Origin of the sequence: Nocardiopsis codii, from assembly GCF_036327455.1 — a bacterium.
GTDB lineage: Bacteria > Actinomycetota > Actinomycetes > Streptosporangiales > Streptosporangiaceae > Nocardiopsis > Nocardiopsis codii.
Genome location: NZ_JAUZMY010000001.1, coordinates 173,015 through 403,700 on the forward strand (window position 1 = coordinate 173,015; position 230,686 = coordinate 403,700).

The 230,686-nt window shown below is 71.3% G+C and carries 169 protein-coding genes, 3 tRNA genes, 1 pseudogene and 1 riboswitch (1 of these 174 only partly in view); of the genes and pseudogenes, 86 read left to right on the plus strand and 87 right to left on the minus strand.

Translation table 11 applies throughout. The features are described 5' to 3' along the window. From Q8791_RS00685 to thiD, 4 genes are all read left to right on the plus strand, one after another. Window positions 1-1,256: the 3' portion of an acyl-CoA synthetase gene (locus Q8791_RS00685; protein ID WP_330089567.1), read on the plus strand. The gene continues 448 nt to the left of window position 1, outside the view; 1,256 of the gene's 1,704 nt are visible here — the last part of the coding sequence; the start codon falls outside the window, past its left edge; the stop codon is at window positions 1,254-1,256. A gap of 413 nt (window positions 1,257-1,669) precedes the next feature. Next, the gene (locus Q8791_RS00690) at window positions 1,670-2,590 is read left to right on the plus strand and encodes a DUF368 domain-containing protein (protein WP_330089568.1); all 921 of its coding nucleotides are present in this window, start codon (window positions 1,670-1,672) and stop codon (window positions 2,588-2,590) included. A 25-nt stretch (window positions 2,591-2,615) separates the two neighbouring features. After that, window positions 2,616-3,314 (plus strand): DedA family protein, encoded by a 699-nt coding sequence (locus Q8791_RS00695; RefSeq protein ID WP_330089569.1) that lies wholly within the window; start codon window positions 2,616-2,618, stop codon window positions 3,312-3,314. 105 nt (window positions 3,315-3,419) lie between these two features. After that, window positions 3,420-3,519, plus strand: a riboswitch (TPP riboswitch). Further along, complete coding sequence (thiD, locus tag Q8791_RS00700) at window positions 3,508-4,314, plus strand: bifunctional hydroxymethylpyrimidine kinase/phosphomethylpyrimidine kinase (protein ID WP_330089570.1); 807 nt, start codon at window positions 3,508-3,510, stop codon at window positions 4,312-4,314. It overlaps the preceding riboswitch by 12 nt. A gap of 114 nt (window positions 4,315-4,428) precedes the next feature. On the opposite strand, the gene Q8791_RS00705 is transcribed toward thiD, so the two are convergent. Together Q8791_RS00705 and Q8791_RS00710 are read right to left on the minus strand one after the other, a co-directional pair. Next, window positions 4,429-4,674 carry a DUF6457 domain-containing protein gene (locus Q8791_RS00705; RefSeq protein ID WP_330089571.1) on the minus strand — a complete coding sequence of 82 codons (246 nt, stop codon included), beginning with the start codon at window positions 4,672-4,674 and terminating at the stop codon, window positions 4,429-4,431. A 397-nt stretch (window positions 4,675-5,071) separates the two neighbouring features. Further along, complete coding sequence (locus Q8791_RS00710; protein ID WP_330089572.1) at window positions 5,072-6,397, minus strand: pyridoxal phosphate-dependent aminotransferase; 1,326 nt, start codon at window positions 6,395-6,397, stop codon at window positions 5,072-5,074. A gap of 132 nt (window positions 6,398-6,529) precedes the next feature. Between Q8791_RS00710 and Q8791_RS00715 the strand changes: the two genes are divergently transcribed. Beyond that, window positions 6,530-7,468: a LysR family transcriptional regulator gene (locus Q8791_RS00715; protein WP_330089573.1), complete on the plus strand. Its 939-nt coding sequence runs from the start codon at window positions 6,530-6,532 to the stop codon at window positions 7,466-7,468. 141 nt (window positions 7,469-7,609) lie between these two features. Here the strand turns inward: Q8791_RS00715 and Q8791_RS00720 are convergent, their stop codons facing one another. The 3 genes from Q8791_RS00720 to Q8791_RS00730 all read right to left on the minus strand — a co-directional run bounded on the left by Q8791_RS00720 (window position 7,610) and on the right by Q8791_RS00730 (window position 10,215). Next, complete coding sequence (locus Q8791_RS00720; RefSeq protein WP_330089574.1) at window positions 7,610-7,939, minus strand: hypothetical protein; 330 nt, start codon at window positions 7,937-7,939, stop codon at window positions 7,610-7,612. 109 nt (window positions 7,940-8,048) lie between these two features. Continuing rightward, on the minus strand, window positions 8,049-9,293 hold the full coding sequence (locus Q8791_RS00725; RefSeq protein ID WP_330089575.1) for a glycosyltransferase: 1,245 nt from the start codon (window positions 9,291-9,293) through the stop codon (window positions 8,049-8,051). A gap of 16 nt (window positions 9,294-9,309) precedes the next feature. Beyond that, window positions 9,310-10,215 carry a DMT family transporter gene (locus Q8791_RS00730; RefSeq protein WP_330089787.1) on the minus strand — a complete coding sequence of 302 codons (906 nt, stop codon included), beginning with the start codon at window positions 10,213-10,215 and terminating at the stop codon, window positions 9,310-9,312. A gap of 413 nt (window positions 10,216-10,628) precedes the next feature. Here Q8791_RS00730 and Q8791_RS00735 point away from each other — a divergent pair, with 413 nt between their 5' ends. Beyond that, complete coding sequence (locus Q8791_RS00735) at window positions 10,629-12,230, plus strand: beta-N-acetylhexosaminidase (RefSeq protein ID WP_330089576.1); 1,602 nt, start codon at window positions 10,629-10,631, stop codon at window positions 12,228-12,230. Window positions 12,231-12,297: 67 nt separating this feature from the next. On the opposite strand, the gene Q8791_RS00740 is transcribed toward Q8791_RS00735, so the two are convergent. Both Q8791_RS00740 and Q8791_RS00745 read right to left on the minus strand, forming a co-directional pair. Beyond that, complete coding sequence (locus Q8791_RS00740; protein ID WP_330089577.1) at window positions 12,298-13,539, minus strand: alanine racemase; 1,242 nt, start codon at window positions 13,537-13,539, stop codon at window positions 12,298-12,300. A 126-nt stretch (window positions 13,540-13,665) separates the two neighbouring features. Further along, window positions 13,666-14,634, minus strand: a complete 969-nt coding sequence (locus Q8791_RS00745) for a glycerophosphodiester phosphodiesterase (protein WP_330089578.1) — start codon at window positions 14,632-14,634, stop codon at window positions 13,666-13,668. A gap of 256 nt (window positions 14,635-14,890) precedes the next feature. On the opposite strand from Q8791_RS00745, the gene Q8791_RS00750 reads away from it, so the two are divergent. Then, complete coding sequence (locus Q8791_RS00750) at window positions 14,891-16,369, plus strand: hypothetical protein (protein WP_330089579.1); 1,479 nt, start codon at window positions 14,891-14,893, stop codon at window positions 16,367-16,369. A gap of 385 nt (window positions 16,370-16,754) precedes the next feature. After that, a complete protein-coding gene (locus tag Q8791_RS00755) occupies window positions 16,755-18,557 on the plus strand; it encodes a gamma-glutamyltransferase family protein (RefSeq protein WP_330089788.1) in 1,803 nt (600 codons plus the stop codon). A gap of 425 nt (window positions 18,558-18,982) precedes the next feature. Here Q8791_RS00755 and Q8791_RS00760 read toward each other — a convergent pair whose 3' ends face one another. The 5 genes from Q8791_RS00760 to Q8791_RS00780 all read right to left on the minus strand — a co-directional run bounded on the left by Q8791_RS00760 (window position 18,983) and on the right by Q8791_RS00780 (window position 24,751). Beyond that, complete coding sequence (locus tag Q8791_RS00760; protein WP_330089580.1) at window positions 18,983-20,161, minus strand: C40 family peptidase; 1,179 nt, start codon at window positions 20,159-20,161, stop codon at window positions 18,983-18,985. A gap of 173 nt (window positions 20,162-20,334) precedes the next feature. After that, window positions 20,335-22,005 carry a bifunctional 3'-5' exonuclease/DNA polymerase gene (locus tag Q8791_RS00765; protein WP_330089581.1) on the minus strand — a complete coding sequence of 557 codons (1,671 nt, stop codon included), beginning with the start codon at window positions 22,003-22,005 and terminating at the stop codon, window positions 20,335-20,337. 158 nt (window positions 22,006-22,163) lie between these two features. Beyond that, entirely contained in the window at window positions 22,164-23,093 is a 930-nt protein-coding gene (locus tag Q8791_RS00770) for a 2-hydroxyacid dehydrogenase (RefSeq protein ID WP_330089582.1), read from the minus strand. Between the two features lie 171 nt (window positions 23,094-23,264). Then, window positions 23,265-24,086, minus strand: coding sequence for a TrmH family RNA methyltransferase (locus Q8791_RS00775; protein WP_330089583.1), 822 nt, complete (start codon window positions 24,084-24,086; stop codon window positions 23,265-23,267). A gap of 101 nt (window positions 24,087-24,187) precedes the next feature. Further along, entirely contained in the window at window positions 24,188-24,751 is a 564-nt protein-coding gene (locus tag Q8791_RS00780; RefSeq protein WP_330089584.1) for a hypothetical protein, read from the minus strand. A 460-nt stretch (window positions 24,752-25,211) separates the two neighbouring features. Here Q8791_RS00780 and Q8791_RS00785 point away from each other — a divergent pair, with 460 nt between their 5' ends. The 8 genes from Q8791_RS00785 to Q8791_RS00820 all read left to right on the plus strand — a co-directional run bounded on the left by Q8791_RS00785 (window position 25,212) and on the right by Q8791_RS00820 (window position 34,637). After that, on the plus strand, window positions 25,212-26,954 hold the full coding sequence (locus Q8791_RS00785) for a substrate-binding domain-containing protein (RefSeq protein ID WP_407941936.1): 1,743 nt from the start codon (window positions 25,212-25,214) through the stop codon (window positions 26,952-26,954). A 390-nt stretch (window positions 26,955-27,344) separates the two neighbouring features. Continuing rightward, window positions 27,345-29,105, plus strand: a complete 1,761-nt coding sequence (locus Q8791_RS00790) for a substrate-binding domain-containing protein (protein ID WP_330089586.1) — start codon at window positions 27,345-27,347, stop codon at window positions 29,103-29,105. A gap of 293 nt (window positions 29,106-29,398) precedes the next feature. Beyond that, window positions 29,399-30,055 carry a hypothetical protein gene (locus Q8791_RS00795; protein WP_330089587.1) on the plus strand — a complete coding sequence of 219 codons (657 nt, stop codon included), beginning with the start codon at window positions 29,399-29,401 and terminating at the stop codon, window positions 30,053-30,055. A gap of 99 nt (window positions 30,056-30,154) precedes the next feature. Beyond that, window positions 30,155-31,915 (plus strand): DUF2510 domain-containing protein, encoded by a 1,761-nt coding sequence (locus tag Q8791_RS00800; protein WP_330089588.1) that lies wholly within the window; start codon window positions 30,155-30,157, stop codon window positions 31,913-31,915. A gap of 84 nt (window positions 31,916-31,999) precedes the next feature. After that, the gene (gene orn, locus Q8791_RS00805; RefSeq protein WP_330089589.1) at window positions 32,000-32,650 is read left to right on the plus strand and encodes an oligoribonuclease; all 651 of its coding nucleotides are present in this window, start codon (window positions 32,000-32,002) and stop codon (window positions 32,648-32,650) included. Between the two features lie 67 nt (window positions 32,651-32,717). After that, a tRNA-His gene (locus tag Q8791_RS00810) sits at window positions 32,718-32,793 on the plus strand. Between the two features lie 402 nt (window positions 32,794-33,195). Continuing rightward, the gene (locus Q8791_RS00815) at window positions 33,196-33,753 is read left to right on the plus strand and encodes a type IV toxin-antitoxin system AbiEi family antitoxin domain-containing protein (RefSeq protein WP_330089590.1); all 558 of its coding nucleotides are present in this window, start codon (window positions 33,196-33,198) and stop codon (window positions 33,751-33,753) included. Beyond that, window positions 33,750-34,637 carry a nucleotidyl transferase AbiEii/AbiGii toxin family protein gene (locus Q8791_RS00820; protein ID WP_330089591.1) on the plus strand — a complete coding sequence of 296 codons (888 nt, stop codon included), beginning with the start codon at window positions 33,750-33,752 and terminating at the stop codon, window positions 34,635-34,637. The genes Q8791_RS00815 and Q8791_RS00820 overlap by 4 nt, the downstream gene beginning before the upstream one ends. A 1,168-nt stretch (window positions 34,638-35,805) precedes the next feature. Here Q8791_RS00820 and Q8791_RS00825 read toward each other — a convergent pair. Then, entirely contained in the window at window positions 35,806-36,303 is a 498-nt protein-coding gene (locus Q8791_RS00825; protein ID WP_330089592.1) for an ATP-binding protein, read from the minus strand. Between the two features lie 180 nt (window positions 36,304-36,483). Between Q8791_RS00825 and Q8791_RS00830 the strand changes: the two genes are divergently transcribed. Together Q8791_RS00830 and Q8791_RS00835 are read left to right on the plus strand one after the other, a co-directional pair. Further along, the gene (locus Q8791_RS00830) at window positions 36,484-37,311 is read left to right on the plus strand and encodes a helix-turn-helix domain-containing protein (RefSeq protein WP_330089593.1); all 828 of its coding nucleotides are present in this window, start codon (window positions 36,484-36,486) and stop codon (window positions 37,309-37,311) included. After that, window positions 37,304-37,480, plus strand: coding sequence for a DUF397 domain-containing protein (locus Q8791_RS00835; RefSeq protein WP_330089594.1), 177 nt, complete (start codon window positions 37,304-37,306; stop codon window positions 37,478-37,480). The genes Q8791_RS00830 and Q8791_RS00835 overlap by 8 nt, the downstream gene beginning before the upstream one ends. A gap of 4 nt (window positions 37,481-37,484) precedes the next feature. Here the strand turns inward: Q8791_RS00835 and Q8791_RS00840 are convergent, their stop codons facing one another. Together Q8791_RS00840 and Q8791_RS00845 are read right to left on the minus strand one after the other, a co-directional pair. Next, a complete protein-coding gene (locus tag Q8791_RS00840; protein ID WP_330089595.1) occupies window positions 37,485-37,955 on the minus strand; it encodes an NUDIX hydrolase in 471 nt (156 codons plus the stop codon). Between the two features lie 24 nt (window positions 37,956-37,979). Continuing rightward, a complete protein-coding gene (locus Q8791_RS00845) occupies window positions 37,980-39,209 on the minus strand; it encodes a helix-turn-helix domain-containing protein (protein ID WP_330089596.1) in 1,230 nt (409 codons plus the stop codon). 163 nt (window positions 39,210-39,372) lie between these two features. Here Q8791_RS00845 and Q8791_RS00850 point away from each other — a divergent pair, with 163 nt between their 5' ends. Then, window positions 39,373-40,620, plus strand: a complete 1,248-nt coding sequence (locus tag Q8791_RS00850) for a methionine adenosyltransferase (RefSeq protein ID WP_330089597.1) — start codon at window positions 39,373-39,375, stop codon at window positions 40,618-40,620. Window positions 40,621-40,624: 4 nt separating this feature from the next. Next, window positions 40,625-41,527: a sulfatase-like hydrolase/transferase gene (locus tag Q8791_RS00855; RefSeq protein WP_330089598.1), complete on the plus strand. Its 903-nt coding sequence runs from the start codon at window positions 40,625-40,627 to the stop codon at window positions 41,525-41,527. A 1,271-nt stretch (window positions 41,528-42,798) separates the two neighbouring features. On the opposite strand, the gene gltX is transcribed toward Q8791_RS00855, so the two are convergent. Continuing rightward, window positions 42,799-44,214, minus strand: coding sequence for a glutamate--tRNA ligase (gene gltX, locus Q8791_RS00860; protein ID WP_330089599.1), 1,416 nt, complete (start codon window positions 44,212-44,214; stop codon window positions 42,799-42,801). Between the two features lie 169 nt (window positions 44,215-44,383). Here gltX and Q8791_RS00865 point away from each other — a divergent pair, with 169 nt between their 5' ends. Together Q8791_RS00865 and Q8791_RS00870 are read left to right on the plus strand one after the other, a co-directional pair. Then, window positions 44,384-44,800 carry an NUDIX hydrolase gene (locus Q8791_RS00865; protein WP_330089600.1) on the plus strand — a complete coding sequence of 139 codons (417 nt, stop codon included), beginning with the start codon at window positions 44,384-44,386 and terminating at the stop codon, window positions 44,798-44,800. A 144-nt stretch (window positions 44,801-44,944) separates the two neighbouring features. Further along, on the plus strand, window positions 44,945-47,980 hold the full coding sequence (locus tag Q8791_RS00870; RefSeq protein WP_330089601.1) for an AAA domain-containing protein: 3,036 nt from the start codon (window positions 44,945-44,947) through the stop codon (window positions 47,978-47,980). Window positions 47,981-48,251: 271 nt separating this feature from the next. Here the strand turns inward: Q8791_RS00870 and Q8791_RS00875 are convergent, their stop codons facing one another. Beyond that, on the minus strand, window positions 48,252-49,958 hold the full coding sequence (locus Q8791_RS00875; RefSeq protein ID WP_330089602.1) for a hypothetical protein: 1,707 nt from the start codon (window positions 49,956-49,958) through the stop codon (window positions 48,252-48,254). A 706-nt stretch (window positions 49,959-50,664) separates the two neighbouring features. Here Q8791_RS00875 and Q8791_RS00880 point away from each other — a divergent pair. Next, entirely contained in the window at window positions 50,665-52,449 is a 1,785-nt protein-coding gene (locus tag Q8791_RS00880) for a hypothetical protein (protein ID WP_330089603.1), read from the plus strand. Between the two features lie 216 nt (window positions 52,450-52,665). Beyond that, complete coding sequence (gene rmuC / locus Q8791_RS00885; protein ID WP_330089789.1) at window positions 52,666-54,342, plus strand: DNA recombination protein RmuC; 1,677 nt, start codon at window positions 52,666-52,668, stop codon at window positions 54,340-54,342. Window positions 54,343-54,435: 93 nt separating this feature from the next. Here rmuC and Q8791_RS00890 read toward each other — a convergent pair whose 3' ends face one another. After that, complete coding sequence (locus tag Q8791_RS00890; protein ID WP_330089604.1) at window positions 54,436-54,579, minus strand: hypothetical protein; 144 nt, start codon at window positions 54,577-54,579, stop codon at window positions 54,436-54,438. Window positions 54,580-54,818: 239 nt separating this feature from the next. Between Q8791_RS00890 and Q8791_RS00900 the strand changes: the two genes are divergently transcribed. Beyond that, window positions 54,819-55,778, plus strand: coding sequence for an IS481 family transposase (locus tag Q8791_RS00900; protein WP_330089605.1), 960 nt, complete (start codon window positions 54,819-54,821; stop codon window positions 55,776-55,778). 13 nt (window positions 55,779-55,791) lie between these two features. Beyond that, a pseudogene (locus Q8791_RS00905) lies at window positions 55,792-55,887 on the plus strand (DUF397 domain-containing protein); the annotation flags it as partial. 70 nt (window positions 55,888-55,957) lie between these two features. Here the strand turns inward: Q8791_RS00905 and Q8791_RS00910 are convergent. After that, a complete protein-coding gene (locus tag Q8791_RS00910; protein WP_330089606.1) occupies window positions 55,958-56,515 on the minus strand; it encodes a hypothetical protein in 558 nt (185 codons plus the stop codon). A 233-nt stretch (window positions 56,516-56,748) separates the two neighbouring features. Between Q8791_RS00910 and Q8791_RS00915 the strand changes: the two genes are divergently transcribed. The 7 genes from Q8791_RS00915 to Q8791_RS00945 all read left to right on the plus strand — a co-directional run bounded on the left by Q8791_RS00915 (window position 56,749) and on the right by Q8791_RS00945 (window position 70,586). Continuing rightward, complete coding sequence (locus Q8791_RS00915; protein WP_330089607.1) at window positions 56,749-58,815, plus strand: hypothetical protein; 2,067 nt, start codon at window positions 56,749-56,751, stop codon at window positions 58,813-58,815. A gap of 97 nt (window positions 58,816-58,912) precedes the next feature. Beyond that, a complete protein-coding gene (locus Q8791_RS00920) occupies window positions 58,913-60,544 on the plus strand; it encodes a class I SAM-dependent DNA methyltransferase (RefSeq protein ID WP_330089608.1) in 1,632 nt (543 codons plus the stop codon). After that, on the plus strand, window positions 60,541-61,776 hold the full coding sequence (locus tag Q8791_RS00925) for a restriction endonuclease subunit S (protein WP_330089609.1): 1,236 nt from the start codon (window positions 60,541-60,543) through the stop codon (window positions 61,774-61,776). Before Q8791_RS00920 ends, Q8791_RS00925 begins: the two co-directional genes overlap by 4 nt. After that, window positions 61,773-65,084: a type I restriction endonuclease subunit R gene (locus Q8791_RS00930; protein ID WP_330089610.1), complete on the plus strand. Its 3,312-nt coding sequence runs from the start codon at window positions 61,773-61,775 to the stop codon at window positions 65,082-65,084. Before Q8791_RS00925 ends, Q8791_RS00930 begins: the two co-directional genes overlap by 4 nt. Window positions 65,085-65,357: 273 nt before the next feature. Continuing rightward, window positions 65,358-65,951: a hypothetical protein gene (locus Q8791_RS00935; protein WP_330089611.1), complete on the plus strand. Its 594-nt coding sequence runs from the start codon at window positions 65,358-65,360 to the stop codon at window positions 65,949-65,951. 105 nt (window positions 65,952-66,056) lie between these two features. Then, window positions 66,057-67,721 carry a DUF6119 family protein gene (locus tag Q8791_RS00940; RefSeq protein WP_330089612.1) on the plus strand — a complete coding sequence of 555 codons (1,665 nt, stop codon included), beginning with the start codon at window positions 66,057-66,059 and terminating at the stop codon, window positions 67,719-67,721. Window positions 67,722-68,162: 441 nt separating this feature from the next. After that, a complete protein-coding gene (locus Q8791_RS00945) occupies window positions 68,163-70,586 on the plus strand; it encodes a UvrD-helicase domain-containing protein (RefSeq protein ID WP_330089613.1) in 2,424 nt (807 codons plus the stop codon). Between the two features lie 704 nt (window positions 70,587-71,290). Here the strand turns inward: Q8791_RS00945 and Q8791_RS00950 are convergent. The 8 genes from Q8791_RS00950 to Q8791_RS00985 form a co-directional block, all read right to left on the minus strand. Then, the gene (locus Q8791_RS00950; RefSeq protein ID WP_330089614.1) at window positions 71,291-72,583 is read right to left on the minus strand and encodes a Fic family protein; all 1,293 of its coding nucleotides are present in this window, start codon (window positions 72,581-72,583) and stop codon (window positions 71,291-71,293) included. A gap of 607 nt (window positions 72,584-73,190) precedes the next feature. Then, complete coding sequence (locus Q8791_RS00955; RefSeq protein ID WP_330089615.1) at window positions 73,191-74,504, minus strand: DNRLRE domain-containing protein; 1,314 nt, start codon at window positions 74,502-74,504, stop codon at window positions 73,191-73,193. Window positions 74,505-75,061: 557 nt separating this feature from the next. Next, window positions 75,062-75,343, minus strand: coding sequence for a hypothetical protein (locus Q8791_RS00960; RefSeq protein ID WP_330089616.1), 282 nt, complete (start codon window positions 75,341-75,343; stop codon window positions 75,062-75,064). A 63-nt stretch (window positions 75,344-75,406) separates the two neighbouring features. After that, window positions 75,407-76,465: a hypothetical protein gene (locus Q8791_RS00965; RefSeq protein ID WP_330089617.1), complete on the minus strand. Its 1,059-nt coding sequence runs from the start codon at window positions 76,463-76,465 to the stop codon at window positions 75,407-75,409. Between the two features lie 302 nt (window positions 76,466-76,767). Continuing rightward, window positions 76,768-77,082, minus strand: a complete 315-nt coding sequence (locus Q8791_RS00970) for a hypothetical protein (RefSeq protein ID WP_330089618.1) — start codon at window positions 77,080-77,082, stop codon at window positions 76,768-76,770. Window positions 77,083-77,228: 146 nt separating this feature from the next. Further along, complete coding sequence (locus tag Q8791_RS00975; RefSeq protein ID WP_330089619.1) at window positions 77,229-78,161, minus strand: ornithine cyclodeaminase family protein; 933 nt, start codon at window positions 78,159-78,161, stop codon at window positions 77,229-77,231. Next, window positions 78,158-79,492 carry an MFS transporter gene (locus Q8791_RS00980; protein ID WP_330089620.1) on the minus strand — a complete coding sequence of 445 codons (1,335 nt, stop codon included), beginning with the start codon at window positions 79,490-79,492 and terminating at the stop codon, window positions 78,158-78,160. Before Q8791_RS00980 ends, Q8791_RS00975 begins: the two co-directional genes overlap by 4 nt. A 136-nt stretch (window positions 79,493-79,628) precedes the next feature. After that, complete coding sequence (locus Q8791_RS00985) at window positions 79,629-80,321, minus strand: GntR family transcriptional regulator (RefSeq protein ID WP_330089621.1); 693 nt, start codon at window positions 80,319-80,321, stop codon at window positions 79,629-79,631. Window positions 80,322-80,570: 249 nt separating this feature from the next. Between Q8791_RS00985 and Q8791_RS00990 the strand changes: the two genes are divergently transcribed. The 6 genes from Q8791_RS00990 (at window position 80,571) to Q8791_RS01015 (ending at window position 84,416) form a co-directional block, all read left to right on the plus strand. Continuing rightward, a complete protein-coding gene (locus Q8791_RS00990; protein WP_330089790.1) occupies window positions 80,571-80,786 on the plus strand; it encodes a hypothetical protein in 216 nt (71 codons plus the stop codon). Between the two features lie 102 nt (window positions 80,787-80,888). Continuing rightward, window positions 80,889-81,923, plus strand: a complete 1,035-nt coding sequence (locus tag Q8791_RS00995) for an acyl-CoA dehydrogenase family protein (RefSeq protein WP_330089622.1) — start codon at window positions 80,889-80,891, stop codon at window positions 81,921-81,923. After that, window positions 81,913-82,671, plus strand: a complete 759-nt coding sequence (locus tag Q8791_RS01000) for a PIG-L deacetylase family protein (protein ID WP_330089623.1) — start codon at window positions 81,913-81,915, stop codon at window positions 82,669-82,671. The genes Q8791_RS00995 and Q8791_RS01000 overlap by 11 nt, the downstream gene beginning before the upstream one ends. Then, window positions 82,668-83,279, plus strand: coding sequence for a class I SAM-dependent methyltransferase (locus Q8791_RS01005; RefSeq protein WP_330089624.1), 612 nt, complete (start codon window positions 82,668-82,670; stop codon window positions 83,277-83,279). Before Q8791_RS01000 ends, Q8791_RS01005 begins: the two co-directional genes overlap by 4 nt. Next, window positions 83,276-83,998, plus strand: coding sequence for a glycosyltransferase (locus tag Q8791_RS01010; RefSeq protein WP_330089625.1), 723 nt, complete (start codon window positions 83,276-83,278; stop codon window positions 83,996-83,998). Before Q8791_RS01005 ends, Q8791_RS01010 begins: the two co-directional genes overlap by 4 nt. Before the next feature lie 112 nt (window positions 83,999-84,110). After that, on the plus strand, window positions 84,111-84,416 hold the full coding sequence (locus Q8791_RS01015; protein ID WP_330089626.1) for a universal stress protein: 306 nt from the start codon (window positions 84,111-84,113) through the stop codon (window positions 84,414-84,416). 939 nt (window positions 84,417-85,355) lie between these two features. Here Q8791_RS01015 and Q8791_RS01020 read toward each other — a convergent pair. Then, window positions 85,356-86,378: a hypothetical protein gene (locus tag Q8791_RS01020; protein WP_330089627.1), complete on the minus strand. Its 1,023-nt coding sequence runs from the start codon at window positions 86,376-86,378 to the stop codon at window positions 85,356-85,358. A gap of 409 nt (window positions 86,379-86,787) precedes the next feature. On the opposite strand from Q8791_RS01020, the gene Q8791_RS01025 reads away from it, so the two are divergent. From Q8791_RS01025 to Q8791_RS01055, 7 genes are all read left to right on the plus strand, one after another. Further along, window positions 86,788-88,821: an acyltransferase family protein gene (locus Q8791_RS01025; protein WP_330089628.1), complete on the plus strand. Its 2,034-nt coding sequence runs from the start codon at window positions 86,788-86,790 to the stop codon at window positions 88,819-88,821. 372 nt (window positions 88,822-89,193) lie between these two features. Beyond that, entirely contained in the window at window positions 89,194-90,807 is a 1,614-nt protein-coding gene (locus Q8791_RS01030; RefSeq protein ID WP_330089629.1) for a hypothetical protein, read from the plus strand. Further along, window positions 90,804-92,015, plus strand: a complete 1,212-nt coding sequence (locus tag Q8791_RS01035) for a TRAFAC clade GTPase domain-containing protein (RefSeq protein ID WP_330089630.1) — start codon at window positions 90,804-90,806, stop codon at window positions 92,013-92,015. Before Q8791_RS01030 ends, Q8791_RS01035 begins: the two co-directional genes overlap by 4 nt. 90 nt (window positions 92,016-92,105) lie before the next feature. Beyond that, window positions 92,106-94,709 carry a GTPase-associated protein 1-related protein gene (locus tag Q8791_RS01040; RefSeq protein WP_330089631.1) on the plus strand — a complete coding sequence of 868 codons (2,604 nt, stop codon included), beginning with the start codon at window positions 92,106-92,108 and terminating at the stop codon, window positions 94,707-94,709. Continuing rightward, window positions 94,706-96,583 carry a TRAFAC clade GTPase domain-containing protein gene (locus tag Q8791_RS01045; protein ID WP_330089632.1) on the plus strand — a complete coding sequence of 626 codons (1,878 nt, stop codon included), beginning with the start codon at window positions 94,706-94,708 and terminating at the stop codon, window positions 96,581-96,583. Before Q8791_RS01040 ends, Q8791_RS01045 begins: the two co-directional genes overlap by 4 nt. A 26-nt stretch (window positions 96,584-96,609) precedes the next feature. After that, window positions 96,610-96,741, plus strand: coding sequence for a hypothetical protein (locus Q8791_RS01050; protein WP_330089633.1), 132 nt, complete (start codon window positions 96,610-96,612; stop codon window positions 96,739-96,741). 147 nt (window positions 96,742-96,888) lie between these two features. After that, on the plus strand, window positions 96,889-97,185 hold the full coding sequence (locus Q8791_RS01055) for a YciI family protein (RefSeq protein WP_330089634.1): 297 nt from the start codon (window positions 96,889-96,891) through the stop codon (window positions 97,183-97,185). Window positions 97,186-97,269: 84 nt separating this feature from the next. On the opposite strand, the gene Q8791_RS01060 is transcribed toward Q8791_RS01055, so the two are convergent. Further along, entirely contained in the window at window positions 97,270-97,692 is a 423-nt protein-coding gene (locus Q8791_RS01060) for a VOC family protein (protein WP_330089635.1), read from the minus strand. Between the two features lie 102 nt (window positions 97,693-97,794). On the opposite strand from Q8791_RS01060, the gene Q8791_RS01065 reads away from it, so the two are divergent. The 3 genes from Q8791_RS01065 to Q8791_RS01075 all read left to right on the plus strand — a co-directional run bounded on the left by Q8791_RS01065 (window position 97,795) and on the right by Q8791_RS01075 (window position 100,254). Then, window positions 97,795-98,379, plus strand: a complete 585-nt coding sequence (locus Q8791_RS01065; protein WP_330089636.1) for a TetR/AcrR family transcriptional regulator — start codon at window positions 97,795-97,797, stop codon at window positions 98,377-98,379. A gap of 153 nt (window positions 98,380-98,532) precedes the next feature. Then, window positions 98,533-99,627, plus strand: coding sequence for a CobW family GTP-binding protein (locus tag Q8791_RS01070; RefSeq protein WP_330089791.1), 1,095 nt, complete (start codon window positions 98,533-98,535; stop codon window positions 99,625-99,627). A 153-nt stretch (window positions 99,628-99,780) separates the two neighbouring features. Further along, window positions 99,781-100,254 carry a hypothetical protein gene (locus Q8791_RS01075; RefSeq protein ID WP_330089637.1) on the plus strand — a complete coding sequence of 158 codons (474 nt, stop codon included), beginning with the start codon at window positions 99,781-99,783 and terminating at the stop codon, window positions 100,252-100,254. Window positions 100,255-100,363: 109 nt separating this feature from the next. On the opposite strand, the gene Q8791_RS01080 is transcribed toward Q8791_RS01075, so the two are convergent. Further along, the gene (locus tag Q8791_RS01080; protein ID WP_330089638.1) at window positions 100,364-101,380 is read right to left on the minus strand and encodes a LacI family DNA-binding transcriptional regulator; all 1,017 of its coding nucleotides are present in this window, start codon (window positions 101,378-101,380) and stop codon (window positions 100,364-100,366) included. 213 nt (window positions 101,381-101,593) lie between these two features. Between Q8791_RS01080 and Q8791_RS01085 the strand changes: the two genes are divergently transcribed. From Q8791_RS01085 to Q8791_RS01100, 4 genes are read left to right on the plus strand one after another with little or no spacing between them, the layout of a single operon-like run. Beyond that, a complete protein-coding gene (locus tag Q8791_RS01085; RefSeq protein WP_330089639.1) occupies window positions 101,594-102,889 on the plus strand; it encodes an ABC transporter substrate-binding protein in 1,296 nt (431 codons plus the stop codon). Continuing rightward, window positions 102,886-103,776: a carbohydrate ABC transporter permease gene (locus Q8791_RS01090; protein ID WP_330089640.1), complete on the plus strand. Its 891-nt coding sequence runs from the start codon at window positions 102,886-102,888 to the stop codon at window positions 103,774-103,776. The genes Q8791_RS01085 and Q8791_RS01090 overlap by 4 nt, the downstream gene beginning before the upstream one ends. A gap of 1 nt (window position 103,777) precedes the next feature. Then, window positions 103,778-104,602 carry a carbohydrate ABC transporter permease gene (locus Q8791_RS01095; protein ID WP_330089641.1) on the plus strand — a complete coding sequence of 275 codons (825 nt, stop codon included), beginning with the start codon at window positions 103,778-103,780 and terminating at the stop codon, window positions 104,600-104,602. 45 nt (window positions 104,603-104,647) lie between these two features. Further along, complete coding sequence (locus tag Q8791_RS01100) at window positions 104,648-106,318, plus strand: glycoside hydrolase family 43 protein (RefSeq protein WP_330089642.1); 1,671 nt, start codon at window positions 104,648-104,650, stop codon at window positions 106,316-106,318. Between the two features lie 287 nt (window positions 106,319-106,605). On the opposite strand, the gene Q8791_RS01105 is transcribed toward Q8791_RS01100, so the two are convergent. After that, window positions 106,606-107,079 (minus strand): YkvA family protein, encoded by a 474-nt coding sequence (locus tag Q8791_RS01105; protein WP_330089643.1) that lies wholly within the window; start codon window positions 107,077-107,079, stop codon window positions 106,606-106,608. A 623-nt stretch (window positions 107,080-107,702) separates the two neighbouring features. On the opposite strand from Q8791_RS01105, the gene Q8791_RS01110 reads away from it, so the two are divergent. From Q8791_RS01110 to Q8791_RS01145, 8 genes are all read left to right on the plus strand, one after another. Then, a complete protein-coding gene (locus Q8791_RS01110; protein WP_330089644.1) occupies window positions 107,703-108,827 on the plus strand; it encodes a hypothetical protein in 1,125 nt (374 codons plus the stop codon). A 69-nt stretch (window positions 108,828-108,896) separates the two neighbouring features. Next, window positions 108,897-109,670 (plus strand): Flp pilus assembly protein CpaB, encoded by a 774-nt coding sequence (gene cpaB, locus Q8791_RS01115; RefSeq protein ID WP_330089645.1) that lies wholly within the window; start codon window positions 108,897-108,899, stop codon window positions 109,668-109,670. Window positions 109,671-109,673: 3 nt separating this feature from the next. Then, a complete protein-coding gene (locus tag Q8791_RS01120; RefSeq protein ID WP_330089646.1) occupies window positions 109,674-111,080 on the plus strand; it encodes an AAA family ATPase in 1,407 nt (468 codons plus the stop codon). Continuing rightward, on the plus strand, window positions 111,073-111,489 hold the full coding sequence (locus tag Q8791_RS01125; protein ID WP_330089647.1) for a TadE/TadG family type IV pilus assembly protein: 417 nt from the start codon (window positions 111,073-111,075) through the stop codon (window positions 111,487-111,489). Before Q8791_RS01120 ends, Q8791_RS01125 begins: the two co-directional genes overlap by 8 nt. Beyond that, a complete protein-coding gene (locus Q8791_RS01130) occupies window positions 111,486-111,956 on the plus strand; it encodes a TadE/TadG family type IV pilus assembly protein (RefSeq protein WP_330089648.1) in 471 nt (156 codons plus the stop codon). Before Q8791_RS01125 ends, Q8791_RS01130 begins: the two co-directional genes overlap by 4 nt. A gap of 48 nt (window positions 111,957-112,004) precedes the next feature. Further along, window positions 112,005-113,330, plus strand: a complete 1,326-nt coding sequence (locus Q8791_RS01135; protein ID WP_330089649.1) for a CpaF family protein — start codon at window positions 112,005-112,007, stop codon at window positions 113,328-113,330. 58 nt (window positions 113,331-113,388) lie between these two features. After that, window positions 113,389-114,321, plus strand: a complete 933-nt coding sequence (locus Q8791_RS01140) for a type II secretion system F family protein (RefSeq protein ID WP_330089650.1) — start codon at window positions 113,389-113,391, stop codon at window positions 114,319-114,321. Between the two features lie 13 nt (window positions 114,322-114,334). Then, a complete protein-coding gene (locus Q8791_RS01145) occupies window positions 114,335-115,246 on the plus strand; it encodes a type II secretion system F family protein (RefSeq protein WP_330089651.1) in 912 nt (303 codons plus the stop codon). A 145-nt stretch (window positions 115,247-115,391) separates the two neighbouring features. Here Q8791_RS01145 and Q8791_RS01150 read toward each other — a convergent pair whose 3' ends face one another. The 3 genes from Q8791_RS01150 to Q8791_RS01160 form a co-directional block, all read right to left on the minus strand. Next, window positions 115,392-116,318, minus strand: a complete 927-nt coding sequence (locus tag Q8791_RS01150) for a nitroreductase/quinone reductase family protein (protein ID WP_330089652.1) — start codon at window positions 116,316-116,318, stop codon at window positions 115,392-115,394. Between the two features lie 855 nt (window positions 116,319-117,173). Beyond that, a complete protein-coding gene (locus Q8791_RS01155; protein WP_330089653.1) occupies window positions 117,174-119,180 on the minus strand; it encodes a serine/threonine protein kinase in 2,007 nt (668 codons plus the stop codon). Window positions 119,181-119,585: 405 nt separating this feature from the next. Then, window positions 119,586-119,981 carry an ArsR/SmtB family transcription factor gene (locus Q8791_RS01160; protein ID WP_330089654.1) on the minus strand — a complete coding sequence of 132 codons (396 nt, stop codon included), beginning with the start codon at window positions 119,979-119,981 and terminating at the stop codon, window positions 119,586-119,588. 184 nt (window positions 119,982-120,165) lie between these two features. Between Q8791_RS01160 and Q8791_RS01165 the strand changes: the two genes are divergently transcribed. Next, on the plus strand, window positions 120,166-121,173 hold the full coding sequence (locus Q8791_RS01165) for an LLM class flavin-dependent oxidoreductase (protein WP_330089655.1): 1,008 nt from the start codon (window positions 120,166-120,168) through the stop codon (window positions 121,171-121,173). 176 nt (window positions 121,174-121,349) lie between these two features. On the opposite strand, the gene Q8791_RS01170 is transcribed toward Q8791_RS01165, so the two are convergent. Beyond that, the gene (locus Q8791_RS01170) at window positions 121,350-122,519 is read right to left on the minus strand and encodes a TIGR04222 domain-containing membrane protein (protein WP_330089656.1); all 1,170 of its coding nucleotides are present in this window, start codon (window positions 122,517-122,519) and stop codon (window positions 121,350-121,352) included. Window positions 122,520-122,992: 473 nt separating this feature from the next. Between Q8791_RS01170 and Q8791_RS01175 the strand changes: the two genes are divergently transcribed. The 5 genes from Q8791_RS01175 (at window position 122,993) to Q8791_RS01195 (ending at window position 128,492) form a co-directional block, all read left to right on the plus strand. Then, the gene (locus tag Q8791_RS01175; RefSeq protein WP_330089657.1) at window positions 122,993-123,205 is read left to right on the plus strand and encodes a Flp family type IVb pilin; all 213 of its coding nucleotides are present in this window, start codon (window positions 122,993-122,995) and stop codon (window positions 123,203-123,205) included. A gap of 43 nt (window positions 123,206-123,248) precedes the next feature. Further along, window positions 123,249-124,304 carry an OmpA family protein gene (locus tag Q8791_RS01180; RefSeq protein ID WP_330089658.1) on the plus strand — a complete coding sequence of 352 codons (1,056 nt, stop codon included), beginning with the start codon at window positions 123,249-123,251 and terminating at the stop codon, window positions 124,302-124,304. A 9-nt stretch (window positions 124,305-124,313) separates the two neighbouring features. Continuing rightward, window positions 124,314-124,841, plus strand: coding sequence for a hypothetical protein (locus Q8791_RS01185; RefSeq protein WP_330089659.1), 528 nt, complete (start codon window positions 124,314-124,316; stop codon window positions 124,839-124,841). Between the two features lie 44 nt (window positions 124,842-124,885). Continuing rightward, on the plus strand, window positions 124,886-125,560 hold the full coding sequence (locus tag Q8791_RS01190) for an aggregation-promoting factor C-terminal-like domain-containing protein (RefSeq protein WP_330089660.1): 675 nt from the start codon (window positions 124,886-124,888) through the stop codon (window positions 125,558-125,560). 463 nt (window positions 125,561-126,023) lie between these two features. After that, a complete protein-coding gene (locus tag Q8791_RS01195) occupies window positions 126,024-128,492 on the plus strand; it encodes a glycosyltransferase family 4 protein (protein ID WP_330089661.1) in 2,469 nt (822 codons plus the stop codon). 149 nt (window positions 128,493-128,641) lie between these two features. Here Q8791_RS01195 and Q8791_RS01200 read toward each other — a convergent pair whose 3' ends face one another. Next, window positions 128,642-129,616, minus strand: a complete 975-nt coding sequence (locus Q8791_RS01200) for a hypothetical protein (RefSeq protein WP_330089662.1) — start codon at window positions 129,614-129,616, stop codon at window positions 128,642-128,644. 543 nt (window positions 129,617-130,159) lie between these two features. Between Q8791_RS01200 and Q8791_RS01205 the strand changes: the two genes are divergently transcribed. The 3 genes from Q8791_RS01205 to Q8791_RS01215 all read left to right on the plus strand — a co-directional run bounded on the left by Q8791_RS01205 (window position 130,160) and on the right by Q8791_RS01215 (window position 134,291). Next, on the plus strand, window positions 130,160-131,251 hold the full coding sequence (locus tag Q8791_RS01205; RefSeq protein ID WP_330089663.1) for a pilus assembly protein TadG-related protein: 1,092 nt from the start codon (window positions 130,160-130,162) through the stop codon (window positions 131,249-131,251). 140 nt (window positions 131,252-131,391) lie between these two features. Next, window positions 131,392-132,267: an endonuclease domain-containing protein gene (locus tag Q8791_RS01210; protein ID WP_330089664.1), complete on the plus strand. Its 876-nt coding sequence runs from the start codon at window positions 131,392-131,394 to the stop codon at window positions 132,265-132,267. Window positions 132,268-133,250: 983 nt separating this feature from the next. Then, window positions 133,251-134,291: a hypothetical protein gene (locus tag Q8791_RS01215; protein ID WP_330089665.1), complete on the plus strand. Its 1,041-nt coding sequence runs from the start codon at window positions 133,251-133,253 to the stop codon at window positions 134,289-134,291. A gap of 82 nt (window positions 134,292-134,373) precedes the next feature. Here Q8791_RS01215 and Q8791_RS01220 read toward each other — a convergent pair whose 3' ends face one another. The 6 genes from Q8791_RS01220 to Q8791_RS01245 form a co-directional block, all read right to left on the minus strand. Then, window positions 134,374-135,429: a pectate lyase family protein gene (locus Q8791_RS01220; protein WP_330089666.1), complete on the minus strand. Its 1,056-nt coding sequence runs from the start codon at window positions 135,427-135,429 to the stop codon at window positions 134,374-134,376. A gap of 380 nt (window positions 135,430-135,809) precedes the next feature. After that, window positions 135,810-137,513, minus strand: coding sequence for an ABC transporter family substrate-binding protein (locus Q8791_RS01225; RefSeq protein WP_330089667.1), 1,704 nt, complete (start codon window positions 137,511-137,513; stop codon window positions 135,810-135,812). Window positions 137,514-137,587: 74 nt separating this feature from the next. After that, complete coding sequence (locus Q8791_RS01230; protein WP_330089668.1) at window positions 137,588-139,789, minus strand: ABC transporter ATP-binding protein; 2,202 nt, start codon at window positions 139,787-139,789, stop codon at window positions 137,588-137,590. Between the two features lie 14 nt (window positions 139,790-139,803). Further along, entirely contained in the window at window positions 139,804-140,715 is a 912-nt protein-coding gene (locus Q8791_RS01235; protein WP_330089669.1) for an ABC transporter permease, read from the minus strand. A 109-nt stretch (window positions 140,716-140,824) separates the two neighbouring features. Next, a complete protein-coding gene (locus tag Q8791_RS01240; protein WP_330089670.1) occupies window positions 140,825-141,805 on the minus strand; it encodes an ABC transporter permease in 981 nt (326 codons plus the stop codon). 579 nt (window positions 141,806-142,384) lie between these two features. Continuing rightward, window positions 142,385-143,977 (minus strand): family 2 glycosyl transferase, encoded by a 1,593-nt coding sequence (locus Q8791_RS01245; RefSeq protein WP_330089671.1) that lies wholly within the window; start codon window positions 143,975-143,977, stop codon window positions 142,385-142,387. Window positions 143,978-144,664: 687 nt separating this feature from the next. On the opposite strand from Q8791_RS01245, the gene Q8791_RS01250 reads away from it, so the two are divergent. Then, entirely contained in the window at window positions 144,665-145,129 is a 465-nt protein-coding gene (locus Q8791_RS01250; RefSeq protein WP_330089672.1) for an ATP-binding protein, read from the plus strand. Window positions 145,130-145,197: 68 nt separating this feature from the next. On the opposite strand, the gene Q8791_RS01255 is transcribed toward Q8791_RS01250, so the two are convergent. The 3 genes from Q8791_RS01255 to cmtR form a co-directional block, all read right to left on the minus strand. Next, window positions 145,198-145,368, minus strand: a complete 171-nt coding sequence (locus Q8791_RS01255; protein WP_330089673.1) for a hypothetical protein — start codon at window positions 145,366-145,368, stop codon at window positions 145,198-145,200. A 260-nt stretch (window positions 145,369-145,628) separates the two neighbouring features. Further along, on the minus strand, window positions 145,629-148,868 hold the full coding sequence (locus tag Q8791_RS01260) for an efflux RND transporter permease subunit (protein ID WP_330089674.1): 3,240 nt from the start codon (window positions 148,866-148,868) through the stop codon (window positions 145,629-145,631). Window positions 148,869-149,464: 596 nt separating this feature from the next. After that, a complete protein-coding gene (gene cmtR, locus Q8791_RS01265; protein ID WP_407941937.1) occupies window positions 149,465-149,803 on the minus strand; it encodes a Cd(II)/Pb(II)-sensing metalloregulatory transcriptional regulator CmtR in 339 nt (112 codons plus the stop codon). A 120-nt stretch (window positions 149,804-149,923) separates the two neighbouring features. On the opposite strand from cmtR, the gene Q8791_RS01270 reads away from it, so the two are divergent. The 5 genes from Q8791_RS01270 to Q8791_RS01290 all read left to right on the plus strand — a co-directional run bounded on the left by Q8791_RS01270 (window position 149,924) and on the right by Q8791_RS01290 (window position 154,812). Next, window positions 149,924-150,844: a cation diffusion facilitator family transporter gene (locus Q8791_RS01270; RefSeq protein WP_330089676.1), complete on the plus strand. Its 921-nt coding sequence runs from the start codon at window positions 149,924-149,926 to the stop codon at window positions 150,842-150,844. A gap of 213 nt (window positions 150,845-151,057) precedes the next feature. Beyond that, window positions 151,058-152,455, plus strand: coding sequence for a TrkH family potassium uptake protein (locus Q8791_RS01275; RefSeq protein WP_407941938.1), 1,398 nt, complete (start codon window positions 151,058-151,060; stop codon window positions 152,453-152,455). Window positions 152,456-152,477: 22 nt separating this feature from the next. Next, complete coding sequence (locus tag Q8791_RS01280; RefSeq protein WP_330089677.1) at window positions 152,478-153,149, plus strand: potassium channel family protein; 672 nt, start codon at window positions 152,478-152,480, stop codon at window positions 153,147-153,149. 89 nt (window positions 153,150-153,238) lie between these two features. After that, a complete protein-coding gene (locus Q8791_RS01285; RefSeq protein WP_330089678.1) occupies window positions 153,239-154,258 on the plus strand; it encodes a metal ABC transporter substrate-binding protein in 1,020 nt (339 codons plus the stop codon). Between the two features lie 320 nt (window positions 154,259-154,578). After that, entirely contained in the window at window positions 154,579-154,812 is a 234-nt protein-coding gene (locus Q8791_RS01290) for a DUF397 domain-containing protein (protein ID WP_267946165.1), read from the plus strand. Between the two features lie 244 nt (window positions 154,813-155,056). Here the strand turns inward: Q8791_RS01290 and Q8791_RS01295 are convergent, their stop codons facing one another. Next, complete coding sequence (locus Q8791_RS01295) at window positions 155,057-155,893, minus strand: helix-turn-helix domain-containing protein (protein WP_330089679.1); 837 nt, start codon at window positions 155,891-155,893, stop codon at window positions 155,057-155,059. Between the two features lie 310 nt (window positions 155,894-156,203). Further along, window positions 156,204-156,701, minus strand: coding sequence for an ATP-binding protein (locus Q8791_RS01300; RefSeq protein WP_330089793.1), 498 nt, complete (start codon window positions 156,699-156,701; stop codon window positions 156,204-156,206). A gap of 323 nt (window positions 156,702-157,024) precedes the next feature. Between Q8791_RS01300 and Q8791_RS01305 the strand changes: the two genes are divergently transcribed. Further along, a complete protein-coding gene (locus Q8791_RS01305) occupies window positions 157,025-157,783 on the plus strand; it encodes an SDR family oxidoreductase (RefSeq protein WP_330089680.1) in 759 nt (252 codons plus the stop codon). 142 nt (window positions 157,784-157,925) lie between these two features. Here Q8791_RS01305 and Q8791_RS01310 read toward each other — a convergent pair whose 3' ends face one another. From Q8791_RS01310 to Q8791_RS01440, 27 genes are all read right to left on the minus strand, one after another. Continuing rightward, the gene (locus tag Q8791_RS01310) at window positions 157,926-158,930 is read right to left on the minus strand and encodes a serine hydrolase (protein ID WP_330089681.1); all 1,005 of its coding nucleotides are present in this window, start codon (window positions 158,928-158,930) and stop codon (window positions 157,926-157,928) included. A gap of 145 nt (window positions 158,931-159,075) precedes the next feature. After that, a complete protein-coding gene (locus tag Q8791_RS01315; RefSeq protein WP_330089682.1) occupies window positions 159,076-159,690 on the minus strand; it encodes an energy-coupling factor transporter transmembrane component T family protein in 615 nt (204 codons plus the stop codon). Continuing rightward, window positions 159,687-160,385 (minus strand): energy-coupling factor ABC transporter ATP-binding protein, encoded by a 699-nt coding sequence (locus Q8791_RS01320; RefSeq protein ID WP_330089683.1) that lies wholly within the window; start codon window positions 160,383-160,385, stop codon window positions 159,687-159,689. The genes Q8791_RS01315 and Q8791_RS01320 overlap by 4 nt, the downstream gene beginning before the upstream one ends. Beyond that, window positions 160,385-161,032, minus strand: coding sequence for a biotin transporter BioY (locus tag Q8791_RS01325; protein WP_330089684.1), 648 nt, complete (start codon window positions 161,030-161,032; stop codon window positions 160,385-160,387). The genes Q8791_RS01320 and Q8791_RS01325 overlap by 1 nt, the downstream gene beginning before the upstream one ends. Before the next feature lie 201 nt (window positions 161,033-161,233). Continuing rightward, on the minus strand, window positions 161,234-161,605 hold the full coding sequence (locus Q8791_RS01330; protein WP_330089685.1) for a hypothetical protein: 372 nt from the start codon (window positions 161,603-161,605) through the stop codon (window positions 161,234-161,236). A 133-nt stretch (window positions 161,606-161,738) separates the two neighbouring features. Then, window positions 161,739-163,391 carry an aa3-type cytochrome oxidase subunit I gene (gene ctaD, locus Q8791_RS01335; protein ID WP_456238141.1) on the minus strand — a complete coding sequence of 551 codons (1,653 nt, stop codon included), beginning with the start codon at window positions 163,389-163,391 and terminating at the stop codon, window positions 161,739-161,741. 400 nt (window positions 163,392-163,791) lie between these two features. Beyond that, the gene (locus tag Q8791_RS01340) at window positions 163,792-165,078 is read right to left on the minus strand and encodes a lactonase family protein (RefSeq protein WP_407941939.1); all 1,287 of its coding nucleotides are present in this window, start codon (window positions 165,076-165,078) and stop codon (window positions 163,792-163,794) included. A gap of 170 nt (window positions 165,079-165,248) precedes the next feature. Beyond that, window positions 165,249-165,971 carry a hypothetical protein gene (locus Q8791_RS01345; RefSeq protein WP_330089687.1) on the minus strand — a complete coding sequence of 241 codons (723 nt, stop codon included), beginning with the start codon at window positions 165,969-165,971 and terminating at the stop codon, window positions 165,249-165,251. Between the two features lie 476 nt (window positions 165,972-166,447). After that, complete coding sequence (gene hrpA, locus Q8791_RS01350) at window positions 166,448-170,425, minus strand: ATP-dependent RNA helicase HrpA (RefSeq protein WP_330089688.1); 3,978 nt, start codon at window positions 170,423-170,425, stop codon at window positions 166,448-166,450. 241 nt (window positions 170,426-170,666) lie between these two features. Continuing rightward, window positions 170,667-176,864: a type I polyketide synthase gene (locus Q8791_RS01355; protein ID WP_330089689.1), complete on the minus strand. Its 6,198-nt coding sequence runs from the start codon at window positions 176,862-176,864 to the stop codon at window positions 170,667-170,669. Window positions 176,865-176,908: 44 nt separating this feature from the next. Next, window positions 176,909-180,289, minus strand: a complete 3,381-nt coding sequence (locus Q8791_RS01360) for a type I polyketide synthase (protein WP_330089690.1) — start codon at window positions 180,287-180,289, stop codon at window positions 176,909-176,911. After that, window positions 180,276-188,291, minus strand: a complete 8,016-nt coding sequence (locus tag Q8791_RS01365; protein WP_330089795.1) for an SDR family NAD(P)-dependent oxidoreductase — start codon at window positions 188,289-188,291, stop codon at window positions 180,276-180,278. The genes Q8791_RS01360 and Q8791_RS01365 overlap by 14 nt, the downstream gene beginning before the upstream one ends. Before the next feature lie 456 nt (window positions 188,292-188,747). Continuing rightward, window positions 188,748-190,007: a styrene monooxygenase/indole monooxygenase family protein gene (locus Q8791_RS01370; protein WP_330089691.1), complete on the minus strand. Its 1,260-nt coding sequence runs from the start codon at window positions 190,005-190,007 to the stop codon at window positions 188,748-188,750. A 60-nt stretch (window positions 190,008-190,067) separates the two neighbouring features. Further along, a complete protein-coding gene (locus Q8791_RS01375) occupies window positions 190,068-190,625 on the minus strand; it encodes a GTP-binding protein (RefSeq protein WP_330089692.1) in 558 nt (185 codons plus the stop codon). 22 nt (window positions 190,626-190,647) lie between these two features. Continuing rightward, window positions 190,648-191,007 carry a DUF742 domain-containing protein gene (locus tag Q8791_RS01380; RefSeq protein ID WP_082768466.1) on the minus strand — a complete coding sequence of 120 codons (360 nt, stop codon included), beginning with the start codon at window positions 191,005-191,007 and terminating at the stop codon, window positions 190,648-190,650. Window positions 191,008-191,053: 46 nt separating this feature from the next. Beyond that, window positions 191,054-191,479, minus strand: coding sequence for a roadblock/LC7 domain-containing protein (locus Q8791_RS01385; RefSeq protein ID WP_330089693.1), 426 nt, complete (start codon window positions 191,477-191,479; stop codon window positions 191,054-191,056). A 103-nt stretch (window positions 191,480-191,582) separates the two neighbouring features. Continuing rightward, the gene (locus tag Q8791_RS01390) at window positions 191,583-194,093 is read right to left on the minus strand and encodes an ATP-binding protein (RefSeq protein ID WP_330089694.1); all 2,511 of its coding nucleotides are present in this window, start codon (window positions 194,091-194,093) and stop codon (window positions 191,583-191,585) included. Between the two features lie 1,686 nt (window positions 194,094-195,779). After that, window positions 195,780-197,588, minus strand: a complete 1,809-nt coding sequence (locus Q8791_RS01395; protein WP_330089695.1) for an ABC transporter substrate-binding protein — start codon at window positions 197,586-197,588, stop codon at window positions 195,780-195,782. Then, on the minus strand, window positions 197,585-197,776 hold the full coding sequence (locus Q8791_RS01400) for a hypothetical protein (RefSeq protein ID WP_330089696.1): 192 nt from the start codon (window positions 197,774-197,776) through the stop codon (window positions 197,585-197,587). The genes Q8791_RS01395 and Q8791_RS01400 overlap by 4 nt, the downstream gene beginning before the upstream one ends. Window positions 197,777-197,780: 4 nt before the next feature. Further along, window positions 197,781-198,875, minus strand: coding sequence for an ABC transporter ATP-binding protein (locus Q8791_RS01405; RefSeq protein WP_330089697.1), 1,095 nt, complete (start codon window positions 198,873-198,875; stop codon window positions 197,781-197,783). Next, window positions 198,868-199,941, minus strand: a complete 1,074-nt coding sequence (locus Q8791_RS01410) for an ABC transporter ATP-binding protein (protein ID WP_330089698.1) — start codon at window positions 199,939-199,941, stop codon at window positions 198,868-198,870. Before Q8791_RS01410 ends, Q8791_RS01405 begins: the two co-directional genes overlap by 8 nt. A 5-nt stretch (window positions 199,942-199,946) precedes the next feature. Continuing rightward, entirely contained in the window at window positions 199,947-200,825 is an 879-nt protein-coding gene (locus Q8791_RS01415; RefSeq protein ID WP_330089699.1) for an ABC transporter permease, read from the minus strand. Window positions 200,826-200,843: 18 nt separating this feature from the next. Then, complete coding sequence (locus Q8791_RS01420; protein ID WP_330089700.1) at window positions 200,844-201,935, minus strand: ABC transporter permease; 1,092 nt, start codon at window positions 201,933-201,935, stop codon at window positions 200,844-200,846. A 410-nt stretch (window positions 201,936-202,345) separates the two neighbouring features. Then, window positions 202,346-202,852: an ATP-binding protein gene (locus Q8791_RS01425; protein WP_330089701.1), complete on the minus strand. Its 507-nt coding sequence runs from the start codon at window positions 202,850-202,852 to the stop codon at window positions 202,346-202,348. Further along, window positions 202,849-203,532, minus strand: a complete 684-nt coding sequence (locus Q8791_RS01430) for a hypothetical protein (RefSeq protein ID WP_330089702.1) — start codon at window positions 203,530-203,532, stop codon at window positions 202,849-202,851. The genes Q8791_RS01425 and Q8791_RS01430 overlap by 4 nt, the downstream gene beginning before the upstream one ends. 335 nt (window positions 203,533-203,867) lie before the next feature. Beyond that, a complete protein-coding gene (locus Q8791_RS01435) occupies window positions 203,868-204,020 on the minus strand; it encodes a hypothetical protein (protein WP_330089703.1) in 153 nt (50 codons plus the stop codon). Between the two features lie 52 nt (window positions 204,021-204,072). Then, window positions 204,073-204,291 carry a hypothetical protein gene (locus Q8791_RS01440; RefSeq protein ID WP_330089704.1) on the minus strand — a complete coding sequence of 73 codons (219 nt, stop codon included), beginning with the start codon at window positions 204,289-204,291 and terminating at the stop codon, window positions 204,073-204,075. 289 nt (window positions 204,292-204,580) lie between these two features. On the opposite strand from Q8791_RS01440, the gene Q8791_RS01445 reads away from it, so the two are divergent. Further along, on the plus strand, window positions 204,581-206,212 hold the full coding sequence (locus Q8791_RS01445) for an alpha/beta hydrolase (RefSeq protein WP_330089705.1): 1,632 nt from the start codon (window positions 204,581-204,583) through the stop codon (window positions 206,210-206,212). Between the two features lie 281 nt (window positions 206,213-206,493). Here the strand turns inward: Q8791_RS01445 and Q8791_RS01450 are convergent, their stop codons facing one another. The 6 genes from Q8791_RS01450 to Q8791_RS01475 all read right to left on the minus strand — a co-directional run bounded on the left by Q8791_RS01450 (window position 206,494) and on the right by Q8791_RS01475 (window position 211,094). Continuing rightward, complete coding sequence (locus Q8791_RS01450; RefSeq protein ID WP_330089706.1) at window positions 206,494-207,081, minus strand: septum formation family protein; 588 nt, start codon at window positions 207,079-207,081, stop codon at window positions 206,494-206,496. A 207-nt stretch (window positions 207,082-207,288) separates the two neighbouring features. Beyond that, window positions 207,289-207,774 carry a septum formation family protein gene (locus tag Q8791_RS01455; protein ID WP_330089707.1) on the minus strand — a complete coding sequence of 162 codons (486 nt, stop codon included), beginning with the start codon at window positions 207,772-207,774 and terminating at the stop codon, window positions 207,289-207,291. 441 nt (window positions 207,775-208,215) lie between these two features. Beyond that, window positions 208,216-208,288, minus strand: a tRNA-Lys gene (locus Q8791_RS01460). A 176-nt stretch (window positions 208,289-208,464) separates the two neighbouring features. Then, window positions 208,465-208,537 (minus strand) — tRNA-Lys (locus Q8791_RS01465). Between the two features lie 138 nt (window positions 208,538-208,675). Then, on the minus strand, window positions 208,676-208,861 hold the full coding sequence (locus Q8791_RS01470; RefSeq protein ID WP_330089708.1) for a hypothetical protein: 186 nt from the start codon (window positions 208,859-208,861) through the stop codon (window positions 208,676-208,678). Window positions 208,862-209,012: 151 nt separating this feature from the next. Beyond that, on the minus strand, window positions 209,013-211,094 hold the full coding sequence (locus Q8791_RS01475; protein WP_330089709.1) for an AfsR/SARP family transcriptional regulator: 2,082 nt from the start codon (window positions 211,092-211,094) through the stop codon (window positions 209,013-209,015). A 197-nt stretch (window positions 211,095-211,291) separates the two neighbouring features. Between Q8791_RS01475 and Q8791_RS01480 the strand changes: the two genes are divergently transcribed. Further along, window positions 211,292-212,278 carry a MurR/RpiR family transcriptional regulator gene (locus tag Q8791_RS01480; protein WP_330089710.1) on the plus strand — a complete coding sequence of 329 codons (987 nt, stop codon included), beginning with the start codon at window positions 211,292-211,294 and terminating at the stop codon, window positions 212,276-212,278. Window positions 212,279-212,354: 76 nt separating this feature from the next. Beyond that, window positions 212,355-213,359 (plus strand): N-acetylmuramic acid 6-phosphate etherase, encoded by a 1,005-nt coding sequence (locus Q8791_RS01485; RefSeq protein WP_330089711.1) that lies wholly within the window; start codon window positions 212,355-212,357, stop codon window positions 213,357-213,359. 63 nt (window positions 213,360-213,422) lie between these two features. On the opposite strand, the gene Q8791_RS01490 is transcribed toward Q8791_RS01485, so the two are convergent. After that, on the minus strand, window positions 213,423-214,991 hold the full coding sequence (locus tag Q8791_RS01490; RefSeq protein ID WP_330089712.1) for a DUF885 family protein: 1,569 nt from the start codon (window positions 214,989-214,991) through the stop codon (window positions 213,423-213,425). 458 nt (window positions 214,992-215,449) lie between these two features. Between Q8791_RS01490 and Q8791_RS01495 the strand changes: the two genes are divergently transcribed. Beyond that, on the plus strand, window positions 215,450-216,286 hold the full coding sequence (locus Q8791_RS01495) for a SanA/YdcF family protein (RefSeq protein WP_330089713.1): 837 nt from the start codon (window positions 215,450-215,452) through the stop codon (window positions 216,284-216,286). Between the two features lie 130 nt (window positions 216,287-216,416). Here the strand turns inward: Q8791_RS01495 and Q8791_RS01500 are convergent, their stop codons facing one another. The 3 genes from Q8791_RS01500 to Q8791_RS01510 all read right to left on the minus strand — a co-directional run bounded on the left by Q8791_RS01500 (window position 216,417) and on the right by Q8791_RS01510 (window position 219,263). Further along, window positions 216,417-217,853 carry a hypothetical protein gene (locus tag Q8791_RS01500; RefSeq protein ID WP_330089714.1) on the minus strand — a complete coding sequence of 479 codons (1,437 nt, stop codon included), beginning with the start codon at window positions 217,851-217,853 and terminating at the stop codon, window positions 216,417-216,419. A gap of 92 nt (window positions 217,854-217,945) precedes the next feature. Beyond that, a complete protein-coding gene (locus Q8791_RS01505; protein ID WP_330089715.1) occupies window positions 217,946-218,551 on the minus strand; it encodes a SanA/YdcF family protein in 606 nt (201 codons plus the stop codon). A gap of 112 nt (window positions 218,552-218,663) precedes the next feature. Then, a complete protein-coding gene (locus Q8791_RS01510; RefSeq protein WP_330089716.1) occupies window positions 218,664-219,263 on the minus strand; it encodes a DUF1707 SHOCT-like domain-containing protein in 600 nt (199 codons plus the stop codon). An 828-nt stretch (window positions 219,264-220,091) separates the two neighbouring features. Between Q8791_RS01510 and Q8791_RS01515 the strand changes: the two genes are divergently transcribed. Beyond that, the gene (locus Q8791_RS01515; protein WP_330089717.1) at window positions 220,092-221,909 is read left to right on the plus strand and encodes a UvrD-helicase domain-containing protein; all 1,818 of its coding nucleotides are present in this window, start codon (window positions 220,092-220,094) and stop codon (window positions 221,907-221,909) included. A gap of 217 nt (window positions 221,910-222,126) precedes the next feature. On the opposite strand, the gene Q8791_RS01520 is transcribed toward Q8791_RS01515, so the two are convergent. Both Q8791_RS01520 and Q8791_RS01525 read right to left on the minus strand, forming a co-directional pair. Then, window positions 222,127-223,572, minus strand: coding sequence for a DUF6114 domain-containing protein (locus Q8791_RS01520; protein ID WP_330089718.1), 1,446 nt, complete (start codon window positions 223,570-223,572; stop codon window positions 222,127-222,129). A gap of 4 nt (window positions 223,573-223,576) precedes the next feature. Then, entirely contained in the window at window positions 223,577-224,224 is a 648-nt protein-coding gene (locus Q8791_RS01525) for a DUF6230 family protein (protein WP_330089719.1), read from the minus strand. Between the two features lie 213 nt (window positions 224,225-224,437). Here Q8791_RS01525 and Q8791_RS01530 point away from each other — a divergent pair, with 213 nt between their 5' ends. Then, window positions 224,438-226,351 (plus strand): GMC family oxidoreductase, encoded by a 1,914-nt coding sequence (locus Q8791_RS01530; RefSeq protein ID WP_330089720.1) that lies wholly within the window; start codon window positions 224,438-224,440, stop codon window positions 226,349-226,351. A gap of 163 nt (window positions 226,352-226,514) precedes the next feature. On the opposite strand, the gene Q8791_RS01535 is transcribed toward Q8791_RS01530, so the two are convergent. After that, on the minus strand, window positions 226,515-227,300 hold the full coding sequence (locus tag Q8791_RS01535; protein ID WP_330089721.1) for a MerR family transcriptional regulator: 786 nt from the start codon (window positions 227,298-227,300) through the stop codon (window positions 226,515-226,517). Between the two features lie 188 nt (window positions 227,301-227,488). On the opposite strand from Q8791_RS01535, the gene Q8791_RS01540 reads away from it, so the two are divergent. The 3 genes from Q8791_RS01540 to Q8791_RS01550 all read left to right on the plus strand — a co-directional run bounded on the left by Q8791_RS01540 (window position 227,489) and on the right by Q8791_RS01550 (window position 230,399). After that, window positions 227,489-228,406, plus strand: coding sequence for an AurF N-oxygenase family protein (locus Q8791_RS01540; protein WP_330089722.1), 918 nt, complete (start codon window positions 227,489-227,491; stop codon window positions 228,404-228,406). A gap of 214 nt (window positions 228,407-228,620) precedes the next feature. Then, window positions 228,621-229,475: an SDR family NAD(P)-dependent oxidoreductase gene (locus Q8791_RS01545; RefSeq protein ID WP_330089723.1), complete on the plus strand. Its 855-nt coding sequence runs from the start codon at window positions 228,621-228,623 to the stop codon at window positions 229,473-229,475. Window positions 229,476-229,487: 12 nt separating this feature from the next. Continuing rightward, a complete protein-coding gene (locus tag Q8791_RS01550) occupies window positions 229,488-230,399 on the plus strand; it encodes an AurF N-oxygenase family protein (protein ID WP_330089724.1) in 912 nt (303 codons plus the stop codon). Window positions 230,400-230,686: the final 287 nt, after the last annotated feature.

Here is a 230,686-nt window from a genome sequence, read left to right on the forward strand (position 1 = left end):
AGGGGGTCGACTACGAGGAGGCCCTGGCCGCCGCGCCGGAGGACGCGGTCCTGCCGCCGACCAGCGGCGAGGACCACTACCTGCTCTACACCGGGGGCACCACCGGCTATCCCAAGGGCGTGCTGTGGCGGCAGGCCGACATCTTCCGCGCCGCCCTGGAGCGGCGTTCGCCCGGGGCGCCCCGCGCCCGGACCCTGGACGACGTCGCCGAACGCGCCGCCCGCTGTTTCCCGCAGCGCATGCTGGTCCTGGGCCCCCTGATGCACGCCGCCGGGCAGTGGAACGCCCTGAGCATGCTGCTGTGCGGCAAGCAGGTGGTGCTGTCCACCGATCGAAGCTTCCGCCCGGACCGGGTGCTGGAGATGGCGCACCGCGAGGGCGTGCACACGGTCCAGCTGGTGGGGGACGCCATGGCCCGCCCGCTGGCCCGGCACCTGCTCACCGAGCCCGGCCTGTGCCCGGAGCTGACCGCGGTCCGCTCCGGCGGCACGCCGCTCACCCCGCAGGTGCGCGGCCTGTGGCGCGCCTGGCGCGAGGACGTCGCCCTCGCGGACTCCTACGGGGGTTCGGAGACGGGCGTGTGCGGTTCGGCGACGGCCGCCGAGGGCTCCCCCGCGGACACGACCGAGTCGCTGGCGGGGGCCGCCGACGCCCGCAGCTTCACCATGGGCGGCAGCATCGCGGTCCTGGACCAGGCGCTGCGCCCGCTGCCGCCGGGCTCTCCCGAGGTCGGCCGGATCGCGCGCACCGGACGCATCCCGCTGGGCTACTACAACGACCCGATCACCACCGCCCGCACCTTCCCCACCGACGCCGACGGGCGCCGCTGGGCCCTGTCGGGCGACTTCGGGACCCGGACCGAGGACGGCTCGATCATCCTGCTGGGACGGGGGAGCGCCGTCATCAACACCGCCGGGGAGAAGGTGTACCCGGAGGAGGTGGAGGCCGCCCTGAAGGCGCACCCCTCGGTGGAGGACGCGATCGTGGTGCCCGCCTCCGACGAGCGGCTCGGCCAGCGGGTGACCGCACTGGTCTCCCTCGCCGCGGGCGCCCGGCTGGAGAAGGCGTCGCTGTTGGAGCACTGCCGTGTCCGGCTGGCGGGGTTCAAGGTCCCGAGGACCGTCCACTTCGTGGACCGGGTGCGGCGCACGGCCGTCGGCAAGCAGGACTACCGGTGGGCGGCGTCGGTCGCCCGGGACGGTTCGGCCCCGCGCGGGACGGCGGGGACCGTCGCCCCGGGCCCGCTGCGGTACTGACCCCCGCGGTCCCCGACGTCTCCCGGCGTGCGGGCGGGGGTCGTGACCGCCCCTGTGGAGGACCGCACGCCGCCCCTGCGAAAAACGCAGTTTTCGGATGCCATCTGCTTGATTCGCCACGAGACCAAAAAGAACGACATTCAGGGACAAAGTCCACGTAGGGGTTCCGCCAGCACCTTCGCGGCGGCTCGCGGCGGGGTGCGGAGGACCGCCCGCTGTCTGCGGCGTCCGCCCGCAGCGGCCTCAGCCCCTTGTACCTTAGATCCCGTCGGCCGCAGTCTCCGGCCGATTCGGACGGTCCCCTTTTTCGCCTCATCCCCCACCCATCGCACGCACGTGTGCGCGGTGACACCCTTAGGACGGAGGATGGCGCGCCCCCTCCCGGGCTTCCCGGGTCGCGCCCAACTACTCAGATGGCCAATTCCGTAGGCTCCTACATCTTCAACGCGGTGCGCGGCGGCGCCGTGGGCGCCTCTGAAGCACTTCCCGGCATCAGCGGCGGCACCGTCGCCCTCATCGTCGGCCTCTATGACAGCCTCATCGGCGGCGCGGGCCACATGGTCAGCGGAATCAAGAGGTACGTCACCGACGTCCCGCGCGGGCGCGGCAAGGAGCGCGCACAGGAGCAGTTCCGCCAGGTGGACTGGAGCGTCCTGGTCCCCGCGCTGGTCGGCATGGCGGTGTTCCTGGTCCTGGCCGCCGTCCTGCTGGCACCGTTGGTCGACGCCTACACCCAGTACGCCTACGCCCTGTTCTTCGGCCTGGTCCTCGCCTGCCTGTGGATTCCCTACACCGGGGCCGGCAGGCCCTGGAAGGCAGGGCACTACGCCGTGGCGCTGGTGTTCGCCGTAGCCGCGTTCCTGCTCACGGGACTGCCCGGCGCCAACCTGCCCACGCACCCGGTGATCGTCTTCCTCGCGGCCGCCGTGGCCGTCTGCGCCCTGGTGCTGCCCGGCCTGTCCGGCTCGTTCATCCTGCTCACACTGGGCCTGTACGAGCCGACGATCAACGCGGTCGGCGACTTCGACATCGCCTATCTGAGCGTCTTCGCCCTGGGCATGCTCACCGGGCTGTCCCTGTTCGTGAAGTTGCTCCAGTTCCTCCTGGAGAACTTCCATCACATGACCCTCGTCGTACTCACCGGCCTCATGGCCGGCTCACTGCGCGCGCTGTGGCCCTGGCAGACCGAGTCCCGTGAGCTCCTCACCCCCACCGACGTCCCCGTGACCGTCGCCTTCATGGTCGTCGGCTTCGCGATCGTGACCGCTGCCATCGTCTGGGAGCGCCGGAAGCGCACGCAAGCCGAAGTTCTCCACGTCTCGACCCACCTCTGACCGGCAAGAACGGAATCCACTACTCATGACAGCGAATCTGTGGACGGCCTCGAACCTGGCGATGGAAGGCGACGTCGCCCATGAGTACGAGGGGTTCATCGGCTGGGTCCTGAGCCTGATGACGACACTGGGCGAGCCCGGCGTCGGCGTGGCCCTGTTCATCGAGACCTTCTTCCCCCCGATGCCGAGTGAGGCGGTCCTGCCGGGGGCGGGGTTCCTCGCCTACGACGGGCACATGAACGTGTGGCTGGCCATCATGTGGGCCACGATCGGCTGCCTGGTCGGCGCCTGGGGCTTCTACGCGATCGGCGCCCTCCTGGGCCGGGAACGCACCAAGTGGCTGGTGGAGAAGACCCCCCTGCTCGAGGTCGAGGACTTCTACAAGGCCGAGCGCTTCTTCTCCCGCTTCGGCGGCCTCGCGGTTCTCCTGGGCCGGTGCGTTCCCCTGGTGCGCAGCTTCATCTCGGTCCCCGCCGGTATCGAGCGGATGCCCATCCTCAAGTTCTCCGTGTACACCGTGATCGGCTCCGCCGTCTGGAACTCGATCTGGATCGGTCTCGGCTACGCCTTCGGCCCGGCCATCAAGCCGATCCTGGTGCAGTGGAGCGGCCTGATCAGCAACATCGTGCTCGTCATCATCGCCCTGCTGTTCCTGTGGTTCGTCGTCGTCCGCGTCCGCAAGATCCTCAAGGCCCGGTCCGCCGACAACGCCCCCACCGCCTGAGCGGCGCGGTCGGTCGCACGGGCCCCCTCGGGCCCGCACGTCCCCCACACAAACGTCGGCCGCACAGGCCGACCGCACACTGAGCGGGGCCGCCCACGCGGCGGCCCCGACGGCGCGGGGTGCCGGTGTCCCATCACCGGCTGAGAGCACACCCGTCGAACCTGCCCTAGTTCGTACTAGCGAAGGAACGCCCATGAGCGCGTACAACATCGTGTCCATCGCCGGAAGCGACCCCAGCGGGGGCGCCGGGATCCAGGCGGACCTCAAGGCCTTCTCGGCGCACGGCACCTTCGGCATGACCGTGGTCGCGGCCCTGACCGCGCAGTCCACGCGCGGCGTCACCGGGGTCCACCCGATCCCCGCCGCGTTCGTCACCCACCAGATGGACACCCTCTTCTCGGACGCCGCGGTGCACGCGGTCAAGGTCGGCATGCTCGGCACCGCCGAGGTCACCGCGGCCGTCGCCGAGGCGATCGGACGCCACGACCTGCCCCACGTGGTCGTGGACCCGGTGATGGTCGCCAAGAGCGGCGACCGGCTACTGGAGCCCTCCGCCGTCGACGCCCTGCGCACCCGGCTGCTGCCGCGGGCCGACCTGGTCACCCCGAACCTTCCCGAGGCCGCCGACCTGCTGGACGAGCCCGAGGCCACCGATCTCGCGGCGATGCGCGACCAGGCCCTCCGACTGCTGGAGTTCGGTCCGCGCAGGGTCCTGATCAAGGGCGGGCACCTGCCGGGCGGGGACTGCGTCGACATCCTCGTCTCACGGGACGCCGACCCGGTCGAGTTCCGTGCTCCGCGGGTCCCCACCCGCAACACGCACGGCACCGGGTGCACCCTGTCCTCCTCGATCGCCGCCCTGCTGCCGCAGCGCCCGGACGCGGTCTCCGCCGTCGGCGACGCCAAGGCCTACCTGACCGAGGCGCTCCGGCACGCGGACGAGATCGACGCGGGCGGCGGCCAGGGGCCCGTCCACCACTTCCACGCCTGGTGGAAGTAGGCGCCGTCCTCTGCGGCGCGGGCGGACGCGAACGCCCCCGCCGGACACCCTCCTCCGCCGGGGGCCACCGCTGTGCGGCGGCCTCCGGTTCCCGCAGTCACGGGAGGACCGGGGTCAGGAGTCGTCCCTCTGGTCGAGGGCGAGCCTGCTGAGCACGGCGGCGGCCCGGGCGGGGTCGGCGCCCTGGCCCACCGCGACGCCGAGCAGGTAGGTCGTGAGCGGGGCCGCGGGGCGGGCCACGGAGTGGGCGGCGTCCTTGGCCAGGTCGAGGATGCGGTCGACGTCCTCCTTGCCCAGGGGGTCCGTGCCGGACAGTTCCAGTTCGCGGCGGACGGCTTCCGCCCATTCGACGAGGGTCACAGGGCGACTCCTTGGAGAGGGATGGCGGTCACGTCAGGCGATCATAGCCACCCGGGGGTCACCGGGCTGCCACGGGCGCGCGGTCGGGTCACCGTCCGCTCGACCGACCCGCGCCCGTGCTTCGGGAGCGGTTCGCCCCGGACCCGACCGGGGTTCATCCGGCGCTCCCGGTGCCGGGACCAGCCTCCCCCCGGCGAAGGACGGGGAGGGCGCGCCGTCCGTCCGGTCGGCCCCGCCGGGGACCGGAGTGCCCGCGGTCGGCGCCGGCCCGCCCCCGTGAGCGGGTGCGGACCGGCGCCGGACAGGGTTCCGGCCTCCCCCGGAAGGAGCGGCCGGGGGAGGCCGGAGGAGTGTGCGCCCGCCCCGCCCCCTTCAACAGGGCGGACGCAGGGATGGTCTAGACGGCGGCCCGGGCGGTGGCCTGGGACCGGGCGATGACGGTGCCGGGGGCCGGGTCGAGCAGCGCGCCGAGGACCTCGTCGAGCCGGTCCAGGTGGGCGCGGACCCAGGGCAGGGCCAGCGGGTCCGTGGCGGCGAGCGCCGCGTAGCGCCGCTCCTCGGACTCCCCGTAGAGGAGGCTGGTGGCGACCCGCATGCGCAGGGCCTCGGCCCCCTCCCCGAACTCGACGGCGGGCAGGACGCCCATGCCGAAGCGGTCGAGGAGCAGTCCGGTCAGCTCGGGGCCGGTGGTCACGCCGTGCAGAGCGGCCAGTCGTTCGCGGGCCGGCTCGAAGTCGGGGTAGAGGTAGAACGCCGCGCGCGGGGTGGCGACGGTCGCCCCGGCGCGCACGAACGCCTCGGTGACGGCGCGGGCGACGATGCCGTGCAGGCGGCGGCTGCGGTCGATGTGGTCGAGGAGCTCGACGGGCTCCGTGAAGGCGTGTGCGGCGGCCTCCTGGACGGGGGCCGCGGGACTGGACCAGATCTCGCTGGCCACACCGAGCAGACCGCCGCGCAGCCGGTGGCCGATCTCGGAGTCGGGCAGGCGCAGGACGCCGATGCGCCAGCCGCCCAGGGCGAGGTTCTTGCTCAGGCCCGTGGAGATGATGGTGCGCTCGGGCGCGTACTCGGCGGGACTGTGGATCTCGACGGGGTCCTCCCCCGGGCCCGCCGGGTGGACCAGGTCGCGGTAGATCTCGTCGGAGATGACGAGGAGGTCGAGCTCGCGCGCCACCTCGGAGAGCCTGCGGACGGTGTCGGCGTCGGCCACCGTGCCTGTGGGGTTGTCCGGCAGGGTGACGATGACGGCGTTGACGGTCCGTCCCTGCTCGCGGGCGGCGGTGACCGCGGCGTGCAGCAGGTCGGGCTGGGGTACCCCGCCCTGGCCCGTGGCCGTGGGGACCAGGAGCGGCTGCTGGCCGACCAGGCGGCTCTGTGCGGCATAGCTGACCCAGCTGGGCGCTGCGATCGCGGTGTCGCCGCCGATCTCCAGCAGGAGGCTGTACAGGAGCGGCTTGCTGCCGGGACCGGCGATGACCATGCCGGGGTCGGTGGGCAGCCCGCGGCGTTCCCAGTAGCCCGCGGCGGCCTCGCGCAGGGCCGACGACCCGGCGACGGGCCCGTAGGCGTTGGCGCCGTTGCCCGCGGAGAGCTGGTCGCGCATGACCGGGTGGACCGGGAGCCCGGCCTCACCGAAGCCGAGCGGCAGCACGCACACTCCCTGGCGCCGCTTCTCGGCGAGGGCTTCGTTGACGGCAAGGGTGGCGGACACAGTGACGGTCATGGACGACTCATCTCCGGACGTATCGTTCGGCGCTTGACCGCACCTCGGGTGACGGTCTGTCACTCCTCACCATGCCCCGGTTCAGTCATCAGTACAAGCGAGTCTTTTCGATGCTGAGCATAAGCTGTTCTTATGCTAGACCTTCGCCGCCTGCACGTTCTCCGCGAGTTCGGTGTCCGAGGCACCATCGCGGCCACCGCGAGCGCCCTCGGCTACACGCCCTCGGCGGTCTCACAGCAGCTCGCCAGACTGGAACAGGAGACGGGTGTCGCGCTCCTGGACCGCTCCCCGAGGGGCGCCGAGCTGACCGACGCCGGACGGCTCCTGGTGGCCCAGGCCGAGGAGATCCTGGCACTGGTCGAGGCCACCGAGTCGGTCCTCGCCGAGCAGTCGGACGTCGCCCTGGGCATGGTGACCGTCACGGCCTTCCCCACCGCCGCCGTGGCGTTCGCCCCCCTGCTCGCGCCGCCGCTGCGGCGGCACGAGGGGATGCAGCTCGTGCTCCGCCAGACCCTGCTGTCGACCGGGACCCAGAAGGTGCGCTCGCGGGAGGTGGACATCGCGCTGGTCGACGACTGGAGCGGCCAGCACCCCGGGCGCGGACCGGACGCCGGCCTGCGCCACATCCACCTGCTGCGCGACCCGCTGGTCCTGGCGGTGCCCGAGGGGCACCGGCTGGCCTCCCCGAGCGCGCCGGTGGCTCTGGACGGGCTGCTGGGCGAGTCGTGGATCGTGGCGCCGCAGACCGAGCGGTCGCGCTACGGGACGGACCGGCTCCTGGCGGAGGTGGGCGGGCTTCCCGCCACCACCTGGGAGTTCGAGGGCCTGGGCACCATCCTGAGCCTGGTGACCCGGGGGATCGGGATCGCCGCCGTTCCGGCGCTGGCGATGGTGGGCGCCCCTGCGGGGCTGGTCTACCGGAGGCTTCCGGCGTCGGCGCCCGAGCGGCACGTGTACGCGGTGGTGCGCCCGGCCTCGCTGCGGCGGCCCGCGGTCCAGGTGACACTGGCGGCCCTGCGGGAGGCGGCCCAGCAGGTCGACCGGGAGCTCGCGGAGATCACCACCCCGTAGTCCGTCCGCCGCGGGAGGGGCGGGCGGGGTGCGGGACGCGGGGGGCACGACGACGTGTGGCCCGGCCCCCTGGGCCGGACCACACGTCGAGCGGGTCGTGGTCGGTTGTTCCGCCGGACGGCGCGGCCGTGTCGCACCGGTTCACTCGCCGTTGTCCCTACCGCGCGTCCGGTCGATCCTGCGCCGCAGTTTGCGGCAGACGTGGAGTGCGCGGTCACGGTCGTCCCGGGCGTTCCACCATCGCGCGTAGGCTTCCAGTCTTCGTTGTCGCAGCGACTCCAGCTCGGCTTCCATCCGGGTCACCCTGTGCTCCAGGTCGATCCGTTCGCGCTCGAACGACGACATGTCGCGCTCATGGAACCCCGCCTCACGCTCGGCGGTGCCGAGCCGATCGGTGAGGCCCTCGGCGGCGTTCCCGCCGCGGGCGATCCGGCCGCGGCCGGTCTGTCCACTGATGCCTTGGAACCACACAGTGACTGGTGTTTCCCGAAGCACACCAACATCACCGATCGCTACGCAAAGAATACGGAAAGTGGCAAATGGCGCAAGATTCCAATATCGCCCATAGCACTCTTTCTGATCACACCGCGATCGGGCGCGCGGCCACCGCCCTCTCGCTCGGCAGCGGCAGCGGTGCGGCCCCCTGGAGACGCACGTAGGCCGACTCGAAACGCTCCAGCGACCGGTGGTGGTCGTGGCGCAGGGCCATCTCGCGACTGGCCGCTCCCAGGGAACGGCGGGTCCGCGCGCTGCCGAGGACCGAGAGCAGCCGGTCCGCCAGGTGCACGGGGTCGCCCGGCCGGAAGAGGAACCCGTTGCGCCCTGCCTCCACCAGGTGCGGCAGCGCCATCGCGTCGGCGGCGACCACAGGAAGACCGGTGGACATCGCCTCCAGCGTGGCGATGCTCTGCAGCTCGGCGACGCCCGCGATCGCGAACGCGTCACCCGCCGCGTACACCAGCGGGAGGTCCTCGTCGGGGACGAACCCCAGGAAGTACACCCGGTCCGCCACCCCCAGCTCGGCGGCCAGCGCGCGCAGCTCCTGCTCCCGCGCCCCGATCCCCGCCAGGGCCAGCTGGACGTCCCGCTCCGGCACGATCCGCGCCAGGGCCCGGATCGTGTCGTCGATCCGCTTCTCCGCGTCCAGCCTGCCCACGAACACGATCGTGTCCCGGTCGGGGAGCCCGAACCTGGCCCGCGCCGCCGACCTGTCCCGCGGCCGGGGGTGGAAGCGCTCCAGGTCGATCCCGCACGAGATCGCCTCGACCGCGCGGGCGAACCCCTTCTCGCGGAGCAGCTCGGCCGCACGCGGTGTCGGGGTCGTCACGAAGTCGGCCTCGCCGGCCACCCGGACCATGTCCTTCCACGCCAGCATCCCGGCCGCCGACTGCATCGACCGGGGCACCCGGGCGTGCGCGTACAGGTTGTCCGGCATGAAGTGGTTGGTCAGCACGACCGGGATGCCCGCGACCCGGCCCCGGTGCATCGCCGACCGGCTGAGCGTGAAGTGGCTCTGCGCGTGCACGACGTCCGGGTCCAGGCGCCGCACGAGCCTGGTGATGTGTCCGCCCATGCCCACCGGGACGGCGGCCCGCATGCTGGGCTGGAAGGGCAGGCGCGCGGAGCGCAGGCGGTGCTCGGTGACCGCACCGTCGACCGTCACGTAGGGGTCGCCCAGATCGGAGGGGCACACCACGTGGACCCGGTGCCCGCGGTCGGCCAGACCCTCGGCCAGACGGTGGGTGAAGTACCCGGCGCCGTTGACGTCGGGCGGGTACGTGTCGGTGGCGATCAGGACGCGCAGTGGACGTGTGGGCTCGGCCATGGTGGGACTCCTTGGTTCAACGTGTACGGAAACGGGCCGTCGTCTCCGAGCGCCTCCGCCCGCCGGGGGCCTCGGGGTTGCGGTGGCGCGCCCGCGCCAGCGTGATGGTTCCTGCGATGGCCAGCCCGCTGAAGGCCAGCGCACCCGCCTGGGCGCCGAGGGTCTCCGGTGTGCCCTCTCCCAGGAGGAAGGCGCCGATCGCCACGCCGACCACCGGGTCGGTGATCAGAAGGGTCGCGTAGGCGGCGGAGAAGTGCCCTGTGCGGTAGGCGTTCTGCATCAGCAGCGCGCCGAAGACCGCCGTGACCACGGCGAGCAGGGTCAGCCAGTCGACGACCCGCGTCCAGTCGCCGATCGCGTTCGCGGTGATCACCCGGGCCAGGCCGGAGGTGGTCCCCAGGGCCGCCCCGCCCGCGAGGGCGAGCAGCAGGGCCCGGACGCCGCTGTTCATCCAGTGCGCGGTGAGGTAGACGACGAGGCCCGCGCCGATCGTGGTGCCGGCGAGCGCGAGTGCCATGGGAGTCGGCAGGACGGGGATGTCGGAGCTGTGCGGGAAGAGGGCGAGGACGCCGGTGAGGCCGCCCATCACGGCGACCCCGGCGATGATCTGGGAGACGCCCACCCTCTGCCGGTTGAACACCGCCGACAGGACGATCGCGAACAGCAGCCCGGTCACGCCCAGCGGCTGGATGATGGTCAGCGGAGCCCCGCTGAGGGCGATGAGGTGGAGGCTCGCCCCGAGCACCACGGCCGCGGTGCCGATCAGCCAGCGGGGCTGGCGGAGCAGGTGCAGCAGGAACCCGGTGCGGGCCACCTGCCGGCCGGGGGCGCGGACGGCGTCGCGCTCCTGGAGGGCGGAGCCGAGTGCCAGGCTGAACGCCCCCGTGACGGCGATGAGGACGGGCCACAGCATCACTGCCACCACCCGTCCTCCACGGGCGTCCCCTGTCTCTCCACCATCGCCGCATCCCCTGACACTCGGTCCCGACCCGGCCCGTCGAACTCCGGGTATGACCAGAACACTAGGAACGGAAGGGGTCTGCCGGCGATAAGGCCAGCCCCCGTCCGCCGGTAGTGCTCACCCCACTGCGCACCGGGGGTCGTCCACGTGCTGCGCCCTCCCTGCGGTGGATTTCGGCGTCTTCGCGCCGATCCGTCTGTCCCTACGTCTCCCGCAAAACACGGAGTGTTAAGAGCCATGCGGAGTCAAGACTGGGTATGGGGTGGGCTTGAATAGCGCCCCGCGAAGGACCGATTGATGCCGGGGGTGTGCCCTCGATGAGCACCGTGGCACTATGTCCGTTATTGGTCTAGACCGGATAGGAGCAGTCCACCGTGCCCGACACCCCCGCCTCACCCCCGACCTCCCTCCCCGTGATCCCCCGCCCCGCCCGGACGGAGCCCGGCGGCCAGGGCGGTCTCATCCTCACCGCCGCGACCAGGGTCTCCGCCGACGCCGAAGCCCGGGGCACGCTCACGTGGCTCCAGCGTGAACTCGGCGCGGCCACCGGGCTTCCCCTGGCCACGGGCGACGAGGCCAGCGCGCAGGTGCGGCTCAGCGTCGACGCCCAGGCCGGTCTGGGGCGCGAGGGCTACCGGCTGATCGTGGACGCCGAGGGCGCCATCGTCGTCGGCAACGACCCGGCCGGGGTGTTCTACGGAGCGCAGACCCTGCGCCAGCTCCTTCCGCCCGACGCCTACCGCGACGCCCCCCTGGGCGGCGCCGTGTGGACCCTGCCCGCCGTCAGCATCACCGACGCCCCGCGCTTCCGGTGGCGCGGCGCGATGCTGGACATCGCCCGCCACTTCTCCCCCAAGCGGGAGATCCTGCGGTTCATCGACCTCCTGGCGATGCACAAGCTCAACGTGCTGCACCTGCACCTGACCGACGACCAGGGCTGGCGGATCGAGATCCGCCGCTACCCGCGGCTCACCGAGGTCGGTTCCTGGCGGACCGAGAGCCAGGTGGGCGCGAGCAAGCCGCCGGTGTTCGACGGACGTCCCCACGGCGGCTTCCTCACCCAGGACGACATCCGCGAGATCGTCGCCTACGCGGACGCCCGGCACGTGGCGGTCGTCCCCGAGATCGACGTGCCCGGCCACTCCCAGGCCGCCATCCACGCCTACCCGGAGCTGGGCGAGAGCGGGCTGATCCCGGTGGGCACGCAGTGGGGCGTCTTCGACGAGGTCCTCGCGGTGACCGACGAGGTCCTGGAGTTCTACAAGAACGTCTTCGACGAACTCCTCGAACTGTTCCCGAGCACCTACATCCACGTGGGCGGCGACGAGTGCCCCAAGACCCAGTGGAGGACCAGCGCGTCCGCGCAGAAGCGGATCAAGGACGAGGGCCTCGCCGACGAGGACGAGCTCCAGAGCTGGTTCATCCGCCAGCTGGACGAACACCTGACGGCGCGGGGCCGCCGCCTGCTCGGCTGGGACGAGATCCTGGAGGGCGGTCTCGCACCGGGAGCGACCGTGATGTCGTGGCGCGGCGAGGAGGGCGGCATCGCCGCCGCCCGGGCCGGCCACGACGTGGTCATGAGCCCCACCGCCACCTCCTACCTCGACTACAAGCAGTCCGAGTCGGACGACGAGCCGGTCAAGGTGGGCACGCTGCTGCGGGTCGAGGACGTGTACACGGCGGAGACGGTCCCCCCTGGCCTCACCGAGGAGGAGGCCGGGCACGTCCTCGGCGCCCAGGTGAACGTGTGGGTCGAGCACATCGACACGCCGCGCAGGCTCGACTACATGGTGTTCCCCCGGCTGTCGGCCTTCGCCGAGAAGGTGTGGTCCGCGGGTGAGCGCGACTACTCCGAGTTCGAGCCCCGGCTGAAGCGCCACCTGGAGCGGTTGGACGCCGCCGGGGTGGAGTACCGCCCGCTGGACGGGCCGCGCCCCTGGCACACCCGCCCCGGGGTCGGCGGCTGGGGGGAGTAGCGCCCCTCCGCGCGGCACGGGGCACGCCCCGGCCGCCGCCAGTCCGGGGCGGCGGCCGGGCCCGCGGTCAGAAGTAGGTGGCGACCGCGTCCACGACGGTGTCCGTGTCGTCCACGACCGGGATGACGTGCCAGCGGTCGAACGCGGTGCACGGGTGCGAGATGCCGAACGAGAGCAGGTCCCCGGGTCGCACACCCAGCTCCGGTGGAACCCGCAGGTAGGCGTGGTGGTCGTTGAGGTCGGTGACCTCGACGCCCTCCGCCGCCGCCGTGCCTCCGTCCGCCCGGCGCAGCAGGCGCGGGACGGGGAACCCCTGGTCGTAGTTGGCCTCGCGGCGCCCCAGTGCGGCGATCGCCAGCCCCCGCTCCGGCGTCGAGGTCACCTGCGCCCACAGCTCCAGGGCCCCGATGAGGGCTCCGGGGCCCTCGGGGAGGCGGTTGTAGGGGGTGATCCTCTGGTAGAGGCCGTCGTCGTGGGCGACGTAGGCGCCGCTGCGCAGGATCGGTACGTACTCGGTCCGGCCGCCCATCTCCTCGGCGATCAGGTCGAACCACGCGCTGCCGCCCACCGAGACGATCGGCTGGTCCACCCCGAGCCCGTCCGCGAGGGCGGCGGCGTCGCCGGAGAGGTCCCGGAGGAAGCCGCGGACCGCGTCGGCGTCGCCCAGCGGGCCCTCGTAGCCCGCGACACCCGCCACGGCGAGTCCCGGCGCCCCGTGGACGGCGTGCGCCACGGCGAGGACCTCCTCGCGGGTGCGGCAGCCGGTCCGGCCGCCCGGCACGCCGCGCTCGACCAGGACCCTCAGGGGGCGTCCGCCCTCCCGGCCGGCGACGGCGCGGGCGGCGGCCGCGACCCCCTCGGCGGAGTCGGCGTAGAACAGGAACTCGAAACCGGGGTCGGCGTCGGCCTCGTCGGCCGCCCAGCGCAGGACCTTCGCGTCGAACAGCTGGTTGGCGAGCAGGATGCGGCGGACCCCGAACCGGCGGAAGTCCAGGACCTGGTTGGCGGTGGCGGCGGTGACGCCCCAGGCGCCCGCGTCCAGCTGGCGCTGGAGGAGGGAGGGCGCCATGGAGGTCTTGCCGTGCGGGGCGAACAGCAGGTCGCCCCGGCGGGTGAAGTCGGCGAGCGCGGCGATGTTGCGGTCCAGCGCGGAGGCCCTCAGGACCATCAGTGGCCAGGTGAACGGACCGGTGAACAGGTCGTCGCGCCGGGCCGCGAACTCCTCCAGGGTGATCGGGTCGCCCGTCCACCACAGGCCCTTGGTCCGCCAGTCGACGTGCTCCTGGGGGATGGTCAGCCGGTCGCTCACGTCGCCTCCGCCTCCTGCTCCAGTACCCCCGTGCCGGGGAGCGGCCGTGGTCGGGCCTCCCCCCGGCACGGGGGTTCGGTGTGGTCGGGACCGATCATCCCATTGCCGGCGGCGCGGCCACCAGGGTCAGTAGCGGACCTGGAACGGTACCGGTGTGGCGGCCCTGTCGATGGCGTCCCGCCCTCCGACGAAGTCGGCGATCGCCCGCTGCCCGGTGTCGGGGAAGTCGGTGATGAACCCGTCGACCCCCAGGGCGAGGACGTCGTCCATGCGCGCTCTGTCGTTGACGGTGTAGGGCATGATCTCCAGGCCCGCGTCGTGGACCCGGTCGACGTAGGCGGTGTCGATGGTGGTGTGGTTGGGGTTGATCATGTGCGCCCAGGAGAACTCGGCGATGCGGGCCTCGGGTACGCGCCCCAGGAGCGCGTGCGGGACGGACGGCATCAGGGACTTGGAGCGCCGTACCGAATCCCAGTCGAAGCTCTGCACGATGAGCTTGCGGGGCTCCCAGGGCGGGTTGTGCTCCAGCCAGGTCCGGCGACCGACCAGTTCCTCGGCGACGGCCCTCTCGATTCCCGGGTAGAGCGTGGGTTCCTTGACCTCGAGGAAGAGGTTGAGGTCCAGCTGCTCCAACCGGTCGAGCGCCTCGTCGAAGGTCGGGACGGTCTCACCGGTGAAGGAGGGGGCGAACCACGCCCCCGCGTCGAGCCGTTGGATCTCCTCCAGGGTGAAGTCGCCGACGAGGTAGGGGCTCCGGTCGGGGAAGACCGTCTCCACGTCGGTGGTACGCGCCAGCGTGGTGTCGTGCAGGAGCACGATCTGGTTGTCCGCGGTGCGCTGGATGTCGATCTCGACCGTCTCGGCCCCCAGCTCATGGGCCGCGTCGAGGGCGGCGAGCGTGTTCTCCGGCGCGTGCCCGGCGGCTCCGCGGTGGGAGACGGCGATCAGAGGACGGTTGGGGGACGCGTGCTGGACCTCGATGATGTCCCGTGTGCTCGTCCCCACTGGGTCGAGAGCCGGTGCCGCGGACGAGGCGGTGGCACTGACGGTAACGAAGAGTGAAACGGCTCCGACGACGATCCCGATGCGGTGCACCGGACCTCCCATGTGAGCGTGAACAGGCCGACTGCTTCCTCAGGGTGAGCGCGCATGGTGACGAGGCGGTGACCGTGTGCAGAGCATTCGGTGATCCGCCGCCCATCATCTGGTGGTGGACCCGCACCCCGACGCCACGTCTCACCCAATGCATCCCTTTGATTACTTCATGTGCGATTTTTGACCACAGAGTCCCCCGTTAACTACCCAGAGCCCTGAGACCATCACTATCAGTAGTCGATGGGAAGGAACACTCATGCGCAAGCACCACACGAGGTGGGTCGCGCTGTTCGGCGCCGCCGCCATCGCGACGTCGGGGCTGGTCGGCCTCCCGGCCGCGGCGTCCGCCGCCGACAGGGACGACGGGGGCCTGAGCTGGCCCGTGGTCCGGCAGGGGATCTCGTCGTACAGCCTCGACGGGTTCGAGATCGGCTACCTGCCCCCGGGGCTGGAGCGGTACGGGATCAACGCCTCCTCCACCACCGACCGGCAGGGAGCCCGCCAGTCGCAGATCTCCTGGGTCCAGGGCCCCGACCAGCTGTACGGCCGGGTCACGATCACGCGCTCCGAGCGGGTGCAGGAGCTCGACGACCTCCGCGAGGGCCGCTACAGCCACCTGGCGGACAAGAACCTGGAGCGGCTCGCGGCAGGCGAGGGCTTCGAGCGCGAGGCCTACCTGTCGGAGTCCACGGGAGACCTGTTCTGGCTGGAGCGCCCGGGTGTAGCGGTCACCACCCACCTCCAGCCGGAACGGTGGGACCGGGCGGAACTGGTCGAGATGGCCGAGTCCGTGACCGAGGAGGGCGGCTCGCAGGAGGCGCCCGCGGTGCAGGCTCCGGAGGGGGCCGCCCAGGAGGCTCCTGCCGAGGAAGCGCCCGCGGAGGAGGCTCCTGCGCAGGAGGCGCCCGCCGAGGAGGGGGCCCAGCAGGAGGCTCCCGTCGGGGAGGCGCCGGCGGAGGAGGCGCCCGCTGGGCAGGCTCCCGCCGAGGAGGCCGCGCAGGAGCCCGCCGCCGAGGAGCCCGTGACCGGGCCGGCGGCCCCGGAGGAGGCGGGGACTCCCGCCGGGGGCCAGGACACGGCGCCCGAGGCGCTCACCGAGGAGGCGCCCCAGGAGGAGGCGCCCGCCGCCGAGGAGCCCGCCCCGGTCGGGGACCCCGGGGAACCGCAGGCCCCCGAGGCCCCGGCGGAGGGCGCCGAGGCGCCCGCCGGGAACCCGGCGCAGACTCCCGCCGGCACTCCCGAGGCCGCGGGACTGCCCGAGGGCGTCGGCTCCCGCGAGGTCAAGGAGTGCGTCATCGACCGGTTCGTGGACTTCGAGACCGGCGAGAGCGGGCTTGACGCGAGCCAGCTGACCCCGGCCGGAGGGGAGTTCGTCGAGAGGGCCCTGACCAAGGACCAGCTCACCGAGGACGACCGCGACCAGCTGCTCGCCACCGTGTGGCACTACGGCGAGGAGGGCGCCAAGACCGGTGCCGTCGTCCACTGCGCCGACGCGCTCGGGCTGGAGAACGCCCAGGTGGAGGCCGTGATCGGCGAGATCGCGGACAGGGTCGACGAACTCCTCCAGGGATCCGGCCAGGAGGCTGCCCCGGGCGTGGAGCAGGTCGCGGACGAAGGCGCGCAGGAGGACGCCGCCGCGGGCGCGGACTCCGAGCCCTTCGAGCCCGTCGACGCCCAGGAGTGGGAGGAGCTGTGGGCGTCCCTGCCCTGGAGCTTCGAGGCCGGGGCCGTCTGAGCCCGGTAGGGCCGGGGTGACCCGGACCGCCCGGGCGACGGGCCGACCCGGCGCTCTCCCGGGCGGTCGGCGCCCGGGGCGGGACGGCCACCGCGCAGCATGAGGCGGGCGGGACCGGGGGTCCCCCTGTATCCAGTCAACCCGGGGTCGGTGCGGCGCACCAGCCCCGGGTTCCGTCTGTGGACGGCTGTGCGGCGGGAACTCCGACTGCTGGACAAAACCCCCACGGAGTCCCCAAACGGGAACAACCCATGATGTACCGTCACCTCGTTGTCCGCGGGCGGGCGCCACGGCCGACCGCCCCGTCACTGCCCCCTCCGTGGCACCCCGGCACCGGACACCGATGGCGACCGCCATCCCCACCCCCGAGGAAGGGCCCGCTCAGATGCCCGGTTTCACCACACGTCCCCAGCTCCGCGGCGATTTCGGCATGGTCGCCTCCACCCACTGGCTGGCCAGCGCCACCGGCATGTCCCTGCTCGAACGCGGGGGCAACGCCTTCGACGCCGCCGTCGCGGCGGGCTTCACCCTCCAGATCGTCGAACCCCACCTCAACGGCCCCGGCGGCGAGGTCCCCATCATCTTCCAGGCCGCGGGGGCCGCTCCCCGAGTGCTGTGCGGGCAGGGCGTGGCTCCCGCCGCCGCGACCATCGACGCGTACGGGGGCATGGACCGCATCCCGGGCAGCGGCGTCCTCGCCGCCACCGTGCCCGGTTCCTTCGACGCCTGGATGCAGCTCCTGCGCGACCACGGCACGATGACCGTCCGCGACGTCCTCGACCACGCCATCGGACTGGCCGAGCGCGGCTACCCCGTCCTGGACCGGATCGCCGCCGCCGTCACCGCCCTCGAACCCGTCTTCTCCCGCCACTGGGCGGGGTCGGCCGCCGTCTACCTCCCCCACGGGACGGCGCCCGCCCCCGGGACCCGGCTGCGCAACCCCGTGCTGGCGGCCACCTACCGCCGGATCGTCGCCGAGGCCGAGAGCGCCGGGAGCGACCGCGAGGAGCAGATCGAGGCGGCGCGGAGAGCCTGGTCGCAGGGGTTCGTCGCCGAGGCCGTCGGGGACTTCCTGTCCTCCCCCGTCCCCAACGGCGCGGGCGAACCCCAGCGCGCCCTGCTCACCGCCCAGGACATGGCGGACTGGAGCGCCTCCTACGAGGACACGGTCGGCGTCGCCTACGGCTCCCACACCGTGCACAAGACCGGGCCGTGGGGCCAGGGGCCGGTCATGCTCCAGCAGTTCCGCCTGGCGGAGGCCATGGGGACCGGCCACGACGTCCGCGACGGGATCACCGCCGACTTCGTCCACCGCGTGACCGAGTCCGCCAAACTCGCCTTCGCCGACCGCGAGGCCTGGTACGGCGACCCGGACTTCACCGACGTCCCCCTCAAGGACCTGCTCGGCTCCGACTACGCCGCCGGGCGCGCCGCCCTGGTCGACGACGCCCGCGCCAGCCTGGAGCAGCGGCCCGGCCGCATCGGCGCCCGCTCCCCCTTCGAGCCGCCCGTCCACGTGCCCGGCCTCACGCCCGGCGACCGCACCACGGGTGAGCCGACGGTGCGCGACGCGGCCGTCTCCAACCCCGCGAACCTGCGCGGCGACACCTGCCACGTGGACGTCGTGGACTCCCGCGGCAACATGGTCTCGGCCACCCCCAGCGGCGGGTGGCTCAGCAGCTCACCGGTCATCCCCGCCCTGGGTTTCCCGCTCGGCAGCAGGGCACAGATGTTCTGGCTCGACCCCGCCTCGCCCAACGCCCTCGCCCCCCGCAAGCGCCCCCGCACCACGCTCTCACCGACCCTGGTCACCCGCGAGGACGGGCAGGCCGTGCTGGCGATCGGCACCCCGGGCGGCGACCAGCAGGACCAGTGGACGTTCACCGCGCTGCTGCGCGTCCTCAACGGGGTGGACGACCTCCAGGAGGCCCTGGACACACCCATGTTCCACACCAACGCGTTCCCGAGCTCGTTCCACCCGCGCGAGACGGTACCCGGCGACCTGGTCGTGGAGCCCGGTGTCGGCGAGGAGACCGTCGCCGACCTGATCGGGCGCGGGCACCGCGTGCAGGTCGCCCAGCCGTGGTCGCTGGGGCGGCTGGCGGCCGTGGCCCGCGACCCCGAGGCCGGCGAACTGCGGGCCGCCGCCGACGCCCGCGGCGCGCAGGGGTACGCGGCCGGCCGCTGACCTGGAAGAAGACACAGTGGAACGGAAAAAGGGGTGGCCCTGGGCGGGATGGCTGTTGGACACGGATTGAGAGCGCTTGCTCGGCTTGATCTCGCCTCTTGCCAAATCGCCCGGTCACTGCTTATGTAGACCTGTGCAACGGACCCCCGGGAACTCCTGGAGTGCTCTCCGTCGCAACTCGAAACCATCGAATACAGGGTTCGTGCGCTGTCTCCCCCTCCCTCAGCGACGGCCCTGTTCCCCCTCCTAACCGAGGCCTGCCTTCCCCTCCCGGCTGGGTTTTTCGGACAAGGAGAAAAGAGTGGGCCGTGGTGCCGCCGGCGCGGTGACATCACGGCCCACTCCTGTTTTTTCACCGTGCCGAATTTTCCTCGCGCACAAGGAAATCCCCGCCCGAACGAATTCCGGACGGGGAAATCCCGAGGTCATGCGTTGACGCGCACCGCGCCCGCGTAGTTCTGGGTCCGCACCTGGGTGACGCGCACGTCCAGGCCGGTCCGCGGCGCCTCCAGCATCATGCCGTCGCCGAGGTAGATGGCGACGTGCGAGATGTAGTCCGGAGCCGTGGGGTCGGAGCGCCAGAACAGCAGGTCGCCGCGTTGGAGGTCCTCGTACTCCACCCGCTCCCCCGCGTTCCACTGGTCGTGTGTGACCCGGGGGATGGCCACACCCGCCTCGTGGAACGCCCACTGGAGCAGGCCCGAGCAGTCGAAACCGACTCCGGGGGTGGTACCGCCCCAGACGTAGGGGACGCCGAGCTGGGTCTCGGCGTTCGCGATGACCTCCTCGATGACCGTGGCGGGCACGGCGTCGCCGTCGACGAGGGGTTCGGGGGCGTCCGTGACCAGCTGGAGGGACGCGCCCTCCTCCCCGAGGGCCTCCCCCAGGGCGTCGTGCAGGTCCCACAGGTCGGCGTCGGGCGCCGAGACCACCAGGGCGTTGCCCCGGGGCATACCGAGTTCGGCGGCGCGCTCACGGGAGACCAGCGCGTCGATGCCGGCGATGCCGGAGGTGGCGTGCGTCCACACCTCCAGGGGGATCTCTCCGCGACCGCCCGCCACGGTGACCTCGCTGCCGACCTCCAGTTCGCGGTCGGTGCCGACGTCCCTGGACAGGGCGATGTGGCCCTCGGCGACGCCCTGCCAGATCTCGTCGGACTCGGCGGACGGCTCGGGGGCGTGGTTGCGGAAGCTGGACGGGCTGACACCGAGCACGGAGGTCGGCTCGCCCTCGATCTCGACGCGGGCGGCGTCGACGGTCAGGACGCTCTCGACGCCCTCGATGTCGCGGACGGCGTCGACGACCGAGCGCGGCAGCTCGCGCGGGGCGACGGCGAAGTACTCGATGCTGCGCGCCTCACGGAAGGGGGCCACGTAGGCGTCGCGTCTGAGATCGGAGACGTCGGAGACGTCGGGGGGCCGGGAGGTGGACTCCCGGCCATGACGGGGATCTGCGCCGCTGGGGGCGTCGGGTGAGAACTGCTCGCTGACGGGGGGACGGTCCTCGACCACCGGATCCGCCCAGGCGGGGGCGGCCCCGAGGGCGCTGAAGGCGACCGCGAACGCGACCGTGGTACCCGCACACGTTCTGAAACGGCTCCGCACGGGGAGATCTCACCTTTCTGTGAACCACCCGGGGTGTGGGGTACCCCTGAGGCGCACGGGCTGTCTGTCCTTGGCGATACGTATCGCGTCCAAGAATGGGCGTACCACGGCGAGTTTGCAAGAAGCCCACGCCGTTTGGTACCGGACGCCCACGTCGCGGGCGCACGGCCGTTCTACAGATGCGCGTAGTTGTCGGTGACGACCGTCGCCAGGGGGAAGCGTACGGGGGTGTCCCCGAAGAGCGTCGTGCGGGTCTGCGTCTCCGCCTCGGCTATCGCTCGCACCGTCTCGTCCGCCATTTCGGCGGGCACGTGCAGGACGACCTCGTCATGGACGAAGAAGACGATCCCGCCTCCCTCGGGCACCTCCGGAAGACGCCGCCGCAGCGCGGCGAGCAGGACGAGCGCCCACTCGGCGGCGGTGGCCTGGACGACGAAGTTGCGGGTGAAGCGGCCGTGGGCGCGCCGTCTGCGGTCGCCGCCGGGCCCCGAGACGGCGGCGGCCCAGTCGTCCGGCGCGGGGGAGGTCCGCCCCAGCCACGAGCGCACGATGCCGCCGCCCTCTCCCGTGCGCGCGGCGGAGTCGACGTAGTCCAGGGCGCGGGGGTAGAGGCGGCGCATGGTGGCCAGGAGGGGGGCGGCGTCACCCGAGGTCTGCCCGTACATGGCGGAGAGCATGCCGATCTTGGCGCGTTCGCGGTCACCGCCCACGTGCGCGGCCAGGCGGGCGTACAGGTCCTCCTCCGCGGCGGCAGCGGCGAGGGCGTCGTCTCCGGACACCGCGGCGAGCACGCGCGGTTCGAGTTGTCCGGCGTCGGCGCGGACCAGCACCCAGCCGGGGTCGGACCGGACCGCGCCGCGGACCGATTTGGGGATCTGGAGGGCTCCGCCGCCGCGTGAGGCCCAGCGGCCGGACACGACGCCGCCGACCACGTAGTCGGGGCGGAAGCGGCCGAGCCGCTCGCCGCCGGGGCCGCTGCGTTCGCCGACCCAGGTCTCCAGCCAGGCCCAGCCGTTGGCCGAGTGCAGGCGGGCGAGTTCCTTGTAGCGCAGCAGCAGTGGCACGGCGGGGTGGTCGACCTTCTCCAGGACCCAGGACCGGGTGGACTCCACGGGGTGGCCGATCCACGCCATCGCCCTGAGGACCTGGGCAGGCGAGTCGGGGTTGACCTCGCGGCCGACGGCGTCGCCGATGCGGGCGGCGAGGTCGGCCAGCACGGGCGGGCGCCGCCCGGGCGCGGGGCGCGGCCCGAGGATCTCGGTGAGGATCTCGTCGTGGACGCCGGGCCGCCAGGGCAGGCCGTCGTGGCTCATCTCGGTGGCGGCGAGCCCTCCCGCGGACTCCACGGCCGCCAGCAGGCGCATCCGTCCCGGTTGGGGCAGGTCGGCGATGCGGCGCAGCTGGTCGCCGTGCACCTCGACCAGGGCGGCGAGGCGGTCGGTGCCGGGGGGCAGGGTGGAGCGGTCGGCCTCGAAGAGCGCGGGCTGCGCCGCGGTTCCCTCACCGAGCGGGCGGATCGGATCGGCGGGGACGGGCAGTCCGTGCAGCCTGGCCCAGGCCGCACCGAGGGAGTGGGCCTCCCCGTGGCGGACCTGGTGGCCGAGGAGGAGCGCCTCGACCAGGGCCGCGTCGTGGCAGCGGGAGACCCGGGTGCCCGCCCTGACCAGGTCGGGGTAGATGTCCTCGCCGGACGACCACACCCACCGGGGCGGCTCGGGGCCGGCGTGCTCGGCCGCGCGGACGGCGGAGGCGAGGTCGGCCACACGTCGGACCGGGCCGGGGGCGTCGTCCAGTTCCTGGAGCCAGCCGCCGCCCTCGCCGTCGGCGACCACCGCGATCCGCATGGCCCCATTCTGTCCGCGACCACCGACATTCGGTCGTTCCGTGCCGGAACGGACCCGTGTCGTCCCGCGACCGCCGGAACGGCCCGGTGCCGCTCCGGCGGGAGGGCCCGCGGTCCCCGCGGAGGGCCGCCGGCGTCCGGCGGGCTCGGGAGGTCGCGCTAGCGGGAGGTGTCCCCGGTCTGGACGACGTTGGCCAGGGGCTGCCCCGAGGCCCAGCGGGCCAGCTGGGTGTCCATGAAGGCGCGGGCGCGCGGGTAGAAGGCGGCGGCTCCGCCCGCGATGTGCGGGGTGAAGAACACACCCGGCGCGTCCCAGAGGGGGTGGTCCACGGGCACCGGCTCGGGGTCGGTGACGTCGAGGGCGGCGCGCACCCGGCCGTTCTCCGCCAACAGGGCCCGGGTGTCCAGGACCGCTCCCCTCCCCACGTTGACCACGAGCGCGTCGTCGCGCAGCAGGGCGAACTCGCGGGGGCCGAAGAGGCCGCGGGTGGCCTCGGTGAGCGGGGTGACCATCACGACGATGTCGACACCGGGCAGCAGGTCGTGCAGCTCGTCGACGCCGTGCACGTCCTCGTCGGGGCGGGCCCGGCTGGCCACGCGGACGACCTCGGTCTCGAAGGGGAGCAGGCGCCGCTCGATGGCCTTGCCGATGCTGCCGTAGCCGATGATCATCACGCGCGAGTCGGCCAGGGAGCGCAGCGGGACGGCCTCCCAGCGGTGGTCCCTCTGGGCGAGCGCCCACCGGGGGAGGTCGCGCTGGGCGGCGAGGATCAGCGCGAGGGTGTGCTCGGCGGTGCTGGCGTCGTGCAGCCCGCGGCCGTTGCACAGGGTCACGTGGTCGGGGACCAGGGGCAGGACGTGCTCATAGCCCGCGGAGAGGAGCTGGACGACCTCCAGCGAGGGCATCCGCGCGATCACGTCGAGACGCTCGTCGACGCCCTGGGAGGAGGGGATGTACGGCACCTGGTAGAAGGCGACGTCCTCGAGTCCGCCCTCGGGAGCGGCTCCCCCGGCGTAGAGGTCCACCGTCAGGGAGTCCGGGGCGCTCGCCCTGTTCTGCTCCCACTGCACCAGTGCTCTGCCACCCATGTCGCCGCATCCCTTCCCTCGGTCCGTGTCACGGCCACCCTAGTGTCCCGCGCGCGCCGCAGTCCGATGGTGGGACGAATCACACGTTCGTTCCGGACCTTCCGCGGGCCGTGGGGGCGGGGCGGCGGCCTCCCCGGTGCGCCCCGGGGGACGGCGCGCACGGCGTACCGGTCAGGGGCGTGCGACGCGCGCCAGCTCGTAGCAGGCGATGGCCGCGGCCGCGGTGACGTTGAGGGAGTCGACATCGCGCTCGGCCATCGGGATGTGCACCCGCGCCGTGGCCCGCTCCAGCCAGCGCGCGGACAGCCCGTCGCCCTCGGTGCCCAGCAGCAGGCCGACCCGGTCCGTGGGGGCCAGGGCGGCCATGGCGTCGCCGATCGGCACCGACCCCTCCCCCGGCGTGAGCGCCATGAGGTGGAACCCGGCCGAGCGCAGGGTGTCCAGCCCGCCGTGCCAGTCGTCCATACGGGTGTGGGGCAGGGTGAAGACCGCGCCCATGGACACCTTGACCGACCGCCGGTACAGGGGATCGGCGCAGCGGGGCGCGAGAACGACGGCGTCCACGCCCAGGCCCGCGGCGCTGCGGAAGATGGCGCCGACGTTGGTGTGGTCGACCAGGTCCTCCAGGACGACGATGCTGCGGGCCCCCCGCAGGACCTCGTCGAGCGCGGGCAGGGCCCGGCGGTGGAAGGCCGCCAGCGCACCCCGGTGCAGGTCGAAACCGACGAGCCGCTCCGCGGTGTCCTCGGAGACGACGTACAGGGGCGCGTCGGAACCGGTGACCACGTCGTCGAGGGCCTCGGCCCGGCGTTCGGTGAGCAGGAAGCTGCGGGGGCGGAACCCGGCCGCGGCCGCCCGGCGGATGACCTTGTCGCCCTCGGCCATGAAGAGGCCGTGCTCGGCCTCCAGGTGGCGGCGCAGGTTCACGTCCCGCAGACGGGTGTAGTCGGCCAGGCGCGGGTCCTCGGGGTCACTGACCTTGATGGCGTCCATGGGACACGATTATCTCCTGCCCGGAGTGCACGGACGCCGGGGCCGGGAGCGCGTCCCGGTCGGGCGGGGCCGCGGGCTCCGCCCGCCGACGGGCCGTCCGATCAGCCGATCTGGTCGGTGAGTGCGCGCAGGCGCTGCCAGCGCGCCTCCTCGCAGGAGCCCTTGCGGGTGAGCGTCGTCTCGACCTCCTGGCCCTCCCAGGTGCCGACGACGGTGGCCTCCTCCTGGCCGTACACCTTGTCGGTGCAGACGGTGCCCTCGCCGACCTCGGTGAACAGCTGTTCCCCGCCCGGGTCCGCGGCGGTGGTGGGTTCGACGTCGACCCCGGCCGCAGCCTGCTCGGGCACTTCCTCGGTGCCCTGCGCGCCCTCGGTCTCCCGCTGGAACTCCGAGGAGGCCAGGCCCAGGTCGGCGCAGGTGACGGGGTCCTCCTCGACGTCGCCGGTGCAGCGCAGCGTCTGCACCCAGGCACGGTCGCGGTCGCTGACCTGGATCTGGAGGAAGCCGATCGGCCCCAGTTCGGCCACCTGCTCCGGCTCCGGGGCGATCGGGCCCGCGTCGGGGGTCATCGCGGTGGTGGCCTGGACGTCCTGCGGTGGCAGCATCGACGGACCGACGACCACCCCATAGGTGATCGCGCCGACGCAGCAGGCGCCGGCGAGCATGGCGGTACCGAGTGTGCCTCGGTTCCGGTGGTCACGATGCGATGGGGACATACCAAAAACCCTCGGGGGTCGGTTGGTCACAAGTCGTCCACTGGGGAGTGTGAGTCGGGGTGGACGCCAGGGGCGGGGCCCAAGCTTAGCGGTCGGTGCGGATCACTCCTCCGAGAGCACCGTAACAAAGCGATCACCCCGATCCGGTGGCTCCGGGGCGCCCCGCGTGTACGGTCCGCCCCTTCCGCTCCACCGTTACCAACGAGTAAGGTCCACCTGAGGAATCGTTCGCGCCCCAGGGCGCGGTCGTTCGTACCCCACCCTGTGGGACGCCGGCCGGCGCGTGATGGTTCGCCCCTTCCCCTACCGCGGGTGCGGGACGCCACCCCCTGCGGCCTCCCCTCGCACCCACCCGGCTTCCGGGCGGCCACCGGTCGGAAGCCGGACACCGCCACCCCCCGGAGTGCCCGTGTCCAGTGGACGCCACCGTCATCCCTCCCCGGCAGGCCGGACCACCCGCAGTGTGTTCCGGTCCCCGCTGGGAGTCACCGCGATCGTCGTCGCCCTCATCGCGGTCGCCGCGATCGCGGTCCCGGTCGCCCTGAACTCACTGGGCTGCGGCGACGTCCGCTACCTGCGCGTGTCCGCGACCCAGAGCATCGCCCCGGTGCTGCGCGAGGCCGCCACCGAGTTCAACGCCGACCGTCCCGGCTACGGCGGCGCGTGCGTCTACGCGCAGGTCGACGAGATCGCACCGCACCGCATCATGACCGCGCTGTCCGGCGGGCAGCCGGGCGACTCCACCATCGCCCCCCACGTGTGGGTGCCCGAGTCGTCGGCCTGGGTCGAGCTGGCCCGGGTCTCGGCGGGCGGAACACACGGCATCGGGACCGACCCGCCGTCCCTCGCGTCCTCGCCCGTGGTCCTGGCCGCCCCCGAGCGGACCGACGGCATGCCCGCACCCGACGACACCAGCTGGACCACGGTCCTGCCCGGCGCCCGGGACCCGGAGCGCCCTCTGGTCATGGTCGACCCCAACCGCGGCGCCGACGGCATGACGGTCATGCACGCCGTGCGCCGCCACCTGGGCACCGGCGACGACGCCGACACCGCCATGACCGACTTCGTGCGCGACGTGCAGATGGACAGCGCGTTCGGCGAGATCGACCTCGGCACCTTCCACACGGGCTCGGCGGCCTCCGGACAGCGCGTGGACCCGGTGATCGTCGTCCCGGAACAGGCCGTGGTGTCCTACAACCTGGACCGCGCGGAGTCCGCGCCCCCGTTGGACGCCCACTACCCAGCCGAGGGCACCGTCAGCCTCGACTACCCCTACGTCACCACCACCGACGACACGGCGCTGTGGTCCGCGGCGGCGGACCTGTACGAGGTGCTGGGCGACGAGGCCTACCGCTCACGCCTGCGCGAGCTGGGGTTCCGCGACCCCGACGGGAGCGCGTCGCCGGGCCTGGCCGACCGCCCCGGCCTGATCCCGCAGGAGCCCGCCACCCACGACGACCTGACCGGCGACGCCCTGCTGGCCTCGGTCACCGACTGGAACCGGCTGTCGATGCCCAGTCGCACGCTGGTGCTCGCCGACGTCTCGGCCAACATGGCGGACGACCTCGACGGCGCGAACGGGCCGACCAGGATGGAGGCCGCCCTCCAGGCCGCCCTGCTGGGCCTGTCGCTGTTCCCCGACGAGACCGACATGGGCCTGTGGCTGATGTCGGACGGGTACGGCGAGGAGGGCCGCGAGGAGTCGGCCGACATGCACCAGCTGGGCACCTCGGACGGTGACGGGGACACGACCCGCCGCCAGGAACTCACCACCGTGGCCGAGGGGGTCGAGGTGCGCGGCGGCGGCTCCCGCCTGTACGACAACATCCTCGCCGCCTACAACGAGGTCCAGGACGGCTACCACGAGGACAAGATCAACAGCGTCATCCTGCTGACCGCCGGCCAGGACGAGGGATCCAGCGACATCTCGCACGCGGAACTGGTGGCGGCGCTGCAGGACCGGTTCGACCCCCAGCGGCCGGTCAGCATGTTCATCATCGCCTTCGGCTCCCAGGCGGAGGAGGCGGAACTGAGGCAGGTCGCCGCCGCCACCAGCGGTTCCGCGTTCGTGACCGACGACCCGGACGAGATCGGCGACATCTTCCTCAGCTCGATCTCCCGCAGGCTGTGCGTTCCGAACTGCGACAACTGAGGCGGCGCCCCGGTCGGTTCCGGTGCCCTCCACCACCGGGAACGGCCGTCGACGGCGACGGATGGTCTCGATCGGATATCGGAATCAGGTTACGGTCCGACCGCTTCAGATTTCCCGGCCCGTGAGAAAACGAACCGAATATCCCGAGGTAACCGGCGCTGAGCTCAGGTTCACCTCGCGTGCACCCCGGGGCCACCGGTACGCCACCCGCCCGGTCGGCATTCACTACGGCTGGTCGGTTGAGTACCGTTCCCACCAGTAACACACCGGTGGCCGGTTCACTCCGATGTGGACCGGTACGCACGGCCCGTCCCGGGCCGGTCGCCCCCGAACCGGCATGTCTCCCCCCTGTACGGCGACCCCGTCGTACATCACCCCGTGAGGAAAGCTGTGGGACGTCACCGCGGAAGATACGCAGAAGAGCCCTCCCGCCGGGCCAGGCGCCGGCGCGGCCGGGGCGGAGCCTTCGTGGCCCTGGCCGCCGCCCTCGTGATCGTGCTCGGCCTCGCCGCGGCGGGCGTGTACATGTTCGGCGGTTCCGACGGCTGCGGCGGCTCCGACATCGCGCTCGACGTGGCCGTCAGCCCCGAACTCGCACCCGCCATCGACCAGGTCGCCTCCGACTTCAACGCCGGGGAGAGCAAGGTGGACGGGCGCTGCGTGCACGCCGCGGTGCGCCAGGTCGACTCCGCCAACGTCGCCTACCAGATCACCGGTTCGGGCGCGACCATGGGCGACACCGAGTCCGACGTGTGGATCCCCGACTCCTCCGTGTGGCCGCGCCTGGTCCAGAGCCAGGCCGGGGACGCCGTCATCACCGAGACCGGCACCTCCGTGGCCCGCTCACCGCTGGTCCTCGCCGAACTCGCCGAGTTCGCCGACGGGGAGGCGGGCCTCGCCTGGGCGGACGTCATCCCCACCTCCGCCCCCGGTGAGGAGTCCGAGCGCAGTGTGCGCGTCGTCGACCCCGCGCGCAGCTCCACCGGGCTGGGCACCCTGTCCCTGCTACAGGCCGCGCTGGAGGAGTCGAGCCCCGACGCCGACACCTTCAACGCCCACATGACGGCCGCCCTCCAGGCGTTCCACCAGGGTGCGTCCTCCGACGAGGACGCCGCGTTCCTCGCGCTCAGCGGCGGCCAGGCCGACTCCCCTCCCGCGATGGTGATGTCCGAACAGGCCGTGTGGCGCTACAACGCGGCGCACGCGGACGCCTCCGCCCGCGCCAACTACCTTGAGGGCGGCACCTACTACCTCGACTACCCGTACGTGGTGCGCAGCGAGGACAGCGACATCACCCGCGCCGCAGAGGTGTTCAGGGAGGCGGTGCGCTCGGACGAGGCGCTCCCCCACATCCTCGGGCAGGGGTTCCGCGGCCCCGACGACCAGGTGGACGCCTCCGTCCTCACCGGCGACGTCGGCTTCGCGGAGGACGCCCCCTCGGAGCTGCCCACCCCCTCGGACGGGGCCGTCACCGATCTGACACGGTCCTGGAACCAGCTCAAGATGGACTCCCGGGTGCTCTCGATCGTGGACGTCTCCGGATCGATGCTCGCCGAGGTGCCCGGCACCGGGATGACGCGCATGCAGGTGACGGGCGCCGCCGCCACGGAGGGCCTCCAGATGTTCACGCCCACCTCGGAGCTGGGCCTGTGGGAGTTCTCCACCAACGTCAACAACAACCTGCACTACCAGGAGCTGGCGCCCGTCCGCGAACTCCAGGCCGCGGGGGACGACGGGACCGAGCACCGCGACGTCATCGCCGGGGCGCTGGCCGGGCTCCAGCCCCGCCCGCAGGGCGACACCGCACTGTACGAGACCTACCTGGCCGCCTACCAGGAGATGTCGCGCACCTACCGGCCCGACCGGACCAACGTCATCCTGATGCTCACCGACGGGGACAACGACAACCCCGGCGGGATGGAACTGGACGAGCTGATGACGCAGATCGACGACATGGCGAGCCCCTCCCGGCCCATCCCGATCATCACGATCGCGTTCGGGCCGGACGTACAGAACCTGGAGCCGCTCCAGGAGATCGCCGCGGCCACGGGCGGCGCCGCCTACATGACGGAGGACCCCACCGAGATCGGTGACATCTTCCTCCAGGCGTTCTCGTTGCGGCTCACCGAGGACGATCCCGGCACCGGGTGACGGCGCCCGCTCCGGCGGGACCGCGGAGCGGCCCGGACGTGGTCGGGAACCGCGTCCGGGCCGCCCGTCGTGTCACGGCGCCGAGGCGTGACTGGGGGTGACAAGACCCTGTCCTACGGAGAAGGGGATATGGACTTCTCACCCGCGGTGGCGTACCCAGGGAAGGGCCGGGAACCGCCGCCCGGGCGCCCGGCCCCTCGCGGAGGGGGCGTGCCCCGCGGTCGGGGGAGCCGGGCCCCGGGCCTCCCCCGCAGCGTCGGGCCCGGCCACACGACGACCCGATTGGGAGTGCCATGGCGAAGGCGTGGATGCCCGGTGCCGAGAGACTCGACGGCGGGACCACCCGAACACCCCCCGGCGCGGGCGCGCCGCGCGCCGTGTGGACGGTGACGGGCTCCGACCCCGGATCGTGGTCCGCCCAGGAGGAGGCGCGGCGGCTCGTGGGCGAGGGCCGCGCGACGCACCTGGTGTGGAATCCCCTGACCGGTGGGACCGTCCAGACCCTGGCCGCGACCCGGCGCTGCCGTCTGGAACTGGGCAGCACCGACCTGTACGAACAGCACCTCGACCACGGGCACGAGGGCCGTGTGTGCCTGGTCGTGTCGGTGGTGGCCTTCCGGGAGACCCCGTTCACGGACGGCCCGATGCACGGCCTGGGTCCGCTCCTCGCATGGCTGGAATCCTGGGGGGTGCGCCGGGCGTGGCCCGCCGGGCCGCCCGGGGGCGACGGCCCCAAGCCGGAGGAGGCGGCCCGCGCGTGGGCCAGGGGCGGACACTTCGGCCACGACCAGGTCCCGGGTTCGTCCGCGAAGGGGCCGGGCCGGCTGGACACCGCGTTCCTGTTATCGGCGGGGACGGAACCCTCCGGCGCGGGCGGGGACACGGTCCCCGGTCTCCTGTCGCGGAGCCCCCACACCGACCCCGCACCACAACCCTCGGCGACCCCTTGAACACGTAATGCGACCGTCCCGTGATCCACGCTCCCGTGAGCACGGGGAACCGGGTACCACTGGTCGAGCGCCGCCCCGCCACCCCTTAGTCTGTCGCCCATGGGTGGATCTATCGAACCGGGTTGGTATGCGGACCCGCGGGGCGACGCGCAGACGCTCAGATGGTGGAACGGCGACGAGTGGACGCGGCACACCCGTTCACTGAGCGAACTCCAGGGCGGTGGCGGCGTCCCCGAGGACGAGGAGCCCGCCACGACGTTCCTGGGCGCCTCCGACCGCGGGGACTCCGCTCCCCCCGCCGAGGAGGAGGCCGGGACCGTACGGCTGGGCTCCTCCGCACCGGCGGCCGCGCCGATCGACGACGAGCCCAGCACCATGCGCATCAGCCCGTCATGGGCCCAGGGCACCACCGAACCGCCCGCTCCGGTCGACGACGAGCCGAGCACCATGCGCATCAGCCCCTCGTGGGCGCAGGGCGCCTCCGAGGACGAGACGCCCACCGCCGACGTGCGCGGCCCCAGTGAGGACGAGGAGCCGACCGCGGACCTGAGCGGCGTCGGCGCCACCATGCGCGTGAACCCCGGCGACCTCCCCGGCCGGGACCAGGACGAGGCGCCCACCGCCGACTTCGGCGACGACGAGATCCCCACGGCCAACCTCACCGACGACGACATCCGTCCCAACCCGCACACCCCGGTGTTCAGCCCCTCCGCCGACGCCCCCCACACCGCCGTCTTCACACCGTCCGCGCAGGAGCCCTCCGGGACGGCCGTGTTCGACCCCAACGACCCGATGTTCTCGGGCGGCGGGAACGACGGGTCCGAGGAGGGCAAGGGCGGCAAGTTCAACAAGTTCCTGGGCAGCCTCAAGGAGGGGTGGTCCGACCTCTCCGAGGAGCGCAAGGAGCAGCGCCGCAAGGCCGAGGAGGAGGCCGCCAAGCAGCGCGAGGAGGAACGCGCCCGCAAGGAGGCCGAAGCCCAGGCGGAGGCCGGGCGCCGCGAGGAGGAGGCCAAGCGCCTCGCCGAGGAGCAGGCCCGCAACCCGGTGGGGCAGCCCCCCGGGCAGGCGCCCGGTACCGGCACGGCCGTTCCCGGCGAACCGCAGCCCGGGCAGCCGTGGCCCTCCCAGACCCCGGGACCGCAGGCGCAGCCCCCCGGCCAGCAGACCTCCGGGCCGCAGGTGCCGGGGCGGCAGCCCGCCGGACCGCAGAGCCAGGGTCAGCAGCCCTCGGGGGCGCAGACGCCCGCGCAGCAGTACCCGGGCGCCCCGCCCTTCTCGGGTCCGCAGCAGGGGCACATGGCCCCGCCGTCCGCCCCCTCCGGACCGTATCCGGGCGCCTTCCCCCCGGCGCAGCGCTCCGGCCCGCAGCACCCTCCGTCGGGCCCCCAGCCGGGCTACCCCCCGCCGCACCACCAGGGCGGTTTCCCCCCGCCCGGGTACCCGCCGCAGCAGATGGGCAACCCGAACATGGGCGGTCGCCCCCACCAGGGTCCCCCCATGCCGCCCCCGCAGCAGATGGGCCGCCCCCCGCAGGGCCCGCCGCCCGGGTACCCCCCGGGCGCCGGCTTCCGTGCGGGCGGCCCCGGCATGCCCGGCGGGCAGCCGCCGATGGGCGGACCCCACGGAGGCCACCAGCAGCAGTGGGGCCCGGGTCCGGGCGGACAGCCGCCCGGCGGACGGCCGTACCCGCAGCAACCCCCGCAGCCGCCCCGCAGGAAGAAGAAGCGCGGCTGCGGCTGCGGATGCTTCTTCTTCCTGCTGATCATCGTGGTGGCCGTCGTCCTGGGCTACCTCCAGTTCTGGGGCGTCTACGACTGGATGAACGCCTTCTTCGGCGTCAGCGGCCTGGTCTGGGACTGACCGCGACCCCTGGGGCGGTCGGGCCACGGGCCCGGCCGCCCTTCGTCATCCCCGGCACTTCCCGCAACCTCTAAGCTGACCGGTATGAATGACAGTTTGGTGTGGATCGACTGCGAGATGACAGGCCTCGACTTCGAGAACGACGCTCTGATCGAGGTGGCCTGCCTGATCACCGACGGTGAGCTCAACGTCCTCGACGAGGGCGTCGACGTCGTGATCAAACCCCCGCAGGCCGCACTGGACCGCATGGGCGACTTCGTCCGCAACATGCACACCACGTCCGGCCTGCTGGAGGAGCTGGACAAGGGCGTCACCCTGCAGGAGGCCGAGGACATGGTCCTGGAGCACATCCGGCAGTACGTGACCGAGCCCCGCAAGGCCCCGCTGTGCGGCAACTCGATCGCCACGGACCGCACGTTCCTGGCCCGCGACATGAAGCGCATCGACGAGTTCCTCCACTACCGGATGGTGGACGTGTCCTCCATCAAGGAGCTGCTGCGCCGCTGGTACCCGCGCGTGTACTACGCGAGCCCGGACAAGAACGGCGGGCACCGGGCGCTCGCCGACATCACCGAGAGCATCCGTGAACTGCGCTACTTCCGCGCCACCGCGTTCGTCGCCGAACCCGGCCCCAGCTCGGCCGAGGCACGCTCCGTCGCCGCCGACGTGGTCGCCGGGGGCAACGGACTCAAGGCCCGTGACGGGGCCGTCGGGGACGCCGGGGCGGAAAACTGATCGAAGCACTCTCCGGAGTCCGCTAAGATTTCATACGTACGCAAGGCCGTGAGGCCGAGCGGACGTGGTGGGTGTAGCTCAGCCGGTAGAGCACTTGGTTGTGGTCCAAGAAGTCGCGGGTTCAAGTCCCGTCACTCACCCCAGAAGCAAAAGCCCCTGACCAGCGCAGACGCGCAAGGGTCAGGGGCTTTTGCGTTGCCGGGGGTGCACCAGCGGGTGCACGGGGCCCAGAACACGGGCCGGTGAGTGCGCACCGCCCATCCCGTCACTCACCGATGCGCCGGGGGTGCACGGCGTGCACCCCCGCCCCGAAACGACGCATACCCGCCCGGCACCGAACCCCCGCATCCACGGGCATCAGCGGCGATCAATGGATCGAACGGGCACCCCTGCCGAACCGTGGAGAGACCGTCGAGAACCCCCCGACGCGCCCCCCGCCCACGCCCGAACAGGGCCGGATCCCCGGGCCGGACATGTGGCTTGTGGAACAAAACGTGCACAGATAAAGTTACCTGTACACGTAACGGATCATGGAGGTGAGCGTCTTGGAGATCCTGCGACCCGAGCAGACGCCCGACCTCGGCATGTCCAAGAGCACCCTGTACCGCGCCGCCCGCGACGGAAGGTACGAGCGCATCGCACGGGGCATCTACCGCCCCGCCGACGCCCCGGCCGCGGACTGGGACTGGATCGAAGCAGCGACCCGACGACCCGAGGCGACGATCTGCCTCACCTCCGCCCTGGCCCACCACGACCTGACCGACTCCATCCCGGACGCCGTGGACGTCGCGATCCCGCGCGGCACCCGCATTCCGGCGACCCGGTCCGCGATCAAGTGGCACCTGCTCGCGAAGCAGACCTTCGACCTCGGCCGCTCCGAGATCCCCGTTCCAGGAACGGAACTGCGCATCGGCCTCTATTCACCCGAGCGCAGCATCGCGGACGCGTTCCGGCTCCGGGGCGACCTCGGGTACGAGCTGGGAAGGGACGCCCTGCGCGAATGGCTCCGCCGCGGTGGCAAGCCGGCGCAACTCATGTCGATCGCAGCCCGCCTGCCCCGGGCAAGGGGCCCGGTCCTGCACGCACTGGAAGTACTCACGTGACCAGCGGCGACGAGGTGTTCCGGCAGATCCAGAAGAAGGCGAGGGCGGCCTCGGCCGCCGAAGGCAGGCCCGTACCGACCGCCGAGTACCTCACCAGGCACGCGCTCGAATCCTTCCTCGACCGGCTGACCCGGACGGCGCACAAGGACGACTTCGTCCTGAAGGGCGGCATCCTCCTCGCCGTCTACGGGGTTCGCCGCCCCACCAAGGACGTCGATTCGGAGGCGATCAGGACCACGGTCACACCTGAGGTCATCACACAGGTCATCCGTGACGTGGCCGGAGTCCGGGTCGACGACGGCCTGGTCTTCGACCTCACCACAGTGAACGTGCGGGAGATCCGCGACCAGGCGGACTACCCGGGTCTGCGCATGCGGGTCACCGCCCACATCGGCTCCCAGAGGACCGTCGTCGCCTGGGACATCTCGACGGGGGACCCGATCGTCCCGTCGCCGAAGCCGGTCAGGCTACCCCGCATCCTCGGGGACAGGATCGAGATGCTCGGCTACGCCCCCGAGACCACGCTGGCCGAGAAGGGCGTGACGATCCTGGAACGCGGCATCACCAGCACCCGCTGGCGCGACTTCGTCGACATCGTCCAGTTGGCCGCCCAGCACGACATCGACGGGGAGCTGCTGCTGGAGTCCGCGCGAGCCGTCGCCCGCTACCGCAAAGTCGAACTCGCACCGATCTCACCCGTGATAGAGGGGTACGGCGCCGTGGGCCAGACCAAGTGGGCGGCGTGGCGGCGCAAGGAAGGCCTTGAGGACATCAGCGAAGCCGACCTCGACGACCAGATGGCGAAGGTCGCGGAAGTGATCGACCCCGTGTTCTCGCATGGTCAGGGCGCCGCAGGCGCGACGGCGTCGACCACCGGCCTCTAGGGCCGGGCGCGCGGACCGGCCACGAAACCGCACCGAACACCGCGTCCTGGACATCAGCGGCGATCGACGGGTGGACCGGACACCCCTGCTGGCCTGCGAAAAGATCTGCGAGAACCTTCGCCGATTCCCTTCGCTCCGGCCCGCACCCAAGCGATGGTCCACGCATGGCAACCATCAACCAGCGCACGCTGGCCGACGGGCGCATCTGCTACTGGGTGCCTGCTTTTCTTCGTAAGAAGTCGAGGAAGAGCCCGGATTCGATAACAGAGGACGCAGATTCCTCAGACCGCCGGCGTTGAGATCGCGAGCCGGATCGCTGAGGCTTCGGGATTTGCCCGAACACTCTCAAAAACCGCCGGGCGGTGCCGCGCACGGCACCGCCCGGGGCGAGGATCTCGGCTCAGGTGGCCATGCTCAGCCAGGTTCGCACTAGGGAGGCCAACTCATCGAGCTCCCCGGGGTCTGCCTGAGCCGTCGGCTCCGGCGGGCGAGGTCCCACCTTGCTTGTGCCGTGGAACAGGTAGGGGCGTACCCCGCGCACACCGTCGTCATCGACGCACCACCCCTGCTCCAAGGGGTGCGGCAGGCGAGGGCGCGGCATCAGCACAGGTTCGTCGGAAACGGGCCTGTCATCACGGGCTGCGAGCGGAGCGCTTCGCGGCCGTGGCCGGTCCGTCCTAGCCGCGGCGGTCCTGTTTCGTAGGGCGGGCCTTGCACCTTTGAGCGCGGCCGCTTGAGGTGGCTGCAACTGCTGCCGCTCCTGGCGCGGGTCCACCGCACTGCACAGCAGCGCTGCCAGTAGCACGCCGAACAGCCACCGCACCTGGTGTGCCCATCCTCGGGCGGGTTTGCGGTGCCGACCGCTAGGCTTCTCCACGATCTCCTCCTGCTTTTCTCAGGTGGGGATTCAGCCCCGGTCAGGTGCTGTGAACACCGGGCCGGGGCGCCTCCACTGGCTCTACTCATGGGCCGCGCGGGGCGGGCCGGTGGCAGTGGTTCCGGTGTCGTACGCCATCCGGAACTGCGCTTCCCGCCCGCACCACACAAAGGGCATAAAATCCCTGAACCGTACGGAAATAAGTACCGATTCCGCCGGACTGGTCGATGTTCGCTTGGACGAGCGAGGTTCTTCAATACCCGCCACTGGGAAACGACATCGCATTCGGGATCACAACGGCCGGCGGGTCCGCCCGGAACGGTCGAAAGCAGCACGAACCGTCAACGGCCCTCCCACGCCCCCGGAGACGTCCCAGAACAAAGCCATGGCATCCACCAGCGCCAGACCGTACCCACCTTCGGCCGGCTCGGGTTCGGCCCCCTCGACCCCGGACCTGGTGGGCGCGGAGGGCACGGTGACCTTCGCGCCCGGCCTGGGGCCGTCGTCGCTGACACGGAGCAGGAACAGGCGCGGACGCCGCTGGATCTCGATCCTCACCCGACCGCCCTCAAGCCCGGACGCGGTGTGTTTGAGGGCGTTGGCGTGCAGCTCGGCCAGGGACACCAGCAGCGGGTGGGCGGCGGAGGGTGTGGTCCTGGTGGCCTGCATCGCCCACCTGCGCGCGGCCTTCACATGGTGGGGGCCGGGTCCGCAGACCAGGCCGCTGGTGCATGGGTCGGTGTGGCGGATACGCCTGGGCAGGTCGAGAGAGGTCTCAGCCGGAGTCATGGATTTCCACCGGATCCTTTCGCCGTGGTCGTGGTCACTGTGTGTGAGCCCGCAACGAAAGGATGTGGCTCCGGGGAAGGATCTGTAAGCGTGTTCGGATAACCCGTGAATTTTCCAGGGGCCTCTGGAATCTTCTGGAATCCCTCCACGACCCATGTGTTGGCGTGGTCATATGAACGCATGACCCCTGACGAACGCACCTTGAAGGCTTTCGGACGCGAACTGCGCAGGCTCCGGAACGAAGCCGAACTGACCCAGGAGTCCGTCGCACGCCGTATCAGCGAGCGCGGAACCGCGATCAGCAACTCCCACGTCTCCGACATCGAGAAGGGCAAAGCGGTGGCCCGCCCTTGGCTTCGGCGGGCCCTCGACGAGACGCTGCAAGGGGGAGGGCGGCTGGAACGACTGTGGGAGGAACTCACGGGATCCGGCCGCCGGGCTTGGTTGCACGAGGTAGCCGAACGCACCCACGGGGCTGATGCCCTGTACGAGTACCAGGCTCTGGTGTTCCCGGTGTATCTACAGACCGAGGCCTACTCGCGGGCCGTGATCCGCTACGGTGCTCCCTGGCTATCGGCGAACGAACTCGCCGAGCGCGCCCAGCAAAGGGCTCGCAGGGCGCAGCAGATGGCCAAGGCGCTCTCCCCTGTCATCTGGCTCGTGGTCGACCAGTCCCTGCTCATGCGCCGCTACGGTTCGGCCCAGGTGCAGCTGGAGCAGCTCGAATACGTGGTGGATCTGGTGGAGAGGGAACGCGTCAATCTGCTGGTGGTCCCCGTGGATGAGCCACGCCACGCGGGCAACAACGGCCCCTTCCGGGTCATCACTTCGGCCGATCAGCCCGAGGTGGTCTACGTGGAGTCAGCTCACCAGGGGCAGATCATCACCGCGACCAACGAGGTGGGGCGCTACCGGATGTGGTTCGCGGCCTTGCAGGGCGTGGCCTGGGGACCGGATGAGACCCTGAAGACCATCCATAACGAGATGAAGAGGATCAACGGTGACTGAGTGGCACAAGTCGTCCTACAGCGGCGGCAACAACGAGTGCGTCGAGGTCCGCGAGCACAGCACCGGCGCGGACGTGCGCGATACACAGAATCGCGCGCGCGGCCAGCTCGCCTTCACCTCGGACGAGTGGAGCGCCTTCGTCAACGCTCTCCACCTCACCAACGGGTAAGCGCCTACGAGATGGTCTCACCACTCTCCAAGTAGACCGTCGTGCTTGCCTGACGGGCTCGTACGCCATGGACGATCCTGCGCGCGAGCCGAGGGATCGTCACTGCCTCGATCGAGGCCACGTCATGGAACTCGTATCCGGTCAACTCTGCCGGATCGAGAGTGATCTGTTCCTGCCAGCCCCGGTCAAGCACTCCCCCATCGAAGACGAACAACTGCTTGTCTCCCTCGGAGGGGTTGGGCGCCCAGTCCACCACCAGGAGTCGCCCGATGGGCGGAGCGATTCCCAGCTCCTCCTCCACCTCGCGAACTGCGGCTTGAGTCGGTGTCTCCCCGTGCTCGATGTAGCCGCCGGGGATGTCCAGGTAGTCCTTGTAGGAGGGAACCACCATCATCACCCGCCCCCGTTCGTCGAAGAACAGGGCGCCGGCAGCTACCCGGGGGCGTGCGAAGGATTCCGTGGGGTCAGAGGCCATGTCCTGACACTAACGGCCTCCGAGTCAGAACATCCCCATCCGGTGCGCCAAATCCGCCAGCCTCCGATCCCGTCTTGCCGCCTTGGTCCGCATCATGCGCCCCACGATTTGATGGCTCATCACGTGCCGGTGGACATGAGAGGCTGCCAACCTCTCCGCCTCCAACATGCGCTCAACGGCTGACGGGATCTCGTTGATGTTCGCGAACGCTCCGGCCACGTCGAAGAGGTGACGTACCCGCCTCTCTCGTGGCAGGGCCGCGGTATCGATACCAATTCCCAGTTCGAGGACAGCACGCGGATCTCCGAGACTGGCGGCAACGGTCACTCTGTGCAGGACCACGTTGGTCGGTCCGAACGCCGTCCACAGATGGTTGGCGTCTCGCCCGAGCTGGGAAGCGACGCGTTCGGCCTCGTCCAGGTAACCGACTGCACTGGAACGGTCCCCGTTGCGCGCTGCCGCTACGGCTCCCGGCAACAACAGGGTGCCGTAGACGGACAGCAGACGTGCGTTGGTGGGACGACCGCCCTGCTCCTGCCGCAGATACGAAGCGGCTTCCCTTGTCAGCGCGACAGCCGTCTCATGTTGCCCGCGTGAGTGGAGGGAGTGCACCCCCGAACGCATCAGGGAACCCTGCAGGGTCAGGTCGCCGTAGTCGAAGGCCGCCTTCATGCCTCGCTCCGTCGCGATCCAAGCCAGATCTGATTCTCCGACTTTGGTGAGGATCATCGCGCACGCCTGACAAGCCAGGGCGAGCAGAGCTCCGGCTCGCCGCCTCTGCCCGCCCTCGTAGACACGCACCGCGGTCTGCGCCCGAGCGAGGAGGTCGGGGAGCCCACGAAACACCCGGCTGTAGTCGGATGCTTGGTAGGCGCCCATGACCGTTTCTGTCTCGTTTCGAAGAAAGCGCAGGTCCGGGCGCTCACCGTTGTTCTCAGCGAACGGGAAAACAGAGCTGATCTGCCGGTAGTCCATCAAGACTGACCGGATTTCAGCGACATGCACGTCCGTTTCATTGTGGTGCCCATGGTGTGCGTGGTCTCCGATCAGATCGACAACAGAAACGCTGAGGGCATCGGCCAGTGAACTGATCACCGAGAGGCGGTCCAAAGGTGCCCGGTCGTTCTCGACCTTGCCCAGCCAGTCGGCCGTTCGTCCGACCAGGCCCGCCAGCACCTCTTGAGAAAGGCCGCGCCGGAGCCGGTGCCAGGCGACCCGCTGGCCGGGGCTGAGCTGAGGGGAACTCGGAGGCATCGGAGCCCTTCCTGGACACCCCGGAATTTCTTTCCGGGTTACGCGGAGAACGTGGCCTTAACTTCCTAACACCCCGCCTGGCCGCACAGAAGACCCGGCCATCCCTCTCATCTGGCATTCCCTCGAAGCTCGTTAACGGACTTGACCAAAGAGGAGACAGTCAATGCGCATAACCTGCCACGAAGTCCTCGCTCTCAGCACGGACTCCGGGTTCAACGTGGTCGAACGCAAGGGCATCGGTCACCCCGACTCGCTCGCCGACCTCATCGCGGAGGAGTTCTCCCGCCGCTACTCACTCCACGGACTCGACCGGTTCGGAGTGGTCCCGAACCACTGGGTGGACAAGATCGCCCTGGTCGGCGCCGAGGCTGAGGTCGTCTTCGGTCGCTACACGGTTCACAAGCCCATCAGCGCGTACTTGTTCGGCAAGGTGACGCGCTCGGTGGGCGACCGGTCCATCCCGATCGAGGGACTGTTCCGAGCGGCGGTCGAGGACGTCTTGACCCAGGCGACCGGTAGTGAGGACATCATCCGTTCCGTGCGCAGCGTCGTGGAGAACACCGCGGGTGTCGGAGCGGACCACCCCGCCTCGTTCTACCGTCCCTCCGCTGGCGAGGAGTGCCGTGTTCCGGGTGGCGGCGCGCTGGCCAACGACACGGCCTTCTGTAGCGCCTATGCCCCTGCCGATCCCTTGGACGTCCTGGCGATCGACGTGGAGAACCATGTCAACGGTCCCTCTTTCAAGGACGGGCTTGACGGCCTCGGTTCCGACGTCAAGGTCATGCTGGTCCGGGCTGGGATCGTGTTGGAGATGACGGTCTGCCTTCCGGTGCGCCCCGAGGCGGTCGGCTCGCACCGTAAGTACACGGCCCTGGTAGCCGAGGCATATGGCCGCCTCGACGCCTTCATCAACGAGCATCCGATCGTCCGGCGGCAACCGTGGCTGACGCGGTTGAGCGTCAACACCAAGGACCACGGCAGCGGTGCCTACCTGGCGCCCTTCGGGACCTCGCTGGGCAAGGGCGACTGCGGGCTGGTCGGTCGGGGCAACAAGGCCAACGGCGTCATCTCCGCCAGCAGCGGGGCGGGTGTGGAGGCCCTGGCCGGGAAGAACCCCGTACACCACACCGGGAAGCTGTACACGCTCGCCGCCGCACGCCTGGCTGACCGCATCCACGCCAAGCTTGGTGTGCCCAACGAGGTCGTGCTCGTCTCGCGCAACGGCGACCGCCTGGACGACCCGTCGTTCGTCGGCGTTCGACTGGCACAGCGCGACAGCCGTGTCGACCACAGCATTGTCGAGGAATTGACCGCCGCGACGCTGGCCGAGCTTCCGCTACTCTCCGAGCGCCTTCTCACGCTGTCCCCGATCGACCGCTTCCGCTCCCCGTCGCTGGTCCTGAAGGTGTGAGCCGATGGCGAACATCGACCTGGCCGAGCGCAGCGTCATCCTGGTCACCCTGGACTCGTGCCGCTACGACGTCGCGGCGAGCGCGCACACCCCGAACCTGGCGAATCTCGGCCCGCTGCTGAGGGCTGAGAGCCCGGGAACCTACACACTTCCCGCCCACGCCGCGTTGTTCAACGGCTTCCTGCCCCGACCGGTCTCAGGGCCCCTCACCGTCGACGGGAACAAAGCGGACTCGATCTGGCGTTCGTCAGCTGCCCGTCCCTCGACGCGCCATGCCGCAGTCCCCTTCGACGGCTCCACCCTGATGGCGCATTACAGCAGGAAGGGCTACCGAGTAGTGGGTGCCGGCGGTGTCACCTTCTTCGACTCCTCGAATCCGGCCAACGGTCTGCCGAAGCTGTTCCCGGAGTTCCACTACTTCGGCCACCCCTTCCGCCCCTCGGCCACTCCAAGGGCTCGTGTCGCCGATCGCGGTGAAGACCTGCCGTTGGCCCACACTCGGATGCTCGCGGACCTGTGTTTGGAGGCCGAACGGTTCTTCCTGTTCGTCAACTGCTCCAGCACGCACATCCCCTACACGACCCCCTTCAGCCCCCTCACCAAGCGGAACAAGGAACTCATCCAACGTCTCTACCAACTGCACGACTCCCAGCAGAACGCCTCCGACGATGACCTCCTGACCGCTGAAGACATCGAAGTACTCCTGGACATGCAGAGGCGCGCCCTGGAATGGGCCGACACCCGTTTGGGCGACCTCTTCTCACGGCTGGACGCACGGCGCCCCCTGGTAGTGGTCTGCGCCGACCACGGCGAGGAGTTCGGAGAGGGCGGCAGGTTCGGCCACGCACACCCGCACCCGACGGTCGCCACGGTGCCCTTGTGGTGCGGCGTATTGGGCGGGGAATGATCCATGACCGACCTCCAACCCTGGTTCACGCATCCCGCAATCACTGCGGCTTCCTCCGAAGGAGTCCGGACACGGCTAGGCATCTCCCCCAACCAGGAGTCCTTCCGCGCCGGTGTCCTTCGAACCCATCTACTCACCGCACTTTTGGCCCACAGGGCCGCACAGCATCTCGGTGTCCGTACACGGGTGGCGATTCGGTGGGACGACAGCGACAGCCTGCGCAGCCGTGACGACTACCGATCACGGCTTCTCCGAGAGCTCACGCGGGTGGCTCAGATACCGGTCGAGGACGAACAGCAAGTCTTCCGCCAGAGCCAGCGAGGCGACCGATACCAGCAGGCCTTACGGCGGCTGGATATCCAAGGTCTCATGGTGACGCGGCGAGGACTTCCCTGCCTTGATGTGGCCGCCGTGGATCGGCTCATGACCGAACAGGGCGTCTGCCCCAAGGCCTTGACCACCTCGGTGGCCGTAAACACGACCACGGCCCTCTGTCCGGCGCAGGAGACGGTTCCACTCATGCGCGGTGACGGGAAGGCCTTGTGGCATCTGGCCACGGTCGTGGACGACATCGAACAGCGCACAACCCTGATCGTGCGAGGTACCGACAAACGCGACGCCATACCCGTCCAGGTCCGCCTGTACTGGGCCCTCAACGAGGGAAGGCGCCCTCCGGCTCACCTGTTCCTGCCCAAACTGCTGGAGCCGGGGTCTGTAGTACCTCGCATCTCAGACCTGCTCGAACAGGGCGTCAGGCCCTCGACGCTGCGGTGCTTCCTCGCTGAGCCGTACCTGGGCCAACTACAACCAGCTGCACTGCCGGTCAGCTTCTCCGCCCTGGTGGGCCAGGTACGTGCGGTTCTTCCCCGGCACGGGGACAGCCTTCTGGACGAACGACGTCTACGGTCTCTGGACCGGAAGGTGTCCGTCACCCTCACTCCAGAGGTGGCCAAACAGGAACTGGATGACCGCTGTCCGGGGACATCACAGCGCGTCACTGCGTGGATCACCCAGTGCTACCCACGGCCGCTGTCCCAGCAGGTCCGACTGTGCCGGGCGCTCACCGATATGGAGATCGATCATGAACTGCCTCCCGCTCAGGCCGAGGAGGCATGGCGGTGGCTAGACGCATGGTCACGCGACATGGCGAAGGGCCCGCCTCCGCATCCGGTGCGCTGGGTGCTCACCGGGCAACGAGACGGGCCCTCGTCATCGGAACTCCTGGAGGTCTTCCCTCCACACCTGATGGCCCTGCGGTTGGCGTCGGCCCGTCAGGCGTTGAGCCGCTCCAGCGCCGCATGCAGGCGCTCCAGTGTGCGCTCGCGACCCAGCAATTCCAGTGACTCGAACAGTGGGAGCCCGACCGTGCGCCCGGTCACCGCCACCCGAACCGGCGCCTGAGCCTTGCCGAGTTTGAGCCCTTGGGCGGCACCGGCCTGCTCAAGGGCTCCCTTGAGGGCTTCGGCCTCCCAGTCCAGGGACTCGTCCGAATATGTGGCGATTGCGGCGGTGAGCATCTCCGCGCCGATGCCGGGCTTCATGGCCTTGGCCCAGCTCTTCTCGTCAAAGATGGGCAAGTCCAGGAACAGGAAGTCGACGTTGGGCACGATCTCGCTGAGCACCGCTACCCGGCTCTGCGCCAGCGGGGCGATCTGCGCGAACACGTCCGCGTCGAAGTCCTCCGGCCGCCATGGCACCTCATCACCCTCCAGATAAGGGGCGCAGCGCTTGACGAACTCGTCCACATCCAGGGCGCGGATATAGTCGCCGTTGAAGGCCCGCAGCTTCTTCTCGTCGAAGAAGGCCGGCGAGGAGTTGACATCGGCCAGGTCGAAGAGCGGGATCATCTCCTCGATCGGCATGATCTCCCGATCCTCGCCGGGAGCCCATCCCAGCAGCATCAAATAGTTGACCATGGCCTCGGGCAGGAATCCCTCAGCCTGGTAGGACTCCATGGCGACCTTGTCCCGGCGCTTGGACAGCTTCTGGCGCTTCTCGTTCACCAGCACCGGAGCGTGTGCCCACACCGGTGGGGTGTGCCCCAGCGCCTCCCACAGAAGCTGCTGTTTGGGGGCGTTGGACAGGTGCTCCTCCCCCCGGATGACGTGCGTGATACCCATCTCGACGTCGTCCACCACGTTCGCCAGCACGAACAGCGCGGTGCCGTCACCTCGGGCGATGACGAAGTCCTCCAGGGCCTCGTGCGGGAACTCCACCCGGCCCCGAATCTGGTCCTCGACCAGGGTCGGGCCACCTTCGGGGATGCGGAAGCGCAGTGCCCTACCCGGCCCGGCCTCCAGGCCACGGTCGCGGCAGAACCCGTCATAGCCCAGGTTGGGGTTGTCTCGGCGGGCCTGGACCTGCTCACGCTTGCAGTCGCAGTAGTAGGCCAGCCCTTCCTTGCGCAGGCGCTGGGCGGCCTCGGTGTGCTTGTCGGCGTAGTCGGTTTGGGAGTAGGGGCCCTCGTACTGGGTGGCGTCCACGCCTAGCCAGGCCATCGCGGCCAGGATGCCCTCGGTCCACTCGGGACGGGAACGGGCGGCGTCGGTGTCCTCGATCCGCAGCACCATGGCGCCGCCGGATTGTCGCGCGACCACCCAGTTCAGCAGCAGGGACCGGGCGTTGCCCACGTGGAACATGCCGGTCGGAGAAGGTGCGAACCTGGTGCGAATCGAGGTGTCAGTCACCCCACAGAGCCTAGCGCGATTGGCTGCTGTGCCAGGGAGGGACAGCGATCCGCCCGAAGAATCCGAAGAGCCCTGATCAGAGAGTTCATCGGACACGACCCCGTACAGCTCACTCCCCCTGTTTACTTCACGGGTACTGAGCCACACGCCCTCGAAAGCGAGCCTTTCCGTGCCCGACACCTTCTACGTCCCGCGCATGTTCCCCGTCTCGGTCAAAGGCGTCGTCATCCGCGACGACAGGGTGCTGCTGTTGCGCAACGAGCGCGACGAGTGGGAGCTGCCGGGCGGCAAGATCGAGCTCGGTGAGACCCCTGAGGAGTGCCTGGCCCGGGAAATCGAGGAGGAGACGGGCTGGCCCGTTCAGGTGACCGAGATTCTCGACTCGTGGATTTATCACATCACCCAGGTGGACCGGTATGTCTTCATCGTCACCTACGGGTGCCACGTGGACGCCCAGGCCCTGATCGTGGTCTCCAGCGAACACAAGGAAGCGGGCCTGTTCTCCGCGACGGAGGTACATGGCCTGCCGATGCCCGAGGGCTACAAACGGTCGGTCCTGGCCTGGTTCGCCCGAAACCGGCCTTGAACGCGAAGTGACGCAATCCGGCTGAAGACTGCGGGGGAACGACCCTCATCGACTCCCCGCACGCGACCCCCTGCGGAACGTCACCGGGCTGGGGCATACTCCTGAACGCCGGTTCCCCAGTGCTGACGACGCCGAAAGGGTCTTGTGACTTCCCCGAGTACACTCCCCGAACCAGCCGACCAGTTCCTCACCGCCCTCGCCCACGAGATCAAGGCCCACTTGGCGGACAACGCCAACGCCCAGGAGAAGGTCTCCCTCAAGGACGGCGAACGCGTCCGGGTCGGCGATGGCGACCACTCCCACGAGTACCTGTTCTCCTGCACCCGTTGGAAGGATTCCTTCGAGTCCGACCGGCTTCTGGCGCGCCCCTCCCGTTCCCGCCAGCCCTGGGAGCACGCCGCGGCCACGGCCCACCCAGACGGGAAGATCCTCGTCACCACGGAGGCAGACCTCGGTGACCGCCCCGGAAACGTCCAACTCCGTGACGACGAGACATGGTCCCTGACCGCCCTCGCTGACCGTATCCGGGACTGTGGACAAAGCCCCGGTCCCGTGAACGTGGCCACCGCGTCCTGGATCCTCGGAGACGGTGACCCCACGGTCGGGACACTGGCCGACCCGCACCGGTACATCAGCGGATACCGGAACATGACTCTCAACAAACGCCAGCGCCAATCTGTGGAACAGGCCCTGGGCAGCGACATCACCTTCATCTGGGGCCCGCCCGGCACCGGCAAGACCGAGGTGGTCTCCCTGATCATCGAGGGATCCCACCGTCTCGGCGAACGGATCCTGTTTCTGGCGCCCACCCGGGTGGCTGTCGACCAGGCGCTGGAGCGGGTCTGTGAACGGCTGGAAGGCGAGGACGATTTCGATACCGGTCTGGTGCAGCGGGCCGGGGATATCGAGGTCGACTCGCTCCGGGAACGGTTCGGTTCGGTGATCGACCCAGAGATGATCGCCGGACGACTGGGTGTGGACCTCTCCGCCCGGGCCGGGGAACTGGAGGAGACCCTCGAACTCGCCACAACCCAGCGCCTCGCACACGAACGCCTCGCCCAGGCCGAGGCAGAGCTGGGAAGTGCATGTTCCTTTGCGGGAGAGATCACTGACGAGATCTCCCACCACCGAACCCGGATCACCCGCGCCCAGAGGGAACTCGACCAGGTGGTCGCGAGCGTCGAGACGATCGGGCCCCCCTCGGGGGTGTTCGCCAAACGCAAGGCCGAGCGGCTGGCACGCCTGATCGAGGAGCGGGATCGCCTCCGCAGCGCTCTCAGTGAGGAGCAGCGGCGGATCGATACCTCCACCGATCGCTTGGAGGACGTCAACAGGGCGATCACCGAACGCGTCCGCGAACGGGATTCCGCTCTGGCAGCCACCCGTGGCCTTCCTTCCGCCGATGGGGTGGAGGAGCTGATCGGCCAGGCCGAGTCCGAGCTCGCCGAGGTCCGTAACGAGCTCGACGGGCTGCTGGAGGCAGTCCGTTCCCGGTGCCGGATCATGGGCACCACCCTGTCCAAGGCCCTGCAGAGCCACCGCCTCCTGGAGGAGGTGGACACCGTGGTCATCGACGAGGCCGGCATGGTCGACCTGCCCTCCGCGTGGTGTGCGGCCGGGTTGGCCAGCAAGCGTGTCGTGGTCGCCGGGGACTTCCGGCAGCTGCCCGCCATCACCCAGGCTTCCGGGTCCAGGGCGCTCCAGCCAGAGGAACAGGAACACTCCCGACAGTGGATGGACCGGGACGTCTTCCACGCCGCGGGGCTGGTCGACCCCTCCGGTCGGGTGACCGGCGACCCCCGCCTGGTCGGTCTGTCCACCCAGTACCGCATGCGTCCCGGCATCTGCGCCGTGGTCAACGAGGTCGCCTACCGTGATGCTCCCCTGACCACCGAGCGCAAGGACTGTTCCCGACTGCCGCACTCGCCGCTGGTGGACCAGTCGGTGGTGCTGGTGGACACGTCCGGCAACCGTGTCCAGGTTGGCGGCGCGGGTCGGCACAAGTCCAACCAGGTACACGAGGCCGTCATCCACGAGCTGGTTCGCGGCCTGCAGTACGACGGGGTCCTGCCCGGGCGAAAACACGACGATCCCGTGACCCCCGCTCAGCGCATGGCGGTCATCTCCCCCTACCGGGACCAGGTCAAGCACCTGCGCAGCAGTATGAAGTACCGGTTCGGCCAGGAGTACGAGGGGCTGGCCGACACCGTGCACCGGTTCCAGGGCAGTCAGCGGCCCTTGGTCATCGTGGACACCGTGGCCGGTGCCGGGGACACACCGGGCTTCTTCTACAGCGGCACGGGGATGTCCTCGTCCACGGCCCGGCTGCTCAACGTGGCACTGAGCCGTGCCCAGGACCACCTCGTGGTCGTCGCCGACGTCGAGTACCTGCGCGAACATCTGCGGCCGGGCAGCGAAACCGTGATCATGCTCGACGCCCTGGAGAAGTCGGCACAGCGGGTCCCAGCCCAGGAGCTGGTTCCCGTCCGTAGCGCCGGCGACCTCGTCGGCTTGAGCGAGGAGGAACTGCGCCGTCCTGCCTTCTTCCCTGCCGACGAGGTGACCAGGGCCTTGGAGTGGGACCTGGCCCGGGCCAACGAGAGCATCGAGATCTACTGCGCCTTCCTCAACAGCCGACCCGTCGAACGCTGGCTCAAGCACTTGGCCCCGCGCATCGCCCAAGGGGTGCGGGTCACCGTGTTCACCCGCCCGGTCGGTGACAACCAGGACAAGAACGCCGAACGACACCAGGCACAGATCCAGCGCCTACGAGAACAGGGATGCGAGGTGCGTCCCCGTGAGCGGATGCACGAGAAAGTCGTGGTGCTGGACGGCACGGTGCTCTGGCACGGCTCCCTGAATCTGTTGTCGAGCGACGGGCCCACCGACCTGATGATGAGGTTGACTGACCCCGACGCCTGCGATCGGGTCCGGCACATCGTGGAACGGGCCCGCCGGGACCAACCCCTGCAACACGTCCGTCAGGCCCAGAGCGAGCAAGCGGCCCTCGCAGACGCCCCCGGCATCGGCGAGGTGGTGGGCGACCGCCTGTACCTCAAGGTCCCCTTCGGCGAGAAGGATGTGGCCAAGCGCGAGGTCAGGGCCCGGTGGGACGGAAAGGCCCGCCTGTGGTGGGTACGCCCGGACACCCCCCGGGAGAAACTCACACGCTGGCTGTGACAGCCCCCGCCGCCCGCGCCCTCTCGGAGCGCGGGCGTGGTTACGCCCAGGGGCCGGTGGCGCGGTTGCGTACCGGCTTCACCGGCCCTGTGATCGGCCTACTATCCATGATCCCACCGCTAAGGAGTCGCTCCTGCGAGGACTGTCTCCTTCGCGGCGCGTGGCAGGTCGGACCGCGATTCGGCCAGTGGTCAGGCCGCATACTGCCGATTCTGGTCCCGCATATAGAAAGGAGAGTAGACGCTCTCCGTCTTGTCCTGGCTCATGGTCCTCAATTGGTCCTGGTGTTGCGGAGATGGCGACCGATGAAGCCGACCACAACCTGCCCGTGGTCTGCAGTGCAGTCGAGGAAGTGCAAGCGTGGGGAGATGGAGCCGCGCGAGTCCAGTTTGATGTGCGCCTCCATTAGGGCTTCGCCGTCGGGATGGACTTCCAGAGGGACAGGGAAGACTCGTTCGTCACCCCACTGCGTGAGCGTACTCCGACTCTCCGACATCGCGACCTGCTTGTGCGCGTAGGGTCGGCCTCCCGGTGGTGGGTTCTGGCAGAATTCGTAGAAGGCTCCGGAAAATCTGTCCTTCTTGGCTTGGGCATAGCTATCCAGCGACCTCAGGGCTTCCCACGCCTTGCGCGCCCACACCGCTCGCTTGCTGCCGGCGACCTCGTCGAGCTCTAGAGTGAGAGGCTTGTCGCCCGTGTAGAGGATGTGGGATAGGCGTGGAAGGTTATCCAGCAATTCCTCGAAGGAGTCCGGAAGTTCTTCAGGGTTGAGTACAGGGAATGCATCCTCTGGTCCACCTGCTCCGTTCAGCAGTGCGTCTTGGACGCGCACCAATTGACTCTTAGTCTTGGATAGCTGTTCCTGCGTGGAGAGATGTTCAGTGATCTCCTCTTCGATCTCCAATTCCAGGTTTTCATGGCGTTCAGCCAACGACTCCACCTGTCGGCTGGCGAGATCATAGCTTTCCTTGAGCTCAAGGTACTGCTGGTCAGCGAGAGAAAGAAGGGATGTCAGGTATTCGATCTCATCCCGGAGCTCACGCGAAGCATCCGCGTTCGTTGAGGCCTCTCGCGCCGATGCTCGTTCTTGGTTACGTGTGGCGCGTTCAATGTCGAAGACATCTTGGAACGCGGCCCCACGAATCGCCGAAGGAAGCGGTGCCGACCGAGCGCGCTCCTGCACGTTTCGACTGATGTTTTTCCACGCGTAACCGTCAGGTGTCATGAGGCGAACCTGGGACAGCAGACGGTGCCGGTGCGAGTCGGCAGGCAACTCTACGTCGACGTCAGGCAGGTAGGTCCGAATCGCCCCGGGCGCAACCCGAAAGACATCACCGAGCTCGTTGCGTAGTGCGTTGCATGCTGCCTCATCCTCCAGCTCGTACAACGACGCGGATCCGACAGCCCCCCTGATCGTTCGAGCGACCTTTTGGCGCCATCCTTCTGTATGCCGAGTCGGCCGCGCGATAACGATGCACGGAAGACGGCGGTCCGGGTTCGTCAGTACAGCGACGAGCTGGTGGATGCGCAGCGCAGTGATGGGTTGGGGCCGAACTGTCAGCGGAGCGGGACCGTCACGGAGCGGCAGTTCCTCGGTCAGTTCCCCGATCAGGCGGGGCCGACCCGGATTTACCGCTTCACCGTCCGTGGGGTTGTACTCCAGGTCGACACTCACCCAACCCGTCTTTGGGCCAGTACTTACGGCCGTCACCGTTGTGTGGAATAGCCCTACCGGCGAGGTGTCGCGGAGCCGGTAACGCAAGCCGCTCTCGCTGCCGTCCTCAGCGTAGGCGCTTGCGATGTACAAGGTCGAGTCCTCGGACACCTGGTGGATTCCCGACGCAGACAGCGGCTTACCACCGGGGTGCTTGCTCTGCACCCAACTGGTGGTGCAACGCCGGACGACCGCCATCAGGTCGACGTCGTCGTCGCTGCGAACGGGCAGCACCGCTCGGTGCACCAGGGGGGGTATGGACATACGTGCTCCGTGGGATTCTCTTGTTTGATGGTGACGTGCGTGGTCTACGTCGCCTGGGAAAAGGTACGGCAGCCCGTCCAGGAAGGGGTGGTGCGGGGTGGCCTGAGAGGTTCAACCTCGGTGTCATTTGCCTCTGTGACCGTGATCGTCACCTCCACCAGCATGAAGTGCACGCGGAAGCCGGGGTAAGGCACAACAGAATCCGCAACGCTACGGCCGGGCGATGACGATATCCCAATCGTCACTGCTGGGGAGATCGCTGCCGGCAGCGCTGAAACCACCCGAGACGGCTACAGGCCAACGCCTGCGAGTGCTCATCGTCCTGGTGGTGGGCCCGAGGGGCTGATTTCCGCCGACACCAAGGGAGATGCTGGGGGTGACAGCGAAGCTGTCTACGCCAACTCGTTCCATATCACGCAGCCACGAGGGGGTGAGATGTTCGAGCGGTACGTCAAAACGCGAGCGCGGCCCCGAGGCGGCTCCATCCAGCACGGCGCTATTCAGGCTGGGCTCCTTCTGCCGCGCCTACCGCAGACATTGGGAGGCTCTCGCCCCGATAAGGCCGACCAGAGGATGCAGTCGTAGACGTCCTGTTCGAGGAGGCCTGGGCGCAACCCGGCGGTCCTGATTGTGACAGGGAAACGGTACAACTGAGGGGCCGAACCGGGCTCTGCTGGAAAGACCCCCTCACAAGAAATGTCACTACATGACTGATCACAGTCCCTACGTCGGGCGTGTGTACGCGGCCTTGTCCAGGTCGATGAGTCTTCGCAGCCTGGAGATCGGCCGCACGACTATGAACCGCTGGGCGCGTGCGCGTCTGCGCTCCCCCCTCCCCAAGGGCATTCGCGGCGGATCTGTCGAGTGGAGCGACGATGCCGGTTGGTCGTTGCTCCTGTCCGTCCTGGACGAACCGGAGCAGCGGTACTGGCTGAACCGCGCTCCGGTCGCCGGTGTGTCCGTTGTCGCGGACTGGGCTCTCCAACTGGTCGAGGAAGTCCGGACTCCGAACGCGGGCCTCCTGTTCTCCCTGGTGGATCTCCACACGAAAAGGGTGTCGCACACCGAGCCGCCGGAGGAGGTGGACCGGGAGCTCGCGGCCTACGAAGATCCGGCCAAGCGGTACGGCGGTTTCTGGGCGAACGGGCAGATCCCCATGGAGAAACCACGGGAGCTTGAGACCAGAGTCGCCGCCCTCTCGCTCACCGACGTGATGCACGACTTCCTGAGCCGGGACGGAATCGACAGCGGCCAGTACGCCGTGCGCGGAGCCCAAGAAAAATGGAGGCGTGGGACGTATCTTGGCCTGTTCATCGACGAACGGGCTGGCCAGGATGCGCGGACCGTTCTGGGGTTGGGGACGGTGGCTCCCGCGGGCAAGTCCGGGACCTTCGAACGGAAGGTTGAAATCTCTCATTACGCCCGCCTGTCGCAACCAGTCCCCCTGGAGCTCTTCTCCGATCTGGGCAAGGTCGTCAAGGAGTCCTTCGACCGCAACCGAAATCTGACCCCGGTGGCTGGGCAGAGGATTCTGGCGAGGCTGACCGACAGGTCGCCCGAGGCTGCCCGGCTCATCGCATGGCTCGAAGAGCAGATCAGGCTGGAGGAGCCCTCTACCGAGGACCGTCCGGCCCGACCGCTGGAACGCGACGCGCTCGGTGTGCTCTTCGAGGCTTTCGACATCGAACGGGAGCACCTGCTGAGCTGGCGCAGGGAAAGCGAAGCTGATCCGTTTCTCACGGGACTCGCCGGGGCCCGGAAGGGGGGCCGGTTCAACCCGCAGGAGAAGTGGCAGGTGGACTTCGACGCCACCAACTTCCCCGGCTGGAGGTTCCACAACACCGATCACGTGGCCTGGCGCAGGTTCCAGAACAAGTACGGGTCCAGGTCCCTGCTGGTGGCCAATATCGACCGCACGCCCGCGGAGACCAAGACCGGCGTGGATCTGGTCTACTACAACCCCCACGGCGGCAACTTCGTCATGCTCCAGTACAAGACGATGCGTCAGACCGAGGAGGGCCTGTACAGCAGCATCGACGAGCGGTTCCTCACACAGATCAAGCGCATGCGCGAGTTGGACGAGAAGACCCGCGACACCACGCCCAGGCACCCGGACATCCGCCTCGTCGACACCCCGTGTTTCATCAAGCTGTGCGCTCCCCAGACGCGCATGTCAGCGGGTACCGAACTCATCTCGGGCATGTACTTCACCCGTGAGCACTTCGAGATCCTCCACGAACACACCGAGGACCTCGGGCACAGCACGGGCAAGCGGATCCGCCAGGCCTCGATTCCCAGGTACCTGACCGGCACCGACTTCATCTCCCTTATGTCCAACGGCTGGCTGGGCAGCCGAGGCACGGGAACCGAGCAGTTGTACGAACAGCTCGACCTCTCGCTGGCCGAGGGCAGGTCAGTCATGCTGGGGACGCATACGGACGGGCTTCCCCTAATGAACCACAGCTCGGGGCAGTGGCAGGAGAACTTCTGATCCCCAACCGAGGGCAAATGGTCGGAACAGTCTGATAACTGGCCTTATCAAAGAATCAACTGCATTCCCGCCTGGGAGTTCTCTATGGTGATGGCCATCGCGTTTCACCCACTGCCCGTATTTCTCGGGCGACTCCTGGAACGCGGTGGTCCCATCCTCTTCGTAGGCCTTCGACCCGGTCTGCGCACTTCCCTTAGAGGAATCACCGTGAACACCATGCTCATCTTCGCCCTCCTCGCCGCGACGGCCACGATCTCCGCCGTACTCGGCCACCTGTTCGCCCGCCACCGCTCCGAGTCCCGGAACCGCCACCACAGCGACGAGCGGAACCGTCTGGGCACAGAGTTGCGGCTCGCCGAAGAACAGCGCGACCAGGCCCGTACCCAGGCCGAGACGCTGCGCCGGGAGCGCGACGAAGCCCAGAGCGCCCAGCGCGAACGGGAGATCGCTGCGACCGAACAGAACGCCAGGTTGGAAGCCGCATCCGGGCGGATCGGCGCTTTGGAGGTCGAACTCGACGCCCTCCGAGGCCAGAACCAGAGAGCCGCCACCGATGCGGGGGGACTGAGGAAGTCCCTTGACGAGAGTCGGCAGCGGCTCCGCGATCTGGAGGGGGAACTGACCACCGCCGAAAGGGACAAGGCCGCGCTGGAGGCGGTGGCCGACCAGCGAAAGGAACTCATCGACGAACACAAGGCCGTCATCGAGAAGCTGCGCACCGAGCGGGCAGGGCTGGAGAAGCGGCAGGCCGAAGTGACCGCGATCCAGAAGGAGCTGGACCAGGCCCGCGAGAAGCACAGTCGACTCCAGAGCGACCAGATCAAGTCGGTCGTGGCCGAGATGCTGAGCACGTCGCAGGAGAAGCTGGCGGCGACGGCCAACGAGAGCCTGGGCGGGGCCGCCAAGGCCGTCACCGAGAAGCTTCAGGAGCTGGGCGTACAACTGCGCGAGGTCGACGGCAAGCGCGCCTCGACCGAGGCCAGGCTGGACGAGCAGATCAAGAACCTGGCGAAGGAGAGCCTGGAGAGCCGCAAGCAGACGGCGTCACTGGTGCAGGCACTGCGCAAGTCGCATGTTCGCGGTCAGTGGGGCGAACTCCAGCTCAAGCGGGCCGTGGAGATGGCCAACCTGCGGGAGCGTTGCGACTTCGACCTCCAGGTAGTGGTCAAGGAGGACGGGAAGGTCCTGCGGCCGGACATGGTCGTCAACCTCACCGGTGACAGGCGTGTCGTCGTGGACGCCAAGGTTTCGCTTGACGCGTTCATGTCGGCTCTGGAGGCGACTGAGGAAACCGAGCGGGACCGCCTCATGGGTGAGCACACCCGCCAGGTCCGCGCGCACGTGGACGGGCTCGCGGCCAAGAAGTACCACGACAAGGTCGAAGGCAGCGCTGACTTCGTTCTCATGTTCCTGCCGAGCGAGGCGCTGTTGCAGGCTGCGATGAACCAGGATGCCGGGCTCTACGAGTACGCGCTCGACAAGCGGGTCGTCATCGCTTCCCCGACGGTCCTGGTCTCCATGCTCCGCACCATCGCCCTGTCCTGGAACGAGAAGATGATGCAGGAGAACACGGAGAAGATCCGCAAACTGGGCCGGGAGGTCTACGAGCGCCTCGCCACGTTGAGCGATCACCTCGGTAACCTCGGCCACCACATCGACAAGACCGTGGAGTTCTACGACAAGACGATCGGCTCGCTGGAGGGACGGATTCTGAAGCCCGCACGCGACTTCACCAAGCTCGGTATCCAATCGAACAAGAAACTGGCTGAGCGGAAGCCAGTGGAACGTCAGACACGTGCGTTGGTCGCTCCGGAGCTGGTGCGTGCGGTCACCACGGAGCCTGTCGTGCCTGCCGTCGGAACCGCCCGTCCGGAGACCGAGCAGCTCAACTGAGGAGTGTGCGGCGGAACGGCGCGGCCCTTCCCGGTGGGTTCCGGGGAAGGCCGCGGCCGCGTGCGGTGATCGGTACGTGGCGCGTGATGTACGTCAAGCCGTGGCGGGAGCTAGGGAACCGTCGCCGATCGTCCGTGCCCAAGGACGAGTGGCAAGCGGGTCGGTGTCCAGGATGCCGTGCGGTCGCAGGAACGGGAGGAGGGCGTCGATGTCGGCGGCCTCATCGTTCAAGCTCATCGACGATGTGCTGCGGCCCCTGGAGGACATGGCATGATCATCCAACTTGAGTTCCGCAAGAGCAGCTACACCGCCCAAGGACAGGAGTGCGTTGAAGTTGCCCACTTCCCCGAGAGCTTCCGCGCTAGCTGTACTGACCATGGAGGTTGGTAACACCCACCCCGGCTGACACAAGCGAAGAGGGCCTCCGGTATCGGTGTGGATTGCGAGATCTACCCCGAAGCACCGGAAGGCCCTCGATGCCCCACACTACCCACGCCAACGCCCGCCTCACACCCGCCGGACGCCTGGCCCTGGCCCGCTGCGTCGTCGACCAGGGCTGGCCCCTGCGCCGGGCCGCCGAACGCTTCCAGACCAGCCCCACCACCGCCGAGCGGTGGGCGAGCCGCTACCGCACCCTGGGCGAGGCCGGGATGGTCGATGCCTCCAGCCGCCCCCACCGCAGTCCCCTACGCACCCCCACCCGCCGCGAGCGCCGCGTCATCAAACTCCGCCACCTGCGCCGGTGGGGACCGGCCCGCATCGGCGGCCACCTGGGCATGCACCCCTCGACCGTGCACCGCATCCTGACCCGCTACAAGTGCGCCCGCCTGACCCACACCGACCGGGCCACCGGACGCGCGGTGCGCCGCTACGAACGCTCACGGCCCGGCGAGCTGGTGCACGTGGACATCAAGAAGCTCGGCAACATCCCCGACGGCGGCGGCCACAAGGCGCTGGGCCGGCCCCAGGGCCGCAAGAACCGCTCCAGGGCCGGGTACGCCTACCTGCACAACGCCGTGGACGACCACTCCCGCCTGGCCTACACCGAGATCCTCACCGACGAGAAGAAGGACACCGCCACGGGGTTCTGGAAGCGGGCCCGGGCCTACTTCGCCTCGGCCGGCATCACCGTGGAACGGGTGCTGACCGACAACGGGTCCTGCTACAAGTCCCACGCCTGGCGGGACCTGTTGGCCGACCAGGGGATCAAGCACAAGCGCCCCCGCCCCTACCGGCCCCAGCCCAACGGCAAGGTCGAGCGCTTCAACCGGACCCTGGTCGAGGAGTGGGCCTACGCCCGCCCCTACCGGTCCGAGGCCGAGAAGCGGGAGGCGTTCACCGGATGGCTGCACCACTACAATCACCACCGGTTCCACACCGCCATTGGCGGCCCTCCCGCCTCCCGCGTCACCAACCTCTCAGGTCAGTACAGCTAGCAACGACAGCTGCGCTGCCATCCGCGACTCCAAGCACCCCGACGCCGGACACCTCCCCTTCCCCGCCACCGAGTGGATCGGCTTCCTCTCCGCAGCTCTCTCGCGCTGACCAGTAGACACAACAGTGCCCGGCCGCTGCCTTCCCCTGACAGCGACCGGGCACCCCCGTCTTTCCGCGCTCACCCGCGCTCACCGGGCAGCAGGCACGGGCTTCCCTCCTCCTCCCGCAGCCACCCCTGGTCCACCAGGTATCGGATGACCAGCGCGCCCTCCCACCGGTCCCAGCCAAACACCGCCTCCAGCTCGCGCCAGGTCGGCCCGCGCCCATGAGCCTCCGTGTACTCACCGGCGTAGGCGCACACCCATGGCTCCAGCCCTTGAACGATCCGGTGCGCCCGCATCGCCTGGTTGGTCCTCAGCCTCCGCTGCTCATCCGGCTTCCGGGGCTCCGCACGTCGGGGGCTCGGAACACGCAGCCCCTCAACAGAGGACCGGGCCGCGCGAACGGAGTAGGGAAGTTCCTCCTGGGAGGTCAGGTGCCACCCCTTGCAGGACGGGCACTCGTAGGCCCGACGCGGCATCCGGTTCGATCGATCCCTCCCGTAACGGCGGATGGTGGCCAGGGCGAGCTGGGCGCTGACCTGGTCCTTGAACCAGCGCTTGCCACAGCTGCGCGGACGTGCAGCGCGCGGCGGACGGGTGGTGCTCCTGCGGGAACGTGCGTGCAGTCGGCTCACGAGGGGTCCTCCTGGTCTACCGGTGCCGGTGGCGCACCGGACGCCGTGGTGTGGGAGGCGGGCGGCTGTCCGCCCGCGCCGTTGAGAGGACAGTAGCCAGAAAGCCCTGAAACCAATACGCCAAGGAGCGATAAGCCCGGTTATCAAAAGATGGACCATAAGAGTGGAGATTCTGCTCTAGAGTGGCCTCACCCCCTCCCCCGCCCCCAGCACAGAGAGCGAGGAAGCACCGGATGCCGTCGTCACCCCCGTTGCTCTCCCTGTCCGACATCGCCACCCTCGCCCGTGTCCAGCGCCCGGTGGTCTCCACCTGGCGGCGCCGCTACCCGGACTTCCCGGCTCCCGTCGCGGAGAGGGGCAACCGCACCTGGTTCGACGGCCGCACGATCGCCGACTGGCTCACCACCACCGGCCTGGGCAACACCCCCGCCGGCGAGATCGGCCCGGAACTGGTCGCGCACGGCCTCGTCCGCCTCGCCGAGGAGATCGGCGTACAGCGCCTCGTCTCCGTGCTCGGCGCGCTGCTGTGCCTGCACCACATGGACGAGAAGCCGCTCGCCGACATCACAGAGGACGCGCTGCTCGACCGGGTGGAGCGCATGGATCCCGAGGACGAGTTCTTCCGGCGGGAGCTGGTCGAGGATCCCGCTCTCTCTGCCCGCCTGGCGCCCCTGGCCGAAGAGCTGGTCGAGGCCGCCTACACCCCCGGCGGCGCCCACGAACACCTCATGGCCCATCGGCACCGCCTCGGCCTTACCGGCCCCGACACCGGTTCCCTCTCCCCCGGACTGCGCCGCCTGATCGTGCGCGTTGCCGACCCGCTGGGGCGCGTCCGCGATGACGGCACCCTCACCGTCGCCGACCCGCACGCGCTGTGCGGGGACCTGCTCCACGACGTCGTGGCCGCGCTCGACGATCCCTCCGACACCACGGCCCTGGCCGCGGAGCGCAGCGCCTTCCTGGCCCGGCTCACCCGCCGCCGTCTGGAGCTGTCCGGGGTTCCCGAACTCGGCCTGGACGTGCAGGAGGGTGACGAACTGGAGGAGCGGCTGGCCGACCCCGACCTGATCGTGACCACCCTGCCCTACCAGGCCGGGGAGAGCCGTTCCAGGGCCCGGGTCCTAGAGGAGGTGGAGTCCATCGGGGACTTGCTCGGCGAGGGCTGCACGGCGGTGGTCGTCGGCCCCGCCGACGCCCTGGTCGGAGAGCTGGACGCACGCGAGGCGCAGATCCGCTCACGCCTGCTGCGCAGCGGCCTGGTCGAGTCGGTCACCACCCTCCCCGGCGGCGCCGACCCCTACCGGCCCGGCTACGGGTGCGCTATGTGGACCCTGACCCGGGAGCCGGTGTCCGCCGCGCGCGGCCGGGTGCTCATCAGCGACATCGGTGCCCGTTCCCTGGAGTCGGGCGTCGGGGAGGCCCTAGCCGAGGACATCCTGCTCTGGCGGCGCGAGGGACACCACCTGGGCGGCCACGACCCCCGGTACGGCCTGTCGGTGACCGTCAAGGACTTGGAGGAGCGGTTCGGCGCTCCCCTCGTGCCCCCGGGGCCACCGGTCTCGCGGATCCTGTCCCGCACTGCTCGCGACCGTCCGGCCTTGATCGCCGAGGCCGAAGCACGCCTGTCCGAGGCGGAGAGCGAGGCGCGGTCGCATGCGGACGCGCGCGGCCCGCTGCGCGGCGGGCTGGTGCGCCGGGTGGGTCCCGCACCGGAGCGGGTCACCGTGGGAAACTTGGTCAGACAGAAACGGATCGTTCCGGTCAAGGGGCACCGGATCGCGGCCGAGCACATCGAACCTCGGGGGCAGTTCCCCGTTCTCGGCCCGGACGAGGTGCTGGGCCGGGCACCGCGCGACGGCCGGTGGATCGACCAGGTCGTGTTCGCGGTGGAGTACCCGCACGCGGCCCTGACCGAACCGGGCGACGTGGTGTACACGACCGGCCCGGAGTTCGGGGCGATGATCGACCACGAGGGCTCCTCGGTGGTGGCCTTTCCCGCCCGGATCCTGCGGGTGAACTGCGAGGCCAGGCGGGCGCTCACCCCCCGGGTTCTGACGCTGCTGCTGGAGGGGGCCTCCTCCGCGCAGCGACCGGCGAGGGCGGTCCGCGCCCCGCGCGGGGTCGGGGAGATCGCCCTGCCCGACCTGCACCCGGAGGAGGTGGCCCGGCTGGACGCAGTGCTCGCCGGGGCCGAACGCAGACGCGCGCTGCTGGACGAGCAGTACGCCGAACTCGACACGATCCGGCGGTTGAGCTCCGCCGGGTTCAGTGACGGGACGCTGGCCGTCCCTACTACCTGACAGACTCTTCCGCGTATCCCCGCTGTTTCGGCTCCGCCCTCCCCTGGTGTGGCCGCGCCGCCGGGCAGCACCACAACCCAGAAGGAACACAGAGCACATGCCGCCACGCAAGCGCGCCAGCACCCAGCAGGGTGAGCTGTTCAGCGCCTCCACCCCCCAGGAGATCCGGGCCATCCTGTGGAAGGCCGCTGACCAGCTGCGCGGGTCCATGGACGCCGCCCAGTACAAGGAGTTCGTGCTGGGACTGGTCTTCCTCAAGTACGTCACGGACGCCTTCGACGAGCGCCGCCGGGAGCTCGTCACGGAACTGGAGGAGGAGGGCATCCCCGAGCACCGCCGGGCGGCCTTCCTAGAGGATCAGGACTCCTACATCGAGGAGAACGTCTTCTGGGTGCCGGAGAAGGCGCGGTGGAAGTACATCGCCGACAACGCCGCCAGCACCCCCGAGGGGGTCGGCAAGGTCATCGACGACGCCATGGGCGAGTTGATGAAGGAGAACAAGGCGCTCACCGGTGTGCTGCCGCAGATCTTCAACCGCGACAACGTGGACCAGAAGCGGTTGAAGGGGCTGGTTGACCTCATCAGCGATGCCCGGTTCGCGGGCGACGGGGAGAAGACCGCGCAGGACGTGCTGGGCGAGACCTACGAGTACTTCCTGGAGCAGTTCGCGCGGGCCGAGGGCAAGCGGGCCGGTGAGTTCTACACGCCCAAGAGCGTGGTGGAGCTGCTGGTGGAGATCCTGGAGCCCTACGAGGGCCGGGTCTACGACCCGTGCTGCGGGTCGGGCGGCATGTTCGTGCAGGCGCACAGGTTCGTCGAGCACCACGGCGGGCGCGACCGCACGCACGACATCGCGGTCTACGGCCAGGAGGCCAACGAGCGCACGTGGCGGCTGGCCAAGATGAACCTGGCCATCCACGGCATGGACCCCGAGGGCGTCGGGAAGCGCTGGGCGGACACGTTCGCAGACGACAAGCTGCCGGACCTGAAGGCCGACTTCGTGATGGCCAACCCGCCGTTCAACCTGCACCCGTGGGAGCGGAGGACCGAGGACAAGCGGTGGAAGTTCGGTGTTCCGCCGACGAACAACGCCAACTACGCCTGGTTGCAGCACATCATCTCGAAGATGGGCGATCGGGGTACGGCGGGAGTGGTCCTGGCCAACGGGTCGATGTCGTCGCAGTCCTCAGGTGAGGGTGAGATCCGCAAGGCGATCATGGACGCGGACCTGGTGGCGTGCATGGTGGCGCTACCGGGGAACCTGTTCCGGACCACGGCGATCCCGGCGTGCCTGTGGTTCCTGACCAGGGACAAGGGTGTGCAAGGCGCCAAGGCGACCAGTGACCGGCGCGGCGAGGTGCTGTTCATCGACGCCCGGGAGATGGGCGAGATGGTCAACCGCACCGAGCGGGTGTTCTCCGCTGACGACGTCGCGAAGGTCGCGGACACCTTCCACGCCTGGCGCGGCACAGAGTCCGCCAGGAAGAAGAAGCTGACCTACGAAGACGTTACCGGCTTCGCCTACTCGGCCAAGCTCCAGGAGATCGCTAAGCACGAGTACGTACTCACTCCGGGGCGGTACGTGGGAGCGGCCGAGATCGAAGAGGACCCGGACGCCGAACCGCTGGACGAGAAGATCGCCCGTCTGGCGGAGGAGCTCTTCGAGCACTTTGATGAGTCCAAGCGCCTTGAGGGTGTTGTCCGCGAGCAGCTCGGGAGGATCGGATGAGCGAGTGGAAGAACGTCACCTTCGAGAGCCTTTCCTCTTCGGACCACGCTTCCTTCGCCATCGGGCCCTTCGGATCCAAGGTGACGACGAATGACTACACCGAACAGGGCGTCCCATTCATTCGAGGGATCAACCTTGCCAACGGTGTTTTTCATGACGACGACTTCGTTTTCATCTCCGAGGGCAAGGCGGACGAGATCATCCCAGCCAACGTGACCCCTGGGGATCTGGTTTTCACCCGGAAGGGAACCATCGGCCAGGTTTCGATGATTCCTAGGAATCCCCGATTTAGCAGATACGCGATTTCAGGCAGCCAGGTCAAAGCTCGACTCAATCCCGACGCAGCGATCCCTGAGTTCTACTACTACTGGTTCACCTCGCCCCGGGGGCGCCAGAGTATCCTCGCCCACGCTGTAACCACCGGAGTCCCCAGCCTGGCGAATTCCCTGACCACCATCAAGAACCTACAGGTCCCCCTTCTTCCTGTGAGCGAACAGCGAGCCATCGCCAATGCCCTTGGCGCGCTGGACAACAAGATCTCAGCCAACGAGCGCATCACCGAAACTTCCCTAGATCTAGCCGAGAAGATCTATCTTAAGCACTCAACCTCTCCCGACTGGAGAAGCACAGCTCTCGACTCAGCAGCAAAATGGCTCTCCGGTGGGACCCCGAAGACGAATAAAGAGGAATTTTGGGGCGGGAATATTCCTTGGATCTCAGCCAAAAGCCTAAAGTCACCCATGATTAGCAAATCTGAACGCAATCTAACTACGCTCGGAGCCCAATCCGGAACACGCATGGTCGGAAAGGACTCCGTAATCTTCGTTGTGCGCGGTTCCAGCCTCAAGGAGGAGTTCCGCGTCGGCATCACACAGCGAGACGTAGCCTTCGGCCAGGACTGTAAAGCACTCGTAGCCCACGGGGACATCGAACCGCACACACTCTTCCACGCCATCCGAAGCCGGACTCCAGAAATTCTGAACATGGTGGACGAAACTGGAATCGGCGCAGGACGACTCTCTACCGACCTCATCTCCAAACTTGAAATCCGTGTTCCCTCCAGCCTTGGAAATGAGACTTCAACAAGGCTTCGTCTGCTCGATGAGCAGGCAGCTAACAGTCAAAGCGAATCCCGCACCCTCGCCGAACTGCGCGACACCCTTCTCCCCCAACTGATGTCAGGAAAGCTTCGCATCAAGGACGCTGAGAAAATGGTGGAGGACAACGTATGACACCCCCCAGACCCGGCGACGCCGCCACCTCTGACACCTCCGAAGCTCCCGCCGTCCCCGCCGACTCCGGCAGGATGACCGAGGCCGACTGGGAGCAGCATGCTCTCGACGAACTCGGAGAGCTCGCCTGGCGGCCCGCCCCCGGCCGTGAGTTCTCCCCCGAGCCCGAGGGCCAGCGCCGGGTCTGGGACGACCTCATCCTCCACAACGACCTGCGCGACGCCGTGGAACGACTCAACCCCGAGCTCACCCCCTCCGCGGTGGACCAGGTCATGACCACCGCCACCACCCCCCAGTCGCGCGAGCCGCTCCCCGAGAACCACCTCGCCCACGGCTTCCTCACCTCCGGCATCCGCCTCACCTACACCGACGACTTCGGCGCCGAGCACTCCCCCACCGTCCGCCTCGTGGACTTCCGCGACCCGCAGGCCAACACATTCCGCGCGCTCAACCAGGTGCGCCTGGTCGACGGCGACCACGAGCGCCGCTTCGACGTGGTCCTCTACGTCAACGGCCTCCCCCTCGCCGTCATCGAGCTCAAGAACGGCTCCGACTCGCGCGCCACCCTCGCCAGGGCCCACGCCCAGCTGGGCACCTACGCCGAGGAGTTCCCGGCCGCGTTCCGCTACAACGTACTGTGCCTGGTCTCGGACGGGGTCACCGCCAAGTACGGCACGCCGTTCACGCCCTTCGAGCACTTCGCGCCCTGGAACGTGGACGGCGAGGGCAACCCCCCAGGCAGCCCCGACTCCGAGTACGGCGAGTACTCCGAGTTCGGCGCCGAGAAGCCCGACGCGCTAACTCTGGCCCTGCACGGGCTGTTCGACCAGGCCCGCTTCCTGGACCTGGCCCGCAACTTCGTCAACTTCACCAGCAGCGGCAGCCGGCACGGCAAGCGCGTGGCCAAGGCCCACCAGTACTTCGCGGTCAACAAGGCCCTCAAGGCCGTGGTCCGCGCCTCCCAGACCAACGGGCAGGCGGGCGTGGTCTGGCACACGCAGGGGTCGGGCAAGTCCGAGGAGATGGTGTGCCTGAGCGGCCTGGTGGCCCGCGAACCGTCGCTGAACAACCCCACCGTCGTAGTCGTCACCGACCGCAACGACCTCGACGACCAGCTCCTCGGCACCTTCCAGGCCAGCCGGGAGCTGCTGGGCGCCGACCCTGTCCAGGCCGATACCCGCCAGGAACTGCGGCAGCTGCTGGCCAACACCAACACCGGCGGGATCGTCTTCACCACGCTCCAGAAGTTCGGGCGCACCAAGGCCGAGCGCGAATCCGGGGCCGACCACCCCCTGCTGTCCGAGCGGCGCAACATCCTCGTCATCGTCGACGAGGCCCACCGCAGCCACTACGACAACCTCGACGGCTACGCACGCCACCTGCGCGACGCGCTGCCCCACGCCACCCTCCTGGCCTTCACCGGGACCCCGCTCTCCAAGGCCGACGCCAACACCCGCGAGGTGTTCGGCGCGGGCGAGGACTACATCGACGTCTACGACCTGCGGCGCGCGGTCGAGGACGGGGCGACCGTCCGCGTCTACCACGAGCCGCGGCTCATCGATGTCTCCTTGCCCAAGGACATCGACCCCGCCGACCTGGACGAGCAGGCCGACACGCTCACCGCCGCCATGGACGACGCCGAGCGCCGCAGGGCGATGCGGGCCGCCATGCAGATGACCAACATCTACGGAGCTCCTGACCGGGTGGCCAAACTCGCCCAAGACCTGGTCGACCACTGGGAGGAGCGCTCGAAGCTGGTCCGCCCCTACCTGGGCAGCCCGGGCAAGGCCATGCTGGTGTGCGCCAACCGCGAGGTGTGCGTGCGGATGTTCGACGCCCTGGCCGAGCTGCGCCCGGGCTGGGTGGGCACTGGTCCCGACACGGGAGTGATGAAGGTGGTCTTCCACGGCGAACCCGCCGACTCCCCCGAGCTCAAGGCCCACGCCATGCGGCCCTCCGGGCACAGGGTCGTCCAGGCCCGAGCCAAGGACCCCGACGACGAGCTCCAGCTGCTCATCGTGCACTCCATGCTGCTGACCGGGTACGACGCCCCGCCGATCCACACCATGTACATGGACCGATCCATGAGCGGAGCGAACCTGATGCAGGCCCTGGCCCGCGTCAACCGGCGATTCCGCGACAAGCAGGACGGGCTGCTCGTGGGCTACGCCCCGCTGTCCGAGAACCTGCGCAAGGCCCTGGCCGAGTACTCGCCCGGCGACCAACGGGACAAGACCCTGGGCAGGGACATCGATCGGGCCATCACCGAGGTCCGCAACGAGTACGAGACCATCTGCGGTCTGCTGTCGGGGATCGGCTGGCGCAGGCTCCTGACCGCGAGCGGCGACCACTCCCGACTGCGGGCGCTGAAACTGGTCTCCGACCACCTAGTCTCCCGTGAGGCCCAGCGCAAGCCCGAGGACGGGAACGGCAAGTCCCTGTCGCAGCGCTTCCGTGAAAGCGCAACCAAGCTGGAGCGCTTCCACCAGCTGTGCGCGATGAGCTCGCAGATCAGCAAGCGGTTCGGTGACCTGGAGCACTGGCGCCGCGACATCGCCTTCTTCGTGGAGGTGCGCGCCTGGGTGGTCAAGCTGGAGGCCGCCAACCGTGAGGCCCGGGGTGAGGCGCTGCCCGCCGAGATCAGCATGTACCTGTCGCAGCTGGCGGCCTCGGCGGTGGACGCCGAGGAGATCACCGACCTGTACGCCGAGTCGGGTCTGGGCCGGCTGGACATCACCCGGCTCAACGAGGTCCAGCTGCGCCGCCTCCAGGCCTCGGAGACCCCCAACCTGGCGGTGGAGGCGCTGCACCGGCTCGCCCAGGAGAAACTGCGCGAGGCCACCCGGTACAACGCCATCAGCCGGGAGCGCTTCACCGAGCGGCTGGAGGCGCTCATGATCCGCTACATGCGCGAGCAGCTCACGAGTGCCCAGGTGCTGGCCGAGCTGTTCGCCTTGGCGCAGGACGCCGTGGCCGAGTTCCAACGGGGCGATCGCTTCGACCCCCCGCTCAATCACCGGGAGCTGGCCTTCTACGACGCCGTGTGCAAGAGCGAGAGCGCCCGGAAGCTGATGAAGGACGAAGTCTTGGCCGACATCGCCCGTGCCCTGGTCAAAGACGTTGCCAAAAACCTAAGCACCGACTGGCTCTCGCGCGAGCCGGTGCGGGCCAAGCTGCGCAGTCGGGTACGCCGCCTGCTGGCCAAGTTCAACTATCCGCCGGACCAAGAGAAGAAGGCGATCGAGGACGTCATCAAGCAGATGGAGGAGCTCGCCGGACTGGACGCGCCCACCGCCGCCCGGCGCTGAGCACCGCCCGTAGGCCCTGACGAGGCTGGGAAGCCTGGGGAGGGCTCATCGGCCTCTTGCGTGCGCGCGAGAGGCCGGTGACGTACGCACCACCCCATGCGTTTCAACTTTCTCTGATAACCCCTCTTGCCAATCCACAGGCTTCTCCTTCATGCGTGTCGAGCCGCATGCTGGATCTAGCCAGCGCACGACGGCCCGGCCCGGGTGGGCGCACGGCGACCATCCGGACGCGGCCACCCCGGCCGCCACTTCCCCCGTTGGAGGAGACCCCTCGTGAAGAACCTCAAGCCCGCCCTCAACGGCGCCCTGTTCGTGGTCCTGCTCACGCTCGCCACCGGCTGCGCCGACGCGCCCGACGAGAACCAGATCGTGGACCTGGAGCCCGTGCAGGACTCCGCCGAGTCCCCTGCCGCGCAGGAGGAGGCCACGGAGTCCGCCGAGGAGGAGGCCCCCAGCGCGGTCGAGGAGGAGTTCGGCTCCGAGTACACCTACGCCGACGGCCTCACGGTCCGGCTGGCGGGCGTCGAGCGCCGCGTCTCCGGCGAGTGGGACATGCCGGAGAGCACCCCGTACGTGTACTTCGACGTGCAGTTCGACAACACCACCGGCGCCCCGGTCGACCTCACCTACCTCTCGGTCTACTGCCAGGTCGGCGAGGAGGGCCGCACCGCCGAGGACGTGTACACCGACCAGACCGGCACCGGGTTCACCTCGGCGGTCATGGACGGGCGCACCGCCACCGCGGGTTTCGGCTGCGCGCTCCCAGAGGAGGAGTCCTACCTCCAGGTCGAGTTGACGCTCAGCGACTGGGAGGAGGCGGACGACTACGTGCGCGAGACCGTCTACTTCGTCGGCGACGTCGCCTGAACCGCCCCAGCCATCCCGCCCACCGCGCGGGGCGGCCACCTCTTCCGCATCGAAGGTCCACCGCCCTCGGCCCCCGACCACACACCAGCGAGGAGACGCACCGCCGTGGCAACCCAGAAGTCCAAGAAGCAGAAGCAGCCGCCGACGACCCGCAAGACCTCCCTCTACCGGCTCACCGACGACGGAACTGCAGACCTGCGGTCCCTGGTGCGCCCCCGTTACCTGGACCGTGACGGGTTCCAGGCCCGCGAGGTGGAACACGGACCCGTCCGGGGACTGCTGGTGACCGGAACGGTCAGCCCGGGCCCCGCCGACTGGTGTGCGACGCTGGCCGACCTCACCGGCCTGGCGGTGGCCGAGGAGAACCGCACCTCGTTCGGACTGCTGCTCGTCCGTACCGAGCGCTACGTCTACGCCGTCAGCCACGGCATGGGACACCTCATGGTCGAGCCCGTCCGCATCGACCCCGGCTTCGGCATCCACTTCGCGGTGCGCTGTCTGGACAAGGACGGTGTCACCCGGGTCCGCCGACAGGTCATGGACGCGCGCGGACGCAGTGACGAGAACTCCGTCGCCTCCGGCGAGCACATCCGCGGCTTCGGTATCGAGGAGTTCGGGGAGATCGTCAGCCACATCGCCGGGAAGATCAGCGGGGTCGACCTGACCTTCACCAGCGACGGTGAGCGTTCCGCCCACATCACCGGCAACGACCGGTCGGTCAAGCTGCGTCTGGGGCGGGCACCGGAGGATCTGATCCGCGACCTGCACGCCATCGAGGAGGTGTGCGACCGGCCCGACCCTCTGCCGGAGTTCGAGTTCATCACCCACGTACTGCCGTTGCGGGGCAAGTCGGACCTGGCCCGGCACCTGGACGAGCGCCTCGACGCGATGTTGGGAAGCGGCGATCTCGGCCGGGTCGCCCTGGCCGTGCCGTCCGAGTGCAGGGAAGGCTTCGACGCGGCCGAGATCTTTCGGGTCAAACTGACCGGCCGTACGCGGAACCTGTCCGAACTCGACGCTGACGTTCTCACGTTCCCCGTCCGCGAACGTCCTGCGGGAGAGCGCCTGAGCGCGCTGCGCAAGGGCAAGATCCAGTTGTTCTCGGACACCGAGGCCAAGGAGACGCTCAGTGGCGAGGTGTCCGCCTTCCGGTGGCTCACGGCGGAGGTCACCGAGGACAACGTCCACTACTTCCTGTGGCAGAGCCAGTGGTACGAGGTGGGCGCCGAGTACCTGAAGACGGTCAGGCAGCGGGTCACCGAACTCCTCACCCGGTCCAGCAGTGTCACCCTGCCACCCTGGCCCAAAGGCAAGGACGAGGGGTTCTACAACAAGGAGACGGCCGCCAAGCAGAAGGGCTACGTCCACCTGGACAAAAAGAACGTGCACACCGCACGGCTCAACGGCGGCGGTTGGGAGGTCTGCGACGTGCTCGGCCCCGACGGACAGCTGATCCACGTCAAGAAGGCCCCCTCCGGCACCGCCCCGCTCAACCACCTCTTCGCCCAGGCGAAGATGTGCGTCGAGACGCTCAGGTACGACACCGAGGCCCGGCAGAAGTTCGTCGAGAAGCTCGACGAGCTCGCCGCCGACCACTCGGCCGACCGGAGCTTCAAGGAACCGACCGTGGTCCTCGGCATCCTCCTCAAGGAGGGGGAGCCGGTGACCGTGGACTCGCTCTTCTCCTTCGCCCAGATCTCCCTGCTGCACACGGACAACGTCCTCAGGGGCCTGGGCACGAGGCTGGAGGTCGTTTCCATCGGCAGATGAGGCAAGGAGCGGTCCGGTTCGTCAGCTCGACATCCGTGACGTGGACCATCGGCTGCTCCTTTACGGGATTGCGGAGGACTCCAAAAGTCTCTCCTCTCACCGCTCAGGGCTGTAAGAGTGGAAAGCGGCACCCCATCCCGGCCCTTGTCCACGAGCTTCCAGGAGGCCAACGTGCACTACTTCGTCACGCGAACCCACGTCTGGATGAAAGATCAGCAGTTGGCCTGTTACCGAGAACCGGTTCTCAACGAGCGACCTCCTGGAAAACCCGTGAACCCACCTACACACCATAGATCCAAGCACAAAGTCCCTGGATTTTCCTGAAGAATTGAGCTAGAGCAACGATCCTCAATGCCCTTGCCGGCCCATCCGAGCCGTAGCCTCATCCAGTTGACTGCGGCAGATGATAGAAAGTCGTCGGATTTCACGGAGAGGACCCTCTTGACCATCGAACCCACTGAAGAACAGCGGGCCGCTCGGGACACCTTCGCCGAAGGCCGAGAACTGGCGCTCATTGCCGGCGCAGGCACCGGCAAGACCTCCACCCTGGCTCTGATGGCGGAGGCCGCCCCACGTCGGCGCGGCCTGTACATCGCCTTCAACCGGGGGATCGCCAACTCGGCCGCAGCGCTCTTCGACGGAAGGGTTCAGTGCAGGACCGTTCACCAGCTCGCCTTCCATGCGGTCGGCAAGAAGTACGGCCAACGCCTCAACGCTTCCCGTATCCCCGCTCGGGAGACAGCCCGGATTCTCGGCATCGATCGGGATCTGGACGTCGACGGAAAAAGCATCGACCTCTTCCACCAGGTCCGTTTGGTCCGGGGCATGGTACGACGCTTCTGCTATTCCGCGGACCCGCACCTCATGGCCCACCACATGGAGCACATCAACGGTCTGGACGACACATCGAATGACGACGTCGCCGTGGCACTACTCCCCTTCGCTCAGCGAGCGTGGGAGGACCTCCAGCTCCCCGAGGGACGGCTCAGGTTCGAACACGACCACTACCTCAAGATGTGGGCACTGACCGAGCCCGACCTGAAAGCGGACTTCGTCCTGCTCGACGAGGCGCAGGACACCAACTCCGTGTTCGAGAAGGTCTTCCTAGCCCAGGACTCCCAACGAGTGTGCGTCGGTGATCCCGCCCAACAGATCTACGCCTGGCGTGGGGCCCGCGACATCATGTCCGGTTTCCAGGCCGAGCACCTTCACCTCACCCGTTCCTTCCGCTTCGGTCAGCCCATCGCCGACGTCGCCAACCGTTGGCTCGAATACGCCGAATCTCCTATGCGGCTGACCGGACACGGCCCCGCCCCCACCCGGGTCTCTCCCCTCGCCGAGCCGGACGCGGTGCTATGCCGGGGCAACGCGGACGCGCTCAAGGAGGTCGTGGACTACCTGGGACGAGGGGTCCCCGTGGCACTGGCGGGCGGCGGCCATGCCTTGGAGTCCATCGCCGAGGCCGCCGATCAGCTCAAAGCCGGACAGCGAACATACCATCCCGACCTGTTCCTCTTCCGTACCTGGCAGGAGGTCCAGGACTTCGTCGAATCCGACCCCGATGGCCAGCAGTTGCGGCCGTTGGTGAAGGCCGTCGACACCTTCGGTACCAAGGTGATCCACAGCGCGGTGAAGCAACTGTCCGACGAGCAAAACGCCCAGGTCACAGTGTCGACCGCCCACAAAGCCAAAGGTCGCCAATGGGACTCGGTCCGCATCGGGGAAGGCTTCGCCCGCCCTCCCAAGGACGAGGACGGTGTTCAGTTGCCGATGCTCGCGGCCGAGGCCCGACTGATCTACGTCGCGGTGACCCGTGCACGCCACGGCCTCGATATCGGTGCACTCGACTGGCTTGACGCCTATGAGGCAGCCATCTCAGGCCCCGATCAACGCGGATACCTCAATGGGCGACCAATGATCGACCTGCCGCTGACCACACAGTTAAGGTTCAGCGCCTCACCGGTGTCGGAATTCCTCGCGCAGCACCTGCCCTACCACAGCACCATCATCCGCGAGTACCAGAAGTACGTCGACACGCTGCCGCACCCCGCACAACCCATGAACGTGCGGCGCCCCAACTGGGCGAACCTCGGACGCGCCATCGACTACCGTCTCCGGCTCTCGTTCGGCGGCGACCTGGGCGGTGCGGTCACCCTCGGCATCGATGCCCTTGGCAGCCCGGCAGATCTGCCCGGCGCGCCCGGGGCGGAGAGCTGCAAGGCTCTGCACACAGCCGGTCTGAGGCTGCTGGAGATCATTGGGGACCATCGGATCGGCGTGGTCCATCTGGACGACGCCGAGCTCACCCGTCTCTGTTACGTCGCGGGTTTCTTCGAGGACATCATGCGCAACGGAGTGGTCAGCCGTCAGAGCATGCTCGCTTCGGCCTCCCCGGGTACGGTTCTCGCCGACCTCGTCGACTCGGTTCCCTCCTACGTCGTGGACGACATCGCCGACCAACTACGGCTCTCACAGGGGCCCCTGTCCTCTTTCCAAGGGTCCGCCCGCTACAACGCACGTGGACCGGTGAACGTGTGCGGACCGGTATTCACGGGCAGCTCCGACATCGGCGGGGCCGACGCCGACTTCATCCTGGACGGCCTTCTCCTGGATTGCAAGGCCACGACCCGCCCCCGCCACGTGGGCCGCGAAGAGGTCTACCAACTCGCCGGATACCTGCTGCTCGACTATGACGACGCGTACCGCATCGACCGGGTCGGGCTGTATCTGTCGCGGCAAGGGGGACTCATCACCTGGGATGTCAACGAGTTCCTCCGCAGGCTCGGAGCACCGGCACCGCTGCCTCGCCTCCGCACCGAGTTCCGGAGCCATCTACAGCGCCGACGTCGGACTCCGACAGGTTGAAGGCGTCATGCCTTCTTGATACGTGGCCGAATTAAGTCAGCGGAGAGCGAGCCGACATACCGATCGGTGGCCCCCCAATCCATCCCCGTACCATAACACCGCAAGAGCGAACGAGATCGGCGGACATGATCCGCCCAGAGAAAAAGGAACACCGTGCGGATGTAGTGCCTCTCAAGTAGCCGAAGCGATCGGGGATATGAGGCGCGACCTTGTCCACAGGGACGATATAGCGCAAGACCGAGATATGGAGCATGCGGCCACTGCTCCCCTCGCGCCTGCCCCGGAAGGGCCAAACCAGCTGAAATCCCGCTCCCTGTGGTGCACCCGTAAGGGTGCACCAAACAGGCCGACGGTGTGCACCCTCCGGGTGCACACCTCCCAGCGGAACCCGGGACAACACGGCGCAACCGGGTGAGCAGCACCGCCACTGCCTGCGGATTCTCGCGTTTACGCAGGTCAGCCCACTCCTCCACCAGCATTCAAGTCCCGTCACTCACCCCAGAGGCACAAGCCCCTGACCAGCGCAGACGCGCAAGGGTCGGGGGCTTTTGCGTTGCCGGGGGTGCACCGGCGGGTGCACGGGGCCGACAATCCGGGTCGGTGAATGCGCACCACCCATCCCGTCACTCACGCCCGGACGGGGTGCACCCGGACGCACGGACCAAGCTGCGGCAACGCAGCACAACCCCGCGATCGCCACTGGGTCAGCCTCGGGGGCGCGCCGGCACTGGACGATTCGGGGTGGAGGCCCTGGTGTCGAACCTCGTACTCGCCAGTGTGCGCTCCGCCAGGGTGATCAGGTCGAGCACATCCCGGGCCAGGTAGGCGGTCGCACCCCGTTCGATCGACTTGGTCTGGAGGATCCCTGCCTGGCGCAGCTCGTCCAAGGCCGCGCTCGCCGCCGGGAACGAGACACCGAGGATCCTCGCCAGGGTCGTTGCCGTGACCACTGGAGCCTCGGGCAGCCGCCCCATCAGGCGTGCCACGGCCGAGTCCGCACGCGGCACGGCGCGCCGCCCGAGGGACTCCCGGTGAGCTGACAGCTGTTCGTTCCACGAAGTGCGGAGATCGTCTATCTGTCCAATGAGCGCCACCGACTGTTCGACAGCGATGGCGCATGCCTGGACGAAGGTCTCCAGCCACACGTTGATCGATGCGTTCGCCTCCGCGCTCCCTGCCGGCGCGTCGTGTCGATAGGCGCCGAGCCCATCGACGTAACGGTCCCGCAGAGTGGCGAGCACGAGACTGATCGGAAGGACTGCGTCCTCGGTCAGCCCGCGTCGTGCCAGCACCGTGTGGATGAGGGCGCGACCCACGCGCCCGTTGCCATCGGTGAACGGGTGGATCGTCTCGAACTGGGCATGGACGACGGCGGCTTGGATCAACGAGGCGTGTGCCGCCCCGTTCATGTAGTCGAGGAGATCGGCCATCAAAACGGGAACCCTGTTGGGGGCCGGGGGGACGAAGTCGGCTTCGACGGGGTTCCAGTTCGACCCGCCGATCCAGTTCTGCGCTGTGCGCAGCCCGTGGTGGTGGGGCTGGTCGGGAAGCAGCGACCTGTGGAGTTCGACGATGTGGTCGACCGTCAACGTGTCCGCTTCGACGAGTTCGGTCGTCGATCGGCGAACGACCGTCATGTTGTTGGCCACGAGTTGAGCCTGTTCACTGACCCCGCGAACTGCTTCCGACTGACCGAGTTCTGCGAGTGCGATCTGTTGCGCCGACGGTGCGATGCCCTCGATCCGCGAACTGGCGATGGCCTCCGAGCGCAGGAGGAAGCGCGCGATGCCGGCCAGGTTCTCCGCGTTCGGGCCGTTGAGAGCGCGGATGCTGCGCTCGACCGTGTTGACACTTCGTGAGAGAGTTCCGCCGACCGCCAGGGCAAGGCCGTCGATACCGTCGGGGACGTAGCGCTGGTAGGGCCCGGAGAGCCGTGCCGAGCGCGGCACCCCGGAGCCGACACCGGACTCCCAGTGCGCCCCCTCCCATGTGGCCATCAGTGTTTCCTTTCATCGAACCACCATCCATCAAAGGATAACAAGCGAAGCTTTGATGGATGGGGGCTTCGTTCAAGGATTCTCCTGGCCGCTGCGGCCCCACTCCAGCGAGGACCACGAGTCCGCCACAGGATCCACGGGACGGCCCTCCGGGTCGACCCCCTGGTGCACCCGCGCGGGTGCACCACAGCGGTCGCGAGCGTGCACGCCAACCGACGCCGGGGCCGTCGGCGAACCGGTCGCGCGATCCGGCCGGCACGAGGCCGACCCGCGGGACCGCGCCCTCGGTCGCCCTCGGTCGCCCTGGCCGTGAACCGGAGAGCGCTTCCCATACGCCCGTCGCCGTCCGTGAACGGACGGATCGTCTCGACACTGCGCACGAGGACCGGACCGGTCCCTGCGCGCACGCCGATGGCGGCCCGGAATCCTCCTGTGTGCTGCCCGTGCACACAGGCGGTTCCGGACCACTACGGCTGCCTGCGGCAGAGCCTTCGCCGGGGCCCTGCCGTGGGGGCGTCCGGTCTCGGGGACGAACGTCCCTCTCGCTGGCGCGCAACCGTGCCTTCACCGCGGGCGGCCACCGTGCCCTGTGACCGGTGCGGCGATGTCACGGTTCCTCGACCGCTTCCGGGGCCCACCCACCGTGGCGCTCCGGGAGCGGCGTGCCCGACTCCCACGGGCTGCCGCCGATGCGTTCCTCCGCCCTGTCGGATTGCGCATCGGGAGAGGGGGGTCGTCGCCTGTCGACCGTTTCCCCGCGGTCGGTGGACCGGGGGCGGTTTCCGAGCGGTGTGACGGTGGGGGGTCCCCGGGCCCTGTGGTCCGTGTCCCCCTCCTGATCCCGGTGGCTGCCCGGAGTGGTCGGGCGGTCGATCCGTTCCCCCCGCTGGGAACGGACCCTCGCGCCGCCGCTCCGGAGCCGACCACGGGGATCGAGGCCTCGGACACGGACGTCGTCGGCTCCCCCCGTCCCGGGGACGGTGTCTCCGGAAAGGGCGGGGCCTCCTGCGGATCGGGTCTGTGAAGGGTTCTGGGCGTCCTCGTCATGGACGGCGACGCCGTCCCCGGGCGTGCCCGGGCCCGCGGCTCCGTGCCGGGGGTCGTCCGGGAGGCCGGCCGACCCGGAGGTCGGGTCCGGGGTCCGCGGCGTGCTGTGGTCGACCACCACCACCGGCGGGTCGTCCTCGACGTCGAAGCGCCGCCAGGCCGCGGTCCCGGACTCGTCGCGCTCACCGAGCCGCAGGTGGACGTGGGACTCCCCGTTGTCCACCGCCCACTGGTAGGCCTCGGTCACGTCGAACTCCACACCGCCGCTCACGGGGCAGGCGGCCTGCCCGCCCCTGACCGTGCGGGTGTCGAGCAGGGCGCGAGCCGTCGGCTGGTCGTTCCAGGTGGTCCCGGCGTGGAAGGGGTCGACCCGGTGCAGCTGTGTGAAGGATTCGCCGGCGCAGTCGTAGGACCACGCCACCTCGGCGCGCAGCACGGCGGAGTCCACGACGGTGCCGGGTTCGAGCGCGACCGGGAACCGGAACAGGGCCCTGCGGGTGTAGACGCGGTCCCATGCGAGGCGCCCCGTGCCCACGCTGGCAGTCTCGGCACCGTCGTGGGGCCGGTCGGGAAAGGCGCGGTCCACGTAGGTCCACGAGGAGCTCTCGGTCTCTGTTCGACCGCCGTCGGAGCGCGCGGGAACAGGAGAGGTGTCGGCGGCGGAGGTGCCCTCGGATCCGGTCGGGTTGCGGGCTCCGCCGTCGGAGGACGAGGCGGTCCTGCCCGGCTCGCCGCTCCACTCCTGGGAGACGGCCGCGCCATCGGTGGCGGCGGGGGCATCCTTGTCGGCTGCGGCGGGCGCGGCCGTCCCCAGCGAAAGGACCAGGGCGTAAGCCGCACATGCCGCCGTCGCGCGGGTCAGGGAACGACGCATTACGGGGGGTGCCTACACATTCCAGCTATGACCGAAAAAGAATCCGAGCGGAACATCCTTGCCCCGCCCCAACAACAACGAAGTTACCAAATTTCCACAGCGACCCACAAACCCCTGCGATATAAATACGGACCAAAACCACAGTTACTACCACCAGAAACACGGACACCACGCAAGCCCACTCACCTGGCCGGAAGCACTCGAACATACGGTCGGTCTTTATTTGGCGACTACCAAACATCAGTTCACATCGAACCGAAAACAGCCCACCCCGCAGGGCGAACAAACACCCACCGCAGCACCGCCCTCGCGCCTTGCCGTCCGCGGACACCGAACCGTCTTCGGACCCGCGCACCCCTCACGAAACACGGCCCGAAGAACAGACCGCCCCCGCCCGACCCTGCGGGAGCACCCCGAATCGAGGGAAGCATCGACCGCGGAAAATCCAGGAGCCGTTTCAGGTACTCCACCGAAAACGGAATAGGTGAAATCCGATTCTCGCCGTCTGCTTGCCGTTGACGTGGCAGGGCCCCGGAGCCCGACCGGGTGGTGAGCGGTCACTCCTCCTCGTCGGCGCCGTCCGCGGGCTTCTCCTCGGGCTGCCCCTCGGGCGGGCGGATACGGCTGGCGAGCCGGTAGTCGACCCGGATGTCCTCGTAGACCACCCCGGACTCGACGGGCCTGGGGACACCCGACCGGTCGCTGCCCGCGGCGCCCTCCGACGTGGGCTCCCCCCAGTGCCGGGATCTGACCTCCGGCGCCTCGTGGAACGTCAGTTCGTCCGCGGACACGCTGGCACTGATCTCCACGTCGTACTCGGGTTCCTTCCGATCGCTCACGGTCTCCACCTCCGCTCACAGGCACACACGTCCGCGGCCGCCGGGAGCGGCGGTCCCGGCGTCCTACTTCCGCGCCTTGCCGACCGCGCCCCTGGCCGCGTTCCTGGCGCCCTTGGCGGCACCCTTGGCCGCTCCGCCGGCACCCTTGGCAGCGCCCTTGGCCGCACCCCCAGCTCCACGACCGGCACCCTTGACAGCCTTCCCGGCGTCCTTCGTGGCCTTTCCGGCTCCCTCTCCCACGTCCTTCGTGGCCTTTCCGGCCCCCTCACCCACGTCCTTCGCCGCCTCTCCGGCGCCCTTGGTCGCGTCCTCGGCGCCCTCTCCCACGTCCTCGACCGCACTTCCGGTGCCCTCGCCGACATCCTCCACAGCGCTACCGGCACCCTCGCCGACATCCTCCACAGCATTGCCCGTGCCCTCGCCGACGTCCTCCACCGCGCTACCCGCGCCTTCGCCGACATCCTCCACCGCGCTACCGGCACCCTCACCGACATCCTCCACAGCGCTACCGGCACCCCGGCCGACGTCCTCCACAGCACTCCCCGCACCCTCGCCGACCTGCTCCACCGCGCTACCCGCGCCCTGGCCCACCGCCCCCACGGCCTCACTGGCGCCGCTCGCGACCTGGTCGAGCGTGGACGCCACCCCCCGGGTCAGGTGCTCCAGGATCTGCGGGTTCGCATCGATGGTCTCCAGGACCCGCGTGATGATGTCCCGGACGTTGCCGAGCCGGACTTTGAGCAGGGCCTGGGCCTCGACCCCCTTGATGTTGAGGTGGACACGGCCGAGCTCGACGTCCGCCCCCACCTTCAGTTTGAGCAGGTCCAGCACATCGGCCTCGAGCGAGACGGAGGCCAGCAGGTTCTCGACCTCGAGTTCGATCTCGTCGACCTTCACGATGGGGACGTCGAGGAACACGTCCGTGTCCCCGCCCCCGGCGTCGCGGTCGGTGGTCTCGCGGCGGGGCTCCGGAACGATCTCCGCGCGCTCGGCCCGCTTCGCCGGCGCGCGCCTCGACTCCACGACTTCCTGCGCCGACTCGTCGTCCTCACGGATCCGTCTGCCGCTGTCCCGAGTGGTCCGGCTCTTGCTCTTCCCAGCCGCCTCAGTACTCCGATTCACCGTCTCAGCACCCTTCTGAGTGGTTCGGGCACACCCCGCGATCACTGCGCCCTCCCGGGATGTGGCCTGCCCGGTCGGCCACGGCGCGGAGACCCGCACCGGCCGTCCCGTTCGTCGCCGTTCGGGAGTGATGAGAGCGTGTCCGCCCCATGTACCCGCGACCACGGCCGGGAAACTGTTCGGCCTGCTCAGGGCATGTTCCACGGCGCCATGTCAGCGCTGGGACGGACAGTGCGGGCACGGGCGGTACCGGGACGGGCAGTGCGAACACGGGCAGCGCGGGCCTGCCGGTCGGTGCGGCTCTACGGAGACCGCTGCTCCGCGAGGCGTCGCAGCGCTTCCTCCCAGCGGTGGCGGCGCGCGTCGCCGGTCAGCTCCCACCAGGGGGTCCCCCGCTCGCCCAGGCCCTCCTTGGCCCAGGCCACCCGCGACCGGGCCAGCCGCTCCGCCTCGGGGTCCCGTGACCGCAGCGCCGTGCCCACGTCCCGGCGGGCCGACATCAGATGGCCCACCAGGTCCTCGCGCGCGCTCTCCGGCAGGGTCGGATCGCTCGCCCGCCACCGCCGCCCCCTGATCACGACGTAGCGGCCGTCGGCGGTGCGTTCGGGTTCCGGCATGTCCGGGTCCCTGCCCGGCGGGTCGGGCGGCCACACCGGCCGTGATCCCGCGGAGCTCCGGAGGACAGGCAGGGGGAAGGGAGGAGCCCGCCCCGCCGTCCCGGAGACACCGGGCGGCGGGACGGGCTCCTCCCGTTGGAACGCTCTCAGCCGGTGGGGGCCACGCCCACCGCGACCGCGAGGTCCTGCCAGGACATACCGGACCCCTTGAACACGTTGGGGCGGTCCGTCCTGCGGTGCTCCTCCCCGCGCACGAGCGGTGCGAGGCCGACGAGCTCCTCGGCGGTGATCGTGCCGTCGCCGATCGCGAGCACCACGTCGCCGCACTCGCGCAGCGCGGCCCCGCGCTCTTCGACGACGACGAGGGAGCGGCCCATCAGGGCGGCGTCGAGTTCGCGACGGTCCGGCTCGTGGGACCCGATGGCGACGACGCAGGCGCCGTCGCGGACGAGGGAGCCGTCGAACAGGGGCTCGGCGGCGGACGTCGCACACACGACGATGTCGGCGTCCGCGACGTCGGCGGAGGTTCCGGCCTCCGCCGTGATGCCGTGTCCGGCGAGTGCGGTGAGCGCCTCCTCGACCTTGTGCGGGGTACGGCCGACGAGGCGGACACTCGTGAGGTCGCGGATCTCCGCGATCGCCACGGTGTGCGAGATCGCCTGCGGGCCGTTGCCGAACACGACGAGGCGGGTGGCGTCCGGTGCGGCCAGCCGGTCGGCGGCGACGGCGGAGGTGGCCGGTGTGCGCAGCGAGGTGAGGGTGACGCCGTCGACGAGCAGGCGCGGGGTCAGCGTCCGCGCGTCCATGAGCATGTAGACGGCCTGGATGCGCGGAAGGCCCCGTCCGGGGTTGTCCGGCGACACGGAGGCGATCTTGACGCCGACCCACCCCCCCAGCGTCGACGGCATGAGCAGCAGGTGGCCGTCTCCGGCCGCGGCGTGGGAGCGGGCCGGGTCGTCCGCCGGGTCGAAGCCGTCGAGCAGGGCGGCCTCGATCAGCTTGCGGGCGCGCGAGGGGCTGATCCGGCTGCGGACCTCCTCCGCGTCGACGAGCGGCAGGCCGGTGGGTGCGGGGTTCATGCGGACACCTTGTCGTTCTCTCTGGCGGCGATCGCCGCGGACTCCTTGCGTACGACCCGTCCGGAGAGCGAGACCGCGCAGATCGAGATGGCCGCCAGGACGACCAGGTAGGCGGCGATGGGCCACCAGGCGCCGTCGAACCGGGCGAGCAGCCAGGTCGCCAGGAGCGGGGCGGTGCCGCCTGCGAGGGCCGCGCCGATCTGGTAGCCGAGGGTCACGCCGGTGTAGCGGACGCGGGTCGTGAAGATCTCCGAGGTCAGGGTGCCGAGGGTCGCGGTGACCGGGGGCCACACGACGCCGAGGCTGATGACGACGGCCGCGTACACCGCCCAGTTCATCCGGAGGTCGAGCAGCATGAAGAAGGGGGCCGCGAAGACGGCGATGAGGACCGCGCCGGTGAGGAAGACGGCCTGGCGGCCGAACCGGTCCGAGACCCTGCCCATCAGCAGGATGCCGAGGGTGCTGACGAGGGCGCCGGCGCTCACGGCGTTGAGGACCACGGACTGCTCCATGTCCAGGGTGCCCGTGGCGTAGCTGACGACGAACGTCGCGAAGATGTAGAAGGGCGCCGTCTCGACGACCTTGGCGCCGATGGCCACGAGCACGGACCGCCAGTGGTCGCGGAGCGTGTCGATGATGGGCAGCTTGGCGACGTCGCCGCTCTCCTTGGCCTCGCGGAACGCGGGGGTCTCGGCGAGGCCCTTGCGGATCCACAGGCCGACGAAGACGAGGACGATGCTGGCGACGAACGGGATGCGCCAGCCCCAGGACTCGAACGAGTCCGCGGGCAGGAGGCTCACGAGCGCGAAGGCGACCGTGGACATCAGCATGCCGATCGTGATGCCGGTCTGCGGCACGGAGCCGAAGAAGCCCCGGCGGTTCTCCGGCGCGTACTCGTAGGCGAGCAGGAGGGCGCCGCCCCACTCGCCGCCGATCGCGAGGCCCTGGACCACACGGCACAGGATCAGCAGGACCGGGGCGAGGACGCCGACCTGGTCGTAGTTGGGCAGCAGACCGATCGCCACGGTGGCGCCGCCCATGAGCGACAGGGTGATGACGAGGGTCTTCTTGCGCCCGATGCGGTCGCCGATGTGGGAGAAGACGATGCCGCCGAAGGGCCGGATGAAGAAGGTCAGCGACAGCGACAGGTACGACAGCATCAACGAGATCATCGGATCGTCGTTGGGGAAGAACTGCTTGTCGAAGATGAGCGCGGCGGCGGTCGCGTACAGGAAGAAGTCGAACCACTCGATGGTGCTGCCGCTGAGGCTGCCGATCAGCACCCGGCGGTTGGTGGCCGGTGTGCCGACCGTGGACTGTTGCGGGGACACGTGCAACTCCTGGGGTGAGGGCCGACGTGACGTGGGCCTCAGACTGGGGACTAGTGCAACGTACAATTTCACATTGCACTTAGGCAAACCCTGTGACCTGGTTCGATCCCGGGGCGCCCCTCCTGCGAGACGTCTTTCAGGCTTCGGGAAGCCCTGCCCAGACTCCGCGCACGTGCCCGAGGTGGTGCCTCATGAGCGCTTCGGCGCCCCGTGCGTCACGGGCTTCGATGCGGTCGAGCAGGGCGTGGTGCTCCCGTGCCGTGGCGGTGAGGCGCCCCTCCTCGTAGAGGCGGCGCAGCGCCGACAGGCGCGACATCCCGCGCAGGCGCCGCACCTCGTCGACGAGCTTCCGGTTGCCCGCGATGGCGAGGAGTTGGAGGTGGAAGGCCGTGTCCGCGGCGATGAACTCCCGCAGCTCCCCCGAGGCGGCCGTCTCCGCCAGCCGGTCGGCGAGCGGACGCAGGAGGGCGACCTGCTCGGCGGTGGCGTTCTCGGCGACGCGTCCGACCGTGGGGACCTCGATGAGGGCGCGCAGCTCGATGATCTCGTCGAGCGCGACGTCGCCGAGTTCGACCACCCGGTACCCGCGGTGCCGGATCGTCTCGACGAGGCCCTCCTGGGTCAGCTCCATCATGGCCTCGCGGACCGGGGTGGCGGAGACGCCGAGGCGCTCGGCCAGCGCCGGGGCGGAGTAGATGGTGCCGGGTTCGAGCTCCCCGGCGACCATGGCCTCGCGCAGCACCTGGGTCACCCGGGATCGCAGGCTCGTGTGCTCGGTGAGCGACCCGATGACCGGAGTCGTCCGGCCCTGTGACGCGTCGATGCTCATGCGGTGCTGCTCCTCCTCGGGCGGGCTCCTGTCGCTCCCAGGATGCCACGCCCTCCGCGCGGCCCGCCTGGGCCCGGGGACGGACCCGCCCGTCCGCCGTTGCGCCCGGTCCGGCTCCTGTCCCGCCGCCCGGTTCCCGCTCCGCCGCAGGCCAATCCACGAATTCCCTTGGGTTTGTCCCGGTTCGGCCTCGGGCAGCGGCACGGGTACGGGTACGGCCCGCAACCCGACCACGAGGGAGACAACATGATGGTCCGCAAGCTGTCCGAACTGGGCGTCACCTCCGAGATGGCCTACTGCGCGGGGGCCGCGTCCATCGGCCTGACCGTTCTGACCTGGCTGGCCTCCAAGAAGAAGGAGGACGCCGGCAAGGACGCCGCCGAGCGCAAGGGGCTGTTCGTCGGCGAGTGGGCGCCGACCTTCTTCGCGCTCGGGGTGGCGCTGAAACTCGAGGAGTCCAAGTAGTCCGGTCCTGAGGCCCCGTCGCGGGCCCGCGGACGGCATGCCCGGCCGGCTCACCGGCCGGGCCCCGACTTGTCCGACACGGCATCGGAGGGGATCGACCCGGTGAGAACGGCACAGGCAGTGAGCGGGAGCAGGCGGGCGCGGGAACCGGCGGCGGCCGGGAACGGGGAGCAGCACAAGGACCGGGTCGCGGCCAGGCTGGTGGCGGAGGTCGCGGCGGGCGCACTCGACCTGCCGCTTCCCGGCGGCGGCACCACCTGGGCGCGCTGGGAACACCTGCGCGACCTCGCCGCAGAGGACCTCTCCCTGGCCCGTCTGGCCGAGGGCCACACCGACGCCCTCGCCATTGTGGCGGAGCTGGGCGGGCCGGCCGCCCGGCCCGGTGACGTGTGGGGCGTGTGGGCCGCCCATCCCCCCGCCGCGACCCTGACGGCCCGCGCGTCGGAGGGCGGTTGGGAACTGCACGGGGCCAAGCCGTTCTGCTCCGGAGCCGACGTCTGCACGCACGCCCTGGTCAGCGCCGATGTCGCAGGGGGCGAAAGGGGGCTGTTCGCCGTGGGCACGGCGGGTGCCGAGACGCTGCCGGGCACGTGGGCGGCCGCGGGCATGGCGGCCAGTGACACGCTCACCGTCCGCTTCGACGGCGTGCCCGCCGAACCGGTCGGCGGCCCCGGCGACTACCTGCGCAGGCCCGGTTTCCACCACGGCGGCGCGGGGGTCGCCGCCTGCTGGTACGGGGGCGCTCTGGCCGTGGCCCGGCCCCTGGCCGACCGGGCGGCCCGGCAGGGGGCCGACCCGCATCTGCTCAGCGCGTTCGGCGCCGTGGACCGGGACCTGTACGTGGCGGAATCGGTGCTGCGCCGCGCCGCCCGCGAGATCGACGAACACCCCCGTGACGGCGACCGCGCCGCCGTGCTCGCCGCCCGCGTGCGCGCGGTCGTCGCCGAGGCCTGTGCGTCCGCGCTGCGCAGGACGGAGGAGGCACTGGGCGCGGGCCCTCTCGCCGACGACCCCGTCTACGCGCGCGCCACGGCCGACCTGGCGGTGTACCTCCGCCAGCACCACGCGAACCGGGACCTGGCCGCACTGGGGGCGCTGGCGGCCCGGCCGCGGAGAGGAGATGAGGATGACAGCTGACGGACCGTCGCCGTGCGCGACGGACACCACCGGCACTCCCGAGGAGGAGTGGGCGCGGTGGCCGGGCCTGGACCGCGTCCCGAGCGTGGATCTGGGGGGTGTGCGCGAGGTGGTCGTCGTGGCACCCCACCCCGACGACGAGACCCTCGGATTCGGCGGCGGACTGGCTGTGCTCGCCGCCCGCGGCGTCCGCCTGCGGGTCGTGGCGGTGACCGACGGGGAGTCCTCGCATCCGGACAGCTCCGTGTTCACACGCGAACAGCTCGTCGCCCGGCGCGCGGCCGAACGCGCGCGGGCCCTGGCGGCCCTCGGGGCGAGCGGGGCCGAGGTGGAGCGCCTGCGGCTGCCCGACGGCGGCGTGGCGGGGCGGGAGCCGGAGCTGGTACGGCGGCTGGCCCGGGCGTACCGCGACTCGGACCTGTGCGTGGCGCCGTGGGAGGGCGATCCGCACCCCGATCACGAGGCCGTCGGGCGCGCCGCGCGCGACGCCGCGCAGGCACTCGGTGTCCGGCTCCTGTCCTATCCGGTCTGGGCATGGCACTGGACACGCCCCGGTGACGGGGCGCTTCCGTGGGGCCGGGCGGTGCGCCTCGGCCTGGCCGGGGAGGCCCGGCGCCGCAAGGCCGCCGCGATCCGGGCCTTCACGACACAGGTCTCCCCGATCGGACCGGATGCCGCGGACCGGGCGATCCTGGAACCCCCGATGCTCGCCCACTTCGCCCGCGACCACGAGGTGGTGTTCACGTGACGGTCGACGGTTCCTACTTCGACGCGATGTACTCCTCCTGCGACGACCCGTGGGGTTTCCGGACCCGGTGGTACGAGCAGCGCAAACGCGCTCTGAGCATGGCTGCCCTGCCACGTGAGCGCTACGGGCGCGCGTTCGAGCCGGGTTGCGCGATCGGGCTGCTGACCGGGGAGCTCGCGTCGCGATGTGACCGGGTCCTGGCCTGGGAGGGGTCGGCGGAGGCCGCCTCCCAGGCACGGGAGGAGTCGGCCGCCGCCGGGAACGTCCTCGTCCGGCGGGCACGCGTGCCGGCGGAGTGGCCGGAGGGCCCCTTCGACCTCGTCGTCCTGTCGGAGCTGCTCTACTACTTCGACGACGCGGACCTCGCTTCGGTCCTCGACCGGACACGGGAGTCTCTCGGTCCGGGCGGGACCGTCCTCGCCGTCCACTGGCGCCACACCGTTCCCGAGCACGTGCGCTCGGGCGACGACGCGCACCTCGCGCTGGCGGCGGTCCCCGGGCTGGTGCGGATGGTCGAGCACGTGGAGGAGGACTTCCTCCTGGAGCTGTACCAGGCAGGGGACGGCGGGGAGCCGGTGTCGGTCGCCCGGGCCGGAGGGCTGGTGTGATCCGCGCCCTCGCGGTGGTGGTCCCGGCGCACCAGGAGGAGGTGCTCCTCGGCGACTGCCTGAGGTCGGTCGACGCGGCCATGGACGCCTCGTCCGTGCCGGCGCGGGCGCGTCACGTGGTCGTCGTCGCCGACGCCTGCACGGACCGGACCGCGTCGATCGCCCGCGCCGCGGGAGCGCACGTGGTGACCTCCCGGCACCGCAACGTGGGCGCGGCCCGCCGCTCGGGGGCGGAACACGCCCTGCGCCTGGTGGGGGGCACCGAACCCGACGCGGTGTGGCTCGCCGTGACCGACGCGGACACGCTCGTGCCCCGCAACTGGATCGCCGAGCAGCTCCGACACGCCCGTGGCTGCGACGCCGTGGTCGGAACCGTGGAGGTGCGGGACTGGTCCCCGCGCCTCCCGGGCACCGAACAGTGCTTCGACCGGGTGTATCCGAGCGGAGGGGGCGGGGCACACCCCCATGTCCACGGAGCCAACCTCGGCGTCCGGGCGTCGTCCTACCTCGACGTCGGCGGTTTCCCTCCCCTGCCCTGTTCCGAGGACCACGCCCTGGTGACCGCGCTGGAGTCCGCGGGCCACCGGGTCCGCCGTCCCCGCGACCTGGCCGTGACGACGTCGGCGAGGTCGGACCCGCGCGCCCGCGGGGGCTTCGGCGACTACCTGGCCCGGGTCCTGGACGTCGGCGGCCCGCAGTCGCCCCTGCCCCGCACCTGAACCCCGGGCGGGCCCTTTCTCTCTCCCCCCCGCAGCGCCCCGTTCCGGGGCTCGCGCGGCGCCGGAGGGCACCCCCGCCGAGCGCGGTCCCACGTCAACGACGCTCACGGTCGTGTCGTCGCTCTCCGGGACCGGGGATCCCCAGGCCGTCGAACTGGAGAGGCAGGCTCTCGACACCCGTCTGCGGACGCTGGTCCCGTCGGACGTGGACTGGCGCAGCGTGTCGGTCCCGCCGGGGGCCGACGCCACGGGAAGCGTCATCGAGTACGTGGAGGACCTCTCCCCCGTCCTCCTCGTGGTGGGCACGCGCAGCCGCAGCAGTGTGGGGAAGCTGCTGCTGGGCCGGGCGCAGCAGCGGGTGCTCCTGGAGGTGACCGTGCCGATCCTGGTCGTCAAACCCCCGCAGGACGAGTCCTAGACGGGCTCGGCGCCCTCGGCCCGGGGGACCGAACCCCGGGAAGGCCCCGCACGGTCGAAACCGTGCGGGGCCGTTTCCTTCCTTCGTGTCCGGCCTCAGTGTGCCGGGCGGGCACCCGGACACGGGAAGCTCTGGGCCCGGGGCCGCGTCGCCCCGATCGCCCGGGTCACCGAACCCTGCGGGTCCTGCCCAGGTCGCTGAGCCAGCGGAGAGGGCTCCTGCGGGGCCGTCGGCCGCGCGGAGGGGTCCGGCCCGCCGGGAACCGCAGCGGATTGACGGGCTTGGGAGCTCGCGCGGGGCGTCCCGGCCCCAGCAGGGAGTTCCCCACGTTGCGGAGGGGGTTGCGGGTGACGCCCGGGGACGTGCGCGCCCTGGGCCGCAGCCTCGCCGGCGGAGTCCTCCTCGTCGCCAGGCTCCTGGCCTTCCTCAGGGGGTTCCTCATCACGGTTCTCCTCCTCGGCGAGGTCGGATCGCGTTGTCGGTTCGTCGCGGCGTCGTCGCCGCGGTTCTCCCGAGCGCGGTCACGTCGCTTCGGCGTTCGACGGCGCCATGACCGTTGCCCCGGGGCGGTCGGGGCCGGGTACTCCGCCGGCTCCGGTCCCCGCGGTGCTCCTACCGCGCTCGCACCGTCGGCGGGGCCGTGTGCCCTCACCGTGCCGAGGGCTCCGGGCCGCGTCCTTCACGCGACCACGGGCGTCTCCGCGTCGTTCTCACGGGGAACGGTCGGCACGGGGGAGAAATAATCACGAAATAGATACTTTTTTCATGCTCAACCGCTGTGTTACCCCAACACGTGGTAAAGATGCGCTTTCTCTGGGGAAAACCGGTGCGGGGGCGCGTCGGCGCAAGCTCCCGGACGGAATCACCGCAGCTCAGGTCCACCGTCGCGGAATCTCTCAACTCGCCGAGTTTTTCGGCCGGGACGGCGTCGCGGAGCCGTCACCCGGCGGCCGCGGGCGGGAACCCGCCTCCGGGGACGCCCGGTCGGTCGGTGCTCTGCTCCGTGTCTCCGGCCAGTTCCGGAAACGACGCGCGGACGCGGTCCGCCACGTCGTCGAAGCCCCCCAGCGCCAGGACGCGCACCTGCTCGCGGGCGAACTCCGCACGGGCGCGGTCGTCCTCGACCGCGTCGATCAGGCCCCGGATGATCGCGACCTGGACGTCGCGTTCGGCCGCGTCGTGGCCGTCGGTCTCGGCGGGCCACCAGTAGCTCTCGAAACCCTCGCTGTCGACGTCGTTGCCCGGTCCGGCGGGTGGGAGCTCGTCCCCGTCCCGGTGCGGGACCGGTGCTCCGTCGGGGATCGGCCCTCCGTCGCCGAACGGTGCGTCCAGGGGGTCGAGCTCTACGAACGGGTACGGGTCCGGGGTCGGCGGGGAGACCGCCGCGGCGGCCTCGTCCAGCTCCTCCTCGGCGTCGCACAGCGCCTCGCGCAGCGCGACGTCCTTGCGCAGCGAGGACAGGCGACGCAGCCGCTCGGTGTCCTCGTCCGCCAGGCGCAGGCTCACGTCCTCCGCCCACGCGACGACCCCGCTGCCGAGGACTGCGGTCTCGACCGCGAGTCGGGCGGCCAGCTCGCACTCGGCCATCCCCTCCCACGCGGGGTCGGTCTCACGGGCCAGTTCGGACGCCCGCGTCACGACGGCGAGGACCGCCGGGGCCACGGGGTTGCGCAGCCGCAGGTCGACGTGGCCGGACCAGCGCCAGTGGACCGTGGCGGAGAAGTACAGGTCGTGGTCGTCGACGGCGCTGCGCAGTGCGACGGGGCGGATCCGGGTGCCCCTCTCACCGGTGCTCCCCTGGGCGGGGCCCGGCTCCGGTTCGGAGCGGTCGGGCTCTCCGGGGGCGGTGTCCGCTCCGCCCGAACGCGGCAGGAGGGCCACCAGGCACAGCAGCACGACCGGAGCCCACAGCAGGGCCCAGGGTCCGATCAGCGGGTACAGCACGGCAGGAACGAGGGCCACCGCGGTGGCGGCGGCGATCAGGCGCGCTCGTGTGACGGGGGTGACGGTGCGCCTCCTCTCGCGACACGGCCGCGGCGGACCGGGCTCTGCCCGGCGCCCTCTGGTGGACGGGCGCGGACCGGTGACCGGGCACGCGGCGACGGGGTCGCGGCGCCGTCGGTGGGGTGGCACCCGTACACGACAGTGTGCCGGAGATTCGGAGCGCGTGTGCCGGGAACGCGCCCACACGGAGGTCGTGTGGGGAACATCCGGTCACGGGAAGGTGTCCTTTCCACCCAGGTTGGGCTAACACCTTCCTCCGCAGCGCCTCGGAACGCGAATCAGGTCGCCGGAACGTAACAGAATGCGATCACCAGTTCCGCGGCCCTTCCGGTCGCCCGTCCCCGAACACGCTCGCGGAGCACACCTCATGCTTGCCACACGTCCCGGGACCGAACGCAGGTTCCGCCCGGAGGTCCAGGGGCTGCGCGCCGTCGCCGTCCTGCTCGTCCTCGTCTACCACCTGAACCCCGCCCTCCTCCCCGGCGGCTACGTCGGCGTCGACGTCTTCTTCGTCATCTCCGGCTTCCTCATCACGTCGCTGCTGTACCGCGAGGCCACCACGCACGGACGCGTGTCGATCGGCGGTTTCTACGTGCGCCGCGTCCGGCGCCTCCTCCCCGCCGCGACGGTGGTGCTGCTGAGCACCGGCGTCGTCGCGTACTTCCTCCTGCCGGTCACCAGGCTGACCGACACGGCCTGGCAGCTGGCGGCCTCGGCGTTCTACGTCGAGAACCTCTACCTGGCCCGGCAGGCCGTGGACTACCTGGCCGCCGACACCCCGCCCAGCCCCGTCCAGCACTTCTGGTCGCTCTCGGTGGAGGAGCAGTTCTACCTGGTGTGGCCGCTGCTGTTCGCGGTGTGGGCCCTCACCCGGCGCCGCCTGCGGACCACGGCCCGCGCCCTCACCGTGCTCCTCGGGGCGGTGCTGGTGCTGTCGTTCGCCTGCTCGGTGGTGCTGACCTCGCAGGAGGCGGCGTCCGCGTACTTCCTGCCGACGACCCGCGCCTGGGAGCTGGCGGTGGGCGGACTGCTCGCCGTCGGCCTCGCCCACGGCAGCCTGCCCGAGCGGGTGCGCCTCCCCCTGGGCTGGCTGGGCCTGGCCGCGGTCGTGGCCTCCGCCGTCGCCTACGACGACGCGACACCGTTCCCCGGGTGGGCCGCGGCGCTGCCGGTCCTGGGCAGCGCGGCGGTGATCGCCGCCGAACAGGGATCCGGCCGCCTGTCCGCGTCCGCGCTGCTGGTCACCGCGCCGGCCCGGTGGATCGGCGACATGTCCTACTCCCTGTACCTGTGGCACTGGCCGCTGATCGTCTTCGCGCTCGTCCTCACCGGCCGGGACGGCCTGGGTCCCCTGGACGCCGCCGTGGTGGCGGGCCTGTCCGTGCTGTTGGCGTGGGCGACGAAGGTGTGGGTGGAGGACCCCGTGCGCGACCGGGGCCTGGTCCGGAGCGGGCGCTCCGCGCTGGCGGTGGCCACGGCGGGCATGGTGTCGGTGGCGGCGGTCGGCGGCGCGGCGTACCTGCAGGTCGACCGGTCCGGTTCGGTGACGTTCGACCCGGCCGTCCACACCGGCCCGGCCGCGCTCGGGCAGTCCGCGGCCCCGGACGGCCGGTGGACGTACCCCTCCCCCGTGAACGCGGAGGACGACGTGCCCCTGCTGTACGACGACGACTGCCAGGCGTCGAAGGAGGCCACCGACCCCGGCGACGCGCACTGCGTGTACGGGCCGGAGGACGCCGGGACGAAGGTGGCGATCGTCGGGGACTCCCACAGCGCCCAGTGGTTCCCGGCCCTCCACGAGATGGCGAAGGAGAGGGAGTGGCGGCTGTACCTCTACACGAAGTCGTCCTGCGCGTTCACGGACACGATGACCACGGACGCCGAGGGCGGCGCCTACGAGGAGTGCCGGACGTGGAACCGCGCCGTCGTCGAGGAGTTCGCGGAGCTGGAACCGGACCTGGTCTTCACCAGCTCGTCCACGACCAGCAAACCCGTCGGCGTCGACTCGGCCGAGGAGGGCGGATCCGCGATCGCCGGGGGCATGAGCCGCCTGTGGGGGGACGTGGCGGAGGTCGCGGGCCCGATCGTGGCCATCCGGGACACCCCGCGCCACCAGCGCGACGTGGTCGAGTGCGTGTCGGCGAACACCGACGATCCGGGCACCTGCGAGGTCACCGAGGGTGAGGCGTTCGCCGCCTCCGACCCGCAGGAGGAAGCCGTCCGGTCCCTGGGCGACGAGGCCCACCTGATCGACCTCAGCGACCGGTTCTGCACCGACGGCGTGTGCCCAGCGGTGATCGGCAACGTGATGGTCTACCGGGACGCAGGGCACATCACGGAGACCTACATCCGCCTGCTCGCCGACGACCTGGGCAGCCGCCTGGACCGCACCCTGTCCTGACATCGCCCGCCGACGGGCCCGGTGCCGCCGAGAGCGGCGCCGGGCCCGTTCGTCGTGCACGGTCCGCCCCGGCCCGCACCGCGGCGGAGCACACGGTTCCCGGAATTCCCGAGAACCACTTTCCCCGCCTTTCCGGAGATTCTTACACCGACCGCCAACAAAGGCTTTCAAGAACACCAAAAAGGAGTGTCCACTCCATTTCCACTCACATCGACCGGCTTTCGGGTCGCCCACGAAAGAGCACGTGGAAGGCCGAAACAAGAGCGCCGAGAATATGCGCACCGATGGGCGTCCAAGTCATGTGTTCTCCCCATTCACGAAGGCCGTCGAGCGTATGCTCGTGCACAACACAGCGCGTGAGAACGCTGCGCCATGCCCCCGGAGAACGCGGACGACCACCACGAGCGCGAGGGGAACGGCACGATGCCCTGGGACGCACAGGACCGCAGACGCTACGAGGACGGGGTGCGGGTGGCGGAGCCCCTGCTGCCTCCGCCGGAGGCGCGTGCCCGCGTGGACGGCCGGGACGTGGTCGTGTCCTGGCAGCCGAGCCCGAGCCCGGCCGGCGCGGTCACCTACCGGGTGGCGCGGCGGACCGGCAGGGCCGGAACGTCGCGCGAGGTCCCGGTGGGCGGACTGTCGGGAACCGAGATCACCGACGTCGGCGCACCGGTGGGCGCGGAGGTCCGGTACGCGGTGGTGGCGGTGCGTGACGGCCGCGACGTGTCGGAGGCCGCGCAGACGTGCCCGGTGATGATCACACCGGAGGTGTGCGACCTCCGGGTGCGCGCCGACGACGTGTCGGTCTCCGCCTCGTGGCGGCCCCCGGCGGAGGCGGTGCGCGTGGAGGTGCGGCGGGGCGAGGGGGCGGCGCCGCGGGGGGCGGGCGACGGTGTGCGGGTGGAGACGGACGGTACGGGGTTCCGGGACGTCGGCGTTGGCCCGGGCGCGGAGTACTTCTACCTGGTCAGGGCGGTGTACCTGACCTCGGACGGGCACGCCCGGGCGTCGGCGGGCCTTCTCCGGCGTGCGAGCCCGGGCCCGCTCCCCGCACCGGTGAGCGACCTGACCCTGGCAGCGGACGGCGGGGCGGGCATACGGGCCCGGTGGACGCGGCCGTCCCGTGGACGGGTCGTCCTGAGAGTGGGCCCGGAGGCGGCGAGGTGGGCGCCGGGAACGGTGGTCGACCCCGACGAGCTGGCCGCCCACGGACCGGAGGTGCTCCAGGAGCCCGGGCCCGTTCCGGAGGAGGGCCCGGGGGCGGGGTGCGAGCGGGTGGAGCTGGTCCTGGGCGCGGGTACCAGCCACGTACTGGCGGCGACGGTCGCGGGCGACCGGGCGGTGGTGGGCGACTCGGTGCGGATCACGAACGCCCCGCCGGTGGAGGGGCTGCGCGCCGAGCGCTTCGACACCTCGGTCCGGCTGGTGTGGACGTGGCCGGACGGCGCCGCCGCGGCCCTGGTCTCCTGGCGGCCGGACCCGCAGGGCGGCGCCGGAGATCGGTCCGGGGTGGCACTGCGGTGCATCCGGCGCCAGTACGAGGCGGACGGCGGCTTCGAGGAGCCCATGGGACCGGATCCGGTGCGCGTGGACGTCCGCGCCGTCGTGGTGTCGGGCGGGGAGGAGGCGGTGAGCGCCCCCGCGTCCGTCACCGTTCCGGGCAGGTCGGTGATCGCCTACCACGTCGAACCGGTCGGGCTGCTGCGGCGCGCACGGGTGGTCCACCTGGTCGCGGAGCGGGCCTGCGCCATGCCCGAGGTGTCGGTGGTCTACGCCGAGGGGGCGGTGCAGCCCCACTCGGGAGCCCAGGGGCACGTCCTGGCGACCCTGTCGGCCCGGCCCCTGCGGGCGGGCGAGCGGGTCTCGGTGCGTGTGCGGCCTCCCCGGGGGGCGGGACCCGGCTGGCTGATGTGCTTCCCCGCCGCCGCAGGCGACGACGGCGCCGCCGGCCTGCGCCAGCCCTCGGTGAAGGAACTGCGCCTGTGAGGGCCCTGGACGCGTTGCACGCCCTGAGCCCCCTGGACGGCCGCCGCCTCGTGTGCCCGTACTGCTACACACGGTTCACCGAGCGCCTGATCCGGTTCCGCTGCACCGGTCGGCCCGGCCCCGGGGGCCGGGTCTGCGCACCGGTCGAGGACGCGGCGATCCGGGCCCAGCTGGGGTGGCGCGAACGGCTCCCCCCGGTGTTCGAGGCCGACGGCCGGCGGGCCCTGGCGGCCTGCCCGGAGTGCTCGGCGCCCACCGGCAAGCAGGTGTGCGCCACCTGCCACGCCCAGCTGCCGGTGAACTTCGGCCGCACCCGCAGTCGCATGATCGCCCTGGTCGGAGCCCGTGACGCGGGCAAGACGGTGTTCATGACGGTGCTCATCCACGAGCTGATGAACCGGGTGGGCGCCAGGTTCGGCGCGTCGGTGGGGGGCTCGGACGACCACACGCGCCACCGGTTCAGGGCCGAGTACGAGACACCGCTGTACGAGGAGGAACGTCTGCTGGGAGCCACCCGGCGCACCGGGACGACGCGTGAACCGCTGGTGTTCCGGTTCACGGCGCCCCGGCGCGGGTTGACCGGCAGGCGTCCGCAGCACACGCTGCTGTCGTTCTTCGACACCGCCGGGGAGGACCTGACGTCCGAGGCGAGTGTCGAGGCCAACCTCCGGTACCTCAACAACGCCGACGGGGTCATCCTGCTGCTGGACCCCCTCCAGATGGAGGGCGCCCGCGGACTGGTCCCGGCCGGGACGCGGATGCCCGCGCCCGGTCGTCCGGAGAACCAGCCGCTGGACATGCTGGGCCGGGTCACCGACCTGCTCATGAAACGGCCGGGGACGGCCAACCGGCTCATCCGGGTGCCCATCGCGGTGTGCCTGACCAAGATCGACGCGCTGCGCGGCCAACTGGACGCGGGGTCGCCCCTGCACCGGCCCCAGCCGGGGGCGCCGTTCTTCGACGACTCCGACAGCCAGGACGTGCACGCCCAGATCCAGCAGCTCCTGCACCGGTGGGACGGCGGCGGTGTCGACGGCCACGTGCGCAACCACTACCGCAACGCCCGCTACTTCGGCGTGTCCGCGCTGGGCTGCACCCCCGACGGCGGGAACCGGGTCAGGGGAGGGGTGCGTCCCTACCGGGTCGCCGACCCGTTCCTGTGGATGCTCGGCGAGTTCGGGGTGGTCCCCTCACGGGAGGGTCCCTGACCGGGGGCCGCAGTGCGACGTGCCGGGGAGGCGGTCCCACCGACCGCCGGCTCCCCCGCGAACGACCAGAACGACCGGAAGGGCGCGCCGATGGGCTTCGCTCAGCTCTACTACACCTCGTGCGAACACGGCCTGTCGGGGTACGCGGGATACCAGTTCAACGCGGCCACACCGGGGGTGGACCCCCGGGTCCTGAGGGAGGTCGAACGGTTCACCGTCTACGAGCCCCCGCGCCGGTCCTCCGCCGACCGGGCCGCCGAGCACCCCGTCAACCTCTGCTACTCGCCGGACCTGGGTGGGACGCCGGTGCTGAGCCGGGTCGTGTCCAGCGGCGACGACCCCTCGGGGCGCCCGGGCAACTACTTCGCGCACAGCCTGCTGCCGGTGGGCCCCGGGGACGCCGCGGACCTCGCCGTCGGGGGCACGGGGCCGCTGCCCGCCGAGCTGTGGGACGCCGGCTTCTGGGCGGACGCACCGGTCGAGGACACCGAGCTGCCGGTGTTGGAGGTCCGGTGCGGTCCCCTGGACCGGACCAGCACCGACGCCTGGTTGCGGAGCCGGTCCCCGGAGGCGGTCGCACGCCTGCTCGTCGGCGCCGACGACGCCGTGGAGGGCGCCCGCCCCCTCGTGCTCGTGGCCGACAGCGGCTCCGTGGCCCGCTGGGTGGCGGCTCTGACACACCTGTTGCCGCCGGAGCGGGCGCGGTTGCTGTCGTTCGCGACGTACAGCGGCAGTCCGGACGAGACTCCGGTGCACGTCATCGGTGTGCCTCCGGGTTCGGACACCGCACCGTGGGAGGGCCGGTTCACGGTGTACGACCCGGAGTCGGACCCACCTGGCGGGCTTCCCGAGCCCGACGAGCGGTCGCGCGCGGTCGCCGAACGGCTGACCCGGTCGGGGACGCGCGGCGCCGTGGGGCTGTGGCGCAGGACCGCCGCCTACGCGTCGGGGCGGGAGCGCCTGCTGGCGGACTGGCGTCCGGTGATGGCCGCCGCGGTGGTCCTGGACGACGGCTCCCCCGGGCCCGCCGACCTGCGCGCGGTCCGCGAGTGGCTGGCGGAGGCGGTGGACTGGCTGGCCCCCGGCGACACGGCCGCCCTGGTCACCCGGGTTCTGGACGCCGGCGCCGAGTCGTTGGACGACGGGGCTCTGGCCGGGTTGCAGCGGGTGGCGCACCTGGCGGGGGCGGACGGGGTCACCGAACGGCTCGAACGCCTCCTGGTGCACCGGTCCCTCGACTGCATCGCCGCGGGCGGGGCCGCCCCCCGGGTCGCGCCGATGCGCTCGGAGTCGGTGCGCGCTGCCGCGAGGGAGCGCATCTCCGTCCTCCTGGGCGGTGCGCCGGGCGAGCGGGAACGGTCGGACCGGGGAGAGTCGGCGGGCGGGGGCGGCGGCACGGCGGCCGGTGCGGCACAGGGCCCGGTCGGGCCCGACCGGGCCGTGGAGCTGCTGCGGTGGGCGCGCGCGGGAGGGCTGGCGCCGTCGGAGGTGAGCCTGGAGAGGTACGGACGCGAGACGGTCGCGCCGCTGTTGGCGGACCCGCCGCCCGGCGGCCCCGCCGCGGTCGGGTGCGGAGGGCCGCACCCGGGGCCCGGGTCGCCCTCCGAGCAGGCGAAGCCGGCGGGCCGGGGCCCGGCGCCGGCCGCTCCCCCCGATCCCGCCGTGGCGGCCCTGTTGGCCCACCACCACGAGGTGCGGCGCGGAGCCGCGAAGGCCTTGGCCGGGCTTCCGCGCACCCTGCTGGCGGACGTGGCGGTCGGGCCGGTCGGCGCCCTGTTCGCCGAGGACCGCGACGGTTCCAGCGCGCGCCTGCGCGAACTGCGCCGGCTGGCCACCGACAACCGCGCCGACCCGGTGGGGCTGCTGGCCCACGTGGTGTCGGTGCGCAGGGAGGGCCGGGCGTCGAACGCGCCGGGCCTGGCGGAGCACGACCTGGACGCCGCCCTGCTGACGGAGGTGTGGGGCCCCGGGCACGGCCCCCACTCCGCCCTGCTGACCCTGCGTGCGATGCGCCCCGGGGTCCTGGTGTCCCCGGGGGTGGGCGCCTGGGTGACCGAGGCGATGGTGTCCGCGCCCGCCGCGGGTGCGGAGCGGGCGTGGCGGGACCTGGTCGACGAGGTGTCCCGGCACTGGCTCCGCGACCGGTTGCCGGTCGCCGGCCAGCGCGTGGTCGTGGAGTGGTCGGAGGTCCGCCCCGCCCTGTCCGGGCTCCGACTGGCCGGTGAGGAGCAGGGGCCGGGACGGCTCGCCGCCGTGTACCGGGCGGTCCGGGAGGTCCATCCGGCGGTGGACGCCGTCGCCCTGCGGATGGTCGTGCGCGTGCTGTCCGGGTGGCGCAGCCCCGGCACGCTGGCCTCGGCCCTGCGGGACTGCCCCGAGGACGTGTTCGGGGCCTTCTGCGGGGTGGTCGCGGCCCGGCTGGCCGACGAGCGGCCCGACACGGCGACCGCCGCGGTGGTGTACCTGGCTTCGGGGCACGCGGGGCTGGCGGGGCACGAGCGGGCGCGGCACCTGGACTCCGCGGTGCTGTCGCCCGCCGTGGCGGCGTGGCGCCGGCGTCACCTGGTGGGGCTGCGCAGGCACCTGCCCCGGGAGGGGACGGCCGCCTTCGACGAGTGGGCGCGGCTGCGGCGCGAGGACCGGGAACGGAAACGGTTCGGGCTCGGCCGTTGGGGAGGCGGGCGGCGGTCGTGAGGGGTTCGACGGGAGGGGATCGGGACGCGGGCACCACACGCGCCGGCGGGGAGGACGGCGCCGCCCGGAGGCAGGCCAGGGGCCGGGCCTCCGACGCGGGACGGGCGGGGGCGCCGTGGTCGCGGCGGGACGACGGCGACGCGGACCTGGGGCTGGTCTGCGCGGTCGCGGCGGCGGTGGTGCTCGGCCTGGTGGCCGTCTACGTTCTGCGCTGGTGGCTGTTGGCGATCCTGGTCAGCGCCGTCGTGGCCGCGGGCGTCGCCGCCGCCGTGATCGGGGCCTGCGTGCTGTCGGGCCTGTACCTCCGCCGGACGCACGACGTGATGTTCGGTGACGGCCGCCCCGGGGAACCGCTGCCCGGCACCGGGGACGACCCCGCCCACCGCGCCTACCACGGGGGTCCCGCCTGGTGGGACCTGAGGGCGATCGTGCGCCGGACCTGGAGTTCGTCGGCCCTGTGGGGTGTGTTCCTGGGGGTTCACTTCGCGGTCCACGCCCTGCTGGTGACCGTGTACCTGGCGGCGGCCTGGACGCTCGTGGGGGCGCTGCGGGTCGCGGACGCCGGGCTGCTGGTGGTCCGGCGGGTACGGATGGTGTGTCCGGGGTGCTTCCTGAGGCTCGGTTATCCGGCGTACCTGTGCACGCGGTGTCAGCGCAGGCACGGCGCGATCCGTCCGGGGCTGCGGGGGCTGGTGCGGCGCAGATGCCTGTGCGGCGCCCCCCTGCCGACGCTGCTCCTGCTGGGCTCGGCCGACCTGGACGCCCTGTGCCCGCACTGCGACCGGGGTCTGGAGCACCGGCCCGGAGAGGCCAGGGAGTTCGTGCTGCCGCTGTTCGGGGGCGCGGCGGCGGGCAAGACACGGCTGGTGGCGGGGATGAGCACGGCGCTGGCGCAGGCCGCGCGCAACTCCCCGGAGGCGTTCGTGGAGACCGTCGGCGGGGAGAGCGCCCCGCGGCCGCGCGACGGTGGTCGGGCTCCGGCGGCGGGCCGCCGGCCGGCGCCGGTCCCCCGGGGCGCCGAGGTCCGGGGGCTGACGGTACGGGTGGGCGCCGAGGGGCGGACCCTGCTCCTCCAGGTGTTCGACGCGGCCGGGGAGCGGTGCGACCGGTCGGCGACGGCCGAGGAACTCACCTACCTGGGGCAGGCGTCGACGTTCGTGCTGGCGGTGGACCCCCTGGGCATCGAGGCGGTGTGGAGGGCGATGACCGCCGGGGAGCGGTCGCGCCTGTCGGGGGACCGGTCGCTCACGCGCGATCCCGAACTGGCGTACGGGGCGGTGCGCGACGAGATCCAGCGGCAGTACCGGATGTCCGGCCGGGCGCTCCGGTTCCGGCGGTCGCGGACCCGCCTGGCGGTGGTGGTCACCCGCGGGGACCTGGTCCGCGGCACCTCCGTCGCGCCCTGCGGGGTGGCCCCGGGGGAATGGGCGGAGCGGACCCTGGGCCTCGGCAACCTGCTGAGGCAGGCGGCGGCCGACTTCGGGGAGGTGCGGGTGTTCCTGACCGCGGCCACCGACGGCGCCGGTCCGCCGGACCCCGGCCTCGCGACACTGCTGCGGTGGGTGCTGGCCGGTGAGCCCGCCGCCTTCGCGGGCATGCTCGCCGCCCACGTGCCCGCTCCGGCGCAGCGCTCCGGTGGGCACGCGCCGACCGCGCCCGGGCCGGAGCGGTCGGCCGGTGCGGCTCCCCTGTCCGGTGCTCCCCTCGGACTCGCGTCCAAGCCGGCTCCGCCCAGGGCGGGCGACGCGCGGGACGGCCCTGTGATCGGCGCGAACGGCGCGGACAGTGCGGACGACTCGTGCGGGGCGGCCGACACGGTCGGGCCGTTCGGCCCCGGCCCGTCCCGGCCCGAACGCGTGGGGGGATCCCGATGACCTACCGGGGCCATGCGCACCGGGGCGTGCGCCGAACCATCGCCGTGGCCGTCTACCTCGCCACAGCGGTGCTGACCGCGGCCGCGATCACCGCCGTCGTCTGGCTCGGCGTGGTCGCCGTCCAGGGCGTGTGGGAGCACGCCCTCGCCCGGACGTGACGGCGGGCACCGGCGCGACCACCAGCACAGCGGGCGCCGGGGAAGGCGGGGACGGCCCGGTCCCGGTCACGGGTTCCGGGGCGTCTGTGGCACAGTGGCGGCGAGCGCGGTGCCCGCCGCCCGACCACACCTTCCGGGAGGAACCCGATGGCCGTCTTCGCCGTCACCTACACCTACGCCGACGACAGCGCCGCTGCGCGCGACGAGCACCGTCCGGCCCACCGGGACTACCTGGGCGGGCTCTCCGAGCAGGGCGTCAACCTGTGCTCGGGGCCCTTCGGCCCGGAGGAGGCCCCCGGCGCGCTGCTGTTGTTCCGGGCCGACTCCAAGGAGGCCGCGGTGGCCCACACCGAGAAGGACCCCTTCCGGATCCAGGGCCTGGTGGCGGAGGTCTCCGCCCAGGAGTGGGTCCCGGTACTGGGGCCGCTCGCCGAGCACTTCTGAGCCGCCTCTCGGCGCACACGCCGCGGGGCCGGTCGTCCGACCGGCCCCGCGGCGTTTCCCCGGCGGCCCGTGCGCCCGGATCGGCTACTCCGGCGCGAAGCCGTTGTCCTTCATCCACTGAGGGTCGGGGGCCACCAGCTGGAGGATCTCCACGAAGAGTCCCTCCGGCCCGGCGACCTGGAAGCGACGCTGCCCCCAGGGCTCGCTGACCAGCGGCAGGACGAACTCCAGCCCTGCCTCTCTCAGTCGCTTCTCCTCCGCGTCCACGTCCTGGACCAGGAAGGCGACGAGCGTGCCCGCCACCGAGGCGCCGAGCATCCCCTCGCCGAGGGACCCGTGGTCGCGCTGCACGAAGTCCAGCGACAGGTTCTTGTGCTGCGCGTGCTGGGTGTTGACGTACCAGCCGATGTCGACGTTGATCTCGAATCCGATGTGCTCGACGAACCACTCGGCGCCGGCGCGCGGGTCGTCGCACAGTACAGCCATGCCCATGAGGTCGATATTCACGCGGTTCTCCCCGAGTCCGTTCTTGACCACTTCGGTCAAAGTACTACACTCAAAGTGGTTGTAGCAAGCGCGCATTTCCCGACGACTGGAGACACGAGAACCATGCGACAGAACCCCGAGCGCAGGCGCACCCTCCTGGACGCGGCGATCGACGTCCTGGCCGAGGAGGGGGCGCGGGGACTCACCTTCCGCGCGGTCGACGCACGCGCGGAGGTACCGAAGGGCACCGCGTCGAACTACTTCGCCAACCGCGCCGAACTCCTGCTCCAGGCGGGCGCGCACGTCCACGTGCGGCTGACCCCCACCGAGGAGTTCATGGCCCGGTTCGTGGACGCCGAGCCGACCCGGGAGCAGACGCGCCTGGGCATGCGCGACCTGCTGCGGCGCATCGAACTCCACCGCAACGGCTACCTGGCGCTGCTGGAGCTGCGCCTGGAGGCCAACCGCCATCCGGGCATCCGCGAGGAGCTGACCCGTACGATCAAGGACACCCTGGAGGAGAACGTGCGCACCCACCTGGAGGGCGGGTTCCCCGGGGACCGGACCACCGTGGTGACGCTCTACCTGGCGATGACCGGACTGTTCGTCGAACACCTGACCCTGCCGGACGTCCTCGCCGACGACGCCGCCGAGTCCATGGTGGACCGCATGGTGGACCTGATCGTCCCCGACCCCGGCGCAGCGTGACGCCGAAAGCGGCCCCGGAGGACGCTCCCGCCACCCGCCCGCCCCGGCCGGGGCCCGGGCGGCGTCACCCCGTGCGATACGGTAATGGTTATCGTTTTCGCAACAGTGGTCCCTGACGAAGAAGGGTGTCCCCGGATGGAACCGACGACCCCCATGCGCGTGGCCGTGGTGTGCGGCCTGCACCGGAACGCGCGCGGACGGACGGTGGAGGAGCTGCTCGCGGCGGAGCCCGGCGCCGTGGCCGTGCACCACGACCTCTGCGGGATCCGCGAGGGCGTCGTCCACCGCGTCGTCCGCGACCGGACGGGGCAGGTCGAGCACGGCCGCGTCCACCTCGACCACCCGTGCGTGTCCTGCGCCCTGCAGGAGGACCTGGTCCCCGCGCTCCTGGAGCTCGCCGCGCGGGGCGAGCACACCCTGTGCGTGGTGGAGGTCTGGGAGGGGGTCGAGCCGCGGCGCGTCTGCGAGGCCGTCGCGGCGCGGGCGGAGCTGCGGCTGTCCGCCGTGATCGGCGCCGTGGACGCCGAGCGCCTGCTGCCGGACCTGTCCGGCCACGACGACGTGCGCGACCGCGCGCTGGACCTGTCCGCGGAGGACGAGCGTGCCGTCGCCGAGGTGCTCGCCCACCAGGTCGAGTACCCGACGGTGCTCTCCCTGCACGGCTCGCGGCACCTCGACGAGGCCCGCGCCCTGCTGGAGCAGCTGAACCCGGCCGCCGCGGTCCTCCCGCCCGGCGGTCGGTCGGCCGACCTGACGCACGGTCGCTTCGACACCGGGGCGGCGGCCCACAGGCTCGACCCCGCCTGGGCGCAGTACGCGGAGCGGCTGGACGGCCGGGTGAGCACCGTGACCTGGACGCGCAAGCGCCCCCTGCACCCCGAGCGGCTGCACGGGGCACTGGAGCGGATCGTGGCGTCCGGCCTGCGCGGCCGGGGAAGGATCTGGCTCGCCGACCGACCGGACACCCTCCTGGTGTGGGACGCCTACAACGACGCCCTGCTGCTGGAGAGCAGGGGTCCCTGGCTGGGGGCGCTCCCCGGCGCCGCGGCCGACCTCGTCCCGGAGATCCGCCGGGCCTCCGCACTCCTGGACTGGGACCCGGTGATCGGCGACCGCCGCCAGCACCTCGCGTTCACCGGTGTGGACCTGGACCCCGCCCGCCTGGTGCCGCTGTTGGACTCGTGCCTGCTCACCGACGAGGAGGCGGGCCTGCCCCTGGGCTCCGACCCCTTCGCCGACGCCCTCTGACTCCACGGGCCCCCGCGCACACCTGCGCGCGCACGGGCGGGCACACTGGACGGGCCGGGCCCGGACCCCGCGGTTTCCGGAAGCCGCCCCGGAAAACCCCTGTCCGGGGGCCCGCCCGGCGTGCGAGACTCCTGATCCTCGCGAGGAGGCCCTGTGAACACACACCACTTCGGCATCGTCACCGGCGACGGCCGGACCCGGCGCGCCGTCGTCGAGCTGCCGGGACGCCCCGACGCTGTCGTGACCGGCGACGACGAGGCCGGACTGGCCGACGCGATGTCCGAGGTCGTCGCCGACCGTCTGGGGGTCTCCCCCGACGACGTCGACGTGACCCTCTTCGGGCACGACGGCGGCGACGACGCCCCCTACTACGCGGCGGCCGTGCTGTGCGACGGCGCCGGGTGGCACACCCGGTTCCCCGCGCAGGAGGACCTGCCCGCCGCGCTGCACCTCCCGGTGGCGCTCAGCGAGGCCGCGGCCGAGGGGCAGGCGCTGCGCGCGCTCGCCTCGGCCCTGGGCCGCCCCGCCGAGAGCCTGGACCTGGAGGTGGTCCGCATCGGCCCGGGGAGCGAGGACGCGGACGACGACTGGGACGACGAGGACGAGGACGGGTGGGACGGCACCTGACCCGCGCGTGAGGGGCGTCCCGCCGCACGCCCCGGCCGCCCTCCCGTGACCGTCCGCCCCCGGACACGCACCCCCGCGCACCCGGCACCGGGCACGGCCTCCGGAACCGTCAGTCCTTGGGCGGGGCCGTACTGCTGCGCTCCACCAGACGCGTGGCCATCTCCACGCGGGTGGTCTCGGGCCGGTTCCCGCCGACCAGGTCGAGCAGCATGCGCGCGGCCATCTGCGCCATGTCGCGGAGGGGCTGGCGGATCGTGGTCAGCGGCGGAGTCGCCCACAGCGCCTCGGGCAGGTCGTCGAAGCCGACCACGCTGACGTCGTCCGGGACGCGCAGCCCGCGGTCGAACAGGGCCCCGTAGGCCCCTCGGGCCATCTGGTCCGATCCCGCGAAGATCGCGGTGGGCGGCTCGGGGAGCTCCAGGAGCGCGGCCGTCTCCGTCCTCCCCGTGTCCAGCAGGAAGTCGCCGTAGCGGACGTAGTCGTCCGGGACCGTGAGGCCGGCGTCGCGCATGGCGCTGCGGTAGCCGTCCACCCGCGCCCTGCTGCACATCACGTCGGGGGGCCCGCTCAGCGTGGCGATGCGCCGGTGCCCCAGGCCGATGAGGTGCTCGGTCGCGGCCACGCCCCCGGCCCAGTTGGTGGCGCCGACCGCGGGGACGTCCTTGGCGAGGTCCCCGACGGGGTCCACCACCACCACGGGTATGCCCAGCGCCGCCAGTTGTGCGTGCTGTGCGGCGGACAGCTCCGACAGGACCAGGACCACCCCGTCGGAGTTGCGCGCCTGGAGGTTGTCCAGCCACTTGCGCCCCGGCCTGGTCCGGCTGCGGTCGTGGACGGCCGAGACGACGATGCCGAACCCCGCCTCGTGGGTGACCTCCTCGACCCCGTCGAGGATCGCCATGGACCACGGGCTCCCCAGGTCGAGGAAGACCAGGTCGATCAGCCCGACCGTCCGGTCGTCCCGGTGCCTGCGCGGCTGGTAGCGGTGCTGTTCCAGGAGCCGTTCCACCTGGCGGCGGGTCTCCGCGGCGACGTCGAGGCGGCCGTTCAGCACCTTGGACACGGTCGGGACGGAGACCCCCGCCTCCTGGGCGATCTCCGCCAGGGTGGGTCGTCGCTGTGGCATGCGCCTCCTCGTCGGGTCCGGGCCGGGTGAGGTTCGCGGCCCCTCCGGATCCTATCTCGAAACCTTTCGAGAACATCCACCGTAACCTACCCGAAATCAGAGGGGGCCTTGACGCGTCCCCGCGCACAACTTAGCGTCATGCCAACCGAAACATATCGAAATCTTTCGAGGATTTCGACTCACGTCTCCCCCCGACGGAAGAACGGTGTCCCCATGAGAAGCACCCACCGGATACGTGTGATCGGCGGAACCTCGCTCGCCCTGGCCATGCTCCTGGCCACGGGATGCGGGACGACCGGCCCCGGCGACGGCGACGCCTTCCAGGTGTGGGCCCTGGAGGACGCCGCGGTGAACGAGCTCGTCGAAGCGGGCATCGAGTCCTACAACGCCTCCGGCGACGTCCCCGCGGAACTCGTCACCTACGTCAACGACTCCTACAAGCAGCGGCTCCAGGTGGCACTCGGCTCGCCCAACGCGCCCGACGTGTTCTTCAACTGGGGCGGCGGCAACCTGTCGCAGTACGTCGACGCCGGCCAGGCCGTCGACCTGACCGACGACCTGGAGGCCCACCCGGACTTCCGCGACGCCTTCCTGCCGAGCGTGCTCGACGTCGCCCGGATCGACGACGCCCACTACGGTGTGCCCATCCTGGGCGTGCAACCCGTCGTGCTGTTCCACAACAGGGCGGTCTTCGAGGAGGCGGGCATCGAGCCCCCCGAGACCTACGACGAGCTGCTCGACGCCGTCGACACCTTCCAGGAGCGCGGCGTCACCCCCATCACCCTGCCCGGCGCCCAGGGCTGGACCCAGCTGATGTGGTTCTCGTACCTGGTGGAGCGGGTCGGCGGGGCGGAGAAGTTCCAGGCCGTCATCGACGGCGAGGCGGACGCCTGGAGCGACCCGGCGGTCGTCGAGGCCATGGAGATGTGCCAGGACCTGACGGAGCGCGGCGCCTTCGGCACCAACTTCAGCTCCATCGACTACGACAACGGCAGCGCCTCGGCGCTCCTCGCCACGGGCGAGTCCGCCATGTTCCTCATGGGCACCTGGGACATCGCCCGCCAGCAGCAGGACAGCCCCGACTTCATGGCGAGCGGCGACCTCGGGTACACGGCCTTCCCGGCCGTGGAGGGCGGCGAGGGCGAGCCCGGCGCGATCGTCGGCAACCCCAGCAACTACTTCTCCGTCAACGCCGACAGCCCCCACACCGAGGCCGCCGTGGACTTCCTCGTCGAGACCTTCGCCTCCGACGAGTACGTCGACGGGCTCATCGAGGCGGGCCAGGTGCCCGCCGTCGTGGGCGTCGAGGACCGGCTCCGGGAGAGCGAGCACGCCGACTTCGCCACGTTCACCCACCAGCTGGTCTCGGAGGCGCCGAGCTTCACCCAGTCGTGGGACCAGGCGCTGTCCCCGTCCGCCTCGCAGGCCCTGCTGACCAACCTCCAACTGCTCTTCCTGGGCGACATCACCCCCGAGGAGTTCTCCCAGGACATGGAGCAGTACCTGTGAGGACCGCGACCCCCGCGGAGCGGCCCGGGTTCGCCTGGGCCGCTCCGGCCCTGCTGTTCTTCGGACTGTTCGGCCTGGCACCCGTCGTGGTGGTCGTCTACCTCAGCCTCACCGCGTGGAACGGGCTCGGGTCCCCGCAGTGGGTGGGCCTGGACAACTGGCGTGCGCTCCCGGGCGACCGCGACGTCGGCCGCGGGCTCGCCGTCACCCTCACCCTGACCGCGCTGTGCTGGGCGACGCAGACCCCGCTGGCCCTGGCCTTCGGCACGTGGGCCGCGGGGCACCAGCGCGCACGGGCCGTGGCGAGCGCCGTCTTCTTCCTCCCCCTCCTGCTGTCCACGGCCGCCATCGCCCTGATCTGGAAGGCGCTGCTCGACCCGAACTTCGGCCTCCCCTCCCAGGTCGGCCCCTGGATCGGACTCCCCGACGGCAACGTGCTCGGCAACAGCTCACTGGCCCTGTACGCGATCGTCCTCATCCTGCTGTGGCAGTTCCTGCCGTTCCACATGCTGCTGTACCAGGCCGCCGCGCGGCAGATCCCGCGTTCCCTCTACGAGGCCGCCGAACTCGACGGTGCCTCCCCGTTCCGACGGTTCTGGCACATCACCGTCCCCCAGCTGCGGCACACGGTCATCGCCTCGTCCGTGCTGATCCTGGTCGGGTCGATGACCTACTTCGAGACCGTCCTGCTGCTCACCAACGGCGGCCCGGGCAACGCCACCCGCATCCTGCCGCTGCACATGTACAACCAGGGCTTCATCGCCTTCGAGATGGGCTACGCGAGCGCCATCGCGGTGCTGCTGGTCGTGATCGGCACCGGGTTGTCGCTGCTCGTGGTGCGCGTGACCGGCTACGCCCGGATGACCAGCCAGAGAGAGGGGATGTGACATGGCCTCCCGAACCAGGCCCTCCGTCGGCGGGGGGATCGGGGCCGCCCTGTGGCTCGTGGTCGTGGCGGTGCCGATCTACTACCTGCTCGTCACCAGCCTGCGCGGTCCGGGCGACTACATGGCCGACGGCCCGCTGGCCCTGCCGGACACCCTGACCCTGGACAACTACCTCAACGTCTTCGAGGTGGGGTTCCTGCGGTTCCTCGCCAACAGCCTGGTCGTGGCGTGCGGCTCCGTCGCGCTGGTCCTCGCCGTGGCCCTGCCCGCGGCGTTCGCGATCGTGCGCGGCCGCAGCCGCGCCCTCCGCGTGGCGTTCCTGCTGTTCCTGCTGGGGCTGGCGGTCCCCGCCCAGGCGGTGATCATCCCGATCTACCTGATCATCACCCGGCTCAGCCTGTACGACAGCCTCACCGCGATCATCCTTCCCACGGCCGCGTTCACGCTGCCGATCTCCATCGTGGTGCTCACCAGCTCGCTGCGGGACGTGCCCGGCGAACTCTACGAGGCGATGGCCCTGGACGGCGCCACCAACCTCCAGGCGTTCCTGCGCCTGGTGCTCCCCCTGTCGCGCCCCGGCGTGGTCACCGTCGCCATCTTCGTGGGGCTCAACGCCTGGAACAACTTCCTCTTCCCGCTGGTGCTCACCCAGAGCGAGGAGAACCGCGTCCTGCCCCTGGGCCTGTGGTCCTTCCAGACCCAGTACGGCACCGACGTGCCCGGCCTGATGGCCGCCGTCGTCCTCTCGACCCTGCCGATCTTCGCCCTCTACCTGTTCGGGCGCAGACACCTGCTGAGCGGCCTGGCCGCGGGGTTCGGCAAGTAGGAACCCCTCCCCCGACGACACGTACCGCACAGACGAAAGGCAACGATGACGACCGTCCCCGCCACCGCCGCGCTCTCCGGGACCATCACCAACCCCGTCCTGCCGGGGTTCCACCCCGACCCCTCGATCCTGCGGGTCGGGGAGGACTACTACCTGGCCACCTCGACCTTCGAATGGTGCCCGGGGGTGGTCCTGCACCACTCCAGGGACCTGGTCCGCTGGCGCCCCCTGGGCGGTGCCCTGACCGAGTCGCGGCTCCTGGACCTGACGGGGCGCCGGGACTCCGCCGGGGTGTGGGCGCCCTGCCTGTCGTACAAGGACGGGCTGTTCTACCTGATCTTCACCAACGTCGAGAACTACGCGGGAGGCTTCTGGGACACCCCCAACATCGTGACCACCGCCCGGGAGGTCACCGGCCCGTGGTCGGACCCGGTGCCGCTGCACTCCATGGGCTTCGACCCGTCGGTCTTCCACGACGAGGACGGCCGCAGCTGGGTGCTGTCCAACCTGAACGACTGGCGCCCCGGCAGGAACGCGTTCAAGGGGATCCTGCTCCAGGAGCTGGACACCGACGCGATGCGGCTGGTGGGCGAGGCGCGACTGATCTTCACCGGGACCGAGGCGGGTGTGACCGAGGGATCGCACCTGTACCGCAGGGACGGCTGGTACTACCTGGTGACCGCCGAGGGCGGCACGACATGGGACCACCAGGTCACGGTGGCGCGGTCGCGCGGGATCGACGGTCCCTACGAACCGGATCCGGCCGGTCCCACCCTGACCTCGCGCCCCGACCCCTCCCTGGTCCTCCAGAAGGCGGGGCACGGGAGCCTGGTGGAGACCCCGGGCGGCGAGTGGTTCCTGGCCCACCTGGCGTCGCGTCCCCTGACCGAGCGCGGCCGGTGCGTGCGCGGCCGGGAGACCGCGTTGCAGCGCGTGGAGTGGTCGCCCGAGGGGTGGCCGCGCGTGGCGGGCGCGGTGCCGCACGAGGAGGTCCCGGGCCCCGGCCTGGAGCCGCACCCGTGGCCGGAGCCGCCGGAGGTGGACGGCTTCGACGGCGCCGTGCTGCGCCCGGAGTGGAGCACGCTGCGGCGCCACGCCTCCGGGGACTGGCTGTCGTTGACGGAGCGCCCGGGGCACCTGCGCGTCCGGGGCGGCCAGTCCCCGGCGGGGACCCGGTCGCCGAGCCTGGTGGCGCGGCGCGTCCAGCACGAGCGGTGCGTCATGGAGACGGTCATGGAGTTCCGGACCCGCACCTTCCAGCAGATGGCCGGGCTCACCGCGTACTACAACACCAGGCACTGGCACTACCTGCGGGTCGGTTTCGACGAGGAGGAGGGGCTGTTCGCGAGGGTGCTCACGTGCGACCGGGGCCGGTTCCGGGAGGTCGGCCACCGGATCGTGGTCGAGGGCTGGGAGCGCTGCCACATGAGGGCCCGGGTCGACGGGGCCGAGCTGCGGTTCGCCCTCTCCCGGGACGGCCTCCGGTGGACCGACATGGGTGTGGCACTGGACGCGGGGATCCTCTCGGACGACCACGCGGCCGAGCGGGAGGGGGTGGGGGGCGGCCACCCGGACCGGGAGGGTGACGCGGGTCTGGTGCGGGCCTGGGGCTTCACCGGCGCGTTCCTCGGCCTGTGGGTCCACGACCTCGCCGGGACCGGCTGCCACGCGGACTTCGACCACGCGTCGTACCGGGAGGTGACGGGAACGCCGTGACCCCGGGGCGGGGCCGGGCGCCCGGCCCCGCCCGAGCGGTGCGGCGAGCGGGGGCCGCGAGCGCCCGAGGGGCGCCGTCAGTTCGACCGCGAAGCCACAGGGGTAACAGAGGTCACACCATCAACATTTCCGGCTGAACCGTTGCGGGCTTCGGACACCGCCCGACGGCTGGGGCCTCGGCGGCGGACGAACGCGACGGGTCCCGCGTGTGCGGTGACACGCGGGACCCGTGGAGGCGTCGGCACGGCGGGGCCCGCCGGGTCCGCCCGGCCGGGCCCTCCCGTACGTCAGGGCTTCCGAGCGGCGGCCTGCCCGGCGCCGTCGCGGACGTCGTGGCCGGGGAATCCCCCGTGCCCGGGGTCGGCCTGGCCCGGGCCGTCCGGGCGGGCGCCGTCCCGACCGGCTTGGTTGGCCTGGTGGAAGGCCTGCTGGGCCTGGTTCTGCCGCTCCCACCGGACGAAGCGCTCGCTCTCGCCCAGCGCCATGGTGGTCAGCCACACGGCGACGCCGACGTCGTCCGCCAGGCCGAGCAGCGGGATGAAGAGTTCGGGAACGAAGTCGATCGGCGAGATGATGTAGAGCGCCAGCGCCAGCATGCCGAGCAGCTTCGGACTGGTCAGGTCGGGGTAGCGGCCACGCATCTTGGCACCGAGCATCCGCGGGACGGCCCCGACCCGCTTCCAGACCGAGACGTCGGTGTCCGTGTTCTGGATGACCTGCCAGGCGGCGGCTCCGGCCGCGGCGCGGTTTGCCTTGCGCATCGTTGGTCTCCTCAGGGGGCAAGTGACTTCTCAAGATATGACGCGAAATCTCCTCGATTCGTTCCCCGGGGGGAGCAACCCAACCCCGGACGAGACGCATGCGACACCCGTTCCGGCCGGGGAGTTTTCCACAGTTCGGCCGTGGACACTGGTGGGGCGCGGGTCGGAGGGGCATTCTTGGGTGTGGAGAACGGAGGCGAGGCGACGAACACGCACCCACCACGCAGACAACTCAGACAATTCATACAAATGACCACCAAACAGGCACAGATGGGCCTGTCCACACCTTGGCCACATGCGGCCAACGCCGCCTGTCGACCGCCCGGAAGGGGGAGACAGGACCGAACCCGAACCGATCCCCTTCCGCCAGCGCGGGAGACCCGCCCCCCGAGCCGCGTCCGCCGGTTTCCCACCCCCGCCCCTCTCTGCCACCCCGCACCCCGTGTTCAATGGCGACAAATACGAGGTCTCCCCCCTTCAGCCACACATTCGTTACGATGCGTTGGGGTGACTCCTTCGACGCGGGAGGCCACCCGGCTTCAGATCTCTCCCCAGTGCGCAGAACCGATGGAGCTTGCCCAGTGTCCAGAGCCCAACCGCGGTCGGCGACGACCGTCGCCCTGTTGGCGGATATCCCCAGCACGGGCCATGTGGGCGAGGTCCAGGCGCAGCGGTTCTCGATGCGGGGCGAGGGCATCGGGGAGCGCAGCTCGGCGTTCGTCGCCTTCGCCAGGCAGCAGGTCGACGCCGGCCGCAAGGTCGTCGCGCTCTACCCCGCTTGGCAGTCCGAGGACGCGGAACGCGCGATCAACTTCGCGCGCGGCGCGATGCGCACCGACCACGTCGCGGGGATCGGCGTGGACCTCTCCCCCCTCGCGCTGTCGCTGATCGCGGACCAGCTCGCCTACCTCGCGCCCTACCTCCCGCCGGGCATGGTCGCCGCCCTCTGCGACGAACTCCCCCGGCACCTGCTCGCGGGCGCCTGGCTGAAGACGGTCTCCGGCCTGTCCACCATCCCCACCTCGATGCGCCAGCACATGGGCTCCTTCGCCCCCTCCGTGTCCTTCCTCGCCTACTGCGCGCCCACCGCCCGCGTGGGCCGCATGCGACCGGCCGACATCGCCCGGACCCTGCCCTTCCGCCCGGTCCAGCCGGTCCAGCTGCTCTGCTCCACACCCGACCCCTCCATCACGGGGGTCTTCGACGACAACCTGCCGCAGGCCATCCAGCCGGTGGCCACCCGTACGCTCCCCGCCCAACCCCTCGGCCCCGTGTACTGGGGGACCTCCCGGTACGTGGAGTTCGTCGCCCTGAGCGCCCACCCCCAGGCGCTCGCCTACGCGGCGGGGGCCATCCGCGCCTCCCACTGCTCCTGGTGCGGCGAACCCATGTCGGGCAGGCCCTGCCCCTTCTGCGCGGCCGACAACCCCCGGACCGGCGCACGGCTCCAGGCACCGCAGCCCACACGGCCGCCGGCGCCCGCACCCGCGCCCCGGCCGCAGCGGCGCCCCCTGCCCGGACCCGTACCGGGGCCCGCGCGGGGACCCGCGCCCGACCACGGGCGGGACCGGCGCCCGCCGGGTCCGCCACCGCCCTCCGAGCCGCCGGCCAACGGCGCCCCTCCGCCCCCGGGCGGCAGGGGAGCCGCCGACGGCCGCCCGACCCCACCGCCCGCCGACCGGCCGGAGGGCGCCCCGTTCGCGAACGACGCCCTGTGGCCCGGAACGCCCACGACCTACTCCCGCTAGGGCCCGCAACCGCGTCGGCCCGACGAGCGGACGGCCCCGCGACGACACTGGAAACGGAAAAGACCCCTCATGAACCCCCGTCAGCGACGTGGCGTGCTGCTCATGGTCGTCGCCGCCATCGGCGCCGTCGCCGTGTTCGCCTCCGTGTTCACCTACCTCAACTCCCAGCAGGAACGCCTCGGCGAGTTCGCGACCGTCCTCCGCCTGTCGGAGTCCGTGGACGCGTACCAACCCGTCGGCGAGGACTCCGTCGAACGGGTGCAGGTACCGAGCATGTACTTCGACCCCGAGGTGTTCATCACCGACCTTGCCGACGTGGAGACACCCGCCGACCAGGAACTCGTCGCCGCCTCCCACCTGGAGGAGGGCGTCTACCTCCAGCGCGGGATGGTGCAGCCCCAGCCCACCCTCACCACGGGTGAGCGGGAGATCGCGATCATGGTCGACGCCGAGACCGGTGTCGCGGGCAAGGTGCAGCGCGGGTCCTTCGTGGACATCTACGGCACCTTCCAGCCCCGCGACCACGGGGAGGCCTGCGCGGTGCGGATCATCACCGAGGTCGAGGTCCTCGCCATCGGCGAACTCCGCTCCCAGGAGGGTGAGAACGGCGGCGTGGCAGGGGTGGTCCCGGTGACCTTCCGCCTCGACCCGCAGGCGGCGCTCCAGCTCGCCTACGCGGAGGACTTCTCCACCAAGCTCCGGCTGGCCCTGGTGAGCGCCGACGGCGGCGGCTCGCCCGGGGGCACCGAGTTCTGCAGCGGGGACTTCGACGACCTCGTCGCGGGCGGGACCCCCGACGAGGGCGAGACGACCGACGAGCGGCCCGCGCCGCATGGGGGGTAACCGTTGATGTTCCGAGTCCTTGCGGGCATGCCCACCTCCGAGACGGAGATGGTGCTGGCCGCGCGTTTCGAGGAGTTGGGAAGCGCCGAACTGGTGGCCTCCCGGCCCACCACCTCCGCACTGATCGACGCGGCCGGCGAGTTCCCCGAGATCGACGTCGTCCTCATCCACCAGGAGCTGGGGCCCGCCCCGGTGTTCGACGCCATCCGCGACCTGTCCCACCGCCACCCGCAGCTCGCGATCCTCCTGGTCTCCCCCACCATGGACCCCGCCACGTTCACCGGGGCCATGGAGGCCGGGGCCCGGGGCGTGCTGCCCCACGACTCCGGGATCGCCGAACTGGAGACCCGCGTCACGAAGGCCGCCGAGTGGTCGCGCACCCTGCGCCGCCACCTGGAGTCGGCCTCCCTCGACCTGCCCGCCTCGGGCGTGCGCGGCAGGATCATGGCCGTCAGCGGGGCCAAGGGGGGCATGGGCACCACCACGTGCGCCGTCCACCTCGCGATGGTCGCGGCTGCCGCCGACCGGGTCGTGTGCCTGGTGGACCTCGACCTGCAGACCGGCGACCTGCCGGCGTTCCTCAACCTGCGCCACCGCCGCTCCATCTCCGACCTGGTGGACGCCGGGGACGACATCACCCCGGGGATGCTCGCCGAGACCCTCTACGTCGACCACAGGGGACCGCACGTACTGCTCGCGCCCGAGCACGGCGAGCGCGGAGAGGACGTCACCGCCCGCGCCACCCGCCGGGTGCTCAACGCGCTGCGCTCCCGGTACGAGCTGGTGGTGGTGGACTGCGGTTCGACCATGAACGAGGCCACCGCCATGGCGGTGGAGCTGGCCGACACCGCGGTCGTGGTCGTCACACCCGACGTGCCCGCGCTGCGCGGCGCCCAGCGGCTCATGGGCATGTGGGAGCGGTTGCAGATCCGCTCCCACGAGGACGTGTACTCGCTGGTCACCCGGCACAGCCGCAAGAACGAGATCCAGCCGGACTTCCTCCAGCAGCTGTTGGGCACCAAGGTGCTGCGCACCCCGGTCCCCGCCGCGTACCGGGCGCTCGAACCCGGTGAGAACAACGGCGACCCGACCAAGGTCACCGACGAGGGCCTGCGCAAGGCCTTCACGCGGCTGGCCGCGGAGCTGGACCTGCTGAGCCCGCCCGCGCCCCCGGGCAACGGCGGCAAGGGCGGGTCGGCCACGCCCTCCGGAGGCCTGGGGTCGTTCGCCGCCCTCGCGGACCGCCAAGCGCTCTCGCCGTCCACGCGCGACGTGTCCGGGTTCCTCAACGCGTCGGTGCCCGACCCGGCCAGGAGGGCGGCCAACGGGTCCTCCCCGTCGCCGTCCGGCGGCTACCCGGGCACCGGATCGCGGGGAGGCGGAGGAGGCCAGGGTGGGTTCGATGGCTGAGCCGCCGGCCGCGCGGTCCCGGGCCGGCCGACGCGACGACGGCGCGGTCATCGTGGAGTTCGCGGCGGCGGTGCCGTTCATGATGATGGCGATGGCGCTGGTGTGGCAGGTGCTGCTGCTCGGCATCACCTCGATGTACGCGTCCCACGGTGCCGCCGAGGCCGCGCGCCAGGCCTCCGTGACCCCCGACGACATGGGACGCGTCGACGAGGAGGCACGCAAGCGGGTGCGGCCCCCCTGGGACGGCGACGACGTGATGTCGGTGACCGTCGTCGAACGCGACGGCGGCCGGTTCGCGCAGGTCACCCTCGCCATGCCGATCTTCCTGCCCGGGGTCACCGGACCGTGGGACATCACCGGTGAGGCCCGGGTCGTTCCCGAGGTGGAGCCGCGGGGGTCCACACCATGAGCCGACCGACCACCGGCCCGGGCGGCGCGGCGGACGGCCGGGACTCCGGGGCCCGCACCGGTCCGGGGCGCCCGCGCGGCGGCGCCGTACGGCGCGCGCTGGTCGGCGGCCAACCGCGGCGCGACTCCGACCGCGGCGGACCGCTCCTGGAGTTCGCCGCGATCTTCCCGATCCTGCTCATGGTCGCGGTCATCGCGATCGAGGCGTTCCTGGCCTTCGTCGCGGTCGAACGCCTGGAATCGGCGGCCCGCGCGGGCGCCCGGGTCGCCGGGGCGCAGCAGCTGCCGGGCGCGGAGGCGGCGGCACGGGAGGCGCTGCCGGCGTGGCTGGACGACGCGACCGTCACCAGCGGCGCCAACGACAGCGACGGGTTCTACGTGGAGGTGTCCCACCCGCTGCCGATCGTGTTCTCGTCGGCGGGACTCAACGTGACGCTGACGCGTCGCGTGGACATGCCCAATGTGTGAGGCGGGAGCGGTGCGCCGCGCCCGCCCGGGGGGAAGGAGACGAGGGCCATGGGTCTGAAGGACCGCCTCGAAGAGGACCGCGTCGTCGAGGGCCGCGCCGACAGCGCCAGCGTGACGCACTGGCGGCGGCGCCTCCTGGAGGAGATCAACCTGGAGGACCTCACCCAGCTGACCCTGGCCCAGCGCCGGGTGCGGTTGGAGAAGGTCGTGGGGCACATCCTCACCCGCGAGGGGCCGGTGCTGTCCGACCGCGAGCGGTCGCTGCTGATCCGCAGGGTCGTGGACGAGGCCCTCGGGCTGGGGGTGCTGGAGCCCCTGCTGGCCGACGAGACCGTCACCGAGATCATGGTCAACGGTCCCGACAACGTGTTCATCGAGCGCGGCGGCCGGATGCAGCGGGTGGACGCCACCTTCAACGGCGAGGAACAGCTCTACCAGACCATCGACCGCATCGTGTCGCTGGTCAACCGCCGGGTGGACGAGTCCTCACCGATGGTGGACGCGCGCCTGCCCACGGGCGAGCGCGTCAACGTGATCATCCCGCCCCTGTCGCTGTCAGGGCCGATCCTCACCATCCGGCGCTTCCCCAAGCCCTACCCCATCGACGAACTGGTGCGGATGGGCAGCCTGGACGCGCCGACGGGCATCCTGTTGGCGGCCATGGTGCGGGCCCGGTTCAACATCGTGGTCTCCGGGGGCACCGGCACCGGAAAGACCACGTTCCTCAACGCGATGTCGGCGTTCGTGCCGTCCACCGAGCGCATCGTCACCATCGAGGACTCGGCCGAGCTCCAACTGGCGCAGGAGCACGTGGTGCGGTTGGAGACCCGGCCCGCCAACATCGAGGGCCGGGGCGAGATCGCCATCCGCGACCTGGTCCGCAACGCACTGCGGATGCGGCCGGACCGCATCATCGTCGGCGAGGTGCGCGGCCCGGAGACCATCGACATGCTCCAGGCCATGAACACCGGCCACGACGGCTCTCTGGTGACGGTGCACGCGAACTCGGCCGACGACGCCATCTACCGGTTGCAGACCCTGGCGACGCTGGGCGACGGCAACGTGCCCTACGACGCGATCCGCGACCAGATCAACAACGCGGTGGACGCCATCGTCCACCTGGGGCGCTGGCCGGACGGGTCCAGACGGGTGAACGAGATCGCGGTGGTCTCCTCCCGACGCCGCGAGGAGTTCCGGCTCGACCCGGTGATGAGGTTCGACGCGCTGCCCCTGGGCCCCAACCGGTCCGTGTCCGGCGAGTACCGGCACTTCCCGATGCCGCGGCACATGGCGGGGCGGATCTACAACGTGGGCGAGGCCATTCCCGCGGCGTTCGGCGTCGTCCCCGACGAGGGCGCCGGAGGCGCACGGTGACCCCCCTCCCCCCGCCCTTCCGGGCGCCCCCACCCCGTACCACCCGATTGGAGTCCCGGTGAACTGGCAGTTCGTGGCGATCCTCGGCGGTCTGGCCGTGGTCCTCGTCGTGGCCCTGTGGGCACTGTGGGAGTTCGTGGCCAGTGCCGAGCAGCGCCGGTTGATCGCCGCCCGCAGCGCCCTCGACCGGGCGGAGTACGAGGCGGCCACGTTCACGGCGCGGCTGGACGCGGCGATCTACCGCACCCAGTGGGGTTCGCGGCTGTACCGCAGGATCGCCAGGTCCGGGGCGGACATCCGCCTGTCGACGTTCGTGCTCGCTCTGACCGGCGGAACGCTCCTCGCGGTGCTCGTGGTCTGGCAGGTCCTGGCGCCGTTCTTCGGCCTGCTGGCGGCGGCCGGGGTGGCGTTCCTGTTCTTCTCCTACCTGAACCGCGCCGAGGCCAAGCGGCGTGAGGAGTTCACCGCCCAACTGCCGGACCTGGCGCGGGTCCTGGGCAACGCGACCTCCGCCGGGCTGGCGCTTCCCACGGCGGTGGCGATGGCCGCCGACGAGCTGGACGGGCCCGCCGGGGAGGAGCTGGGTCGGATGGCCGAGTCGATGAAGCTCGGCGCCAGTTTCGAGGAGGCCGTACGGGAGCTGCGGGAGCGGATGCCCTCGCGCGAGCTGGGGGTGCTGCTGTCCACCCTGGTGGTCGCGTCGCGTTCCGGCGGTTCGCTGGTCACGGCGCTGCGCAACATCTCCACGACGTTGGAGAACCGCAAGGAGACCCGGCGCGAGGTGCAGACCATCCTCAGCGAGACCACGAGCACCGTGTGGGCGCTGGGGTTCATGTCGGTGGGCGCCCTGTTCCTGATCAACGGTATCGAGCCGGGGATCATGCGCGTGATGACCACGTCCGTCGCGGGGGTGACGGTGCTGCTCGTCGTGGCCGCGCTGTTCGCGCTCGGATTCCTGCTGGTGTCCCGCATCACCAAGTTCGACCTCTAGAAGGACTCCCCCGATGAGTGTGCTCCCCACCCTGGTCCCGTTCGCCATGGCGCTGGCCGGCGCGCTCGTCGTGCTGACCGGCTTCTACGGCCTGTACCTCACCCTGTCGCGGACCCGTGTGGAGGTGGGGGGCGCGGCCGCCCGCCCCTCACGGACCAAGGCCGACGAGACGTTCGTCCTGCACCGCATCACGGAGGCGATCGGGAAGCCGTTCGTCCGGTCGGTCCTGGCGTCGATGAGCCCGCGGATGCGCACCTCCATCACCGAACGGCTGGAGGCGGCGGGGCGGCCGGACGGGCTGACCCTGGAACGGTACGTGCGGCGCAAGATCGGCGAGGTGGCGCTGTACGGCCCCCTGGGGCTGCTGATGTTCGCCGTGGGCAGCCCGCTGGTGGGCGTGGTCGTGCTGGCGTTCATGGGGTTGACCGATCTCAGCATGTACGTCCAGGGCCAGGAGCGGGCCGACCGGGTGCAGTCGCAGCTGCCGGACTTCCTGGACGTGCTGTCGGTGACGGTGAGCGCGGGGATGTCGTTCCGGGCCGCCGTGGCGCGGGTGGCGGAGTCGATGCCGGGTGTGCTCGCCGACGAGTTCACGCTCGCCCTGCAGCAGATGGAGCTGGGGACGTCCCGGCGCGAGGCCTTCGAGACGTTGCGGCGCCGCACGCGCAACGAGTCGCTGAGCAAGTTCGTGACCGCCATCCAGCAGGCCGAGGAGCTGGGCGCCCCGCTCAGCGACACCCTGGTGGACATCAGCCGGGACATGCGCCGGGCGGACGCCCAGTACATGCGGCGCAAGGCCCAGCGGATGAACCCGAGGGTGACGATGGTGACGGCGGTGACCCTGCTCCCGGGGCTGCTGATCCTCATCGTCGGGTCCATGTTCCTGGGCACCGAGGTCAACCTCGGCGCGATCTTCGGCGGTTAGCCCCGGCGCCCGCGTCCCTAGAGCGACGCGGGCGGTGGCCGTCCACGGGCACGGTCCCGCTCCCACCGCCACCAGGGGTGGCGGCGGGAGCGGGTTCCCGTCGGTCGACCGCGGGCGTCACACCGCCGACGGTTCCGGACGGCGGCTACGCGGGGCCGCCCGGAGGGAACGGGATGGCGGTCAGGACAGGGAAGAGCTCGGCTTCCTCGTAGTCCAGGTGCGCCTCCAGCTCCTCCGTCATCCGGTCCAGCTCGCGGCGGAACTCCTCGGGGTCGGCGGTGGCCAGCTCGCCGATGAGCGCCTCCAGCTCACCGCGGACCCGGTCCACCGTCCGGTGCTCCTCGGACAGCCTGCGCAGCGCCCCCTCCAGGTGCGGATGCGCCTCCCCGAGGTGCGGAAACATCGTCTCCTCGCTCGTGTGGTGGAAGTGCAGGGACTGGCAGAACCCCAGGCAGTGCTGGCGCAGCTGGAGGTTGAGGCCGAGCGCGGGCTCCGCGTCCCCCTCGCCTCGCGCGGCGCGCTCGGCGAGGAAGGCGTCGGACTCCCTGCGGACGTTCCTGAGCTGCGCACGCAGCCAGGTGTGGATCTCGACGAGCTTCTCGGCGAGGTTGGCGGCCTCGGAGGGCCCGGCGTCGTGGATGCTCTCCAGTGCCACCACCGGCAGAACCCGCTCGGTCCCGGCCTGGTAGTCGCCGTAACCGGGGACCAGGCGCACGACCTCGGCGAACAACCGGTCCCGTTCCGCGCCCTCGGCCGGCACGGCCACGGCCGCGAACTCCTCGGTGCCCAGCTCCACGGTGACCGTGGGATGGGCGAGGACGTTGTGGTACCAGGCGGGGTGGCGGTCGGAGCCACCGGCCGAGCCGATGACCAGCAGCTTCCCCTCGGTTCGGAGGAATCCGAGCGGTGTGGTGTGCTCGCGCCCGGACCTGGCGCCCGTGGTGGTGAGGAGCAGCAGGTCGCCGCCCTCGAACATGCCGCCGACGCGGCCGCCGTTGGCGCGGAACTCCTCCACGACCGGGATGTTGAAGTCACTGACATGGGGTGCGGTCGGTACGTGTGTATCGGTCACGGGTCTCCTCAGGGGTGTCGGGTGGGCGACCGTCCCCGAGGGAACCCGCGCGGACCGGCGGCGCACGCGGGCGGGGCGCACGGCGGGGCACGCCGGCGGACCGTCCGCGCGCACGGGCGCACGGAGGAGCGGGTGAACGTGACAGGGGTCCCGGGCGTACCGGGTACCTGGGCGTCTCGGGGAGGTCGCGGTGGATCAACGCGTCCGGGCGCGGATCGGCCCGACGCGGCGCGTACTACCGGGACGTGTTCTTCAGAAGGCCTTCGGGACGGCGAGCGGCCGTCCGGGCGGTCTCCCTCAGGACGCCGTGCGATGTGCGGCCCGGTCGGGCTTCACGCGCACGGAGTCGCGGCGAGGGGGAGCCTGGCGGACGCGAGCCCGGAAGGTTCGGAACACGACCTAGGCGCGATGCATGGTGTGTGCGCTCACGGTGCTCTCCTCGAGGAATCCAGGTGCCTCCATACCCACCGACCGGCCCACTGCTCATGGTCGGGGCACGCGACACGGCGGTGAGCCTACCCGAAGGGGCGGGGCCGGGTCCACCGAAAAAGGCGGGCCTGCCCCCGGGGGCGGGGCGTCCCGGATCCGTGGCTTCGTGTGCACGGATCGGGGAGGAAGTTGGCCGCGGTCAGCACGGACCCAGGGGCGGTCGGAACGCCGCCCCGCCACCCGCGCCGTCCCCGGCGCGTTCCCGGCGCCGGACCTGGCGCGGGGTCTCATGCTGGTGTTCATCGCCCTGGTGGACGCCAGGGCCCTCCCGCGGTTCGCGTTCGCTCCCCCTCCCCCTGAGGCGGGCGGCGCCGCCCCGCACGGCGGCCCGGGGCGCGGCTGCCGGGACGGCCGCGCCCGCGCCGTTCAGTAGGAGACCGGGGAGGGCGCCTCGGCGCCCGGGGGCCGGACGTCGGCCGGGTCCGGGACGCGCAGGTCCGGGTCACCGTTCAGCTCGACGAACGTGTACTGCGTGTACCACCGCTCCACCGGGACGGCGGGCGCCATGAGCGACGGCGGCACCTCCTGGGAGACGGGCCGGCCGTTGAGCACGCGGCCCCCGTCGGCCGCTCCCTCCGTGGCGAAGGACAGCGGGACACCGTCCTCGGTGGCGACCAGCACGAATCGGGTCGCCCTGTGCGCGTCCGCGTCGGAGGTCCGGAAGTCCCCCTCCACCCGCACCGCGGGCACCTGCTCGGGCACACCGCCCGCGAGGTGCCCGTAGGCGTCCTCGGCGGGAGCCGGAGCCGTGAAGACCGTCTCGGCCTCTCCGGTGACGGTCCCGCCCTCCACCGCGCGAACCAGCGGCTCGACGACGCCCTCCGGGCTGAAGACCTCGGCCTCCGATTGGAGCCCGGGCTCGGCCTCGTACCAGGTGGCCGTACCGTTCCAGGCCGTGCCCTCACCCCGCAGCAGGCTCCCGTCCGCCATCATCAGGTCGCTGGTGCGGCCACCGCTGACGGTGCTGCTCCAGCGGAGCGCCTCCGGCGGCCCCGACTGGCGGAGCACCCGGTCGAACAGGGTCGGGACGGCCGCGGTGTCCGTGGGGAGGGGCTGGCCGTGGCCCTCGCCGTTCCCCGCGTGCGTGAGCACGGTGAGTTCGAAGGAGTCCGCGGCCAGGAACGTGTCCAGCGACGCCGCCACCAGGTCCGCGCCGGAGAGCGTCGCGGTCTCCTCCGGTTCCGTCCCGGAGCCCTCCCCGTCCGCCTCCTCGGCGGTACCGGTCTCCCCCGCCAGAGCCGCCATGAGCAGGTAGCCGCCGCCGAGCGCCGCCGCGACGAACACGCTCGCGGCGACCGCGAGGGCGAGCTTCCGGCCCTGCCGCCGTCCCCGCTCGCTGCGCGCGAGGGCGCCCGGCCGCGTGCCGTCGGCGCCCGTACCGTCCGGGCGGCGCCCCGCCGCTGTCGTCCCGGGCCCCTGTCCGGCGTGCGACCGGACCGCGCCGGCCCACTGCTCGGGCCGGTGCCGTCCGGTGTCGACGGGCGGCCAGTGGGCGTGGACGAGGCCGCGCAGCCGGTCGGCCCACACCTCGCGGGTGGCGTCGTCCTCGACCCCCGCCAGCAGCAGGCACTCCAGGTACGCCTCCTCCGCCGGGGGCCGTCGCGCGGGGTCCGCCGACAGGGCCCGCTCCAGGAGGTCCCGCAGTTCCCCGGGGACCGGGGACAGGTCGACGGGGTGTTCGCGGGCGCGGCGGGCCATCTCGGGGAGGGGCTCGCCCTGGCCGAAGGGCGGCTGCCCGGTCGCGGCGAACGCCACCAGGCACGCCCACGAGAACACGTCCGAGGCGGGGTCCGGGCGCTCCCCCGCGTAGCGCTCCGGGGCGAGCCACCCGGGTCCGCCGGCGGTCGTCGGCGCGTCGCCGTCGTCCAGCCGGCGTGCGATCCCGTGGTCGATCAACCGCGGACCGCCGGGGGTGACGATGACGCCGCCCGGCCTGACGTCCCCGTGGGGGGCGCCCGCCGCGTGGACCGACGCGAGGGCCTCGGCGGTCCCCGCCGCGAGGACCAGGAGCGCGGCGCCGGTCAGCGGTCCGCTCCCGGCCACATGGCGGGCGAGGTCGGGGCCGGGGACGTACGGGGTCGCGGACCAGGGGCGGCCGTGGAAGATCCCGCTGTCCTCGGGCCCCACCAGGCACACACCCCGTCCTTCGCGGGGCAGGGTGACCTCGCGGTCCGCCCCCGCGGCCGGGGCCCACCCGGCGTGGGCGACCTTGAGCGCGACGGGCTCCCCGCCCGGCGACACGGCGGCGTGGACGGTGCCCACGTCGTCGTCGCCGAGACGGCCGATCAGCCGGTGGCCGCCGATCTCCGCCGGGTCGTCGCCGACCGGGGGGTGGACGTGCGGTGGAAGTGGGGTAGGCGGGGTGGGTGCCATGGGGGGACGCTTTCCACTCTCCTGGGCTGCCGACGCGGCGTCCGACTCGCCCCGCTTCGACCCATGGGTACGTGAATCTACTGAATACAGAGCGTACATTCCCAGCTGCGCCCCGGGTCCGACGCGGTCCACCGGCCTGCGTCCTCGCGGCGGCGCCGACGGCCACGGGCCGGGTCGACGGGGAGTCCCGGTCGCCGCGTGGCGCCGATCGGACGGGCCGCGGATACGAGCGGCACCGCCCCCGGCGGCGGGCCCGCACGGCGCCGGTCGGAGGGCAGAACCCCTCACCCGCCTTCGATGCAGCCGGGCGCAACCTCTGACACGGACCACGACCGTCGCCTACTGTGTGAAGCGCAGCGCCCAGCCACGGCTACCGTCCGGCCGTGACTGGGCGCTGACCTGCTCTCATGGGGCTGCTGGGACCGATGAGTCCTCAGTGCCGCCATGGTCCCGCCGTGACTCCGATTCCTCCGCCGCCCTGATGACGGCGGCGTCCCGACACGCCAGAACCGACTCCAGCAGCCCCGGGAACCGCCCCTCCAGCTCCGCGTCGCGCAGGGAGATGAAGCACCGCGTCCCCTCGGTGCGGTTCTGCACCAGACCGGCGTTGCGCAGGATCTTCAGGTGGTGGCTCAGCGTCGACTGGGCGATGGGCAGGTCGATGTCCTTCCACGCCCGCTCACCCTCCATCGCGGCGAGCATCCGCACGATGCGCAGACGGGTCGGCTCGGCCAGTGCGGAGAGCACCGTCACCAGTTCCACGTCGTTGAGGGCGGGGTGCTCCTGCTCCCTGGGAGCCAAGACGGTCCTCCTCGTACGGAGCCTGGCCGACGACCAGACGGGATTTGGCTCATGGACAGTCGCGAGTGTACCTTCGTAATTCGATGTTCGTCGAACATCGAACGCGCAGACAGGCTGGGGACACCGACCCTCCCGCCCCGGCCCTGCCGCAGGAACCGCTACGCAGCAGGGGAAGAGGGCAACCATGTCCACCATCGCGCTGTCCGTGCTCGACCACGCCAGCATCGCCGAGGGGTCCACCCCCGGCCAGGCGCTCCGTGACGCCCGGGAACTCGCCCAGCACGCGGAACGCTTCGGCTACACCCGCTTCTGGCTCTCCGAACACCACAACATGCAGGCCATCGCCAGCGCCGCCACGTCCGTCTCCCTGGGGTTCATCGCCGAGGGCACGTCCAGCATCCGGATCGGCTCGGGCGGCATCATGCTCCCCAACCACTCGCCGCTCGTCATCGCCGAACAGTTCGGCACCCTGGAGTCCCTCTACCCGGGCAGGATCGACCTCGGGCTGGGCCGCGCGCCCGGCACCGACCCGCGCACCATGGCGGCGCTGCGCCGCGACCACAGCGCCTCCTCCACGTTCCCCAGCGACGTGCAGGAACTCCAGGCGTTCTTCGAGCCCGCCGAACCCGGCCAGCCGGTCCGCGCCGTCCCCGGCGAGGGCCTGCGGGTCCCCCTGTGGATCCTCGGCTCCAGCCTCTTCGGCGCCCAGCTCGGCGCGCAGCTCGGCCTGCCGTACGCGTTCGCCTCGCACTTCGCCCCCGACGCCCTGTACGAGGCCCTCAAGGCCTACCGGGCCGGCTTCCGCCCCTCCGCCCAGTTGGAGAAGCCCTACGTCATGGCCGGGGTGAACGCCTTCGTCGCCGACACCGACGAGGAGGCCCGCAAGCTGTTCACGACCATGCAGCAGGCGTTCCTCGGCACCCTGCGCGGTGCCCGCGGACGGCTCCGCCCGCCGGTCGAGAGCCTCGACACCGCATGGCGTCCCGGCGAGAAGGAACGACTGGACCACATGCTTCGTTACTCGTTCGTGGGTTCCCCCGAAACCGTCCGCGAGAAGCTCGAACTGTTCGTCGCTGACACGGGTGTGGACGAGCTGATGGTGTCGTCGATGATCTTCGACCAGACGGCTCGCCTCCGCTCGTTCGAGCTGATGGCGGAGGTCGCCGAACTCCAACGTCCGGAACAGGGCTGACCCACACCCCGAGCCGGGAACCGGTCAAGGGTGGCGGCGCCGATCTGTAGGCAGGCAGTGGCGCCGTCTTCCCGGTGAAGGCACGCCGGGCGGGGCTTTCGTAGAGCCCCGCCCGGCGTTCGTCCCTCCGGCCTCCACCCCGGGGCGCGCCCCGCGGGGATCACCGGGCGGCGGGCTCAGTCGCCCCCGCCTCCACCGCCGTCGCCCCCTCCGCCGCCGGAATCACCGCCGGAGTCTCCCCCGCCGCCCCAACCGCCACCGGAGCCGCTGCCTCCGCTGTCGCTGAAACCGCCGTTCCAGCCGTCGCCGCCCGCACCGCCCCCGCTCCCGGAGCCGCTGCTGTCGTCCGGCGAGCCGCCCTGGCAGAGGTCGGCGAACTCGCACAGGGCGTCCAGATCCACGGGGCCCTCGCCGCCGACCGCGTCCCCCTGGCCTCCCGCCCCGGCGTTCGCCGCGGTGAGGTCCGGGCTGAGGACAGGCGACTCCTCGGCGGACCCGGACCTCCTGGACCGCCTGGCCCGAGCGCCGTCGCGCAGCGCGCGGAAACCGGTGACCGCCGTGTGGAGGACCGCCTGGTCCCGCGTCATCCCTGCCGCGGCCCCGGCGAACCCGGCCCCGTGGCGCTCCCGCGCCCGCTCGACGACCTCATTGCCCGCCGCGGTGTTGGGCAGGACGGCCGGACCGCCGGTCGCCCCCAGGACCGCCTGCGCGACCACCAGGAGGGCCGAGGCGGTCAGGCCCCCGGCCAGGGCTCCCACGGCGGCCCCGACCGGCTCCACCAGGAAGAGCACACCCGCACCCGCGGCGGCGACCAGCAGGGAGAGGATCCGCCACCCCCGGATCGTCCTCGGGAGGCCCGCCCGGGCCTCCAGCACCGCGCGGATCTCCGGGGAGTCCACGATCAGGCGGGCTTCGACCAGCTCCCGCCGGAGCTGGTCCACACCGCGGCCCGTCACCACCCGGCGCACCATCTCGCGGGCGCTGACCCCGACACGCTTCTTGAACGCCTTCACCAGGACGCGCCGCGACGGGTCCTTCTCATGCGCGTAGGGCTTGCTGGGGCCCACGAGGGTGAAGAAACCCCTGGCGGTCTGGCGGCGGATGCGTTCGCCCAGGAACGCGTCCACGACCACCGTCTCCCCCACCCGTACCGGTCCCCCGGCGAGGAAGGCCAGCTGGTTCGGGCTCAATTCGTCCGGGTCGGGGACGGCGGTCGGCCCGGGGCTCCTCCCGAGCGCGCGCTGGAGCCCGCGGTGGCCGCGCACGACCCGGAGAAGCGGGACGCCCCCGACCACGAGTCCCGAGAGCACCCCCACCACCATGGAAAGAACCACACTGCCGTCCAAGCGCGCCGCCTCTCCGCGTCCGTGTCAGGTCCACGGTCCTCACCAGCCGCCCCGGCCGGGACAGCTCACCAATCCAACACCACGGGGTTTCGGCGCGCACAGGGTGGCCTGGCATTACACGTCCGGCCATGACACGGCCACCGACCGCGTGCCATCATGGTCACCCGACGAGCACTCGTCGTGACCTCTCTGGCAGCGCGGACGTGAACCACCAACTCCCCGGTTACCGGCATCCACCTGGGCCGACATCGAGCCCTGTGGACAGTGTGTGGCCCCGTGCCCCAGAGGGAATCCTGAAGAAAGATGGCCACATCCGGCCAGGACGCGGGGCGGCACCCGAGCCCGTGTCGGATAGTGGTTTCCCAGGGACACTCAGAACCGCACACCCACCCCCGGTGGAGCCCCGCCCCTGGTTCACCAGCGCACAGCCGCAGCAAGGCGGCACCCTTAGCCCCCTCCAAGGAGTCAGATCCATGAACAGCCTCAACAGGGTCTGGGTGATGCTCAGCACCTGGCTGGTGCCACCGTCCAAGAGGGACGACAAGGGCGCGACCCTCATCGAGTATGCCGCGGTCGTCATCCTCATCGCAGGCGTGGTGGCAGCAATTCTCGCGATCGGGATCCCCAGCAGAATCGGCCAGTCGATCACAACGGCGATCACCCAGATCCTCACCCCCTACGAATAAAGCGAATCCCACTAGCGAACACCCACCCCACAGGCGAGAACCCATGAACGCCACGCATCAAGCCACCCCCGACAGGAAAAGACAGAAAAGCGCGACCCTGCTGTCCGCGCTGACCGTTCTGTCGATCTTCCTTTCTGGATGCGTGGTCAATTCGGAAGACCCACCTCAGGAGGGACAGCCGGACGAGGGGGAACTCACACCCGAGCCCGGCGCCGACGGTGGCGACGAAGACGGCGCACAGGACCCCCTAGCCAGCACGATTTCCTCATCGACAGCTCTCGGAAGCGATCTCCAGATAGACATCTACACCCTGGAGAGGGTTTCGCCAGATCTCCTGCGCCTCCAGTTCGGCGTCACAAACAAATCAAGCTCGAATTTCATCCTCAACTTCGGCCTGACCGTGGACGATAAGCCGAACACGGCAAGCCGTGTGACGCTCATCGACGCACAGAACCAAAAGCGCATGCTCAGCTATGAGCAAAGTGATGGCTCCTGTTTCTGCTCAAGCTGGAACGGAACGATTTCCAGCGGCTCCACCGAGCACATGTGGGTAGCATTCCCAGCACCGGTGTCGGACGACGTGGAATCCCTCACCGTCACCACCCCCCTGACACCTCCGCTGATGGACATCCCCATCACGGAATCTTCGGAAACCATCGAGAACTCAGGCCTCGCAGAGCCGGAAATACTCGACCTGACCCTCATCTCCGACAACACGGAGGACCAGACGGGAAGGACAGAAAACAGCGAGGAGGTCAGCATCCTCCTCTCGTCGGACGTCCTGTTCGAGACCCAGAGCTCCGACCTCAGCACCGATTCCCGGGAAATACTCCAGCAAGTCGCGACGGAGATCGACGACGCCAGCGCCACGGTCGTGCAAATCGACGGATACGCCGACAACACCGGGAGCGACTCCGTCAACATCCCACTCTCCCAGGATCGCGCCGAAGAAGTGGAGTCGGCCCTGTCCGACCTGGTCACCCGAGACGGAGTCACCTTCTCCGTGGAAGGACACGGATCCAGCGATCCCATCGCGGACAACAACACAGAAGAAGGACGAGAACGCAACCGGCGTGTCAGTGTGACGTTCGAGAAGTAAGTAGACACGATGAGAAAAACACCGAAAACTCTGGCGCTTACTTTCATCTCCACGGCCATACTTCTCACGATGACCGCTGGCATGAGTGACGCCACACCGCTTCCCCACTCCAATAATCTGGAGTCACTGGGAAGCGCCAACGGAAACGACGAACTCTCCGGCGACCTCACCGCCGAGGTGAACGCCGTCACCAGAAACGAAGCCGGAAATCTCCTCTCGGTCACCTGGAGCATCGCCAATTCCGGATCCGACAACGTGACCCTGTCCTGGTTCAATCAGTACTCATACGTCTACTCAGGCCCCAACTTCGCTGGCGTCACAGCATTTAGTTCTGACACTGGAACCAGATACCATCCGATCATGGACGGCGAGAACTACTGCCTCTGCTCGGGAGAATACTCAGCCCAGCTCATGGAAATAGCCCGGCCGGGCGAAACGGTCACTTACTGGTCTCTTTACTCGGTCCCCAGTAACATCGATTCCATCACCCTGGAACTGCCGAACTTCGAGCCGATCGAGGATGTTCCGATCTCATGACCCCCTGTTCCCTCCCTTTCTCCGGACACCCGTAGGAGACGGCGTTGCCCACCCCCCACCGACCCGCCCCCGGAGGCAGCCGGCGCCCCTCCCCCAGCGGACCGCCCGGTCGCTCAGGCGAGCGCCACGGGCCGCGCCGAGTTCGGTCCTGGACCGGGCGCGCGTCACGCTGGCTCCGTCCGGCCCGAAGATCCGAGGGGGACCGGGGCGCGGCGCTGGTTGAACTCGCGGCGATCACCGTCCTGGCGGCGGCGATCATCGTCGCGGTCTACCAGCTCGAACTGAGCCGTACCTTCAACAGCGGCGTCCGTCAGATGGTCTGCCTGGTCGAGGGCCCCGGGTGCGGCGACGAGACCTGGGTCGACGCCGACCGGCCGGAGGAACCCGAGCAGTACGAGTGGGACGGTGACAACCCGACCGCCACGGAGAACCAGGGCCTCGCCATGCGCATGGCCGCGGACGCCGGGTGGTCCGACGGCGAGTGGAACTGCCTGAGCAACCTGTGGAACACCATCTCGAACTGGGACCACACGGTCGTCAACACCGCGACAGGCACCAGCGGCATCGCCGGTTTCAACCCTGCGCGGCACGGCTCGATGCCCAGCGGCTACATGGAGAGCCCGTCGGCGCAGATCTCCTGGGGGCTGTCCTACATCAGGAGCACGCACGGCTCGCCGTGCGCCGCCTTCGCCGAGTGGGAGGGGTCGAACTCCTACTGACCTGCGCTCCTCGGCCCGCCGTGCCGTCGGATCCCTGTCCCCTCCCTGCCCCTCCCGCGTCCCGGCCCTCCACTCCCGCGTACGCCGTAGGTCCCCGCCGCGGCCACCGGGGCCGCCGCCGTACCGGTGAGCGTCCATGCACACCGGTGGAGCCGCCAGCGGAGCCCGCGAGTGGGCCGCCGACCGTCCGCCCCCGCCGCCGGGTGCCGCCCGTGCGCCTCGGGAACGGCGGCCTTTCCGCTCGCCAACCCCTCCAACGCGTGAGGGGTGCGCAAAGCCCTCACATTGGTCGGCAAACCTTCAGGCAGCAATCCGACATAAAGCACTTTTGTCCCACAAAAGGCGCTTAGCCTGAGCGTTCATTCCCCACGCCTTCCCCTGGGGTCGGGCCGGCGTGGACGACGGGGGTCGGCACCGCCTCGCGTGGGGCAGCGCGGGTCGGCGCCGGGAACACGGGGGCTCAGTGAAGATCGCCTATCTGATCAACGACATGTACGGCATCGGCGGCACCGTCCGAACCGTCGCCAACCAGGCTGCGGCGCTGTCGGCACGGCACGAGGTCGAGATCGTCTCGGTGTTCCGGCACCGTGCCGAACCCGCCCTCCCCGTGCCCGCCCGGGTCCGCCTGCGTCCTCTCGTCGACGTGCGCCAGGACAGGCAGGGAAGCGGCACCGGGGAGGAGGGCCGCCCGCTGTACGAGGGGTCGGCGCGGGCCGGGCTGCCCCCTCTGCTCTTTCCGGCGGAGGACTCCCGCGGCTCCACGCACAGCCGGCTGACGGACGACCGGTTGGAGGAGTACCTGGCCACCACCGACGCCGACGTGGTCGTGGGAACCCGGCCGGGCCTCAACGTCGTGATCGCCCGTGCCGCGCCGGGCCGGGTGGTGAAGGTGGGACAGGAGCACCTGACCTACGACCAGCACTCCGAACCGCTGCGCCGGGTGCTGGAGGCCGAGTACCCCCGCCTGGACGCGTTCGTGACGGTGACCGAGGCGGACGCGCGCACGTACGCGGAGCGGATGCCGATGCCGGGCGTGCGGCTGCTGTCCATCCCGAACTCGGTGCCCGCCCCGCCGTTCACCACCAACGGGTACAACACCCGGACGATCGTGGCGGCCGGGCGGCTCGCGCCCAGCAAGCGGCACGACCTGCTCGTCCAGGCGTTCTCGATGGTCAGCGACGAGTTTCCGGAGTGGACGCTGCGCATCTACGGACGCGGCAACAAGCGCGCGGCTCTGGTCCAGCTGGTGCGTTCCCTGGGGCTCCAGGACCGGGTGTGGCTGATGGGGCCGCACCCCCGTGTGGAGGAGGCCTGGGCCCAGGGGGCGTTCGCCGCGGTCACCTCCAGCGAGGAGCCGTTCGGGATGACCATCGTCGAGGCCATGCGCTCGGGGCTGCCCGTGGTGAGCACCGACTGCCCGCACGGCCCGGCGTCCATCATCCGCGACCGCGAGGACGGGCTGCTGGTGCCCAACCGCTCGGCCCCGGGCATCGCCGAGGGGCTGGCCGAGCTGATGGGCGACGACGGGCTCAGGCGCCGGATGTCGTCGGCCGCCCTCCTGGACTCCGAGCGGTTCGACCCGTCCAACGTCGTGCGCCTGCACGAGGAGCTGTTCGCCGAGCTGGCCGGTCAGACGCTGCCGACGGCGGTGCCCCTGGTGCCCGCTCCGAGGCCGGAGCCGCCCGCCGCGTGCCGGGTGCGAGCCGGTGAGGACGGGTTGGCGGTGCTGTCCTTCACGGACCCTCCCGACCAGGTCGTCCTGGTGCGTCCGGGGCAGCGGATCGCGCTGGCCCCGGACGGGAAGGGCGACGTGGTGGTGGACGCCGAGCGGGACCAGCTCGCCGCGCGCACGTGGGAGGTGTCCCGGGTCGACGGCGACCGTGTGACCCCCGTCCAGGACGTCGAGATCCACCAGCACGGCTACCCGTTGGCGGCCGACAGCGTTCGGCGCCTCGCCCTGGTGGTGCCCGCCCGTTCCGGGAAGGGCCGCCTGGTGCTGCACGTGCGCCGGTCCTCCCACCATGCCGAGGTGGAGCACGTGGAGGCCGCCGACGGCCTGATCACCGTGCGGGGGCGTGTCCTGGGACCGACGCGGCCGGACGCACTCGCCCAGCTGGCGGTGCGGCTGCGGGAGACGCCGCAGGCGGTGCGGGAGTTCTCCGCGCCGGTGGCGGAGGACGGGCTCTTCACGGCGGTGATCGATCCCGAGGCGGTGGTGCGCGGACGGCACGGGGAGGCGGAGAAGTGGGAGATGCGCCTGATCCTGTCCGACGGCACCGAGTACACCCTGGGGCGTCACCTGCCCGGGGTGGTCGGCTACAAGAAGATCATCGAGTACCCGGCGCAGCGGGTGCAGCTCGCCCACGGGGCCGGTTCCCGGGTGCGGCCGTACTACACGGTCAACGACCGCCTGGGGCTGGTGACCTCACCGCTGGCGCCGACCCTGGAGGTCGGCGACGTCCGGGTGCGTCCGACCGGGCGCCACGGACAGCTGTTGCGGTTCGAGGTGCGGTTGGAGTCCCCGCTGCCGGAGGGCGCGGAGTACGCGGTGGAGGTGGTGAGCGGCACCGACGCGGGCCTGCGGCTCCCGCTGCACGCCGAGGGGCCGCGGCGCGGTCCCCGCACGGCCCGGGGGGAGCCCCGGACAGAGGGAGGGGGCGGCCGCATCGTGGGCACCCTGCCTCTACTCGTCCGCGCCGAGTACGGGGGTGGATCCGTTCTGCGGGCCACGTGGCGGCTGCGGCTCCTGGTGGGGCCGGAGGGCGCGATGGGCCGGGTGGGGGCCAAGGCCGTCCCCGGGCACACGGCCCGCCGCTGGAGCCACGGGCCGTACCTCCGTTCGGTGACCGTGATGCCGCTGGAGTCGGGCGACCTCAAGGTCACCGTCGCGGACGTGCACCTGTGGGGCGCGGTCGAACGCCGCCTCCGCTGACCCCGGCCGACGCCGCACGGTGGTCGTCCCGCCGTCGCCGCCGGGCGTGACGGCGCTCGTGAGGTGCCTGCTCCGTGCCGGCCCGCCCGGAGCAGCGCCACGGGGCGGTCGTGGCGGCCCCTCCGGGCGCCACCGCCTCTACTCCCGGGTCACTGCTGCCCGTCCGCGCGGAGCAGGCGCTGCGCGGCGCTCAGGCGGTCCAGGAGCCAGTCCGGGAGGTGGTCGGCGCTGCGGGGGAAGTAGCGCATGTCCTGGTGGAAGCTGCGGGGGTCGGGTGCGACGTCGAACTCCGGCAGGTTCTGGTGGTCGAAGTGGACGCCGATCTCCCGGGACTCCTGGATCGTGATGCGCGCGGTGAACCACGTGCCCTTGCCCGGCTGGTACATGCCGGTCCTGAGGCGGCCGAGCAGCCGGCCCACCTCTGGCAGGAGGAGGTCCCACTGCGTCACTCCGTCCGGCCTGCGCACGCTCACCGTCGAGGAGGCCAGGCCGACGAGCCCCTTGTAGTCGACGACGATCTCGCTCCACTCGCCCCACACGGACTCGATCGTGCGGTCGCCGATCTCCTGGACGGTGTCCATCATCTCCTCGGGGGACATGTCCCCGGGGGCGATCCGGGTCTCGCGTGTGACGCGCGCGCTGCGGAACACGCTCCAGGGGGAGGCGCTCTCCGACGTGTCGGGCACCCGTTCCCCCTCCAGTCTCTCCATGAGCCAGTCGGGGACGTGTTCGTCGTCGCGGGGGAAGTACTCCAGGTCGAGCAGGTAGTCGGCGGCGTCCCGCGGCTCGTCGAAGTAGGGCTCGTTGTCGTAGTCGTACCGGACCCGGTGCCCTCCGGCCCGCTCGACCTCGTAGTAGGCCGTGTACCAGGTGCCCTTGCCCCGGGCGTACATGCCGGAGCGCACCTTCCGCAGGACCTCCAGGGCCGACAGCGGCGGCACCCACCCGCTGCTCCGCCCCTCCTCGAACATCACCTCGAAGTGGGCCGACTCGACGTCGGCGAGACCCGAGTACACGAGCCGGAACTTGACCCAGTCGTCGGGGGCCGTCCGCAGCAGGTCGGCTCCCACGCCGCGGAGGGATTCGTCCTGTTCGGCGGGCGTCATCGCTTTTCGGGCGCTCATATTCTCGCCTTCTAGTTGCCCCGTATGTGGCACATGGAGTTCTTGGGTGGATTGCCGCGAGGATGGCGAAGCGTCCCCTCGCCCGGCTCCCGGACGGTGTCCATCCTCCCGTGTGGAATCCGATTCTGGCCGAACACACGACAGAAACCCGCGTACGAATACGGAGGAACCTCGGCATCCACGTCACATGTGTCCGATGGTGCGACGTGGTACTCAGGCCGCGTTTCCTTCTTTACCAGGCCAAGCGCTGCGAAACGGGAGAGCGGACGGGTGTGGACGAACACCCGGACCGGTGGCCAGGTGTGGACACGCCGCCACCGATCCGAGCCCGACCAAAGGGACGAATACCTCACCTGACGACACGGGGAGAGCGGCCCCGTCCACAGGCCCCTACCGATCATGGACAACCCCGGATAAGCTGCGCCGGGCAGGGCTAGTGTCCGGATGTGGTCACACGTGCGCCACGCGCGACGTCCCCGGCCCCTCCAACGCCCGCTCCCGCTCCCCGCCCACACGGGGAAGGCCTCCACCCACGGAAAACACATGGGACTGCGACGGACCCCCCTCACCGCCACCGCCGCCGAGCGGCCCCTCCTGGGCCGCGACGACGACGGCCAGGCCAACACCCTGCTCCTCTTCGGGCTCACCCTGGCCCTTCTGGCGCTCACCCTGCTGTTCGTCCGGGTCGGCGCGGCCAACGACATGCGCTCCCAGGTACAGACGGCCGCCGACGCCGCGGCACTGGCCGCGGTGGGCGCCCTCCAGGACGAGGCCGCGCGGGAGATGGTCGCCGGGGGCATCCCGTACCCGTGGTTCGACGAGGAGGTCGCCGAGGGGCGCGCCGACGAGTACGCGCGGGCCAACGGGGCGGTCCTGACCGACATCCGCGCCAGCGACAACAGCCTCGGACGGTACGGCAACATCGTGCGGGTCGAGGTGCGCGGCGCCGTCTGCCAGAGAGAGCTGGAGGAGGACGGTTCCCGCCACTGGAACGACGTGGTGTGCGACGGGACCGAGGACGAGACCAGCACCGTGGTCGGCAACGCGTCGGCCATCGCGATCGTCCGTGTCCCCCACGACTGCGGTGTGTCCGGCGGCGTCATGGACTGCGGCCGCGGGCCGGTCACCGACGTCGAGTCCGCCAAGCGCCTGGTCGACGTGCACCTGGTGGACCAGGAGGGCCGGTACATGTTCGACCCGGACTCGTTCTTCGGAGGCGGCGCCGTGGTGAACTGCTCCTCGCTGGGCTCACTCCACCCCGCGATGTGCGCGGTGCACGAGCGTCTCCAGGCCGAGTTCGGCGGGTTCTACATCTCGGCGGGAGGCCAGCGCGGGGAGGACGGAAGCGACCACGACACCGGCGAGGCGATCGACTACATGATGGTGTCGGACATGGGGGCCGTGCCGACCCCGGAGATGCACCGGACCGCCATCACGGTGATCAACTGGATCATCCCCCGGGCCTCGGAGCTCCGGGTCAAGGGCCTGATCTACGACCACCACATCTGGAACGCGGCCCGGGACCCGGTGGGCCCCTGGGAGAGCGTGCGCCGTTTCCACCAGGAGACGGGCAACAACACGCAGGACCACGTCGACCACATCCACCTGGCGGCGGGCGACGGGAACATGCGGTAGGGCGGGGCCGTCGCGGACGCTCCGCCGGCCGCACGCGGTGCGCGGGCGCCGCTCCCGCACGGAGCAGGTCGCCGAGGGGACTCGTCCACAGGTACGGGCTCCCCCTTGCCGCCCCTCCGGGCACGGACCAACCTTGAGGTATGACAGTCCGTGAGATCGTCCTCCCCGACCGCTCCCTCCTGCTTCGCACCCTCGTCCCGGTCCTCGGCCTGCTCTCCACCACGGCGGTCGCCGGCGACATCACCGCCGCCTATGTGTGGGGGGTGGACCTGTACCCGTACGGAGTGCGCCCCACCCGGACGCGGTTGCACGTGTCGGTCCCGCCGGGGGTGAGCACCGTCGGAGCCCCGGTCGTCGCCCACAGGGAGACCCTGTCACCGACCGACCGCACCGTGGTGGAGGGCGCACGCGTCACCACCCCGGCGAGAACCGCGGCCGACCTCGCCGCCCGCGCGCCCTCGGTGTTCGTGGCCACGGCCCGCCTCGACGGCTTCCTCTCCCGCGGACTGGTCACCGGTGGCGACCTGGCCCGCGCGGCCCGGTCCCCCCGGGCGGAGCGGAGCCTCCGCCGGCTCCGCTCGGCGCTGACCTACTCCTCGGCCCTGAGCCGGTCCCCCGGGGAGTCGTGGGCGCGGGTGCTCGTCCTGGAGGCGGGGCTGCCTCCTCCCGTCCCGCAGTGCCCTGTCTCCACCGGCGAAGGCGTGTTCCACGCCGACCTCGGATGGCCCTCCCAGCGGGTGGCACTGGAGTACGACAGCCTCGAGTTCCACTCCTCCCCCGAGGCCCTGGCCCGCGACCGCGTCCGCTACGCCGCGATGCGGGCCGAGGGCTGGGAGGTGGTCTCCGTCAGCGTGTACGACCTCCAGAAGCGTCCTGACCGCCTCCTCCGGCGCGTCCTGCACACGCTCACGCGAAGGGGCTGGTCGTGCCCCCCTCACCGTCTGAGCCGCGTCCGGGAGCGGATCGACGCGTACGCGAGGCGGCCGCCCCTGATGGTCGGTCCCCGCGGGTTCTGAGACCACCGCACCACCCACCACCGCACCACCGCTCCGCCCCTCCGGGCCACCCGTGTCCTCGGAGACGGACCCCCTGCGTCCTCCCCGTCGGCCCCGCCCCGGACCCCGATCCCGCCCCTGACCCCGACCAGTGAGAGGAGGCCGACCGTGGACCGAGGCAACGGCGTGATCGAGTACGTGGCCCTGCTGGTCGTGGTGTCGGCCGTGGTGGCGGTCGCGGCGCACGGCCCGTGGGAGGGGCTGCCCGGAGTTCTGCGCGGAACCGTGCACGCGGCGCTGGGGCAGGGCCGGGACGGACCGTCCGGGGACGCCGGCGTTCCCGGCGGCGACCGGACCGGCGGGGGGACGACGGGCGGAGGACACGGACCGGGCGCCCGGGGCGGGCCCGTCGGCGACGACGGAGCCGCCCCCGGGCCGGACCATAACGACGAGGCCACAATCGGCCACGAACGCCTACCGGGCGGTGACTGGACGCTGGATCCTGTGGCCGCGGCCGACGCCGTCCTGCGCTGCTCGCGGGGCGCCCTGGTTCCCACCCCGGTGGCACGCGTGGACTGTGCCCTGGCGCTCCTGGGGCTGCTGGAATCGGAGGTACTCGAAGCGACCGTTCTCCGCCTGGAGGCCGATGAGCTGCACGAACTCTTCTTCAGCCGATCGTTCACCGCGAGCGGGACGGCGCGGGTCGCGGTCCGGCTGCTGTGGGACCACGCGTCGCAGGAGACGCTGCGGAGGCTGTCGCAGACCCGCACCTTCGGTTTCCTGAAGCCCGCGGTGGAGTCGCCGCACCTCGACTGGGTGCTCCGGTTCGCCGATGCGGGAGGCGATTACGTGCATGCGACCATCGAACAGAACACTGCGTCACCGCGTCGTACCCCCCGCACACGCAACTCACCGACGCCAGACGACGATGCCGCGCCGCCACCCCCCGCTGTCCCCCCGGCGGCCGCGTTCCGATTCGCAGAAACGAGGCCCAGGCCGTGTCGATGCCGTCGATACCGCGCACCTCCGACTCCGAGGACCCGTCGGCGGAGGAGGGAGAGCGACCCAACTGGCTGGTGTCCGTGCTCGTGGTCCTGGTCTGCCTCGCCGTGATCGCCAGCGGATGGGGGGTGGCCCGGCTCACGGTGGGCTCCCCCCTCCGCCCCTTGGAGATCGCGGACGGACCCGAGTCGCGACCGCCCCGGACGGGCTCCCCCACCTCGGAGGCCGACCCCGAGGACGCCGAGGCCTACGTGGCGGTCGCCGCGGGCCTGGTGGAGGAGGCGTCCGCCTTCCACCTCACCTTCACCGTCCACGACGGCACCCCCGCCGCGGAGGGGCCCCGGCCGCTGGACCAGGCGGACCCGGAGGCCCCGGAGGCCCCGGAGGACCAGGAGGAGCGGGACGAACAGGAGGACCGGGGGGTCCCGGAACAGGAGCGGCGGGAACCGCGGGGCGTGCCCGTCTCCGAGGGCCCCTCCCCGGGCGACCGCCGCACCGGCACGCTGCCCTCCGACGGCACGTCCACCAGCGCTGCGGTGTACCCGGACGTGGTGGCCGGGCGCGGGCGCGTCATGTACGACGCCACGGCCGAGCCGGAGTTCGACCACTTCTTCACCACCTTGGAGGGGCGGAGCGTGTACCGCTACGACGTGGGCGACGGCCAGCTCATGATGACGGCGGACCGGGGGTTGAAGCTCCTGGACCCCCCGACCGAGGCCGACGGCTACCTCTGTTCGCGGGGGTTCGGCTCGGCCAAGCTGCACGAGATCCTCGACACCTCGTCCGACCTGGCCCTGGTCGGGCCGGACGAGGTGGAACTGCGGTGGCCGGGCCAGCGCAGCAGCCACAGCGCTTACCTCTACACGGGCACGTTCTCCGCCAAGGTGGGCGGCTACGACGCCGACAGCGGGGTCAACACCCTCACGCTCGTGAGGGACGCCCGGTTCGAGCTGTGGATCGACGAACAGGGGTACCCGCGCAGGCTCGACTACCGCACCCCCGACGGCTTCGGGGAGACCTACGAGTACCACTCGTTCAGCTGAGGACCGCAGCCGCGGCACGGCCGGGCGGCGGACCGCGGTGGCGCCGGTGGCCCCCGACGGGGGCCTCCGGCCGCCTCAGGGTCTAGGGGGAGTCGGCGCCGGCCCCCGCGGCCACGACGTCGGGGACCGTGGAGGTGTCGTCCAGCTCGTAGGCGTAGGGCGGGTCGGGGACGGCACCGCGCAGGTCGGGCTGGGCCGAGTCGACCAGCAGGTTGTCGCGGGTGACGACGTTGCCCGGTTCCTCGTCCTCCGGCGCCACCGAGACGGGGGTGCCGTCGAAGAAGTTGCCCTCCACGAGGACGTTCGCGTCGTGGGTGGACCGCACCCCGTACTCGGGGTTGGAGCGGTAGTAGTTGTTGAACACGTGCACGTGTGCGGCGGAGCGGGCGCTGGGGTGGCGGCCCGAGGTGCCGTCGAAGTAGTTGTGGTGCACGGTCACCCGGAGGGTGTCGGGTTCCTCGTCCTCACCGCCGATGCTGATCGCCGACTCGGCGTCGCGGAAGTGGTTCCAGGACAGCGTGACGTGGTCGGCGCCTCCGGCGACGGAGACGAGTGCGGCGTCGTCGTCGCCTCCGGTGAGGGTGCAGCCGTCCACCCACACGTGGTGCGCTCCTCCGCGGACCGCCACGGCGGTTCCGTCCGCCTCCAGTCCCAGGTTGGCCAGGATGACGTTGCTGGAGCCGTCCACGACCAGTCGGCCGCCGGTGAGCTCGACGCCTTCCTCCACGCCCACGAGGGTCTTGTCGGAGCCGACCTCCATCGCCCCGTCCAGGTCGATGCTGCCGCTGACCTCGATGGTGAGGGGCTCCTCGTCGGACAGGTGGTCGGCGAGCTCCTCGGCGTCGGACGCGGTGACGGTCTCGCCCGCCGCTCCACCGACGACGCCCGGGTGCTCCTCGCCGTCACGGTCCAGGGGCTCGCCCGCCCAGCCGACCGGGGTGCCGAACGGGGTCTCCTGCGCGGGCTCGTCGGACGGCGGGGGACTCGACTCGTCGGCCTCCTCCGCCTGCGGTTCGACGGCCGCGCCGGCGGGGGACTCGACGGCGTCCCGGGGCTCCTCCTCCTGGCGCGTGCAGGAGGTGAGGGCCGCGCAGAGCAGCGCCGCCGCGGTCGCGGCGAGGATCGGGTGAGGTCTCATCGAGAGCTTTCCAGCGAGCGGGGTACGGGGGGTGGGGGGTTGCACCCCCGACCCTGCCACAGCGGGCGTCGGAGTCCCAACCCAGGGTGCGGATGCCCCCGTACCCGGGCGTTCCCGACAGGGGCCGCCCGATGCTCGCGATGGTGTCGGGAAGCCGCCGGGACGGTGGCCGGACGGCCGGGGAGAGGGCGCGGGAGGGGGCCGACCGACGAGCCGGGAGACAGGATCGGGATCGGGATCGCAGGCGGTGGCGCCGCGGAGGGAGGGCGGCCGGGGCACGGCGAAGGGCGCCGGCCCCCTCGCGGGGGTCGGCGCCCTGGTGACCGTCGGCGCTCGGAGCAGAGGCTGCTCAGCGCGCCGTGGGCGACGGTGTCAGGAGGCTACTCGGCGATCCAGCCGATGTCCTCGTAGACGTAGTTGCCGGCGACGCCGTAGGCGCCCCAGTTCCGCAGGTTCTCGTCCATGGCGTACTGGCCGGGACGCTCGAACAGCGGAATGGTGAGGACCTCGTCCCAGATCGCGGCGTCGATCTGGTTGGCGATCTCGGCGTAGCGGTCCGGGTCGGTCTCCTGGGCCAGCTCCGCGAAGAGGTCGTTGATCTCCTGGGTGGAGTGGAAGCTGGTGTTGTTGCCCCAGTCCTCGCCCTCCTCGTCGTACGGACCGCCGTAGTTGCCCTCGGAGTCGGTCGGGTACGGGTTGGAACCGGTCAGGACGAAGCTGGCCAGCTCGTAGTTGCCGGGGATGATGTAGTCCGAGAACAGCGCGTTGCCGGGAACGTTCTGGACGTTCACCTCGACGCCGATCTCGGCGAGCATCTCGCGGGCGATGTCGCCCTCGTCCTTGGCCAGCTGCATGTCCTCGGAGGCCACCCAGCCGAGGGTGAGCGTGTCGCCGGCCTCGTTGGTGCGGAACTCGGCGCCGTCCTCGAGGGTCCAGCCGGCCTCGTCGAGCAGCGCGCCCGCGGCCTCGGGGTCGTAGTTGCCGACCGGGTCGCTGTTGTCCTGGTAGCCGTTCTGGCTGGAGCGGAGGAGGCGGTTGACCTCACCGGTGATGGGCCAGTCCACGGCGCCCAGGGCCACCTCGGCCATGGTGTCGCGGTTGATGGCCATGGAGATGGCCTGGCGGACGGTCTTGTCCTGGAGCATCTCGCTGCCGGCGTTCACCGAGATGAACCGGTGGGCGTTGTCGACGGCGCGGGTGAAGTAGGTGCCCTCGCGGTCCTTCAGGAGCTCCCACGCGGCGGCGTCGTAGCCCAGGTAGAAGGCGTCGATCTCACCGTTGTTGAACGCGGTCGCCTGACCGTCGATCGCGACGTTGGTGAAGATGATCTCGTCCAGCATGGCGGGGTCGCCCCACCAGTCCTCGTTCCTCGTCACCGTGATGCGCTGGGTGACGTCGTCGAACTCGGGGTTCGCGAACGGGCCGGCGGTGACGGGGATCTCGCCGTCGTAGCCCTCCACGAACAGCTCCTCGTCCTCCATGTACTCCTTGGGGTACAGGATGTCGAAGAGGGCGGGCCAGTCGGCGTAGGGCGTCGAGAACTCGAGGGTGAACGAGTACTCGTCCTCGCCCTGGACGACCTCTTCGATCCACTTGTAGCCGGTGTCGGAGCCGACCTCGAACTCACCGTCGCGCTCACCCTTGCGGGTGATGACCTGGGCCTCGTAGTCCTCCCAGGTGATGGGCTCACCGTCGGACCAGACCGCGTCCGGGTTCAGGGTGTAGGAGACCTCGAGGCCGTCGTCGCTGACCCCGTACTCGAGGACGTAGTCCTCGTTGGGAGCGAAGCCGCCCTGGTCGTCGAACCGGGTCGGGGTCGGCATGAGGGCGCCCATGACACGGCGCACATCGCCCTTGTTGCCCTGGACGTGCACCATGTTGTGCTGTTCTTCGTACTCGCTGAGGGACCACACGAAGGTGCCGCCCTCCTGCAGGTCCTCGCGCGGTGCCGCGTTGAGGTCGGACGCGGCGAGCGCCGCGACCTCCTCCTGCGCGTCTCCCGGGTCGTCGTCGCTGCCGCAGGCGCTGGCGACCATCACCAGCGCGGCGACGGGGGCGAGGTAACGCGCCTTCCCGATTCGCATGGGGATTCCTCCTATGGGGGTGGTTCTACCAGCGCGCGGGGCGGCGCTGGTCGTGCCTTGTCAGGCCGGGGGGGTCAGACGACCTCACGCCGCTCCGCGTAGTGGCAGGCGGCGCCCTGGTCTCCTCCGTTGATGGCGAGGATCTGCGGTTCGACGTTCACGCACTTCTCCTGGTCCGGCTCGGAGAGGGTGGTGAACTTCTGGCACCTGGTCCGGAACCTGCAACCCGAGGGCGGGTTGGCGGGGCTGGGCAGGTCGCCGTCCAGGACGATGTGGGTACGCGCGCGTTCCTTCTCCGGGTCGGGGATCGGGATGGCGGACAGCAGCGCCTGGGTGTAGGGGTGTGCGGGGCTGGCGTAGACCGACTGGGTGTCGCCGATCTCCACGATCCGGCCCAGGTACATGACGGCCACGCGGTCGGCGATGTGCCGCACCACGGACAGGTCGTGCGCCACGAACAGGTAGGACAGGCCCAGCCTGGCCTGGAGTTCCTCCAGGAGGTTGACGACGCCGGCCTGGATGGACACGTCGAGCGCGGACACGGGCTCGTCGAGGACCAGCAGCTTGGGCTCCAGCGCCAGGGCGCGGGCGATGCCGATGCGCTGGCGCTGGCCGCCGGAGAACTCCGACGGGAAGCGGGTGGCGTGCTCGATGTTGAGGCCGACCAGCTCGATGAGCTCGTAGACGCGGCGGGTGACCTCGGCCGTGCCGGTCCTGTGGGCCCGCAGGGGTTCGGCGATGATGTCGAACACCGGCATGCGGGGGTCCAGGGAGCTCATGGGGTCCTGGAAGACGATCTGCATGTCGCGTCGCAGCGCGAACCGCCCGCTCTTGTTGAGCGCGGCCACGTCGTTGCCCATGACGGTGACGGCGCCGGCCTGGGGCTTCTCCAGGTCCATGATCTGCATGAGGGTGGTGGACTTGCCGCAGCCGGACTCGCCGACGAGGGCGAGGGTCTCGCCCTCGCGGATGTCGAAGTCGATGCCGTCCACGGCGTAGACCGTGCCGACGCGCCGCTTGAACACCATGCCCTTGTTGAGGGCGTGGTGCTTGACCAGCCCCTCCACCCGCAGCATCTCGGGCCGGTCCTCACGGGGAACGTCGGCGACGGGGGCCTCGGGGATCTCGGGCACGGGGTAGATGTCCTGGGCGGTCCAGCCCTTGTCGGCGATCTCGCCGGAGCGGATGCACGCCACGCGCTGGACGCCGGTGTCGAACACCCTGCTCGCGGTCGGGGCCTCCCCGTCGCCGTGGGCGAGGCGGATGGTGTCGGCGCTGGGCTGGGAGCCGATGGCGAGCAGGTCGGGCTCGGCGATCTCGCACTCGGGCTGCGCGATGGGGCAGCGCGGCGCGAAGGGGCAGCCGGGCGGCAGGCTGGACAGTGACGGCGGGGTGCCCTTGATGGGGACGAGGGCGCCCTGGCGGTCCAGGTCCATGCGGGGTACGGCGCCGAGCAGGCCCATCGTGTAGGGCATGCGGCTGTTGTAGTAGATCTCGTCGACGGCGCCGATCTCGACGGGGCGGCCGGCGTACATGACCAGGACGCGGTCGACGAAGCCGGCGACCACGCCGAGGTCGTGGGTGATCATGACGATGGCCGCGCCGGTCTCCCTCTGGGCGGTGCGCAGCAGGTCGAGGATCTGGGCCTGGATGGTGACGTCGAGCGCTGTGGTGGGCTCGTCGCAGATGATGACGTCGGGGTTGTTGGCCATCGCCATGGCGATCATGACGCGCTGGCGCATACCGCCGGAGAACTCGTGCGGGAAGGACCGGTAGCGCTGGGCGGCGTTGGGGATGCCGACGAGGTCGAGGAGTTCGACGGCCCGGTCCCGCGCCTTGGCCTTGGGGGTCCTGGGGTCGTGGACCAGGACGGCCTCGGCGAGCTGGTCACCGACGGTGTAGACCGGGGTGAGGCCGGAGAGCGGGTCCTGGAAGACCATGGAGATGACCTTGCCGCGCTTGGCGGCCATGGCCCGGTCGTCCAGGCCGAGGATCTCCTCCCCGTGCAGCAGGACCGAGCCGGAGATCTTCGCGTGCTCGGGCAGCAGGCCCATGGCGGCCATGGAGGAGACGGACTTGCCGGAGCCGGACTCGCCGACGATGCCCAGCACCTCTCCCCTCCTCACGGCGTAGCTGACGCCGCGGACGGCGTGCACGTCGGGGTTGCCGTTGAACCCCGGGAAGGTGACGGTGAGGTCGGTGACCTCGAGGATCGGGCTGTCCGCGGTCCGCTCGTCGCGGGCGACGTCGGTGGCGGCGACCGTTTCGGTGCTCATGTGTTGCTGTCCCCCTAGGAGCGGCGCGACTTGGACTGAGGGTCGAGGGCGTCGCGCAGCCCGTCCCCGATCATGTTCACCGCGAGCACCAGCACCACCAGCAGGAGCGTGGGGAAGAGGAACATCCACCACGCCGTGGTGGCGAACCGCGACCCGTCGGCGATGACCACGCCGAGGCTGATGTCCGGCGCCTGCACGCCCAGGCCGAAGTAGCTCAGGGCGGTCTCGCCGATGATCGCCGTGCTGACCGCGATCGTGGCGTCCGCGATGAGCAGGGACGACATGTTGGGCAGGATGTGCCGCAGGATGATCTTGTGTGGGGGGACGCCCATGAACCGGGCGGCGTGGATGTACTCGCGTTCGCGCAGGGAGATGGTCAGTCCGCGGACCATCTTGGAGGTGACCATCCAGCTGAACGCGGCCAGCAGGATGACGAGGACCATCCAGCCGCCGTTGCCGACGAAGTGCTTGGACAGGATGGCCAGGACCACGAAGCTGGGCAGGACCAGGGCCAGGTCGGCGACCCACATCAGGCCGCGGTCGGTGAGGCCTCCGAAGTACCCGGCGAAGGAACCGACCAGGGCGGCGACGGCCGTCGAGAGCAGGGCGACGAGCAGACCGATGAGCAGCGACCGCTGGAGTCCCGCGGTGCTCTGGGTGAGGACGTCCTGGCCGGTGCGGTTGGTACCCATCCAGTGCTCGGGCGAGGGCGGGTCGATCAGGGAGGTGTAGTCGCGCTGCCCCACGTCCCAGCCGGTCACGAGCGGTCCGATGAAGGCGATGGCCAGCAGCAGGGCGAGCATGCCGATCCCGACGATGACGCGCCGCGTCTCCAGGAGCTGGCGCCCGACGTCCCTCAGGCGGTTGGGCGCCGGGGGCACGGCCGGTGCCGGTGCGGGCTCCGTGCTCGTTTCGGTCGTACTCATGGCGTGGTCTCCAGCTGGGCAGCCGCGGTGGTGTGCGGGGCGGTCGAGTGGCGGGGCGCTCCGACGTCGGCGCGGGTGTCGCCGGGTGTGGCGCGGAGGTGGGTCACGGTCACACCCGCACCCTCGGGTCGAGCCAGGCGTAGAGGATGTCCGAGAGGAACGACGCGGCCATGACCGTCACCGCCATGAAGAAGGAGACCGCCGCGACCACGTGGACGTCGTGCTGGGAGATCGAGTCGATCAGCCAGGCGCCCATGCCGTGCCAGCCGTAGATCTTCTCGGTGAAGGTCGCGCCGGACACCATGATCCCGAAGGTGAAGGTGAAGTACGTGATCGTGGGGATCAGCGCGGTGCGCAGGGCGTGCTTGAACAGCGCCCGTCTGCGGGTGAGCCCCTTGGCCATGGCCGTGCGCACGAAGTCGGCGTTGAGCACGTCCAGCATCATGTTGCGCTGGTAGCGGGCGAAGGCCGCGAACAGGGAGAGCGCGAGCACGATGGTGGGGAGGAGCGCGTGGTGGATCCGGTTGAGCAGGAGTTCCCACCACTCCCCCCGGAAGCCCGCCGAGTACTCGCCGGAGAAGATCAGCAGCCGGAAGCCGACGAGGTCGTTGATGGCGGTGGCGCCCACCTGCACGCTGATCGCGATGACCACGGTGGGGACCGAGAGCACGAAGAAGGCGACGGCGGTGGAGGCCTTGTCGAAGCGCCGGTACTGCCGGACGGCGGAGTAGGCGCCGACGGCGATGCCGACGGCGGCGCCGAGGATCGTGGCGAACGTGATGAGGCGCAGCGTGACGCCGGCCTTCATCCAGATCTGGGGGGTGACGTCGCGCCCCTGGATGCTCTGCCCGAAGTCGCCCTTGACCACACCGCTGAGCCAGACTCCGTAGCGTTCGGCCAGGGGGGTCTCGTCGTTGAGGTTGAGGGTGTCGAGCTGGGAGTTGATCACCTCGGCCGTGGGCGGAGGCTGCATCTGCTCGAAGTAACCGCGCGGATAGAGGTTGGTGGCCGCGAGCAGGTAGGCGAAACTCGTCGCGAGAAAGATCAGCACGACGTAGTTCAGCAGCCGCCTGGCCAGGAACTTGCCCAAAACTATCTCCGAACCTCACAGCCGAGCCCGGCGCTTGTCTCGTGTGCGCGGTCGTGACGGAGAGCACCGACGATCACGGAGCGCACTGAGCGGTGGGGTGCCACCGTTAAGCCTTCGCGAACTCGTGACCACCGGTGGGGGTAACTCCCGGTGACTACCAAAACACAATTCCATCCGATTCACGATCCGTGACCGGAATGTCAAGAGTCTGCGGGAGCACTAGACACTCGACGGTAACCACTCCATCAAGAAAAGACAACGGTGCCCATTTGACCACCCGGATGCATCCGATTTGTCAATCTTTACACACACAGCGGCGACACCACTCCCCTCAGTCATCATCATCGACCCTGACCTGCACAAACGGAAACCGGGCGACCGGCGAGGACCCCCCGACCCCACCCCAGAACTGGACATAACGACACAAACGCGCCATCAAACATCAATAGTCAGTAACGCACACGAAACACTGATCCCACCAGCTGCGGTCGAGCACAGCACTCCCGTGCGAACCGCCTCCGCACTCACAAAGCACGCTGATCGGTCGAATACGGGATCACTCACCCTGGGTAGTGGATGTTAACGACGGCTAACGATGACGAGTGCTCCGCGCTGAACTCCGGTCACCGCCGACCTCTCGGGAGTGCCCCCCGAGGGCGCGGTCCCGGCCACCGCCACAGGCCGCGGTCGCGGCACCAGTGGCGCGGCGGACAGAGCCCTCGCCATCCCCCACCAGGTGCCCAGCGAACGGGCTGCGTCACCCGCCACCCCCAGGACGGTCCAGGTCACAGGCCCCGCGAGGGACGCCCCCCTCCCCCGCCGCCACGCCGCCAGGTGCGGCAGGACCAGGGCCGCCCCGGCGGCCGCCGCGATCCGGCCCGCCCTGCGCGAACCCGGCGTACGCCGGGAAGCCGCCGGCCCCCGCCCCCCGGCCGCGACCCCGGCCACCGCGGCGGTGACGGCCACCGGCCACCACCCGGTTCGCGCGGCACGCGCGCCCGCCCGGGCGGTGCGCGCCAGATCGAGCCCCGTCAGTCTCAGCGCCTCCGGCAGCGGCGCACGCGCCCGGCCGGACACCTCTTCCGCGACCACCGCCCCGCCCAGCGCGCCGACCAGCAGCGCCGCACCGGGTCGGCCGGACGCCGCCAGGACCAGGACAGCCGCCCCGGCCCAGGAGAGTTCGGGGCCGCTGGCCCACCCCCCGTAGCGGCGCGCCAGCGGTCCGGCGACCGCGCCGGAGGTGAAGCACGCGCGCAGGTAGGCCCCCATGTCGGTGGTGGGGGGCATCCGGACACGGGACCTGGGCTCGTAGCGCACCGACCACCCGTCCCCGGCGAGGCGCCACAGCAGGTCGAGTACGGCGGCCGGGCCCAGGCCGGGATCGAGGTCGGCGACGGAGCGGCGCACGACCAGGACCGGGACGGGCCTCAGCGGGTCGTCGGAGCCGGAAGCACCGGCACACGCCTGGTCGGGAGTCCCGTGGCCCCAGGGGAGGACGGGCCCGGGGTCGGCGCCGCGGTCCGGGCCCGCGCCGTGGTCCGCGACGGCCGCCACCGACCTGCGCAGGTGGCCGAGGAAGCGCGGGCGTTCGGTGAGCACGCGGGGCACCACCGCCGCCACCAGGGGGTCGGCGAAGTGTCCCAGGGCGGTGTCCAGCCAACCGGCGGCGGGGCGCGCCCCCGACTCGACCAGGGCGACGAACTCCGCGGAACAGGCCCGCAGTGCCACCGCCCGGGCCTCCGCGCCCCCGGACGGGCCGGGGACGACGCGGGCACCGCGCCGGCGCGCGGTCCAGGCGCAGGCCCCGGTGGCGCCGACCACCACCGGGCGCAGGTCCGGATGGAACTCGGCGAGGTGGTCGAGAGTGGTGCCCAGTGCGGTGGGCCCGGCCTGACCGACGACCGCCACGTCGGCGGTACGTCCGGGCGCGAGGGGCAGGGGGCGGGGGTGGGCGAGTCCGGACCGGATCAGGTCTCGGGCGAGCAGGCCCTCGGCCGCTCCCGCGGGCACCGCGCCGCTCAACCAGCGGATCAGGGCGCTCACCTGCCCCGGAGCGAGGCGGACGGCCCGCGGCGGGCACCCGCCGAGGAGGAGGTGCCCCTCGTCCGCGAGGCGTACTGAGCGGTCGATCTCGATACCGAGGCCGGGGGGCAGCGGGGAGCGGGAGGCCATGCCTCATACCTTGTCGGGTCGGACATGGCGTACGCAAGACTGCGGGAAGCACCAGAATCGGGGGGACTTAACCCAATCGTTACCAAAACCCGCAAGTCCCATGAGTCACGAATCCCCGCCGTTATCCGCCCCCGGCCCTCCGCACCATCGGGCGGGAGCCCCTCTTTGGGCAGCTCAGTCGGGGTTATCCTGACCAAGCCAGGTCGGCTGGGTTTCCAGGGAGGCACAGAGCGTATGCTGAGCGCGAATACGCCCTTCAGTGTCGTAGGGCACATCCGATACCAGACATGAGCATGCAGCACGGCCCGCCCCAGGCCCCACCACCGTCCCTCGGGAAGCCCAGCGGCTTCTCCCCCACCGCCTGCCGCCTCCCTTGCACAGTTGTGGCGCAGTACCGCTTCCCTCCCTGCTCCAGGGGGCTTCGCCCTGCGCGTCCGCTCCGCGCCGTGACCCGCCCACGCGGGCACGGACGCCTCGAGGACCCGGCACTCCGTTGCCATGCCCGCCGCGAACACACGTCATCGGGGAGCGAACCCAATGTGTGAGCCCGCAGCATCCCAGAGCCCCCTCGGACCACTCGTCGCGCGTCACGCGCACGGCCCCGCCCACAGGGCCCTCCCCCCGTCGCCGGACGCGCTCCCGCACCCGGCCCCTCTGCCCAGTCCCTTACACAGTCCGGCGAGTCTTATGGAAGACGAGATACCGCACAGCACCGACACCGCCCGCAGGCCCGCGAGGCGGCGGTTCCCGGGGTTGCCGAGCCAGATCGCGTACGCGAGGAGGTTCGTCGCCCGACAGCTGGCCGCCTCACCGGAACTCACCACGGCGACACTGTTGACCAGTGAACTCGCCACGAACGCCATCACGCACAGCGCCTCGGGCCGGGCGACCGGCAAGTTCGAGGTCAGCGTCCACCTCGCCCCCGGCTGGGCGCGGGTGGAGGTACGGGACCTGGGGAACGTGGAGGAGGCGCCGCAACCCCAGCACCGGGACCCCTATGACACGGCCGAGCACGGCCGGGGCCTGGACCTGGTCGAGGCGCTGTCCAGCAAGTGGGGCACCGAGCCCCGCGCCGACGGGATGGGACGCAGGGTCTGGTTCGAGCTGGTGTGGGACTGCGGCGCCGGCCCCGCGGACGCGGCCCCGGCGTAGGGCCGCCGGCGGGCGGCCCGTTCCGGACACCGCCGTCCGCTCGGGGCCCGCGGGTGTGGGAGCCCCCGTCACTCCTCCGTCCGGGCCTCTACCGCCCCCTGCGTACCACCGTCCTCGGTGGGCGCGGGCAGCCGGTAGCGCTCGTAGAGTTCGCGCGCGTAGTCCTTGGCCTCCTGTGAGGGTTCCTGGCCCAGCTCGTCACGGACCAGGTCGTCGAGGCTCTTGTTCGTTTCTGTCATGTGTCGCAGCCTGCCTGTAGTGCGCGGATTGCACAAATCGCCGCTCCGGTGACGGAGCGGAGCCGCGCGGGGCCGCCCCCGGCCCCGCCCGCCGCCCCGAGCCGGGCGCGGAACCGGCCGGCCCCGGCCCCGAACGGGTGCGGCACCGCGGCCGGGCGAGGTCCGCCCAGCTCACAGCGGAGGAGGGCGGTCCGCGGAAACGGCGAGGGACACCCCGCGCGACGCGCGAAGTGCCCCCTGGAGCAGGTGGAACCGGTGGGCTAGGAGCCGACCCGCTCCTCGGTCCGCTCGGCACCGGACGCGTCGCCGTCGGACGTGCCGTCCCCGGCCGCCCGCTTCCGGGCGGCGCGGTCGCGGCGCCGTTCGGCGCGCTGGGCGCTCCGTGCGGCGCGGCGCTGCTTGGACCACTCCACCAGCTGGTAGAGGACCGGGACCAGGACCAGTGTCAGCACGGTCGAGGTCAGCAGGCCGCCGATCACCACGATCGCCAGCGGCGCGGAGATGAACGCCCCGCCGCCGGTGACCCCCAGGGCCATCGGGGTCAGTGCCGCGATGGTGGCGAGCGCCGTCATGAGGATCGGCCGCAGACGGTGGCGGGCACCCTCCACGATCGCCTCGCTGAGCGGCATCCCGTTGTTCTGGTTCTGGTTGATCAGGTCCATCAGGACGATGGCGTTGGTGATGACCACACCGATGAGCATCAGCATGCCGACCATGCCGGCGATCCCCAGCGGGTTGCCGGTGATCAGGAGCAGGCCCAGCGAGCCGGTGACCGCGAACGGGATCGAGATCAGCAGCATGAGCGGCTGGAGCAGGCTCTTGAAGGTCGCGACCATGATCAGGTAGCAGATCACGACCGCGGCGAGCATCGCCAGCATCATCGAGGCGAAGCCCTCGGACTGGTCCTGGCTGACGCCGCCCAGGGTCGCCGTGGCGCCCTCCGGCAGGTCGAGCCCGTCGAGTGCCTCGGTGATGGAGGCGCTCACCGCGCCCAGGTCGGAGGCTGTGACGCTCGCCGACACGGTGGCGCTGGTGATGCCGTCGATCCGGGTGAGCTCCGGCTGCTGGAGCACCTCCTCGACCGTGGCCACGTCGGACAGCGGGACCGCCCCGGTCGCGCCCATGACGGGCAGGTCCTCCAGGTCGGCCACGGTCTGCGGGGCCTCGTCGAAGCGGACCACCAGGTCGCGACGGGTGTCGTCGAGGGTGACCGTTCCGACGTTCTGGCCGTTGAAGGCCGCGGTGACCTGCTGGCCGACCGCCGCCTCGGTGAGACCGACCGCCGCGGCGTCCTCGCCGTCGACGCTGACCTCCAGCGAGGACTGCTCGGCGGCGACGCTGTTGGTGATGTCGGCCGTGCCGTCGATGGCGCTCAGCTCGTCCTCGACGATGCCGGTGGCCTCGGAGAGGACCTCCTGGTCGTCCGCGCTGACCTGCACCTCGATGCCGGACCCCCCCATGGCTCCCATGCTGCTCAGGATGGGCTCGTGCTCGGTGTCCAGGTTCTCGAGGGTGTCGCGGAGCACTTCGCGGTTGCGGGCCTGGTCGGTGTCGGGGTCGGCGGTGACCGTGTAGTCGATCTGGCTGCTTCCGCCGCCGCCCATCATCCCGGCCATGCCGCCGCCGCCGACGTTGGTCTGGTACGAGTCCACCCACGCGAACCCGGCCAGGGCCTCCTCGACCTTGACGGCCTCGGTGTCGGCCTCCTCCAGGGACGTGCCCGGGGGGAGCTCCTGGACGATCGCGTAGGAGTTCTCCTCGGACTGGCCCATCCAGTCGGTTTCGAGGTTGGTGGCCATGAAGACGGTGCCCGCGAAGATGACGAGCGAGGCGAACACGGTCGTGATCGTCGCGGTCCTGCGCTTGGTGGTGATCCAGCGGATGACCGGCAGGTAGGCGCGCTGGAGGACGCCCTTGCGCTCGCGCTCGTTCTCCTCGCGCTCGATCTGCTCCTGGGTGGCGTCCCCGATGTCCTTGGGGCGCATGAACCAGTAGCAGAGCACCGGGATGAGGGTGATGGACACGACCAGCGAGGCGGCCAGGGCCAGGCTGGCGGTGACCGCGAACGGCATGAAGAGCTCGCCGACCATGCCGCCGACGAAGGCCAGCGGCAGGAACACGGCGATGGTGGCGAGGGTGGAGGAGACCACGGCGGCGGCGACCTCGCGCACACCGGTCCTGACGGCCTCCATCCGCTCCTTGCCGTAGTCGAGGTGCCTGCGGATGTTCTCCAGCACCACGATGGAGTCGTCGACCACGCGCCCGATGGAGATGGTGATGGCGGCGAGGGTCAGCATGTTGAGGCTGAAGCCGAACGCCTGCATCCCCAGGAACCCGATCAGGACCGACACCGGGATGGACACCGCGGTGACCAGGGTGGAGCGGATCGACAGGAGGAAGACGAGGATGACGACGACGGCGGCGGCCAGGCCCATGCCGCCCTCCTCGACCATCGCGAGGATGGACTCGTTGATGTAGGGGGCCTGGTCGAAGACCACGCTGATGTCGATGTTGGAGCCGAGGACGTCGGCCTGGTCGTCGAGGACCTGCTGGACGCCCTCGGACACCTCGACGGTGTTGCCGTCGGGCGTCGCCATGACCATGATGCCGATGCTCGGGTCGCCGTTGACGCGGGCCAGGGAGGTGGCCTCGTCCTGGACGAGTTCGACGTCGGCGATCTCGGAGATCTGGACCGGGCCGGGCGGGGCCGCGGGGGGCGCGCCGGGCGCGGCGGCGGACATGTCGCCGGCCGCGGCCGAGGGCTGGACCCAGACGTCCTCGATCTGCTCGACGGAGGTGAACTGCTCGCCGGTGGTCACGCTCAGGGTGCGGCCGTCGGCGTCGATGTCACCGCCCGGCTGGAGCAGGCCGCTGGACTGGAGCGCCTGGGTGAGGTCCTGGGCGGACAGCCCGGCGGACGCGAGTTCGTCCGCGTCCGGGCTGATGACGACGTCGGACCCGACGGCGCCGGTGACCATCGCAGAGCGCACGCCCGGGATGGACTCGATCTCGGGGACGAGGTGGGTCTCCAGGGGCTCGACCATGGACTGGTCGTCGCCGTCCTCGGCGCCCGCCGCGAGCATCATGACCGGCATCATGTCCGTGCTGAACGACATGACGCTGGTGCTGACGTCCTCGGGAAGCATCCCGGAGATCTGGTCGACCGCGATCTGCGTCTGGCGGACCAGGTCGTCCTGGTCGGAGCCGTAGTCGAACTCGACCGTGACCTGGGAGGATCCGGTGCTGGAGGTGGAGGTGACCGTGGTGGCGCCCGCCACGCCCTGGACGGCCTGTTCCAGGGGCTCGGTGACCTGGTTCTCCACGACCTGGGGCGAGGCGCCCTGGTAGGTGCCGGAGACCATCACCATCGGGAGGGACATCTCCGGGAACAGCTCCCGCTTGGCCGACACGGCCGCGAGGACACCGAAGAAGAGGACGGCCAGGGTGACGAGCAGGACCAGCGCCCGGTTCTTGAGCGACATGACCGCGAGGCGGTTCATACCGTGGCCCCTTCCGAGCGGCTGGCGGCGGTCCCTGCCGGGGGACGGCCCGTACCACGGGCCGTTGTGGCCGATCTGGACATGAGAGGTTTTCGCTCCTAGTTCGCTGCGGACCACGGGAGCAGGCCGTGGTGTGGTCGTCGGGCGCTTTCCGGCGACCGTCGGGCGGGCACGCCGTCACTGCGGCCTGGTGACCGGTCCTCGAACGTGTGGTGATGGTGGGGACGCAGGTTGTCCGTCCGCCGTGTGCGGCACAGAGGGAGCATCCGACTGGCGCACGATTCAGAATACGTCGCGTTATATCGGAAGCTCGGCCAACTCCGCCCGGTTCAGGGGACTCTCAGGGGTGCGTCAACCTTCTGTCGGGGTCAAGCCCTGACCAAAGTTAGGGTCACCCGCCGTAAGTCGGAGTTTCCAGGGGTGAGGTGGGCCTTCTGCCGACCGGAAGTGGACGCGCCCTGTAACGGGCATCACAGAGATCCATTCCGGCCCACCGAAACGAGGAGCCGCAGCCCCGGTCGTGGCGCCTCTCGGAAAACGGCCTGTGGACAACCGGGAGAGCCGGTCCGTCCGGGGCATCCTGAAGGAGTGGGGGATCAGCCCACCCGCTGCTCCTCCAGGGGCTCGTGCGGCTGGGCGGTCCCCCACACCACGCGCAGGAGGTCCTCCAGCGCGTGCGCCAGGGACTCGTCCACCAGCTCGTAGCTGACCTGGCGGCCGCGCGCCTGGGTGTGCACCAGTCCGCAGTCGCGGAGGCACGCGAGGTGGTTGGAGACGTTCTGCCGGGTGAGCCCGAGCTGTTCGGCCAGCGCGGCCGGGTAGTTCGGACCTTCGAGGAGGGCCAGGAGGAGGCGGGACCGGGTCGGGTCGGACAGTGCACGTCCGAGCCGGTGGATGGCGGACAGGCGCTGCTCGGAGGTCAACATGAAAACCATTGTACATAGCTTGCTGTATAGACAGCCTTGGCTGTATAAACAGTGATGGCTGAACTGTCGGTGCCATCGCCCAGGGCAGCCGAGCGCACGGTGTGACGACGCGGAACCAAGGAGGCGCCCATGGGAGCGGGACACGGGCACGGACACGGACACGGGATCACCGCAGGTGCGGCCAACAGCGGACGGCTCGCACTGGTCCTCGCGATGATGCTCACCGTCGCCGTGGTCCAGGTCGCGGGCGCCGCGTACAGCGATAGCCTGGCGCTGCTCGCCGACGCCGGGCACACCGTCACCGACTCCTTCGGCGTCGCCCTCGCCCTGGCCGCCGTCTGGATCGCCGCCCGTCCCGCCACCAGCAAACGCACCTTCGGGTACCAGCGCGCCGAGATCCTCGCCGCCGCGGTCAACGCACTGGTGCTGTTCCTGCTCTGCGGGTTCATCGTGATGGAGGCGGTCGACCGCCTGCGGTCCCCCTCCGAGGTGTCGGGGCCCGGCATGGTCGCCGTCGCCGCGTTCGGCCTGGTCGCCAACATCGCCGCACTGTTCGTCCTGCGTTCGGGCGCCAAGGAGAGCCTCAACGTCAAGGGCGCCTACCTGGAGGTCATGAGCGACGCCCTCGCCTCCGTCGGTGTCATCGTCGGCGGCATCGTGGTCTGGACGACCGGCTGGGGCCAGGTCGACACACTCGTGTCCCTCGGGATCGCCGCGATCATCGTGCCCCGAGCCTGGGCCCTGCTCCGCGAGGCCGTGCACATCCTGCTGGAGGCCACGCCCAAGGGCATGGACCTCAAGGAGGTGCGCGACCACCTCCTGGGGCACCCCGCCGTCCTGGACGTCCACGACCTGCACGCCTGGACCATCACCTCCGGGGTGCCCGTGATGTCGGCGCACGTGGTGGTCGCCGAGGAGCACCTCCGGGACAGCGGACGGATGCTGGACGAGCTGCGCGCCTGCCTGACCGGCCACTTCGATGTCGAGCACTCCACCCTGCAACTCGAACCGCCGGGCCACGCCGACCACGAGGGCGGCAGACACCCCTGACCGGGCTCCCGCCGGGCGCTCCGGCCGGAAGGCCTCCGTTCCCCTCCGATACGGGCAGTCGGCGTGACCGAGCCCGCAACCTTTGACAGAATCGTTCGCGCTTCGTCGAAGGAGGAGAAATCCGGTGGAATCCACACACGACTCCGGGCTGCGCACCCGGTGAGCGAACGCCCCCGCCCACGCGGAGGCAGCCTCGGCGCACTGGTCCGTAGGGTGCTCCCCCACCCCCGGTCACCGAAGTCCCGCCTCCGTCCGCGCCTGGCATGGCGCCCCTCACGCGAACTCCTCGCCTGGCGCAAACCCGCCCGCGTCTTCCTCCTCGTCTTCCTCTCCGTCGACCTGGTCGGCACCGGCCTGCTGATGACCCCGCTCGCCACCCCCGGGAGCGAGGGGCTGGGGTTCGTCCCCGCGCTGTTCACGGCCACCTCCGCCCTGGCCGTGTGCGGGCTCGGCGTGATCTCCGTCGGCCACGACCTCAACCTCTTCGGACAGATCGTCGTACTCGTCCTGATGCAGGTCGGCGGCATCGGGATCATGACCCTGGCGTCCGTGCTCGGCACGGCCATGATCCACCGCTTCCGGCTGCGGACCCAGCTCAACGTCCAGGCCGAGACGCGGAGCCTGTGGATCGGGGACGTGTCCGGCGTCGTCGGACGCGTCGCCGTCGTCTTCCTGGTCCTCCAGGGCCTGACGTTCCTGCTCATCGCCCCGCGGATGTGGCTGGGCTACGACATGACCCTGGGCGAGGCCTCCTACTCCGGCCTGTTCCACTCGATCTCGGCGTTCAACAACGCCGGCATCTCCCTGTACGACGACAGCCTGACCCGATTCTCCGGGGACCCGTTCATCCTGCTGCCGGTGGCCTTCGCCGTGATCCTCGGCGGCCTCGGACTGCCCGTCCTGCTCGAACTGCGCCGCAACCTCGGCGAACCCCGCAAGTGGAGCCTGCACTCCAAGATCACCATCACGACCACGGCCATCCTCTTCCTGGGGAGCTTCCCGCTCATCACCGCGATGGAGTGGGGCAACCCCGCGACGCTCGGCGCGATGCACTGGACGGACAAGCTCACCGACGGCTTCTTCCACAGCGTGATGCCGCGCAGCGGGGGGCTGAACGTCGTACCGGTCGGTGACATGCAGGACTCCACGCTCCTGCTGACGATCATGCTCATGTTCGTCGGCAACGGCAGCGCCGGAACGGCGGGCGGCATCAAGGTCGCGACCCTCGCCGTGATCTTCCTCGTGGTGCTGGCGGAGATCCGCGCGCACGACAAGGTGCACGTCTTCGACCGCCAGCTCCCGCCCGGGGTGATCCGCCAGTCCCTGAGCCTGGTGTTCCTGTCCGCGACGGTCGTCGCCTTCAGCGCGCTGCTGCTCATGCAGGCGACCCCCTTCCACTTCCTCCCGGTGCTGTTCGAGGTGGTCTCCGCCTTCGGTGTGGTGGGGCTCTCCACAGGCATCACCCCCGACCTGCCCCAGTGGGCCCAGTGCCTGCTCGTGGCGCTCATGGTCGCCGGGCGCATCGGCCCCATCACGGTCGCGACCGCCCTGGCCTTCCGCGACCGCCGCCGGCGCTACGATCTCGCCGAGGCCAGGCCGATCATCGGTTGAGCCGCACAGACAGGAGTCATCGGTGCCACACCGCAACAGGAACGACGACAAGAGCGTGCTGGTCATCGGCCTCGGCCGGTTCGGCAGCTCCCTCGCGCTCGAGCTGGTCAACCGCGGCTGGGACGTGCTCGGCGTCGACTCCAACCCGCGCCTGGTCCAGACCTACGCCGACGCCCTCACCCACACGGTGATCGCCGACGCCACGGACGAGGAGGCACTGCGCCAGGTCGGCGCGGGCAACTTCAACCGGGCGGTGGTGGCCATCGGCACCCACCTGGAGGAGAGCATCCTGGCCACCTCGCAACTGGTGGACATGGGGGTGTCGACCATCTGGGCGAAGGCGACGAGCCGCCGGCACGGCCGCATCCTGGAGCAGGTGGGCGCCCACCACGTGGTGCTGCCCGAGCACGACATGGGCGAGCGGGTGGCCCACCTGCTGTCCGGGCAGATGCTCGACTACGTGGAACTGGAGGAGGGGTTCTCCCTCGGCAAGACCAGGGCCCCCAAGGAACTGCTGGGCAGGTCGCTGCGCGAGACGGGTGTGCGGCAGGAGTACGGGATCACCGTGGTCTCGATCAAGCGCATGGGTGAGGAGTTCACGTACGCGACCCAGGAGACGGTGCTGAACAAGGGGGACGTGATCGTGGTCGCGGGCCGGACCGACGACGTCGAGCGGTTCTCGGAGATCGTGTAGCCCCGCGACACAGGGCTTCCGACATTCAGGAGACATCCTCCACAACCGGACAAATTGACAACCGTTTTCATTATCCCGATGATTGACCCATGCGAACAGGGACAACCGTGCGGGCCGCCGCCCTCGGCGCCGCGACACTCATGATGATCACCGCCTGCGGAAGCGGCGACGGCGGCACGGACGACCCCGGTGTCTCCCCCGCCGACGCCGACCTGACCGTGGTCACCGGCGTCTACCCGCTGGAGTGGCTGGCCAGGGAGATCGGCGGAGACCGGGTGGCCGTCACCCAGCTGACCGACCCCGGCACCGAACCGCACGACCTGGAGCTCACCGGCCGCCAGGTCGGCGAGGTCAGCGAGGCCGACATCGCCTTCTACGTCGAGGGCCTCCAGCCCGCCGTGGACGACGCGATCGCACAGGAGGCGGCCGACAGCGCCCTCGACGTGGGCGACGTCGTGCACCTGCGGGCCGCCGGCGAGGCGGACGCGGACCACGGGGACGACGGGCACGGCCACGAGGAGGACGGGCACAGCCACGAGGAGGACGGGGAGGAGGGCCACGCGGACGAGGAGGAACACGACCACGGCGAGCACGACCCCCACTTCTGGCTGGACGTGGAGCTGATGGCGGAGACCGCCCGCGCACTCGGTGACCGCATGAGCGAGGTCAACCCCGAGGGGGCCGACACCTACGAGCAGGGTGTCGAGTCCGTGACGGCGGAGCTGGAGGCGATCGGCCAGGAGTACGAGGAGGGCCTGGCCTCCTGCGAGCACCACGACGTCGTCGTCGGGCACACCGCGTTCACGTACCTGACCGAGGCCTACGGCCTGGAGCAGGTCGGCGTCAGCGGGGTGGACCCCGACACCGAGCCCTCCCCCTCGCAGATCGCCGCGATCACCGACATCGTGCGGGAGCGAGACATCACCACGGTCTTCACCGAGCCGCTCATGCCCCCCGCGACGGCCGAGACGATCGCCGCCGAGACCGGCGCCGAGGTGAGGGTGCTCGACCCCTTGGAGGGCGTCACCGACGACTCCCCCGGCGACGACTACCCGTCGATCATGCGGGGCAACCTGGCCGCGCTGACCACCGCCCTGGGCTGCTCCTGACCCCGGGCGTCTGACACGGGCTCCGCTCCGGTCGACCCCCCTCCCCGCGGGCCCCACCCCTCCGGTCTACGCCGGACCGGTGGGGCCCGCGTCTGTGCGCCTCCCCCGCCGAACGGCTTCGCGCCCCGTTCGCACCCTTTGCCCGACTCCGAAAACAGCCCTCCGGCACTCGGGTTACACCGCGCTTACATAGAGCCAAAGCCCCGGACAAGTGGCGAGGGTCACGCTATGCTTGGGACTTGTCGGTGCCGATGCACGTGCATTTGGCGGTGCATCGGCACGGACGTTCCCCTCGCAGATCCGAAGGAGCACAGCACAGCATGACCGCACACAACGGCATCACCGCGACCGAGCTGACCGACGTCGCCTGGCAGAAGGCCAAGCGCAGCAACTCCCAGGGCGCCTGCGTCGAGATGGCCCGCCTCAGCGATGGCTCGATCGCCGTGCGCAACTCCCGGTTCCCGTCCGGCCCCGCGCTGGTCTACACCCAGGAGGAGATCGACTGCATGATCCTGGGCGCCAAGGACGGCGACTTCGACAACCTGCTCAGCTAGCACCCGGCCCCGCCGACCGCACCGTCGGGGGTTTCGGAGCACCCGGAGGAGTTCCGCCGCGCGGCGCCCCTCCGCACTCGCCGACCCGGATGCCACGCCCTCACCCGGGTCGACAGAGGGAACGGACAGAAGGGCCCTGTCCAGTGGACAGGGCCCTTCAACATCTCGAAAGGCCCGACTCAGCGGGCCTTGCGTTCTTCTTCCGCCACCATCGATCCGCCCCTCCGCGGTCGACGGCGAACGGCTACTTGAGGTCTTCCAGGATCTCCTTGAGCATGTCCAGCGTCTCGTCCGGGGTGGCCGCGGCCACGCTCAGCCGGGTCATCGCCTTGGTGTAGGCCTCCACCACGTTGCGGCGGTCGATGAGCTCGCCGTCGTGGAGCTGTTCCAGGTACACCATGTCCGCGAGCTCGAACTCCGAGTACCGCAGCAGGGTGAAGGACCCCGCCTCGGCCGCGTGGGCGCCCACGGAGAAGGGGATGATCTGGAGCGTGATGTTGTCGTGGCAGCTGCTCAGGTGGATCAGGTGCTCGATCTGGCGGCGCATGATCTCCGGGCCGCGGCTGATGACACCGATGGGCCGGCGCACCGCCGCCTCGTCGAGGATCACCCACATGCGCATGTTCGTGTCGTTCTCGACGCGCTTCTGTCTGCGCAGTCTCGCCTCGATGCGCTGCTCGGTGACCATGTCGGTCTCCACACCGCCGGAGATGATCTCCCGCGCGTACTCCTCCGTCTGGAGCAGCCCCGGTACAAACTGGGACTCGTAGATGCGGATGTGGTCCGCGGCCTCCTCGAAGCCCACATAGCGGATGAACCACTTGTGGAGCGAGTCGCCGTACTCCTTCCACCACCCGGGCTTGTTGGATTCGCGGGCGACTTCGAGTAATTCCTTGATCGTCTTACGGTCGGAGACCCCGTACATCTTGAGGAGGTCCTCGATATCGCGCAGCTTGAAACCGACCCGGCCGAGTTCCATCCGGCTGATCTTCGACGCGGAGGCCCGAATCCGGTTCCCCGCGTCCTCGCGGGTGATACCCCGCTGTTCGCGACGCTTACGAAGCTCGTGCCCTAGTAGCATGCGACGCACGGTGGGGCCGCTCCCCTTGCGCAATCGAGCGATATCCACGTTCGCCGCCTCTCTGTCATTCCCCGCACAAGGGTATCCGGGGTGGCGGGACACCTTTGCCTTGAGGTCAAGACACTACATGTACACGATATAGCCGAAGCGCCCCCGCACCCGGGTACTCCGCCGACGATCCCTCCGACGGCCCCGGAGGAGACCGCCGCCCGCCACCGCCGTGGGCGGCGGGTCGCACGACCGGAGCCCCCGACGGGTCGAAGGGCTCCCCGGGGCGGAGCCGGTCCGTCGCGGGACCCCTCCGACCGGATCACGCGAATTGCGCCCAAACGAACTTTCCACCGGGGGGCGTGGGAATCACGCCCCACTCTCGCGCGAAAGCACTGACCAGGGCAAGTCCGCGCCCGCCCTCCACGGTCAGATCCACTTCCCTTCTCCGGGGGTGCCGATCGCCGCCGTCACGGACGGCGCAGATGAATTCGCTGCCGCTGCGCATGAGCGAGAGCTGAATACCGCCCTCGCTCTGCCTGGTCAAGGGTAGGGGCCCGCCGTGGCGGACCGCATTCGTGACCAATTCGGAAACGACCACCGCGACATCATCCGACAAGTGCTGCATCTCCCATTCGTGGAGAAGCGCCTCGGAAATCTCACGTGCGGCGGCCACCGCGCGCGGCCTCGGCGCGAAGCTCCACGTGACCGCGTCGTGCCTGTCGCCGCAGACCGGGGTGTTCCAGCGCCGGGAACCGTGCGTCAGGACCTTGAGCCACCATCCGCCGGCAGGCTCCGCCACCGCCTCCGCACACTCCATGCCTTCCACTTCCTCCCTGACGCACCGTGGCACGCAGCGACGACACGTCCCGAAAACCGCCGTGATCCCGCGGGGAAACCTTCGGGCCCGTGCCGCTGCACGTCTCGTATGCACGTGCATCTCGGTCCTGGTGGCAATCGTAGGCCAAGCCCCGACAAAGTGCAGGGAAACCGGGGGACCAACTTCACCGGATCGCGCCTCCTCCGCGGAACGCGCCACTGACCTCGCCGGAAGGCCACCGCCGACACCCGCCCACTTACCGACCGGTAGGGATGTGGATAGGATTCTGTCGCGCCCACCACGTGAATTCTGGAGGTAACACCATGTCCCCAACGCCTCGTGTGGCCATCGTGACCGGAGCGGCCCGTGGGATCGGCGCCGCCACTGCTGAGCGCCTGGCGCGCGAAGGCCGGGCCGTCGCCGTCCTGGACCTGAAGGAGTCCGACGCCCAGGAGGTCGTGGACCGGATCACCGCGGAGGGGGGCACCGCCCTCGCCGTCGGCTGCGACGTGTCCGACGCCGACCAGGTGGACGCCGCCGTCGCGGCCGTCGCCGAACGCCTCGGCCCGCCCGCGATCCTGGTGAACAACGCGGGGGTCCTCCGCGACAACCTCCTGTTCAAGATGTCGGCGGACGACTGGGACACCGTGATGAACGTGCACCTGCGGGGCTCGTTCCTGGTGAGCAAGGCCGCCCAGGCCCACATGACCGCGAACGGCTGGGGCCGCATCGTCAACCTGTCCAGCTCCTCCGCGCTGGGCAACCGGGGCCAGGCCAACTACGCCGCCGCCAAGGCCGGTCTCCAGGGGTTCACCAAGACCCTCGCGATCGAGCTGGGCAAGTTCGGCGTGACGTGCAACGCCGTCGCCCCCGGGTTCATCGAGACCGCCATGACCCGGGCCACCGCCGAGCGCATCGGCGTCAAGTACGAGGACATGAAGGCGTTCAAGGAGGCCGAGATCCCGGTCCGCCGGGTGGGCGTCCCCGAGGACATCGCGAACACGGTCGCGTTCCTCACCGGGGAGGAGGCCGGGTTCGTGTCCGGTCAGGTCATCTACGTGGCCGGCGGCCCGCTGGACTAGACCGTGCGCCGGGAGCCTCCGTCCCACGGCGGCCCCCGGCACTGTGAGCCCCGCCCGGCACCGTCCGGTCGGGGCTCGCGTGTGCCCGGGCCCGGATCCCCTGGCCGCTGACGGGGGCCGGGGTGGCCCGCGGTGGGCGGGGTCAGCGGGCGATGTCCTCGACGTCCGCGGGGACGCCGCCGCCGACGCCGCGCGCGTCCTCCATGGCCTCCGTGACCGTCCCGCACACCTCCTCCACGAGTGCCACGCCCGTGGCGTAGTCGTGGTGGCCGTCGGACAGGACCGCGATGAGGTACTCGTGGCCGGGGCCGCTCACGTAGCCGACGGTGTTGATGGTCCACAGGCCGCCGTTGCCCTCGCGGGGCGTCCAGCCGTTCTTGAGGCCGACGGTGTCCCCCGGGTCGGCGGAGGCCGAGACCCCCCAGGCCTGTTCGGGTGCGACCGACTCCATCAGCCCGCGGACGTACGCGCGGCTCTCCGCCGAGAGGGGGCCCTCGTCGACGTACAGGACCCGCAGCAGCCTCATCTGGTCGGCGGCGGTGGTCATCGTGGCTCCCCACACCCCGTGAGGGTCGGGGTCGGTGTTGGTGAACCCGAGGGTCCGGACTCCGCCGGCGAACCCGTCGGTGAAGCCGATGCCGGCGTAGAGGCCGTCGGTGACCTCGTTGTCGCTGTAGCGGATCATCTCCTCCACCCGCGCCTCCTCGGAGGCGGTGAGCTGACGCCCCTCCTCCTCCGCGCGCAGGAGCAGCAGGGTGAGGATCGTCAGCTTGGACACGCTCGCGGTCGGGAACTGCTCGTGTGCGTCGTGGCTGAAGGTGGCTCCGGTGCGCAGGTCCTGGACGGCGACCGCGAAGTCCGCGGGGTGCTCGTCGGCCAGGGCCCCGATCCGCGCGGAGAGGTCGTCGCGCTGGGCGGGGCTGAGGGTCTCGCCTCCGGTGGCGGGCCCGGTCAGGGGCGCGTAGGGCACCAGGGGGAGGGCGCTGTCCGCGAGGAGGGCGCGGACCAGGGCGGGGTCCGGCGCGGAGAGTCCTCCGGCGGCCAGGGTGGCGCCGGGGACGGCGAGGGCCGTGAGTGCGACGAGGGAGATCGCCGTCGTGGCGGCGGACCAGGTTCGGATGATGTCGGCGGGGGGACGCCGGGGCACGCTATCACCGGTTCGTTGGCGCGGCAGGGGGACTGTGCCGTAATTATCCACCCGCGTGCCCCATCGGCGACGATCCGATATCCAATCGGTACCACATGCTCACGTCTCGTCATGTGTCCGTGGCATGCGCTTCGCACGGGACCCGTCAGGTCCGCGTCTCCTCGTCGATCCCGCGGGCGACCAGCGCCTCCCCGGTCGCGTCGGCCATCCGCAGCAGCTGGACGATCACCGGGACCACGAGCAGGTGGGGGCGCCCCGACAGGCCCCGCGCCCGGTAGCCCTCCTGGGACATCCTCCAGGCGGCGGCGACCATCGGGATGGAGCGGACCGTCAGCGCGAGGACGAGGGCCACGCGGTCGGGGTTGACCCCGACGTGCCGGAGCGGGCGGGCCGTGCGCTCGAAGAGGTCGAGCATCTCGCGCACCCGGGTGGTGAGCGTGACGACGTTGGCGAACAGCACGAGCGCGGCCAGCTGCGCGCACAGGCGCACGGCCGTCTCCCACTCCCCGAACAGGACCTGGAACAGGGCGACGGCCAGCAGGAACGGCCACAGGGCGCGCAGCACCGCCCCCGCCCGGGCGGGGGCCAGTCCGACCGCCGGGTAGAGCAGGAGGGACGCGGCCAGCGCGCCGACCGCGATCCGGTGGTCGGCGGCGGCGACGAGCCCGACGCCGACCGCCAGCAGCCCGAGGAGTTTGGCCCCGGCCGGGACCCGGTAGAGCGGGCCGGTCCCGGGGACGTACAGGCCGATCGCGCTCACGCGTCGGACCCCCGGTCGGCCTCGTCCATGAGCTTGAGGTAGTACGGCACCGCGTCGCCGGGCACCCCGTCGAAGGCCACCCGGCCGTCCTCCATGACCAGGACGCGGTCGAACCCGTCGAGGAGGTGGAGGTCGTGCGTGAACAGGACCACCTGCTGGTCGAGGCCGTCGAGGGTGCGGTGCACCATGCGGGTGTTGCGCAGGTCGAGCAGGGTGGTGGGCTCGTCGCACACCAGCACCTCGGGTTCGGTGACCAGGACCGACGCCAGGGCGAGGAGCTGCTTCTGTCCGCCGGAGAGCAGGTGCCCGGGGTGGTCGCGGTGGCCGTCGAGGCCGTAGCGGGCCAGGGTGGCGTCGACCCGGCGGGCGGTCTCCTCCCGCCCCAGCCTGAGGGAGCGCAGGCCGATCTCCACGTCCTCGGCGACCGTGGGCATGATGATCTGGTTGGCGGCGTCGGAGAACACGAATCCGACCCTGCGCCGGATGTGCTTGGCGTGGCGCCGGGTGTCCCACTCCCCCAGCGTCACCCGGCCCTCATCGGGGACGACGAGGCCGTTGAGGGTGCGGGCGAGCGTGGACTTGCCCGATCCGTTCGCCCCGATCACGCCGATGCGGTGCTCGGCGAGGTCGAGGGTGACGTCGCGCAGGACGGCGCGGTCGTCGTAGGAGTGGGAGACCCCCTGGAGGCGCAGCATCAGGCGGCTCCGCCGTCGGTGTCCGGCGACGGGACCGCCCCGCCGTCGTGGACGGGCCGCCCGGCGGGCGGGATCGGGTACGCGCGGAAGACCATGGAGGCGATGAGCGCGGTGAGGACGACCTTGGCGGCGTCGCCGACCAGGTAGGTCGCCCCGGAGACCGCCGCGATCTCCCAGCTCTGCACGGCGACGGCGAGCCAGGGCAGGCCGATCGCGTAGATGACGGCGATGCCGCCGACGGCGTTGATCAGCAGCCCCTGCCAGAGGACGTAGCGGCCGTTGCGCAGCATCAGGTCGGTGAGCAGGCCGATGGCGAGGGCGGCGGGGATCCAGCTCACGATGAACCCGGAGGACGGGAGCGCCAGGGCGGCCAGCCCGCCCCTCCCGCCCGCGAAGAGCGGCAGACCCGCCAGGCCGAGCACGACGAACGTGGCGACGGCCAGACTGCCGCGCTTCCAGCCCAGGAGGCTGGGGGCGAGCATGATGCCGAGGGTCTGGAGGGTGACCGGCACCGGGGAGCCCGGGAAGGGGATGGCGACGGTGACGCTGAGCGCGGCGATGAGCGCCGCGAACACGGCGATGAGTGCCAGGTCGCGGGCAGTCAGACCCCTGTGGCGAACGTGCTTCTTCGTTCCGGCGGCGGGCATGGGCGGTTCCCCTCGGGGAGGCGGTGGGAGTGGATCACCATCCATTGTCCGTGATGCGGGCATCCCGATGGGAGGGCGGGGCGCACAGTTCCGTACGCCCCGGACTTGTGGAGGTCGTCCTGAGACGGGGATCACCCGGCGAGTGGTCGCGGCCCTCGGCGGAGCGCTCCGGTCGCCGCCGTCACCGGGCGGTCGGGGTCCTCAGGCGTCGCCGCCCTCGACGCGGCCGCGGTAGACCAGGCGTCCGGTGTCGTCGTGGCCGTAGCGGGCCCGGCCTCCGCCGGGTACGGCCAGGTCCAGGTACTCCTCGCGCAGGCGGGCGGCCCTGGCCGAGCGGATCCGCGCGCCGTCGAGAGGGCCGCCGACCAGCTCGACCCAGCCGGTCCGGGCCCGCACGAACCCCGCCGCGAACACGCCGACGGCCGTGCAGCACCCGGCCGCCGCGAAGGCGGCGTTCTCCGTCCAGGTCCACAGCATCATCAGTGTGGCCACCGCCAGGAGCGTGGTGAACACCGCGCCGACACGGCCTTCCAGGAGCAGCTGCCGTGCGTTGTCGTCAGGGGATGTGTTCACGACCATGCGCCTTCGATCCGGAACCGGTCGCCCTCGGTGCCGTGCGGACACCTCGGGCCTTGAGCCTGTGCAGGGGTGGGGACCGCCCCGGGAAGAGACCTTCCGCGGGGGCGGCCCGCCTCTCGGGGGAGGGTCAGTTCCTCTCGGGGTCCGTGCCCGCCGGAACCGCGGCGTGCGGGTGGTTCAGGTCGAACGCGGGACGCTCGGAGCGGATGCGCGGCAGCGACGTGAAGTTGTGCCGCGGCGGCGGGCAGGAGGTGGCCCACTCCAGCGAGCATCCGTAGCCCCAGGGGTCGTCCACCTCGACCTTGGGCGCCCTCCTCGCCGTCAGGTACACGTTCCACAGGAAGACGAGCGTCGAGGCTCCCAGCACGAACGCGGAGACGGAGGAGATCTGGTTGAGCTCGGTGAACCCGTCCCCGGGGAGGTAGTCGGCGTAGCGGCGCGGGAACCCGGCCACTCCCAGCCAGTGCTGCACGAGGAAGGTGCCGTGGAACCCGAGGAACAGGAGCCAGAAGTGGAACTTGCCCAGCTTCTCGTTGAGCATCCGGCCGGTGAACTTGGGCCACCAGAAGTAGAAGCCCGCGAACATGGCGAACACCACGGTGCCGAACACCACGTAGTGGAAGTGCGCCACCACGAAGTAGGAGTCGGTGACGTGGAAGTCCAGGGGCGGTGAGGCCATGAGGACCCCGGTCAGACCGCCGAAGAGGAAGGTGACCAGGAAGCCGATCGTGAACAGCATCGGTGTCTCGAAGGTGAGCTGGCCCCGCCACATGGTGCCGATCCAGTTGAAGAACTTCACCCCGGTCGGGACGGCGATGAGGAAGCTCATGAAGGAGAAGAACGGCAGCAGGACCGCACCGGTCGCGAACATGTGGTGCGCCCAGACCGTCACGGACAGACCGGTGATGGCGATGGTCGCGGCCACGAGGCTCTTGTAGCCGAAGATGGGCTTGCGGCTGAACACCGGCAGGATCTCCGTCGCGATGCCGAAGAACGGCAGGGCGATGATGTAGACCTCGGGATGGCCGAAGAACCAGAACAGGTGCTGCCACAGGATCGCGCCGCCGTGTTCCGCGGCGAAGACCTGTGTGCCGATCATCCGGTCCGCCCCGAGGGCGATCAGGGCGGCGGTCAGGACCGGGAACGCGATGAGCACCAGCACGCTGGTGAGGACGATGTTCCAGGTGAAGATCGGCATGCGGAACATCGTCATGCCGGGCGCGCGCATGCACAGGGCGGTGGTGATGAAGTTGACCCCGCTGAGGATGGTGCCCAGGCCGGAGACGGCCAGGCCCAGGATCCACAGGTTGCCGCCGATACCGGGTGATCGGACCGCGTCGGACAGCGGCGTGTACGCGAACCAGCCGAAGCTGGCCGCGCCGCCCGGGGTCATGAAACCCGCGATGACGATGAGGCCGCCGAACAGGAAGAGGTAGTACCCGAACAGGTTCATCCTGGGAAAGGCCACATCGGGGGCGCCGATCTGCAACGGCATGATGATGTTGCCGAAACCGACGAAGAGCGGGGTCGCGAACAGCAGCAGCATGATCGTGCCGTGCATCGTGAACAGCTGGTTGAATCCCTCATTCGAGATGATCTGCTTCCCCGGGGAGAACAGTTCGGTACGGATGAGGAGTGCCAGGACGCCGCCGAAGAGGAAGAAGGAGAACGAGGTGATCAGGTACATGTACCCGATGACCTTGTGGTCGGTCGACGTCAGCCAGCTGACGATGATCGAGCCCTCGGGCGTCTCCCCGTGGTCCCCGGGCCCGTCGCGCACGTCGGCCGCCGTTGATACCTCTGCCACGATCCAAACCCCCGAATGCGCAAAACAACGGATAAATGAGGGTCGTCCGCAGCCGTTTTCCAGCCGCCGCACCCCTGTGGAATCCCTTTCCGGAATCCCCAGGGTAACGCTAACGCAGGACGGGACCTCACACGCGAATGAGGCCCCGTGTTCTCAGGTTGAACACTCCGAATTTCTGCCGTTTAGCTCTATTCCTGCCCTTCGTCGTCCTCGGCGATTTCGGGTGATTGTTTTTCCGGGAAAGGCCGGATTCGGCAGGGTCCGCGGCGCCCGGGGGCGAGGCGCGGTCCGGCGACGGCGCGGGGACCGCCGACTCCGTGGGCGCCCCGCCGGCGGGAGGGCCCGGGCAGGGGGCCGCCCCGCTCCGGGGTGCTCAGCCGTCGGACGAGCGGCGGATGCGGTTGATGGGGACGGGCAGCACGCAGACCGGGACGGGCATCTCCAGGCGGTGGCCGGTGTCCGCCGGGATCCCTGTGTCAGGGTCGATGAGCAGGGAGGCCAGGGAGCCGCCGTTCTGGGCCGCGACGACCAGGTGGTCGGGCTGGCCGTTGTGGCCCCGGACCACGGTGAAGTGGCGCGGCCACGCTCCCCCGGCGGGTGTGTCGGCGAGGTGGTCCAGGCGGGCGCCTCCGTCGCGGACGGCGAACGTGGAGATGACGTCGGCCCCCCGGTTGGACACGTAGACGCGGCCCTCGTAGGTGCTGGTCGGGGGGAGCACGTCGCCGTCGGCGATGTCGCGGCCCTCGACCTTGAGCCGGTGCAGGGTGATCTCGGCGGGGAAGTTGGCGTCGGTCGTCGCGGCGGTGCGCGCCCCGGTGGAGGGGAGCGAGCCGAGGTGTTCGCCCGTGCCGTTGCGGGGGTTCCACCGCACGACGTGCACCCGCGAGTCCAGTTCACCGGCGACGTAGACGTACCTGCCGTTGACCGCCAGGTGGCGGGGGCCGGTGCCCGGCGGGAGCTGGACGGTACGGAGCAGGCCGGGCTCGGGGTCGGCGCCCCCGTCCCGGCCGGCCGTCCCGTCCTGCCCGTCGTCCTCGGAGCCCTCCGCCAGGGGCGTGGCGTAGTGGTACACGCGCAGCTCGTCGGTGCCGAGGTCGGCGGCGAGCAGGTAGCGCAGGCGGGGGTCGTCGGAGTCCAGGGCCACGGCGGTGCTGTGCGCGTGCGGACTCTCCTGGCGGTCGGTGACGGGTCCGCTGCCCCGGTGCCGGAGTTCCCTGGACGGGCCGGTGGGGACCCCGTCCGGTGTCGTGGGGACGAAGGAGACCACGCCGTCCGCGTAGTTGGTGACGGCGACCTGCTCGGGCCCCAGGTTCCGCACGTGGCAGGGCGAGCCGCCGCCGCTCGGCACGGAGCCGATCCCGGTGAGGGAGGCGTCGCCGCCGACCCGGAAGGCGGTGAGGGAGCCCGCGGCCCGCTCGTTCACGGCGTACACCGTGGGCGGGTCGGGGCGGAAGGCGAGGAAGGACGGTCCGGGGGTGCGGGCGGCGAGGCCGCCGTGCGTCATCACGCCGGTCTCGGGGTCGAACCAGACCCGGTAGACGCCCTCCCCCTCCCCCGGCGGGTCGGAGTCGGGGGTGTAGGTCCCCACGAGCAGCAGCCGACGTCCGTCCACTGATTGACCGACCGATTCGCCCACAGGGGAGCCTCGTTTCCCTCGCATGCGTGCAGATTTCAGTGGTCTACACCACCCGGCCGCATGCTACAGGTGCCCGCGTCTCCGCGAGGGCGGCGGACCCCTCCGGGCCGCCCGGAGCCGAAGGGACCGCGGGACGGAACCGGACCGGCGGCGGGACGGAGCCGGACGGGCGCGAGCGCACCGGCAGCAGGGCGTCAGCGCCCGGCGCCGGCGACAGTGGCCAGGACGTACTCGGGCCGCCGGAGGTCCTGCCACGTGAAGCGGACGATCCGGGTCTGCGGATACCAGCGCTGGAGGGCGTTCTGCCGCTCCCTGTCCCGGGCGAGTACGCGCGGAGCGCTGTGAGGTCCTATGCCGTCGGCTTCACCGATGAGCTTGGCCGCCTCCCACCAGAAGTCCACCACCGCGATCGTTCCGCCCCCTCCGTCGAGGAAACGGCGTTGCAGGTCGTCGGGGGGCAGTCCGCCGTCGACACAGATCAGGCGGACCCGTGTCTCCAGCGCGCTCTGGGCCCGGGGGTCGGACAGGGGCCACCAACGGCGCACGTTCACGCATCCCTTGCGCCCCCGGTTCGCCTCCTCCAAGTCGTTGACCTCCTCCTGGCCGACGAGGCCCTGGTTCAACGCCGAGTCCATCAGGCACACGGCGGTGTCCCGGTCCACGCGCAGGAGGGTGTCGCGCAGGGTACGGCCCGGCCGGGTGGTCCTGATGCCGCCGCTGATCTCGGTGACCTCCTCGGGGGAGGTGTCCCAGCTGTGCAGCGTGACACCGGTGACGTGCCGTTGGGCTCCGAGCGCGGGGATGGCCATGTGGACCTCGCTGCCGTCCCAGGGCGGAAGTCCCTGAAGGTCCCACAGTCGCGCGGCGGTCTCACCCGCCGCGAAGGAGCACGCGCCCAGGGCGAGCTGTGCGGCCATGACCCGGCTGCGGAGCCTACCGGGGCTCCCCGCGGGTGGCAGCAGGGGACGCACGGAGTAGACCTGCCGGTAGGGCCGCCCCCACCGGCCCGCGCGCAGCAGGCGGCGTATGTCGGCCTGGCGCAGTCCATGGGCGTGGGCCTGGTGCCAACTGAGGACACCGTGCTGCCGCAGCGCAGTTGCGTTGGCCGCGGCGAGGAGGGGGTCGGATCGCGGAGAGGGACCCGGTCGCGAAGAGGGACCCGGTCGCGAAGAGGGACCCGGTCGCGAAGAGGGACCCGGTCGCGAAGAGGGACCCGGTCGCGAAGAGGGACCCGGTCGCGAAGAGGGGTGTGTCATGGGTCCACTGTCCGTGGTTCGCCCCCCGGCCACCACCCACCTGTGGATAACCCGCCCCCTCACCCGTGATCTTGTACTTATAGCGAGGTTGGAGTGCCGAACCTCGCTATAAGTACAAGATCACGGGGAGAGGGTGGCTATTTCCCGGCGGTCTTGACGGCTTCCAGGGCCTTCATGATGCGCTTGTCGGAGACCGGGTAGGCGGTGCGCAGCTCCTGTGCGAACAGGCTCACCCGGTACTCCTCCAGCATCCAGCGGAGCTCCTCCACGTCCGGGTCGGCCGCCCGCCCCGGGGGCAGGGACCCGGTGACCTTGGCGACGGCCTGCCGCATCTGCTCGGTCTTGGACATGTTGACCTGGTCGCGGCGCGGGTTCTCCGGCAGCTTGGTGAGGCGGTACTCGATCCCCCGCAGGTAGCGGTGCAGGTCGTCCAGGCGCGACAGCCCGGTGCGGGTGACGAAACCGTCCCCCACCAGCGCGGCGAGCTGTCCCTGCACGTCGTTGAGCGAGGGCAGGACGGCCAGGGACGTGGTGCCCTTGACCTTCTTGGAGACCTTGCGCCACAGCACCAGGACCCGGGCGACCTTGTCCAGGGTCTCGGCGAGGGTGTCGCCGAGGTCGGCGCGCACCCGGTCGGCGAGCGCGGCGAAGTCGCCGGCGTTCCACACCGGCCCGCCCTCGCGGGTGAGCAGGTGGTCGACGGCCGCCGACTCGGCGTCGGCGAGCATCGCCTTGACCGATCCGTGCGGGTTGTCGGCCAGGGCGAGCTTGTCCGGGTTGTTGAGGCCCTTGCTGACCGAGAGGGCCGGCGAGGGGATCGTGAGCATGAGCAGGCGCCGGGTCCCGGCCCGCATGGCGGTGCGCTGCTCGGCCCGGGTGTCGAAGATGCGCACCGCGACGCTGTCGCCCTCGTCCACCAGGGCCGGGTAGCCCTTGACCTTGGGGCCGAGCGCCTTGCGCTCCAGGGTCTGCTCCAGCGGACCGAAGTCCCAGGAGGTGATGCCCTTCTTCTCGACGCCCTTGGCCTCCGCGGAGATCGCCTCGCGCAGGCGCGGTTTGAGCTTGGCGCGGAGCTGCTCCAGGTCCTTGGACTCGGCCAGGGTCCGGTTGCGGTCGTCCACGGCGCGGAAGGTGATGCGCAGGTGGTCGGGCACCCGGTCCAGCTCGAAGGCGCTCTCCGGGATCCGGTCCCCGCCCCGCGGCTGGGCCATGCGGGTGAGTTCGGCGGCCAGGGCCCCGGTGAGCGTCCCCTCGTAGGGGGTGAGGCCGGCGCGCGCCTGGGCGGCGTTGTCCGGGACGGGCACGAAGAAGCGCCGCTGGGGTTTGGGCAGCGAGCGGATCAGGGCGGTGACGAGTTCGTCGCGCAGCCCCGGGATCTGCCAGTCGAACCCGGTGCTCTCCACCTGGTTGAGGAACTTCAGCGGGATGTGCGCGGTGACGCCGTCGGCGGCGCTGCCCGGCTCGAACTGGTAGGTGAGCGCGAACGTGAACGCGCCCTGGCGCCACACGTCGGGGTAGTCGTCCTCGCTGACCACGTCGACGCCGTCGTTGATGAGCTCCTCGCGGGTGAAGTCGAGGAGCGTGGGCTCGGTGCGGCGGGCCTTCTTCCACCAGGCGTCGAAGTGCGCGGCCGACACGGCGTCGGCGGGGACGCGGCGGTCGTAGAACTGGAACAGCGTCTCGTCGTCCACGACGATGTCGCGGCGGCGGGCGCGGTGCTCCAGGTCCTCGACCTCGTCGAGGAGCTTGCGGTTGTCGTGGAAGAAGTGGTGCCGGGTCTCCCAGTCGCCCTCGACGAGGGCACGGCGGATGAACAGCTCCCGGGACAGCTCGGGGTCGATCTTGCCGTAGGACACCTTGCGCTGCACGACGATGGGCACGCCGTAGAGGGTGACCCGCTCGAAGGCCATGACGGCGCCGCGCTTGCGCTCCCAGTGCGGTTCGCTGTAGTTGCGCTTGACGATGTCCCCGGCGAGCTCCTCGGCCCACTCCGGTTCGATCCGCGCGACCATGCGGCCCCACAGCTTGGACGTCTCGACGAGCTCGCCGACCATGACGAAGCGCGGCTGCTTCTTGAACAGGGCCGACCCAGGGAAGACGGCGAAGCGCGCTCCGCGCCCGCCCAGGTACTCGTGCTTCTCGGGGTCCTTGAGGCCCACGTGGGAGAGCAGGCCGGCCAGCAGCGACATGTGGACGCCGCGCGGGTCGGCGGCCTCCTCGCGCAGGGGCGGCACCTCGATGCCCATGGTGCGCAGGACCTGTTTGAGCTGGGAGTGGATGTCCTGCCACTCGCGGACGCGCAGGTAGTTGAGGAACTCCTCACGGCACAGCTTGCGGAACTGGTTGCCGGACAGCTCGCGCTGGCGGTCGCGCAGGTGGTTCCACAGGTTGAGGAACGCCAGGAAGTCCGACTCCTTGTCGGTGAACCGGGCGTGGAACTGCTGGGCCTGCTGCTGCTTGTCGGTGGGGCGCTCGCGCGGGTCCTGGATGGACAGGGCGGAGGTGATGACCATGACCTCGGCCAGGCAGTCGCGCTCCTCGGCCTCCAGGACCATGCGGCCCAGTCGCGGGTCGATGGGCAGCTGGGCGAGGCGCCGGCCGGTCTGGGTGAGGCGGCGCTTGCCGCCCCCCTTGCCGGAGGGGGCCTCGGCCTCGGGGTGCAGGGCGCCGAGCTCCATGAGGAGGTTGACGCCGTCCTTGATCTGGCGGTGGTCGGGGCCGTCGACGAACGGGAAGGCCGCCACGTCGCCCAGGCCGAGGGAGGCCATCTGGAGGATGACCGAGGCCAGGTTGGTGCGCAGGATCTCGGGGTCGGTGTACTCCGGGCGGGACAGGAAGTCCTCTTCGGAGTACAGCCGGATGCAGATGCCCTCGGAGACGCGCCCGCAGCGGCCCTTGCGCTGGTTGGCGGAGGCCTGGGAGACCGCCTCGATGGGCAGCCGCTGCACCTTGGTCCGGTGGGAGTACCGGGAGATGCGGGCGGTGCCGGGGTCGATGACGTACTTGATGCCGGGGACCGTCAGCGAGGTCTCGGCGACGTTGGTGGCCAGGACGACGCGGCGCCCGCTGTGGGAGGACCACACGCGTCTCTGCTCGGAGACCGACAGTCGCGCGTAGAGCGGGAGGATCTCGGTGCCGCGGAGCTTCTTCTTCTCCAGGGCCTCGGCGGTGTCGCGGATCTCGCGCTCGCCGCTGAGGAACACCAGGACGTCCCCGGGCGGCTCGTGGGAGAGCTCGTCCACGGCGTCGAGGATGGCCTGGGTCTGGTCGCGGTCCGTGCCGGGTCCCGGGTTCTTCTCCTCGGGGTCGAGGATGTCCTCCGAGATGGGCCGGTAGCGGACCTCGACGGGGTAGGTGCGTCCGGACACCTCGATGATGGGGGCGTCGTCGAAGTGCCGGGAGAAGCGCTCGGGGTCGATGGTCGCCGAGGTGATGACGACCTTGAGGTCGGGGCGCTTGGGCAGCAGCTGCTTGAGGTAGCCGAGCAGGAAGTCGACGTTGAGGCTGCGCTCGTGGGCCTCGTCGATGATGAGGGTGTCGTACTGGCGGAGCATCCGGTCGTGCTGGATCTCGGCGAGCAGGATGCCGTCGGTCATCAGCTTGACGAGGGTGCTGCCGCTGGAGGAGTCGGTGAAGCGCACCTTGTAGCCGACGGTCTCGCCCAGCGGGGTGCCGATCTCCTCGGCGATACGCTCGGCGACCGTGCGCGCGGCCAGACGCCGGGGCTGGGTGTGCCCGATGGTGCCCATGACGCCGCGTCCCAGCTCCAGGCAGATCTTGGGCAGCTGGGTGGTCTTTCCGGAGCCGGTCTCACCGGCGACGATGACGACCTGGTGGTCCCGGATGGCCTCGGCGATGTCGTCGCGGCGGGCGCTGACCGGGAGCGACTCGGGGTAGGTGAGCTCGGGGACGGCCTCGCGGCGCAGGTCGACGCGGAGGACCGCCTCGTCGACGTCCTTGGCGATCTGGGCTGCGGCGGAGGCGTGGCGGCGCTCGTCGCTGATCTTGGCGAGGCCGTCGATACGCCGACGGAGCCGGTGCCGGTCCGCGGGCATGAGGTCGCGGAGCCGGGATCGGAGTGCGTCCGCGGTGGGTGTGGGCGTGGTCGTGCTCATCAGTAGTCAAGGGTAGGAGGGTCGGCAACCGGTTTTCGACGCGGAGTCGGATACCGGCGGCCGAACGGCGGGAACCTGGCGCTCCGGACCGTGGGTGAGGGGTTCCCGGGCACGTCGGACTCAACGCCGCCGGGCCCGGTTCTGTTCCGGAGCCGGCTGCGCCCCCGTCCCGCCCCGGGGGCCGCCCGCACCGCACCCCGCACGGACCGTGTCGGTGCGGGGTGCGGTGGGGACGCCGCTGCTACAGGCCGCGGTCGGCCAGCCAGTCGTGCAGGGCCCGGCCCACGACGTCCACGTGTCCTTCCAGCATGGTGAAGTGGTCGCCGGGCACGCGCAGCACCTCGTGCGGGAGCGACCAGGTGAAGGGCGGGACGGCGTCGCCGTCGCGGTCGATGGTGGGCTGCTCCGGGCGCAGTTGGACGACGGGCGTCTCGACCGGTCCGGGGAGCCAGTCGCGGAACAGGCGCAGGTAGGCGCCCATCGCGCTGAGCCGGACGCCGTCCATGATGCCCAGCAGTTCTCCGCGCGCCACCACGCCCGTCTCGATGGTCGCGAGCGCGGTGTGGTCGGTGGGGTGGGGCGCGTCCATCAGGGCGAGCGTCTGCGGCGTGTGCGCCCTTCCGAGCGTGCGGAGCTGTTCGAGGCGTTCCAGCACCGCGTGCGCCACCCACCCGCCCGAGGAGCGTCCGACCAGGATGTACGGCTGGTCTCCGGCGCACGCGAGAACGGCGTCGGCGAGGACTTCGGCGACGGCGCCGATGCTGGCCGGGAGCGACTCGCCCTCGGAGAAGCCGGGCTCGGGGATCACCTCGACCTCGCGCAGCCCGCGCACGCCGTTGGCGAAGCGGGCGTACTCCTGCACGCCGGAGATCATCAGGATGGACGGCAGGCAGATCAGCTTCGTCCCGCTGCCCTCACGGGAGAGGCGGACGGGTCCCCGCGCAGCGGGGGCGTCGTGGGCGCCGGTGAAGACGGGCCTGACCTGGGAGGCCGCCCACAGCAGGTCGATCCCCTCGGCGATCCGCCGCTGGGAGCAGGCCTCCACGAACAGGTCGACCAGCCCGTCGAGCGCCGCACGCCGGGGTTCCGTCCGTTTCGGGGCCGCCTCCGTGCCGGCTGCCGTCTCCTCGACCAGGTGGGCGGCGAGGAGTCGTGGTGTGGGGTGGGCGAAGGCCAGCCCGGCGGGCAGGCGCAGCCCGGTGGCCGCCGCCAGGTGGTTGCGCAGTTCGACGGCGGTGAGGGAGTCGAAGCCGACCTCCAGGAAGGGGGTGTCCGCGTCGACCGCACCCGTGCCGGTGTGTCCGAGCACCTCGGCGGTGCGGGCCAGCACGAAGGAGAGCACCAGGTCGGCGCGCTGCTCGACGGGGGTGCGGGCCAGTGCGCCGCGCAGGTTGCCGGTGGGCGTCGCGGCTGCGCCTGCCCGCCTCCGGGGCGGTCGGACGAGGCCGCGGAGCATGGTGGCGACCCTGCCGGTGCGGGCTGCCCGGGCCCGGGCGCCGGGAAGGTCCATGGGCACCGGGAGCAGGTGGGGCGCCCCCGTGGCGAGGGCGGTGTCGAACAGGGCGAGCCCGTGGTCCGTGTCCACCGGCCCGGCCAGGCCGAGTCGGGCGTAGCGGCTGATGTCGCCCTCGTCGAGTTCGGCGGTGGTCCTGCTGCGCTGGGCCCACATGCCCCAGGAGAGGGACACCGCGGGCAGGCCGTGGGCGCGGCGGTGGTGGGCGAGCATGTCGGTGTAGGAGTTGGCGGCGCTGTAGCTGCTCTGGCCGGGGCTGCCCAGGGTGCCCGCCACGGAGGAGAACACGACGAACGCCGACAGGTCCTCGGTCAGCTCGTGCAGGTGCCAGGCGGCGTCGACCTTGGGTCGCAGCACGGCGTCGATGCCCTCGGGGGTGGCCGAGGCGAGCAGGCCGTCGTCCAGGGCCACGGCCGCGTGGACCACGGCGGTGACCCGCCGCCCGTTCAGGAGGGACGCCAGCTGGTCCCTGTCCGAGACGTCGCACGCGGCGACGGTGACGTCGGCGCCCTTGGCGGCCAGCGAGGCCTCCAGTTCTGCCGCGCCCTTGGCGTCGGGCCCGCTGCGGCTGACCAGGAGCAGGTCGCGGACCCCGTGGCGGTCGACCAGGTGGTGGGTGACCTCGCCGCCGAGGGTGCCGGTGGCGCCCGTGACGAGGACCGTGCCGTCACCGAAGGAGACGGGGCGGGTGTCCCTCGGGCTGCGCGCCAGACGCGGGGTCAGGGCGGTTCCACCCCGCAGTGCGAGTTGGTCGTCGTCACCGCTGAGAGCGGCGATCAGCAGGGGGGAGGTGCGTCCGGGGTCGTCGGTGTCGACGATCGAGAACCGGCCGGGGTGTTCCTGTCCGGCGGCCCGGACGAACCCCCACAGGGGTGCGTGCACCAGGTCGGGGACGTCCTCGTCGGGCCCGGTGGCGACGGCCCGGTGGGTCAGCAGGACCTGCCTGGAGTCGGCGACGCGCTCGTCCGCGAGGAGCCGCTGGGCCTGGTCCACCGCCCGTGTGAGAGCGGCGTGGACGTGGTCCGGGGACGGGGCGAGGGGTGTGGAGAGCCACGGCAGCAGGACGCGGTCCGGCACCGGGGCTCCCGCGTCGAGAGCGCCGGTCAGGGCATCGGCGTCGGTGTAGGAGCGGACGGTGTGCCCGGAGGCTGTGAGCGCCGCGGCGCTGTCGAGGATGTCCTCACCGAGCACGGCCCAGACCTGCGGTTCCGCGGACGGGAGCGCGGTGGTCCCAACCCATTCCACGTGGAAGAGGTCGTCCTCGGAGGCGGTCGCCGCCCCCGGCCCGCCCGCGGGGGCGCGCAGGGTGAGGGAGTCGACGGTGGCGACGGGGGCGCCGTCGGCGTCGGCCAGCGTCATGGCGACCTCGTCGGCGCCGACGGGCCGGACGTGGACGCGGAGCGAGGTGGCTCCCGTGGCGTGCAGCGTGACGCCGTTCCAGGAGAAGGGCAGGCGTACGCCGTCCCGGGGCATCCAGGGGGCGCAGCCGATGGCGTGCTGGGCGGCGTCGGAGAGGGCGGGGTGCAGGCCGAAGCGCTCGGCGTCGGCTCGTTGGGCCTCGGGGAGCTCGACCTCGGCGTACACCTCGTCCCCGGCGAGCCAGGCGGAGGTGAGCCCCCGGAAGGCGGGGCCGTAGGCGTAGCCGATGTCGTCGAGGCGGGTGTAGAGGTCCTCGACGGAAACGGGTTCGGCGCCGGGCGGCGGCCACGCACCGAGGTCGTCGGGGACGCGGTCGGGTTCGGGGGTGAGGGCGCCCGCGACGTTGCGCGTCCAGGGGCGCTCGCCCAGGTCGGGGGCGTGGGACGCGGGTCGCGAGTACACGGAGAAGGCACGGCGGCCCTGGTCGTCGGCGGCCTCGACGGAGACCTGGACCTGGACGGCGCCGTTCTCGGGCAGGACGAGCGGCGCCTGGACGACGATCTCGTCCACGTGGGGGCTGCCGAGTCGGTCGCCCGCGTTGAGGGCGAGTTCGAGGAAGGCCGTGCCGGGCAGGAGGACGCTGTCCCCCGCGGCGTGGTCGAGCAGCCAGGGGTGGGTGGAGCGGGAGACGCGGCCCGTGAACAGGGTGCTCCCGGTGTCGGCCAGGAACAGCGCCGCACCGAGGAGGGGGTGCTGTTCCGGCTCCAGGCCGGCGGACGCGACGTCGCCGTGCGAGCGGTCGCCGGTCATCCACAGGCGCTGTCGTTGGAAGGGGTAGGTGGGCAGGTCGACGACCCGGGCGCCCTGCCCGAAGACCGCCGTCCAGTCCACCTCGGCACCGTGCGCGTACGCCTGGGCCAGCGAGGTCAGGAAGCGGTCGTGACCGCCCTCGTCACGGCGCAGCGTGCCCATGGCGACCGCGTCGGTGCGGCCCGCCGCCTCCGCCGTCTCCTGGAGGGCGGTGCTCAGCACCGGGTGCGGACCCGCCTCGACGAACAGGTCGTGCCCGTCCGCCATCAGGTTCTCCGTCACCCTCCGGAACAGCACCGGCTCGGCCAGGTTGCGGTACCAGTACGCGGCGTCCAGCTCGCCCTCGGAGACGGGACGGCCGGTCAGCGCCGAGTAGAAGGGGATGTCGGGGCGGCGCGAGACCACCCCGGACAGCGACGAGGCCAACGACTCCCGCAGCCGTTCGACGTGGGGTGTGTGGGAGGCGTAGTCGACCGCGATCTTCCGCGCCCGCACCCCCGACTCCTCGTACTCCTCGACCAGACGCGCCACCGCCTCGGGGTTCCCGGCGATGACGGTCGAGGAGGGGCTGTTGACCACGGCCACGTGCACGTGCACGTCCGCGCCACGCTCGGCGAGGTCGGCGCGGACACGCTCCTCGGGCAGGGCCACCGAGGCCATCATCCCGGTCCCGGACAGCTCCAGGACGGCCCGGCTGCGCAGCGCCACCACCTTCGCGCCGTCCTCCAGGGACAGCGCCCCCGACACGCACGCCGCCGCGACCTCACCCTGCGAGTGGCCGACCACGGCGGAGGGACGCAGACCGTACGAACGCCACAGCTCGGCCAGGGCGACCATGACCGCCCACAGCACCGGCTGCACCACGTCCACCCTCTCCAGCGAGGGGGCGCCCTTCTCCCCGCGCAGCACCGCGCTCAGGGACCAGTCCACGAAAGGGGCCAGCGAACGCTCACACGCACCGATCCACTCCGCGAACACCGGCGAGGACTCCAACAGGCCAAGGGCCATGCCCTCCCACTGACCGCCCTGACCGGGAAAGACCAGGACGGGCCTGTGCTCCGCGGCGCGTCCGCGAGCCGTGCCGGGCGCGTTCACTCCCCGGGACACCTCGTCGAGCCGGGAGAGGAGGGTGGCGTGGTCGGCTCCGACGACGACGGCCCTGTGCTCGAAGGCCGTGCGGGTGGTCGCCAGCGACCAGCCCACGTCCACCGGGTCCAGCCCCGGGTCCGACGCGACCCGCTCGCGCAGACGGGTGAGGGCGTCTCCGAGCGCCTCCTGGCTGTGGGCCGAGAGGACCCACGGCACCGGCCCCGCGCCCGTGCCCCGGGAGGGTCCGGTGAGGACGGCCCCGTCGCGTTCGGGGACGGGTCGGTCCTCCTCCGGGGCCTGTTCGAGGATGAGGTGGGCGTTGGTCCCGCTGGCGCCGAACGCGGACACGCCCACCCGGCGGGGGCGCCCGGTCTCCGGCCACGGGCGCGCCTCGGTGAGGAGTTCCACGGTGCCGGAGGACCAGTCCACGAACGGGGTGCGCTCGGCCACGTGGAGGGTGCGCGGCAGGATCCCCGCGCGCAGGGCCAGGATCGACTTGATGACCCCGGACACCCCGGCCGCCGCCCCTGTGTGCCCGATGTTGGTCTTAAGGGACCCGAGCCACAGGGGTTCCCCGGTCCGGTCGCGCCCGTAGGTGGCCAGCAGGGCGTTGGCCTCGATCGGGTCGCCCAGCCGGGTTCCGGTGCCGTGCGCCTCCACGGCGTCGACGTCGGCGGGGGTGAGCCGGGCGTCGGCCAGGGCCTGGCGGATCACCCGCTCCTGGGAGGGGCCGCTGGGCGCGGTGAGGCCGCTGGAGGCGCCGTCCTGGTTGACCGCGCCGCCCCGGATCACCGCCAGCACACGGCGGCCGTTGCGCCGGGCGTCGGACAGGCGCTCCAGCACGAGCATCCCCGCGGCCTCGCCCCAGCCGGTGCCGTCGGCGTCGGCGGAGAACGCCTTGCAGCGGCCGTCCGCGGACAGGACGCCGTGTCCGCTGAAGGACACCCACGCGGAGGTGTCGGTGTGGGCGGTGACTCCCCCTGCCAGGGCGAGGGAGGACTCGCCGGAGCGCAGGGAGCGCACGGCCGTGGCGATCGACACGAGCGAGGACGAACAGGCGGTGTCCACCGTGATCGCGGGGCCTTCCAGCCCGAGGGTGTAGGACACGCGACCCGCCGCCACGGCGGTCATGCCGCCGGTCAGCCGGTAGCCCACCAGTTCGGCCGGGGACTCCTGGACCGGAGGTCCGTACGTCTGCCCGACCATGCCGACGAACACCCCGGCGGGGGTGGAGTGCAGGGACCCGGGGGTGATCCCCGCGTGTTCGAGGGCCTCCCACGCCGTCTCCATGACCAGGCGGTGCTGGGGGTCCATGGCCGTGGCCTCGCGCGGGTTGATCCCGAAGAAGGCGGGGTCGAAGTCGCCCGCGCCCTCCAGGAAGCTCGCGGAGCGCACGTAGGTCCGGCCGAGCCCGTCCGGGTCGGGGTTGAACAGGCCCTCCAGGTCCCAGCCCCGGTCGGTGGGGAAACCGCCGCGGGTCTCGCGCCCCTCGACGAGCAGGTCCCAGAGCCCTTCGGGAGTGTCGGTTCCGGGGAAGCGACAGCCGATCCCGACCACCGCGACGGGCTCGTGGGCGCGCTCCTCCAGCTCCTCGACACGGGATCGTGCCTGTCGCAGGTCGACGGCCATCTTCTTGACCAGGTCGCGGAACTTGTTCTCGTTCGTCATCCGTGCTGCTCTCGTGTGCGTTCCGGTCAGGAGGGTCCGCAGGGTCAGGAGATCCCGAACTCCTGGTCGATCAGGTCCAGGAGCTGGTCGTCGGTGGCGCCGTCGATGTCGGTCCCCGTGCTCGGGTCGTCGAGGCGGCGCAGCATTCCGCGCAGGCGGTCGCCGAGCTCCCTCCGGGTCCCGTCGTCCACCGCCGAGGCGGCCAGTGCCGTTTCGAGCCTCTCCAGTTCGTCCAGGACGGGCAGCGGGGGCAGGTCGGCGCCGGACGCCTCCGCGAGGCGGTCGGCCAGGTGTCGGGTGAGGGCGGGGGCGGTCGGATGGTCCAGGACCACGGTGACGGGCAGGTCCAGGCCGGTCAGCTCGTTGAGCCGGTTCCGCAGCTGGACGGCGCCGAGCGAGGTCCCGCCGGCGTCGAGGAAGCCGCGGCCGGGGTCGACCTCCTCGGGCCGCGTGTGGCCCAGGACGGCCGCGGTCTCGGCGCGGACCAGGGCGAGGACGGCGTCCTCGCGCTCGGCCGCCGAGAGCCCCGGGGGCAGACGCCAGGCCCCGGGGGCGGCGGGGGCGGCGGCACCGTCAGGCGCCTGTGTCGCCGAGGGCGCGGTTCCGGCGGCGGACGCGGGTGAGCGCCAGTAGCGCTGTCGTTGGAAGGGGTAGGTGGGCAGGTCGACGACCCGGGCGCCCTGCCCGAACACCGCCGTCCAGTCCACCTCGGCACCGTGCGCGTACGCCTGGGCCAGGGAGGCCAGGAAGCGGTCGTGACCGCCCTCGTCACGGCGCAGCGTGCCCATGGCGACCGCGTCGGTGCGGCCCGCCGCCTCCGCCGTCTCCTGGAGGGCGGTGCTCAGCACCGGGTGCGGACCCGCCTCCACGAACAGGTCGTGCCCGTCCGCGAGCAGGTTCTCCGTGACCGCCTGGAACAGCACCGGTTCGGCCAGGTTGCGGTACCAGTAGGCGGCGTCCAGCTCGCCCTCGGAGACGGGGCGCCCGGTCAGCGCCGAGTAGAAGGGGACCTCCGGGCGGCGCGAGACCACCCCGGACAGCGACGAGGCCAACGACTCCCGCAGCCGTTCGACGTGGGGTGTGTGGGAGGCGTAGTCGACCGCGATCTTCCGCGCCCGCACCCCCGACTCCTCGTACTCCTTGACAAGGCGGACCACCGCCTCGGTCTCCCCGGCGAACACGGTCGAGGAGGGGCTGTTGACCACGGCCACGTGCAGACGCCCGGCCCAGGCCTCCAGGTCCTCGCGTACGCGGGCCTCGGGGAGCGCGACGGAGGCCATGGCACCGGTTCCGGACAGCTCCAGGACGGCCCGGCTGCGCAGCGCCACCACCTTCGCGCCGTCCTCCAGGGACAGCGCCCCCGACACGCACGCCGCCGCGACCTCACCCTGCGAGTGGCCGACCACCGCGGAGGGACGCAGACCGTACGAACGCCACAGCTCGGCCAGGGCGACCATGACCGCCCACAGCACCGGCTGCACCACGTCCACCCTCTCCAGGGAAGGAGTGCCCTTCTCCCCGCGCAGCACCGCGCTCAGGGACCAGTCCACGAAAGGGGCCAGCGCACGCTCACACGCACCGATCCGCTCCGCGAACACCGGCGAGGACTCCAGCAGATCGACGGCCATGCCCTCCCACTGGCCGCCCTGACCGGGAAAGACCAGGACGGGCATGCGGTCGGGAACGGCGCGGCCGGTCACCACGGCGGGCGCGGGTCGCCCCTCGGCCAGCGCGCGCGCCGCGTCGAGGAGGTCGGCGCGGTCGCCGCCCAGCACCACGGCGCGGTGGTCGAAGGCCGTGCGGGTGGTCGCCAGCGACCAGCCCACGTCCACCGGGCCCAGCCCCGGGTCCGACGCGACCCGCTCGCGCAGACGGGCGGCCTGGGCGGCCAGGGCTGCGCCGCTGCGTGCCGACAGCGGCCAGAGCACGGGGCCGGCGGTCGCCGTCCCTCCTGGGGCGTCCCCGGTGACCGGCCGGACCGTGGGGTCGGCCTCCGTGGTCGCGGTGGTGTCCTCGGGGTCGCGCTCCGAAACGTCGGACCGCTCCTCCGGCGGCGCCTGTTCCAGGATGAGGTGGGCGTTGGTGCCGCTCATCCCGAAGGAGGACACCGCCGCACGCCGGGGGTGCCCGGTCTCGGGCCACGTCCGCGCCTCGGTGAGGAGCTCCACGGCGCCGGAGGACCAGTCCACGTGCGGGGTGCGCTCCTCGGCGTGGAGCGTCCGGGGCAGCACCCCGTGGCGCAGGGCGAGGACGAGCTTGATGAGCCCGGCGACCCCCGCGGCGGCCTGGGGGTGGCCGAGGTTGGACTTGAGCGAGCCCAGCCACAGGGGGTGCCCGTCGGCCCGGTCCCGCCCGTAGGCGGAGATGAGCGCCTGCGCCTCGATGGGGTCGCCGAGCGCGGTCCCGGTGCCGTGGGCCTCCACCAGGTCGACCTCGGCCGGGGCGAGCCGGGCGTCCTCCAGCGCGCGGGCGATGACCCGCTCCTGGGAGGGGCCGTTGGGTGCGGTCAGCCCGTTGGAGGCGCCGTCCTGGTTGACCGCGCCGCCCCGGATCACCGCCAGCACGCGGTGGCCGTTGCGCCGGGCGTCGGACAGGCGCTCCAGCGCGACCATTCCGGCGCCCTCGGAGAAGCCCGCGCCGTCGGCCCCGGCCCCGAAGGCCTTGCAGCGGCCGTCGGAGGCGAGACCCCTGAGATGGGTGAACTCGGTCAGGACGCCGGGAGTGGCCATCACGGTCGCCCCGCCGGCGAGTGCAAGTGAGCATTCATCGGCACGAAGCGCCCGCACGGCCAGATGCACGGCCACCAGAGAGGAGGAGCAGGCGGTGTCCACCGTGACCGCTGGGCCGGTCAGCCCCAGGACGTAGGACAGCCGGCCGGAGGCGACGCTGTTGGTGGTACCGGTGATCGCGAACCCGTCACCGGGCGCCTCGGTGAGCCGGGGCCCGTACTCCTGCGCGATGGCGCCGACCCACACGCCGGTGTCGCCGCCGGCCAGGGACGCGGGGGCGATCCCGGCGTGTTCGACGGCCTCCCAGGCCACCTCCAGGAGGAGCCGCTGCTGGGGGTCCATCGCCTCGGCCTCGCGCGGGGAGATGCCGAAGAAGGCGGGGTCGAAGGCGGCCGGGTCGTCGAGGAACGCGCCCTGCGCCATGGCCGACCCGCCCTCCTCCCCGTTCGTGCCCAGGAGCGCGTCGATGTCCCACCCGCGGTCCGAGGGCAGGGGGCCCATGGCCTCGCCCCCGCGTTCCAGCAGTTCCCACAGGTCCCCGGGGGTGTCGATCCCTCCGGGGAGACGGCAGCCCATACCGACGATCGCGATCGGCTCCGGTGCGCGGTCGAGCTCCTCGCGCAGGCGCTCGTTCTTCTTGAGCGCGGAGCGCAGAGCCGCGACGAGCTTGGTGTTCTGATCGTTACTGGTAGCCATCAACCGTCTCCTGTTCTCCCTCGGACGCGTCATCGGCCGCCAGGGCGAGCCCCAGCAGGTCCTCCACGTCCATGTCGTCGATGTGACTGGTCTCGGGGGCCTCCGCCTCCGTCCCGGTTTCCCCGGCGGGGGTCGGGGCCGCTGCCGCCGGTTCGTCGGGGAACAGCCTTCCGGCGATGAGCCGGGCCAGTGCGCGGGGGGTGGGGTGGTCGAACACGGCGGTCGCGGGCAGGCGCAGGCCGGAGAGCGCGCCGAGCCGGTTGCGCAGTTCGACACCGGTCAGCGAGTCCAGTCCGAGTTCCCGGAAGGGGCGGTCCGCCGGCACGCCGGCGGCCCCCTCCTGTTCGGCCCGTCCGAGTACGACGGCCGTGTGTGTGCGTACCTCGGCGAGCAGGACCCGCTCGCGCTCCGGGCCGGTCAGGTCCGCGAACCGCCCGGCCGACAGGGGGGCCTCCCCCGCCTTCTCCTCGCCGGCGGCCGGGGCCGGCCGGTCGGCGAGGTCGCCCAGGATCGGCGACACCGGGCCGTTCCCCAGGTCGAGCAGTGCGGGGACGATGTTCTCGTGTCCCAGGTACAGGGCCCTGTCCATCGCGGCCAGGGCGCGGTCGGTGGGCATCGGCAGCAGGCCGTTGCGGCCGAGCGTGTCGAGGTCGCCGCCGTCCAGGTGGCCGGTCATGCCGCTGGCCTCGCCCCACAGCCCCCAGGCCAGGGACGTGGCGGGGAGCCCGCGTTCGCGGCGGTGGTGGGCCAGTGCGTCACAGAAGACGTTGGCCGCCGCGTAGTTGGCCTGGCCCGGGCTGCCGAGGGTGCCCGTCACCGACGAGAAGAGGACGAACGCGCCCAGGTCCAGGTCGGCCGTGAGCTCGTGCAGGTTCCAGGAGGCGTCGACCTTGGGCCGCAGGACCTCCTCCAGCTGGCCGTGGCCGAGGGAGAGCACGGTGGCGTCGTCGAGCACGCCGGCGGTGTGGACGACCGCTCGCAGCGGCCGGTCGCCGGGTATGCCGGCGAGCAGCCGGGCCAGGGAGTCCCGGTCGGCCGTGTCACAGGAGTGGACGTCCACGCGCGCGCCGAGCCCGCGCAGCTCGCCGGTCCTGGCGTCCTGGCCCGCGGCGGCGGCGCCGCTGCGGCTGACCAGGGTCAGGTCGCGCACGCCGTACCGCGTGACCAGGTGGCGGGCCACCTGGTGGCCGAGTGTCCCGGTGCCGCCGGTGACCAGGACGGTGCCCTCCTGGGGGAAGGGCGCGGGCACGCTCAGGACGATCTTGCCGACGTTCTCGCCGCGTTCCAGGGCGCCGAACGCGTCCTTGGCGTCGCGGACGTCGCGGACGGTGAGGGGCAGCGGTGTGAGGGCCCCCGACGAGAAGAGCTCCATGATGCGGTCGAGCATCTGGCCGATCCGCCCGGGGTCCACGTCGGGCAGGACGAAGGACTGGTAGCCGCGCCCCGGGTGGGCGGCGGCGACCTCCTCCTCGGTACGGACGTCGGTCCGGCCCATCTCCACGAAGCGGCCTCCGGCCCCGGCGCCGCCGCCGGGGGAGTTCAGGAGCCGCATCGAGGCGTCGACGAACGCGCCCGTGAGCGAGTTCAGGACCACGTCCATGCCCCTGCCGCCGTTGGCGGCGCGCAGGGACGCCTCGAAGTCGAGGGTGCGGGACGAGGCCAGGCACTCCTTCTCCAGGCCGAAGTCCTCCAGGACCGGCCACTTGTGGGGGCTGGCGGTGGCGAACACCCTGGCCCCCATGTGGCGGGCGAGCTGGACCGCCGCCATGCCCACGCCGCCCGCGGCGGCGTGGATCAGGACGCTCTCCCCCGGACGCACGGCGGCCAGGTCGACGAGGCCGTAGTAGGCGGTCAGGTAGGCGATCGGCACGGCGGCCGCCTGTTCGAGGGTCCACCCCTCGGGGACGCGGGTGATGCGGCGGCGGTCGGCCACGGCCATCGGGCCGAAGGCACCGCTGAACATGCCCGCGACGCGGTCCCCCGGTTCCAGGTCGGTGACGCCGGGCCCGGTCTCCAGGACGATCCCCGCCCCTTCGAGCCCCATCCCGAAGTCGTCGTCGACCATGCCGAGCGCGACCACGACGTCGCGGAAGTTCACTCCGGCGGCGCGGACGGAGATCCGCACCTGTCCCTCCCCCAGCGGCATGGACGCCTCGGGCGAGGGCACCAGTGCGAGGCTCTCCAGGGAGCCGGTCTCGCGGCTTGCCACCTTCCACAGGGCCCCGGGCGGGGAGAGCTCACCCTCCTCGGCCGCCGTGACCAGACGGGGCACCAGGACACCGCCGGACCGCAGCGCGAGCTGGGGTTCGTCCAGGTCCGCGACGGTGGCCAGCGCCCTGTGGGAGTCCTCCGATCCGTCGGAGTCCACGATCACGAGGCGGTCGGGGTGCTCGCGCTGGGCCGAGCGCAGCAGGCCCCACACCGGGGACGCCGCGAGGCCGCTGAGCCGGTCGTCGGTGTGGGCCACCACCGCGCGCCAGGTCACCAGGACCAGGCGGGCGTGGCCCGTGCGCTCGTCGGACAGCCACGAGCGCACCGACTCCAGGGCCGAGCGCAGGCCCTCGCGCACGGCGTCGGGGACGGAACCGAGGTCGGCGTAGACCGCGCGCGGGGGGAGTTCGGCGTAGACCACGTCGGGCACGGGTCCCTCGGCGTCCAGGGACTCCAGGGAGGCGAGGCCGGTGGGGATCTCCCGGAGCGGGTCGGACGTCTCCAAGGTCTCCCACCGCAGCCGGTACAGCCCGGGTTCCTCCGACGGCTGCGGCAGGGCGTCGGTGTCGACGGGACGCATGACGAGCTCGTCGACGGTCAGGACGAGTGCGCCCTCCCCGTCGAAGGCGGTGAGCCGGTGGCGGTCCGAACCGAGCGCCTCCCACCTCACCCGCAGTTCGGAGGTCGGCCCGCCCCGGCCGGCCAGCCGGACCCCGGACCAGGCGAAGGGGACCAGTGGCACCCCGCCCTCCCGGGAGCCGAACAGCAGCACCGCGTGCAGGGCCGCGTCCAGGAGCGCGGGGTGCGGCCCCTCGAAGTCCTCGCGCTGCCGACCGGGCAGGCTCACCTCGGCCAGGACCGCTCCGTCCCGGTCGCGCCAGGCGCGGCTCAGCCCCCGGAACACGGGCCCGTAGGCGTAGCCCCGCCGTGCCAGGCGCTGGTACTCGGCGTCGGCGTCGAACTCCAGGGGGGAGGCGCCGGCCGTCGACCATGCCGCGGAGGGGCGGGGGCGGGTGTCGCCGACGGGTTCGAGCATGCCGGAGGCGTGCCGGGTCCATGCCCGGGCGTCCTCCCCCCGCGAGTGGACGCTCACCTCGCGTCGTCCCGCCCTGTCGGGGCCGCCGACGGTCACCTGCACCGCGACCGCCCCGGTACGGGGCAGCGCCAGGGGCGCCTCCAGGGCCAGGTCGGTGACGGCCGGGCTCCCGGTGCGCGCACCCGCGTGCAGGGCGAGCTCTGCCAGGGCCGTCCCGGGCAGGATGGTCCGGCCCAGCAGCCCGTGGTCGGCGGTCCAGGGGTGGTCCTCGACACCGACGGTGCCCGTGAACACGGTGGTGCCGTCGGCCAGCTCCAGCCCCTCGTCCGCGAGCAGCGCGGTCGTGGCCGGGGCGGGGGCGGGGGCGGGGGCCGCGGCGGGTTCGGCCCAGTACCTGCGGCGCTGGAAGGGCAGGTCCGGCAGTCGGACGGGGGCTCCCTCGTCCGAGACCCCCTCCAGCAGGAGGTGGGCGTTGGTTCCGCTGATCCCGAAGGAGGACACGGCGGCGCGCCGGGGGCGGCCGGTGTCCGGCCAGGGCTCGTTCTCGGTGAGCAGGCGCACTCCGCTGTCGTCCCAGTCGACCCTGCTGGTGGGGGCGTCGGCGTGGAGGGTGCGGGGCAGTCGGCCGTGGCGCAGTGCCTGCACCGTCTTGATCACCCCGGCGATCCCGGCGGCGGCCTGCGCGTGGCCGATGTTGGACTTGAGCGACCCCAGGCGCAGCGGCTCGGCGCCGTCCCGGTCGCGGCCGTACACCGAGATGAGCGCCTTGGCCTCGATCGGGTCGCCGAGCGTGGTGCCGGTGCCGTGTGCCTCGACGGCGTCCACCTCGCCCGCCTCCAGACCGGCGGCGGCCAGGGCCTGCTGGATGACGCTCTCCTGGGCCTTGCCGTTGGGGGCGGTGAGCCCGTTGCTGGCGCCGTCGGAGTTGACCGCGCTGCCGCGGAGCAGGGCCAGGACGGGCCGTCCGGCCCGCCTCGCCTGAGAGGCGCGCTCCAGGAGGAGCATCCCGGCGCCCTCCGCCCACGCGGTTCCGTCGGCGGCGTCGGAGAAGGCCTTGCACCGGCCGTCGGAGGACAGCCCGCGCTGGGCCGAGAACTCCAGGAACATCCCGGGCGAGGACATCACGGTGACGCCTCCGGCCAGCGCCATGGCGCACTCGCCCCTGCGGACCGCCTCGGCCGCCTGGTGGAGGGCCACGAGGGAGGACGAGCAGGCGGTGTCGATGGTCAGCGCCGGGCCCCGCAGCCCGAGCACGTAGGCGACGCGTCCCGAGGCCACGCTCATCGTCGAACCGGTGAGCCGGTACCCGGAGTCGCCCTCCCGGGCGGGGTCGGCCAGTCGGGGCCCGTAGTCGCCGGGCATCGCGCCGACGAACACGCCGACCTGCTCTCCGCGCAGGTCGTCGGTGGAGAGCCCCGCGCGCTGGATCGTCTCCCAGGAGGTCTCCAGGAGGAGCCGCTGCTGGGGGTCCATCGCCTCGGCCTCGCGCGGTGAGATCCCGAAGAAGTCCGCGTCGAACATGTCGGCGTCGTACAGGAACCCGCCCCGGCGGGTGTAGGTGCGGCCGGGGGTCCCGGGTTCGGGGTCGTAGAGGGCGTCCAGGTCCCAGAAGCGGTTGTCGGGGAAGTCCCCGACGGCGTCCACCCCCTCCTCGACCAGGCGCCACAGCTTCTCCGGCGAGGAGGCGCCGCCCGGCAGGCGGCAGGCCATGGCGGTGATGGCGATCGGGTCGTCCGTGGCGGCGGGGGCAGGGCCGGAGCGGACGCGTGCGGGCCCGGCCTGTACGGGTTCCGGTGGCGGAGCCGATCCGCCGCGCCCCTCCGCGGCGGACTCCCCCGCCGGGGTGATCTCGTCGCCGCCCAGTTCGCCGGTGAGGAACGCGGCCAGTCCGGCCGGGGTGGGCACCTCGAAGAGGAGGGTGTCCTCCAGCCGCAGTCCGGTGGCCCTCTGCACGGCGTCGCGCAGTTCGAGCGTCATGACGGAGTCGAAGCCCAGATCCCGGAACGCCCGGTGCTCCTCTCCCGGATCGAGTGAGTCCCGGTCCAGGACGCGAGCGGTACGCGCGTACACCAGCTCGGCGACCGACTCCCGCCGCCCGGCCCCGTCCTGCTCCGTGGCGGACTGCGGCGCGGACCAGCTCACCGAGCCCTCGTGGCGGAGCCCCCCGGCGCCCTGCGGCCAGAAGGCCCTGCGCTGGAACTGGTAGGTGGGGAGGTCGGTCCGGCGGGCGCCGGTGCCCTCGAACAGCACGGGCCAGTCGATGTCCACCCCCGCGCTGAAGGCGCGGGCCGCGGCCGTGAGCAGTTGCGCCTCGTCGCCCGCCCCGCGCCGCAGGGTCTTGAGCACGTGGCCGGAGACCCCGGCGCGTTCCAGGGAGCCGCGCACCCCGTGCGCCAGCACCGGGTGCGGACCGACCTCCAGGAAGACCCGGCGGCCGTCCGCCACGAGGGCGTCGATCGCGTCGGCGAACAGGACGGGGTTGCGCAGCCCCGAGTACCAGTAGGCGGCGTCCATGGCGGTCCGGCCCAGCTCCGCGCCGGTGAGCGTGGAGTAGAGGGGGATCTGCGGGCGGCGCCAGCGGACCTTGCCCAGGTACTGCGTGATGAGGTCGCGGATGTGCTCCACGTGGGAGGAGTGCGACGCGTAGTCCACGTCGACCAGGGCTCCGTGCGCGCCGCGGTCCACACAGCGCTCCACCGCCTCGCGCACCGAGTGCGGGTCCCCCGAGACCACCACGGAGGCGGGCCCGTTGACGGCCGCCACGTGCAGGTCGGGCAGGGTACGGGCCAGTTTCTCCGCCTCCGACGGGGCGATCCCCAGCGAGGCCATGGCCCCGGTGCCGGAGAGCGTGATCAGGGCGCGGCTGCGCAGCGCCACGATCCGGGCCGCCTCGTCCAGGGTGAGCGCACCGGCCACGCACGCGGCCGCGAGCTCGCCCTGGGAGTGGCCGACCACCGCCGAGGGCCGTACGCCCACGGACTCCCACACCCGGGCGAGGGAGACCATGACCGCCCACAGCACCGGCTGGACGACGTCCGCCCGCGCCTGGCCGCCGATCAGCGGCGGGGCCTGCGGCTCTCCGCGCAGGACGGAGGTGAGCGTCCAGTCCACGTAGGGGTCGAGCGCGCGTTCGCACTCCTCGATGCGCCGGGTGAACTCCGCGGCCATCGCTCCGTCGCCGTCGAGCAGGTCGCGCCCCATGCCGAGCCACTGCCCGCCCTGGCCGGGGAAGACCAGGACCGGTCCGGGGCCGCCCACGACGGCGGCGCCCTCGGGGCGCACGGACTCCAGTTCCCTGGTGCCGCCCTCGCCCGCGGCGAACACCACGGCGCGGTGCTCGAACACGTCCCGGGTCGTGGCCAGGGAGAGGCCGACGTCCCGGGCCTGGACGCCGGGGTGGGAGGACACGTGGGCGTGCAGTGCGGACGCCTGCGCGCGCAGGGCCTCGTCGGAGCGCCCCGACAGCACCCACGGCACGGGGTCCAGGGTGCGCACCGCCGGGGTCTCGGCGGCGGGGCGGCCGGCGATCGGGGCCGGCCCGAGGACCAGGTGGCAGTTGGCGCCGCCCATGCCGAAGGAGGACACGCCCGCCAGAGGGGCGTGGTTGGGCCAGGGCTCGCGCCGGGTCTGCACGGCCAGGCCCAGCCCGTCCAGGTCGATGGACGCGGGCGCCTCGCGGAAGTTCAGGGTGGGGGGGATCTGCTGGTGCTCCAGCCCGAGGGCCGTCTTGACCAGCCCGACGATGCCGGCGGCGCCCTCCAGGTGGCCCACGTTGGTCTTGGCCGACCCCACCCTCAGGGGTTCCTCCCGGCCCTCCTTGAACACCTCGCCGAGAGCGGCGGCCTCGACGGGGTCGCCCGCCGGGGTTCCGGTGCCGTGCAGTTCGACGTAGGCGACCTGGCCGGGGTCCTTGCCCGCGTTGGCGTAGGCCTCACGGGCCACGTCGGCCTGGCCCTGGACCGTGGGCCTGGTGAGGTACTCGGTGGTGCCGGAGTGGTTGACCGCCCCGCCGTGGATGACGGCGTGGACGCGGTCGCCCTCCGCCAGGGCCCGGCTCAGGGGCTTGAGCACGACGACGGCACCGCCCTCGCCGCGCACGTAGCCGTCGGCCCGGGCGTCGAAGGTGTGGCTGCGCGCGCTGGGCGACAGGCCTCCGAAGCGGGCGACGCGCTCGGTGCTCTCGGGGACCAGGATCAGGTTGACGCCGCCCGCCAGAGCGACGTCGGACTCTCCCCGGCGCAGGCTCTCGACGGCCAGGTGCACGCTGACCAGGGCGGAGGACTGGCCGGAGTCCACGGTGAGGCTGGGGCCGCGCAGGCCCAGGAAGTGGGAGAGCCGGTTCGCGATCATGCCCCGGTTGGTGCCGGTCAGGGTGTGGTGGGTGATCGCCTCGAACCCGCCGCGGTCGTGGAGGAGCGCGTAGTCGGAGCTGATCGCGCCCGCGAACACGCCGACGCGGGCGTCGCGCAGCGTTCCGGGAGCCGTCCGGGACCGCTCCACCGCCTCCCAGCCCAGTTCGAGCATGAGCCGCTGCTGGGGGTCCATCGCCAGGGCCTCGCGCGGCGAGATGCCGAAGAAGCCGGCGTCGAAGCACTCGGCGTCGTGGAGGTATCCGCCCCAGTCCGGTCCGCGCTCGGGCGAGCCTCCGCCCAGGCGCTCGGGGGGAGGCGAGATCGCCTCACGCCCCTCGCTCAACATTCTCCAGAACGCCTCCGGCGTACTGGCTCCTGGTAGGCGGCAGGATATTCCCACGATGGCGATGGGATCCCAGGAACTAGGGGTCAGGGTTCCTGCAGGTCCGCCACTCACGTTCGCTGCCCTTCACTCTCGACTGTCCTCGGTGTTCCGGACGCCGCCGAGGGCCGGTTCCGCGCCCGTGCAAATGCACGGCGCGAACACGTGGCCGGGGCGGCATTCGCATACTGGGGAGTACCGAGCCCCGGAGCTTCTGAGGACCACAAGAACTACCCCAGGAAACACCATTCGGGGTCAAACGGGATCCAACTCGGTAGAGCGTAACCCCTGATTACGAGCACTGACAATAGAGGGTGCACCTTCGGGCGGATAATTTCGGTCAGGAGAGTAAGCCATTAATGACACCGCAACAATTCATCCACTTACCCCGCACCAACCACGCCATACCTCGTGTGATATGCGAAAAGGCCCGACGCCTCCCGGCGCCGGGCCTGTTGCATCGGACACGGGCCGACCTCAGCCGGCGTGCCGGGCCTCGACCTCGCTGATGTACCTCTGCGCAACCTCGGGATTGAACATCCACGACTTGTAGTCCGAGGGGCAGTCCCACCCCTGAATCCACCGGTCGGCGATCTCCTCGTACTTGGACGCCGCGTTCATGATGTTCATGATGTGCTCGGGCAACGATTGCTCGACCATCGACGAAGCGAACTCAGCCCACTCCTGGTTGTCCTGTCCGAATTCCCAGAAACGATCGAAGGCTGTGATCATGAACTCTTCATCGAACGTCTGGTCACCGCGTTCGATGATGCTCTCCAGGTAGGCCTCGGCGCACCGGGTGGAGTTGTTCCAGCTCTGGCCCACGAACGGATCCATGGTCACCACCACGTCGGCCATTCCGATGACCTTCCCGCCGGACGGCAGGGTGCCCACCGGGTTGCGCACCTGGGGGGTCAGGTCCTCGACGAGGGTGCTGCGGCCGTCCATCAGGACGGCGTCCTTCGCCCGGTCGAAGAACTCGGGAGCGTACTTGCGCATGAGGTCCTTCATGCGCCGCAGCTGCTCCTCGGGGCCCGGCCGGTCCGGCCAGGCGTCCATCGGGCCGCCCTTCTTGTCCACCAGAAGGATGTTGTGGGCGGGCCCCTCCTGGGTGAGCATCGGAAGGAGCAGGATGTTGCCCGCCTCCTCGGTCACCCCGAACCAGCCGATGTTCGCCGAATCCCCCGAGTCCGGGGGCCACAGGTCGTAGACGTAGGCCTGGGCGAGGGCCCGCGGCCTGGTCCCGCTGAAGCGGCTGTCGTCGTAGTCGAAGAGCTGGCCCAGCTCTCCGTGGCCGACCGCGACGACGATCAGGTCGAACATCCGGGAGAAGTAGTCCAGGTCGGTCACCGTGACGCCGTGGATCACGACCTTGCCGCCCCGGTCCTCGAAGGACTCGAGCCAGTCGGCCATCTTCACCCTGCGGTCGACCGAGACCGCGTAGCCGTTGCCGGGGTCGGAGCGCCCCTTCACGGCCATGATCGGCTCCCCCTCCTTGTAGACCGCGAGCTTCTGCTCACGGATCTGCGGGGAGAGGGCGCTCCAGAAGTCGAGGTCGAACTTGCGCTCGTACTCCAGGGCGGTGGGGAAGGTGAACTGGGAAATAGAGGGTTTGCCGGTCCTGATCTCCAGCGAGGACTGCCCCGTGATCACCGTGACGTCGTAGCCGTGGGTCAGGAGACCGTGGGCCAGGTGCAGGCCGGCGTGACCCGCGCCGACGATAAGGATCTTGCGCATGTTCGCTAACTTTCCTGGGGAATCTACGGGGCAGTGGGGAGGCCGCGGCCTCCCCACCCGTCAGGCGACGGGCTCACTGGTGCGGTTGTGCTCCAACGCGTACCGGAGAAGCGTCTTGAGCACGTCGCCCCCGGACAGACGGTTGCGGGCGTCGAAGTCGATGATCGGCACCTCGGGACTGACCTCCAGGGCCTCGCGGACCTGCTCGGAGGTGTAGTCGAGGTGGCCCTCGAACTTGTTCAGCGCCACGATGTAGGGGATGCGCTTGTTCGTCTCGAAGTAGTCGACGGCGTCGAAGGAGTCCGCGAGCCTTCGGCAGTCGACCACGACGACGGCGCCCACGGCGCCGCGGACGAGGTCGTCCCACATGAACCAGAACCGGGCCTGGCCCGGGGTTCCGAACATGTACATGACCAGCTCGTCGTCGATGGTGATGCGGCCGAAGTCCATCGCGACGGTGGTGGTCGTCTTGTCGGGGGTGGCCGAGGTGTCGTCGTGTCCGACGCTCGCCTCGGTCATGATCGCCTCTGTCGTGACCGGGGGAATCTCCGACACCGAGCGCACCAAGGTCGTCTTGCCGGCGCCGAAGCCACCGGCGATGACGATCTTGCTCGACATCTTCTTGCGATTCGACCGCTTGTCACTGGAAAAGTCGTTCGAGACCACGAAGAGCCCTCTCCAGAACCTGGTTTTCCGATGGACTGCTGCCGGTGATGGTCGGGTGGATGTACACGAGGTCCTGCTCGGCCAGGTCGCTGACCAGAACCTGCGTGACACCCAGGGGGATGTTCAACTCGGCCGACACCTCGGCGAGCGACCGGGTCTCCCGGCACAGCTTGTAGATGTTGATCGACTCCGGCATGAGGGTGCCAGGAGGTTCCTGCCCGGGCTCGGACGTCGAGACCAGGGTCTGCACCATCAGCGGATGCCGTGACCGCGTCCGCCCACCGGTGAAGGTGAACGGGCGGACACGGTTACTCCTTCGCCTGCGGAAGCTCATAGCCGCAGCAACCTCATTCCTGCCGAACCGTCACGGGTCACCCTCGTCAGTTCTGGATGACTTCGCGCAGCTGCGAGCGCAGCTGCGGAGTGAGAACGTGCGCCACGTTCTCGACCAGCTTGGCCATCTGGAACCCGACGAGCTTGAGTTCCGTGCCGGGGGCGGTGAGGACCGCCATGCAGGAACCGTCGCTGATGGCCATGATGAAGAGGTGGCCGTGGTTGAAGCGCACGAGCAGCTGCTCGCACTCGCCGCGCTGGAAGAGCCCGGCTCCACCGACGGCGAGGCTGTGCAGGCCGCTGGCGATGGCCGCGAGCTGCTCGGCGTGCTCCTCGGGGAAGTCACTGGAGTGGGTCAGCACCAGACCGTCGGAGGAGACGACCACGGCGTGCTCGACGCCCCGGACGTCCCGGACGAACCGGTCGATGAGCCACGAGAAGTTCTCCACGCTTTCGTTCACGGATTCAGTCATCGCTGTGTGTTACCTGCCTCGGCCGAGTGTCGGGTTCGCTGTGTACGGGGGGTGTGCGTGCACACCGGGAGGAGCTCCTGTGGGCCCTCGGGAAACAGTGGGGTCACTTGTCGTCACCCTCGATCTCCTCGCCCTCCAGCGCTGCGCGCTCCCCTTCGAGGAAGTCGCCGAGCTCGTCGCGGATCTGCGCGGCCCGGGCCTCCCCCGTGAGCTTGGGCGGGGTGTCGGCGCGGCCCTTGGGCGCCTCCGGCACCGATCCGGGGCGCGGCATCCTCCGCAGGGGCGAACCGTGCGGGGTGGCGCTGCGCCGGGGCAGTCCGGCCGCGGTGACGGCCGCGGTGGAGCCCTCGCCGGAGGCGGGGGCGGGGACGGGGGACCCGTTCGCGCCGGTCCCCGGGATGGGCCGGTGGGGCACCGGGCCGGTGGGGGCGGCGGGGGCCTTGACCGTCGGGATGGTCGACGTGCGCGCCTGTCCGGCGGTGCGGGGGGTGGCCACGCGCAGCAGCTCCTTGGGGATGATCGCGTAGGCGCTCACCCCGCGGAAGGAACGGGATTCGAGTCTGGTCTCCAGCCCGTGCTTGATCGCGATCCGGCTGGCGACGTAGAGGCCCATGTGACGGGGCACCTCGTCGTCGAGGACCGGCTGGCCGCCGAGGCGGGCGTTGAGCTCGGCCAGCTGCTTGTCGGGGATGCCCACGCCCTCGTCCTCGACGACCACCATGAGTCGGCCGTCGTCCATCTCCTGGGCGCTGATCACGACCTGGGAGTGCTCGGGGGAGTTGGCGGTGGCGTTGTCCAGGAGCTCGGCGAGCAGGTGGCTGATGTCGTCGGCCGCCATACCGGTGATGGAGGTCTGCGGGAGCTTGCCCAGGCGGACCCTGGGGTAGTCCTTGATCTCGGAGGTGGCGGCGCGGGCCACGTCGAGGAGGGGGACGATCTCGTCGTGGGCGTCGGACTCCCCGCCGTCGTGTCCGGTGAGTACCAAAAGGTTCTCCCCGTTGCGTCGCATCCGGGTCGCGAAGTTGTCGATCTGGAAGAGCTTGTCGAGCAGGTCGGGGTCCTGGGCGTCGGTCTCCAGCTCCTCGACCATCTCCAGCAGCGCGTCCACGAGCGAGAGGTCGCGCATGGCCAGGCCCGCGAGCGCCTCGGTGAGGAGGTTGCCCTTGGCGCCGCGCAGGGCGGCGATCTCCTCGACGAGCGCCGCCCGCTCGGGCAGGTCGCTGGGGATCTCGGGCGCCGGGGGGGCGACGGGTGCGGCGGCCTCGGCCGGGACGGCGGGCGCCGCGGCCTCGATCGGAGCGGCCGGGGCCTCCGTGACGGCCTTGGGCGCCGGCTCCGCGGCGACGGCGGGGGCAGGAGCGGGCGCGGGGGCGACCTCCTCCACGGGCTGTGCCCGGGTGAGCGGCTTGTCCTCCCGCACCTCCTCCGCGGTGGTGCGGCCGGCGTGCTCGGCCAGCAGCGCACTGGCGGACTCGGTGGTGATCACCTGCGGCTGCTGACCGGCGGCGAGCACGATGACGTGCTGGACCGGCTGGCCGTAGGGGTTGTACTGCCCCGGGTAGAAGACCGGCTGGCCGTGGAGGACGTAACCGGGCGGCTGGAAGGGCACCGGGTAGGCGCTCTGGTAGGTGACCATGGGCTGCTGCGGCGGGTACGGCGCCGGGTAGGGCGGGTACTGCGGCGGCATCGGCTGGCCCTGCGGGGGCGCGTAGGCACCGTACTGCGGGTGCGGGTGCGGAGGCGCGTAGGCCTCCTGCGGGCGCCCGGGGTAGGCGGGGGCCTGCGGCGGCTGGGGCTGGTACTGGTCGGGGCCCGCGTAGCGCTGCTCGTAGGGGTTGCCGTACTGGCCGCCCCGGGGCGCCTCGCCCTGGAACTGGCCGCCCTGCGGGGCGCCGCCCTGGTAGCGGCCGTCGCCCTGGTAGGGGTTGCCGTACTGGCCCTCGGGCTGGTGGGGAGCCTGCTGGGCGGGGCTCTGGCCGCGCTCGCCCGGGTACTGGCCCGCGCGCGGGGCGTCGGCGTACCGCGGCTCGGAGTAGGCCTGCTCGGAGTAGCGCGACTCGGAGTAGCGCTCCTGTGCGGGCTGCTCGGGCGCGGCGCCCGGCTGCTGGTAGGGGGACGGCGCCGGGGCGGCGGCACGTTCCCGCTGCGGGGCCTGGTGACGCTCCGCCGCGGGTTCGGCCTGCCGCGCGGGCGGCTGCTGGGGCTGCTGCTGGGGCTGGTCGGCGGGGCGCTGCCACGCGTCCTGGCCCTGCTGTGCTCCCTTGGGCGCTCCGGTCCGGGGCTCGGGCCACCTGGTCTCGGAGCCGCTCGCCTCCTGGCGCTGGGGCTCGGGGGCCGGCGTGTGCGCCGCAGGGGCCTCGGGCCGCTCTGGGTGCTCTGGCGAGGAGGTGTCGGTCATGGTGTCCGTCGTGGCGGGGATGTGCGGGCTGCGCGGTTCGGGCTCGTCGAGTCCGACGCCGCGCCACTGCGTGACCGGGGTGGCGCCTGTGTCGACGTCGTCGACGCTGCTCACACGCCGGGTCGTGTAGGGGTTGGGAGCACTCGCCCTGGAGGCGGGGCGGTAGCCGTTCTCAGCGGACCCGGAGAAGGGCCCGGTGGTGGCGGTCTCTGTCACGGTCGGGAGGTTGTCGCCGGACTCCGTCTCCTTGGCTGCGGGAGCGGCACCGGCAGTGTGCTGGCCGGCTTCCCTGTCCGACGTGCGGCCGGTGTTCTGCGAGTGCGGATGCACGGGATGATGCACGGGATTTCCTTGCTCGGTCTCCGGTGACGGCGGTTCCTGGGACCTGACCATCCTGGAGATGGCCCTGCGGAACCTTCCTTCTCGTTTGGCTCCTTGCCCGTCCTCCGTCGACATCATCGGTCCGTCCCCGCCGGAGCGGGGGCCGGAGCTGTCTCGCGGCGACGGCGCCTCTGCCACAATCTCGTCTCCTCGAATCAGGTGGGCGGATCGGCGGCGGCCCCGCACCACCGCCCCTGACCTGGGAGGTGGCTGCTTCGGGGGCCGAGAGGGGCACCCGTGGCAGCCGGATGTTCCCTGCACCGGAGGATCGCCGGGACGGGGGTGGAGCACCCCCGTGCGCGCGCGGGACCAGACGGGTGCTGGCACCCAATCCGGCCACAAGTATCCATGCCCCGCACAATTCCTGTACTTCCACCGAGAACCGTCGTTCGGTTCGTCAGACTAACAAAGGTCTCGCGGGTTGGCAGACGAATCGGCGAAGCATCGGAAAAGCGTACGGACGGACACTCCTGACGTGCGAGAACGCCGCACATCGTACACCAGATCACCATTGTGTAGCTTGTGGGGATTTGCCCGCTTTTGCTCCACGTCTGCATCCATCCGCGCCATCCGAGGCGTCCTGTCCGGACTGGCCCCTTATGGCGTTGACCAGCACGGACACGGCATCCCTCGGTCGGGAGTCGTCGCGACCGCCCCGTGGACCCCGCCGGTTCCGCCGGGCTCCACGATCTTGGTCACACACGGGTCGGTCGGGCCGCCGGCCGCCGGACCGGCCACCGTCCGGCGCTTCGCCGGGGAGGCGACGCGCCGGCGCCGGGACCGCTCGGGGCCCGCCCGCGGGCGATCGTTCGCACCGGTGTGCTCGACGACGATACGGGGTGGACACCGATCCCCCAACTCCGCCCGGAACCGCCCGCCGCGGGAGCGCGCTACCGGTACCGGGAGGGAGTGCTCGCGGGTGTCGGTCCCGGCCGCTGCCCGACCCGGCCGCGGGGACGGCTCGCACGGGAGCGCACGCTCTGCGCCGTTCACGGGAGGCGGCCCGGAACGGGGGCGGGAATCCCCTCGGGCGACGGCGCGGACGCGTCTTCCGGAACACACGGTGCGTGCGCCCACCGGGACTCCGCGCAGCGGGGCCCGGGTGGAGGAGCGGGGGCATGGCTCTCCTGTCGGTTCGTCGTCATCCCTGCCGAACACCGACCCGGTATCACCGAAATCAGCTCTGAGCTGGGAATTCGATACCGCTCCGGCTGATTCGGGGCGCATACGGGAACCGCGCGGAAACAGTGGGGCGACATGTTCCGCGGGAGATCCGCGCGCCGGGGAAGGGGGCATTCCCGGACCGAAGACGATTTCGTGCGTCGAGGGGCGGCTTTTCACCACCGCTCCTGACGCACAGGAGACTACCTCCCCGGGGCGCACACGTGCGCGGGCGGTCGCTCTTCCGACGGGGGCAGAGGCCGGGCACCCGACGGGCGGGGCCGCGCCCCTCCCCGGGCCGCGACGGCCGGAGTGCGGGGCGGGCCGGACCGGTCGCTCCGGCCGGACCCGCCCCCTCCCCTACTCGACCGGTGCCAGGTCGCCCTGGATCAGCGACAGGATGACGTGGTTGTCCTGGTACTGCTCGTTGTTGGCGGCGGGGTGCTCCTCGTCGAAGGACTCCACCCGCACTCCCTCGACCGCGGGAGCCAGGTACTTGTACGTCCAGATCGGGATGCGCGGCAGGAGCTCGTTGAAGACGACGGCCATCGTCTTCAGGGCCTCCAGCTGCTCCTCCTCGGTCTCGGCCTGCTTGGCGGTCTCGACCAGCTCGGCCAGGTCCACCTCGCCCTGGGTGGGGCTGTCGACGTTGAGGTCGAACGACTGCCCGGGGGACTCCTCGGTGCCCGAGTTCTCCAGCAGGAAGTTCATCTGGAAGGCGCCCCAGTAGTCGGGGATCTCCGGGTTGCCCCAGTGGCGGACCGCGACCTCGAAGTCACCCGCACCCCAGATGCCCCACGGGTTGTCCTGGGGGACGTTCCGGGCGGTGGTCGTGATGCCGAAGTCGTTCCAGGCCTCCTCGACCTGGGTGGCGGTCAGCTCGAAGTCGCCCCAGCCGGCGACACCGATGATCTCGTAGCTCGCGGGCTCGCCCTCGGAGGTGTGCCAGACCCCGTCCTGCTTGGTCCAGCCCGCCTCCTCCAGGAGTTCGGCAGCCCTGTCCAGGTCCTGGTCGTAGCTCTCGAATCCGGCCAGTTCGTCGGCGCTGAAGATCTCCTCGGCCTGGAGGTCCACCAGTCCCGCGTAGTGCTCGACCCGGGTGTAGCCCTCGCCCCGGGCCACCTGGCCGACGGTGTCGCTGTCGAGGATGTGCGCGAGCGCCTTGCGCACCCGCACGTCCTGCAGCTCGGGCTTGGCCGCGTAGTTGAACATCAGGCCGCAGCCGTCGTAGCCCGCGTGCTCGATCCAGGTGAAGCCCTCCACCGCTTGGAAGGCCTGCTGGTCGGCGGCGGAGGGGGCGAGGGTGGAGTAGTCGACCTCGCCCTGCTGCACCAGGAGCGCGGACTGGCGGTTGTCGCCCTTGTGGATGACGACCTCGTCGAACCTCACCTCCGTGCCCTGGTAGCCGTCCTCGTTGCGGACCAGGGTGATCCGCGCGTCGGACATCTGCGCCTCGTCGAACCTGTACGGCCCGCTGCAGATGATCTCGTCGGGGTTGAACTCGATGAACTCGGCGTTGAACCCGGTGTGCTCGTCGTCGCCCTGGCGGACGCCGTCGGCGACCATCCGCACGGCGCGCTCGCCGAAGTCGCCGTAGGTGGACTTGCACACGATGCGGTGCTTGATGATGCTGCGCTCGATGTTGGGGAAGGGGTCGTCGAACGCCAGGCGCACGCTCACCTCGTCCAGCTTCTCCAGCTCCTGGACCTGCGGGAAGCCGACACCCCACACCGGGGCCTCCAGGACGCGCATGGCGTAGCTCTGGATCATGTCGTCGGCGGTCAGGTCGGTGCCGTCGCTCCACCTCAGGCCGGGGCGCAGGGAGACGACGAGGTTGTCGCCGTCCCACTCCGTCCCCTCCAGGAGCAGGTAGTCCCACTCGTGGGTGCGCCAGTTGTACATGCCGCCCGTGCACAGGAACAGGTCCTTGTAGACGGAGTTGAGCAGCAGGGCGCCGTCCTCGACGTGGACGTTGCGCGTCTGGGAGTCGAGGTCGTAGTCGAAGACGCCCGTGAACTGCGTGGCGCCGCCCGACGCCTGGTCTCCGCCGGCGCAGGAGGTCAGCAGGCCCGCGCCCGCCGCACCGGCCGCGCCGAACCCGACCGCGCGGAGCAGGCGGCGCCGGGTCAGGTCCCGCATGAGGGGGTTGTCCGAGGGGATGAAGGTCATTCTTGACTCTTCCTTTCCAGTAGGACGGCGATCAGTCCGAGGGAGAGCACGACGAGGCCGATCACGACGGTGACGGCGCTGATGACGAACTCGGCTGAGCCGGGGGGATTCAGTACGGCCGTGAGGGCACTGGTCAGGGTGAGGAACGCTCCGGCCAGGAGGGCGAAGCGGCCGACGACGAGGAGCAAGGCCTCACTCCCGGGTGACGACGTGGCAGGCGAGCAGCCGGTCGTGGCTGCGTACGAGCGGCGGTCGGACGGTGTCGCAGCTCCCCTGCGCGTAGAGGGGGCAGCGCGGGTGGAAGTCGCAGCCGGGAGGCAGGTCCGTGAGGTCGGGGATGTCGGCGCTGCGCAGCCGGACCCGTTCCTTGGTCCGGGCGAGGTCGGGGTCCGGTTCGCACACGGCGGAGACGAGCGCCCGGGTGTAGGGGTGCCGGGGGTCGTTGACGACCTGCGGCGTGGGGCCGTGCTCGACGACCTTGCCCAGGTACATGACGGCGATCTCTCCGTCCCACGCGAAATACTTGGCCACGGCAAGGTCGTGGGTGATGAACAGGAAGCTGACGCCCAGTTCGTCCCGGAGCCTGCCCAGGGTGTTGAGCAGGCTGACCCGGATGGAGACGTCCAGCATCGAGGTGGACTCGTCGGCGATGATCACCTCGGGGTTCATCGCCAGGGCGCGGGCGACGGCGACGCGCTGGCGCTGGCCGCCGGACATCTGGTGCGGGTACTTGTCGAGGTAGTCCTCGGCGGGGGTCAGGTCGACCCGTTCCAGGAGTTCGGTGACGGCCCGGCGGGCCTCGTTCCGGTCCTTGACCATCCTGTGGCGGCGCAGTCCGGCGGAGACCGTGGAGTAGACGGTGCGCACCGGGTTGAGGGAGGCGTAGGGGTCCTGGTGGATGTACTGGACGGCTCGGCGGAAGCGGGAGCGTTCGCGCTTGTCCATCGCGGCGACGTCCTGGCCCCGGAAGAGGACGGAGCCGCTGGTGGGGTCGGCGAGTCCGGCGGCCATGCGGGCGCTGGTGGTCTTGCCGCAGCCGGACTCCCCGACCAGGCAGAGGACCTGGCCGGGGCGCACGTCCAGGTCGACGCCGGCGACGGCGGGGACGTCGCCGCGCCGGGTGGGGAAGACCTGGTGGACGCCCTGGAGGCTCAGGACGGGCGGGGCCGCCTCGCGGAGGGCGGCGGCCTCCGGTTCCGCGGCGGGGGCCGTGCCGCCTCCGGCGGGGACGCCGGGGACGGGCGCCGACGGGGACGGCCGGGGCGCGGGCGCGGTGCGGTCAATCACGGGTGACCCCCTCCAGGAGTTCGTGGGTGCGCAGGCAGGCGGCAGCGTGGCTCAGCCCCTCGGTCCGGGGCCTGAGGACGTCGAGGGCGGGTCGGGTCCGCGAGCACCGGTCGACCGCGTGGTCGCAGCGCGGGGCGAAGGAGCAGCCGGGGGGCAGCGCGGAGAGGCTGGGCGGGCCGCCCGGCAGGGACCGCGGGACGGTGAGGTCGCCCGCGACGGGCGGCACGGAGTTGATCAGCGCCGAGGTGTAGGGGTGGCGGGCCCGGTAGAAGATGTCGCGGGTGGTGCCGGTCTCGATCATGCGGCCCGCGTACATGGTGCCGACGCGGTCGGCGAGTTCGGCGGCCAGGCCCAGGTCGTGGGTGATGAAGACCATCGCGAACCGCAGTTCCTCGCGGAGCTCGGCGAGGCGTTCGACGATGGAGCGCTGGGTGAGGATGTCCAGCGCGGTCGTGGGCTCGTCGAGGATGAGGAGCTGCGGCTTCAGGGCGAGGGCGAGGGCGATGAGGGCGCGCTGGCGCATGCCGCCGGACAGCTCGTGGGGGAAGCTGCCCAGGACGCGGGCGGGGTCGAGCCGGACCATCGCCAGCAGGTCGGCGGACTGTTCCAGGATCTCCTTGCGCGGACGGCGGTGCCCGTTCTCGTGGGCGCGGAAGGTGTCGAGGAAGTGGTCCTCGATCCTCAGCACGGGGTTGAACGCGTTCATGGCGCCCTGGAAGACCATGGCGGCCTCGTTCCAGCGGAACCGGCGCAGGTCCTCCCTGGCGAGGGTGCGGACGTCGACGAGGTCGCCGTCCTTGCGGCGGAACAGGATCTCCCCGGAGGAGACGACGCCCGTGCGCGGGAGGAGTCGGAGCAGGCCGAGACCGAGGGTGGTCTTGCCGCAGCCCGACTCGCCGACGAGCGCCATGGACTGGCCCGGGTACAGGTCGAAGGAGACGTCGCGGACGGCGGTGACCTGTGTCCTGCGCCCGGTCCGGTAGCCGACGTCGACGCCGCGGACGGACAGCAGTGCCCCCTCGGCGGGGCTTCCGGCGGGGGCCGGGGCGGCGGGGTGGTCGGTCACTGGGCTCACCTGTCCCGGAGTCGTGGGTTGAGTGCCTGCTCCAGGGACCTGGTCATGGTGACCAGGCCGATCTGGAAGAGCATGATCATCACCATCGGGGCGACCAGGAACGGCGCGGCCTGCGGCAGCAGGAAGGCGTTGTTGTCCCAGGCCTGCTGGATCATCAGCCCCCAGTTGGCGGCGGTGCTCGGCAGGAGCCCGAGCAGGTACATGCCGACGACCGCGTAGATCGCGTTGGTGATGGCGATGATGAAGTTGATGAAGATGTAGCCCGCCATGTTGGGCAGCACCTCGACGAAGAGGATGCGGGCGGTGCCCAGGTCCTGGAGGCGGGCGGCCTCGATGAACTCGCGTTCCTTGAGGGTGAGCACCTGGGCGCGGATGGACCGCATGAGGTAGGGCCAGGTGACGAGGCCGATGATGAGCGAGACCATCATCGGGGACGCGGCGCGGTAGAACGAGGCGATGACCAGCATGAGCACGATGAAGGGGATGGTCATCGTGATGTCGGTGAGCTGGAGCAGGAAGTGGTCGACGCGCCCGCGCAGGTAGCCGGCGAGGCTGCCCAGGACGACGGCGATGGCGACGGTGATGAGCGCGGCCGTGAAGCCGACCCAGATGGGTTCGCGTCCGCCCAGCACGAGCTGGATGAACGTGTCCTTGCCCTCGTGGTTGGTGCCGAGCCAGTGCTCGGACGTCATCGGCCCCCAGATCTTGGTGACGTCCGTGGGGTTGTCCGTCTCGATGAGCAGCGGCCCGACGAAGGAGAAGAGCAGGACGCTCAGGACGAGGCAGAGCCCGACGAACCCGCTGGTGCTGCGGGTGATGCCCTGCCAGATGGCGCCCCAGACCCCGACTCCGGGGGCGGCGGTGGTGACTGCCATGGTGCGGTCCCCCTGGTTCTAGTTGCGGATGCGCGGATCGAGGCGGCTGTAGAGCATGTCCGCGACGAGGTTCGCGACCACCACGCACGAGGTGATGATGATGAGCAGGCCCTGGAGGAGGGGGTAGTCGCGGTAGTTGACCGCGTCCAGGAGCAGGCCGCCGACGCCCTTGTAGACCAGGACCTGTTCGACGAAGATCGCGCCGCCGACCAGGGTGCCGAAGGAGATGGCGATCTGGGCGACCAGGGGCAGCACCGCGTTGCGTCCGACGTAGCTGACGGCGATGCGGCGGTCCGGCAGGCCGCGGGCACGGGCGACGGTGACGTAGTCCTCGCTGAGCACCTCGGTGGTGGACGCCTTCATGACGAGCATCCAGGTGCCGATGATGGCGAGCACGTAGGTGAGGATCGGCAGCGAGGCGTGGAAGAACGCGTCGCCGACGAACTCCAGGTTGAAGCCCGCCTCCACGCCGGGGCTGATGGTGCCGCGCAGCTGGATGGGGTTGAACCAGTTCAGGTACATGCCGCCGCCGACGACCAGCACCATGGCGATGAGGTAGTTGGGCACGGCCCCCAGGACCGAGGCGACGACGCTGAGCACGTGGTCGAGGAACCGGTTGCGCCGGTAGGCCATCACCATGCCGAGCGCGAGGCCCAGGACGACCGCGATGACGGTGCCGACGCCGATGCTGAACAGCGTCCAGGGCAGGTAGGCGCCGATGGCGTCCATGACGCTGACGCCCGGCCGGTTGATGGTGTTGCCCATGTCGAAGGTGACCAGGCCGACCAGGAAGTCCCACCACTGCTGGTAGAGGGGTGCGTCGACGTCGTAGGCCAGCGAGTTCATGGCGACGGCGCGGGCCTCCTCCATCGTCATGCCGTTCTGGGTGAGGCGTCCGGCCATGACGTCGATGGGGTCGCCGGGCATCGCGCGCCCGAGGAAGAAGGTGACGTTGGCGACGACGAACACCACGACGACGGCCTTGCGGACCTTCACGACGGCGTAGTGGTCCCAGATCCTGCGCAGCAGTGGGGCGGGGGCGTCGGTGCGCGCCGATGTGACGTCCCCGGCGTCTGGTGGCGGCGGGGAGGCCGCGATTTCGGTGGCCACGGGGCTCCTTCGAGCAGGGGGTGCGGCGGGTGGCTGGGGGCGCCACCTTTTTATTAGGAAAGTTTCCTAATAAATCGACACCGTAACCCGAGGGGTGTGGCGCGCACCACCTTCGTGACCAAACGGCGTCCGCCGCGCGACATGATCGGCATCACAAAGCGAACATACGGGAATAAATCTGCTCATTACAGACAGTCGATGCGTCCCCACTCGTTGTGCCCTGCACAAACGCGCCCAGACCACAGACCCGGGATCCCGCCGGTCCCGGTCCCGTCGGCGCGGAGACGCCGACGGGACCGGGGGCCGATGTGGCCGAGGGGCGCTGTGACTGAGGGGCACTGTGGCCGCGGCGGATCGGGCGGCACCGGGCGGGCCCGGTGGCACCCGACGGGCGGGCGGTGCCGTGCGGCTCAGCGGGTGAAGACGTAGGGGCGCAGGCCGTCCGGGACCCGGTCGGGATCGACGTCGAACTCCGCCCAGACACGGGTGCCCAGGTCGGCCCACGGGGCGAGCAGCAGGTGTCCCCAGCGACGGGCGAGGTTCTCGATGAGCAGGAGACCGCGCTGGCCCTCCGCCTCGGCCCACTCGTCGGCGGTGCGCTCGCGCGGGACGGCGGGGACGCCGCCTCCCCCGCCGGAGTCGCTGACCGAGAACAGCAGGGTGTCCGCGTCCACGAGGGACAGGGAGCGCAGGACCTCGCCGCCCTCCTCACGGCCCGAGTCGGTGTACTTGACGCAGTTCGCGAAGAGCTCGCTGGCGCACAGGGACACGGCCTCGACCAGGTCGGTGTCGAACCCCGACAGGTCGGCGGCGAGGTCCGCGCGGACCCGGGACAGCCGGGACAGGCTGCCGGGGTAGAGGCGGTGCTCCCAGAACACGAGGGGCCGGGGCTCCTCGGCGACCGTGCACGTGGTCATGCGGGAACCCCCCGGTACTCGCACCGGGCGGCCGGGACCCGGCGGGTGGCCGTGCCGGGCACTCCGACCGGCGTGCCGGGCGTCCGACCGGCCACCGGACTGACCGCCGGGCCGACAGACGTGCCGACAGCCGGGCCTCCGGGCCGGGCGGCGGCCGAGCGGATCCGGGTCCACCGCTCCAGGCGGTCGGCGGCCCGGGCCTGGATCAGCGCGAGTTCGCGTTCGTGGGCCTCGTAGTAGGGGCGCACCAGCGCGACGTCCTCGGCGGTGGTGAACACGCTCGGCGTCGACAGCGGGTCGGCGGACGCCGATGTCGGCTGGACGGGTGCCCGGCCGGCGGAGGGCAGCGGTCGGGGCGCGGTGCGGCCGGGGAGTGCGGCCTGCGCGGAGGGCGCGGGTGGTGCGGAGTGTGCGGGTGCGGGTGCGGGTGCGGGTGCGGGTGCGGGTGCGGGTGCGGGTGCGGGTGCGGGTGCGGGTGCGGGGCGCTCAGGGTGCGAGGGGTGCTCGGGCACCGCGCGGAGCAGAGCGGGGGCGTCCGGGAGCGGGGCGTAGCGGCGGACCCGGGTGGAGCGGCGGCGGCGACGGAGGGCCGCGGCGGAGTGGCGTCCGCGCGAGGGGGCGAGGAGGGCCTGGACCGCCCCCAGCGCACGGCTGAGAACGGCAGCGCTAAACTGGCGCATGCTGGCAATTCCTTGTCGTTAAGGGTGGATGTTGCTGGCCACGGCCCCGGACGGCGATTAACCGTCGCGGGGTCATTGTGTGGGTTGAGTTGTGGGGCCAGATTAAGGGCAGGGGTGGGGTGGAGGCGAACTTTTTCGCGAACTACCCCGGGGTAATTTATGGCGGCGGGCATCATCGCAGGCCAGAGCGGGGCAGGGTCCGGTCGGCGGATTCGACCGGACCCTGCCCCGATAATCCACAATGCCGGAATTAGTGGCTTTTATGCTTCAGCTGAAAGGCGCAGTTCGCCGCAGGAGTTCGACGAGGCGCGCGATGTGTGCGGCGTCCTTCCGGTTCACAGGTTCTCGATGAGGGCCCGCACGGTCAGGGGACCGAACGCGCAGCCCCTCCACTGCCACTCCCAGTCCCAGTCCCAGTCGGCGCGGCGGGCGCACCAACGGCTCGGGGTTAGCTGGGCGCTCCGTGCCCGACGGTGGGTGACCGTCAACAGGAGGCGTGGGTCCTGGCGCGGGCGCACGGAGTCCGCCGCGGGCGTCGGCTCAGAGCACGTCGGAGTTCAGCTGCAGGCCCCCGGAGACGCTGGGGCCGCCGCTGGAGAGCACCGCCCGGGCGAACTCCTGGGCGTCGCCCACGGCGAGCAGCCCGTCGCGGCCGTCGGCCGCGGCGGGAGCGGCCACCGTCCCCAGTCCGGCGGCGGGAGCGGCCACCGTCCCCAGAGCGGCGGCGGTCAGGGCGAAGGCGGCGATGATGCGGCGCATCGTTCTCCTCGAAGGCTTGGTCGGTCGGTTCCGACGCTCGCGGTGATCCCCGATCCCGACCCGGATGATCTTGTACTTATAGCCGATGTGGGGTGCCCGGACTCGCTATAAGTACAAGATCACGGGGGGTGGGGCGGCTCCCCCGGGGCCGTGACTGTCCGCATCCGGCCATACGTCGCATCCATGACTTTCGTACATGTCGCCCATATCCGCCCGGTTCATACCGTGGTGCCTCCGAAGTACACGACCCCGTTCCCCCGGAACGAGACCGAAGACGGAGGCCACCCCTGTGCGCCGAGCACGCACGATCCCCCTGGCAGCGAGTGCCCTGACGGCCGCTCTCGCCGCCTCACTCGCGGCAGCCGCACCGGCCGCCGCAGACCCCGCCGCCCCCGACACCGCCCTCGCCGGCTTCCACGACCAGGACGTCGCGTGGGCGCCCTGTACCGAGGCCGAACTCCCCGGCCTGGAGTGCGCCGACATCGAGGTCCCCCTCGACTACGCCGACCCCGACGGCACGCGCATCACCGTCGCGGTCAGCCGCGGGACCGCCACCGACACGGAGCGGCGGCGCGGCATCCTCCTCACCAACCCGGGCGGTCCGGGCGGCCACGGACGCACCGCCCCCCTCTCCCTCGCCGAGAACCCCGAAGCGGGCTGGGGTCTCGGCGACACCCGCGCCGCCGAGGTGTACGACATCATCGGCATGGACCCGCGCGGCACGGGCGCCTCCTCGCCCCGCATGAACTGCGAAACCGACCCCCTGCCCTTCCACACGCGGCCGACCGACGCCGAGTTCTCCGCCGTGACCAGGGCCGCGATCGACTACCAGCGCACCTGCGAGCGCACCCAGGGCGACCTGCTCCCCCACATGAGCACCGCGAACACCGCCCGGGACATGGACGTCATCCGCGCCGCGCTGGGCGAGGAGAACCTCAACTACCTCGGCGCCTCCTACGGCACCTACCTGGGGGCGGTGTACGGCACCCTCTTCCCCGAGCGGCTCGCCCGCAGCGTCCTGGACTCCGCCACCGTGCCCGAGGGTGTGACGCGTGACGCCCTCATGGGGCAGGCCCCCGCGTACACCGCCAACATGGACCGGTACACGGCCTGGCTCGCCGCGCAGGACGACCTGTACGGCTTCGGCACGACCCCGGAGGACGTGCTGGAGACTTTCGACGACGCCTCCGCGCGGCTGCGGGAGGAGCCGCTCGGCGAGGACTCCCGCCTGCCGGGGTACGAGAACAACGCCTTCGACATGGACCTCGGCTTCCACGCACGGTTCCAGGCCTCGTGGGACCTGGTCGCCTCGTTCCACTGGTTCATCGTCAACGACGAGCCGCTGCCCGAGGGGTACGAGACGCTGAGCGTCGCCCACGGCCAGGTGGGGGACATCATGACCCTGGACCTCCAGACCGCGGTCCTGTGCGAGACGGAGTGGCCCACCCGGCTCAGCGTGTACCGGGAGGACACCCGCGTGTACCGGGAGGAGCACCCCTACGGGAGCGGTGCGGTGTGGGCCGCCCCCCACCCGTGCGGTTTCAGCACGGTGGACCGGCCGGAACCCGCGGTCGACACGGAGCGCGACGGCTACCCCCAGGGGCTGGTCATCGCCGGGGAGTTCGACGCCAACACCCCCTACGAGCACGGTGCGGCCATGGCCGAACGCCTGGACAACCCCCTGGTCACGGTGGCCGGGGACGGCGGGCACGGCTTCTACCACTCCTTCGGCCTGCCGTGCGTGAGGGACGCCGTGGACGCCTACCTCGTCGACGGTGAGGCCCCGGCGGACGTCACCTGCCAGGGTCTCCCGCCGGCGGAACCGGCCCCGGCCGCCGAGACCGCCGAGGAGTTCGCCCGGGACTCGGCAGAACCCCTCGCCCCGCTGCGCCTGCCCGTCACGGGCGGCGCCGGGGTCTGACCGGAACCGGGCGGCCCGTGAGGAGGACCGACCGGGGAACCGACCCGTGAGGACGCGAACGGCCCGCACCAGCGTGGTGCGGGCCGTTCGTCGTGCGGTGCGCGCTCCGGGACCGGAAGGGCCGTGTCCCGTGCGCGCCGTGCGCCCGCCGGCGGAGCCGGTGCGGCGTACGGGGCCGCCGTGGAGGATCCTGTGCTTGTCACGGAGTTCGTCGCAGTGTCCCGTGACAGGGACAGGAGCCGGGCGGGGGTACCGGACCGGAGAATCCCCCGGTCGCGGGACTAGTAGCCGGCGCCCTCAAGGGTTCCGGTGGCCTGGCCGGCCATGTCGTAGGCCAGGCAGAGGACCTCGCGGTCGCCCAGGTCCCAGCCCTCCTCGACGGGGTAGAGCTGCGTGTAGTCGATACCGGACTCCGCCCACGGCGTGCCGACCCAGGCGTCGAAGGCGTCGCGGCAGATGGTGTCGGCGGACTCCAGGATGGCGTCCTCACCCGGGTACGCACCCGAGTCCGGGACGTCCTCCACGTGGTAGACCTCGTAGTCGTGGGGCTCGGAGCAGTCGATGATCGGAACCTCGGAGATCTGCTCGTCCGTGTTCGTCTCCATCTCGTTCAGGCAGTCGCCCAGGCCGATGTTGAAGACGTCGGTGTCCGAGGCGCCGGCGGGCTCCTGGGTCTCGGTCTCGACGGGGTCGGCGGGGGCCTCGCTGGTCTCGGTGGTCTCGACGGGCTCCGGGGAGATCTCCTCACCGCCGGTGAGGGCGGGGGGCAGCAGGGGAAGCTGGCCACATGCGGAGAGGGAGAGCGAGGCGCCGACGGCCAGGATCCCGAGGGTGATGCGGCCGAGCAGCGGGCGGCGCGTTGCGGACATGAGTACTCCACCAGTTCGAGGGTTGCTTTTTGCCGACTGGGGGAGGGTCGGCGACATGTATCAAGATGCACGCGACACGGAGAAGGTTTCAGCCCAAGACGGGGCGAATCAGAATTTTTTTCTCGACGTGTGGCGCGTAGCCGCAGGTGAAACACGGCTCACAGTGGTGCGGGCTGGAGCAGGGCCCGTCACCGGACGCGTGCGGGACTAGCGGTTGGCGCCGGCGAGGGTGCCGGTGACCGTCTCGCCGTCGGTGACCACGTAGCAGACGACCTCGCGGTCGTCCGCCCGGTTCCAGCTGTCCTCGGTCGGGGAGAGAGTGGCGACGTAGATCTCCGACTCGGGGTAGGGGACACCGACGAAGTCGGTGAAGTTGTCCCCGTAGCAGATCTCCTCCGTGGAGGTGTTGATCGAGTCCGAGCCCGGGTAGTCGCCCTCGGGCAGGTCCTCGGTGAAGTAGACCTCGGAGTCGTGCTCCTCGGCGCAGTCGACGAGGGGGATGTCGCTGACCTCGCCGCCGGCGAAGGCCGCGTCCATCTCGGACTCGGTGAAGCAGTCGCCGACGCCGATCTCGAAGACGTTGCCGCCGCCGAGGAGGGAGGTGATGGCGCCGCAGCCGCTGAGGGCGAGGACGGAGCCGATCGCCAGCGCGGACAGACCGGTCGCGCGCAGCGTGGGGGAAACAGAAGACATGGGGATACTCCGGGGTTGGTGCAAGGGGTTCTTGCCTCTTCTGGAGAGGCGGCAGAAAAGTAGCATTTCCCCACCAGGGGGTTTATGTCAATCTCATTCTGACGTTCACCCAAGGGGATGGTGCGGTCACGTTGTGCAGTCCTTCGACTGCTGCGCCGCACCTCAAGGGCTTTCGGCCGCAGCACGCAGAGAACCACGCGACTACGACAGTCCGAGGTGCCGCACATCACCACCGACGGTCACGGGCAGCGACGACGCGCACCCGGAAAGGGACGCGGTTCCTTTTCGGCGCACACCGGAACAGCATGCGTCGGCGCGAATTCGGAGAGTGGGGAAAGGGATGGGAAATGGTCGACGAAGAAACGGGGTGGGACCGCGGTGAAACCGGCCCCCGGAAAGCACGAAGGCCCCGATCGGAATCGATCGGGGCCTCGGATCGTGTGCGTCATCAGGGACTTGAACCCCGAACCCGCTGATTAAGAGTCAGCTGCTCTGCCAATTGAGCTAATGACGCCTGTTGTCCCGTCGGGCTCGCGCCCTCCGTAGCAACGGATTCGACTCTACCGGAACCGTGGAGTTCTCCGTGCCGCCGAAGCCCCGATGTGGGGCACACCACCCGGGCGTGCCGGGGACTTCGGAAGCGACCGACCCCGGCGGGAGGGAGTGCCTTCCGCCGGGGTCGACCCGCTGTGCGTCATCAGGGACTTGAACCCCGAACCCGCTGATTAAGAGTCAGCTGCTCTGCCAATTGAGCTAATGACGCCTGCCGCTCCCGGGTGTCGGACCGTGGCCCGTACCCCCTGGCGACGTCGTTAACTCTAGCAGGAGCGCGGAGCGGCCGCGAACCGGTTCCGAGGGACCGGCGAGCCCGCCACGTGTCGTCCGAACCCGGACGGGAGGCCTAGGAGAAGGCCAGGACCAGCGCGACGATCACGGCGATGGCCAGAACCACGCCGACTCCCGCCAGTACCAGCGGCAGGATGGGACGGCGCGCGGCCTCCTCGGGCTCCGGGTTCTCGTCGACGAAACGGCGGAAGTGCTGGGTGTTCCCCGCCGGGTCCAGGTTGGGATCATTGTTCTGTGTCATGGGGTTGACACTAGCGACTCGTGCGACCGTTGCGGACCCCCGTAGACAAATCCGACCGATATCACCACCGTCGCTTGGTTTTCCGTTCGCGCCGTCCCCTCGGTCCGTCACCTCCCGCCCACTTTCCGTACAACCGACGGGTAACCAGTTCTCACCTGGGTGAAAGCCGAACGTAAGACTCCTGTCGCAGACTCGTGTCAGGCGTGTCCGCTCCGGCCGGTACTTCCCCGCGGCCGTGGCGGCCCGTCTCGGGCCCGGCACGCAGCACGGCGGCCATCCGGGCCGTGGGAGTGACGCCGCGTGCCGGGTCCACCCCCTCCAGGAGGCGCACCAGGTCGGCGCCGGACACGTGCGGATTGGTGTCGAACCAGGCCACCGCCATCCGCAGCGGCAGCGGCAGGTACCCCGCCAGGTGGGCGACGCGCCGCAGCACGGCCTCCCTGCACCGGTCCACCCCCACCTGGGAGCGGAGCAGTTCGACGGCCGCCCCCGGTGGCAGCGCGCCCACGGGGAGGGCGCGGAGCCCGTCGCGCACCAGCAGGTCGGTCAGCCAGTTACGACTGGTGACCACCGCCGCGCAGCCGGTACCGCCGGGCAGCAGGGGCCGCACCTGACGGCTGCTGGCCGCGTTGTCCAGGACCAGCAGGACGCGTCTGCGCGCCAGGAGCGTGCGGACACGCGCCGCCGCCTCCTCCGCCTCCAGCGTGCCGGTGGTGTGTGTCCCCGAGGACAGTGAGCGCGCCAGGCGGCGCAGGACCTCGACCGGGTCGCGCGGGGAGCCGTCGCCGTCGCGCAGGTTGACGTACAGCTGGCCGTCCGGGAAGTGCGACGCCGCCGAGTGCGCCCATCGCAGCGCCAGGGCGCTGCTCCCCGCACCGGCCGGGCCGCGCACGAGCACGCTGCCGGGGGCGCCCCCGTGGGGGTCCACGAGCCGGTCGAGTTCGGTCAGGGCCCCGTCCCTCCCCGCCAGGACCGGCGGCACGGCGGGCAGCTCCGCGGGCGTGACGGGTCCGGACACGCCCGTGGGCGCCCGGACCGGTCCGGGCGCAACGCCCTCCGGCCGGGCGCCGCCGGCGTGGGCGTCACCGGGGCCCGCTCCGCGGCCCGTCTCGCGCAGGTCCTCCGCTCCGGCTCCCCCGGTGTCCGCGGCCTCGGTGCGGGCCCCGTCGGAGTCCGCCGCTCCCGCGCGCACGCCTCCCGTGGGGGAGCCCCCGGTGCGCGCGTCCCCCGAGCCCGTCCCGTCGGGGCCGCCGCCCTGCGCCGGGACGGCGCCGGGGACCCCTCCCACCCGACCGACACCGCCGGCCAGGATCCGCTGGCGCGGAATGCGCGCGAGCGGGTCGTGGAGCACGTCGTGTCCCGGGGGCCGGGCCGCCCCCCGCTCCGCCGGGTGGTCCAGGTCCCCGCGGAGAATGCCGTGGAAGGTCTCCTGGAGTTCGCGGCCTGGGTCGGCGCCGAGGCGTTCGACCAGGGCGTCGCGGGTGCGCCCGTACACGCGCAGCGCCTCACTGGGCCGACCGCTGCGGTAGAGGGCGATCATCTGCACGCGGATGAGGGGCTCGCGCTCGGGGTGGTCGGTGGCGATCTGCCGGATCTGGTCGGCCACCCGCTCGTGCTCCCCGCGTGCCAGGGCCCCGCCGAACCCCTCCTCGGCCGCGCGCAGCAGCTCCTCGGTGAGGGGCGGCACGTCGCGGGCGTGCAGGGCGGGACTGACGACGTCGGCCAGGACGGGCCCCCGCCACAGGCCCAGGGCCCGGATGAGGAGTTCGGTCCTGGCCTCGCGGTCCCCGACCGAGGCGGCGTCGGCGGCGCGGCGCACCAGTGCGCGGAAGCGCAGCAGGTCGGACTGCTCCTCGTCGAGGTCGACGCGGTAGCCGCCGTTGCCGCCCCGGATGAGCGGCGCGCCGCAGTGGTGCTCGAACAGGGCGCGGGCCCGGGCGACGTGGACCTGGAGCGCGCTGCGGTTCGCCTGGGTGTGCGGGGAGCCCCAGACCCGTTCGACGAGGTGCCCGGTCGGGACCGTACTCCCCGTGTTGAGCAGAAGGGTGGCGATCATGGCGCGGCGCTTGTCCCCGCGCAGACTCAGCGGCATCCCCTCGACCTCGACGCCGAACTGCCCGAGCAGTCCGACGTGGAGCCCCCGGGCCCCGTGGTCGACCGGCCGTCCGCCGACCGTCGCGCTGGTCTCGGCGGCCGAACCGGGCCGCCGTCCTTCCGGGTCGCTCGGCGACACGGCACCATCCCCCCTGCGTGGCCGCGCGCGTGACAGGTGAACAGCGGCACACCCTGCCCAGAGTGCCGTCTGAGCTGGGATACCGCAATCGCGGCACTGGTACTTGCTGCCGGGAGCGTCCCTTGAAATCCTTGAATCTCCCGCTTTTTCCCCCCACTGCGTTGACTCTGCACCACGACCGAAAGAAACTTTCCTCCATGGCGCAAATTCCGAAGCCTTCGGGCGACCGGCCGGACAACGGAGTACTCTCCGTGTCGCCCGTCCCCACGACGGTGCTCCGCATCCGGTCTCTCCTGCCCTCCCTCGCGCCCGCCGAGCGCCGGGTCGCCCAGCGCGTCATCGACGACCCCGAGAGGGCCGCCGCCTCCTCCATCACCCAACTCGCCAAGGACTGCGCCACCTCCGAGGCGACGGTGATCCGGTTCTGCCGCACCATCGACTTCAGCGGATACCGGGAACTGCGCCTGGCACTGGCCACCGAGGCCGGGCAGGCGCGCGGAGCCCGCTCCGGGGGCCCGGAGCTGTCCAGCGACATCAACCCCGACGACACACTCGTCACCGTGGTGCAGAAGATCGCCTACACGGACGCGCGCGCCGTCGAGGAGACCGGTGCGGCCCTGGACGTCGACGTGCTGCGCACGGTCATCGACACGATGGCGGGCGCCCGGCGCATCGACGTGTACGGCGTGGGCGCGAGCGCCTTCGTCGGCGCCGACCTCCAGCAGAAGCTGCACCGGATCGGGATGACCTCGTTCGCGTGGTCCGACGCCCACGTGATGCTCACCAGCGCCGCCCTGCTGGACGACCGGGACGTGGCCATCGGCATCTCCCACTCCGGCTCGACCATCGACACGGTGCAGGCGCTGACGGAGGCGGGCAGGCGCGGGGCGCGGACCGTCGCCATCACCAACTTCCCCCGGTCCGCGATCGGGTTCGCCGACCACGTGCTGACCACGGCGGCACGGGAGACCACGTTCCGGTCCGGGGCGACGGCGAGCAGGCTCGCCCAGCTGACCGTCGTGGACTGCCTGTTCGTGGGTCTGGCCCAGAGCCGCTACACCGACAGCCGCACCGCGTTGGAGACCACCTTCGAGGCGGTGCGGGGCCTGCGGATCAACGACGACCGCAGGCGCCGCCGGGGGGACTCCTCCGGCGGCAGGAGCACCGACGGAAACGACGACTGACCCGGCACGCGCCGGCCCCGCCGCCCGGTTCGCCGGAGGTGGGCCGGGCGCGGCCCTACGGAGAGGAACGGCACGGGTGCGGACCGATGAGGAGAGCGCGGTACACGGTGGCAAGGAAGACGCCCCGCCGGGGAGCGTCGGCTCCCCCAGGGGGGACGGTGGGGCCGTGATCGTGCGCGCGCCCACCGAGGAGCGCAACTCCGGCACCTACGACATCGACCTGCTTCCGGCGCTGGAGGTCCTGCGACAGATCAACGCCGAGGACACCACGGTCCCCGCCGCCGTGGGCGCGGTCCTGCCCGAACTGGCGCGGGCCGTGGAGCTGGGGGTGGCCGCCCTGGAGAGCGGGGCGGCCATCCACTACTTCGGCGCGGGCACCTCGGGGCGGATCGCCGCGCAGGACGCCGCGGAGCTGCCGCCGACGTACGGTGTGCCCGCGGAGTGGGTGGTGGCGCACCACGCCGGCGGCGGTGAGGCCCTGGCGCGGGCAGTGGAGGGGATCGAGGACGACTGGGAGTCCGGACGGATCGACGCCGCGGGCGTGGCCGAGGGCTCCCTCGTGGTGGGCCTGGCCGCGAGCGGGCGCACCCCGTACGTGGGTGGAGCGCTGGAGGCGGCCCGGGAGCGCGGGGCGTCGACGGTGCTGATCAGCGCGAACCCCGGGGCTTCGCTCGCCGGTGCCGCGGACGTGCACGTGGGCGTCTCCACGGGCGCGGAGGTCATCGCCGGGTCCACCCGCATGAAGGCGGGCACGGCGCAGAAGCTGGCCCTGAACGCGTTCTCCACCGCGGTGATGGTGCGGATGGGCCGGACGTTCTCGAACCTGATGGTGGGGGTGGACGCCACCAACGGCAAGCTCCGCGGCCGTGTGGTGACCATCCTGACGCAGGCCACGGGGTTGGACGAGGGGGCGTGCGCGGAGGCCCTGACCGCAGCGGACGGCGACACCCGGGTGGCGCTCGTGTCGCTCCTGGCCGACGTGGACACGGCCCGGGCCGCGCGGGCGCTGGGTACCGCCAGGGGCCGGGTGCGCGACGCGCTCGCTCAGCTGGGCGTGGCGGCGCCCGCCTCCCCGGAGTAGCGCGGCGCGGGGTCCCGCGGCCGTCCCTGCGGGGCGGCGCGGGACCCCGTCCCGGCAGTGCCGCTATCCGCGTTCGAGGGCGGTGCCGATGAGCCCCAGGGGCGGGGATCCCAGGTCGAGCAGCGCCCGGTGGAACCGGCCCAGGTCGAACCCGTCCCCCCACTGCTCCCGGGCGCGCTCACGCAGCGCGAGGATCTCCAGCTTGCCCCAGGTGTAGCGCCCGTAGGTGGGGTCGAAGGTCGCCCGGCGGGCCTCGGAGAGGGCGGCGGGCCCCTGGAGCGGGGTGTCCTCGGCGAAGCGGGCCGCGGCCTCCTCCACCGTCATGGTGCCGGTGTGCATGCCGATGGCCACCGACAGCCGGGTGACGCGGATGAGCGCCTCCACCCACACACCGATCTCGAAGTGGTCGGCGGTCCACTCGGGGTCCCCCAGGCGTTCGGCGGCGTACTCGCCGAAGCCCTCCTCCAGGCACATCTCCTCCGCGTAGTGCGCCCACCCCTCGGCGAAGGTCATCGAGTGCAGTGCGCGGCGCACCTGACCCGGGGCCCTGCGCAGCGCGCGGCCGTGGGAGAAGTGGCCCGGCGCCACCTCGTGCACGCTCACGGCGGGCAGGGTGGTGTGGCTGAACATCTCCAGCCACTCGTCGGCCTCCTCCCGGCTCCAGGACTCGTCGGGCGGGGTGATGAAGTAGAACGAGGGAGTGTCGGCCTCCCAGGGGCCCGACCAGGCCATCATCGCGGTCGCCCAGCGCTGGGAGGGCGGGGAGACGTCCACACGGCACTCGCCGTCGCTCCACGGGACCAGCTCGCGCTCGGCGGTGAACTCCACCGCGAGCGCCGTCCACCGGCGGGCGGCCTCCAGGACCCCGTCGGCGCCCGGGTGCTGCCGGGTGAGCTCGCGGGCGAACTCCATGGGCACGCGGCCGGGGGCGATCCGCCCGGTGGCCTCGGCCAGGGCCGCCCGGAGGCGGTCGCGCTCGGTGTCGGCGCGGGCGGCGAGGTCGGCCAGGTCCACCTCGACGGCCTCCCCGATCCCCATCAGGCGGCTGAGTGCCTCGGTGCCGAGACCGGCGCTCCGCGGGCCCTCCTCGGCGGCCCGTTCCACGTGGGCCACGAAGCGGGCGTGCGCCGCGAGGGCGGGGTCGCGGACGTCGGCGGGGATGTCGTCGGGGAGGCCGTCGGCCACCCCCCGCACGGCGCCCAGGAGCGACTGGGCGACGGGGGCGGGCACCCGGTCCAGTGACGCGATGGCGTTGTCGACGACGCGCGGCCACTCGGCCAGGTGGGCGATGCGCGCGGCGTCGCGCTCCGCCGCCGGGGCGTACTCGCGGTCGTAGCCCGACACGTCGAGTTCCCACAGGTGCTGGAGGGGGTTGGAGCGGTGGAGCTGGAGTTCGCCGAGTTCGTGGCGGACCCCCTGCTCGAACGCGGTCAGGTGGGCCTCGTCGTGGGCGTCGGCGAGGGCGTCGCCGCCGAGCCGGGACAGCGCGTCCCGGATCCCGTCGGGCGAGGTGTCGGCCACCTTGCCGTCGTACTCGTGCATCCCGGGGCCGTCGCGCATGGTTCCGGGCATGAGGTCGGCGAGGGCGCGCAGGCGCGGGGACAGGTCGTCATGGTGCGGCTGTGAGGACATGCGGCGACTCTAACGGGGCGCCCCGGCGGTGTGCAGCCGTGTTCTCCGCCCGGGTGACGGCTCGTCCGGGCGGCGCGAACGGGCGGGAGGGCGCTCGCGGGAACCGCCCCGGTGACCGGTGTCCGGGCGGCGCGCCGGTCGGGCCGAGGGGGCGTCATCCCGTCCCCGACGCCGCCAACCGGCACGAGGCCGCGCGCATCGCCGCCGGTCACGGCTGGATCCGGACGAAGCCCTCCCCCGGCGCGGGAGGCTCCCGGGTCCTCGTGCGAAGGCGCCCCGTCTCCGCGTCCCGCGGCCGGGGACACCGTTCTCCGCCCGGAGCGGAGCGGACCCGGGGAGCGGACGAAGGGGGCGGGGACACCTCAACAGGGACCGGCGCTCGGCGCAGGTTTTCGGGGCGGATCGCCAGACCCCCTACTCACCGGAACTCTGCGGCCACTCCGGGCGTCTTCACAGGCGTGACGATCTCAGAGCCCGGCGCTTCCGTACCCGACGACGCCGACCGGGCACCCTCCGCCCCGGAGCACGGTGCAGGCACCGCGGCGACCCCCGCCGACGCCTCGGGCACAGGAGCACCGGGGACACGCGGAACCGCCGGATCCGGCCGCTCCTCCGGGAAGGACCGCCCCGAGCGGCGCCGGAGCCCGCTGCGGCGCCTCGCCCTGCTCGCCGTGTTCGCCGTGCTGGCGGGCTTCCTGCCCTTCGTGTGGCAGGTGGCGAGCACCTCCGACGACCGCCACACCGCCGCGGGCGTGCCGGAACGCCCGGTCGCGCTGGTGCTCGGCGCGGGGGTGCGCCCCGACGGCCTGCCGACCCTGCTCCTGGCCCGCCGCCTGGACACCGCCGCCGAGCTCTACTTCGCCGGGAAGGTCGAGGCCGTGCTGGTGAGCGGCGACAACAGCGTCGACCACTACAACGAGACCGACACGATGCGCGACTACCTGGTGGCCTCCGGGGTGCCGCAGGACCGCATCGCGGGCGACTACGCCGGGTTCTCCACCTGGGACTCGTGCACGCGCGCACGCGAGGTCTTCGGGGTGGAGGAGGCCACGGTGGTCACCCAGGACTTCCACCTGCCGCGCGCCGTGCGGCTGTGCCGGGCGGCGGGCATCGACACGGTGGGCGTGGCCGACTCCAGCATGCGCGAGCGCCGCTTCGCCACCGTGTACGGGTGGTTCCGGGAGGTTCCCGCAGCGGTCGCCGCGCTGGGCACGGCGGTGCTGCGCCCCGACCCGACCTTCCTCGGCGAGTACGAGACCGCGGTGGACGACGCCCTGGCGGCCGGGGACCGGTGAGCCGCCCGGGGCCCCTCCCGCCGGGGGGAGGGGCCCGGCGGGGAGGAGCCGGCCGGCCCGGCAGGGCCCCGGGGAGTGCTTCCCGACGGCTTTCGGGCCGCGGGCCCGGAAGGACGCAGAGAAAACCGACCTAGCGTCCGCCGCCGAAGAGACGGCCGAACAGGCCGCCCTGGACGGGGGCCTGCGGTGCGGCGGGCGGGGCCTCGACCGCCTCCTCCTCCGGCTCCTCCTCGTCCTCCACGCCGACCAGGGCGCGGAACTCCTCGGCGTTCTCGGGCAGGGCCCAGGCCGCCAGCGTCCCGGTGAACTCCTCGTCCTCCCAGGCGGAGGCGGGCAGCTCGGCGATCGCCCACAGCACCGTGAGGGTCGCCTCGTCGTACTCGGCGTGTGCGTGATCCTCGGCCGAGTACCCCTTGGTGCGGGGGCCGAGGACGATCTCCAGGCCGACGCCGGTCACCAGGGCGCGCGAGTCGGCCTCCCCCTTGATCAGGCCGGGCAGGATGTCCAGGCGCAGCCGCCGGGCGCGGTCTCCCGCGCGGCCCAGCGCCAGGAAGCCCAGGACCTGCGGCGAGCGCCCGCCGCAGTGCGGCCACGACTCGTTGAACAGGCCCTCGTAGCCCATCGAGGTGCCGCCGCCGCGACCGATGCGGCGCAGCGCCTCGCGGGGGGTCCTCTCCCCGTGGATGAGCACGAGCGCCACCGAGGCGGCGAAGGAGTTGTACAGGTTCCCGGCCGCCATCTGGTGGGTGAGGCCCACGGTCGTGTCGATGTCGGCGGGGTCGGCCACCAGGCCCAGGGCGAACAGCTCGGCGGGCAGCGGCTCTCCGCTGTCCAGCCCGCCGCTCATGGCCTCGCGCAGGCTCGTGGGCGCCTGCTGGGCGGGGCGCAGGTCCTTGGCGAGCAGGACGTGGGAGGCGCCGGTGATCTCGGAGGCGATCCGCTCGGAGTCGTCGGGGAGGAAGGCGAGCAGGTAGCTGACCCACTCCCCGGCCCGGTCCATGCCTCCGCGGTTGGCGCCGCCCTTGAGGAGGGCGACCAGGTCGGGGACGCGGGCGAGCACGGCCTCGTAGGTGTCCAGCTCGGCCTGGAGGATCGCGGCGCCGTCCGGCTGCTCCATGACGGCGAGCCGGTTGCGCATGCGGTGGTAGTGCTGCTCGTCAGCGGCCTCCTCGGCCCAGGCTCGGTACTGCTCCCGGACCTTCTCGGCGTCGGTGGACGCCGCCCACGCCACCTCGTCGCGCCACTGGCCGAGGTCGCGGGGCTGCGGGAGGCGGTCCTCCGGTTGGCCGCTGACCAGTTCCAGGAGGAGGCTCAGAGGACGCCATCGGTCGGTGGCCGCGGTGTCGTCGGCGCAGGCGATGTCGACCAGGCGGTCGGCGGCCCTGGGGGCGGCGAGATGCCCGGGGGCGGGGAACCGGATGAGGTCGTGGAGGTCCGAGAGGGCGGTGTCGTCCCGGGCGAGCTCGGCGAGCAGCCCGGGGACGCGCTCACCGCCCTCGGGGACGAGCGCCGCCCAGTCCACGCTCTCCGCGCCGTCGTGTGAGTCGTTGTCCGTGGTCGCGTTCATGCGCCCGATTATCCCGGCTCAGCCGGTTCGCGCGAATCGGCGGCGGCGTCGACCTTCTCACGCCCGTGCCGGGAACCCCCACAGGGCTCCGGTCACGCCTCGGTGCGGGCGGGCTCGGGGCGGAGCATCGCGTCGCGCAGGGCCTTGACGGCGGCGCCGACCTCGCGGGCGTAGCCGATGAGGGTGGAGCGGCGGCGGGCGCCGAGGCTGGAGTCGCCCACCCCGACGGCGTCGATCCCCGCGGCACGGGCGAGGGCGACCGTGCGGGGCAGGTGGAAGGACTGGGTGACCATGATGGCTTCGCGGACGCCGAACAGGTCGCGCACCCGGACGCAGGTGTCCCACGTGCGGTAGCCGTACCGGTCGGCGTCGATCCGGTCGGCGGGCACTCCGCGTTCGATCAGGTAGGCGGTCATCGTGTCGGTCTCCCGGCCGGAGACCTCGCGGTTGTCGCCGGAGACGATGACGCGCCCGACCCTGCCGTCCTCGTACAGGCGCACGGCCAGGTCCAGGCGGCGGGCGAGCAGGGGCGAGGGGCCGTCCTTCCACGCGGCGGCGCCCAGGACGACCGCGACGGGTCTGTGCGGGACACGCGCGGTGTCCTTGCGTCGTCCGGCGCTGGCCAGGTAGGTCCAGGCGTAGGGGGCCAGCGCCAGGGCGCAGGCGCCCGCTCCGACCGCCACGATCCACAAGCCCACGCGTGCCGCCTCTCCGGTTGTGGACGCGCCCCGCGGCGCGCCGCACCCATCATGGCGCACGGGCGGCGGGGTCCGGACGGGCCCCGCGACCGGGCGGGAGCCGGACGGCGGGTCAGGAGCCGAGGCTGCTCCAGGAGAAGGGGCGCTTGTAGCGGACGCGGAGGGACCCGCCCTGGCAGGAGCCGGTGATGACGAAGTGCGGTGCGCCCTGCTTGCGCATGGAGTCCACGTCGGAGCGCAGAGTGCCGAACCAGGAGGCGTCGCAGTCGACCGAGGCGGTGGCGCCCTCGGGCAGGATCAGGTCGGCGCCGCCCCAGGAGGTGTCGACGTAGATCTCGGTGACGGGGCTGGTGAGGACGGCCTCGCGGAGGTCGAGCCGGGTGGAGCCGTACTTGTTGTGCACCTCGACCCGGTGCGGGACCTCCCAACCGCCCTTGCGGACGACGGTGCTGCCCCCGGCCCTGAGGACCATGGGGTCGCCCTGGGGCACGGCGACCACTCCGGGGACCGGGCCGGGGACCGACGGCAGCGGGGACTGGGCTCCTCCCGCGGCGGGCAGGTCGGAGGTGAGCGGCTGGAGGTCGGCGTAGGTCTTGGCCGCGTAGGTGGCGTTCAGCCGTTCGTCCAGCTCGTCGAGGGTGATCCGGCCCTCCGCGGCCGCCTCGCGCAGGACCTCGGAGACCTGGTCGCGCTCAGCGTCGGAGATGCGCATCCGGCTCATGTCATTGGGGGCCACTGTGCTCGTCCCGGTCCTTTCCGCTCTTTTGTCACCACCAAGGTAGAGCATGGGGTGTGACGGTCGCGGAGTCGAGGGATGCCGGGGTCCTGCGGGTTCCCCAAGGTTGGCCCCATCACGCGCTTTGGAGAGGCTGGGGACTGGGTACCGCTTCTCTAGAGCGGTCCGGATCCAGAGCGGTTGAGGACTCTGCCGGGGTAGGACGGACCCCGGCAGAGTCCTGAACCACACGTGGTTTCCGCCCCCCGTGCGCTCCACGATCTCGCGCCCGGGCACGGTCTGCACAGAGCGTGTCCGAAACCGGCCACAACGTGTACCGCTTCCCCCGGGACGACAGCGTTTCCGGGGCCTCACACGCGCCTCCCCTCTCCCCGCGGGTTTCGGTCATGTCCTCCTCATACGGCAGCGGCTTCCCATGTCTCCCATGACTCCCACCCGGAGCAGGCCCTCTCGCTCTCGGTAACCGAGTTTCGGGTGGGTACATAACCCCCTTTTCGGTTTCCGCACTCCCCCGGAGAACCGCAGGTCGCGGACCCCACCCCGCAGGCCCGCGAAAAAGTTCCTCACGATACTCGAACGCGCTTCCGCAAAAGGCCCTCTGACCAGGGCATACATGACCCTGGAAAACTGCCCGAAACCTGACCCGGATCTGCTCCGGAGCGGCGTTTGCCCAAATTCGCCACCGAGCATGTTTCAAGTGAACGCGACGGTCGCCCGACCGGCTTCCCATCGCGCGACACCATCCGCTCCGACCTCCTCAGCACCACAGACACCACCTGGTCGAAGACCGGAGGAATCCACGACGTGTCCGCCCTTGCGATCGCCCCGACGTTTCTCAGCGACTTCACCCGCCTGACGCCCGACGTCCAGCTCAACACCCTGGCCGTGATGCGCGCCTACCAGGCCGGCGACGACCCGGACCTGGAGGCCGTCGCGGGAGCCGCCGACCCGCGCGTGCGGGTCGTCAGCATCGCCCCCGACTGGTCCGGCGTCGTCGTCCCCGACCCCGACGGGGACGCTCACGGCGAGCCCGGCGGGGACCGCCCCTCGGACGGTGCGCACTACCGGCTGATCACCGTGCGCCCCCGCGACGAGGCGCTCCGCTTCGCCCGCGGCCTGCGCCCCGAGATCCTGTCCGCCCCCGTCACCGGGGCCGTCGACCCCACACCCACCGGCCCGCCCGAGCTCGCCGCCGCCCTGAGCGCGCCGTTCGACCAGTGGCAGATCACCCTGCACCCCGACCAGCACAAGATCACGGAGGCCCACTTCAAGGGGTCCACCCAGATCACCGGGGGCCCGGGGACGGGCAAGACCGTGATCGCCCTGCACCGCGCCGCCCACCTGGCCGAACGCGACGCCGCCGCCCACCCCGAGGACCCCCGCGAGTCGGTGCTCCTCACCACCTACAACCGGGCCCTGGCCCAGTCCCTCGCCGAACGCCTCGACCAGCTGCTGCCCGACCCCGGCGTCCGCGCCAGGGTGCGGGTGTCCACCATCGACAGCCTCGCCAGGTCGGTCGTCCAGTCGCACAGCAGCGTCGCGCCGCGCTTGGTCGGCAAGGACGAGCTGGCCCAGCGGTGGCGGGCCGTGGCCCTGGCCGACGGCCTGCCCTTCTCGGGGCGCTTCCTGGTGGACGAGTGGGAGCAGGTCATCCTCGCCAAGGGGCTGGAGCTGCTGCCGCAGTACATCCGCTGCGAGCGCAGCGGGCGTGTGCAGCACCTGGCCCCGGAGCACCGCCGCCAGGTGTGGGAGACCGTTCGGCGCTACGTCGGCGCCATGCGGGTCGAGGGGCTGTGGTCCTACCCGCAGCTGGCGGCCGAGGCCGCCCGCGTCCTGGGCCGCGGTGCCCCCCTGTTCCGGCACGTGGTGGTGGACGAGGCCCAGGACCTGCACCCGGCCCAGTGGCGGATGCTGCGCGCCGCGGTCCCCGAGGGCCCGGACGACCTGTTCATCGTCGGCGACCCCCACCAGCGGGTGTCCGACAACCGGGTGTCGCTGGCCTCGCTCGGCATCAACGTGCGCGGACGCGGCCACCGGCTCCGGGTGAGCTACAGGGTCACCCAGGAGATCCTGGACTGGAGCATGCCGATCCTGGGCCGCCGGGCCGCGCTGGGCATGGACGACAACGCCGACACCCTGGCCGGGTACCGGTCGCTGCTCCGCGGACCCGCGCCGGTGGTGCGCGGCTGCGACGACCGCGCCGAGGAGCTCGCCGCCCTGGGCGACTGGGTGCGGGTGTGGCTGGAGGCCGGGGTCGAGCCGGCCGAGATCGCGGTGGCGGGCCGCAACCACTGGGTGGTGCGCGGCATCGCCAAGGAGCTCCAGGCGAGGGGCATCCCGACCGCGCACCTGGAGGACGGCGGCGGCGCCGACGCGGTGCGCGTGGGGACGATGCACCGGCTCAAGGGCCAGGAGTTCCGCTGTGTGGCGCTGGTCGGCGTCAGCGACCACCTCCTGCCGCCCAAGGCCGCGATCGAGGCCGCCGACGGCGACCAGGTAGCGTTGGAGCAGGCGTTCCAGCAGGAGCGCACGCTGCTGTTCGTCGCCTCCACCCGGGCCCGCGACGCGCTGTACGTGTCGCACGTGGGCCGGGCCAGCCGCCTGATCACCGACAACTGGTAGGCCACCGGTCAGCGGGGCGTCGCCGTCGGCGGCGCCCCGCGCCCGTGTCGGCCCCGAGCCGCCCTCCCCGCGCCGGCGTGGGACGGGCCCCGGGGGCCGGTCCGGCAGCCGGGAGCGCGGGGACGGTTCCGGCAGCGGGACGGGGGCACCGCCCCACACGGCACCCCCGTCGCCCGCGTTCCGGCCACCGGGGGCGTCCCCCGGGACCGGTCACGTGTCAGCCCCCGCCTCCGTACTGCCCGTTGAGGTCGGGGATGGTCATGCTGTCGGTCCCGGCCATCGGGCTGTCCACCTCCACGTCGGTGACGATCATGAACGGGAGCAGCAGCGGGGGCGGGAAGTCCGGCGTGAAGGTCAGCGGGATCCCCAGGATGCGCACGTGCATGCGGGTGACGTGCAGCCGGACGTCGCCCGTCAGGTTCATGGTGGGCAGGCCGAGGCTCATGCGGGTTCCCGCGTCCTCGAACCACAGCTCTCCGTCGACCACGTCGGCCTGGCTCATGCTGAGCCGGATGTAGCGCTGCGCACCGTCGGCCGTGGGGCACTCGACGACGCCGTCGTAGCGGGCACCCCTCATGGTGAGCGTGGCTGCGGTCAGGCCGGACGTGCGGACCGAGCCCTGGAAGCAGTCGTCGTCCCCGACGACCGGGACCTCGGGCAGTTCGCCCGCGTCCCGCGCCGCCCGGCAGGCCTCGACGGCCTCCAGGAACTCCTCCTCGGACTCCGCGAGCGCGGTATCGCCGGAGAGCAGTTCACAGGCGGCCGGGTCGGCGCCGGTGTCCTCCTCCGGCTCCTCCCCGGGTTCCTCGTCCTCGTCCTCGCCGGGTTCCCGGGGTTCCTCGTCCTCGCCGGGGTCGCCGCCCGGTTCCGCGGGTTCGCCGGTCGGTGCGTCGGAGGGGGCCTCCGAGGGGTCCTCACCGGGCTGCTCCTCCTCGTCGCCCGGGGGGACGAACCAGTCCCAGGGCCATCCGAGGGTGGGCGCGGGGGCGCCGGCCAGGACGACGGCCGCGGCCAGCGGGAGCGCGAGGGAGGCGAGGGGCCGGGGCCCGGGGCCCGGATCGGCGACGGCCTCCTCCGGGGGAGGACCGGCCGCGTCACGGGGGGCGCCGTCGCGTGCGGGACGGGCGCCCGCGCCGGGCGCGGGACCGGCGCCGGACGTCTCCGGGGAGGCCCCGGCGGGGGCCGCCGGGTCGGTACCGGGGCCCTCGTCACCGGGGGCGTCGGCGTCACGGGAGGCTCCGGGCTTCCCCGTCCCCCGGCGTCCGCGGAGGCGTCGGCGGACGTCGGGGGCCCACGCGAACACGAGGGCCCCGCCGACGATGCCGAGCAGCATCCCGATGACGAACCCTCCGAAGTTGGAGGTCACGAAGGACACCAGTGCGAGCGCGAGCCCGACGAGTCCGAAGAAGACGTGCTGCTGGGGCTGGAGCCAGCTCAGCACTCCCAAGGTGATCAGGAGCGCCGCGATGAGGGTGCCGGACACCCCGGCGATACCCGCGTAGATAATGAGGTCGATCGGGAGGATCAGGCTCTGCGCGGCCGGCGCCGCCAACAGCTCGACTCCGGCCGCGACGAGGAGGACGCCTCCCCAGAACGGGCGGCCCCGCCGCCAGTCCCGGAAGCGCCCCCACCCCGCGCGGAGAAACGTCAGTGCGTGGGTCATGGGATCAGAAGCACTCGTGGGCGCCGGGCTTGACCGCCAGGCTGAGGCCGGACAGGCGGAGCGATCCCGAGGTGACGGCCCACGTGGTCATCTCCATCTCGGAGACCGTGATGGTGTCGGCCTGGAGGCCGAAGCCTCCCGCGGGACCCTGGCCGTTGTCGGCCCTGTCCAGCGTGCTCGCGTCGCGGCCGATCTCGATGGCGCCGAACTCGGCGTCGCCCCGGAGCTGCTCGATGTCGATGACGAGGTTGGTGCCCTCGACCGGCGTGCTCTCGCCCGCGTTGATGACGAGGGTCGCCTCGCCGATGGGCAGGTCCCAGAGGGAGGACATGCACAGGTTGTGCAGCTCGGCGGTGTTGACCGAGGAGAGGCCGACCGGCCGGGTGGAGCCGTCCACCGAGGTGGCGGCGTCGCCGAACTGGGTGAACCCGTTCCCGACGAGCTGGTCGGCGGACATCTTGAAGCTGTCACCGGAGACCGCGAAGGAGGCGGCGAGGAGGCCCTGGGTGGTCATGCCGCCCAGGACGGCGGCGGCTGCGAGGCCGGGGACCACGACGAGTGCGAATCTGCGCCACCGGGTGCCACCGCCGACTTCGTGCTGCTCAGGCGCGTCCTGAGTCGCCTCGGGCGCCTCATCGGAAGCCTTGGGCATGAGTACCTCCAGAGTTCCGCCGCCCGGGGACGGCGAGGGGGAGCCGAACTTGCGCCGAAGCACGCCACGTGTGTTACATGGAACACACCCTACTCGGCGGTAGTGACGAACATTACAATATCGAATGTCACATTTCTAGATGGCACATTCAATGTTGCGGACTCGTATCCGGCGCACTACGACGCCCGCGACTGACCCGAAGAGAGATCAGCCGTGGCCCCAGAGCGCACAACACAAGCAACCGCCGGCGCCCCCGAGGAGGGGGACGCCCGTTTCGACTACGACGTCCTCGTGGTGGGATCAGGATTCGGCGGCTCCGTCAGCGCCCTCCGCCTCACCGAGAAGGACTACCGGGTCGGAGTGCTCGAAGCAGGCCGGCGATTCACGCCCGAGACCCTCCCTTCGTCGTCCTGGGACCTGAAGAACTTCCTCTGGGCCCCGCAGGCCGGCCTGTACGGCATCCAGCGCATCCACTTCCTGCGCGACGTGATGATCCTCGCCGGCGCCGGAGTGGGAGGCGGCTCCCTCAACTACGCCAACACCCTCTACCACCCGATGGACCCGTTCTTCGAGGACCCCCAGTGGCGTCACATCACGGACTGGAAGTCGGAGCTCGCACCGTTCTACGACCAGGCCCGGCGAATGCTCGGCGTGCGCACCAACCCCACCGTCACCCCCTCCGACGTGCACCTGAAGGCGGTAGCGGAGGACATGGGCGTCGGCCACACCTTCCGCCTCACCCCCGTGGGCGTGTGCTTCGGCGACGGGGAGGACGGTGACGGCACCGAGGCCGCGCCCGGGGAGTCCGTGGGCGACCCCTACTTCGGCGGTGCAGGCCCCGCGCGCCGGGCCTGCACCGAGTGCGGCGAGTGCATGACCGGCTGCCGCCACGGGGCCAAGAACGCCCTGACCGAGAACTACCTGTACTTCGCGGAGCGCGGCGGCGCCGACGTGCACCCCCTGACCAGCGTCGAGCGCATCCGCGAGCTGCCCGACGGCGGTTTCGCCCTCGACACGGTCCGGACCGACGCGCCCCGGCGCCGGGAGAACGCCCGCACGTTCACCGCGCGCAGGGTCGTGGTGGCGGCGGGCACCTACAACACCCAGACCCTCCTGCACCGGATGCGCGACTCGGGGATGCTGCCGCGCCTGTCCGCCAGGCTCGGCACGCTCACCCGCACCAACTCCGAGGCACTCGTCGGCGCCATGAGCACCCAGGTGCCGCCGCCGGAGGACCTGACGCACGGCGTGGCCATCACGTCGTCCATCCACCCCGACGAGAACACGCACATCGAGCCGGTCCGCTACGGCAAGGGCTCCAACGCGATGGGGCTGCTCACCGCCATGCAGGTGCCCGGCGGCGGGCGGGTCCCGCGCTGGCTGCGGTTCGTGGGCCTGGCGGCACGCCGCCCGCACGTGTTCGTCCGCAGCTTCTCCAACCGCCGCTGGTCGGAGCGGACCATCATCGGCCTGGTCATGCAGTCGCTGGACAACTCGCTCACCACCTCCGTCCGCGGGGGGATCTTCGGCGGCAGGAAGAAGCTCACCTCGAGGCAGGGCCACGGCGAGCCGAACCCGACGTGGATCCCGAAGGGCCAGGAGGCCGCCACCCGGCTCGCCGAGCGCATCGACGGGTTCCCCGGCGGCACGTGGGGCGACGTGTTCAACATCCCGATGACCGCGCACTTCCTGGGCGGGTGCCCGATCGGCGACAGCGCGGAGAACGGCGTCATCGACCCCTACCACCGGCTGTACGGGCACCCGGACATCCACGTGGTGGACGGATCGGCGGTCACCGCGAACCTGGGCGTGAACCCGTCGCTGACGATCACGGCGCAGGCGGAGCGCGCGATGTCGATGTGGCCCAACAAGGGCGACGAGGACCCGCGGCCCGAGCAGGACGCCGGCTACCGCCGGGTCCGGCCGGTGTTCCCGCGGTCGCCGGCCGTCCCCGCCGGGGCGTTCGCCGAACTGCGGTTCGGCGCGTCCCTTCCCCTGACGGTGGTGGACGCCTCCTCCCCCACCGGCGGCGAGGTCGCGGCGCGGGTCGAGGCGAAGGCGGCCGAGGTCGCCGAGGCGGTGGACGCGGCGGAGCCCGCCGGGGCTCCGGAGACCGACACCCGGTAGCGCGCACGGCGGCGGGCCCGGACCGTGCGGTCCGGGCCCGCGCGGGGAGCCGGCCCGGAGGTTCGGGGTGTTCGGGGGTGTCGAGGTGTTCCGGGGACCGGGGGCGGGTCCGCGCCCTCGGGGCCCGGGTACGGGGTCGGGGGAAGACCGGCTGTCGCGGAGGTCAGGCCGGCCCCGTCAGGCCCTCGGCCCTCGGGCGGCTTCCCTGCTCCCTCTCCAGGTGCTCCATCGCCAGGGCGAAGTGCTCGCCCATGACGGTGGTGAGGTTCTCCGCCATGGCCTGGGCGAGGACGGCGTCCACGGCCTGCTGGGCGAGGGGGCGCACGCGCCGGATGAGTTCGGCCATCTCGGCGGTCTCCTCGCTGCGGACGACCGTGCCGGGGGCGTGTTCGGCGAGTATGTGCTCGGAGACGAGGCGGACCATGTGCTCGGCGACGTTCCCGACCTTGTCGCGCAGGTTCTCGGCGATGTCGAGGACCGATTCCACGCTCATGCCGAGCTTGACGAGCTCCACACCGGCGTGCAGCAGCCGGGGGCTGGGGACCCGGAAGCGCAGGCCGTCGCGCTCCAGGACCCGCAGGTCGAGGGCGCGCTTTATGGTCTTGGGCGTCACACCCTTGCCGAAGAGGTCGCGGAGGTCCCCGAGGGTGATGTAGTCGGCTATCTCGTCGCTCCAGGCATCCCCTATCGCCGACTCGAAACCGAGGATGTCGGAGAGGTCGCCGCCGCGCTCCCAGACCCGGAACATCTCGCCGATGTTGGCGAAGGTGTACCCGCGCCGCAGAAGTTGGCCGATGAGCCGCAGACGTGCCAGGTGCGCCTCGGAGTAGATGCCCACGCGGCCCTCCCTCCGGGGAGGAGCGAGCAGACCTCGGTCCTGGTACACCCGGACGTTGCGGACGGTCGTGTCGGCAAGCCGGGCGAGTTCGTCAATGCGGTATTCGGCCATGGGTCCAGCCTAGAGACCCTGCCAAAGGTTACCCGTCAGTAAAACGGCGTCTCGGGACCATTGCACCATGACAACGACCATTGTAACGTTTCCGACACAGGAGTGAGGGGCGTCACACGCCCGCCCGTCGGGACGCCCCTCACCACCCCCACCGGGGCCCGCCCCGTGCCCCTTCGAGGAGGGACCACGTGTCCGGACGCACCACGGAGACGCCCGAGCCCAAGCTCACCGACCGGGAGGACATCGCCAAACGCCTGCTGCGCGGGTCGGCGAAGGCCTCCTTCGACCCGCTCGTCGAGATCGACTGGGACGCACCCCTGGAGGACCGCTGGGGCATGCGGCCCGAGAGGGTCTCCCTCTACGGCACCCACCTGTGGGACCGGCTCTCCGACGCCGAGCGCCGCAGGCTCAGCCGCCTGGAGATCGCCAGCACCATGGCCACCGGCATCTGGTTCGAGACGATCCTGATGCAGATGCTGGTCCGCCACGCCTACCACAACGACCCCACCACCAACCACGTCCAGTACGCCTACACCGAGATCGCCGACGAGTGCCGCCACACCGTCATGTTCGCGAAGGCGGTCGGGAAGCTGGGCTCCCGCGCCTACCGGCTCGACCCGGCCGCACACCTCCTGGGCCGGGTCTTCAAGGCCCTCGCCCACGGCCCGCTCATCTTCGCGGGGGCACTGTTCGTCGAGGAGATCCTCGACCAGCTCCAGCGGGAGATGATCGACGACGAGAGCATCGAGCCGGTCGTCCGCGCGACCTCCCGCATCCACGTGATCGAGGAGGCCCGCCACATCCGCTACGCCCGCGAGGAGTTCCAGCGCGACTGGATCACCCGCGGCCGCGTGAACAGGGAGTACAGCCGCATCGTCCTCGGGCTGGTCACCTACTACTCCGCCACCCGCCTGGTGCACGGCAAGGTCTACGCCGAGGTCGGGCTCGACCCGCGCGAGGCCCGCCGGACGGCGCGGCGCAACCCCCACTTCATCGACAGCAAAACGCACCTGTCCCGCAAGGCGTTGAGGACGCTCGGCACGGCCGGGGCCGTCTCGGGCCTGGGCGCGTACTTCTGGCGGAGGGCGGGACTCCTCGGGCGCTGACGTGCCCCCTCCCCGCGGCGTCCCCGCACCGCCGCGACCCCGGACGTCACCGGCCGACCGGACGGCGCCCGCGACCCCCGTGGCCGCGGGCGCCGTCGCGCGCGGCGGACCGCGGCCGAGCAGAACCTACTCACGAGTAAATTTCCAATCTCCACCCATTGCATTGTGACAATGCTCGTTGTAACGTTCCGGCAATGACTGTGGAGGAGATCACATGACGCCCCCCCTGCCGCGCCACCTGCGCCGGCTGCCCGGCCAGAACGCCATCGTCACCGGCGCCTCGGGAGCCTTCGGCAGCGCCACCGTGGCCGTCCTCCGCCACCTCGGCGTGAACGTCGTCGGCATCGACCGCAAGCCCGCCCCCGGAGTCATCGGCTGCGACATCACCGACGACCGACAGGTGCGGGAGGGCGTGGCGGAGGCCGTCGAACGGCTCGGAGGGCGCCTGGACCTCCTGATCCACTACGCGGGCGTCGGCCCCTCCGTGGACATCGGGCACACCCCCGACTCCCACGCCCACCAGGCGCTGGAGGTCAACCTCCTGGGCACCTGGCGGGTCACCGCCGCCGCGATGCCCTCCCTGCTCCAGAGCGAGGGGCGGGTCGTCGTCACCTCGTCGCTGCTGGCCCACCTCCAGCTCCCGCTCGCCGGCGCCTACACGGTCTCCAAGCGCGCGGTGGCCGCCTACGCCGACTGCCTGCGCGCCGAGTACGGAACCCACGTCGGCGTGACCACCGTGTTCCCCGGCTACGTCGACACCCCCATCCACGACAGCTCCCGGGCCACCGGCGCCTCCCTGGACGGTCTCGTCCCCGCCGAACAGAAGCGCGACACGGTGATGGCCGTCGTCCGGTCCGCCGCCGCCAGGCGCGCCCCGCGCGACGTGGCCTCGACCGCACTGGGCACCGCCGCCCTACACCTGACCAGGCACTTCCCGGGCACCACGGAGCAGATCGTCTCGCTCCAGCTCGGGCTGCTGCTCGCGGACGGCGCCTTCGGCGGCGCGGAGATCGCCCAGGGCCTCCACTCGCGCCACGGCAACCCCGCCACCAAGTCGAACGCGTCCTGAGGAGGAAGCAAGATGACCGCGGAGATCACGGCCAAGCCCAAGCTCACCGACCGGGAGGACATCGCCAAACGCCTGCTGCGCGGGTCGGCGAAGGCCTCCTTCGACCCGCTCGTCGAGATCGACTGGGACGCGCCCGTCGACCCCGACATGTGGGCGATCCGGCCCGAGCGGATCTCCCTCTACGGGACGTACCTGTGGGACCGGCTCTCCGACGCCGAGCGCAAGGAACTCTCCCGGTTGGAGGTCGCCAGCGTCGCGACCATCGGCATCTGGTTCGAGACGATCCTGATGCAGATGCTGGTCCGCCACGCGTACCACAACGACCCCACCACCAACCACGTCCAGTACGCCTACACCGAGATCGCCGACGAGTGCCGCCACACCGTCATGTTCGCGAAGATGGTGCAGAAGCTCGGCTGGGAGGCGCACCGGCTGGACCCCGTCACCTACCACCTGGGCCGGCTCTTCAAGGCCATCGCGCACGGCCCGCTGATCTTCGCGGGAGCACTGTTCGTCGAGGAGGTCCTCGACCAGCTCCAGCGCGAGGCCGTGCCGGACGAGCAGATCCTCCCCCTGGTGCGCTCGGTCGCCCGCATCCACGTGGTGGAGGAGGCCCGGCACATGCGCTACGCCCGCGAGGAGTTCCAGCGCGACTGGGTCACCCGCGGCCCCGTCAACCGGGCCTACAGCCGCATCGTCCTCGGACTGGTCACCTACTACTCCGCCACCCGCCTGATCAACCCCAAGGTGTACGCGCAGGTCGGACTCGACCCGGACGAGGCATCCAAGGCCGCCCGGGCGAACCCGCACTGGGTCGGCACCAAGACCTGGGCCGCGCGCAAGGTCGTCGCGACCCTGGGCACCGCCGGGGCGATCTCCGGCCTGGGCGGCTACTTCTGGCGGAAGGCCGGCCTCCTCGGCTGACGCGTCCGCGCGGGACCGCCGACCCGGCCGGGGCACGCCCGGCGGCACGGTCCCCCGCGCGACGCCGCCCCGGAGGCCGCCGCACCCCCGGCCCCGACCGTTCCTCCCACCGCCGACGGACCGCCGCGCACCGCGGCGGGGCCCTCGGCCCCACAGACCCACCGCCGGAAGACGGAACGCGCCACGTCCTCCGGCGGTGGACCCGACCTCCCGGGGGCGAAACGCGCCGCGTCCCCGGGAGCCCCGCTCCCCGGAGGCGAACGCGCCTCGCCTCCGGGGCGTCAACT

Excerpts from the sequence above, each read along its gene's own strand:
- Q8791_RS01360 (WP_330089690.1), bottom strand. The coding sequence starts at position 180,289 with ATGGCTACCAGTAACGATCAGAACACCAAGCTCGTCGCGGCTCTGCGC.
- orn (WP_330089589.1), top strand. The coding sequence starts at position 32,000 with ATGAATGACAGTTTGGTGTGGATCGACTGCGAGATGACAGGCCTCGAC.
- Q8791_RS01340 (WP_407941939.1), bottom strand. The coding sequence starts at position 165,078 with ATGCGAGGGAAACGAGGCTCCCCTGTGGGCGAATCGGTCGGTCAATCA.
- Q8791_RS00845 (WP_330089596.1), bottom strand. The coding sequence starts at position 39,209 with ATGCCTCCGAGTTCCCCTCAGCTCAGCCCCGGCCAGCGGGTCGCCTGG.
- Q8791_RS00830 (WP_330089593.1), top strand. The coding sequence starts at position 36,484 with ATGACCCCTGACGAACGCACCTTGAAGGCTTTCGGACGCGAACTGCGC.
- Q8791_RS01205 (WP_330089663.1), top strand. The coding sequence starts at position 130,160 with ATGGGACTGCGACGGACCCCCCTCACCGCCACCGCCGCCGAGCGGCCC.
- Q8791_RS00880 (WP_330089603.1), top strand. The coding sequence starts at position 50,665 with ATGACTGATCACAGTCCCTACGTCGGGCGTGTGTACGCGGCCTTGTCC.
- Q8791_RS01260 (WP_330089674.1), bottom strand. The coding sequence starts at position 148,868 with ATGAACCGCCTCGCGGTCATGTCGCTCAAGAACCGGGCGCTGGTCCTG.
- Q8791_RS01210 (WP_330089664.1), top strand. The coding sequence starts at position 131,392 with ATGACAGTCCGTGAGATCGTCCTCCCCGACCGCTCCCTCCTGCTTCGC.
- Q8791_RS00955 (WP_330089615.1), bottom strand. The coding sequence starts at position 74,504 with ATGCGTCGTTCCCTGACCCGCGCGACGGCGGCATGTGCGGCTTACGCC.
- Q8791_RS01470 (WP_330089708.1), bottom strand. The coding sequence starts at position 208,861 with ATGACACAGAACAATGATCCCAACCTGGACCCGGCGGGGAACACCCAG.
- Q8791_RS00755 (WP_330089788.1), top strand. The coding sequence starts at position 16,755 with ATGCCCGGTTTCACCACACGTCCCCAGCTCCGCGGCGATTTCGGCATG.
- Q8791_RS01480 (WP_330089710.1), top strand. The coding sequence starts at position 211,292 with ATGGCGCAAATTCCGAAGCCTTCGGGCGACCGGCCGGACAACGGAGTA.
- Q8791_RS00915 (WP_330089607.1), top strand. The coding sequence starts at position 56,749 with ATGCCGTCGTCACCCCCGTTGCTCTCCCTGTCCGACATCGCCACCCTC.
- Q8791_RS01525 (WP_330089719.1), bottom strand. The coding sequence starts at position 224,224 with ATGCCCAAGGCTTCCGATGAGGCGCCCGAGGCGACTCAGGACGCGCCT.
- cmtR (WP_407941937.1), bottom strand. The coding sequence starts at position 149,803 with ATGGTTTTCATGTTGACCTCCGAGCAGCGCCTGTCCGCCATCCACCGG.
- Q8791_RS00900 (WP_330089605.1), top strand. The coding sequence starts at position 54,819 with ATGCCCCACACTACCCACGCCAACGCCCGCCTCACACCCGCCGGACGC.
- Q8791_RS00930 (WP_330089610.1), top strand. The coding sequence starts at position 61,773 with ATGACACCCCCCAGACCCGGCGACGCCGCCACCTCTGACACCTCCGAA.
- Q8791_RS01430 (WP_330089702.1), bottom strand. The coding sequence starts at position 203,532 with ATGCGCCAGTTTAGCGCTGCCGTTCTCAGCCGTGCGCTGGGGGCGGTC.
- Q8791_RS01305 (WP_330089680.1), top strand. The coding sequence starts at position 157,025 with ATGTCCCCAACGCCTCGTGTGGCCATCGTGACCGGAGCGGCCCGTGGG.
- Q8791_RS01165 (WP_330089655.1), top strand. The coding sequence starts at position 120,166 with ATGTCCACCATCGCGCTGTCCGTGCTCGACCACGCCAGCATCGCCGAG.
- Q8791_RS01250 (WP_330089672.1), top strand. The coding sequence starts at position 144,665 with ATGGAAGACGAGATACCGCACAGCACCGACACCGCCCGCAGGCCCGCG.
- Q8791_RS01380 (WP_082768466.1), bottom strand. The coding sequence starts at position 191,007 with ATGAGCTTCCGCAGGCGAAGGAGTAACCGTGTCCGCCCGTTCACCTTC.
- Q8791_RS01065 (WP_330089636.1), top strand. The coding sequence starts at position 97,795 with ATGCGACAGAACCCCGAGCGCAGGCGCACCCTCCTGGACGCGGCGATC.
- Q8791_RS01175 (WP_330089657.1), top strand. The coding sequence starts at position 122,993 with ATGAACAGCCTCAACAGGGTCTGGGTGATGCTCAGCACCTGGCTGGTG.
- Q8791_RS01145 (WP_330089651.1), top strand. The coding sequence starts at position 114,335 with ATGAGTGTGCTCCCCACCCTGGTCCCGTTCGCCATGGCGCTGGCCGGC.
- Q8791_RS01025 (WP_330089628.1), top strand. The coding sequence starts at position 86,788 with ATGCTTGCCACACGTCCCGGGACCGAACGCAGGTTCCGCCCGGAGGTC.
- Q8791_RS01225 (WP_330089667.1), bottom strand. The coding sequence starts at position 137,513 with ATGCGAATCGGGAAGGCGCGTTACCTCGCCCCCGTCGCCGCGCTGGTG.
- Q8791_RS01415 (WP_330089699.1), bottom strand. The coding sequence starts at position 200,825 with ATGGCAGTCACCACCGCCGCCCCCGGAGTCGGGGTCTGGGGCGCCATC.
- Q8791_RS01325 (WP_330089684.1), bottom strand. The coding sequence starts at position 161,032 with ATGCCCGCCGCCGGAACGAAGAAGCACGTTCGCCACAGGGGTCTGACT.
- Q8791_RS01450 (WP_330089706.1), bottom strand. The coding sequence starts at position 207,081 with ATGTCCGCAACGCGCCGCCCGCTGCTCGGCCGCATCACCCTCGGGATC.
- Q8791_RS01200 (WP_330089662.1), bottom strand. The coding sequence starts at position 129,616 with ATGAGCGCCCGAAAAGCGATGACGCCCGCCGAACAGGACGAATCCCTC.
- Q8791_RS01550 (WP_330089724.1), top strand. The coding sequence starts at position 229,488 with ATGACCGCGGAGATCACGGCCAAGCCCAAGCTCACCGACCGGGAGGAC.
- Q8791_RS00925 (WP_330089609.1), top strand. The coding sequence starts at position 60,541 with ATGAGCGAGTGGAAGAACGTCACCTTCGAGAGCCTTTCCTCTTCGGAC.
- Q8791_RS00795 (WP_330089587.1), top strand. The coding sequence starts at position 29,399 with ATGGCGAAGGCGTGGATGCCCGGTGCCGAGAGACTCGACGGCGGGACC.
- Q8791_RS00920 (WP_330089608.1), top strand. The coding sequence starts at position 58,913 with ATGCCGCCACGCAAGCGCGCCAGCACCCAGCAGGGTGAGCTGTTCAGC.
- Q8791_RS01320 (WP_330089683.1), bottom strand. The coding sequence starts at position 160,385 with ATGCTGCGCCTCCAGGGGGTCTCCCACTCCTACGACGACCGCGCCGTC.
- Q8791_RS01245 (WP_330089671.1), bottom strand. The coding sequence starts at position 143,977 with ATGGCCTCCCGCTCCCCGCTGCCCCCCGGCCTCGGTATCGAGATCGAC.
- Q8791_RS01040 (WP_330089631.1), top strand. The coding sequence starts at position 92,106 with ATGGGCTTCGCTCAGCTCTACTACACCTCGTGCGAACACGGCCTGTCG.
- Q8791_RS01520 (WP_330089718.1), bottom strand. The coding sequence starts at position 223,572 with ATGACCCACGCACTGACGTTTCTCCGCGCGGGGTGGGGGCGCTTCCGG.
- Q8791_RS01355 (WP_330089689.1), bottom strand. The coding sequence starts at position 176,864 with ATGACGAACGAGAACAAGTTCCGCGACCTGGTCAAGAAGATGGCCGTC.
- Q8791_RS00770 (WP_330089582.1), bottom strand. The coding sequence starts at position 23,093 with ATGGGTGGCAGAGCACTGGTGCAGTGGGAGCAGAACAGGGCGAGCGCC.
- Q8791_RS01220 (WP_330089666.1), bottom strand. The coding sequence starts at position 135,429 with ATGAGACCTCACCCGATCCTCGCCGCGACCGCGGCGGCGCTGCTCTGC.
- Q8791_RS01095 (WP_330089641.1), top strand. The coding sequence starts at position 103,778 with ATGGCCTCCCGAACCAGGCCCTCCGTCGGCGGGGGGATCGGGGCCGCC.
- Q8791_RS01255 (WP_330089673.1), bottom strand. The coding sequence starts at position 145,368 with ATGACAGAAACGAACAAGAGCCTCGACGACCTGGTCCGTGACGAGCTG.
- Q8791_RS00840 (WP_330089595.1), bottom strand. The coding sequence starts at position 37,955 with ATGGCCTCTGACCCCACGGAATCCTTCGCACGCCCCCGGGTAGCTGCC.
- Q8791_RS00985 (WP_330089621.1), bottom strand. The coding sequence starts at position 80,321 with ATGAGCATCGACGCGTCACAGGGCCGGACGACTCCGGTCATCGGGTCG.
- Q8791_RS00950 (WP_330089614.1), bottom strand. The coding sequence starts at position 72,583 with ATGGCCACATGGGAGGGGGCGCACTGGGAGTCCGGTGTCGGCTCCGGG.
- Q8791_RS01285 (WP_330089678.1), top strand. The coding sequence starts at position 153,239 with ATGCGAACAGGGACAACCGTGCGGGCCGCCGCCCTCGGCGCCGCGACA.
- Q8791_RS00695 (WP_330089569.1), top strand. The coding sequence starts at position 2,616 with ATGACAGCGAATCTGTGGACGGCCTCGAACCTGGCGATGGAAGGCGAC.
- Q8791_RS01215 (WP_330089665.1), top strand. The coding sequence starts at position 133,251 with ATGCCGTCGATACCGCGCACCTCCGACTCCGAGGACCCGTCGGCGGAG.
- Q8791_RS01055 (WP_330089634.1), top strand. The coding sequence starts at position 96,889 with ATGGCCGTCTTCGCCGTCACCTACACCTACGCCGACGACAGCGCCGCT.
- Q8791_RS00710 (WP_330089572.1), bottom strand. The coding sequence starts at position 6,397 with ATGACCGTCACTGTGTCCGCCACCCTTGCCGTCAACGAAGCCCTCGCC.
- Q8791_RS01180 (WP_330089658.1), top strand. The coding sequence starts at position 123,249 with ATGAACGCCACGCATCAAGCCACCCCCGACAGGAAAAGACAGAAAAGC.
- Q8791_RS01105 (WP_330089643.1), bottom strand. The coding sequence starts at position 107,079 with ATGCGCAAGGCAAACCGCGCCGCGGCCGGAGCCGCCGCCTGGCAGGTC.
- Q8791_RS01295 (WP_330089679.1), bottom strand. The coding sequence starts at position 155,893 with ATGCTACTAGGGCACGAGCTTCGTAAGCGTCGCGAACAGCGGGGTATC.
- Q8791_RS01135 (WP_330089649.1), top strand. The coding sequence starts at position 112,005 with ATGGGTCTGAAGGACCGCCTCGAAGAGGACCGCGTCGTCGAGGGCCGC.
- Q8791_RS00690 (WP_330089568.1), top strand. The coding sequence starts at position 1,670 with ATGGCCAATTCCGTAGGCTCCTACATCTTCAACGCGGTGCGCGGCGGC.
- Q8791_RS01345 (WP_330089687.1), bottom strand. The coding sequence starts at position 165,971 with ATGGCCGCACAGCTCGCCCTGGGCGCGTGCTCCTTCGCGGCGGGTGAG.
- Q8791_RS00825 (WP_330089592.1), bottom strand. The coding sequence starts at position 36,303 with ATGACTCCGGCTGAGACCTCTCTCGACCTGCCCAGGCGTATCCGCCAC.
- Q8791_RS00970 (WP_330089618.1), bottom strand. The coding sequence starts at position 77,082 with ATGCCGGAACCCGAACGCACCGCCGACGGCCGCTACGTCGTGATCAGG.
- Q8791_RS00750 (WP_330089579.1), top strand. The coding sequence starts at position 14,891 with ATGCGCAAGCACCACACGAGGTGGGTCGCGCTGTTCGGCGCCGCCGCC.
- Q8791_RS01290 (WP_267946165.1), top strand. The coding sequence starts at position 154,579 with ATGACCGCACACAACGGCATCACCGCGACCGAGCTGACCGACGTCGCC.
- Q8791_RS01500 (WP_330089714.1), bottom strand. The coding sequence starts at position 217,853 with ATGAACGCGACCACGGACAACGACTCACACGACGGCGCGGAGAGCGTG.
- Q8791_RS00800 (WP_330089588.1), top strand. The coding sequence starts at position 30,155 with ATGGGTGGATCTATCGAACCGGGTTGGTATGCGGACCCGCGGGGCGAC.
- Q8791_RS01545 (WP_330089723.1), top strand. The coding sequence starts at position 228,621 with ATGACGCCCCCCCTGCCGCGCCACCTGCGCCGGCTGCCCGGCCAGAAC.
- Q8791_RS01130 (WP_330089648.1), top strand. The coding sequence starts at position 111,486 with ATGAGCCGACCGACCACCGGCCCGGGCGGCGCGGCGGACGGCCGGGAC.
- Q8791_RS00855 (WP_330089598.1), top strand. The coding sequence starts at position 40,625 with ATGGCGAACATCGACCTGGCCGAGCGCAGCGTCATCCTGGTCACCCTG.
- hrpA (WP_330089688.1), bottom strand. The coding sequence starts at position 170,425 with ATGAGCACGACCACGCCCACACCCACCGCGGACGCACTCCGATCCCGG.
- Q8791_RS01185 (WP_330089659.1), top strand. The coding sequence starts at position 124,314 with ATGAGAAAAACACCGAAAACTCTGGCGCTTACTTTCATCTCCACGGCC.
- Q8791_RS01535 (WP_330089721.1), bottom strand. The coding sequence starts at position 227,300 with ATGGCCGAATACCGCATTGACGAACTCGCCCGGCTTGCCGACACGACC.
- Q8791_RS01155 (WP_330089653.1), bottom strand. The coding sequence starts at position 119,180 with ATGGCACCCACCCCGCCTACCCCACTTCCACCGCACGTCCACCCCCCG.
- Q8791_RS00715 (WP_330089573.1), top strand. The coding sequence starts at position 6,530 with ATGCTAGACCTTCGCCGCCTGCACGTTCTCCGCGAGTTCGGTGTCCGA.
- rmuC (WP_330089789.1), top strand. The coding sequence starts at position 52,666 with ATGCTCATCTTCGCCCTCCTCGCCGCGACGGCCACGATCTCCGCCGTA.
- Q8791_RS01070 (WP_330089791.1), top strand. The coding sequence starts at position 98,533 with ATGCGCGTGGCCGTGGTGTGCGGCCTGCACCGGAACGCGCGCGGACGG.
- Q8791_RS00890 (WP_330089604.1), bottom strand. The coding sequence starts at position 54,579 with ATGAGCTTGAACGATGAGGCCGCCGACATCGACGCCCTCCTCCCGTTC.
- Q8791_RS01230 (WP_330089668.1), bottom strand. The coding sequence starts at position 139,789 with ATGAGCACCGAAACGGTCGCCGCCACCGACGTCGCCCGCGACGAGCGG.
- Q8791_RS00990 (WP_330089790.1), top strand. The coding sequence starts at position 80,571 with ATGGTCCGCAAGCTGTCCGAACTGGGCGTCACCTCCGAGATGGCCTAC.
- Q8791_RS00875 (WP_330089602.1), bottom strand. The coding sequence starts at position 49,958 with ATGTCCATACCCCCCCTGGTGCACCGAGCGGTGCTGCCCGTTCGCAGC.
- Q8791_RS01235 (WP_330089669.1), bottom strand. The coding sequence starts at position 140,715 with ATGAGTACGACCGAAACGAGCACGGAGCCCGCACCGGCACCGGCCGTG.
- Q8791_RS00725 (WP_330089575.1), bottom strand. The coding sequence starts at position 9,293 with ATGGCCGAGCCCACACGTCCACTGCGCGTCCTGATCGCCACCGACACG.
- Q8791_RS01455 (WP_330089707.1), bottom strand. The coding sequence starts at position 207,774 with ATGTCTTCTGTTTCCCCCACGCTGCGCGCGACCGGTCTGTCCGCGCTG.
- Q8791_RS01375 (WP_330089692.1), bottom strand. The coding sequence starts at position 190,625 with ATGTCGAGCAAGATCGTCATCGCCGGTGGCTTCGGCGCCGGCAAGACG.
- cpaB (WP_330089645.1), top strand. The coding sequence starts at position 108,897 with ATGAACCCCCGTCAGCGACGTGGCGTGCTGCTCATGGTCGTCGCCGCC.
- Q8791_RS01370 (WP_330089691.1), bottom strand. The coding sequence starts at position 190,007 with ATGCGCAAGATCCTTATCGTCGGCGCGGGTCACGCCGGCCTGCACCTG.
- Q8791_RS01000 (WP_330089623.1), top strand. The coding sequence starts at position 81,913 with ATGACAGCTGACGGACCGTCGCCGTGCGCGACGGACACCACCGGCACT.
- Q8791_RS01030 (WP_330089629.1), top strand. The coding sequence starts at position 89,194 with ATGCCCCCGGAGAACGCGGACGACCACCACGAGCGCGAGGGGAACGGC.
- Q8791_RS01270 (WP_330089676.1), top strand. The coding sequence starts at position 149,924 with ATGGGAGCGGGACACGGGCACGGACACGGACACGGGATCACCGCAGGT.
- Q8791_RS00775 (WP_330089583.1), bottom strand. The coding sequence starts at position 24,086 with ATGGACGCCATCAAGGTCAGTGACCCCGAGGACCCGCGCCTGGCCGAC.
- Q8791_RS01425 (WP_330089701.1), bottom strand. The coding sequence starts at position 202,852 with ATGACCACGTGCACGGTCGCCGAGGAGCCCCGGCCCCTCGTGTTCTGG.
- Q8791_RS00780 (WP_330089584.1), bottom strand. The coding sequence starts at position 24,751 with ATGCTCGCCGGCGCCTGCTGCGTCGGCGCGATCACCTATGGGGTGGTC.
- Q8791_RS01490 (WP_330089712.1), bottom strand. The coding sequence starts at position 214,991 with ATGTCCTCACAGCCGCACCATGACGACCTGTCCCCGCGCCTGCGCGCC.
- Q8791_RS01510 (WP_330089716.1), bottom strand. The coding sequence starts at position 219,263 with ATGCGCATCTCCGACGCTGAGCGCGACCAGGTCTCCGAGGTCCTGCGC.
- Q8791_RS01300 (WP_330089793.1), bottom strand. The coding sequence starts at position 156,701 with ATGGAGTGTGCGGAGGCGGTGGCGGAGCCTGCCGGCGGATGGTGGCTC.
- Q8791_RS01385 (WP_330089693.1), bottom strand. The coding sequence starts at position 191,479 with ATGACTGAATCCGTGAACGAAAGCGTGGAGAACTTCTCGTGGCTCATC.
- Q8791_RS01440 (WP_330089704.1), bottom strand. The coding sequence starts at position 204,291 with ATGCGCCGCATCATCGCCGCCTTCGCCCTGACCGCCGCCGCTCTGGGG.
- Q8791_RS01125 (WP_330089647.1), top strand. The coding sequence starts at position 111,073 with ATGGCTGAGCCGCCGGCCGCGCGGTCCCGGGCCGGCCGACGCGACGAC.
- Q8791_RS01080 (WP_330089638.1), bottom strand. The coding sequence starts at position 101,380 with ATGCCACAGCGACGACCCACCCTGGCGGAGATCGCCCAGGAGGCGGGG.
- Q8791_RS00975 (WP_330089619.1), bottom strand. The coding sequence starts at position 78,161 with ATGAACCCCGCACCCACCGGCCTGCCGCTCGTCGACGCGGAGGAGGTC.
- Q8791_RS01085 (WP_330089639.1), top strand. The coding sequence starts at position 101,594 with ATGAGAAGCACCCACCGGATACGTGTGATCGGCGGAACCTCGCTCGCC.
- Q8791_RS00850 (WP_330089597.1), top strand. The coding sequence starts at position 39,373 with ATGCGCATAACCTGCCACGAAGTCCTCGCTCTCAGCACGGACTCCGGG.
- Q8791_RS00765 (WP_330089581.1), bottom strand. The coding sequence starts at position 22,005 with ATGCGGATCGCGGTGGTCGCCGACGGCGAGGGCGGCGGCTGGCTCCAG.
- Q8791_RS01395 (WP_330089695.1), bottom strand. The coding sequence starts at position 197,588 with ATGACCTTCATCCCCTCGGACAACCCCCTCATGCGGGACCTGACCCGG.
- thiD (WP_330089570.1), top strand. The coding sequence starts at position 3,508 with ATGAGCGCGTACAACATCGTGTCCATCGCCGGAAGCGACCCCAGCGGG.
- Q8791_RS01100 (WP_330089642.1), top strand. The coding sequence starts at position 104,648 with ATGACGACCGTCCCCGCCACCGCCGCGCTCTCCGGGACCATCACCAAC.